A 220,634-nucleotide genomic window follows, 5' to 3' on the forward strand; every position below is an offset into this window, starting at 1 on the left:
ATTGATTTCAGTCGGTGGCGAAACATGTATAATACCACACCAGTTTGCGGGGCCGGCGCCTTTGAAGGAGCCGGCCGAACGGACAATGTGTAATCCGAGTGGTGTCACGATGAGAAAACTGCTGACCGGTCTTGTACTGACAGTGGGCCTGGCCGGACTGGCTCAGGCGGCCGACCCGAGCGCCGGGGGAGAAATCGCCCAGAACCAGTGCGTTTCCTGCCATGGGCAGAATGGCGTTGAGCCGCTGCAGCCGAATTACGCACGGCTGGCCGGACTGGGTGAGGACTACCTGTTCAAACAGCTGAGCGCGATCAAGAGCGGCGATCGCAATGTGCCGGAGATGATGGGCATTGTGAGGGGGCTGGATGAGCAGGACATGCGCAATCTGGCGGCCTACTACAACCAGCAGGAGATGCCCCGTGGCGAGGCGAACCCGGAGAAGGTGGACGCCGGCGAATCCCTCTACCGCGGTGGTGACCTGTCGCGCGATGTGGCGGCCTGCATTGCCTGTCATGGCCCGAAAGGGCTGGGCAATGAGCCTGCCGGTTATCCGCGGCTGAGCGGCCAGTCCGCGGAGTATGTGGTCAAGTCCCTGAAGGACTACCGCTCCGGTGAGCGCGTCTATAATGCGCAGAGCCAGATCATGGGCGACATCGCCAGTAAGCTCAACGATGATGAGATCTCGGCGGTGGCCGAGTACATCGAAGGGCTCTACTGAGAGCTTTCCGCGGAACCGCTACTTGCCGACTCCTGCAAAGTTCGCTTCAATAGGAGGCGCTTTTCACTTTCAGTGACCGCAGGAGAACGGCATGCTTTACCGCAGCCTGATCGCACTTACCGCCTTCCTCGCCATGGTCCCGGCCGCAATGGCTGCGGAATGGGAGGAAGGCACCCATTACAGGACCCTTTCCGAACCTGTTGAGACCCGATCCGGGGACCAGCTCGAACTGGCTGAGGTCTTCTGGTACGGCTGTCCTTCCTGCTACAGCATGCAGCCCGTCATCGAGGAGTGGAAGGAGACCAAGCCCGATGATGTGAACCTGCGTCATGTACCGGCATCGCTGAGGCGTGACTGGGCACCCCACGCGAAAGCGTTCTACGCCGCGCGTCAGCTGGGTGTTGTGGACGGGATCCATTCCGAGCTGTTTGATGCGCTGGCTGGCGAACGGCGTGACCTGAATGATGTCGATGCCATTGCTGCTTTCTTCGAGGAGCAGGGAGTGGCGGAAGCCTCGGAGGTCCGGGATGCCTGGGGCAGTTTTGCGGTTGACACCGCCATGCGCCGTGGCCGCCAGTTCCAGCAGGGGGCCAAGGTGACCGGCACCCCGACCCTGGTCGTTGAGGGTAAGTATGTCATCTCCGTCAGGGCGGCCGGCAGCTACGAGAATATGCTGGCCATTGCCGATCACCTGCTGGAAAAGGAACGCTCCGGCGACTGACTGTGTATCCGAAGCTGCGTGACCAGGTCCGGCGTCTGGCCGCCCCCGGCCGCCCCCGGGGAGCGGCTTCAACCTCCAACAGCGCCCCCTCCCTGGCCGAGACGGGCCGGATACGGCTGCTCACCTTCAATATTCAGGTGGGCATTGCCACTGAAGCCTATCACCACTATTTCACCCGGAGCTGGCAGCATCTGCTGCCCCATTCCCAGCGCCGGGACAACCTGGACCGCATTGCGGAACTGTTGCGGGACTACGATGTGGTGGCTCTTCAGGAATGCGATGGTGGCTCGCTGCGCAGTGGTTTCGTCAACCAGGTCCAGTACCTGGCAAGCCAGGGCGGCTTCCCCTACTGGCGCCAGCAGCTCAACCGCAATCTCGGGCGTATCGCCCAGCACAGCAACGGTATCCTCAGCCGTTACCAGCCCCTGAGGGTGGAGGAGCACCGCCTGCCGGCGCTGATTCCGGGGCGTGGTGCCATGATGGCGTTCTACGGCAACCCGGAGGATCCGCTCGTTCTGGTGCTGATGCACCTGTCCCTGAGCAAGGGGGCGCAGAATCGCCAGCTGGGTTACATCCGGGAACTGATCGCCCCTTACCGGCATGTGGTGCTCATGGGCGATATGAATGCCCATGCTGAGCAGCTTCTGACCCATTCCCCGCTGCGCTCGGCAGAGCTGATTCCGCTTCCGGATTCGGCGATGAGCTTTCCCAGCTGGCGCCCGGAAAAGGCGCTGGATCACATCCTGGTGAGCCCGACACTGGATGTGCACGACACCCGGGTTGTGGACTATCCGGTGTCGGATCACCTGCCGGTCAGTATGGAGATCGAGATTCCTGGGGTTACCGGGTAGACGGGGCCACTCCCGGTGTCGGCCCTGCTGGGCAGGATCACCTTATGGGCTATACTCGGAGAGAACGGCGATTCTTTCCGGCCCCGGGGCTGACCATGGCGGAATTCGATGAGGAGCGTAATCAGCTCCAGATCAAACTGGTCTACTATGGGCCAGCCCTCAGTGGCAAGACCACGAACCTTGCCGCTCTCCATGATCTGCTTCAGCCGGATCTCAAGGGCGATATGATGGTGCTTGAGACCCAGAACGACCGCACCCTTTTCTTTGATCTGTTCCCTCTCGGCTTTCAGCTGCCTTCCGGACTGACCGTGACCCTCAAACTGTATACCGTGCCCGGCCAGGTCCAGCATGACAGCACACGCAAGGCGGTCCTTTCTCGTGCGGACGGTGTGGCTTTCGTAGCCGATTCCCAGCGTAACCAGGAACAGAACAACCTGGAATCCTTCCGGAACCTGAGCGAGAACGCCAGCCGTGTTGGGCTGGATTTCGGGGCGCTGCCGCTGGCCGTCCAGTTCAACAAGCGGGATCTCGGGGACGTGGTATCGAAGCCGGATCTGGTTGCCCGGTGGCAGAGCAGCCCCTGGTGGCCGATCAAGCTGGCGACTGCCCTGGAGAACAAGGGGGTTCTGGAGACGTTCCAACTGCTTCTGGAGCGGACCTGGGGTGCGCTTGACCGTGACTACGCACTGGGGGAACAGCATGGCCTGGATCGCGTGACATTTGTACAGAACGTGTTGGGGCAGAGTGATGCCGTCTGTTGAGCCCGGGATTGGGGACTTCGGTGAGCTGGAAGCGAGGCTGGAGCAGCTCGGCTGGAATGATCTGATGAGCGAGCGCGAAACGGCGCTGCTGGAGAAGTCGCTGACGCAGGTTGCCGGGGCGCCGGTTGCCATCGTCATGGCCGCCGGAGAACAGCCGGCTGCTCCCATTCGCCATCAGCTTCAGGCCGTGGCCTGGGTCAGTGCGGATCTTGAAACCGGCCTGCTCCAGGGGCTTGCCCGTACGGCGGAACGGGTGCTGTACCAGGCCTCCCGCTATTACCTGGCGGCCAATCTGCATCTGGATGTGGTCCAGCGCAATTACCAGGAGCTCCAGCAGCAGCACGCCCAGCTACAGGCATCGGAGGCCCGGTACCGGGAGCTTTCAGAGCAGCTGGAGGAGCGCGTTCAGGCTCAGGTGGCACAGATCGAGGATCGTCAACGGCGTCTGTACGCGTCGGAAAAACTCAATGCGGTGGGGCGCCTGGGGGCCGGGGTTGCCCATGAGATCAATAACCCCATTGGCTTCATACGCTCCAACCTGAACTCGGCGCGGGATTACCTGGGGACTTTCTCCGAACTGTCGAAGCGGCTGCGCACCCTGCCGGGGGGCGAAGAGCTGGCCCGCGAGCTGGACCTGGATTTCGTGGTCCCTGATTTCCAGGACCTGATTGATGAATCCATTGATGGTTCCGCCCGTGTTGCGGCGATTGTGAGTGCACTGCGTCGCTTTGCCGGCACGGATGAAAGTGGTGTCTCCTCCGTCTGTATCAATGAGTTATTGCAGGGCGTCTGGGCGGTGGCGGAAGGAAGCCTTGGGGATATGACGGTCAACTGGGCGCTGGATGAATCCATTCCAACGGTTGAAGTGGATCGGGCAGGGATCAGTCAGGCCTTCTACAATCTTATGGAGAATGCCTCACTGGCGGCGGAACGCCCGGTAGGGCTGGCTGTTGCAACCGAGGGCCATGAGCAGGGTGTGCGCGTGCGGATCCGGGATGATGGTGACGGGATGGCTCCAGAGGTGTTGGCCAGGGCCTTTGATCCCTTCTATACGACAAGGTCTGTAGGGGCTGGCACTGGTCTTGGGCTGAGTGTGTGCCGTGACACCATCCGGGCCCACGGCGGAGGCATTGAGATCAGCAGTGAGCCTGGTTCCGGAACCGACGTGTCAGTATGGCTTCCCGGGAACCCATCTGCTGGTGACAGCTGAACCAGGCGTGTTGCATGTCCGAATTTGACCAGTACTTTCTGTCCAGCAGCAAACAGTCCGGAGAGTCTGAGCCAGACTCTCCGCAAACAGGCCAGTATCGTCTGTTGTTTGTGGACGATGAACCCAATGTGCTGAGTTCCCTGCGTCGGACCTTTCACCGTGAGAACTATGGGATCCAGTGTGCGGCCAGTGCTGAGGAGGCTCTGGCCCTGGTGCGTTCCGAACGTTTCCATCTGATGATTACCGATTTCAAGATGCCCGGTATGAATGGTGCGGACCTGCTGCGGGAAGTCAGGGAGATCTCGCCGGACACCATGCGCATCATGCTGACCGGGCATGCGGATACCCAGGCGGTGATGACCGCCATCAATGAAGGGGCGGTCTATCGCTTCATCCTCAAGCCCTGGAACGATGACGACCTGCGCGTGACGGTGGCCCTGGCGCTGGAGCAATACGAGCTGCGGGAGAAGAACCGCAGCCTGGAAAAGACAACCAGTCGCCAGGAAAAGGACCTGGATGTCTTCCGCAAGATGAATCAGCAGCAGCGCAGCCAGCTGGCGCTGATGCTGCACAAGCATGGACTCATCAACCGCCAGCAGGTCCAGGAGGTCTACAAGATCCAGCAGGCGCGCAAGGTGGCGACCATCCGGCTGCTGCTTGAGAAGGAATGGGTCTCCCGGGAAAAGCTCTACAGCCTCCTGCGCGACGAGCTGCTCTTTGATGAGGTCGCGCTGGCGGAATTCGCCGTTGATCCGGAAGCCCTGGACCTGATCCCCGCGGATGTCTGCCAGGGCCAGCTTCTGCTGCCCCTGCGGGTCAGGGGGCGCCGTCTGGTGCTTGCCATGGCGGATCCGCTCAACCAGCCGCTCATCGAGGAACTTTCCTTCGCCATTGGGCTGAAGATTGAGCCGGTGCTGGTGCGGGTGGATGAGCTGGAGGAGCGGCTGGGTCAGTTGTTCGGCGATCCCAGGGAAGGCATGGAGGAGCTCGAGTCCGTCTTCGATGCCAATGATCCTGGTGACACCATCGAGCTGGTCATCGAGGACGATGACTCCGATGTGGACCTGGAAGGGTTGCTGTCGGATACCCAGCAGCCCTCGGCGGTGCGTGTGGTCAATGCCGTCATCATGGAGGGACTGCGGCTGGGGGCAAGCGATATCCACATCCAGCCACGTACCAATGTGGTGGTGGTCCGCTACCGGATTGACGGGGTTCTGCAGGACAAGATCCGTATTCCGAGCACCATGCAGATGAGCATTGTCTCGCGGATCAAGGTGATGTCGGAGCTGGACATCACCGAAAGGCGCAGGCCCCAGGATGGCCGCCTGACCGTGAAGACACCCATGAAGATTGTGGACCTGCGGCTGTCGACCCTGCCGACGCTCAATGGTGAGAAGGTGGTCATGCGGGTGCTGGATCGCAATTCCAGCATCAAGAACATCGATCAGCTGGCGCTTTCGGATCTCAACCGGCAACGGCTGCTCAACGTCATAACCCGGCCCCAGGGCATCATCCTGGCCACCGGACCCACCGGCAGCGGTAAGACCACAACCCTCTATGCCATGCTCCAGCATCAGGCCACGCCGGAGAAGAACTACGTCACCATTGAGGATCCGGTGGAGTTCTACATGGACATGGCGGGCCAGGTGCCGGTCCGGGAAAAGGTAGGGCTGGATTTCGCCTCGGTGCTCAGGGCCATCCTGCGCCAGGACCCGGATGTCATACTGCTGGGTGAGATCCGCGACCGGGAAACTGCGGAGGTGGCGTTCCATGCCGCGATGACCGGTCATATGGTCTACTCAACGCTGCACACGAATTCGGCCATTGCCTCCGTCGCCCGTCTCCTGGACCTGGGCCTGAAACCCTATGTGGTGGCCTATGGGCTGGAATGCGTGATCTCCCAGCGGCTGGTGCGCCGGCTGTGCCCGCACTGCCGTGAACCCAGCACGCCGGATCCAGAGGTCCAGAAACTGCTGGGGCCAGCCTTCGCGAGCCCCGGTCTCTACGATCATGTTTCCAGGGGCTGTGACCGGTGCCACCATCAGGGATTCAAGGGCCGGGTCGCGCTGCACGAAGTTCTGAGCGTGACCGAGTCCATGCGCCACGTGATCGCCTCAGGCGGAGCGGTGCGCGAGATGGTGGAGCAGGCGGAGAGCGACGGGCTGGTCACGCTGGCCGCGGATGCCCGCTACCGCGTTGAGGCGGGCGAGACGAATCTGGCGGAGATCCTGCGGGTGCTGGGCAGTCAGATCGACATCTGAGGTCGTTTAATCCTCGTCTGACAGCGTGATGAACCCGTCCTGGTCCCGCTCGACCCGCGTTATCCCCGGTGCTTCCGACTCCAGGCGTTCCAGTTCCTTCTTCTGGGTTTCCAGTTCGCGCTGCTGGCGCCGAACCTTTTCCGCCAGCCGCTGGTTCTCCAGCGCCATCTCCTTGTAGCGCAGGGCATTGTCGAGCGTGACCAGCAAGTCCTCGTTGGACCACGGCTTCAGGATGAAGCGATACACTTCCGAGTCGTTCACGGCGTTCACCACACCTTCAAGGTCCGCCTGACCGCTGAGCACGATCCGCAGTGCGTCAGGATGGGACTGCTTGAACTGGTTGAGCAGGGTGACGCCGTCCGTGCCGGGCATGCGGTAGTCGGAGATGATCAGATCCAGCCGATGGTGTCTGAGTTCAGCGTGGGCGCTGCGGGCGTCCTTGCAGGTAAGGGTGATCCAGTTCCGGTGACGGAAAAGGCGCACCAGAGCGCTCAGAATCTCCGGCTCGTCGTCGATCAGTGCAATGACGGGCTTCTGTTCCTCCGACATGGGCTCACTCCTCGTTGGTGTGGACGTCCCTGGCCGGTACCGTCACGGACACCTTGAGGTGTCGGCGGTCCTCCCAGCTCATCCGGGTAAGGCGTTTGATGGCGCTGTCGTTGAGCACCGTTCCCTTGACCATCAGCAGGATCCCGTTGGCGCTGACGATGTCGCGTGTCAGCTCCATACCCGGGCGCAGCTCCGAGATGGGCAGCATCCTTCCGGTTTCATCGTCCTGGGGCTCCAGCGTGAACTGATTGACGATGGGCTCAAGCGCAGCCAACACTTCCGGGTCATAGAACCGGCCGGAGCGCTCCTTCATGCTCTCAAAGGCCTCCGCTGGAGAGACAGGTGGGTCCCGGAGCAGAGGCGTCTGCTGGCCCACGAAGTCCCTTGCCACCCGGATGATGCGCGCTCCCTGGGGAATGGCCTCTCCGGCCAGCTCGTCGGGGTAGCCCGTGCCGTCCATATTCTCCATATGGGCGCGGATCAGCTCGGCGCAGGGGCGCAGGGCCTTGATCGGCATCAGTGCCATTTCACCCAGTGTGGGGTATTGGCGGTACTCGGCCAGGTCCCGGTAGGTCAGCTGGGTTTCCGAGCGTCCCAGGACATCATCGTTCAGGCTCAGCTTGCCCACCTCGTGCAGCAGGGCTGCGTAGTAGACGTAGCGGAGCCGGGCCGTGTCCAGTTCCAGCCGCTGGGCAATGCGCCGGGCAAGGTCCGCAACCTCCCGGGAGCGGCCTTTCACGAGATGGGGGCGGCTGGCAATGACGGATGAGAACACGCGCACAAAGGAGTCGTAACTGTTCTCGAGCTGGCGGAAAGCTTTCTGCAGGTCGGCCGTACGGGATTCCAGTGCGCGTGTGCGGTCATGTACCCGCTGTTCAAGATCCCTGTTCAGGTCCTGGAGTTCCCGGTTCTGTTCCCGGGTCTGGTCGATCAACCGCTTTTTCTGGCGCTCCAGCTTGCGGATGCGCAGGCCCTCTTCGATGGCCTCGATCAGAGCCTCGTCATCCCAGGGCTTGGAGACGTAGCGGTTGATGCCGCCCTGATTGAGCGCATCAATGGTGGCACTCATGTCCGCATACCCGGTCATCAGAAAGCGCACGCTGAATGGCCAGCGCTTTCTGACCTCGCTCAGGAACTGCGCACCGTCCATTTCCGGCATACGCATGTCGGAGATGACCAGGTCGATCGGGTTCTGTTCCAGGATCGCCAGTCCTTCCCTGCCGCTGGTCGCGAACCAGCAGTCGTAGTCGTGGCGGCGCATGAGACGCCGGAGGGCGCTCAGTATGGGTTCCTCATCATCAACGAACAGGATGCGGAAACGGTAATCGCTCATTCCACAGCCTCACTCGATGTCTGCCTGATGGGCAGGACAACGCGGAAGGTCGTGCCTTCACCGGGAGTGCTGGCAACGCTCAGCTCGCCCTGGTGACTCTGTACGATGCCATAGGAAAGCGACAGGCCGAGGCCGGTGCCCTTACCAACGGGCTTGGTTGTGAAGAATGGCTCGAAGAGCCGGTCCAGGTTGTGAGGGTCTATGCCTTTGCCGGTGTCGGCGATCCGTACTTCAACGTGATCCGCATCATGATGCTCCGTGGAAATGGTGATGAGGCCCTGTTCCTCAATCGCCTGGGCCGCATTCACCAGCAGGTTCAGGAAGACCTGGCCCAGCTGGGAGTCCACGCCCGTGATCGTTGGCAGCTCCGCAAAGTCGGTTTCAACCGTGGCCCTGTACTTGATTTCATTCCGGGCCACTGCCAGCGCCTTGTTCAGGCACTGATGGATGTCCAGTGATTCCATTTCGCCGGTATCCGTGCGGGAGAAGTCCCGGAGGGAACGGATGATCTTTTCCACCCGCTCGATGCCGTCCCGGGACTCGTCCAGGAGGGAGGGCAGATCCTCCCGGATGAATTCGAGATCATGGCTGCGACACAGGGACTGGAGTTCCGGAGACTGGAATTTTTCCCCCAGCGCCTCGGCAAACGCATCATTCAGGGCCAGGAGGGATTCGGTGTATTCGCGCAGTGAGGACAGGTTGGAGCGCACATAGCCGATGGGGTTGTTGATCTCATGCGCGACACCGGCCGCCAGCTGCCCGATGCTTGCCATCTTTTCGGACTGCATCAGCTGGTCGCGGGCCTGTTTGAGCTCGCGAATCAACTCATCCTGTTCGTTCTGGCGCTGGCGCAGCGCAGCGTTGCTCGATGCGAGCTCATCGAGGAGGGTGTTTTTGTCCATAGCACTCATGGCCTCCTGTATCAGCCGGTTCGCGTTGAGTTCATCCTCGCGCGTGAAGGGCTCGCTGCCGGCATTGCGGATCAGTACGAGTGTCAGAGTAAGCTGTTCGCCCTGGCGGTAGGGGGCAGCCATAAGGGGGAGGGATTCTTCTCCCGCAGGGCAGTGACAACTCCAGGGGGCATCCGGAGTCAGGAGGCCGTAGCCCTGTTCCTCCCATTCGAGTATCTTCTCCAGCGTCAGGTCCCGGCTGATCCAGGAAACGCAGTGGCTGGGGTCCAGCGCGATACCTCCGGCGTGACCTTCACACAGCAGGCTCGCCCGGGTCAGAAGCTCACGGTGGAATTCGGGCTGTTCCCGGTGGACATGCCTGAGCCATTCATGGATCTCGGACCAGAGATAGTGCTGGTACTTACTCATGGGGCTGTATCCGGCCGCTGATCATGTGTTCTTACAGGCAGTCTATATGCTTTTGTGCATTCTGCCCGGCGTGGGTGTAAATGGTCTGTTTCTGCGCGTGATGTTTTGCAGTCACAGGCATGAACGGCTGTGCGTGGCTACACTGGTGGTAATGGAAATGGAGACAGCGCCCGCACGCCATGAAACACGCCGCTTCGTTCCCCCGTCTGCTGCTCTGGGGCCTTGAAGGCCCTGAAGCCGATCGCCTTGCCAGAGCCTGTGCGCGAGCCGGTTTTCCCGGTGCAGAGATGACGTCAGCGCTGAGCGGGGAGTCGCTGATAGGGCTTCTCGATGATGGGGGGGTTGATCTTGTGGTCCTGGGGGGGAATGGGGATGACCCGGCAGAATCTCCCCGTATCCTGACGGACGAGCTGGTTGCGGAAAACCAGGCAACCGCCTTCCTGATTCTGGGCGCCAGTGCGCTGCCGGAAAGTCTGGAGGAGCGCTTTAATCTGAGGTGCCTTCCGGAGCCCGGCGGGGATGATGGGCTCCTGCGCCGGGTGCTGGGGCAGCTGCTCAATGAGATCCGGCTGTGGCAGCATTCAACCCTGTTTCAGGCCTGCGTTGAAGCCAGCGCCAACGGCATCGTTATTGTGGATGCTCGCGCCGATGACATGCCCATCGTTCATGTCAACCAGGCCTTTTCCCGGATTACCGGGTATGAGCCGGAGGAAGTCCACGGCTGTAACTGCCGTTTTCTTCAGGGCAGTGATCGCAAGCAGCCCGGGGTGGACCAGGTGAGGATGGCCATTCGGGCCGGCAAACCGGCGCTTGTGCAGATGCGCAACTACCGCAGGGATGGCTCACGCTTCTCAAACGAGCTCCAGGTTTCACCGGTGCGTGAGAATGGCGGTCACATCACCCATTATATCGGGGTCATCAATGATGTGTCCGCGCGCATGGATGCGGAATCGGCACTGGCCTATCGCACCAGTTATGACGGCCTGACCGGGCTTCCCAATTTTGAGCAGTTCAGGAACCGTGTCGGCCAGGCATGCGAGGAGTCGGGGCATCACCGGCACGCCGTGGCACTGACGCTGTTCAATATTGATAACTTCAAGGCGATTAACGCCACTTTCGGAGCCGGGGCTGCTGATCAGCTGCTCAAGGCTGTGGTGGACCGGGTAACGCCACTGCTTGGGCGCAGTGATCTGCTGGCGCGTCTGAGTGCGGATGAATTCGCCATTCTCCAGACCGAGGTTCTGGGTAGCCATGATGTGAGTTCGCTGGTGGATTCCGTGGTGTCGGTGCTGTCCATTCCCTTCCGGCTGGAAGGGCAGGAGCTTTTTGTGACCGCCAGTGCCGGTATCGCGTGGACTGGCGAGAATGTCGCGGGCGCCGATGAACTGATGAGCCATGCGAGTCTGGCATTGAGGAATGCCAAGCAGTGTGGCGGTGGTAGCTACCGGTGGTACAGTATTCTGCTCGCTGAAGAGGTGGAATGGACCCTCAAGCTTCACAATCAGCTGCAGCACGCTTTGAGCGAGCAGCAGTTTGAGCTCTATTATCAGCCGGTTGTGGAGGCGCGAAGCCAGGAGGTCGTCGGCATCGAGGCTTTGCTGCGCTGGCACCACCCGGAGCAGGGCATGCTGTCTCCGGCTGACTTTCTTCAGGCGATCGAAACCAGCGGCCTCATGGTTGAGGTCACGGACTGGGTGCTCAGGCGGGCCTGCACGGATCTCAATCGGCTCATGGAAGAAACCGGCCGGATGCTGTGGGTTTCCGTGAACATCTCACCCAACCATTTTGTGCGTGGCGATGTGGTCTCATCGGTGAAAAGCGTATTGGAAAGCACCGGCCTTGAACCCGCCTGCCTGAACCTGGAGCTGGTTGAATCCACCTTCCTGTCGTTTGACGAACCGGTGCGCAGGGCCCTTGATGAGATCCGTACCCTGGGAATTGGCCTGATGATCGACGACTTCGGTGCCGGCTTCTCGAGCCTGAACTACCTCAAGCAGGTTCCCGCCTCGAGGATCAAAATCGACCGCTCCTTCGTCCGCGATATTGTCTCGGACAGTGCCGATGCCGCGATCACGCGGGGCGTCATCGCGCTAGCCCACAAGCTGAACCTGCAGGTTGTGGGGGAGGGGGTTGAGGATCGCTATCAGCTGGCATTCCTGCTTCGCAATCACTGCGATCTGGTGCAGGGCTTTCTGCCGGGGCCGCCCATGCCATTTGAACAGTTACGAACCCATGAGCTGAGCGCGGAGACCCGGGAGGCGCTAGCCGAGGTGAACGGGCGTGAGCCAGGCGATCAGGCCAGCCGGCGATTGTTGATCCTTGATGATGAGCCCAATATCCTCAGATCGCTCAAGCGGCTCCTCAGGCGGGATGGGTATGAGATCCACACGGTTACGTCGGCGCAGGAGGCGTTGAACCTGCTTGCCCTGTATGAATTCCAGGTGGTTCTGTCGGATCAGCGCATGCCGGAGATGACGGGGACTGATTTCCTGAGTCGCGTCAAGGAGCTCTATCCGGACACCATCCGCATTGTCCTTTCAGGCTATACCGACCTGGATTCCGTGACCGACGCGGTCAATCGAGGGGCGATCTACAAGTTCCTGACCAAACCCTGGGATGATGAACAGTTGCGGAGCCAGATACGACAGGCATTCCTGCATCATGCCGCGGCTCTGGAGGATATGGAGAACTAGAAAGGAGTGCCCCACCGGTAGTGGGGCAGTCGGAAACCCGCTTACTTCAGCTTGGTTTCCTTGTACGGAACGTGCTTACGGACAACCGGATCGTACTTTTTGATCTCGATCTTGTCCGGGGTGTTCCGCTTGTTCTTGGTCGTGGTGTAGAAATGACCTGTGCCGGCACTGGAAGCCAGTTTGATCTTCTCGCGCATGATGTTCTCCTCAGACCTTCTCGCCGCGGGCACGCAGGTCTTGCAGGACCGTTTCGATACCCTTCTTGTCGATGGTGCGCAGACCCTTGGTGGAGACGCGCAGCTTCACGAAGCGCTTCTCGCTTTCCACCCAGAAACGGTGGGTCTGCAGATTGGGCAGGAACCGCCGCTTGCGATGGTTCATGGCGTGTGAAACGTTGTTACCGGTGGCCGTGCGCTTACCGGTCACCTGACAGACTCTGGACATATTCGGCCTCCAACTGAGCGTTGGTCATAATGATTGAAATCGAATCCCGCGCCCGGTGGTGCCCCGCAGCCTTCGTTGCACCCGCTGACGGCTCGCGCCTGACGCTCCCGGAAAAGGCCGGTTTTATACCAGAAAAGGCCGGTTGACGCAAAGATTTTCGTTCTCAGAGGTGGCCCGTTTCCGCCATCGAGGTGACCTCATTATGCCCCACAATCATGTGATCCAGAACCCGCACATCGATCAGGCCCAGCGCGGAACGCAGGCGTTCCGTGAGGTTCACGTCCGCACTGCTGGGCTCGGCCACGCCGGAGGGGTGATTGTGCGCCAGTATCACCGCGGCGGCGTTGGTCTCCAGTGCCCGCCGCACCACCTCCCGGGGGTAGACAGCCGCGCCGTCGATGGTGCCGTTGAACAGCTCCTCGTAGCGGATCACCCGGTGGCGGGTATCCAGGAACAGGCAGGCGAACACCTCATGGTGGCGGGTCACCAGTTTCGACTTCAGGTAGCTCCGGGTGGCGGCCGGTGAGGTGAGGGGCTCGCCGTTTGTGACGGGGGATTCCATGACCCGCTGGGCCATAGCCAGCGCGGCCTGCAGCTGGGCGAACTTGGCGGTGCCCAGGCCCGGCGTCTGGCAGAAGCGCTCCGCCGAGGCGCCGGTGAGCGCGCGCAGGCTGCCGAAATCGCTGATCAGCTCGCGGGCGAGGGTCATGACCGGGCGGCCGGCGCTGCCCGTGCGCAGGAAAATGGCCAGCAGTTCCGCATCCGTGAGGCTGTCCGGGCCCAGGTGCAGCAGCTTTTCCCGCGGGCGTTCGGTAACAGGGAGGTCTTTCAGTGACATGGCGGCTCCTTCGCTGATGGTTCCTGATCCTTCAGGGCACCGCCCTCCAGGCGGTCAGCCTTGAGTCTAGCGTCACCACTTCCCGCTGCCAATACCGCCTCGGGATCTGGTATCTTTGACGACAAAACAGCACCCAGAGGCGACAGTGGGCAAACGGATTCTTCTAGGCGTAACCGGTGGCATCGCCGCCTACAAGAGCGCAGAGCTGGTACGTGAGCTGCGCCGCCAGGGGCATGAGGTGCAGGTGGTGATGACCGGCGGCGCGCGAGCCTTCGTGCAGCCGCTCACCTTCCAGGCCCTGAGCGGCAACCCGGTGCGCGAGAACCTGCTGGATCCGGATGCGGAAGCCGGCATGGGCCACATCGAGCTGGCGAAGTGGGCGGAGCTGGTGCTGGTGGCGCCCGCCTCGGCGGACATCATGGCGAAACTGGCCTGCGGGTTGGCGGATGATCTGCTCACGACCGTCTGCCTCGCTACTGAGGCCCAGATCGCGCTGGCTCCGGCCATGAACCAGGCGATGTGGCGCAATGCCCGTACCCAGCGCAACCGGAGCCTGCTTGCGGCGGATCCCCAGTTCCGGCTCTGGGGCCCGGAAGCCGGGGATCAGGCCTGTGGCGACACCGGACCGGGGCGGATGCTGGAGCCGGCGGTGCTGGTGCAGGAGGTGGCTGCCCTGCAGGAGCAGCCGCTGGCGGGGCTGAGGGTTGTGATTACCGCCGGCCCCACGCGCGAGGCGCTGGATCCGGTCCGCTATATCTCCAACCACAGTTCCGGCCGCATGGGCTTTGCCCTGGCGGAGGCAGCTGCTCAACAGGGGGCGGACGTGACCCTGGTTGCCGGCCCGGTTGAGCAGTCCACGCCGATGGGCGTCACGCGTCTCGATGTGACCTCCGCACAGGAAATGAAGACGGCGGTGGATCAGACGGTTGCGGCCGGCACGGACTGGTTCATCGCCACGGCCGCTGTGGCGGATTACCGGCCTGTGGCGGTGGCCGACCAGAAGATGAAGAAAGAGGCTGGTACCGATTCTCCTGTGATCGAACTGGCAGAGAATCCGGATATCCTGGCCGGCGTGGCGGCGCTCACCGAACAGCGGCCGCTGACCATCGGCTTTGCCGCCGAGACCCGCAACGTGGCCGAGTACGCCCGCGACAAGCTCACCCGCAAGGGGCTGGACCTGATCGTGGCCAATGACGTCGCCACGCCCGGGCTCGGCTTCAACAGTGACAGCAATGCGGTTGAGGTGTTCTGGGCGGATGGCAGCGAGCGGTTCGAGGCACGCCCGAAACGCGAACTGGCCCGGGACCTGATCCGCCTTTTCCAGTCACACCAGAGCAACCGCTTACCCCAATCCTAACGAGGAGCACCTGCCTGCCATGGCGAACCAATCCATAGAAGTCCGGATCCTTGATGAGCGCCTGGGCGACAGCATCCCCATGCCCGACTATGCCACGGAGGGATCCGCCGGCCTGGATCTGCGGGCCTGCCTTCAGACACCGCTGACGCTGGAGCCGGGTCAGACCGAGCTGCTGCCCACTGGCATGGCCGTGCATATTGCCGACCCGGGCCTGGCGGGCATGATCCTGCCGCGCTCGGGCCTGGGGCACAAGCACGGCATTGTGCTGGGGAATCTGGTCGGTCTGATCGACTCGGACTATCAGGGTGAGCTCATGGTCTCCTGCTGGAACCGCGGCCATACCACCTTCACCATCGATCCCGGTGACCGTATCGCACAGTTTGTGGTGGTGCCCGTGGTCCAGGCCGATTTCCAGGTGGTTGAGACATTCAGTGCTTCCGAACGTGGCGAGGGTGGTTTCGGTTCCACCGGTGGCCAGTAGTAGGATGCAATCATCGGGCAGGCATCTATACTGGCCTCCAGAGCCCTCCCAGACCCAAGGATGACACCATGAAATTCCGACTCAGAAAGGCCGCTTCAGGGCCGGAATCCGAATCAGCCGATGCCCGTTCATTTTCCCTCTCCCGGGTACCAGTGTTGCAGTCGCTGGTGGCCATGGCCGGGCTGGCCCTTGCAGGGGTTCTGATCAGCTTCTTCCTGGTCGCGCCGGCTGAGCAGAAAGTCCAGCAGAGCAATACCCGGGAGCAGGCGGATGTGCTCAAGGCGCGCTTTGATCAGCATCTGACTTACCTTCACGACGTGGTTGCCTCCTTTGCGGCCCAGGAATCCATCCGGACTGCCACCAGTGGCAGTGATGACCGGGAGGACGCCGCACGGATCCTCCAGGACACCCTGCCCGCTGCGGAAGCCGTTTTCCTGTTTGAACCCGGCGATGTCAGCCAGCCCGAGGACCGCAGCTGGGAGCTGGGCTTCGCCAGTATCGATCTGGCACGCCAGGCCGAGCGTGAAGGCGATACGCGGATGGATGCCTTCCAGCGGGACGACCGCTGGTTTGTGCAGATCGCGGCGCCGGTTGGCGGCACCGGTGGTGGCAGCCTGCTGGTGATCTTTGATGATTCGGTGATGGATCCGGTGCTCTCGGCGGCCGGGGTTCTGGAGGGCCGTGTGGTACTGAGTCAGCGGGTGGACGGGCGTGATGTGTCGGTCTTTGCCCGCGGCAGCGGCCAGGGCGAAGGCGTGGCCCGGGATCTCTCTGTCAGTGGCTGGTCGGTGCGCTATGTGCCCACTTCCGGGGCACCACAACTGGTCGCGCCTGTGGCGCTCTGGGGCGTTTTGGCTGTCGTGGCGGTGGTCATCCTGGCGGGCATATGGCTGGTGTTCGGTCAGCTCCAGAAGCAGCTCCGGCAGGATGTGTCCGGCCTTAGTCAGTGGGCCCAGAAAGCGTTTGCGGGTGAGCGGGCGAAGCCGCCGGAGCTGCGTATCCCTGCCGCGCGGGCTCTGGCCGAGACCCTGCAGCGGCTGGCACGGGAGCGCCCCTCCGCATCCGCCAGCACGGGCGGTGCCGGCGCCAGGAAGGCCGCACCGGGCGACGCGGCAACGGCGCCCTCAACAGCCCCGGCGGCCGAGACCGCAGGGGAATCCGATAGTGACAGTGAGCCTCTGTTCGGGGATGATGCGCTCGACATTGACATGCTCGACGGTGACGAGGACGTGCTCGGACTCGGAGGCAGTGACAGCAGCGGAGGCAGCATGGGTCTTGAAGAAAGTGCGGCGGTGACAGTGGATGTTCCGGAGTCCATCTTCCGGGCCTATGACATCCGGGGTGTGGTGGGCGACAGCCTGACCCCGGAGATTGTTGAGACCATCGGTCGCGCCATCGGCAGCGAGGCCCTGAGCCGCCAGCAGCAGAGCATCTGCGTGGGCTACGATGGGCGCCACTCCAGCCCGGATCTGGCTGAAGCGCTGACGCGAGGCATTCTGGCAACGGGCGTGGATGTGATCAGTATCGGCCGGGTGCCGACACCGGTTCTGTATTTCGCCACCCACTACCTGGAGACCGGCTCCGGTGTGATGATCACCGGCAGTCATAACCCGCCGGAGTATAATGGCCTCAAGATGATGCTCGGGGGGGATACCCTGGCGGGGGATGCCATCCAGGCCCTGCTGAGCCGGATCCGCAACCATCAGCTGGAGGAGGGTCAGGGGCAGCTCAGTGAGCGCGATGTACGCAAGGCCTACCTTGATACCATCGTTGGCGACATTGCCGTGGCCGCGCCGCTGCGGGTGGTTGTTGATGCCGGCAACGGTGTGGCCGGCGAACTCGGCCCTGAGCTGATCCGCGAGCTCGGCTGCGAGGTGACGCCGCTGTACTGTGACGTGGATGGTGATTTCCCCAACCATCATCCGGATCCGGGAAAACCGGAGAATCTCGAGTCCCTGATCCAGACCGTGAAGAAGGAAGGCGCGGACCTGGGTATTGCCTTCGATGGGGATGGTGACCGTTTGGGTGTGGTCACCAACAGCGGCAAGATCATCTGGCCGGACCGCCTCCTGATGCTGTTCGCGCGGGATGTGGTTTCGCGCAACCCGGGTGCTGACATCATCTATGACGTCAAATGCTCTCGCCGTCTGGCCAGTGTGGTGAACGAGTACGGTGGTCGTCCGGTCATGTGGAAGACTGGCCACTCCTGGATCAAGGGCAAGATGAGGGAGATGGGTGCGCTGCTGGCGGGTGAGATGAGCGGGCATATCTTCTTCCGCGAGCGCTGGTACGGGTTTGATGATGGCCTCTACGCTGCCGCCCGCCTTCTGGAGATCCTTGGGATCGAGGACCGTGAGGCGGACGCCATTTTCGAGGAATTCCCCGAGGATGAAAGCACCCCCGAGATCAACCTGGCGGTTGCCGATGACGACAAGTTCGCACTGATCGAGCGCCTTGCCAGCGGCGGTGATTTCGGCGAGGCGAGTATTACCGACATTGACGGCCTGCGTGTGGACTACCCGGATGGCTGGGGGCTGTGCCGTGCCTCCAACACCACGCCCAACCTGGTGCTGCGTTTCGAAGCGCAGAACGTTGAGGCACTGGAGCGCATCAAGGGTGTGTTCCGGGAGCAGCTTGGCAGGGCGGAGCCGTCACTGAAGATTCCGTTCTGAGCATTCAGGAGACAGAGCATTCCATGACCATGGATCGTGACACAGCCATGCAGGTGGCCTCGGTACTCAGCAAGGGCCTGCCCTACATCCAGCGCTTCACCGGCAGGACCATCGTCATCAAGTACGGTGGCAATGCCATGGAGAACGAAGAGCTCAAGAACAGCTTCGCGCGGGACATCGTCCTGATGAAGCTGGTGGGCATGAATCCCATCATCGTCCACGGCGGTGGTCCCCAGATCGGGGAGCTGCTGGAGCGTCTGGAGATCCATTCCGAGTTCATCAACGGCATGCGCGTGACCGACAGCGAGACCATGGATGTGGTCGAAATGGTGCTGGGGGGCCGGGTGAACAAGGAGATCGTGTCACTGATGAACCAGCACGGTGGGCGTGCGATCGGCCTGACCGGCAAGGACGCCAGCCTGATCCGGGCACGGCAGCTGGAAGTCCGGGACCCCTCCCCGGAGGTCACCCGCTCGGAGATCGTCGACATCGGGCATGTGGGCGAGGTGGTGTCCGTGAACACCGAGGTCATCAACATGCTCACCGCCAGTGACGTGATTCCGGTGATCGCGCCCATTGGCGTGGGTGATGACGGCAAGGCCTACAACATCAACGCCGACTCCGTGGCCGGTCACGTGGCCGAGGCGCTGCAGGCGGAGAAGCTCATTCTCCTGACTAATGTGGCAGGGCTTCAGGACAGAGAGGGCAATGTGCTGACCGGGCTCACCGCCGAACGGGTGGACGAGCTGATCGCGGACGGCACCATCCAGGGCGGTATGCTTCCCAAGATCCAGTGTGCGCTGGATGCCGTCAAAGGCGGGGTGACCTCCGCCCACATCATCGATGGGCGTGTGGCGCACGCCACGCTGCTGGAGATCTTCACGGACGAGGGCGTCGGCACCCTGATCACGCGGACCTGAAGGTTCCCTTCTCCAGTGGGGCGAAGTAGGGGGCGTACTGCTGGATCCATTCCGCGGCGGCTTCGTCCAGGGTCAGGTAACGCGCGTTATGGACCACCTGATCCAGCCGGTACTGCTGGATATGGCAGGCCTGCTCCACCAGCCGCATCCGGTAGGCGTCCGCGCTGTCCTCGAATGCGACACCCACCTCATAGTGATCACCACAGGCTTCGCACCAGGCGACATGGCCATCCATGCTGGCGGCGGGTGTGCAGCAGCTGATGGTAATGCGTATCGGCGTGCCCCCGCGCCATGGCTGCTTTGAGGAGAACGCAACCCCACCGAGGCTGAGGTTGCGCAGCTCCTCAAGGTAGTGCTCGCCTTCACGTGGCTTCACGTCAATCGGCATGTCGATGGGATGCCGGATGAACGTCCGGCCCGGGTGTTGGTGCGCGTTCATGGCGCCTCCTGATCATCGGTGACAGTTATCATCTGTCTCCTGCCCCTACTATAGTGAATTCCATAATTTTTGCCTCAGCAGAGGGCCGGTTTGTGCGACGGTTGCCGCATTATCGCCAATTGATCAGGTACGATACGATGATCAGCACGTTCTGCCACGCCATGACCCCGGATGGTCGACCATGAAACGAATCTTCGGCGCCCTTGTGATTCTGCTGTTCCTGGCCGCAGGCGCCTGGTACACGACGCTCTGGTACGGTGCACGGACAGCCGCTTCGGAACTGGAGGATGCTGTCAGCCCCTGGGGCAATCTCCACTGGGACGCGGTCCGCCCAACCTGGGATGGCCGCGTGACGCTCCAGGGGGTGCGGTGGCACTGGTTCGACATCACCCGGCCGGTACGCGTCAAACAGGTGACTCTGGAAACACCCGGGATGCTGGCACTGCCGGCCTGGCTTCTGGGGGGCGAGCAGCCTTCCCGGTGGCAGTTGCGTGTGGATGACATGGAGCTGGTGGTCGAGCCGGACCTTTTCCGGCCCTGGGCCCGCAGTCGTCGGGCGCTTTCGCTGAAGCACCACCCCCTGCACTTCCACGGCTGCGGTGAGCAGCCGGCGCTGACGCCCGCGGATCTGCTGCGCATGGGTGTGGACCGGATCAGCGGTGACATCGAGCTCCAGCACACGGGGAATGGTTCCGGCGAATACCGCTACCGGGCGGAAATGGATGCCGGTCGTCTTGGAAGTCTTTCCCTGCTCTGGCAGGCGGACGACCTCAAGGTGCCGGTGGTCTCGGGCGGGAGTGGTGTCCCGGCCTTCCCGCGGAAGGCGGAACTGGTCGTCCGGGATGCCGGGCTGATGCGGCGCCTGTCCTCTTTCTGTGCGGCAGCGGAGGATGAACCGGTCGGGGAATGGGTCAGCCGCGCCTCCAGTCACTGGAACCAGGCCATGACCGGTCAGGGCCTGGCGCCAACCGAGGCCACTACCGAACTCTACCGGCAATGGCTCCTTGAGGGAGGCGAGCTGGCTTTCACATGGGCGCTGGCTGGCGAGGGCTGGCCCGGGAACGGAGTCTCGGCGGCGCAGTGGCGTGAGACAACGGGGCTGCAGGTTGTCCATAACGGCCGCGAGCTGGACGACATCGGGTTCAGCCTGAGTGAACCCAGCGACCCGCCGGAGGAGACGGAGCGCGCCCCATTGGTGCAGATGGATGAGCCCGCCCCGGAGCCGGCCTTCCGCGAGTCCGATACGGAGCGAGCCGGTGCCTGGATCGACCGCCGTGTACGCCTCAGGCTGAGCTCGGGCCGGAAGGTGGAAGGGCAGCTCGTGGCCCTGGAGGAGGAGCAGCTGCATATACGGCGGACCCTGGAGGGCGGCTCCGTGGTGGCGCCCTTCCCGGTAACAGACGTCGAGCGGTTTGAGGTGTGGCGGCGTGCCGATGACATGGGCCGGCCGATATCCGATGGCGACAGCGGACCGGGGCTGGAGGACTTCCTGAACCCGGATCTCGGGAAGATGCAGCCGATTCCGTCGGCATCCGACTCACGGGAGAACTGATATGCAGCGGCCGATTCCGGATATCCGGGGAATGCTTGGCGAGTTGGTTGCCATGCCCTCGATCAGCAGTGTGAGCCCGGAGTGGGACCGCAGCAATGAAGCGGTGATCACCCGTCTGGCCCAGTGGCTGGGGGAGCTGGATTTCCGGGTGGAGACCATGCCCGTGCCGGGAGCGCCGGGCAAGTTCAACCTGATCGCCACACGAGGTGAAGGGCCGGGCGGACTGGTGCTCTCCGGCCATACGGACACTGTGCCCTTCGATGACCAGCGGTGGCAGAGTGATCCCTTCGCGCTTACCGAGCGTGATGACCGCTGGTACGGCCTCGGTACCTGCGACATGAAGGGCTTCTTCGCCCTGGCGCTGGAGGCGGCCTGGCGCACGCGCGGGCAGGACCTGGCGGAACCGCTGGTGATTCTGGCCACGGCGGACGAGGAGAGTGCCATGGGCGGGGCCCGGGCACTGATTGAAGCCGGTCGCCCGAAGGCACGGCATGCGGTGATCGGCGAGCCCACGGAACTGCGGCCGGTGCGCATGCACAAGGGCATCATGATGGAACGGCTCGTGTTCCGGGGGCAGTCCGGCCACTCCTCCAACCCCGCGCTGGGGCGCAATGCCCTGGAAGGGATGAATGAGGCACTCACGCGCATTCTGGCGTACCGGGATGAGCTGCAGAGGAATCATCGCCATCCCGGATTCCGGGTGGACTACCCGACCCTGAATCCCGGCCATATCCATGGTGGCGACAACCCCAACCGTATCTGTGCGGAATGCGAGCTTCACTTTGACCTGCGCCCGCTGCCGGGGATGGATCCCCAGGCGCTCCGTCGGGGCATCCTGGAGCGGGTGGGGCCGGTGGCAGAGCAGCGGGGCCTCAGCTGCACGTTTGAACCCCTGTTTGACGGGGTCCCTCCGTTTGAGGAACCGGAAACCGCCCGGCTGGTGGGGATCTGTGAGCGGCTCACAGGGCATGCGGCGGAAGGCGTCGCCTTCGCCACCGAAGCGCCCTTTCTGCAGCAGCTGGGCATGGAGACCTTGGTGCTGGGGCCGGGCTCCATTGACCAGGCCCACCAGCCGGATGAATTCCTGGCCCTCTCCCAGATCGAGCCCATGGTGACTATACTGACCGGCTTGATCGAACAATGCTGCGCCAAGGGAGGAGATCCGGGGTGAGTGACCAAGACTGGCTGTACTGGTTCCGCCATTCCGCGCCGTACATCAATGCCCATCGCGGCCGGGTGGTTGTCATCACCCTGGGCGGTGACGCGCTGGCGCATCCGAACCTGACCACCATCATCCATGACATCGCCCTGCTGGCGAGTCTGGGGGTGCGGCTGGTGGTAGCTTTCGGGGCGCGGCCGCAGATCCGCGAGCGCCTGGATGAGGCGGGTGAGACCTCCGGTTACCAGGGGCGGCTGCGGGTGACCACGGAAACCCAGCTGCCGCTGGTACTTGAGGCGGTTGGTCGGGTTCGGGCGCTGCTGGAAAGCCACCTTTCCATGGGAGTGGCCAATTCGCCCATGCATGGGGCCCAGATCCGGGTGGCCAGCGGCAACTGGCTGACTGCCCGTCCCATCGGCGTGATCGGGGGCGTGGATCACGGCTACACCGGGCGGGTACGCCGGGTGGACGCCACCAGTATCCGTGAGCAGCTGTCGCTGGGGCAGGTGGTCCTGCTGCCGCCGCTGGGCTACTCCGCCACCGGTGATGCCTTCAATCTCTCCCACGAGGAGGTGGCCGGGGAAGCCGCGGCGGCACTGGAGGCGGATAAGCTCATCCTGTTCAGTGGTCGCAGTGGCATCCCGGATGCCAGCGGTGAGCTCATGCGGGAAATCAGCGTTGCCCGTGCCCGGGAGCTGCTCAGCGAAGGCCATCTGGGCGAGGACGACGCGGCCGGGCTCGATGCCGCGGCTAATGCCTGCGACCGCAATGTCCGCCGTGCGCACATCATCAGCTATGGGCGTGAAGGCGCACTGCTGGAGGAACTGTTCACCCTTGATGGTCTCGGTACCCTGGTGACCGACGACGACTACGAGCACATCCGCTTCGCAACGCCGGAGGACATCAGTGGCATCCAGGAACTGATTCAGCCGCTGGAGGCCAGGGGCATTCTCGTCAGCCGCCCCCGGGATCTGATCGAGACCGAGGTTGACCGTTTCCTGGTGGACGAGCGCGACGGCCGGGTGGTTGGCTGCGCTGCCCTCTACCCCTATCCATCCAGTGCCATGATGGAGCTGGCGTGCTTTGCCGTGAGCCCGGACTACCAGGGGGGAGGACGCGGCGACCGTCTGCTTGCCATGGCCGAACGCCACGCTCGGGCGGAAGGGCTGGGCGAGCTGTTCGTCCTGACCACGCAGACCTCACACTGGTTTGCGGAGCGCGGCTTTGAACTGGTTGGCGCGGATGCCCTGCCACCGGAAAAACGCCGAGGCTATGACACAGGTCGCAATTCCCGGATTTTCGTGAAGCAACTCTGACCTGCGGATTACCGCGATACGGAAACCCGTAATGGTCTCTCCATGTGGTATCACCGTAGGCTGCTGCCGTTATCGGAAATGCAGGGAACAACCTCATGGAAAGGGGAAACGCAGGACTGCTCAGCCGTAACGCTGATCGACGCGATACGCGCCGGCACAATATCCGCCTCGCTGTAAGGGCCGTGACGCCCCAGGGGCTCTCCTGGCTCTGTCAGGTGACCGATTTCTCCTCGGAAGCGGTTTCGATACGCTACCCCGCCTCGCGCGAACCTGCGGTCCGGAGCTGGCTGGAGTCAGGGGGGGACTGTATCCGACTCCAGTTCCATCACGGGACTCTGGACCGCTGGCAGACGATTCGTGGGTACGTGGTCCGTTCGGGGCCCGGGTTCCTGGTAATCCACTTCGCCGACGATGCCCTTCAGGGTTTCGAGATGTTGCTGGCCCAGTCCGGGCTTGCTCCCTCCAGGCCCCATCAGGCTCCGGGTGTGGTCCCAAGCCGGGCCCCGTCCGCCAGCGCCCGTGGGCGCCAGGCGGAGGCGGCAGTCCGGCAGGCTGCGATCCCACCGGTACCCTCGTTGATTGAGCCTGAAGCCATGCGCCAGGAGCCTCTGGGCGGGGTTGCGATGCATGAGGCCATTGCCCGTCTTTACGGGGACAGTGAGTCAGGCTCCGGCGTCTTTCCGGGAGAGCTGGTCCCGGACCTCATCCGGACAATGGGCGAGAGCCCCCGTATGACCGGGCGCGGCCGGACGCTGCTCGACTGGCTGACGCCGGTGGTCGAACGGAATCTGGCGAGGAACCCCGAGGCATTGGCTCTCAAGGACCACCCCCTGCGGAAGCTGCTCAACCGGATCGGCGACCTCGAAACCGCGGATTATGAGAGTCCGGGCCCCTGGCCTGATGCGTTGCTCCGAACGCTGCGTTCTCCGGAGGGGGCCGATGAGGAGGCCCTGGCCGAGGCGGCCGGGATTCTCAGCGCGGAGCTCCAGCAGCGCGATGAGGCGCACCAGCGCAATCTGCGCCGGGTGACCAAGGCGGTGGCGGGCAGCGAGCGCCTGCGGGAAGCAGAGGCAGCCACCGACAGTGCGCTGGATGCCCGTCTTCTGGGAGGACCGATTCCTCTGTCGGTATTGCGGTTTGTCGAGAATGACTGGCGCAACCGTCTGGTGCTTCTGCATCTCCATGAAGGGGAGTCCAGTACCCTATGGCGGAAGGCGCTGGCGCTACTGGATGCTTTGCTGGCGTATCATCGGCATCCGGGTGAGTGCAGCGGCCACGATGTCAGTGCGCAGCTTGAGGCCATCTGTGGTGTTCAGGGCGACTGTGATTCAGCTCGTGCCATGCTCAACGCCTGTCTACGGGAAGCGGGCGTTCAGCAGTTGGTACGTCTGAGCGAGGGGTTCGCGCAGGATGCGGACGAGTCAGCGGATGATGAGTGGCTGAAGCTGTGGCGTCCCGGGCTCGAAGGAATGCCTCTCGGCAGCTGGTTCATGGACGGACACCATGGGCAGCCGCCGGTGCGCCTGGCCTGGACCAATGCCCGGCGCCGCCGGTTTGTGCTGGTAACGCCCTCGGGGCGCAAACAGTATGACCTCAGTCTGGTTGAGCTTGCCCATCAGGTGGCTGAGGGCGCGCTTATCCCGGTCAAACGCCAGGAGCAGTCTCTCGTGGAAGAGGCGTTGGGGCGGCTTCTGGAACAGCTCTATGAACGCCGGATCCGTGAGCATACGCTGGATCCCGAGACCGGACTCGCGGATCGTGAGACCTTCCTAGGATGGCTGGAGCGTGTCCTGCACGCCGCGCCATTGGACCGTGAGCAGGCACTGGTGGTGCTGTCATGGGATCGCAGTGCTGATGCGGCAGCCCTGGCGGGGGAAGTGCGTCGGGAGCTCGGGAAGGGCGGTATGGTCGGGCAGGTTGGCGCGCGCCGGATGGCGTTCCGGTGCCAGCGGGCGAACCTTGAGTCCTGGTTGGTCCTGCTGATGCAGCGGTGCAATGCACTGGTCGCGGATGGCGGCAATCACGTCTGCGCTGGCGTGGCCGTGGGTGATCCAGCCATCGTGACGGCATCCCGCTGGTACCACCTGGCGGAGGAAGCCGCCAGGACGGCGCCGTTCGAGTACCCGCCCGCCTTCCGTTTTGCCAGTGTCCCCGCCGAACGCAGCCGCTATATACGCCGCCTGGTGGATCGGCTGGCGGGCAATGGTCGGCTGCGGCAGGAGGAACTCATGCTTCAGGCCCAACGGATCATCCCACTTCACGGGGCAACCCGTATGGCAGCGCAGTACGAGCTGCTGATGACCCTTCCGGATGAGCATGGCAACCTGATGATGGCGCGGGAGCTGATTCCCCTGGCGGAGCGCTTCGCCGGTGCCCGGAATCTGGATGAGTGGCTGATGCAGGCGGTACTGGACTGCCTGTCACGCCCGATGCAGACGCTGCCGGAAGCCGATCCGGGCATCTGTATCCCGGTGCTGGGCTACACGCTCACGGAGCCCGGGCTGGTGCGATTCATCCACGAGGTTTTCCGGATCCAGCCCTGCCCCGTGCACCGCCTCTGGTTCTGCATCTCGGACGCGGACGCTCTCGCCGACCCGGATACCGTGGCGCTGTTCATGCGCGAGGTGCGGGAGCTGGGCTGTCGCATCTGTCTGGATGCGGATGAAACCGATGCTGGGCTGGCATACCTGGTCAGGCGGCTGCCTGTGGATCTGATTCGTGTGCGTGCCAGATCCCAGGAGGAGAATGAAGTTGGCCGGGAGCCCAGGCTTAGGGCGGTGGTGACGGCGGCCCACCAGCTGGGAGCGGAAGTGGTTGTTTCCGGGGTCAGCCGTTCGCAACGGATTGAGCGGCTGCGCGAGCTCGGTGTGGACTATGCTCAGGGCAGTGCCATCGCCCGGCCACGGCTGCTGCATCATTGAGGCTTGCCAGTCGACGGTCCCCCATGCACCATAGCGGATTCCCGAAACAGGGACCCCCAGTGCAGAGCGGGCCATTCGATCATGTCCAGCCAGTACCCGATCATCGCGGTCACCGGATCCTCCGGTGCCGGCACCACCACTACCGGGCGTGCCTTCAGAAAGCTGTTTGTCAGTGAGGGCCTGCATGCGGCCACAGTCAGCGGGGACAGCTTTCACCGCTATACCCGGGAGGAGATGGCGCTGGTTGCCGAGCGCGGCGACTATGGTGACTTCAACCACTTCAGTCTTGAAGCCAACCACATCGATAAGCTGGAAGCCCTGTTCCAGGATTTTGCCAGTACCGGCACCGGGCAGTACCGGGAATACGTGCACGATGACGACCGCGAGCTGATCGCCGAGGGTCATGAACCGGGCAGTTTCACGCCCTGGCAGAACCTGCCGGCGGATTGCGACCTGCTGTTCTATGAGGGGCTGCACGGCGGTGTGCAGACGGAGCAGCACGACGTGGCCGGCCATGTGGATCTCCTGATCGGGGTGGTGCCCATCGTCAATCTTGAATGGATCCAGAAGATTCACCGGGATACCCACCACAGGGGCTACAGCCAGGATGAGGTGGTGGAGACGATCATCAACCGCATGGACGACTACGTCCAGGACATCGTGCCGCAGTTCTCCAATACCCACATCAATTTCCAGCGTGTTCCCACGGTGGACACCTCGAACCCCTTCGTGGTGCGGGAGGTGCCGTCCGCGGATGAGAGCATGATCGTGGTCCACTTCCGCCACTACGCGGATGTGGATTTCCAGCGTCTGCTGCAGATGATTCCGGGGAGCTTCATGTCACGCCAGGACACGATCGTGATTCCGGGGCCCAAGCTGCCCCTCGCCATCGATCTGATCCTCAGGCCACGGATACTGGAGTTGATGGAACACAAGCGCTACGCCTGGTAGCGCCCGTGTTCAGCCGTTGTCGCGCAGAAAGCGGCGGACCAGCCGGCCTGTCTGTACTGGCGCTTCCAGCATCGGAAGGTGGCCGATACCCCGAAGCACCGTCACTTCCGCATTGGGCAGCAGTGCGCCGTAGTGGTGGGCGCAGGAAACGTCCAGGACCTGGTCCCGTTCGCCCCAGATCACCTGTGCCGGCGCCTGGACCCGCTCCAGAAGCTCCGGGATGCGCTCGCGGGGCTGCATCATGTCCATGAACAGGTGCTGGTTGACCGGGCGCCGGTGGCGCATTTCCGGCCCCATCGCCAGGGGCATGACACGGCTGAAGACCCCGCGCCCCCGCCAGGTGGCGTAGCGGAAGAGAGTGCGGGTTTCGTCCGCGTTACCGGGGATCAGCGGGTTCCGTCCCTCGATGAGCTGGCTTTCCATGGGGCTGTGGCGGGCACTGCCCATTCCAGCGGCATTCATCAGGACCAGGCCGGCGACGTGTTCGGGGTGGTTCGCGGCCAGGGTGGCACTGACAGCACCGCCCATGGAGGAGCCGATCCAGAACGCCGGGGGCAGGGTCAGGTGCCTGGCCCATTCCGCCATGCGCCGGGCCTGGACCTCGTAGGTGTAGCGGGCGTCCGCGCGGTAGTCGCTCTGGCCGAACCCGGGCAGATCCGGCAGGTAGAGCGTCATACTGCGGCGTCGGATGGCCGGAATCAGGCTGGCCCAGTTCTCCTTGCTGGCGCCGAAACCATGGAGCAGAACCACCGGCGTTCCGTGCCCCGAGCCGATGCGCCAATGCTGGATGCGGTGTCCGTCGATCTCGATGCTTTCCGCCTGGATGCCGGGAATCCAGCCACTGATGGCCTGAAGCTTCTGCCAGGCGCTGGTCGCTGGTTGCCAGCGATCCAGCGTTGCACGGTCCGGCTGGGCCGAGGGTGCCTTCAGGTAGGAGTCGCTTACCTCCTGGAGGGAGTCCAGTATCGCATTGAAGGTGGTCGCTTCCATCAGCTTCTCCGTGCTGCGCTCTGGCGTTGGCGGTTGAGCTTCAGCGCACCGGTCACGAGGCCCTGGTAGCCGGCGGGCAGCAGTCGCTGCATCCAGTCCGCGGCATGCGCCTCTGTGCCGATCAGTAGCCTGCGGCGGTCACGCTTTACAGCCTTCAGTATAGCCTGTGCAGCGTCATCCGCAGTGGTACGGAACAGCTTCTCGAAGTTGGCTGTCAGGGCGCCCGTCTCCTCACCCATAAGCTCGGACATGCTCTCGTCCATGCGTGCGGTGCGGGCGATGTTGGTCTTGATGCCGCCAGGATGCACGCAGGTGGCGGAAACGCTGCCGCCTTCCATGTCGAGTTCCTGGCGGAGGGATTCAGTGAATCCGCGCACCGCGAATTTGGTGGCGTTGTAGCTGCTCATTCCGGGCTGGGCGAAGAGACCGAAGATGCTGGAGATGTTGACCACATGGCCGCCGCCGGGGGCTTCCTTCAGGTAGGGCAGGAAGGTTTTGGTGCCATAGAGCACGCCCTTGAAGTTGATGTCCAGGATCCAGTTGTAGTCCGTGTAGCTGGACTCGGCCACGGAGCCCGCGTGGGCCACGCCGGCGTTGTTGAAGATCAGGTTGACCTGGCCGTGGTCGCGGACCACGTTTTTGGCCCAGTCTTCCACCTCGCGGCGTCTGGCCACATTGACCGTGGCGCTGGTCACGTTGACGCCCCGGTTTTCACACAGGCGGGCGGTTTCAGCCAGGCCCTCCGCGTCCACATCACTCAGTGCGAGGTGACAGCCCTCGGCTGCCAGTGCGCAGGCCAGGGCCCGGCCAATGCCGGACCCTGCGCCGGTAACGGCGGCTACCTTGCCGGAAAAGGACTTCATGCGGGCTGTTCCTCCAGGTTGGCTTTGGTTGATGATACCTGGTCGTGGAATCCGGTGCCGGCCTGCTCCCCGGCAGTACCGGCGTGGTAGGCGGCGGCGTCGAACTGGCGTGTCTGGCGGCTGAAGCGGAAGGTGAAGTCCGGCCACAGGGCCACGTTCTTGCCCGTCTCCGGATGGATATACCAGCTGGTGCAGCCCCCATCATTCCAGATGGAGCCATCCAGGCGGCCCTGTAGCCTCTGGTTGTACTGCCTCTGCGTCCTGTGCTTAACATCGACCCAGTCGATGTCCTTCTCTTCCATGGTGCGGATGGCATCCATCACGTACTGGATCTGGGATTCGATCATGTAGACCATGGAGTTGTGCCCCAGGCCGGTGTTCGGGCCCATGACCATGAACAGGTTGGGGAAGCCGGAGATGGCGGCGCCCTTGTAGGCCTCCGGGCCGTCCTGCCACAGCTCGTTCAGGTCCTGCCCATTACGGCCCTTGATCAGTCCCTTCGGGACCGGGTCCGTGGACTTGAAGCCAGTGCCGTAGATGAGCACGTCGATTTCACGGTGCTGGCCATCCGTCGTCACGATGCCCGTCTCCGTGATCTCCTGGATACCGTCGGTCACCACGTCGACGTTGGGCTGGTCCAGCGCCGGGTAATAGTTGTTGGACATCAGGACCCGCTTGCAGCCGAACTCGTAATCCGGGGTGACCTTGCGCTGCAGCTCCGGGTCGCTGATCTGGCGGCGGATATGGGATTTCGCCATATGCCGGGCTGCCTTGAGCAGCTTCGGGTTGATGAGCATGGGCACGACCCGGCTCTCCAGCATCCAGTACAGCGCTTTGCGCTCCAGTTGCTGGACCATTGGCAGGCGCCGGAAGATACCGCGTTCCTTCTCGCTGATCTCACGGTCCGGCTTGGGCATGATCCAGGGGGCGGAGCGCTGGAACAGGTAGAGCTGCCCGGCTTCCTTCTGCACTTCGGGCACGAACTGGATGGCCGAGGCGCCGGTACCGATCACGGCTACGCGCTTGCCGGTCAGGTCGTAGTCGTGGTCCCAGTCCTGGGAATGGAAAGCCTTGCCCTGGAAGCGGTCCGTACCCGGGATGTCGGGATAGGCCGGAATCGAAAGGGCGCCCATGCCGGAGACGAGGACGCTGGCGGTGAAATCACGCCCGTGGTTGTCCTTCAGCTGCCAGAGGGCCCTGGACTCATCCCATTTTGCCTCGGTCAACGGCGTGTTCAGGTGGATATGAGGGCGGATCCGGTACTTGTCGGCGCAGTGCTCCAGGTACTGGCGGATCTCCTCCTGGGGCGCGAACATCCGCGTCCACTCCGGATTGGGCTCGAAGGAATAGGAGTAGACATGGGACTGCACGTCGCAGGCGCATCCGGGGTAGTGGTTCTGCCGCCAGGTGCCGCCGATGCCGTCATCCTTCTCGAAGATCCGGAAGCTGTGGCGGCCCTCCCCCTTGAGCCGGATGGCCATACCCAGCCCGGAGAAGCCGGAGCCGATGATGGCCACCTGGGTGTGTCGGGTCGCGATGGTGCCATGTTGTTGGGCCATGGGCCTTCTCCCTGCTTGCCTGTATACATCTGTCTACCAACGTAGACGAATGCATACTTCGGTGTAAAGACTTTCAGTGAAGAAAGTGACATTCAGCAATGTAACGGTATGCAGGGGCGTGCCCATTGGCACCCGGGACCGGGTGTGGAGTCAGCAGGGATAACGGGTGTGGGGAGGAGGGTCCCCGGTGCTCAGGGCAGGTTGCGGGAGTAGAAGATCTCCAGCATTTCTTTCTGAAGACGCTGGTGGATATCGTCGGCTTCTTCCTTGTCCAGGTCGGCTGCGTTTACCCCGAAGACGTAGTTGTCGAGGTTGAACTCGCGCAGGATCATCTTGGTGTGGAAAAGGTTATCCTGGTACACGTTCACGTCCATCATCTGGTACGCGGCGCGGGTGTCCTCTGTGAGGTAATCCTGGATGGAGCTCATCTCGTGGTCGCTGTAGTGCTTCTTGCCGTTGACGTCCCGGGTGAAGCCGCGCACGCGGTAGTCCACGGTGACGATGTCGGAGTCGAAGCTGTGGATCAGGTAGTTCAGCGCCTTCAGCGGTGAGATGAGGCCGCAGGTGGAGACGTCGATGTCCGCCCGGAAGGTGCTGATGCCCTCGTAGGGGTGGCTTTCCGGGTAGGTGTGGACGGTGACGTGGCTCTTGTCGAGGTGACCCACCAGGGTTTCCGGCAGCGGGCCGGGGGAGGCTTCGCTGATGTTGCCTTCCGGGGCTTCCTCGTGCTCGGCGATAAGCATGGTGACGCTGGCACCGTGGGGGTCGTAGTCCTGGTGCGCGATGTTGAGGATGTTGGCGCCGATGATCTTCACCACGTCGGTGAGGATCTGGGTCAGGCGTTCGGCGTTGTACATCTCGTCGATGTACTCGATGTAGGCCTTGCGCTGCTCTTCGGTGCGCGCGTAGCAGATATCGTAGATATTGAAGCTGAGGGACTTGGTCAGGTTGTTGAAGCCGTGAAGTTCCAGTTTGGGTTCCATCGGCATGCCCCTCCACTCTCTTGCACACGGTGCCGGTAAAGCCGCGTATTATGCCTGCGTCGCTCTGGGCTGAACACCATTGGTTTGCTCAGGGATTTCCCCGACTGAATCGGAAGTTGTCACAAGGCATTTAATTGGCTGCCGGCATCAAAGTCGGTGGCAGGGCTCTCCGGGAACCGCCACGAGTACCTTTCAGCTACACTGTCCTGCTTCGCTGAAAGGTCCTGGGTTTACATCCGTGTAAACCCGTTTGCGCTCAATCGCGCAAACCCATATAGGCTACGCGGTGGCCATCCATGGCCACCGAGTTTCCCTCCGAGCCCTGCCACCGCCTTTGCTGCTCAGACCGCCTTGATGACCGGGACCTTGTTTCTCGCTCCTTGCTCGTTGCCCCCTTACCCCTCATACATGGTGTAATCATGCGTGATCTCAACCCCGGCTTTTTCCAGCATGATCGAGGCGGAGCAGTACTGCTCGGCCGAAAGCTGAATGGCGCGGGCGACGCGTTTCTCGTTCAGATCCTGTCCGGTCACGTGGAAGTGGATATGGATCTTCGTGAAAACGGAGGGAACCGTATCCGCGCGCTCGGCGGTGACTTCAGCGCGGCAGTCGGTGACGTTCTGGCGGGATTTCTGGAGGATGCTCATGACGTCGAAGGAGGTGCAGCCGCCGAGGCCGACGAGCATCATTTCCATGGGGCGTGCGCCCTGGTTCTCGCCGCCGTGGTCGGGCGGGCCGTCCAGCTGGATGTCGTGGCCGGAGCCGGTGGTGGCGCGGAAGCTGGCGGCGCCGGTCCAGTTAATCGTGGTGTTCATGGCCATAACAGCGGCGATCTCCCAAAACGTTGGATGGAGGTGTGGTCTGGCGGTGTTATACGGGAAGCTCGGTCGCCAGGGATGGCGACCGCGCAGCGTCCATGGATGGATTCATAGCGATTCCCGGATAACACCGCCAGACTGCGCCTCCCTGCAGGAAAGGAGCAGGCTACCACAGCCTTAAATCTTGAGGGTATCGCACCGGACGACGAACCCCTTGTGCTGTTCTATACTGGGTGCTATCAAAAGGAGATGCCCCGCCGGGGCCAGAACGGAAACGTCCATAACAGAATCAGGATGCCATCATGACCAGTATTGCCAGACCCGTCGACAACAAGACCAAGCACCTGGACTACTTCCTGTCCCAGTGCCACCGGCGGCGTTACCCGGCAAAGAGCACCATCATCTACGCCGGCGATAAGAGCGACTCACTGTTCTACATCGTCAAGGGCTCTGTCACCGTCATCATCGAGGACGACGACGGCCGCGAGATGATCATGGCCTACCTCAACGCCGGCGACTTCTTCGGCGAAATGGGCCTGTTCGACAACATGGACTCGCGCAGCGCCTGGGTGAAGGCCAAGACCGAGTGTGAGGTTGCCGAGATCAGCTACACCAAGTTCCGCGAGATCTCCCAGGAAGACCCGAAGGTCCTGTACTTCATCGGCGAGCAGATGGCGTCGCGCCTGCGCCAGACCACCCGCAAGGTTGGCGATCTGGCCTTCCTCGACGTGACCGGCCGGGTCGCGCGCACGCTGCTCGACCTGTGCGAGGAGCCGGATGCCATGACGCACCCGGACGGCATGCAGATCAAGATCACCCGCCAGGAAATCGGCCGCATCGTGGGCTGCTCCCGCGAGATGGTGGGCCGCGTCCTGAAAACACTCGAAGACCAGGGCCTGGTACAGGTCTCCGGTAAAACCATGGTTGTTTACGGAACCCGATGATGAAAATCTACGAAATGAAAAAGGCGCCCAATCCGAGGCGTGTGCGTATGTTCATGGCCGAGAAGGGCATTCTCGACCAGGCGGAATTTGTTGAGATGGATCTTCAGCAGGGCGAGAACCTCACGCCCGAATTCGCACAGAAGAATCCCATGAAGAAGGTGCCGGTGCTGGAGCTCGATGACGGCACCTGTATCTCAGAGACCATGGCCATCTGCCGCTACTTCGAGGAGCTGCACCCGCAGCCGCCGCTGCTGGGCAAGGATGCGCTGGACAGGGCAAAAGTGGAGCAGTGGCTGCGCTGGCTTGAGCTCTATTTCTTCATGCCCACCGGCATGTGCTTCCAGCATACGAGTGGCGTATTCAAGGACCGGATGACACCGTTCCCGGAATGGGGCGAGGAATGCCGCAAGGGAGTGGAGAAATTCATGCACTTCCTGAACAAGCACCTGGAAGGGCGTGAGTTCATCGTGGGCGATCACTTCACGGCGGCGGACATCAGTGCCCTGTGCACCGTCGACTTCAACAAGGTCAACAAGATCGGTATCCAGCCGGATCAGACGAACCTGCAGGCCTGGTACGACCGCATTTCCCAGCGGGCGTCCGCCGGGGCCTGACCGGGGCCGCGGGGTCAGCTGTTGGACTCACTGCGAAGGGTTGCTTCGAGCTGCTTCATGTCGGAGATATCGAAAAGGGTGATCACGACACCGTCGATGACGTTGTCCAGCCGGCGATAGGGCATGATGCGTACTGAAAACCAGCGCCCATCGTCCGTGGGTATCTGTTTTTCCGATACGGCAAGGGTTCGCAGCGTTTCCGCGGCGTCGTCGTGCAGGGTCGGGTAGTCCAGGCTGGATGTCAGGTCGCTCAGGGGGCGCCCGACGTCGCTCTCACGCAGGTTGATGATGCTCGAGACCCTTTCGGTGTAGCGACGGACGTTCAGGTCCTGGTCCAGGAACAGTATGGCGATCTCCACGCTGTTGAGCAGGTTCTGCAGATCACTCTGGGCGAGGGCCAGGTCGTCGAGCTTGGCCTGGAGTTCACTGTTGATGGTCTGCAGTTCCTCGTTCATGGACTGCATCTCTTCTTTTGATGTAGTCAGCTCCTCATTCGTGGACTGCAGCTCCTCGTTGGTGGACTGCAGTTCCTCGTTGGAGGACTGAAGTTCTTCCCGGCTGGCCCGCGCATCCTCCCGCAGTGTCTCGATCTCATCACGATACTGCTGTATCTCCGCGGCGTGGTGTGCTTCGCGGGAGGTCGGTGCGGGGGCTTCCGGTTGCCCCTCCCGTGTCAGCGCAATGTCCCGGAAGATGACCATGGTCATATCCTTCAATGCCTCTGGCCTGCGGAAGGTCTGGACCGTGACGTCCACGAGCTGGGTGCCGCCCGCCTCCGATACTTCCAGGTTGTGCAGCTGCACTGGCTCAACCTGTTGGGTCGCCTGCTTCAGCGCCTGGGACAGCGGCGTGCGCAGCCCATCGCGCACCATGGCGTGAAAGTTGAGGTTGGCCTTGCCCGCCGCCGGCTCAAGGTATTTGCCGGTGCGCCCGCTGATATAGACGATGTCGGCGTCACTGTTGAGAACCACGGCTGAAGGCGCGTAGACCTGCAGCAGGACCTGGTCTGCCGCGGTCTGCAGGTTGTCGCTTACCGGGCTGGAAAGGCTGGAAGAGGCCACGGACGGCTCCTTGTTCAGTACGGATAGTGGCGGAAATGATTTTAACAGCAGGTCTGGGCTGTCGGTGGTGGCGTTATCGAGGCGCCGGTAGGCCCGCATCCGGGGCTCAAGGAGCGTGAACAGGTGGCTGCACCGCCCTACCGTCTCCGAGCTCCCCAGTAACAGAATACCCCCCGGATTCAGGCTGTAATGGAAAAGGGGAAGGAGCCGGCGCTGGAGGACGGCGTCGAAATAGATCAGAAGGTTGCGGCAGACGATCAGGTCGAGTCGCGTAAACGGCGGATCCAGGACGACGTCATGCTGGGCGAACATCACCATGTCACGGATGGAGGGTTTGATCTGGTAATGCGTATCGTGCGCCGTGAAGTAGCGGGCCAGTCGCTGGGAGGAAACCTCCTCGCTGATGGATAACGGGTACTCACCCCGGCGTGCTGTGGCTATGGCCTCAGGGCTGAGGTCCGAGGCGAAGATCTGGATCCCGATCCGGTGTCCGTTACCCTGGCGCGCCAGGGCTTCATGGAACAGCATCGCAAGGGAGTATGCTTCCTCCCCGGTTGAGCAGCCCACCACCCAGGCGCGGAGCTTGCCGTTGGCCCGGTCGTTCTCGAGAAGCTGGGGGAGGACGGTGTTCCCCATGTACTCCCAGACGGAGGGATCCCTGAAAAACCCAGTAACGCCGATCAGCAGCTCCTGGAACAGGAGGTCAACTTCATGACTGTTGTCGCGCAGGAAGGCCGCGTAGTCGCCGATCGAGCCCAGCTCATGGATGGCTATGCGTCGCTCGATACGGCGGTGGAGTGTGCTGACTTTGTAGAGGGAAAAGTCGTGCCCGGTGTGTTCGTAGAGCAGGGCGATAATGGATTCCAGGGGTGGCTGCGCCCCATCGTCGTCGGCGAATGGCTCCGGGATGGGGGCCACATAGGCGCCTATTCGCTCCGGCATGGCATCCGGGGGCGCGATGATGTCGGCATAGCCCGCATCGATGGCGCTCCGGGGCATGGAGTCAAACTCCGCGGTATTCGGCTCCTGGGCAATCGTCAGGCCCCCAACCGCCTGGATGGCCTGCAGGCCAAGCGTCCCGTCTGAGCCCATGCCGGAGAGGATCACGCCAATGGCGTCCGCTCCCCGGCTACTGGCAAGGGACGAGAACAGGACATTGATCGGCAGGCGGAGTCCCCACTTCTCGGTGGGGCGCTCCAGGTGCAGAACGTCCTGGATGATGGTGAGTTCGGTATTGGGTGGGATGACATAAACGCTGTTCCGCTCGATCGCCATGCCCTGTCTGGCCTCGTGTACGGACAGGCTGCAGGCGCGCTGGAGCAGCTCGGACAACAGCGCCTTTCGGGTGGGGTCAAGGTGCTGAACCACGATGTACGCCATACCACTGTCCGCGGGGGTGTGGCTCAGGAATCGTTCCAGCGCGGTCAGGCCGCCGGCTGAGGCACCGATGGCGACAATGCGTGTCTGAGCAGGGGTGGTCATAATAAACGCGGCCTGAGCCGATGGGGTCACACCGGTCGTCAGGTGTGTTCCGAAAGGGTGATCAGGAGGGCATTGCCGTCCGGAGCGATGCCGGCATTGAGCAGCAGTGAGTGCGACGCGGTTTCATTGTCGCCGGATTTCACCGTGTAACAGGCCCCTCTTGCACCTTTGGTCAGTGCCTCCATCAAGCCGGCGAAGGCTGGCTGCGTTGTGCAGGGCGTCACCACCGTATCGAGTGTGCAGCTCTCAAGCGCGGCTGAATCCATGCCGAGAAGTCGCGAGGCGGCGGGGTTGGCTTCCACAATGTGTCCATTGAATGCCACGACCAGATAACCAACCGGCGAAGCCTCAAAAAGGATTCGGTAGTGATTCAGGCGCTCATTGGATTCACGCTCGTTGGCTTCCAGCTGGGACCGCTGAAGGTCCAGCTCCACCTGGTGGGTCTGCAGTTCATGCAACAGTTTAAGGCCATCGGGAGCTGTATCCGGGTTGCTTGCCAGCCGGTAGAGAAGCGACAGCGTATCGGGGCTCAGCGTCGAACTGCTCATCGGAGGGGCCATGCCGCCGCTCAGGCGGCTTTCCGCGTCACTGCGCAGCTGATGGCCATGCTCGGAATCACTCAGGGAATTGACCATGCAGCCTCCTGATACATGGAGTGTCTCGTCCCCTGATAGTAACCCAGCTGGTGGACGCCGGATAGTGGATTGCGGTCTCATTATAGAGCCTCGACCAGCTCCCCCGGCTGGCTCAAAGAAAGGTTCCCCGGAACTCCGCGTCCGGTACGGGACGCCCATACCAGAACCCTTGTCCAAAATTGACGCCATGCTCGAGCAGATGCTGATACTGGACTTCGTTTTCAATCCCCTCGGCCACCGTAAGCAACCCGAAGCTCTCAGCCATCTGACGTATGATCGCGACCATGGCTGCCCCCTTCCCGGCCGGATCAATCTGATCGACGAAACTGCGATCAATCTTCAGTGTCTGGATGGGCATGTGCTGAAGCCGGCTCAGTGAGGAGTACCCTGTGCCGAAGTCGTCGATGGCAATTTCGAAGCCGTACTCATTGAGTTTCTCCATCAGCGCCTCGATTGCGGTCGGATCGGCAATCAGCATGCTCTCCGTGAGTTCCAGTGTGATCCAGCTGGGGTCTATGAAGGGATGGACTATCGCATGGAAACGCGCCACGTCCTCCTCAGACTTCAGCTGCTTGAGGCTGAGGTTGACCGACATCTTCAATGCATGACCGGCCTCATGCCAACTCTGTAATTGCCGGGCCGCGGTTTTCAGGATCCAGTCGCCCATGGTCCGGATCAGACCCGTTTCTTCAGCCAGGGGGATAAAGGTCCCCGGGGAGAGCATGCTTCCGTCCTCCTGGGGCCAGCGAACCAGTGCTTCCGCGCCAATGATGCCGAGCCCCTGCATATCGAAAAGCGGCTGGAAGTGCAGTTCGAATTCCTCATGGTCAACCGCATGGCGCAGGCGGCTTTCCAGTGACAGGCGTTGCTGGCGCTGTTGTGAGATTGCCGGCGAATAGAGGTGACTGGTGCCGCCGGTTTTCTTGGCCTCGTACATGGCGGTGTCCGCTGCCTGGATGATGGCGGCCGCGCTTTCCCCATGCTCCGGGCACAGGCTGATGCCGATGCTCGCGTTCAGGTGATGTTCCTTATCCTCGATTACAAAGGGCGTGGTAAGGCTGTCAATAATCCGGGAAGCCAGCTTGCTGGCAAGCTCCTGGAAGGTTTCCGGATCCTGGGGCTTCATGGGCGGGTTGGAGCGAGGGTCATCGAACATCACCGCCAGGAACTCATCGCCGCCCTGGCGAATGACCAGGTCGGAGTCACGAACGGCACCCTGGAGCCGCTGGCTTACCTGCATCAGTACTTCGTCCCCGGCTTCGTGGCCCAGCGCATCGTTGATGATCTTGAAGCCGTCCAGGTCTATGAAAAGAATGGCGGCAGAGGGCGATTCCGTACTGGCCTGCTCGTTCAGAAGACCGTCCAGAAAGCTTGTCAGGTAATGCCGGTTAGGTAGCCCCGTCAGCGCATCGGAAAAGGCCAGATCACGGATTTCCGCGGACTGGAGGTTACGCTCATGCTGGAAGCGGTGCGTGTTCAGGGCGTAGGCCAGGTTGATGCCAAGGCGCTGCAGAAGCTGGCACTCTTCCTGGTCGAAGTGGTTGGTATTATTGGAGCAGATGGCGAGGTACCCGGAGCGCCCAATGTCTACCTGAAGGGGCACAACAATGGCGGACGCCAGTGTCTGGCCGCCTGCCTTGCTGGCCTCCTCCGGGATCAGGTCCTCTGCCTGCAGGTTGTGAATCGGTTTCGGCTTCCCGGTTTCCAGTATCTCTTTTACGGTGGCCCTGTGGTCGTCGCCGGCGTTCCACGCAGTGGCGAGGGGTATAGCACAGTGGGCCCAATCGCCCGCATTGGCATGAACACTGGGAATGCTCTCGCTTTCGGGGTCATCGGGAGACGGGGGAAAGCTGATCCAGGCCAGGTCATAGCCTTCCGCTTCAACGATGCGGTAACAGATCGACTCAAGCAGCGCGGGCTCGCTCTCCGAGCGGACCAGAATCTGGTCGCAGGCGTTGAGAATCTGCAGAGCGCCCACCACGTCGGACAGTTCGCGCCGTGCCTTCTCCTGGGTACGCGATAGCTGGCGCAGGTGCAGCAGGTTGTCGATGCGGGCCAGCAGCTCCATCCGGCTGGTGGGGATGCGAAGAATGTCGTTGATTGTGGCACCAAGTTCCGAATAGGAGCGGACATTGGGATCCCGCTCGGCGTCGGATATCAGCAAGACCGGGAGAATCATCGGTGCACTCTGGTTGCAGAGACGGGCGATCAATGCCTTGTGGCGCTGCAGTGAGGTCCTGTCCACGATGACCAGGTCCGGCTCCTCCCAGGCCGTGCCTTCCTGGCTGTGCTGCAGTGAGTAGTCGTTTCCCATCACCGAGTTGATCAGCCGAACATTGGCGTTATTCTCAATACCTACGGCAATGGTGGGAGCCGCGCTAGCGGGGCTCTGTGCCGGCATCAGTGGCCCCTTTCACGGTCTTCCAGCATCTCCGGCATGCCGGTCAGGATACCGCGCAGGGACGTGAGGGGTTCTCCGACCTTGAGGCCAAAGCGGCTGATTTCAAATTCACGCAGGGTCTTCTCGAAATCACCGGTGCGCTTCTTGAGGACGCCAATGGTTTTTCGTATTTCACCCGAAAGCTCCAGGTAACGGAGCAGTATGATGGTATCCGCGAGGTAGCTGACTTCATGTTCCGTTACCCGCGCTTCCTCACCGGTGATCGAGAAGGTTTCACTGATCAGAAGGACCGTCACGCCCATGTTCACCAGGTAGCGGCAAAGGGCGTGCACACGTTCCTGCAGGTCCTCGCCACGGACCGATTGCCGGTACCCGGACAGACTGTCCAGAAGAACCAGGCGCGCATTGTTTTTCTCCACGTCATGTCGCACGACATTGGCGAACTGGTCGGGGTTGTAATGGAGGGGCTCTATGGACTCGAATCGAAGGTTGCCGGTTTCCGTCATTTGCCGGGCCGGCAGGCCGATGCTGTCGCAGCGCAGGAAGAAAGTGGCCGCCCCCTCGTCAAAGTTATAGATGACGGAGTGCTCACCGCGACTGGCCGCCTCTTTCATGAACTGGGCTGCCATCGTGGTCTTGCCGACGCCGGTCGGCCCCGTTACAAGCGTGACGGTGCCCCGCTCAATGCCGCCGCGGGTGAGCTCATCCAGTTCCGGTACGCCCGAGCCGATGGCATTCAACTCAAAGTGGCGGCCGTGCTCGCCGGGTAACAGGCGTGGGTACAGTGTCAGTCCACGTTCGTGAATACTGTAGTAGTGAGTGCCCTCGACAAAGCCGGAGCCACGCAGTTTCTTGATCTGGCAGAGACGACCATGGGCTTCGTGTTGCAGGTCGATGATGCCGTCACTCAGGAAACTCAGTGCTTCGTCTTCCGTGTTCCGGGTCTGTTCCGAGGTGAAAAGGACCGTTGCCCCGGTACTCGTCAGTTTCCGCAGCATCGACATCACCTGCTTACGGTACTGGAAGGTGTCCGAGGAGAGGTAGCGCATGTGGCTGACGGAGTCGATGAAGATACGGGCCGGCTGCAGTTCCCGGGCGCGCTTGACAATCTGGTCGTGGATGGCGGTTCCCTCGACATCCCAGCTTTCAAGCAGGCTGTAGGTGTCGCCGTCCTCCTCTGCGCCTCCCGGCGAGAGGTCCAGAACCTCCACCCCGTCCAGCGCCAGGTGAAGTCTGGCGGCGTTTTTCCGCAACTGGTCCGCGGTTTCCCCGAGCGTTACGAAGAGGCTTTCCCCCTCCGTTTCCTCAACCAGAAAGTGCATGCCCAGCGTTGTCTTGCCCGAGCCAGGGCCGCCGCTGATCAGGATACTGTGTGTTGGCAGGACGCCACCCTGAAGGACTTCATCAAGTCCCTGAATACCGGTGGCAACTTTGGATACAGCTGATTCCATAGGTTCACCAACGACGAATGGTTTTTTGCGTGCCTTTCAGGCGGGCGCTGACCAGGGGTGGGTGCCGAAACAGCGCGAAACGCATCCATCATTGGTGTCTTTGCGTCCATAGGAAAAGCGTAGGACGACAATATGATCATGTAAACAGTTTGTTATGCGAGGTAATTGTTTCAATAGCAGCAGTGAGTAAGGTCTGATCCGACTGTCAGATAGAGAAGAACAGTTCCCCCAGCCTGTAACCCGGGCTGCCGGCCCGCATGAAGGATTCGCCCACCAGGAAGGCGTGGATGCCGCGTTCGCGCATGGCGTCCACGTCTTTACGGGTGTGGATGCCGCTTTCCGTAATGGTAAGGCGCCCGTCGGGTACGCGCTGGTGGAGGGTCCGGGTGGTGTCCAGGGAGACTTCGAAGGTGTGGAGGTCCCGGTTGTTGATGCCGAGCAGCGGGCTGTCCACTTGCAGTGCCTGGTCGAGCTCCGCCTCATTATGGACCTCCACGAGAACATCCATACCCAGTTCCCGGGCGGTCCCGGCCAGCGCCTGCATCTGGTTCACGGACAGGCAGGCGGCGATCAGCAGGATGCAATCGGCGCCCGCAATGCGGCTCTCGTGGATCTGGTATTCATCCACCATGAAGTCCTTGCGCAGGACGGGCAGGGTGCAGGCTTCACGGGCGGCCAACAGGTCGGCTTCACCGCCCTGGAAGAAGTCCCTGTCGGTCAGGACGGAGAGGCAGGCTGCGCCGTGGGCCTCGTAGTCGCGGGCGATGGCGGCGGGGTCATAGGGGTCGCGAAGCACACCGGCACTGGGCGAGGCCCGCTTGATCTCGGCGATCACCGCTGGATCACCGGCATCGATCCGCCGTTGCAGTGCGGCGGCAAAACCACGCGTGGCGGGCTGTTCCCGCGCTTCGCTCCGGCAGTCCTCGAAAGACAACCGCCGCTGGCGCTCGGCCACTTCCTCATGCTTGCGGGCGACGATGCGTTTGAGAACCGTGGGCGTACCGTCGTTCATTCCGCCTGCTCCATTCGTTGGCTGAGTTCGGCCAGCTGCTCCATGCGTTCCAGGGCACTGCCGTTTTCCATGGCGGCCAGGGCCCTGCGAGCGCCTTCGGTCAGTGATTCCGCCAGGTCGCCGGCATAGAGTGCGGCTCCGGCATTGAGCGCGATCATGTCCCGGGCGACGGCGGCGCGCTCACCCGGACTCGGACTCAGGGCCTCCCGGATCAGGGCCAGGGACTCGGCGGCGTCGGCCACCTGGAGGTCAAAGATCGGCTGGGCCCTGATGCCCATGTCTTCCGGGCGGATATGGTATTCGCTGATCTCACCGTCTTTCAGTTCCGCGACCCGGGTCCGGCTGGCCAGGCTGATCTCGTCCAGCCCGTCCTCGGAGTGGACAATCAGGATATGCTCGCTGCCGAGCCGGCGCAGGACTTCCGCCATGGGCACACAGAGATCGCCGTTGAACACACCGATCACCTGGTGCTTCACGCCCGCCGGGTTGGTCATGGGCCCGAGGATGTTGAACAGGGTGCGGATGCCCAGCTCCCTGCGGGGCCCCACGGCGTGCTTCATGGCCGTGTGGTGGTTGGGGGCGAACATGAAGCCCACGCCCAGCTCGTGCACGCAGCGGGTGATCTGCTCCGGCGTCATGTTCAGTCGCAGCCCGGCCTGGTCGAGCAGGTCTGAGCTGCCGCTGCGCGAGGAAACCGAGCGGTTGCCGTGCTTGGCCACGTTGCCACCGGCCGCGGCGATAACGAAGGTAGCCGCAGTAGAGACGTTGAACAGGTTGGCCCCGTCACCGCCGGTACCGACGATGTCCACCACATTGGGCACATCCAGCGTGACGCCGGTGGCCAGCTCCCGCATGACTTCCACGGCGCCGGTGATCTCGTCGATGGCCTCGCCCTTCATGCGCAGGCCGATCAGGAAGCCACCGATCTGAGCGTCCGTGGCCTCGCCCTGCATGATGGTGCGCATCACAGCCTTCATGTTCTCGGTGCTCAGGTCCTGTCGCTCGGCGACTTTGGCGATGGCGGTCTGGATGTCCATGGTGGTCTAACCCCGGTTCGTCATGTTCAGAAAGTTCTGCAACAGCTCATGGCCGTGGCGCGTCATGATCGACTCCGGGTGGAACTGCACACCCTCGATGGTCAGGGTACGGTGCCTCAGGCCCATCACCTCCTCCATGGAGCCGTCCTCATTCTCGGTCCAGGCCGTGATCTCGAGTTCGCTGTCGGGCCAGTGATCCTTGTCCACCACCAGCGAGTGGTAGCGTGTGGCCTCGAACGGATTCTCCAGCCCGGCGAAAACGCCCTCGCCCCGGTGATGGATCATCGAGGTCTTGCCGTGCATGACCTGGCCGGCACGGATCACCTTGCCGCCGAAGACCTGGCCGATGCACTGGTGACCCAGGCACACGCCCAGAAGCGGGATGCGACCGGCAAAGCGGCGCACCACCTCCAGCGAGATGCCGGCCTCGTCCGGTGAACAGGGGCCGGGGGAGATCACGATTCGCTCGGGGGCCATGGCCTCGATCTCGTCGAGGCTGATGGTGTCGTTGCGGTGGACCTCCACGTCGGCGCCCAGTTCGCCCAGGTACTGGACCACGTTGTAGGTGAAGGAGTCGTAGTTATCGATCATCAGCAGCATGGTGTCTCCCTCGCCTCAGTGGTCGAAGTCGGTCAGGGCCATGTCGGCGGCCCGGAAGATGGCGCGACCCTTGTTCTGGGTCTCCTTCCATTCAAGGCGCGGCACGGAATCCGCCACCACACCGGCACCCGCCTGGATATGCAGGGTCTCATCCCTGATGACCGCGGTACGGATGGCGATGGCCGTGTCCATGTTGCCGCTCCAGGAGAGGTAGCCCACGGCGCCGCCGTATACGCCGCGCTTGACCGGTTCGAGCTCGTCCAGGATCTCCATGGCGCGGATCTTGGGGGCGCCGCTGAGCGTGCCCGCCGGCAGTGTGGCGCGCAGCACGTCCATGCAGGAGAGGCCCTCGCGCAGCTTGCCGGTGACGTTGGAGACGATGTGCATGACGTGGGAGTAGCGCTCGACCGTCATGGTGTCCGTGAGCGTCACCGAGCCGGTTTCGGTCACACGGCCGATATCGTTGCGACCCAGGTCGATCAGCATCAGGTGTTCGGCGCGTTCCTTGGGGTCGGCCAGCAACTCCCGTTCCAGCGCCTCGTCTTCTTCGCGGCTGGCGCCGCGCTTGCGGGTGCCGGCGATGGGGCGCACCGTCACTTCCTCATCCTCGACCCGCGCCAGGATCTCCGGCGAGGAGCCCACGATGTGGAAGTCCTTCAGGTTGAGGAAGTACATGTAGGGCGAGGGATTGAGGCAGCGCAGAGCACGGTACAGATTCAGCGGTGGGGCTTCGAAGGCCACGGACATGCGTCGTGAGAGTACGGTCTGCATGACGTCGCCGGCCAACACGTATTCCCGGATCTTCTCCACCGCCGCTTCGAAGTCGGTCTGGGTGAAGTCCGAGTGGAAGTCACGCTCCTCGATGCGATTGCCGGTGGCCTCGGAAACCGGGCTGGTGACACGGGTTTCGCGCAACCGTTTTTCCAGTTCATCCAGCCGCTGAACGGCCGCTTCATAGCTTCCGGCGCTTGCCGGGCTGGCCTGGACGATCAGGTGGAGCTTGCCGCGCAGGTTATCGAACACCACCACTTCGTCGGAAACCATCAGCAGGACATCCGGTGTGCCCAGCTCGTCCGGCGGTACGCTGTCCCGCAGCCGGGGCTCGATGAAGCGCACCGTGTCATAGCCGAAGTAACCCACCAGGCCGCCGTTGAAGCGCGGCATGTCCGGCAGGTCCGGGGAGTGGTAACGGGCCTGGAAGGCCTCGATGTAGGCCAGCGGATCCTCGGCGGTGAGCGAGTCGATTACGCCATCGTCGGATTCGTGCACGATCTCATGGCCGTTCACCCGTACCCGTTCGCGGGCTGGCAGGCCGATGATGGAATAACGGCCCCACTTCTCGCCGCCCTGGACGGACTCCAGCAGGTAGGAATAGGGGCCATCGGCCAGTTTGAGATAGGTGCTCAGTGGGGTGTCGAGATCCGCATACACTTCCCGGTGGACGGGGATGCGGTTATAGCCTTCGCCGGCATAGGCGTCGAACTGTTCGGGCGTCATGGATCTGTCCTGAAAAAAGCATGGGCGTTGTGGAATCGTGGCGTCGGCCACGGGCGCTCAGTGGTGGCGGTTCACCATCGCCAGCGCGGGTTCGCCCAGCGTGCGGGGTGCACGATCAGAGTTGCTTCTTTCAGTCCGGCGGTCACGGCCGCTCTCCCGATGGTTGGAATAACGGTCTCAGGTTAGCGAAGAGGCTCCTGGGAAGCAACCGTCGTCATCCGCTCTCCACAAATGATACGGATTCGTATTTGCGCTATTTCTCCCGGGACTGCACAATGGCACGGAGTTTTGTCCACCCGGTCTCCGGACCCGCGAGTGCGGTTTATGCAGGCATCGGATCATTGTGAACAATCGGCTTTCCTTGCGCTTGCGGCTCGGGTTCACCCGGGGCTCAACGGCGCAGCGGCGCCGTCTGCGGAACCGGGCCTTGAGCACGGTGCTGACAATGCCCGGGTGATCGACGCGATTCACAGTGTCTGGGCGGAGGCCTATCCAGAAGCCGGGGAGCCGTATTCCTCGGTGCGAACCTGGACGCTTCTGATGTGGCAGCCCGTGTTCCTCTCGGTCCTGGGCGTGCATGGCCATGGCGTCGTGGTCCCGGTTGATCGGCTATGGCAGAGAGTCGAAGAGGGCATCGTTGCGGGTTTCAGGCTGCAGGAACACTGGCCTGTCGCGCCGGCTGTGGAGGAGGATCTCATCAGGGACGCCACGGCAGGGCTGCTCAGGGTTCGGGATGCGCTTCTCGAGGATCTGAGGCGTGTTGCCCGGATCAAGCCACTGACAGCCAACCGCCTGATGGCGGATATTCTGTTGCTTGCCCTGCAGCGCCTGGCGATGGTCGAAACCGGATTCAGCAACGAGCGCCTGCAGTTACTGGGTGAGGCATGGCTTGCGGCAACCGGATTGCGCCACCAGAGCCGGTATCTGCCCCTGCAGCTCCAGAACGAACGGGAAGTGCTGGGGCTGGAGCGCCGCGCCTGCTGTATGCATTACCGGCGGGATGACGGCTGTTACTGCTCGTCCTGCCCCAAGCTGGCGCGTTCGGAGCGGGAGAGGCGCCAACTGGAGGAGTTGAGTCATGAAGCTGTCGCTGTCTGATATCCGGGTTCACCGTGACGGGCGAACGATACTCGGCCTGGAGGAACTGACCCTGCGTGACGGCGAGTTCACCGCCATCCTCGGTCACAATGGTTCCGGCAAGTCCACCCTGATGCAGCTTATGGCGCGGCAGATGAGACCGGACGAAGGCGAGATCCGGCTGGACGGGGAACCATTGGCGCGCTATGGCCAGCGGGATCTTGCCCGGCGCCTGGCCTTCCTGCCCCAGCAGCTCCCGGAAGTGGCGGGTCTGGATGTGCGCGAGCTGGTGCGCCTGGGGCGATTCCCGTGGCGGGGGCTGGTGCGGCGCTGGCAGAGCGGGGATGCAGCGGCCGTGGACTGGGCCCTGGAACAGACTGGCATGGCGGACTACGCCACGCACCTGGTTGACGAGCTTTCCGGTGGTGAACGCCAGCGTGCCTGGATCGCCATGCTGCTGGCGCAGGAAGCCCCCATGCTGTTGCTGGATGAGCCCACCTCCGCGCTGGACCTTTCCCACCAGTACGAGTCCATGACGCTCCTGCGCAACCTTAACCGTTCGGCGGGGCGCGGGGTCGTTGTGATTCTCCACGATGTGAACCTGGCAGCCCGCTACGCCGATCGCGTGATCGCGCTCAAGCACGGGGAGGTGGCGTTCGACGGCACGCCCGAGGCCATGCTGTCGCCGCATCTGCTCACCACCCTCTACGGTATTGATATCAACCTGATCCCCCAGCCCGGCACACAGCGGCCGGTTGCGGTGGTCGCCTGACAGGAGTCATCGTCACCCATGGTTCTGCAACTGAAACAGCAGCTGGTTCTGGTCGTCGCTCTTTGCCTGACCCTCACCGCCCAGGCGGAGATCACCGTTACGGACAGCCGGGGCCAACAGAGCTTTGAGTCGGTGCCCGAGCGGGTGGTGGCCCTGAACTGGTCCATGGCGGAGAATCTGGTGGAGCTCGGCGTTACCCCGGTGGGCGTGGCGGACGTGGCCGGTTACCGCAAGTGGGTCGTACAGCCGGAACTGCCGGAGTCGGTGGTCAACGTTGGTAAGCGCTCGGAACCGAACATGGAGCGGATCGCGTCGCTGGATCCGGACGTGATCATCCTCTCCACGGACCAGTCCGGATTGGCCGAAAAGATGAGCCGGGTTGCGCCGGTCCTGTTCTTTGACGCCTTCCGCAAGGATCACAGTAATGCGGAAAAGGCCCGGGAAATCTTCCTGGAGCTGGGACGCCTGTTGGAACGCGAGGAGCAGGCGCAGCATCAGCTCGACATGCTGGAGGCCCGGTTTATCTGGCTGCGTGGCCGGATCCGTGACCATTTCGGGGATACGCTGCCGGAGGTGACCAGTGTGGGCTTTGCCAGCCCGACCGTGGTCCGGGTGTTTGGCCGGAACGGCATGCCGTGGTATGCGCTCCGCCAGCTGGGCCTTGAGTCCGCCATGCCGCAGCCGCGCAGCCAATGGGGGCAGACCCAGAGGGAAGTGGCTGACCTGAAACGGCTCAACAGGGAGGATGTGCTGCTGTACTTCAAGCCCACGGTCCTGGCGGGGGATCTCCTTGAGAAACCGCTCTGGAATGCGCTGCCGGTGGTGGAGGCCGGACGTGTGGCGCCAGTGGCACCCAGCTGGGTCTACGGCGGCGCCATGTCGCTGCGCTACCTGGCCGAGAATATGACGGACGCATTGCTGACCATTGAACCCTGATGCTGCCCCGGTATGCGGTCGGGGCGGGCCTGGTTCTCGCCCTTGGGGTGGTCCACCTCCAGCTGGATAACGAACTTCCCCTCGCCGCCCAGTGGCAGTTGGTCACGGGGGGCGAACCCGGCGGGTTCGAGGAGGTCCGTTACTATTATGCGGCCCTTCCCAGGGTCATCCTTGCCGTGCTGGTAGGGGCGGTTCTGGGCACTGTTGGCAGTCTTCTCCAGCAGGTCACCCGCAACCCCCTGGTCTCGCCCCTGACGATTGGGGCTTCTTCCGGTGCCTGGCTGGCGCTGGTGTGTGCCAGTGTCTGGCTGCCCGCGCTGGCGGTGGATGAGCGTGCGCTTGTCGCCATGGTCGGGGCTGCGATTTCCGTGGGGCTGGTGTTGATCATCGCGGGGCGCAATGGCATCAGCGGCCTCCCCGTGATCCTTGCGGGCATGGCGACCCACCTGCTGATGGGGGCCGCGGCTTCCGCGATCATCCTCCTGAACCAGGAGGCCGCGCAGGGCGTCTTCATCTGGGGCACCGGCAACCTGACGCAGAATGACTGGAACTGGGTGCAGTGGCTCTGGCCCCGGCTCCTGGTCCTGCCGCTGATCCTGATGCTGGCGCCCAGGCCGCTCACACTGATGCGCCTGGGCGAGGCCGGAGCGCGGGGGCGTGGCTTCAGTTACGGCCCTGTTCTGGTTGTTCTGCTCATTGGGGCGCTCTGGATCCTGGCCACCAGTATCACAGCGGTCGGGATCATTGGCTTCCTGGGGCTGATCGCGCCCAATATCGCCCGCTCGATGGGCGCGCGCCGTGCCGGCGATGAATTGTGCACCAGCGCGCTCCTGGGCGCCATGCTCCTGCTGGCCACGGATTCCCTGGCCCAGGCCGCCGGGGACTGGTTCGGTGAACTGATCCCCAGCGGCACCGCTGCCGCCCTGGTTGGTGCGCCTGCCCTGGTGATCTTTGCCCACAACAAGCTCAGCCATGGCGACCAGACGGCACTGAGTCTTCCGCACGGGGCACGCCGCACCACCTGGATGACATGGGGGCTGGCCGTCGGCGTGCTGCTCGCGCTGGTCCTGCTAACCCTCACCTATACGCCGGAAGCCTCCGGCCCGGCTTTCAGTCTGCCCTTTGCCTGGCCCTCGGACCTGGTGTGGTCCCTGCGTGCCCCGCGCCTTCTGACCGCCTCGGCGGCGGGAATCGGCATGGCCGTTGCTGGCCTCATCCTGCAGCGGCTGATCCGCAACCCATTGGCCAGCCCCGACATCCTGGGCATGTCCGCGGGCGCTACCCTGGCGCTGGTGATCTTTACCCTCTGGACGGGCACCTCCATCTACCAGGCCGGCCCCGGTGTGGCCTTCCTGGGCAGCCTGGTGGTGCTGGCGGTGCTGCTCGTGATCGGGCGGCGCTCCCACTACGCACCGGGGATCGTGATCCTGGTGGGCATTTCCCTCGCGGCGCTGATGGAGGCGCTGGTGCATTTTGTCCTGGCTCAGGGCACCCAGAGCGCGCACATCATCCTGGGCTGGCTCTCCGGTTCCACCTACCGGGCGTCCGCCGACAGGTCCCTCATGCTGGCGGCTGGCGTGGCGGCGCTGGTTCTTCTGGTGCTGGTATTCAACCGCTGGCTGACCCTGATCTCCATCGGCGATCCAATGGCCCGTGCCCGCGGGGTCAATGTGGCCCGCGCCCGGCTGGTCCTGCTTCTGGTCGTCTGCGCGCTCTGTGCGCTGGTGACCGCGCTCATGGGGCCGGTGGCCTTCGTGGGCCTGTTGGCACCGCATGTGGCAGCCCTTCTGGGAGCAAGGCGGGTTCTTCCCCAACTGGTGTTGGCGGCCATGGTGGGAATGGGGCTGATGACGCTCTCCGACTGGCTGGGGCGGACGCTGCTGTACCCGGACCAGTTACCGGCCGGCCTGATGGCGGCGTTGCTCGGCGGAAGCTACTTCATCTTTCTGCTGACGCGGCGGCGTCTGGGGTAGAAACCAGGACGTAGAGCTGAGATGGGACGGGTAGCTGTCCGGCCCGAAGCTGGTACAGCTATGGAGCCGGACTTGATGTCGTAGGAAAGGGTCAGTAGGTCAGGCTGTATTCCATCGAATAGGCGCGCCCACGGCCCGCGACGGTCCGGGTGTTGAGGTTGAAAGCCTGGGAGACGGGAACGATGTACTGCTCGTCGAACAGGTTGCTGATTCCCACGTTAAGCTGGCCCGGGCCAAGATCCACGCCGCCAGTCACGTCAACCAGGGTGAATCCCTCAACGTCGCCATTGGCGTAGCCTTGGTCGCCGAACTCGTCGCGGTCGAACAGGTGCTTCGCCTGCGCACGGACAGACCAGGTACCGGTTGGTGCATATTCCGTATAGGCGGTTATCTCGGGGTTGCTGATCCGCGTCCCGGGCAGGTCACTGTCCAGGTCCCCGTCGTTGTCCGTGTCCACGCGACCTTCCTGGTAACTGCCGGTGCCACCGAGCTTCACTGCATCGGTGAGCTGGTAGTCGGCTGTCAGTTCCACTCCGTGTACGCGCTCCTCCTGTTGTAGGAGTTCAAAATTCGGGGGGCCGGTGAAGGTAACGCCCTGGTCAGAGGTGTTCATGAACACGGTCGCGCTTGCCTCGAGACGGTCAAAGCGGCCACGCCAGCCCAGCTCATAGTTCCTCACCACCTGAGGTTCCGGGTCCAGCTGTTCGGCGGAAATATCCTGTGGCTGGTTGCGCAGGGCGCGTCCCACATCGGCAACCGTAAAGCCTTCGCTGAAGTTCAGGAAGGTTTCCTGGTTGTCGGTCAGGAAGTAGACAGCCCCGGCATTGAACAGGGTCTCGTTATAGTCGAGTTCGCCACCCTGAACCGTACCCGGGTTGGCGAGCGCTTCGTCCTGAAAGGTTGGAACGTCCAGCGACACCTGTTCATGGCGCACGCCCCCCTGCAGGAGCCACTGGTCGCCTACCGGCATCTCCAGCTGCACGAAGGGCGCATAGCTGGTTTCCTCGATCATGGGAATGCGGGTACGCCCATCAATAAGGCTCTGGTCGCCCTCCTCCTGTTCAAAGTCCAGCCCATAGACCGCGTTGGCCACACCCATTACGGAGCGGTCATGGCTTACGCGGGCACCGACCCGGTTGACGGTAGCCTGCGACTGGCCCCCGCCTGTCTGGTATCCGTTAAAGAAGCTGAACAGGGTCTCGTAATCCTGGTAGTAGAGCTGGGAGGACAGCGTGCCGCCCAGGGTATTCTCGGCGGTGTGGTCAAGACTGATGTTGAGGTTCTCAGTCAGTGGATCCTTGCCCCGCGGCGACTGGTTGACCGCGTCGAGCTTGGCTCCCTTGCCGGCCGGCGCGCTCGCGTTCGACGTCCTGTCGGCACTGTACTCGGCGTCCTGCTCCCGCTTGTAGTAGTTAACTGCCAGGGTGAGGCGCTGGTCCGGTGTCAGCTGATAGCCGAGCTTGGACTGCGCGTTGTGCTCGGTGGATTCCGAGAGGCTGCCGCCCTGGATCAGTCCATCCGCCGGGATGATGTCGCCGTCACCGTCGTAGAATACGCCGGTCTCGGTCGCGCTCAGGTTGACGCTGTAATCCAGATCGCCGTTGCTGCCGCGAACACCCTGATAGACACGACCGCCGAGACTGTTGCCGTCCTCTTCCTGGCCGCTGACGCCGACCGTGCTCTGGAAGGTCGTGTCCTCTGCGCCTTCGCCGCTCTTGGTGATGAAGTTGATGATGCCGCCGGTGGCGCCAAAGCCATAGTTGGCCACGGCGCCCCGGATGACCTCGACGCGCTCGATGGCTTCAGGCGCGATGGTGCGGACGAACTTGGAGGTCTGTCGGATCGAGGAGTTCTGCGGTACGCCATCGATCATCACGAGAAAGTCACGGCCACGCATCTGCTGGCCAAAGTTGGTCAGGTTCTCGGAGGATGTCCCGAGCCCGGGAACAAGATTGGACAGGATATCGCCCATGTCGTTGTCACTGCTCATCCGAGCCTGTTGCTCGAGCTCCTGGGAGCTGATGACCTGAATAGAGCCCGGCGTTTCGGCCAGTGTGCCCTGGCGGTTACGCGTGGTCGAGATCGTGATGGGGGCCATGTCCATCTGGACCTCCGACCCGGAGCCGCTGTCCTGGGCAAAGGAGAGCGTCGGGCATGCGGTCAGCGCCGTGACCAGGGCAAGCTTGGAGGCACCCAATTGGAATGCCGTTCGTTGAGGGGTTGTTCTGCGCATAGCAAACACTCCTGATTGTCGGGTTACGCGGGTTGGCGAGGTTAACAGATGGCAACACTAATGCAAATGATTATCATATATTATTTTTGAGCATTGCCAGCAGGGAATCCCGGTCAGGCTCCACGGGTTCATTCAGGGTTTCTTCACCGTTCCAGTCGACCAGGTCCACCCTGCCGGTTACCGGGAACAGCGTCTCGCCGGCGAGATGGTTGACGATCCGCGCCGAGCGCCAGCACATCAGGCTCATCTGTGGGTCGGCAATGCCATGGGAATGGCGGCCGGCGTTGACCGCGTAGACATGGCGGTCCGGTGGTCCGTCCCACCGGGCCTGGAAGTCCGAGTCGAGCTTCAGCTGGCCATGCCTGTCCGTTTCCAGTCTCTGCCTGAGGTCGCCGGAGAGGTAGTCCGGAAGTCGTGACTCGAAGCCGGTGCACAGGATCACCCGGTCCGCCTGGATGTGTTCCCGGCCACCATTGAGACCGTTATGGAACGCCAGCCGGTAGGGGGCCGGCCCCGTCATGGCTTCCAGGGTCCGGTGCGGCTGCAGCACCACCCGGGGGGAGTGACCACCGGCTATACGGTGCTCATAGAGGCGTTGATAGAGCGCCTCCAGAGTGTCGGAGGATATGCCGTCCGAGGCTAGCTTCTGGTTCCGCACCAGGGCAAGCCGCTGCTCCTCCGGCAGGCCGTGGAAGGTGTCCACATAGGCCGGCGTGAAATAGTCGTTGGTGAACGGGGTTTCATCCAGGGGGTCGAAGTTCGGCCTGCGGGAGAGCCAGTGGATGCGCTCCGGGCGGCCCCAGTCACCCTGCAGCAGGCTCAGTACCACTTCCGCCCCTGACTGGCCGCCGCCAACGACGGTCACGCACTGACCCGCCACATCGGGCTGTCTCAGTGTCAGCTCCATGTTGTGGAAGCAGTCATCGCCTCGCCATGGTCGGCAGGATTCCGGGATGGCCGGGATTTTTCCGGTCCCCAGGCACAGGTTACGGGCCCGGATCGGTTCCGCGTCTTCCTGGAGGTGAACATGGAAAAGATCCCCGTCGAAATCGACGTGCCGGATGTTGTGGCCGAAATGCAGGTTGTCGAGCCCTTCCGCCACCCAGGCCATGTAGTCCGCGAATTCGGCGCGGCTGACCGCGGGCAGGTCGGCATTCATGAAGGTATAGAACCGACCGTTCTGGACGAGGTAGTTCAGGAAGCTGTTCGGGCTCCAGGGCGCCACCCCGGTGACCAGGTCCTTGAGGTAGGAAGTCTGCAAGCGGACGCCCGGCAGCATCATCCCCGGATGCCAGTTGAACTGGGGCTTGCGGTCGAAAAAGGCCGTGCGCAGCTGCGGGACTTCCCGCAGCAGGGCGGCGATACTCAGGTTGAACGGGCCGATGCCCAGTCCGGCGAGATCCAGTGGCTTGTTCATGGCGTCTCTCCTGTCAGCAGGGGATTGCTCAGCGGCACACCCAGGTCGGCACTGGGGCGTTCGGCATGGTCCTCGTAGCCGAGCCGGAACCGCACCCGGTTGACGCAGACCCGCTCCAGGGTCGGGCGCAGCAGAGGGAACAGCTGGAAGCGCTCGTCCAGTTCCGGGTGGCGTTGCTGGTAGGCACGGAGGCGCTCGGCCAGAAGGCTGTAGAAGCGGGTCTCCGGAAAACCCATCTCGTCTTCCAGCAAGGGTGAGATGAACCGCAGGGTGGTGACGAAATGGCCGGTGATGAGGTCATGCACCAGGTATTCCGGGGGCAGGCGCGTCAGCCCTTCCAGAAGATGCGCCGGCATGCCCGCTTGTTCCGGCATCGGCTGGTCCACGCAACGCAGGTCGCCGTGGAAATCCTTGAGGGCCAGGCGTTGGGGAATGGCGTCCTTCAGGATCAGGCCGAGGTTCTGGCCGTGAGCGACGAGTCCGATGCCGTACGCGCACAGCAGGTGGTAGAGCGGTACGGTCACCCGGTCGAACAGGTGTGTGAGCCAGACTTCGGGGCTGAGCCCGGAACGCCGGATCAGGGCCGCGATCAGGGAACGGTCCCGGCCATCGCACTGCATCAGGGTGGCGATCAGCATGGATTGTTCGCCCAGGCCGGTCCTGCCCGTGAGGTTCTCGCGCCAGACCGCTCCCAGCATTTCGTGGTAGCGGTAGGGCGCACCCTCGATCTGCGCCTGCCGGGGGTGGGGGATATGGCTGCCGGCCAGTTCCCTCTGCACCTCCAGGCCGGCACGCGCGAACTCGGGATCCTCCCGACTCCGTTCCCACAGCCACTGGGAGAGTTCCGGCCCCAGGGCGATGGGGCCCGCGGGTATGCCCCGATAGGCGGAGGTGTTCAGCACGGTGAGCGCGAGCTTGAGGTCGCAGTTACCGGGGACGCTGGTGTTGGTCAGGGTCCGTAACGACTGCTGCGGCTGGAACCAGTGGCCATGCACACCCAGATCCCGGATGAGCCCGCGGGCCAGCGCCTCGCCGTATTGGGCCTGCAGGCGGTGGTCCCACTGCCAGGGATGAACAGGGAGCAGGGGCCAGTGCCCGGCCGCGCCGGAGCCCCTGACCAGTGCCGCGTGTTCCCCGTGTTCAAGGCACTGCTCCAGCGGCGGGGTGCCCACATGGGTGCCGCCCAGCGAGGGCGCTACGGCCAGCCAGCGCAACTGGAAACGGTTGCCCGCCTCCGGGCTGTAGGCCTCGAGGTCCGCCTGGCTCCACCCCATGCGGCCCCGGTTGGCCAGCAGTTTTGGATGGCTGTCCAGCAGCCCTTCCAGCTCTGTGGCGGGAAGGTCCAGCATCTGCTCGGCAGTGAAGCGGGCAAGCCGTTCCTGCTGAAGTCGGTCCCCGGCCAGGGTGTTCTGCAGCTCTTCCAGGAAATTAGCGAGCACAATGTCGGTCATGCCCAGGGCGTGCTGGGCATCGATCACCAGCTGGGTCGCATCCGTTGCGGGGCGGTCGTTCCGGGTGAGGCTTTCCGGCACCACCCGCAACCACCCCCAACAGCTGTAGCGGGCGCGGAAGCCGTAGTCATGCCCCCGCAGGGCCAGTCGATAGCGCCCATTGCCGGCGGGTTCCGGCGAGAGGCACCCCTCGTAACTGGTTTCACCGATGATCTTGGCCATCAGCCTCTGGTTGATCTGGTTCCAGAGCGTTTCTGCTTCCATTGCGGGTCCCCTGCTAGAGTCGTGTGTTGCGGAAGAACTCATCCCGTTCCGTGGCCACCAGGGCCGCGCGCTTGTGGGGAAAGTCGAATTCGTAGCGCTTGTTCCAGGTGACGTGCCGGAGTTGCCGGAACAGCGCTTCGTTGGCGACATCCGGTTCGCCATAGAGCGCCGTGGTTCGGGGCTCGCTCAGGAAGAGGTAATGGCTGAGGGTGTTGAGCCAGATCGGGGCCTGGCCCTTGCCGCAGTAGCGGTCCTCGCCAACCAGCATGTGCAGCCCCTGGTCAAAGGCGCCGGCCTCGCAGTAGGGGCCGAGACGGTCTTCCGGCACAAAATAGGTTTCGAAATACCCCACCGGGTCACCGTCGGCTTCCAGTATCAGCGGAAAGCTGTTGGCGGCGGCCCGGCGCTCCTCGAGCATGGCGTCCAGTCGCTCCCGGCTGAACGGGTATTCCCAGAAACGGGCCACCCGGGGCAGGTTCTGCCAGCGGTGGAAGCGTTCGCCGTCGTCCTCAACCGTTGCCGGGCGCAGCTCAAGGACCCGGTCCAGGCCGGGGTGATAGCGCCGGTAGAGGGTGGTGTTGGGCAGCATGGGGCGCCGGGGGTGGACCACGTTGCCGGTCTGCTCGGGGACCTCCGGCATGATCGGCCACAGGGCCGGCGCCAGCCAGGCTTCCCGGATCTGGTAGAACGCGTTCCGCTCGATGCGGTGGGTACCGTCCTCGAGGACCTGCCAGGCCGGGTGCGCCAGTGAGCAGAGTTCCGCAATGCCGACGGTCACCGAGAGAGCGTCGAGCTCAAGACCGGCAAACAGCCGGTCGAGCAGGGGGTAGACGAGATTGGGCTCCGGTATGGGGCCTTCCCAGCCGGTGAGGGTCCGGTCCCGGCCCTCACCGCTCAGGGAGAGCTGCCAGCTCTGGTCCATGGTTTCCAGTTGCACCTGGTCACCGCTGGAGCTCAGGGTCAGGTGGATCCGCTGGATACGGTCAAACATGGCACTCGGCCTCCGTGTAGAGTGGGTTCGTCATTGGGTGGTAGATGGAGAAGACGTCGCTCAGCGTGGTCTCGTTCAGCGCCCGGAGGGTGCACAGGAAGTTCCCCTTGGCGTGGAGTTCCCGGCTTTCGAGCAGGTAGCGGATGGCCCGGTCGTCGCGCGGTTGCTCGTCCAGTCGCGCCTGAAGCCACTCGCGCAGTGTCCGGATGAGAGCGGCCTCACTGGCGAGCCGCCCTGCCGCCAGTGAGGTGATGACATTGAAGGTGGCGTTGATGAACAGGTAATAGCAGAACAGCTGGATGCCGAGCTCGTCCGGCAGCAGGTTCTCGCTGTCATCAGCCAGGCTGCCCAGTTCATCGCCCAGGCGCTGTACCGCGAGGCTGGTGAAGGCGGTTCCCTGGCAGTCCCGGAAGAAGAGTTTTTCCGGCCAGACCCCGTCCAGCTTCAGGACCAGGTTCTGCTGGTGGGCGCCGAACAGGATCCCGAAATGGGACTGGGCTTCCAGCAGTGGGGCCACGGCCACGTCCAGGTAGCGGCGGAACCATTCCCGGGCCTGGCTGTCATCCAGGCCCACCTGGCCGAGCCGCTGCGCCAGGCGGGAGTCACCGCTGCGGGGGTCGTCCTGAAGCAGTGTGGCGAGCACCTCGGTGTTGTTGGCCGCGTCGCCGTGGAAGGGGTTGTCCCGCCAGACCAACAGGGTTTCCGTCAGGGGCTGGCCTTCCGGTCCTCGGATGCCAGCGGTAATGGGTTCCCGCAGGATCTCGAAACGGGGCCTGCTCTGGAGCCATTCCCGCACCGGCCCGCTGTCCAGCACCCGGCAGAGTTCAGCGCCCCGCACCACTTCCTCGGGGTACAGATGGCGCAGGGAATTGGTGAGCCAGACGCTCAGTGAGAACTTCAGCATCCAGGGCGCCGAGTCACAGTAGATCGCCCGCAAGGAGGACGTGGCGTACCAGTGTGGCGCGCCCTCGCCCAGGTACCGGACGGCGCCGGATTCGAGCATGGGCGCCAGCCCGGGCGATGCCTGCCACTGCCGGTGCTGGAACGGATGGCAGGGGAGCAAACAGTGTCCCTCCGGGAGCTGGGCCCGCAGGTGATCGGCGTCCGGTTCGGTTTCCAGCAGGGCGTCAACCCCATCCACCGACTGGAAGCCCCCGGCCTCACGTCGGAACAGCTGGGCACGGTCCACGCTGTACCAAGCCAGGGGGAAGGGGGTGCCGTATTCCGGGGCGTAGCGCCGGGCGTCCCCGCTGTCCATGTTGCCCCTGTCCTTGGGGCATGGGTGGATGGAGTGGCCACTGAACAGGGCCTGTTCGGCCTCGATGAACGTCAGCGGCTCCCGGAACAGGTGATCGAGCTGGGGCTCCCGTTCCTGTTGGGCGGCGGCGAGATTCCCGCGGCTCGCATGAACCCGTTGCTGGAGCGCTTCAAGGGCGCGGCCGGACGCCTCGTGCAGGAGCGGTTCGAGGCCCAGGCACCATGCCACGGCCTGTTCAAACGTGACCGGCTGTCGCGCCCCTTGGTCATCAATCTGCAGGGGCTCCGCAAGCAGGTGACGGCCGGTATGGGCCCTGAAGCGACAGGGAATGATCAGGGATGTATTGTTGGAGCCCTGTATCTCGAAATGGCCCTGGTCCGTGGTAGAGACGGACTCGTGGTAGCGCGCGATGGGCCATTCGCGGATCAGGGCGTTGAAGAACGCGTTCAGCGAGGGATTATGGCGCATCGGTAACCTCGGGTGTGGTTGTGGCGATGGCGCTCAAGCTATTCGCGAATAGTAATCATTGTCAAATAACATTTCTGATTTTTAAGGTGAGAATGCAGATTGATCTGACAACACTCTCAATCCTTTTTGCCATTGGGTTTGGGGGCTGGTACTGGTGGCGGGCTCTGGGTACCAAGGAGCTGGCCCTGCAGTCGGCCCGGCGGGCCTGTGAGCGCGCGGACGTGGATCTGCTGGATCAGAGCGTGTGCCTGAGTGGGCTGGGGGTGCAGCGGGACCGGGAAGGGCGGTTGCGTCTGCGGCGGACGTTCAGCTTCGACTTCACGGCCACCGGCGACGGGCGCTATCGCGGGCGGATCGTGTTGCTGGGGCAGCGAACCGAGTCGGTTGACTTCGAACCACACCGGTTCTGAACGGGCGTTCTAGCGGGCCTGTTTCAGGGCCATCAGGAGTGCCTCGGCAGGCCATTCCCGTCGCTTCTGCTCGCAGTCATGTACCAGCTCGGTCAGCCTGGCGTTGACCGGGGCTGTCGTGCCCAGCTGCTCCGCCAGCCGCACCACTTCGCCATTGATCCAGTCCACCTCGGTCCGGCGCCCGGCCTCCAGGTCTTCCCACATGGAGGAGCGGGCGATGGGGTCGATCGCCAGCATGGTTCCGGAAAGACGCGTAAAGAGCCAGTCCGGGGCCTTCATCAGTGGTGGGATCAGAGCCATGGGCAGGGGTGTGAGCCGAACCGTGGGGATGCCCGCGCGCCGGAGCAGCTGCAGGGTCTCCGCCTGGGCCATCGCCAGGCAGCGCCGGTAGTCCCGGGTGGAGAGCTCTTCCAGCAGCGGTTTGCCGGATAGGGCGTTGATGGGGTTGTTCAGGTTCAGCAGCAGCTTGGACCAGAGCACCGAGTGCATGTCGTCCCGCTGCTCCAGTGCCAGCCCCGCCTGCTCAAACCAGGGCAATGCCGGCGCGAGAGAGGGATCGCCTTCGGCCATCAGGTGGCCCTCGGTGCCGTGGTGGAAGTGTCCCGGTGCCTTCTGGAGCACATTGAACGGGATCATGCCCGCAAGGACCGTGGCTTCCGGAAGGTGCTCGCGCAGCCGCTGGGCGTTGGAGATGCCGTTCTGGAGGCTGATCACCGGGGTGCCGGGTTTCAGGTGCGGGGCCAGCTGCCGGGCGGCGTCGATGGTGGCCTGGGATTTGACCGTGACCAGGACCAGGTCCGCCTCTGCCGCTGCCTGTGGTTCCGTCTGATAACGCTCTGGAGCAAGCCGGGTCTCATGCCGGAAGCCCTCGTAGTCCGTTACGACCAGGGGGTGGTCACGGAGAGTGGCGGCCATGCGTTCGCGCCCGACCATGACCACATCCGCGCCGGCCGAAAGCAGTCGGCCACCCACGTAGCAGCCGACACTGCCTGCGCCGAGGATCAGGATCCGGGGGGAGGTATTGTTGTTGTCGCTCATCGGTTCACCGGTTGCAGGCGTCAGGGAAACCCTAGCACCAACCTGGTGCGCCCGTAAGAGGCGGTTGGGGTCAGGCACCGTGCGCCGGCAGGTCCAGCAGGTAACGCTCACCTCTGATGGCCTCTTCCAGCCGGTCCGCCAGGATGGCCAGGATGCCGTCGTGTTCACCGGCAAGCCGCGTGATACGGGTTTCCAGTCCAGGGTTGCGGCTTTCGGCTTCGGTACAGATGGTGACCACATCACCGCCCTCACCAGCGTGCTTGCCGGGAGACAGGAACAGCATGGACACGATGACCGGCCCCTGGTTGAAGCCCGGCTCGTCCAGTAGATTTTCAAGCAGCGGTTCGTTGAAGCGGTACTCGTCGCCTTCCCGCCTTTCCATGGAGGCTGGCGTTACGCTGCGGACCTGATCCTCCAGCAGTGTTGCCAGCTGGCCGGCAAGCACGTTGCGCACCGCCGTCACCTCCGGGATGGGGCTGCCGTGGTCCGCCAGCACCACTGCGGGTTTTGAGCCCGCCGGCAGCTGCCGGAGCTGCTCTGCCACGCCGTCGCGCAGGATGCGCGCCAGCCTCAGGTCGGTAGGAGCCTGGAGATCGATGAGGGGAGACGCGACCCGGACCCGGACCCCGGGGTGAGCCGCCTGTACTTCCCCCAGTCGTTCCGGCAGGTAGCCGCTGAGCGCCCGGCTGGGCCCGAAGAAGAACGGCAGCACCACCATGTCGGTGATGCCCTCCTCAGCGCGCCAGGTAGCGGCCGGGCCGAGCGTTGAGGCAGGCACGCCATCCAGCTCTTCCGCCGGCACTTTGTTGGAGTGCAGCAGGGAGCGGGCCTCCACCGGCATGCCGGTGCGTTCCCCCAGCGCCGCGGCAACACGCCTCAGGTTGAGGGTGGCGCCGGGGCGCAGCGAGCCGTTGTCGACGAGAAAAACCGAGGTTCTGTCTGGATTCCGAGCTGTTTCCATGGAGGTTGGTACGTTACCGGGCCGGTGGGTGATCATCGCTCTGTCAGACTCTACCACGCGGCCTTGCGTTGACGGCGAATACAGCAGCTGCATGGCGTCTGGAGCGGGATAGGCCGTGTTGTGGGAGGTATTGGATGTAAATTGTTATCGTTCGCGTTATCTGGATTTTCTGGTACGATACCCGTCTTACGCGACAAGGGTCTCGTCCATGCAACCTGAGTCCAGTGTCCAGCCTTCACGCTCTTTCGGGGTCAGGGATTTCCTGGCGTTCGGTAAGCACTACGGCATTGATTACCGGTTTCCCGATATCCCGTCCTCCGGACGGTCCGACCCGGACGTGACCGTGGCAAGGGGAAGCATCACGGAAACAGCACTGCCCTCCGGCTTCCGCTTCACCCGCTCCGAGCTGGAACTCTTCCAGTCCTATGAGTCGGCGTCCCTGGGCCATGCGCCCCTGCTGATCGTCATCGTGCTTGAAGGCCGGGTCAGTATCTCGGTGGGGGCCGTGTCGCGGGAGCTTGAAGGCGGTATGGCAGTCAGTCTCCAGTTGTGCCCTGAATACGCGCTCCAGGCATTCCAGCCGGCGGGACAGCGCCTGAAGACCCTGACACTGGCTTTCGATCCCGTCGCCGCAGGCAGCACGGGCACTGTCAGCCCGGCCCTGAGCGCTCTCCTTCGCAACATCCAGCACCCTTTCCGCCTCTGGCGGATGCCGGCCGCGCTGATCCAGTCCATTGAGCAGAGCCTGGTATCCCCCCTGGCCGAGCTCCAGAAGAAGCTCCTTCTCGAGGGGCTGGCGCTGCAGCTGGCCGCGTATGGTCTTGATGGTGACGAAGCTGGCGGCCCGCTGCGGCAGGTGCCCCTGTCCCATGAGCAGAAGCGGCTTGAGTCGGTCAGGCAGCTGCTGGCGTTCGCCCCGACGGAGCACTATACGCTGGAGGCGCTGGCCCAGCGGGCCGCGATGAGCTCCAGCGGTCTGCGTGCCAAGTTCCGTGCCACTTACGGGACCTCGGTGTTCGATTATCTTCGCCAGTGTCGCCTGGAGCTGGGGCGGTGTCATCTTGAGCAGGGCTACAGTGTCCAGCAGGCTGCCCATGGCAGTGGCTACCGGTATGCGTCCAATTTCGCGACGGCTTTCCGCCGCTATTTCGGGGTATCGCCCAGGGACCTGACCTGAGTGGTTTTGGCAGTCCGCATAGATAATCTGGCACTTTGAATACCTCTCTATGGATCTAAAGAAGAATAATTCGCATTATTCATTCAGAGATTAAGAGAGGCTTGCTGTATGGTTCATCCTTCCAGACTGTCGGTTGCCGTGGCGGTGGCTGTCGCCGGGGCCGGGTCCGCTCTGCCCATCGCTGCACAGGAAAACCAGGCTGACATCGGCGTTCTGCAGACGCTGGAGATTACAGCGCCCCGGGGGGCGACGAAGACGGAGACCCCCTTTGTCGAGACGCCGCAATCGATTTCCACCATTACCCGCGAGCAGATCGAGGAGCAGGGCGCCCGGAGTGTCCAGGAAGCGACACGCTACAGCGCCGGTGTGTTCACCAACCAGTATGGGGCGACGGCGAGCCGCTATGATGCGATCAAGCTCCGGGGTTTTGGCAGTGACAGCACGGACAACCAGTACCTGGATGGCCTCAAGGTTCTGAACGATAAGGGGACCTACAGCATCATGCAGATTGACCCTTACTTCCTCGAGAGCATTGAGGTGGTGAAAGGGCCTTCTTCCGTGCTGTACGGACGCTCCGCGCCAGGCGGCCTGATCGCCATGACGAGCAAGAGGCCCACCTTCACGCCGCAGTATCAGGTCCAGGCGTCCGTTGGGACCCAGGGCCACAGGAGCCTGGGCTTTGATTTCAGCAATGAGGTCGGTGATTCCGGGAACGCAGCCTATCGCCTGGTGGGCCGGGTCAAGCAATCGGATACCCAGTGGGACTACGTGGAGGAGGAACGCTACGCCCTGGCGCCGTCGCTGACCGTGGATCTGACGGACTCGACGACCCTCACCCTGCTGGCCCAGCTCCAGAAGGATCCGGAAGGCGGCTACTACGGCTCCCTGCCGGCAGAGGGGACGCTGGAACCCCGGAATGGCCGGACCATCCCGAATGATTTCTACGAGGGTGAGCCGTCACTTGAGGAATTCGACCGGGAACAGATGATGCTGGGCTACCAGCTCGAGCACCGGTTCAATGACACCTGGTCCGCCCGTCAGAACCTGCGCTATATGAACACGGACGTGGAATACGGCCAGGTCTATGTTTCGGGCGGCTGGGTCGGTAACAGTAATGAGCTTGCACGGACCTTTTTCGGGGCGGACGAGACGCTCGACTCCTTTGCCGTGGACAATCAGCTGATCGCGGAATTCGGCATTGGAGGGAGCCGGCACAGGGTCCTGACCGGCCTGGACTACCAGCGGGTTGATACGGATGCCTACTGGACCGCCGGCTACAATCCCGATTTCAGCTCTACCATTCCCCCGATCAATGCGTTTGATCCCCAGTACGGCAATACCGGGACGATCAATCCCTATCAGGACAACAAGCGGCAGCTCGAGCAGACGGGGGTGTATATCCAGGACCAGGTGGCCCTGGACCAATGGCGGCTGACACTAAGCGGTCGCCACGACTGGGTGGATGTGACGAACGAATACGACACGCTTCTGACTGGTGCGAGCGGGGACGAGGAGCTGGATGCGTCCAAGTTCAGTGGTCGTGCGGGGCTGCTTTACCTGTTTGATAACGGGGCCGCGCCCTATGTCAGTTACTCGGAGTCGTTCAGTCCCAGCAGCAATGTGGGCGAGGATGGCAACCTCATTGAACCCACGGAAGGCCGGCAGTACGAGGCGGGGCTCAAGTATGAGCCCGCGGGCACACGGGATCGTTACAGCGCTGCCATATTCCGGATTGACCAGGACAACGTGGCCAACTACATCCGCGATATCCGGGCCTATCGCGCGGTGGGCTCGACCCGGTCCGAGGGGCTTGAGCTGGAGGCCACCACCTGGCTGACACCCGGCTGGTCCGTTATGGCGAGCTACACCTATACCGATGTCACGGTCGAGGAGTCCAGCGCCGGCAACGAGGGCAATACGCCGGTTGCCACACCGCGTCACATGGCGTCTCTCTGGGGATCCTATGAATTCCGCAGTGCGCCGTTGCAGGGTCTGGATGCCGCCCTCGGTCTCCGGTACGTCGGTGAAAGCTGGGCGAATGAGGCCAACACGCTGGAAGTGCCGGATTACACCCTGGTGGATGCCAACCTGAGCTATGACCTCACGACCATGGGCATGAAGGGCGTGACCGCCAGCCTGAACGCCAGGAACCTGTTCGACAAGGAATACGTGGGGGCATGCTACAGCGAATCCGTGTGCTATTACGGTGCGGAGCGCAGTGTCGAGGCCACGCTGACCTACGACTTCTGAGCGGGTCGCGTCCAGCACCTGTTGCCCGGCGCGCGTCGCAGGTATCCTGACCGCTTTCCACCAAACGGGGAAAGAGGGCCATGGATGAAGCGATCCGCGCCGAAGGCCTGGTCAAGCAATTCGGTGCCACCCGGGCGCTCGATGGGATCGACCTGAGCGTGCCGCGTGGCACCGTTCTTGGTTTGCTGGGCCCCAACGGCGCCGGTAAGACCACGGCGGTCCGGATTCTGGCGACCCTGCTTGCGCCGGATGCCGGGCAGGCCTGGGTGGATGGATGCGATGTGGCTTCGGAGGCCGCTGCGGTCCGAAGCCGCATAGGCCTGACCGGTCAGTACGCCTCCGTGGATGAAAAGCTCACCGGCCGCGAGAACCTGATCCTGATTGCCCGCCTGCTGGGCTTCTCCCGGCGGGATGCCCGGGCAAGGGCAGGCGAGCTTCTGGTGGAGTTCGGCCTGGAAGACGCGGCCCATCGGCCCGTCCAGACCTATTCCGGTGGTATGCGCCGGCGCTTGGACCTGGCTGCCAGCCTGGTGGGCCGGCCTCGTATCCTGTTCCTGGACGAGCCCACGACCGGGCTCGACCCGCGCGCCCGCCTGGATCTCTGGAACCTGATCCGCGAGCTTGTGGCCCAGGGCACTACGGTGCTGCTCACGACCCAGTACCTGGAGGAAGCGGACAGCCTGGCGGATGAGATTGTGGTGATCGACCAGGGGCGCGTCATTGCCAGTGGCACCTCGGACCAGCTCAAGGCACGCATCGGTGGACAGACCCTGGTGCTGGCACCGGAGCACGAGTCGGACGTGGCGACTGCGCTGTCGATCGTGACGGAGATCGTGGGGCGCGAGCCCGAGGTGGATGGGGCCCGGCTGCGGGTTCCGGTCAGTGACCCGGCACTGGTACCGGCCGTGGTCCGGCGCCTGGACGAGTCCGGCATCGTGGCCCGGGAGCTGACGCTGCGTGGTGCGAGCCTGGATGATGTCTTCCTGACACTGACCGGTCGCCACGCCAGCGTCGAGACGCCGGCCGGAGATGCGGAGGCAGCCCCATGAGCAGCCTCCAGCAGACCCTGACCCTCGCCTGGCGCTCCCTGCTTCAGCTGCGGCGCAATCCCTGGGAACTGATGGACTTCAGCATCCAGCCGATCCTGTTCCTGCTGCTGTTTCTGTATGTCTTCGGCGGTGCGGTCGCGGGCTCCACGGCAGCCTACCTGGACTTCATCCTGCCCGGCGTGATCGTGATGAACCTGGTGTTCGTGACCGTTTACGTTGGCCATGGGCTCAACACGGACCTGACCCGGGGCGTGTTCGACCGTTTCCGGGCCCTGCCCATTGCGCGCTGGTCGCCGCTGGCCGGGCGCATCCTGGCGGACATGGTCAAGCAGGCCTGGTGTGTCCTGCTGTTGCTGGTGGTGGGCTTCCTGCTCGGATTCCGGCTGGGGGCTCCGGTGAGTGGCGTGCTGGTAATGCTGGCCCTGCTGCTGGTGTTCGCTTTCGCCATGTCCTGGATCATGGTGTTGGTGGGCGTGGTGGCGCGGGATCCGGAACACGTGCAGCTGTTCGGGTTTACGGCGCTGTTCCCGGTGACCTTTCTCAGTAACGTCTTCGTGCCATTGGACACGCTGCCGCCGTTTATCCGAGCGGTGGTGGCAGCCAATCCGGTCTCCCTGTTGGCGGAGGCGTCCCGTGGGCTGCTCAGTGGCGGGCCGGTACTGGAACCGGCGCTGTGGTCCCTGGTGTGGGCCGGCGTGATTACACTGGTTTTCGCGCCCCTGTCGCTCTGGGCGCTGAACCGGCGGCTGGCGCGCAGCTAGAAGTGTCTAAAGCAGTTCCGTCAGGTCGTTCACGATCCAGTCCGGGCCGTAATCCGCGACCGGCGTCCCCTGGCTGTAGCCGTAGGTAACCGCCACGCTCGGGATACCGAGATTGCGTGCCCCGAGGATGTCCGAACCGGAATCCCCGATCATCCAGGCGCTGTCCGTTGGAGCGCCGAGCCGGTCGAGCGCCAGCTGCAGGTGGGCCGGGTCGGGTTTGCGGATGACGGTGCCGTTGTCACCGAGCAGGCTGTCGCCGCTGACAGTGGCCCCGAAGTAACGGGCGATGCCGAGCCGTTCCAGCAGCGGCTCCGTGAACTCGGCCGGCTTGTTGGTGACAATGGCCAGACGGGACTCCCGCGCCCGGCCTGCCTCCAGAAAAGGCATGGCGCCGGTATAGAGCTGGCTGTGATGCCCGTTGCAGGCGTGGTAAGCCCTGTAGAAAAGGGACTCCGCATGGTCGGCAAATCCCTTGTCTCCGGGCGTGGCGGGGTCGAAGGCATCAGCCAGGGCCCGTTCCACCAGCTTGCGGGCGCCGTTGCCGACCCAGAGCCGGGTTTTCTCAACACCCGCGGGGGCACGCCCCAGCTCCGCCAGCATGGCATCCACGGCGGCGGCCAGATCGGGGGCGCTGTCCACCAGGGTGCCGTCCAGGTCCAGCAGGAGTGTTTCGGGGAGCGCCGTGCGGGTCACGCTGATCGCGCCTCGGCGATCCGTTCCCGCATATCGGTGATGATGCGGCTGTAGTCGTCCTTCTTGAAGATGGCGGAACCGGCAACAAAGGTATCCGCGCCCGCTGCAGCGATCTCCCCGATGTTGTCTTCCTTCACACCGCCGTCCACCTCGAGGCGGATGTTACGACCGCTGGCATCGATCTTCCGGCGCGCCTCGCGCAGCTTGTCGAGGGTGCCCGGAATGAAGGACTGGCCCCCGAAGCCGGGGTTCACGGACATCAGCAGGATCATGTCGATCTTGTCCATCACGTAGTCCATGTAATGCAGCGGCGTGGCGGGGTTGAAGACCAGACCGGTTTTGAGCCCGGCTTCGCGCACCATCTGCAGGGAGCGGTCGATGTGTTCCGAAGCTTCCGGGTGGAAGGTGATGTAGCTGGCGCCGGCATCGATGAACATCTGGATCAGGTCGTCCACCGGCTTGACCATCAGGTGCACGTCGATGGGAGCGGTCACGCCATGCTTGCGCAGGGCTTCGCAGACCATGGGGCCGATGGTGAGGTTCGGGACGTAATGGTTATCCATGACGTCGAAATGGACCATGTCCGCGCCCGCGGCCAGGACGTTGTCCACTTCCTCGCCCAGCCGGGCGAAGTCCGCTGAGAGGATGGAGGGCGCGATAAGGGGCTCGTTCATGGGAAGATCCGCCATTGTTGATAGACTGTTGCCGAAAGGCAGCAGTTTAACGCTTCCGGCTTATTCCGTACCACAGGAGGTTCCGTGTTCCGTCGCTCCGTACCCATTGCCCTGATCGGTATTTGCCTTGGTGCGGCTGCATTGCCAGCCATAGGCCAGCAGGAGGACGCTGGCCAGGCCCCGGAGGGAGAGGGCAACGCGGCGGGTGAGGATACCCAGCAGGGCGTCGAGCCGCCCAGCATCACCATGGTCCACTACGGGCCCGGTGATGCGGGTGGGTCGCTGGCATCGCTGTACCCGGATCAGGCGCTTGAGCTGGGCCAGGGTGAGAACGTCTTCACTGGCCTTCTGAAGCGGGAGACAGTCTCTGAGCGCCATGGTGGGGTCCTGGTTGTGGCGCCTTCCGGCCAGTCGCCTGACCAGGGAGTTGCGGGTGCGGTGAGAACGCAGCTCACCGATGCCGGCTGGCTGACTCTTTCGATTGCTCAACCGGCGGAGCCGGTAGCGGACCTGCCCGAGCGGGTTCTGGAGCCCGTCCAGCCTGGCGCAGGTGATGAGGGCAATGATGGAGAGGAGACAGCCCAGAACGGAAATGACGCGGAAGGGGATAGTGGCAGTGGTGAGGATCAGGGCGGGGATGAGGCTTCCAAGCCGCCGGATATGACCATCCGGGTCGCCCAGGACTCTGCGGCGCCCACACGAGATGATGAGTGGCAGCAACGGGCTACGGATCGTCTTGCGGCGGCGGTGAATGTCCTGCGGAACGAGAACGTTGGTCCCATCGCGCTTGTGGGTGTTGGTGACGGTGCGGATCTTGTCCTGCGCTACGTCAGTGCCAACGGAGCCACCTTCCCGCCGGGCCAGTTTGGCATGGTGTGGGTCGATGCTCGGTTGAGACCACCGTTCAGCGATGGATTGGTCGCAGAGCTGGGGGAGGGTTACAGCGTCCCCGTTCTTGATCTGTATGACCGGGATCTCCAGTCCGAGCGCGCTGAGAAGCGCTCGGCCGCCGCGCGACGGGGCGGTTTTTCGGCCTATACTCAGTCTGCTATCCCGATACCCAGGGGCGGGCAGGCCCGTGAGCAGAGACGGGTTTCCGCGCGTATCCGGGGCTGGCTTTCCGATGACCTGGAGTCAACAGGCGGGCAGTAGTCGGCATTGCTGGTTCTGCCACTGGGTTAATGGTTCCAGTCTGCTTCAGGCTGTCCTATTCTTGGCATCGTGAGCGACAACCACAACAACTGGCATCTGAGGATACCCATGAAACCGGACACTCTCGCCATCCACGGCGGCTTCCATCCCGACCCCACCACCAAGGCGGTCGCAACCCCGATCTATCAGACCACCTCCTATGCTTTCGACAACACACAGCATGGTGCTGACCTGTTTGACCTGAAGGTTGAGGGCAACATCTACAGCCGGATCATGAATCCGACCAATGCTTTCCTGGAGGAGCGTGTCAGGCTGCTGGAAGGCGGCGTGGGCGCGTTGGCGATGGCATCCGGCATGGCGGCGATCACTGCCGCAATCCAGGCTATTGCCGAAGCCGGCGATAACATCGTGACCACCACCCAACTCTATGGGGGTACATTCAATCTCTTTGCCCATACCTTCCCGAAACAGGGTATTGAGGTCCGGTTTGTCAGCGCTGATGATCCGGATGCGTTCGAGGCCCAGATCGATGACCGGACCAAGCTGATCTTCTGCGAGACTGTGGGTAACCCGGCCGGCAATATCGTTGACATTGAAAAGCTGGCTGCCATCGGTCATCGCCATGGAGTGCCCCTGTTCGTGGATAACACGGTAGCAACGCCCTGTCTGTGGCGCCCCTTCGAGCATGGCGCTGACGTGGTGATCCATTCGCTGACCAAGTTCATGGGCGGGCATGGCACCACGCTTGGCGGTGCCATCGTGGACTCCGGCCGTTTCCCCTGGGCCGACTATCCTGAACGCTTCGCGGTGCTGAACGAGCCGGATCCCTCCTATCATGGCGTGGTCTACACCGAAGCCATGGGCGAGGCGGCGTTCATCGGGCGGTGTCGGGTGGTGCCGCTGCGCAACATGGGCGCGGCCCTGTCACCCATGAACGCTTTCCAGCTGATGCAGGGCATCGAGACCCTGCACCTTCGCATGGAGCGCCACTGTGAGAACGCCCTGAAAGTGGCCCAGTATCTGGAGAAGCATCCGGCGGTGAACTGGGTCAACTACGCGGGCCTTGAATCGAGCCGGTATCATGAGCTTGCGAAGAAATACATGGACGGCCGGGCGTCGGGTATCCTGTCCTTCGGCATCAGGGGTGGCGATGAGGCAGGCGCGAAATTCATTGATGCCCTGCAGATGATCGTGCGCCTGGTGAATATCGGTGATGCCAAGACACTGGCCTGCCACCCCGCCAGCACCACCCACCGCCAGCTCAATGACGAGGAGCTGGCCAGTGCCGGTGTCTCCCGGGACCTGGTCCGTCTCGCCATCGGCATTGAGCACGTCGACGACATACTGGCGGATGTCGAGCAGGCGCTGGATGCGTCCCAGGCTTGAAGCAGCCGGCCCGGCTGCGGGAGCAGTCGGGCTTACTGGTTCAGACCACTGAAACGCTCATTCACGAAGCGGCTGTGACAGCTCACACAGGAGTTGGTCATCCGGTCGAAGACCTTTTTCTGTTTCCTTGTGTTCTCTGCGTTGCCTGCTTCCGAGAGCTGTGCAGCCTGCTTGTGGAACTTCTGATCCAGCTTCAGGAATGCCTTGGGGACAGACGCCTTGAGTGTTTTCCGGTCTTCCTGGGTCAACTCCTGATCAAGGATGAAGCTGTCGTGAATGGCCTGCCCTTTTTCCTGCACGACCTCGTGGTTGCCGCGGATAATGGCGCTGTAGACTTCCTTCATGGCAGCCTCGATTCCGACCATCTCCTTCTGGAGAAGTCCCCGTAACTTGGGGGTCAGTTCCGAGGTCACGTCCTCTGCCTGTGCCGGCAGAACGGCAAGAGTTATTGTTACCAATAGTGCGCCGATAAGGCTGTTACGGATGAGTGTCATGATCGGTTTGTCTCCCTGGATTTGATGGTTATTGTCTGTGTTGATGGGATCGTGTGAATAAAATTCTAATAAAGTGAATCTTTTTGGATAAAAAAGCAGTGGTTGCCCTGGAAATCAATCCCTCCCTGTTTTGAGAGTGGCTTTCACCTGCAATCCGCCAAGCGGCGAGTCATGGAAGGATAGGAGCCCGTCGTACTGCTCCAGGATGTCGGCGGCGATGGCAAGCCCCAGGCCGGAGCCCGGCTGTTCCTCATCCACCCGCCAGCCCCGTTTCGCCAGGGAATCGCGCTGCTCCGCGGGGCAGCCCGGACCGTCATCGTCGACGATGAGCAGCGTCGTTTCCCCGGTCCGTTCCACGGCCACCTGGACGCGGTGATCGCACCATTTGCAGGCGTTGTCGAGAAGCACCCCCGCCAGCTCCAGGAAATCCTCCCGGTCCAGGGGCAGCTTCAGCTCCGGCGGTGCCTGGATATCAAAGGTAATGGCCTTGTTGGCGTAGACCTTGGAGAACACATCGACGAGTTCACCCAGGGCGGTCTCCGGTGCCAGTGTTCTGCCGGGCATGCCACCGCCAGCAAGGCGTGCGCGGCGCAGTTCCCGTTCAACGATGTTGCGCATGGCCGCGACCTGGCGGTGGAGTTCGTCGCCGGTTGTGCGTTCCCCGTCTTCAGCCAGCCCATCGAGGATGGTCAGTGGCGTTTTCAGGGCGTGGGCAAGGTTGCCAAGGGCGTTCCTGGAGCGTGTTAAGCGGCTGGAGATCAGCCGGATCAGCTGGTTGATCTCCTTGATCAGGGGCTGGATTTCCGCTGGAACACGATTGGCGTTGAGCTCCGTGATATCGCCCTGTTCCAGGCGATGCAGTTCCTGGCGCAGCGCGCTCAACGGTGCCAGGCCGCGACGGATGAGTGCTGTCTGTGCCAGGACAATGAGAGCGAGAAGCAGGACGCCGAGACCGCCGATGGCGATCTGGAGAAATTGCACTGTGCTCGTCAGGGGGCCGAGGTCTTCGGCGACACCGACCACGGCGGAGCGCCCCGACTGGCTGAAGCCCTCAGCCAGCATCATGAGGGGTTGTCCCTCGGGCCCCCGGGTGCGGAAGGTGCGCCGTTCGCCTGGCTCGAGATCGGGCAGGTCCAGCCTCTGGTCCCAGAGGGAGCGGGACCGCTGGGGCGCGCTGCCCGGCGCTTCAATCTGGAAATAGTGGCCGGAATAGGGCTGTTGATAGACCTGGGTCAGCTGTTTGCCCTGGTGCGGGGGCGCGTCCGGACTCAATTCCACGCCCGCGACTAGGGTCTCGAGATCGTGCTCGAGACGGGTCAGTACAAAGTCATCCACCAGCTGGCGCACGCCATAGCTGACGAGGACCACGGTCAGCAGCGTCGCTACTGCCACCGGGGCGGCAATGCCAATGGCAAGCCGGGATTGCAGGCTGGTGCGTGCCATAGCCTCAGTCAGCCGTCCTGCTGGTGGAAGAAACGGGGATGAAAGACGTAGCCCTGACCACGCCGGGTCTCGATGGCCTCGTGTCCGATCTTCCGGCGCAGCCGGTTGATGTAGACCTCGATGACATTGCTGTCCCTGTCCTGGTCGTATTCATAGACATGCTCGGTGAGGCGGCTTTTCGACAGCAGGGTATCAGGGTGAAGCATCAGGTAGCGTATCAGCCGGAACTCGGTTCCGGTCAGCCCTACCCGGGTGCCGGAAGGCAGAAGGGCTTCCTGGCGCTCTTCATCGAGGGTCAGGCCGCCGGCGGTAAGGGCACCGCCGGGCCGGTTGCTGGCCCTGTGGATGAGGGCATTGAGCCGGGCAATCAACTCCTCGGTATGGAAGGGCTTCCCCAGGTAGTCATCGGCACCGGCCTTGAAGCCGTCGACTTTCTCATGCCAGGCGTCCCGGGCCGTGAGGATCAGGACCGGAAGGTCGTTGCCCGCCGTCCGCCAGTTCCGCAGCACGTCGAGCCCCGAACGCCCGGGCAGGCCGAGGTCCAGTACCGCCACATCGTAGGCCTCTTCCTCGCCCAGGTACTGCGCCTCAATGCCGTCGCCGGTGACATCCGTGGCAAAGCCCGCATCACTCAGCGCCTTTCTCAGCTGTTCGGCCAGGGCGGCCTCGTCCTCAACCAGTAACAGTCGCATCAGTCATCCGAATCCTCTTCACCCAGAAAGTCACCGGTAACGGCGTCAAAGCGCAGTTCACGGACCTCTCCCGATGGGCCAAGGATTTCCAGTTCGTAGATGTGCTCGTCGTCCTCGCACTCCAGCTCCACTTCCAGTACCCGGCCATCGGGGTAACGCTGGTGAAAGGTGCTGAGGATCTGTTCAAGACCAACGATGTCCTCATTCTCATGCAGTTCCCGGACCTCGTCATGATCGGCGCCGGCAATGGGTATAAGCGCCGCAAGCAGCAGTGGGGCGGCCATGGGCCGCCGCCATTTCCGCAGGATTGTCATCAGTGCCCCCTCTTGTATCCGGTGAACATGGATCGGACCAGGTTCTGGCGTTCGCGGATGCTTTCCACGATCACGGCGATCACGTGAAGAATCACCAGCGCCAGCGTCAGGTTAGCAAACAACTCATGGACTTCTTCGGCCGTTTCCACCAGGGCGCTTTCCTCGTGTTCTTCCTCTTCGTGGGCTTCTTCGCCCTCTTCAGACTTGTTATGCGTTTCGCCGGGGGCAACCCCTGACTGCATCTCCGGTGTGGCAATCAGCCAGCCGGCGAGAGGCCCTTCGCCTTCCTCCCCCGCGAGGACGACCATTCCGGCGCCGGAGGTGATGAGCAGGGACAGGATGATCGCGAGGATCATGGCACCGCCTGCCGGGTTGTGCCCCCGGTAGTACGCGGCGCGTCCCCGGATAGTGTCGCGCAGGTACGCCAGTATGGTGCCGGGAGAGAACACGAAGCTGCTGAAACGGGCGTGTTCGCTTCCGATAAAGCCCCAGATAATGCGCAATACCAGCAGCCCCACAATGAGGTAGCCCGCCCAGGCATGCAGCCACTCGGGCTCTCCCTCGGTCAGATAGGCCGTAAAGAAGGCAATGACCAGAAGCCAGTGGAAGATGCGTATGAACGGGTCCCAGACCCGCACCTGATTGTCCTGATTCATGGTTGGTTCTCCGCTGCCCATGTATTCAGGCTCCAGCCTATGGGCGCAACCTTAATTCAGTCTTAAAAGGCATCCGCGTCCGTACTGGTTAGGCCAAGATCGCTGAGGATGGCGTAGAACGCCGGCAGTGCGATCAGGATCAGCACGGTTGAGATCAACAGCCCGAACACAACGGAGATCACCAGGGGAATGACCGCCATGGCCTGGGTACTGGTCTCGGTCAGCAGCGGCAGCAGACCCGCGATGGTGGTGCTGGAGGTGATGAAGATGGCCCGGAACCGGTCCCGGCTGGCCTGGCTGGCGGCACTCAGGGCATCGAGGCCATGCTCCCGGTGGATCCGTATGAACTGGAGCAGCAGGATGGCGTTGTTTACCACGATTCCGGCCAGGGATGCGGCTCCGATCAGTGATGGCATGGACAGGTTGTAGCCCATCAGGATATGGCCCCAGATGGCGCCCATGAAGGCCACCGGGATCGCCAGCATCACGATCACAGGCTCGATGGTGCTGCGGAACTGGAACGACAGGATCAGGAATATGCCCACAAGCCCGATCAACAGGCCCCGGGCGATGGACTGGCCTGTTTCCTGTGAGCGGGCGGTCTGACCTTCCACGGTGATTCCGAGGTCGGCGTAACGATCCTTCAGTTGCGGGAATTCTGTTTCCCTCAGATCGCCCACAATAGCGGCTGCGTTTGCGGTCTGTGAATCAACGTCAGCGGTGACCGTCACGGTGCGCAGTCCATCGACCCGTGTAATCTGCCCCCAGCCCCTCGCGTTCTCAACCCGGACCACTTCGGTCAGTGGTACGGCGCCATCGCTGGCGCTGAACACGACGCTGTCGGCGAGGAAGTCGAGAGTATTGCGTTCCTTCGCTGTCTGGCGCAGCAGGAGCTCGATGTACTGATCTCCGACCTGAACCGAGTCCACAATCTCACCGAGCAGACTGGTCCGGATCTGGGTGGCTACATCGCGGGCATCAATGCCCAGCGCCAGGGCCCCCTCCCTGAGTGAGAGCAGTCGTTGGGGCTTGCCGGGGCGGAGGTCGTCCATGATGTTGAGGGTGCCGGCGTAACCACCAATGGCTGAGGACAGGTCTGTGGCCGCCTGTTTCAGGGTGTGCAGATCCTCGTGCTGCAGGCGGACCTCAATGGGAACGCCCGCCGGGCCGAAACCGGGTTCCTGGATGTTGAGGCTGACAAGGCCATGGATGCTGCCAATCTCCTCGTACCAGCGCTGCCTGAGCGTATCCAGGTTCGTCGTGCGCGCTTCGGCCGTCAGAAGGTCCACCATGACGGTGGCGATATGGGGCCCGGTTTCTCCGGCACTGGCGTGATGGTTGAACCGCGTCTGGATGTTCTCAACCAGGGGCTGTTCTCCGGGTTGCTCAGGCCTCAGCTTCTGATCGATGGCCTCCATGGCAGCGCTGACCTGCTCTGCAACCGCCTCGGTGCGTTCCAGTGGGGTACCCTGGGGCATGAGGATCCGTGCTTCCAGTACGTCACCTTCGATGTCCGGCATTCCTTCCATCTTGATCGCCCCAAAGGCGATGACACCGACAGAGCCGAACAGGAACAGCAGTATGGCGGCAAGCACCGGGTAGCGGGCTCGGATGGCGTGGTCCGTGACACGTCCGGCGTGCTCGCGCAGCACCTCGAAACGCTGCGTGAAGCCCGCCCTGAAGCGGGAATCGGCACCATCTTCCAGCGTCTTCAGGCTCCGTTTCAGGTGATGGGGGAGGATCCAGAAGGCTTCAATGAGGCTGGCGGCCAGGGCGGCGAGCAGGGCGACCGGCAGGACTTCGAGCACCGCCCCCATTTCTCCGGCCAGAAAGCCCAGGGGTACAAATACGGAAGCCGTGGTCAGAAACGAGGACATGACGCCGGGAAAGACCTCGCGGGCGCCGTGGGCGGCGGCTTCCAGCGGGGAGCGGTTCTGTTTGGCGTGGGTGGCGATGTTATCGGTAATCACCACGGCATCGTCCATGACGATGCCAATGGCCATGAGCAGAGCGACCAGAGTGATCATGTTCAGGGTAAGCCCGGTCGCCAGCATGACCGCAAAGGCTCCGGCAAACGCGGCGGGCAGTCCGAACAGGGCCCAGAGAGCAAGGCGTGGGCGGAAGAACAGGCTCAGAACCAACCCCACAAGCACCAGCCCGAAAATACCGTTCTCAACCAGCATCTGGAGGCGATCCCGGACGATGGAGGTCATATCCTGGGTCAGTTCCAGGCTGACGGTACCATCCGTGGCCTTGAGCTCACTGTTGCGGAATGCCTTGAGCGCGTCCATGACGCGCAGCGAATCGGCCCCCAGGCTTTTGTGGACCTCCAGAATGATGGCCCGCTCACCGTTGAAGGTAACCCGTTCTTCATCCCGTTCATGAGAAATGCTGACATCGGCAATGTCGTCCAGCCGGATCTCGGCACCGCTGTCGCCGCTGATGATGCGGATGTCCCTGAGGTCTCCGGCACGTTGGCGCTGGTCCACAAAGCGCAACTGAACATCCTGCCGCTCCGTCTCCAGGGTTCCCAGAGGCAGGTCCAGGTTCTGGCGCTGCAGGGCCGCGGCGATATCCGTGGTGGCCAGCCCATATTGGCGCAGTTGGTCGCGCGAGACCGCTACCTGCCACTGGCGCTGTGACAGGCCCCGGGTTACCACATCCGCGACACCCTCCAGGTGCAGCAGTCGGTCCTCGAGGTCGTCGGCGTATTCCTCCAGGTCGTTGAAGGACATGGGGCCGGAAATAGCGAGGGCGGCCACCAGATCGGTGCGGTAACGTTCTTCAATGACCGGGTCCTCGGCGCGCTCGGGCAGGTTCTGAAGCGCCTCAATCTCTGTCCGGATGTCGTCCAGGAAACGCCCCATATCACCACCACGGTTCATGCTGGCGATGGCGTTCGCCCTGTTGTCCCGGGCCGTGCAGGTGAGTTCATCCAGGTTCTCGACCCGTTGGAGGGCTTCATTGAACCGTTGGCAGATGGCTTCTTCGACGTCTGCGGCGGTTGCACCGCGGTATTCCATGGTGATGCTGACTTCCGGTGGTCGGTAGTCGGGGAAGGTCTCGCGCTTGAGGTTGGGTGCGGCGAACAGCCCGATGGCCAGAATCAGGATCAGAAGGAGATTGCCAGCCGTGGGGTGGGCTGCAAACCAGCGGATCATCGGGCGGAACTCCGGGCCTGGCTCCGGATGGTATTCAGGGCTTTATCATCGCGGCTCGGGTTGAGTCGGGTTCCATCGATGGCGGGAACCAGATCATCCAGCACCAGCCGTTCTCCGGGGGTCACCCCCTTCTGGATGACAGCAAGATCATCCTGGGTCCATCCCACCGAGACCCTGCGCCGTTCAAGGCGGTCCTGGTCATCGGCCAGATAGAGGGTATCTTGGTGGACGCTCGCTGCGGGAACCGCAATCACGTCATTCGGCGTTGGGAGCGAGAGGGTGCCCTGCACGTACATGCCCCGAACCAGTGGTGGCTTCTCGGGTGGATTGGCATTGCGGTAGGGCTCTTCCACGCTCAGTACTACCTGGACGGTGCGTGTGCCCGGATCAAGGCCACTGGCAATCCGCGTGACGCTGGCGTCCCAGTTGACATCCGGGGCTCCCGCCAGTGAAAGGGTTGCAGTGATCCTGCTGAGATCAAGGCGTTGGTGCAGATCCGCCACTGATCTGTCGGCTGTGCCAGCGGGCGTGTCCGGGAGCTGACGCAGCAGGCGGCGGAGCTGGGCAACGGGAAGCTGAATGACGGCTTCCGCCCGGGCGATGCCGCCGGCCCGGAGCAGGGTTTGCCCTGTGCGCACTTCCTCCTGCTTTTCCACCGTGGCGTCATGGATGCGCAGGTCGAAGGGAGCGGTGAACCGGGTGTCCGCCAGATCCTGCCGGGCCTGCTCCAGAGCGGATTGGGCACGGGCAGTGTGCGCCTTAAGCCTCTCACGTTGGCTGGGCATCAGTGCCAGTTCATTCTCCAGTGACTGCACGGCCTGACGTTGCTGAAGTGTCGCCCGTTCCTGTTCGTCCACACGTGTTCGGGAGACTGCGTCCCTCTCTGCAAGGCGGCGGATGCGCTCAAGCTCTTTCTCCGCCAGGGCCAGGCGTTCTTTCTCCAGTTCGAGCAGCATCCGGGTGTTGGCGGCTTTCTGTTCAAGCTCGCGGCGGTCACTGCGGGTGGCCGCCAGATCCGCTTCGGCGCTGGCGACGGCCAGCTCGTAACGGGTTGGATCGATCCGGAGCAGTTCGGTGCCTTCATCGATGATGTTGCCGCTTTCCAGCTCCGGGTGACGCTGGGTGATGCGCCCGCCCACTCGGGCGACCGCCTGCCAGCGTCGGGCCGCGCGCACGTTGCCGTAACCACTGACCTCAACACGAAACGGCATGGGGGTAATGGGGATGACCCGTACACTGCGGGCAGGCGAAGGGGAGCTGGATTCCGCGGGGCCTGGCCTCAGGCTGGCCATAACCACGACGAAGACAACGCCTGCGAGCAGGGACAGCATGACCAGGAGCGCGTTTTTCCGGTGCGGGACAGTAACCACGGCTGACTCCGGAATGGATTACCCAGCATTAAGAATAATCTAATGTAATACAGTACCTGGGGCATCAGTTGCTCACAATGATGTCCGTCAATGGCTGGTGCCTTCCTCATACTGGATCTTATTCCAGACGTTGTATTTGCCGGGTGCTGGCTGGAGTGTCTTTTCGATTTCCAGTGTCTGTCTGTCGATCACGTGGACCTTGTCTCTGTTGGGGCCGAAGAAGACATCCACCCAAGCGTAGCGTGAGTTCTCATGGCTGCGCATGAAAAACATCTTCTTCACCAGCCGGCTCACCGGATTGGGTTGTAGTTCAACGGTGCAGGATCAATGCGCCCGCAGTGAACGCATAGGCCAGTGACCAGGCAGCGGCCGCTGTCCACAGAAGCTCAGGCGCGTTCCAGGGAACCGGCCCTGCTGCCAGCCGCGCCAGTGCCGCTACTGCCACGGGGACCAGGGTGGCCATGAGAACGCCTGAAGGCGGCGGCTGGCGGCGGATAGCGTGATAGTGGATCCGCAGCATCACACCGATGGTCAGGGTTCCCAGCGCGCCCACTGTAATCAGGTGAAGTAGCGCCGATGGATCCCGGCCGAGCAGTTGCGCCAGGCCTATGCCCAGGGCGCCGGCTGCCAGCCACACTGTTCCCAGCGCCAGACCCAACAGATCCGGCCGGTCCAGGCACAGCCAGAGCCGCCAGCGGACCGTGCGGATCAGGATCAGAATACCGGCAGCTGCCAGAAAAGTGCCTGCGGGCAATACAGGCAGCGGCAGCAGGGTCAGGGCGGCCGCCAGCCCCAGTATCAGGATCAGGGCGGCCTCGATCCGCGGCTGGACCCGTGCTTCCTGCGTAATGCCACGTTTTTCCAGAGTGCCCGCCACAGCTGGAGCGATCAGTCGCCCGCTCATGAAGGTCATCAGAAGCAGCAGCAGGGCTACCCCGGTGTGAAGCAGCGTCGTGGCCCCCGGAACCGGGATGATCGGCAGTATCAGCCAGAGCAGGGGAAGACCGCACAGGCTCACCATCAGCGGCACCAGCATGCGGTTGCGCCATTTCTTGGCGGCATTGAAGCGGGGGACCACCCGCCAGGCCAGCAACAGGGCGAATGCGGGGCTGAGCAGCTGGCTCAGCCAGAATCCGGGTGCCAGGGCGTAGCCCAGACGAGCAGCCAGCCAGAGCCCGAACAGTGCAGCCAGCCAGCGCCTGGGCTGAGGGCCAAGGGTGTAGCCAGCAATCACCGCCAGGGCAAAGCCGAACACCATCTCGTGACCATGGTGGCTGCCTGCCAGACCGGGAGCCCAGCGCCAGCCGGCCAGCATGGCGGCCATGGACAACGGCATTGCGATGGCCGCATGGAGGCAGGCGGCCGGAAAGAAAAAGCGGTGGCTTTTCAGGCGTTTTTCGCGGCTGCGGGCCATGCCGGTTCCATTTCCTTAAAAGATTCAATAAATATAAATGTTAATGGTGGGGCCCGCAATCCGGTTCCCCGCGGGTCGGCTGCCCGGTAAGATGGGGCTGACGGCCACAGGTGGATTAGGGGGGATATTGGCAACAGCACTCAAGCATCTGTTCGATAACAACGCGCAGTGGGTTCAGGACACGCTGGCGCAGGATCCGGATTTCTTTGAGCGGCTCTCCCAGCAGCAGGCGCCGGAATACCTGTGGATCGGCTGTGCCGACAGCCGGGTTCCCGCCAACCAGGTGGTGGGGCTGATGCCTGGCGAGCTGTTCGTGCACCGGAATGTGGCCAATGTGGTGGTGCAGACCGACCTGAACCTGCTGTCGGTGCTGCAGTTCGCCGTGGAAGTCCTGAAGGTGAAGCATGTGATCGTCTGCGGTCATTACGGCTGCGGTGGCGTCAAGGCGGCTTATCAGGATGCCCACCTGGGGCTGATCGACAACTGGCTGCGCCACATCCAGAACGTCGCTGCGGACTATCGGGAACTGTTGGCGGCCCAGCCGGATGAGATGGCCGCCGTTAACAAGCTCTGCGAGCTGAACGTGGTGGCGCAGGTTGCCAATGTCTGTCGGACCACGGTGGTGGCGGATGCCTGGCGGGGCGGCCAGGAGCTCTCGGTCCACGGCTGCATCTATGGTCTGGAGGATGGCCGTCTGCGGGATATGGGTCTGGGCGTCCGCAGCACTGGCGAGCTTGATGAACAGTGTCGGCAGGCCGTGGAGCGCCTGAGCCAGGGGGCGCCCATGCCGCAGGAATGATCCTGTTGCGTGGCCCTCATCAGCGGCGGGAGCCCACATGAAGCTGTTTCTGGCGGTCGCCACCGTCACTGTCATGGGGCTGTTCCAGTCATCGCTGCTGGCAACCCTGCCCTGGATCATTGAACGCACTGGGCTGCCGCCCGTTTTCTGGTCGGTGCTGGTTGCCGCCAGCCTGATTCTGGTGGCCGTGAGCAGTCCGGTCTGGGGCCGGCGTACGGACAGCCATGGGGCCCTGCCGGTGATGCGCCTCACCATGGGGCTGGTGGTGGTCTGCTATGGCCTGTTGATCCTGGCGATCCTTGCCCTGTCGTCTCCCTTCTGGATTGCGGTCATCGCCATCGCGACGCGCCTGGTCTACGGCATTGCCACTGGCGGCGTATTCCCCTCTGCCCAGCGTTTCGCGCTGGCGGACAAACCGGTTGCCCAGTGGCCGGAGACACTGGCCTACATCCAGGCCTCAACCCATGCCGGGCGCGTCATGGGTCCAGGCATCGTGGCGCTGGCGGCGATATGGAGCCTGCCGCTGGGGCTGGTCCTGATCGTCCTGCTGGGCGCGGCTCTGTGGCTCATGCAGTGGTACTTCGCAGCGGGCGTGGCCCCGGAGCCGTCCGGAAACCGTGAAAGCGCCGTGGCGCCGCCCTGGAACGAGGACTGGCCCCTGTATGCCCTTGGGTTCGTGATCACCCTCTGGGTGGGGCAACTCCAGTTTGCTCTGGGGCCCTACATCCAGAACCTGGCAGACCTCGATTCGGTAACGGCCTCCCAGTGGACGGGGACGGTGCTGATGGTGGCATCGGTTTCCGCGGTCCTCGCCGGGCCCCTGGGGAACCGCTGGCTGTCGCCCATGCCCCGAATCCTGAGTGGCCTCTGGCTCGGCGTATTTACCCTGGGGGGCGTATTGCTGGCGGCTTCGTCCAGCGTGATCGGTGTGGGCGTAGCCGTGTGCCTGATCACCGCCGGGCTTACCCTAGCCGCCCCCTGGTACGGCAGCATCCTGCGGGCACGGCGCCCGGATGCCCAGGGCCAGGTCTCCGGGCGCCTGATCAGTGTCCATACCATCGGTTTCGGCAGCGGCACGCTTTTCGGTGGCCTGATGCTGGAACTGGTGCCGGATCAGGCCATGGCTGCCTTCTATCTGCTGGGGCCGGTGGCGGGAACACTGGCGCTCATCCATCACCTGAGGGTTCGGGCAGGGACTGTTCCACCAACTGCCTGAGTTCTGGTACGCAGGAACCACAGTTGGTGCCACAGCCCAGGGCACCGCCGAGGGCGGATACCGAGTCACAGCCTTGCGCCAGAGCTTCCTCGATCCGGCGCTCGCCCACCTGGTAGCAGGAACAGATGATGGGGCCGGGGTCTGGCTGGTCGCTGTCCCGGCCTGCCAGGACACGGCGCCGTGTACCGTCATCCAGTGGTTGCGTCTGGAAGAGGCTGTCCAGCCAGTCGAGGCCGGGGAAGTCATTCCCGGGTTCCACCAGCAGCACCGCCCGCAACCGATCGCCGTGATACCAGGCTGCCCGGTAGCGCCCGGTCCTGGAGTCCCGCATCTCCGAGTCAGGTTCCCCTCCGAGCCACTGGCGTGCGGTGCCGTGCCAGTCCGGGATGGGGCTGTTGCCGGCCAGGTGCCAGCAGGTCGTCTTCTCCATCGGTACCCGGGCCCAGTAGAGGCCTTCAGGCCACTGCTCCGGCTGTTCGCCCAGTAACCGGGCATGCCAGCGGGCGTTGAAGGGCAGCAGTGCGGCGCTGGCGTGCTTGGTTTCCGGCTGTCCGGAAAGCGGATCGATGACTCTGGGGAAAAGCGCGGAAGCCAGTCCGTTCGTGGTGAACTGGTGGTTCCAGTGGATGGGCACGAATACCTCCCCCGGCCGCATACCGTCACTGGCCCTGGTTCGACCCAGGTACCGGCCCTGGCCGTTGCTGAGCCAGGCCAGGTCGCCATCCGCGAGATCGTGAGCTGCGAGGTCGTCCGGATGGACCTCGATAAACGGTTCACACAGGTGCTGGAGCAGACGCGCCGCGCGGCCCGTGCGGGTCATGGTATGCCACTGGTCGCGGATGCGGCCGCTGGTGACCCGCAGGGGGGTGGTTACCGTGGGCCCCCTTGCCGGTGCCGTGGGATGAATGGGGGTGAAACGGGCCCGACCGTCCGGTGTGGGGAAGGCGCCATCCCCGAACAACCGCTCACGGCCACGGGGGTGTTCCGGTGTGACCGGCCACTGGACCGGCGTCATGGCGTTATAGTCGCGGTCGGAAAAGGCGGCAAGTGCACCCAGGTTGAACTGCTGTCGGGGGGCACCGGAAAGGGTCGAAGCCAGGGCGTGTTCCCGGAAGATCGCTGCGGGGCCGGCATAGTCAAACGCTGCATTGAATCCCATGGCCTGGGCCACGGCGCTGATGATCCACCAGTCCGGGCGTGCCTCGCCGACGGCCGGTATCAGGCCCCGCTGGCGCGAGATGCAGCGTTCGGAATTGGTAACGGTGCCGTCCTTCTCGGCCCAGCCCATGGCCGGCAGGGCGACATCCGCCAGGGCCAGGGTGTCAGTGTCGGCCACACAGTCCGAGACAATGACCAGCGGGCACTGGGTCAGTGCATGGCGTGCCCGCTCCGGGTCCGGGAGCGACACCAGCGGGTTGGTGGCCATGATCCAGACGCACTGGATCTCACCGCGCTCCATGGCCTCAAAGAGGGCAACAGCCTTGTGCCCGGGCTCCGTGGGCAGGGATGGAGCCTGCCAGAAATGGGCGAGGGCCTCCCGTGCCCCAGGGGTGTCGTAGTCCATGTGTGCGGCCAGCTGATTGGCGAGCCCGCCGACCTCGCGTCCGCCCATGGCGTTGGGCTGGCCGGTCACGGAGAAGGGTGTGGCGCCGGGCTGGCCGATGCGGCCGGTGGCCAGGTGGCAGTTGATGATGGCGTTGGCCTTGTCCGTGCCGGAGCGGCTCTGGTTCAGCCCCTGGGACCAGAAGCTGGTGGTGCGCGGGGTCGCGGCGAACCATTCATAGAAGGTGCGGACGTCCGCCACAGTCAGGTCGCACTGGTCGGCGACGGCTTCCGGGGTGGGTGAACTATCACGAGCTGCCTGAAGGGCGGCGTCAGGGCTGTTGCAGTGGGCGCCGATCCAGGCCTGATCCAGCGTGCCGGAATCCGCGAGCCATACCAGAAGACCATTCCAGAGGATGGCGTCCGTTCCCGGCCGCAGGGGCAGATGCAGGTCAGCCTGCTCACAGGACGCGGTGCGCCGGGGATCAATCACCACCATCCGCCGTTCGGGCCTGTTGTCGCCTGCCCTCTGCATACGCTGGTACAGGATGGGATGGTTCCAGGCTGGATTGGCGCCGGCAAGCACCAGCAGGTCGGCCAGTTCCAGGTCCTCGTAGCAGCCCGGCACCGCGTCCTCGCCGAATGCACGCTTGTGGGCGGCAACCGCCGAGGACATGCACAGCCGTGAGTTGGTATCCACGTGTGGCGTGCCGATGAAGCCCTTGGCGAACTTGTTGGCCACGTAGTAATCCTCGGTGAGGAGCTGGCCGGAGAGGTAGAAGGCAATCGACTGGCCGCCCTGTTCCTGCTGCAGGCGGGTCAGTTCCGCGCCCAGGTACTGGATCGCCTCGTCCCAGTCCGCATCACGCCCCTGAATGCGCGGTCGGGTCAGCCGGCCCTGGGAACCGAGCGTTTCGTGCAAGGCGGACCCCTTCACGCACAGCCGCCCCGCGTTGGCAGGATGGTCCGGATCACCCTGGACCGGCTCGAGGGTGTCTTCCTTGATAGTGGCGTCGACACCGCAGCCGACGCCGCAGTAGGGGCATGTGGTTTTGCAGCCCATGATGGATGCTCCCTGAACAGAAGAAGCCCGGCCCCGGCACGGATTCGGTGCCGGTGACCGGGCTTCGGTACCCGTGGTCTGTGATGGTGTTGCTTCTCCGTTCGCAAGCATTTCCCATGCCTGCCTGAAATGGCCCCAATCAGGGGGAGGGGGAGCCCAGTCATGTCCTGTTTCGGGGCAGATTGCACTGCATTGGGGCGCTCGCTCCGTTGAAGCCGGCGATTGAGACCGGTTTCATGGGCAAGGAGGCTGGCGTGGCTTTTGCTTCAGAATGGCGCGAATCGACGCTGGGGATGGAGCATGTCGGCGGATCAGAGCGGTGTACGTGTCATGCTGGTGGACAACGAGCCGGAACGGGCAACGATGGTGTGCGACGCACTGACCTCCGAGGGCTACGAGGTGGTGGGGCAGCGCAGCAGCACGCGTGGGCTCGTGGCAGCTGTTGCCCAGGAGGAGCCGGACGTGGTGATCATCGATATGGATTCACCGGACCGGGATACCCTCGAGTCCATGTCCGCCCTCAATGAGCACGCGCCCCGGCCGGTGGTGTTCTTCGCCAGTGATGACAGCGACAGCCATACGATCCAGCAGGCCGTTAACGCCGGCGTCAGTGCCTACATTGTGGACGGGCTTGAACAGCATCGGGTCAAGCCGATCGTGGAGGTGGCGGTGGCGCGTTTCGAGGCTTTCCAGTCACTGCGTCATCAGCTGGAGGAGACGCGGACGGCGCTGGAAGAGCGTAAGGACATCGAACGGGCCAAGGGGCTGGTGATGAAGCAGAACAACTGTTCGGAAGATGAGGCATTCCACAGCATGCGTAAACTGGCGATGGATCGGAATCAGAAACTCAGCGAGGTGGCCCGCCAGCTGATTGAGGTACTGGGTGGGGCCGAAGGGGCGGGATCCCCGGAGGCAATGGATGACTGACTGGATGCATGGTACGGAATCAAGTGAGACCATCCGGTTGGGATTCATCCCCCTGCTGGACGCCGCGCCCCTGATCATGGCTCAGGAGGCAGGCTTCTTCGCGGAGGAAGGGTTGGATGTCAGCCTGTATCGACAGCCCTCCTGGTCCAGTCTGCGGGATCGTGTCGGCGTTGGAATGCTGGATGGCGCCCAGATGCTCGGGCCCATGGCCCTGGCCATCAATATGGGGCTCGGGGCGCCGCCGTGCCCGGTCATAAGCCCTATGGTGCTCAGCCGTAACGGCAATGCCATCACGGCCAGGCGAGCGCTCTATGAGCAATTGACTTCTACCGGCTTCGATCTCTCCGAACCCTCGGAGGCGGCATGCGCCCTGGCGCGGGTCGTGGCGTCCAGCGATGAGCCGATCAGGCTGGGCATTGTCTACGCCTGGTCCACCCATTACCTGCAGCTGCTCGACTGGCTTGCCAGTGCTGGACTGTCGCCCGGCTCGGGTCTGGAGCTGGTAACGGTGCCGCCGCCGGAGATGATGACTGCACTGGCCTACGGCAGTGTTGATCTGGCCTGTGTCGGTGAGCCCTGGAATTCGCTGATGGAGTATCACGGGCTGGGCCAGATCCTGGCGACGGGGTGCCAGGTCTGGCAGAACGCGCCGGAGAAAGTCCTGGGCGTGCGCCGCGACTGGGCGCAGGCCAACCCGGAAAAACTGCGTGCGTTGATGCGTGCCCTGGTCCGCTGCTGCCGCTGGCTGGATGACCCGGATAATCGCGAACTCGTCCACCGCATACTGGTGCACCCCCATTACCTCGGCAGTGCCATTGAGCCTCTCGGAGATCAGGGCGAAAGTCTCTTCCACCCCAGGGTCCAGCAGCACTTCTTTCGTCAGAGTGCGAACTTCCCGTGGCTCTCCCAGGCGCAATGGCTGCTGTCGCGTATGCGTCTGCGCAACCAGGGCGAGCAGCTGCTGGAGACACCGGATCTGGACAGCATTTTCCGTCCCGACCTCTACCGCAAGGTCGCGGAAAGCCTGAGTCTGGACGCGCCGATTATGGACTATAAGGACGAGGGGGAGCACCGTCAGCCCTTTGTGGTGGAAGGAGTCCGGGGGCAGGTTGAGGTAGCCCCGGATGCCCTGATCGCAACCGCCGGTCAGGACTGATCCGCGCCGGTGCATGGGGGCTGCCTGATGCACCTGATTCGGTCGTGGATGATCATCTTCTGCGGGTCGGGTTCCATAAAAAGCCTTTAAAATCAGAATCAATGATCAGTGGCATGCTTCCTGCTTAGGCTTGGGTGTGCCACGGACAGGTTGACGGTTTGCCATGGCACGGACCGGCGTGGCGGCCGGGGTGCAGATGGAGCTGCACACCAGAACATGAATTGAAACGGCAAAGGCGCCTGCTCCCGGACTGGGGGCAGGCGCTTTTTTTTGTTTGTTGCAGGGAGAAGTCCAATGAACGGGAACAGGCGGACAGTGTCCGGAATCGGCGCGCTTCTTCTGGCGGGTCTTGTGAGTGCATTGCCGGCGGGGGCCGAGGAGATCGGCCCGGCCGAAAAGCCGGACCTCAAGCTGGGGTTCATCAAGCTGACCGACATGGCGCCGCTGGCCATTGCCAAGGAGAAGCACTTTTTCTTCGACGAGGGTCTTTTTGTGGACCTGGAAGCCCAGTCCAACTGGCGCGTCCTCCAGAATCGCGTGGCCCGGGGCGCGTTGGATGGCGCCCACATGCTCGCGGGCCAGCCCATCGGGGCCAGCATCGGGGTTGGCGGTAACAGCTCCGACATTGTGACGGCATTCAGCATGGACCTGAACGGTAATGCCATTACCGTTTCGAACGATGTCTGGGAGGCCATGCGCCCCCATGTGCCGAAGCGAGAGGACGGCAAACCTGCCCACCCGATCAGTGCCGAGGCGCTTGCACCCGTTGTGGAATCGAGCCTGGACGAGGGCGAATCGTTCGACATGGGGATGGTTTATCCCCTCTCCACCCACAATTACGAGATCCGTTACTGGCTGGCGGCTGGCGGGCTTCACCCCGGGTTCTACGAGCCGCTTGAGGGTGACAACAGCGGTCGCAGCGGAGCGGATGTCCGGCTTTCCGTGACGCCACCACCGCAGATGCCCTCCACCATGGAGGCCGGCACCATCCAGGGCTACTGCGTGGGCGAACCCTGGAACCAGCAGGCCGTTGCCAAGGGCATTGGCGTTCCCGTGGTCACCAACCATGACATCTGGCCCCACAACCCGGAGAAAGTCTTCGGCGTGACCCGGGAGTGGGCCGAAGAGAACCCGAACACCCACCTGCGCGTGCTCCGGGCGCTGATCCGGGCAGCCCACTGGCTGGACGAGAACGGCAACGCCAATCGCGAGGAGGCGGTCGAGATCCTCTCGGGTTCCCGTTACGTGGGGGCGGACGAAGAGGTCATCGCCAACTCCATGACCGGGACCTTCGAGTATGAGCCGGGCGATGTGCGCGAGGAGCCGGACTTCAATGTCTTCTTCCGCCACAACGCCAACTACCCCTACTACAGCGATGCCATCTGGTTCATGACCCAGATGCGGCGCTGGGGCCAGATTTCCGAACGGAAGCCGGATGACTGGTACATGAAGAAGGCGCGCGAAGTCTACAAACCCGCCATCTACGAGAAAGCGGCGCGCTCCCTGGTGGCGGACGGCACCCTGGAGGCCTCTGACTTCCCGGATTTCGAAGAGATCGACGGCTTCAAGCCGGTGCAGGACGACTTCATCGACGGCCGGGCCTACAACGGTCGCGAGCCCAATGCCTACATCAACAGTTTCGACATCGGCCTCAGCGGCGATGAAACGCCCTGATCAACAGGAGGCGGCGTTATGCAACAGACAGCCCCGGTGACACGGATCACCGACTTCATGAAGCAACGGATGGCGGGGTTCAATCTCCAGGGGGCCATCAGGGCCCTGAGCATGCCGGTACTGGGCGTGCTCGTGTTCCTCCTGCTGTGGCAGATGGCGGCCCAGAACGTTACCACCTCCCTGGGCAGCCTGCCCGGGCCGGCGGGCGTCTGGGAGCAGGCGGGCAACCTCTGGGCGGACCATCTCGAGGAGCAGCGACGCGCCGCCGAGTTCATCGAGATGCAGAAGGAACGCAATGCTCAGATTCTGGAGCGCAACCCGGACGCCGAGGTGCGGATCCGCCCCTACAGCGGCAAGGAAACCTTCATTGATCAGATCCTGACGAGCCTGGGGACGGTGTTCTCGGGCTTTGTCCTGGCCTCACTGGTAGCGATCCCCCTGGGTATTGTCGTGGGGCTGAACCGGTACCTGTACGAGGCGGTGAATCCCGTGATCCAGGTGTTCAAGCCGGTTTCACCGCTGGCCTGGCTGCCCATTGTCACGCTGGTGGTGTCCGCCACCTACACGGTTGAGGACCCGATGGTCTCGCGCGCCTTCATCACGTCCATGGTCACGGTCTCGCTGTGCAGCCTCTGGCCCACGCTCGTGAACACCATCATGGGTGTGAATGCGGTGAGCCAGGACCTGCGCAACGTCAGCCAGGTCCTGCGGCTGGGCTTTTTCACCCACGTCTGGCGGGTGGTGCTGCCCTCCGCCATACCCATGATCTTCACCGGCCTGAGGCTGTCGCTGGGCATTGCCTGGATGGTGCTGATCGCCGCCGAGATGCTCGCCCAGAGCCCCGGGCTCGGCAAGTTCGTCTGGGATGAGTTCCAGAACGGCAGCAGCGAATCACTGGGTCGCATCATGGTGGCCGTGATCGTTATTGGCCTGATCGGGCTGGTGCTGGACCGCAGCATGCTGATGCTGCAGCGCCTGCTCTCCTGGGATCGCGCCAGCGCCACACACTGAACAAGGGAGGTTTCACCATGAGTCATTCACGTCCCCATCTCGAACTGTCCTCAGTGGGCATGGGTTTCCCCGTCAAGGGCGGGACCTTTACGGCCCTGGAGGACGTCAACCTGCGCGTCGCCGAGGGCGAGTTCATTTCCCTGATCGGCCACTCCGGCTGCGGCAAGTCCACCGTTCTCAACATCATCGCGGGACTGATGCGGGCCACGCGCGGCGGGTGCCTGCTGGACGGCCGGGAGGTCACCGAGCCGGGCCCGGAGCGGGCAGTGGTCTTCCAGAATCACTCGCTGATGCCCTGGCTGACTGCCTATGGCAACGTCGAACTGGCCGTGCGACAGGTGTTCCGCCGTTCCATGACGCGTCAGCAGCGCCGGGACTGGGTCATCCACAACCTGGAGCTGGTGCACATGGGGCATGCCATCGACAAACGTCCGGATGAGCTCTCCGGTGGCATGCGCCAGCGCGTGGGCATTGCGAGAGCCCTGGCCATGCAGCCAAAGGTGCTGCTGATGGACGAACCCTTCGGTGCCCTGGATGCGCTGACCCGGGCGCACCTGCAGGACTCGCTCATGGAGATCCAGCGTGAGCTCAACAGCACCGTCATCATGATCACGCACGACGTGGACGAGGCGGTGCTGCTGTCCGACCGGATCGTGATGATGACCAACGGGCCGGCCGCAACCATTGGCGAGGTCCTGGACGTGCCGTTGGCCCGGCCTCGCGACCGTGTCGGGCTGGCGGACTGCGCCGAGTACAACCGTTGCCGTCAGTCGGTGCTGAGCTTCCTCTACGAAAAGCAGCAGAAAGTGATGTCGATGCCCAGGAAGAGTGGTGAGGCCCGGGGTGATCCGGAAGGGGCACCATCGGCATCGGGGGCCGTGAACGCCTGATTCTGGTGCATCAGCGCCCACGTGTGCACCAGCAGGGTTCCAGTGACTCCCTTCCATCGACATGCCTTTGTTTCCAGGTAGTTGATTCTGTTGGGGAGTAAGTGTTGGCACGCAACCTGCTTCCTGAAGGGTGTGTCTGAGGACACGGACATTGCGAATCAACAGGGCATTGGCGCCTGATCGGTCTTCCTTAAGGGAAGGTTGGCAGGCGCCTTTTTTGTTGGGGCAGGGCCCCGGAGGCAGGAATGGGCGGTGAGCTCGTCATCATCGGACACGGCATGGCCACGCAGCGGCTCCTGGAGTCGCTGGCGGGGGAACAGCACGGCTGGCGTGTGACCGTCATCAGTGACGAACCGGAGCTGGCCTATAACCGGATCCTGCTCTCCCCCTGGCTGGCCGGCGAAACCACCACGGATGCGCTGGCGCTGGCATCGCCCGGCTGGTACGCGAATCAGGGCGTGCAGCTGCACCAGGGTGACGGCGTGGCCTGGATTGATCGCGCCGCACGGGCAGTGATCACCCGGGCCGGCCACAGGATTCCCTTTGACCGGCTGGTGATCGCCACCGGCTCCCGTCCGGCCATACCAGGGATCGAGGGGGCCGACCTGGAGGGCGTAACCGGATTCCGGAGCCTTGAGGATGCCCGGTGGATGGCGGAGGGCTCCCGGCAGGGAGGCAATGCCGTCGTTATTGGTGGTGGCTTCCTCGGGCTGGAAGCGGCCGAAGGCCTGAGGGCGCAGGGGATGACAGTGTCCGTGGTGCATCGGGGGCACTGCCCCCTGAACCGGCAGTTGGACGCGACCGCCGGCGGGATGCTCGCTGAGGCGCTCCGCCGGCGGGGTATGGTCCTGCACCTGGCCAATGGTGTGGATCGGATCCAGGGCAAAGGCCGGGTCGAGGCGGTTCGCCTTCAGGACGGCCGTGAACTGGCAGCGGATCTGGTGGTGATGGCGGCAGGGATCCAGCCGAACCGGGAACTGGCGGAGGAGGCCGGGCTTGAATGCGAGCGTGGCATTCATGTGGACGCCACGCTCACCACCAGCGACGAACGCATCCATGCCCTGGGTGAATGCTGTCAGTTCCGGGATCAGACCTACGGTCTGGTCGAGCCGGTCTACCGGCAGGCAGAAGTTCTCGCTGACCGGCTCTGCGGTGGCCGGCGGGTCTACCGTGAAACGCCCGTGGCAACGCGGCTCAAGATCAGTGGTGTGGACGTGTTCTCCTGCGGGGATATTGAAACCCGTGACCGGGACACCGAATCCATCCTCTACCACGATCGTCGCGGTGGCGAGTACCGCCGCCTGCTCCTGAAGAACAACCGCCTCGTCGGTGCCGTCCTGTATGGCGATGCATCGATGGGCCCCTGGCTCTTCGAGCACCTGAGCCGGGGAACGGATCTCAGTGCCTGGCGCGCGAGCCTGGCATTTGGCGAAGCATACTGCGAGGCGGCCTGAGACGCCGCCCGCTGGCAACCGGAGGAAAACGTCATGAGACAACAGAACCTGATCGTGATCGGTAACGGCATGGTCGGTCACCACTTCCTGGAGCAACTGGCTGAAAGCGGCCAGGCGGACGGCTTCCATGTGACCGTCCTGGGGGAAGAGCGGCACATCGCCTACGACCGCGTGCACCTGTCCGAGTACTTCCAGGGCAAATCCGCCGATGACCTGGCGTTTTCCACGGCGGACCAGTATGCCCAGTGGGGGGTCGAGTTGCGGCTGAACACGGCGGCGACCGCCATTGACCGGGAGGCCCGCACGCTCACCCTCGACAACGGCGAAACCCTGCCGTACGACAAGCTCGTGCTGGCCACCGGCTCCTATCCCTTCGTGCCCCCGATCGAGGGCAATGACCGGGAGGACTGCCTGGTCTATCGGACCCTGGACGACCTGGACGCCATCCGCGAGGCCGCTTCCCGGTCGAACACCGGTGTGGTGGTTGGCGGCGGCCTCCTGGGGTTGGAGGCCGCCAACGCCCTGCGCGAACTGGACCTGGACACGGCCGTGGTGGAATTCGCACCCCGGCTGATGCCGGTCCAGGTGGACGAAGAGGGCGGTGGCATCCTGCGCGAGAAGATCGAGGAACTGGGCGTGCAGGTGCTGACCGGCCGCGCGACCCAGCGCATCGAGGCGGGCACCAATGCCCGGCACCAGATGGTCTTCCAGGATGATCGGCTGCTGGAGACGGACCTGGTCGTATTCTCCGCCGGCATCCGTCCGCGCGATGAACTGGCGCGCGACGCGGGCCTGACCATGGGCGAACGCGGGGGCGTCGTGATTGACGATCACTGCCGCACCAGTGATCCCGACGTCCTCGCTATCGGGGAAGTGGCGCTGTGGAACGACAGCATCTTTGGCCTGGTCGGCCCCGGCTACCAGATGGCCAAGGCGGCACTGGACACCCTGACCGGGGGCGACCGGGCCTTCACCGGGGCGGACATGAGCACCAAGCTCAAGCTCATGGGCGTGGACGTGGGCGCCATCGGCGATGCCCACGGCAACCAGAACCCGGGGGCGCGCTTCTACCGCTACACCAACGGCATCGCCCAGGAATACCGCAAGCTGGTGGTCTCCGCCGATGGCAAGCAGCTCCTCGGCGCCATGCTGGTGGGCGACAACAGCTATTACGACACCCTGCTCCAGTACGCTCTGAACGGCCTGGAACTGCCGGACAACCCGGAATCCCTGATCCTGCCGGCCAGTGAGGGTGGGGCGCCGGCACTGGGCGTGGATGCCCTGCCGGAAACCGCCGGCATCTGCTCCTGCCACAACGTCACCAAGGGCGACATCGTCCAGTACGTACACGACGGGTACACCTCGGTCGGGGACGTTAAGGCCGCGACCAAGGCGGGTACCGGCTGCGGTGGCTGCGCTGGCCAGCTCAAGGAGATCGTCGACCACGAGATGGCGGCGTTGGGTATGGAGGTGGACAACAGCGTCTGCGAGCACTTCCAGTACACGCGCCAGGAGCTCGAGCACATCATACGCGTCGAGGGCATCCATGATTTCCATACCCTGCTAAAGAATCACGGCCATGGCCTCGGCTGCGACATCTGCAAGCCGGCGGTGGCCTCGATCCTGGCATCCACCTGGAACGACTACGTGCTCAACCCGGAACACGTGGGTCTGCAGGACACCAACGACACTTTCCTCGCCAACATGCAGAAGGACGGGACCTTCTCCGTGGTGCCCCGTGTCGCCGGCGGTGAGATCACCCCGGATAAGCTGATCACTCTGGGCGAGGTGGCCAAGGAATTCGGCCTCTACACCAAGATCACCGGTGGCCAGCGCGTGGATCTGTTCGGTGCGAAGCTCAACGACCTCCCTTCAATCTGGCAACGCCTGGTGGATGCCGGCTTTGAGACGGGCCACGCCTACGGCAAGGCCCTGCGGACCGTGAAGAGCTGCGTCGGCAGCACCTGGTGCCGTTACGGGGTGCAGGACAGCGTGCAGCTCGCCATCGACCTGGAGCACCGCTACAAGGGCATCCGCGCCCCGCACAAGATCAAGTTCGGCGTCAGCGGCTGCACCCGTGAATGCGCCGAAGCCCAGAGCAAGGACTTCGGCGTGATCGCCACCGAGAATGGCTGGAACCTCTATGTGGCGGGCAACGGCGGCATGCGGCCGCGCCACGCCGATCTCTTTGCCCAGGACCTGGACACCGACTCCCTCATCCGGTTCGTTGACCGGCTCATGATGCTCTACATCCGTACCGCGGACCGGCTGCAGCGCACCGCGCGCTGGCTGGAGAACCTGGAAGGCGGCCTGGATTACGTCTACGACGTGGTCGTCAACGACTCACTGGGCATCGCCGAGGACTTGGATAACCAGATGGCGCGGCTGATCGAGAACTACCAGTGCGAGTGGAAGACCACGCTGGAGGATCCGGACAAGCTCAAGCGCTTCCGCCAGATGATCAACGACGACGGCGACGACCCCTACGTGGTCTCGGTGGAGGAGCGCGAACAGCCGCGCCCCGCCACGGCCGAAGAGAAGCTGGAACGCATTCCGGCGGTATCCGTCTGAGGAGGATTCACATGACACAGCAGAATGAATGGACCCCTGTGGGCAGCAGGGCCGACCTGGTACCGGGCGCGGGCATCGGCGCGCGCTTCGGTGACCGCCAGGTGGCCATCTTCTACGTCCCTGAGCTGGAGCAGCCACTTTTCGCGGTGGATAACTACTGCCCCATCTCCGGCGTGAACATCATTGCCCGGGGCATCGTGGGTGATGTGGAAGAAGAACCCGTGGTGGCGACGCCGCTGTATAAGAAACATTTCTCGCTGCTCGATGGGCGCTGTCTGGAGGACGACAGCCACCGGCTTCGGACCTACGCCGTGCGTCTGGAAGGAGACCAGCTGCAGCTCGCGCCGCGGGAGCAGGGGCAGGGCGCTGCGGCCTGAATCCTGAACACCGGCCGGGGGCACGGATAGGATCCTGGCTTGCCGCGTGGCGGGGCGGGTGGAGAATTGACGGAAATCAAATTCAAAATCAATGAGATAGATCAATCTTGTTTTGGGTTAACGGGCTTATGCTGGTTCCATAATCCAACGGCAGGAGCCCGACCATGAAATTGAACCCGATTCGCCAATCCCTAATCGCTGCCCTTTCCATCAGTGTCATTGGCGCAGCTGCCCCTGCTTTGGCCTACGACAAGGGTGACACCATTGTCCGTGGCGGTATTGCCAGCGTGGTGCCCGGTGGCAGTTATTCCTCCGTCGCGGGAGGTAAATTTGATCTTCGCGCGGATTCAGACATCCAAGCGGGCGCCAGCATCAGCTATATGATGACGGACAACATGAGTGTGAACCTGCTGGCTGCCACGCCTTTTGAGCATGATATTGAAGCGAGTGGCGGCACCAACATCGGGTCCACCAAGCATCTGCCTCCGACGGTGACGGTTTCCTGGTTCCCGCTGGCCGGCCAGGATCTTGGGTTTAAGCCCTATGTTGGGGCAGGCGTGAACTATACAACGTTCTGGGATGAAAAACTGAACAGTACTGGTAAAGGTGCAACTAAAGCGCAGAATCTGAGCCTGGACGATTCTGTTGGTCTCGCTGCCCAGGTAGGTGTAGATGTACCCCTCGATGAAAACTGGAGTGTTGGTGCAGCAGCCTATTATGCGAATATTGAGACGGATGCGGAACTTGATGGTAACGGCATCGGTACGGTGGAGATTGATCCCATGATCTACCGCCTGCACGTCGGCTACAGCTTCTGAACCCAGTGACTCTGCGAGCGGGCGTCAATTGGCGTCCGTTCGAGTCCTTTCCTGATTGTTCCTGTCTATTCTTCTCCCCAAGCTGTTATCCACTGATTCCGAAACCGCCCCTGATTACTGGCGTTATCGTGACTTTTCCTCTTTAATCCTGCTCAGTATCCGGACCTGAAGAGGATTGAGCGTATGGACACAACCACCCTGATCGGCCTGGCGGTGATCGTCCTGATCGTCGGCTATGCCATCGTCATTTACAACCATCTGGTCACGCTGAAGAACCGCTTCAAGAATGCCTTTGCGCAGATTGATGTCCAGCTCAAGCGTCGGCATGACCTGATCCCCAATCTGGTGGAAACCGCCCAGGGCTATCTGACTCATGAGCGCGAGACGCTGGCCCGGGTGACCGAAGCCCGCACCGGGGCGATGCAGGCCCAGGAAAATGCCCGGAAAGATCCCGGGGACGGACAGAAGATGAACAACCTGGCCAATGCCGAGAACATGCTCACCAAGGCCCTTGGCGGTTTCAATGCGGTGATGGAGAACTACCCGGACCTCAAGGCCAACGAGACCATGCTGCAGCTTATGGAGGAGCTGTCCTCCACCGAGAACCGCGTGGCCTTTGCTCGTCAGTCGTTCAATGACTCCGTGATGGACTACAACACCTACCGTGAGAAGTTCCCCAACAACTTCATGTCGGGTTTTTTCGCCTTCAAGCCCGCCGGGCTGCTGGAGTTTGATACCGAGGCGCTGAGCGAGCCGCCCTCCGCCTCATTCAGCTGAGGGGGCGGCTGCCATGCGTTTCTTCGAACGCCAGGACCGGGCCCGGCGCCAGTCGCTGGTCCTGATTCTGCTGTTCCTGCTGGCCGTGAGCCTGATCATCCTCGCGGTCTCGGCGGTGCTCTACGGCTTCTACGTTTTCTGGGTCCACTACCCGGTGCCGTTCCTGGACTGGCTCCTCTCGGAGCCCGGCTGGGCCGTGACCGGTACAGTGGCGGCCATTGTCGCCATGGGGTCACTCTACCGTTACGCGGATCTGCGTCGCGGCGGGGAACGGGTGGCGCGCATGGCGGGTGCCCGTCCGGTTCCCGCTGATACGGCAGAGAAGGGAGAGCGTCAGCTGCGCAATGTTACCGAGGAGATGGCCCTTGCCAGCGGGGTCACCGTCCCGCAGCTGTTCGTGATGGACCAGGAGGCGGCCATCAACGCCTTCGTGGCCGGTTATCAGCCCAATGAGGCGGTGCTGGTGGTGACCCGGGGCACTCTGGATGAGCTCAGCCGCGATGAGCTGCAAGGCGTCGTGGCCCATGAATTCAGCCATATTCTCAACGGCGACATGCGCATCAACGTGCGGCTCATCTCGATGCTGGCGGGTATTCTGCTGATCGGCCAGCTGGGCCAGTACCTGGTGCGGTTCGGCATCTGGGGCTGGAGCGGTTACCATCACCGGCGCCGCTACGATGGCGCTCTCGTACTCGCGGGCGCCGTGCTGGTGATTGTGGGCTACGTCGGGCTTTTCATGGGGCGGGTTATCAAGTCGGCGGTCTCGCGCCAGCGCGAATACCTGGCGGATGCCGCCGCCGTGCAGTTCACCCGCAATCCTGAGGGCATCGGAGGGGCGCTGTACCGGATCGGCGTGGCTGCTTCCGGATCGCGGCTCAGAGCCACCAGTCATGCGGAAGACCTGAACCACCTGTGCTTCGGGGAAAGCGTCTCTCTGGCGCGCCTTCTGGCTTCCCATCCTCCGATTGAGGACCGGCTTAACGCCATCGATGAGACCCTGCTGGTGCGCATGAAATCCCGGGATCGCAAGGCTGCCCGGGAACAGGGTGAGGCGCCGCCCACGGCAGCCAACGAGGCAGCAGCGGCCATGGGGTTCTCGGGTGCGGGCGGTCTCGAGATCGGCAGTGGTGCCGCCTCGGTGGGGGCGCTCAGTGAGTCCGGGACCTGCCATGTCCGCTCACTGCTTGCCGCGCTGCCCGGCGGCCTGAACCAGCAGCTGCATGGGGCCGAGGGGGCAGTCCACCTGTGTCTGGCGCTGGCGCTGGAAGAGGCGGACCACGGCGCCTTGGATCAGTGGCTCCCGGAGCTGGAGCCGGTGGGTGCCGTAGCGATTGACCCACTCCTGGTGCGCCAGATGATCCAGACGCTGCGTGATCTGGGCCCGGCCTACCGGGTGCCGCTGGTCGAGCTGTCACTGCCGGCATTGCGGGAGCTGGAGACACCGGCGAAAGGCCAGTTACTGCGGGACATGGAACAGCTGATCCGCGAGGACCGTGGCGCCCGCCTGCACGACATCGCCATCCTGGGCTTCCTCAAACATCATCTCGGCAAAAGAGCGGGTCGCAACCGGAAGGTGGTCCACCGTCGCTACGGGGCGGTAATGCCGGACATCCGCCGGCTGTTGTGGCTGATGGCATCGGCGGGTACACGCGCCGATCCGGAGCCCCTGTACCGGGAGGCCATGGCGGGATTCGAAACGGAGGCCAGGCGGCCTTCCGGCGAGGGCACCAGCGCCCGCAAGCTGCTTCAGTCACTGGGGCGGCTGGACGGGCTGCCGGCGATGCTCAAGCCCGCCATCATTGATGCCTGTGTTCACTGCATCCAGGAAGACGGGCGTGTCAGCCCGCGTGAGTATGAGCTGCTGCGCATCATCGCCGATCAGCTGGACTGCCCCATGCCGCCGCTGCCCAAGTCCGGGGATAACACCCCGGAGGAAGACTGATCAGCCGGTTTTCAGGGGCTTGTGGGCAATGTCGGGCTCCTTGCCCTTAAGCATCTGGTTCCAGTAGAACGGCGGAAGCAGGTGCTTCTTGACCACCCAGTAGAACCGGGATTCCTTGAAGGGGCTCAGGGGCAGCGTAGGGGTCACGACACCGTCGTACATGAACTCGGCCAGCATCACCTTGCCGTAGGCGGTGACCAGTGGGCACGAGGTGTAGCCGTCGTACTGGGCGTCCAGTGCCTGCCCGTCCAGGCGCGCCAGCAGATTGCGCACTGTGACCGGAGCCTGCTTGCGCACGGCTGCGGCGGTCTTGGAGGTGGGCAGGGAGCTGGCATCGCCCAGTGAGAAGACGTTGGGGTAGCGGGTGTGCTGTGTGGTGCCCTTGTCCACGTCCACCCAGCCGTCGGCATTGGCCAGCGGGCTCTGTTTCACGAAGTCGGGTGAGGTCTGATGCGGTGTCACGTGTAGCAGGTCGTAGGGCTGTTCCACCTCGGTGGTTTCCCCGTTGGCGTCCTTGGTGGCGAAGCGGGCCACCTTGCGCTCGGCATCAATGGCAACCAGGTCATGGCCCAGGTTGACGCCGATGCCGTAGCGGTCCATCACCTTCTGCAGGTGGGGCACGAAGTCCGGCACGCTGAACAGGGCGCCGGCGCCACTGTAGAACTGCAGGTTGCTTTCGGGGGCCAGGTCGTTCCGGCGCAGGTGATCCGCGGCCAGGTAGGCGATCTTCTGTGGCGCGCCGGCGCATTTCAGCGGGGGCGGCGGCTGGGTGAAGATAGCGTTGCCGCCCCGGAACTGGCGCAGGCATTCCCAGGTGTAGGGTGCCGTCTCCGGACTGTAGTTGCTGCACACGCCGTTGCTCCCCAGAGCTTCACGCAACCCTTCCACGCGATCCCAGTCCAGCTTGATGCCGGGGGCGACGACCAGGTGCTCATACTGCACCTGGCGGCCGTCCTCAAGTGTGAGCTGGTTGCTGTCCGGCTCGAACGTGGCCACGCCGGCGTGGATCCAGGTGGCCGTTTCCGGCAGTGTTTCCTTCTGGGCCCGCCGGGTGCTGTCCATGTCATAGGTGCCGCCGCCGACCAGCGTGAATGCCGGCTGGTAGTAGTGGACTTCCGAGGGTTCCACCACGGCCACATCCAGTTCCGGACGCTGGCGTAGCAGGGAAGCGGCCACCGTGGTGCCGGCAGTGCCACCGCCGACGATGACCACCTGATGGCTGGGGGACTGGGAGGAAGCGTTCATGGGGCCTCTCACTCTGGTTCTGGCTAATAATGCGTTGGAATTGCTGCTTATGGTAACGCGTTTTATGAGATCATAATTTGATAAAAACAAAATTGTAAGTCTTTTTTGGAATATAAAAATCAGACAAGTGCATGGCGGGGACAGTTGACGGATTCGGTGGCGGGAGCGCGCGGGTAGCGGGATCATACCCGTCGCCGTCAGCCACCGGAGGCTCCCATGGAACTCGTCTGCCCGGCGGGCAGCCTGCCCGCTCTCAAGGCGGCTGTTGATGCGGGAGCGGATGCCGTCTACATCGGCTTCCGCGACCACACCAACGCCCGCCAGTTCGCCGGCCTCAACTTCACCGAAAAGCGCATGCGCGAGGGAATGGAGTACGCCCGCCAACGTGGCACACGCGTTTTCTGTGCCCTCAACACTTACCCGCAGCCCGCGGGCTGGAAGCACTGGACGTCAACGCTGGACCGGGCGGCGGACCTGGGGTTTGATGCCCTGATCCTGGCGGATATGGGGCTGCTGGACCATGCGGCCCGTCACCATCCCGGGATTCCGCGCCATCTTTCCGTACAGGGCTCGGCCACCAGCCATGAAGCACTGCGGTTCTATCACCGGGAGTTCGGTATCAGCCGCGCCGTGCTCCCCAGGGTCCTGTCCATGGATCAGGTGCGGCAGGTGGCCGGGCATTCCCCGGTGGAACTGGAAGTGTTCGCTTTCGGCAGTCTCTGCATCATGGCCGAGGGGCGCTGTTATCTGTCTTCCTATCTGACCGACGAGTCCCCGAATACCTGTGGTGCCTGTTCACCCGCAAAGGCCGTGCGCTGGGAGGAGAAGGGCGATGATCTGGAGGCCCGGCTCAACGGGGTACTGATCGACCGTTTCGCCGGTGATGAGCAGGCGGGCTACCCGACCCTGTGCAAGGGGCGCTTTGAAGTGGAGGGGGCCGTCTACCACGCCATTGAGGAACCCACCAGTCTCAACACCATGGATCTGCTTCCGGAGCTGCACCGCCTTGGTGTTTCCGCCGTCAAGATCGAAGGGCGGCAGCGCAGCCCCGCCTACAGCGGTCAGGTGGCCGGAACCTGGCGGGCGGCGATCGACCGCGTGAAAGCGGATCCCGAGACCTTTGAACCCGCCCCGGAATGGCAGCGCACGCTGGGCGACCTGTCCGAGGGTGGGCAGACCACACTGGGCGCATGGACCCGGAGCTGGAAATGACGATGAAACTCTCACTGGGGCCGATTCTCTGGTACTGGCCCCGCCAGGATGTGCTCAACTTCTACGCCGAAGCGGCCGAATGGCCGGTGGAGACCATCTATCTCGGCGAGGTGGTGTGTTCCCGCCGCCGGGACATGAAGGTGGCGGACTGGATGGATCTGGCCCGCGATCTGCGCGACTGCGGCAAGGAGGTGGTGCTTTCGAGCCAGACGTTGATCGAATCCGAAGCGGACCTGCGCACCCTGCGCCGCATCCGGGACAACGGCGAATTCCTGGTCGAGGCCAACGATCAGAGTGCGCTGAACATGGTGATCGAGGCCGGCCTGCCGTTCGTCACTGGCCCCTCCATGAACGTCTACAATCCCGCAACACTGCGGGTTCTGCTGCGCCGGGGCCTGCAGCGCTGGTGCCTGCCAGTGGAACTGAGCCGCGATACGCTCGCCGACATGCAGACCACGCTGTATGAGCAGTCCCTGCATGCGCCGGTGGAAGTCTTCGCCTGGGGCTTTCTGCCACTGGCCTGGTCCTCACGCTGCTTCACCGCACGCTACTACGGCAAGCCCAAGGACCGCTGCGAGTTCGTCTGTCAGCAGCATCCGGACGGGTTGGCTCTCAGGTCCCGGGAGCATCAGGATGTTTTCCGGCTCAATGGCACCAGCACCCTGTCCGGCGCCCGCTATGACCTGATGCGGGAGCTGCCGGACATGCAGCGGCTGGGCGTGGACGCCGTGCGCTTGAGCCCGGAGCACGAAGGTATGGCGGAGGTCGTGGCACGTTTCGACCGGGCGCGTCAGGGAGACATGCCAGAGCGTCATCCGCTTCACCTGGCGGAGGCGCCCCCCTGTGACGGCTACTGGTATGGCCGGCCGGGCATGGACTGGAGTCAGACCCCATGAAGCAGACACTGGACCGAATGGCGCGCAGCCTGATTCCGCTGGTGGATGCCCGGCTGCCCTGGGGGCTCAAGCAGGGGCTGGTGGAAGTGCCCCTGAATCACCTTTTTGCCGAAGCCCTGGTAGAGGGTGATTTCGAGGAGCTGGAAGGGCGTGTGCTGCGGCTCGAACTGGAAGACGCCACCACCGGGGTGACCCTGGGGTTCTGGGGTGGACGCCTGCGAATGGCGGACGCAGCGCCCGAGGCGACCATACGGGGCACCACGGAAGCCTTCCGGCGGCTGGCGGAGCGTCGGGAGGACCCGGACCGCCTGTTTTTCCAGCGTCAGCTGGTGATCGAGGGGGATACGGAGTTGGGGCTGGCGGTGAAGAACCTGCTGGATGCGCTGGAATGGCGCATTCCCCTTCTCAGCGGCCCTGCCGCGCTCAGCGCGCCTCCGGATGACGCCGGTTGATCAGATCCCAGGCCTTGTGGATCTCCTCCAACCGGGCCCGGGCCAGCTCCGGGTCCATGTCCGTGTGCTGGACGCGGTCCGGATGATAGAGGCTGCGCTGTTTGCGATAAGCCTGGCGCAGGGTCTCCAGTGAATCCGAGGGTTTGCCACCAACCACCTGGCAGGCGCGGGCGAGACCGGTCAGGGGCGTTTCGCTGGTGCCTTCGCCCGGGGAAGTGATCCAGACCTTGCCCCGGTAGCTCTGAAGGATGCGGTTGCTGGCGGTGGCCGGCAGGCCGGTGGCGATGATGGCGGTGTGGCAGCGGGCAATGCGGGCGGCCGAATCCGGGCCGTCCTGGTAGCACAGGTGCGCCAGCGCCATGCTCAGGCGCAGCGCTGAATCCGGCCAGCGGCGTGTGAGCAGCCGGAACCACAGGGGCACAACCGGCTGGGCATCCTGCTTGCCGTTAGTGAAGCGCCGGATCAGCCGGCGGCGCTGACGGGGCCCTGCATTGAAATTGCGCATCAGGGACTCGCCGTAGCGGATGTCCAGCTCGGTCACCCGGCCGTCCGCCTTGGCCACATAGCCCATCAGCCGGAACAGTGTGCCGCGTGCCCATCGGGGCAGACCGGTGCGTTCCAGGAGCCGGGCGCCGTGATGGCCGCAGGACGCCAGCTCACGGAGCAGGTCGGAAAGGTTCTCCGGCAGTGCGTCCGTACTGTTGTGGCTGTGTTTCGCGCTCATGGGGCAGCACCACTCCCTGCCAGTGTGCGCGCCGTTTCGAGGCGCTCTGGGGTGCCAACATCCACCCAGTGACCGTCATGGCGGAGGCCGCTCACCCGCCCCTGCTGGCAGGCGGTGCGCAGAATGGGGCCAAGCCGGTCCTCTTCATCCGGTGCACTGTCGATCAGGCGTCGGTTCAGCCGGCTGATTCCGGCAAAGGTGAGCGATTCACCCTGGTCCCTGGTTATCCGGCCATTGGCCAGTGCGAAATCCCCGCCACTGTGGTGGGCCGGGTTCGGCACCAGGACCAGGTGGGCATCCAGATCTTCCCCCAGTGGCGTGGTGGCAAGCGCGGCCATGTCGAAATCCGTCCAGACATCCCCGTTGATGACCAGGAATTCATTGCCTGTTTCCGTGAGCATCGGCAGCGCCCGGCGTAATCCGCCCAGAGTCTCCAGCGGCTCCCCCTCCCGGGAGTATTCAATGCGGGCCCCCAGATGGGCGCCATCGCCGAGCTCGGCTTCAATCCGCTCGCCCAGCCAGGCGGTGTTGATGACGATATCGGGAACACCGGCCCGCACCAGGGCCTCGATGTGCCACTGGATCATCGGCCGGCCGACCACCGGCAACAGCGGCTTGGGGGTCTCCAGGGTCAGTGGCCGCAGGCGTTCGCCGCGCCCGGCTGCCAGGATCATGGCCTTCATGTGGCCCCCGCCATGGGTTCCACGGCCGGTGCCACGCGTTCCGCGAGCCAGTCCCCGAAGTGTTCGAGTGCCGGCTGACGCCGTGCGGCCGAGATGATGTAAGCCAGGGTGCGCGGGATGTCCGCCAGGTAGCGCGGCTTGCCATCGCGCTGGTCGAGCCGCGCGAAGATGCCGCTGGCCTTGAGGTGGCGCTGGATGCCCATGAGCTCGAACCACTGGCGGAAGGTGGCCTCGTCCGCCTGATGCAGGCCGGCCTCCCGCGCCTCCAGGCGGTAGGCCTCCAGCCACTGGTAGACCTTTTCGAGCGGCCAGGCGACGTAGCAGTCCCGCAGCAGTGAGGCAGCGTCATAGGTGATGGGGCCGGTGACCGCGTCCTGGAAGTCGATGATGCCGGGGCTGTTATTGTCCGTCACCAGCAGGTTCCGGGAGTGGTAGTCACGGTGGACCGTAACCCGGGGCTGGGCGAGGGCGGACTCGGTCAGGGTGGCGAAGGTGGTCGCCAGCATGGCTTGTTCCTGGCTGGAGAGCTTTAGGCCGAGCTTCTGTTCCAGAAGCCAGTCCGGGAAAAGCTGCATCTCCTGCTGCAGGCGCTCGCGGTCATAGGATGGCAGGGGATGGTCCGGCGGCGAGGACAGGCCCTGAAGGCGGACCAGCGCACTGAGGGCTTCGCCGTAAAGCCGGTCCGCGCTTGCCTCGCTGGTGAGTTCATCCAGGTAGAGCCGGTCGCCCAGATCCTCCAGCAGCAGGAACCCCTGCGCCTGATCCTCGGCCAGCAGTGCCGGCACATGCAGGCCGTGTTCGTGCCAGTGGTGTGTCAGCGCCACAAAGGCCCCGCAGGATTCCTTCTCAGGCGGGGCATCCATCACGATCCGGGAGCCCTCCGGGGTCTGCACACGGAAATAGCGCCGGAAACTGGCATCGCCGGCCACCGGCTCCGGTGTCCGCGGCGCCGTTCCGAGGCACTGGTCCAGCCAGACCAGCATGGCGTCGTAGCGTTGATCCATGGTTGCTCCCGTTAATGGGCGCCGCGCCAGGCAGCACCTTTCAGATGTGTTGTATTCTGCATTAACCCTCTGCCAGCTGGCCAGAGAGCGTTAACATGCTGCAGTGGCCCATGTAGACTGTGCCCCTGTTTCAGCCGCATGCCGGTGGACGCTCCGGAGAGGGTGAGTGGCAATACAGAAGTGGACAAACAACCGCGCCGGGCGACTCCGGATGCTGGCTGCCAGCATCACGCTGGCCTGTGTGTCCGCGCAGGCCCAGGAACCCCGCTCGGCCGCCGCCATCGATTGGGTGGAGTGGGAGCAGCTGCCCCCGGAACTGCAGGAAAAGGTGCCGGCCTACTGTGGCGGCGCCTATCGCCCTCCGGCACTTGAATCCAGCAGTGCCGATGACGCCCCTGTGGGAGAAGGTGACGGCAGGCCTGTCCATATCACCAGTCGAGAGGCCCGCTACCGTATGGACGAGACCCTGGACCTGAGCGGTGACGTGCGGGTACGCCAGGGCGAGCTCCGGGCACGCAGTGACCGTGCCCAGTACAACCAGAGCAGCGGCATGCTCAACCTCAGTGGCGGCGTGGTCAGCCGCGCCAACGGGGTGCTGCTGACCGGCAATGAAGCCGAGGCCAGCGATGAGGGCGGCAGCCTGACCCTCAATACTGCCCGCTTCCTGCTCCATGATGCCCATATGCGCGGCAGTGCCGGTCGTATCAAGCGCACCGGGGAAGAGGCCATGCGCATTGATCAGGCCGTCATGACCACCTGCCAGCCCGGCCGCAATGACTGGTCGCTGGCGGCGAGCGGGGTTGACCTGGATCAGGCGAGTGGCTTCGGCACCGCCCGCAATGTCCGGCTGCGGGTGAAGGATGTGCCGGTGATGTACGTGCCCTGGATCCGGTTCCCGATCGATGATCGCCGCCATACCGGTTTCCTGTACCCAACGTTCGGCAGTTCCAATGCCGGCAGCGGCCTGTTCCTTGCCACGCCTTTCTACATGAATCTGGCGCCCCACTACGATGCGACCTATACCCCGCAGTATATCCATGGTCGGGGGTACTTCTCGGAGCTTGAGACCCGCTATCTGAGTCGCTTCGGGCAGACGGATGTACAGCTGGGCTTTATCGACAGTGACTCTGAATTCGAGTCGGAGAATCCTGGTATGGACGGCAAGCGCTGGGGCCTGGATGTCACCAGTGATGCCGACTTCGGTGGCGGCTGGCGGGGGGATCTGGATTACGCGGCGGTCTCAGACGACGACTATTCCAGTGACCTCAACCGGACCCTGGACATCCAGCAGAACACCCATCTGCGCCGGGATGGGCGGATCCGCTACAGTCAGCCCGGAGTGAACTTCTCGGCGGCATTGCGAGGGTTCCAGACCATTGATCCCGCCATTCCCGAAGGCCGCCGACCCTACAACCAGCTGCCGCGTGTGCAGCTTGATCTCAGTACCAGCAGTGGCAACTGGTACGCTGCCCAGGATACCGAGTACAACCATTTCTGGCGCGAGAACCGGAATCTCCAGGGCATGGATGCGGCCGTTGGCCATCGGCTGCGTACGCGCCCGGAGGTGGGCTGGCAACTGCGGGGCCTGCCGGGCTTTGTGAGCACCTCCGTGATGCTTGACCACACCCAGTACGAGCTGGACGACATTGAACGGGATGAGCGCTTCAGTCGCAGCGTACCCTTTGCGGACGTGGATGCCGGGCTCTACTTCGACCGCTTCTTTGATGTGGGCGACAGCTTCTACAACCAGACGCTGGAGCCGCGGCTGTATTACGTGTACTCACCGGAGCGCGAGCAGGACGGTATCCCTGTCTTTGATACCCGGCTCAACTCCTTCAACTTCAACCAGCTCTTCGCCCGTGACCGTTTTGTGGGAGGGGACCGTGTGGGGGATAACAACCGCCTCACGACGGCGCTGACCTCGCGCGTGTATGATATGGACGCCGGAATCGAGCGGGCCCGCGTGAGCCTTGGCCAGATCCACCGTTTTGACGATGAAGAGGTGGCGCTCAATGGAGCTGGCACCACGGAGGAAAGGCGTTCCCCGTACGCCGGTGAGCTCGTGCTGCGGCCGCTGGAGACCATGGACCTTCGGGTCACGGGACAGTGGGACGCGGATGAACGTGAGACCGTTCGTGGGCGGAGCCAGTTCCGCTTCCATACCAGCGACTACCGCTATCTGTTCAACGCCGGCCACACCTATGATGCGGACACCGACCTGGAGCAGTCGGATGTGAGCACGGTGCTGGCGCTGGGCGAACAGACGAGCCTGATTGGCCGCTGGCTCTACGATATGGAGAATAGGGAGACAGCGGGCACACTGCTGGGACTTGAGTACAGCAGCTGCTGCTGGAACCTGCAGCTCGTGGCCCAGCGTTACCGTACCCGGGATGAGGGACTGGATACCCGGTTCCTGTTCCAGATCCAGCTGCTCGGGCTGGGTGGCAGTGGCGATGCCCAGGATACCGCCCGTGATGCCATTCCCGGCTTTGATCAGCGCACTGCCATCAGAGAGCGCCCAACGCCCGAACAGCTGCGGCGCCCGGCGCAGGAACGATGGCCCTGAACCCATTCAGACTGAGGTAAGCATGATTCCGAAACGACAGCGCCCTTCAAGCCTGCTGGCCCTGGTATTCCTGGCCTGCCTGCCCATGCTGGCGGCCGGAGCCGAACGCCAGCCGCTGGATCGCGTTGTGGCCGTGGTGGACGAGGGCGTGGTTCTGCAGTCCGAGCTCCAGGCACGGATCCAGCAGATCCGCTCACGGCTGAGCGCCCAGGGCACACGGCTGCCACCGGAATCCGTGCTGCGCCAGCGGGTTCTGGACCAGCTCATTCTGGAGGAGATCCAGATCCAGCGGGCTCGCCAGATGGGCATTCGCATTGGTGACTCCGAGCTCAACAGCGCCATGCGCAATGTGGCCCGGAACAACGGCTTCAGCAGTCTCAACGCCTTCGAGCAGGCGCTGTCCAGCGAGGGGCTGAGTTTCCAGCAGGCGCGCGAGCAGATCCGCCGGGAGATGCTGGTCAGCCGCGTTCAGCAACAGCGCGTGGGCCGGCGCGTGCGTGTTACCGAAAGGGAGGTGGACAACTTCCTGAGTTCCGCGGAAGCGCGTAAACGTTCCGGGATTGAACACCTGCTCGGTCACATCCTGATTGAGGTGAACAACTTCAATAACGACGAAGCGGTCCAGGCGGCCCGGAGCAAGGCGGAGTCGATCCAGGAGCAGCTTGAGGACGGTGCCGACTTCCGCGAGCTGGCGGTTGCCGAATCCGACGGTCGTAACGCGCTGGAGGGCGGTGAGCTGGGGTGGCGTTCCGGTCAGGAGCTGCCGTCGCTGGTGGCCGGCGAGATCCCGCGCCTGGATGTGGGCGAGCCTTCGCCGGTGCTGCAGAGCAGCAGTGGCTTCCACGTGGTCACACCATTGGACCGCCGGGGGCAGGATACCAATGAAGTGGAACAGCGCCGGGTGAGCCATATTCTGGTCAATACCCAGGAGCGCTCTGACGCCGAGGCGGAGTCACTGATCCGCGAGATCGAGTCGCAACTGGAGAATGGAGCTGATTTCGCTGCGCTCGCCAAGGAGTATTCGGATGACCCCGGTACCGTCTCTGAGGGTGGTGAACTGGGTTGGGTCGGGCCCGGCGAAATGGTGCCGGCGTTCGAGGACACCATGATGGAGACCGGTGTTGGTGAGACCAGTAACCCGTTCCGCTCACGGTTCGGATGGCATATCCTCAAGGTTGAGGATAAGCGCGTGGCGGAGCAGAGCGATGAAATCCGGCGCAATGAAGCCCGCCAGGCGCTGCAGCAACGCCAGTACGAGCTGGAACTCCAGAACTGGCTGAGCCAGATCCGCGAGGAAGCCTACGTGGACGTCAAGACTGTGGTCAGTGGCATGGAGGGCACGCTTTGACCCGTCCGGCACGGCTGGCGGTAACAGCCGGTGAGCCTGCCGGCATCGGGCCGGATCTGTGTCTTACTCTGGCTGACCGTGAGCGGGAAACGGAACTGGTGGTGATCGCGGACGCTGACCTGATGCGTGAGCGGGCCTGGGTGCTTGAACTGGACGTGCGGATTGAGCCCTGGGAACCGGACCAGCCCATTCCGACCGGAGCCGGTGTGCTTCCGGTCTGGTCGGTGGCCTCTGTCGCGACGACCCGGGCCGGGAAGCTCGACCCGGAGAACGCGGGCTATGTGTTGCGGACCCTGGAAGCGGCTGTTGAGGCCTGCCAGCTCAGCATCGTGGATGGCATGGTCACCGCGCCGGTGCACAAGGGGGTGATCAATGAGGCCGGCATCCGCTTCAGTGGTCACACCGAGTTCCTTCAGGAGAAAACCGGCGCCAGTGGTGTCGTGATGATGCTGGCCACCGAAGGGCTGCGCGTGGCGCTGGCCACTACCCACCTGCCATTGCGTGACGTGCCGGATGCTATTACCAGCAGCCGCCTCAGCCGGGTGCTCCACATCCTTAATGACGACCTGCGAAAGCACTTCGGCATTGCCCAGCCGCGCATACTGGTCGCGGGTCTCAACCCGCACGCCGGGGAAGGCGGGCATCTCGGCCGCGAAGAGATGGATGTGATCGAACCGCTTCTGGAACGGCTGAACAGCGAGGGTATGAACCTGATTGGTCCGCTGCCGGCGGATACCCTGTTCACGCCCTACAACCTGGAAGAGGCGGATGCCGTCCTGGCCATGTACCACGACCAGGGGCTGCCGGTGCTCAAGCACAAGGGGTTTGGCCGGGCGGTGAACATCAGCCTGGGCCTGCCGATCATCCGCACCTCCGTGGATCACGGTACGGCCCTGGACCTTGCGGCTACTGGCCAGGCCGACGCGGGCAGCCTGCATGAGGCCATCCAGACGGCGGCCCACATGGTACGCCAACGCGAGCGGACACGGCAGGAGCGCGCATGAGCCGGCCGTTGGGGCACCAGGCGCGCAAGCGCTTTGGCCAGAACTTTCTGCACGACGCGGGGGTGATCGACCGCATCGTGGGCGCCATCAACCCGACGCCCGAGGATAACCTCGTCGAGATTGGTCCGGGCATGGGCGCACTCAGCGAGCCGCTGCTGGAGGCCTGCCCGTCCCTTCAGATGATCGAACTGGACCGGGACCTGATCCCCGGCCTGCGGGCCCAGTTCTTCCGCTATCCGGAGCTGGTCATCCACGAAGGCGACGCCCTGCGGTTTGACTACCGTGCCATCGCCGGCAAGGGGCCGATCCGGGCAGTGGGCAACCTCCCCTACAACATCGCCACGCCGCTGATCTTCCATCTGTTCGAATTCAGCGACGTGATCCGCGACATGCACTTCATGCTCCAGAAGGAGGTCGTCGAGCGCATGGCCGCGGCGCCGGGGGAAAGCCAGTGGGGCAGGCTGGCGATCATGACCCAGTACCGCTGCCGGGTGCAGCCGTTGTTCACGGTCGGTTCGGGTGCCTTCAGCCCAGCGCCCAAAGTGGAGTCCGCCATTGTGCGGCTGGTGCCCCACGGGACTATCGACAACCCGGCCCATGACCCGGAGCTGCTGGCGAAAGTCGTACGGACGGCCTTCAATGCCCGCCGCAAGACGCTGCGCAAGGCGCTGGCACCGTTGTTCGGGGATGGAGACTGGCCGCGGCTGGGCATCGACCCTACGCTCCGGCCCCAGAACCTGACGCTGGCGGATTACGTGATGCTGGCCAATGATCTGTACGCACAGGCATCCAACGGGAGTACGGAATGAGCGAGTACGCCATCGGCGACATTCACGGCTGCCATGACAGCCTGAGGGCCCTGATGGACCGCATCGGCTTCAGCCCGGACCGGGACCGGCTCTGGTTTGTGGGAGACATCATCAACCGGGGGCCGAAGTCCCTGGAATCCCTGCGGCTGGTGAGGGATCTTGGTGACAATGCCCTGGTGACCCTGGGCAACCATGACATGCACTTCCTGGCGGTGGCGCTGGGCGGGCATGAGCCCCGGCCCAAGGATACGCTTCAGGCGATCCTGGAGGCTCCGGACCGCAATGAGCTGATCGATTGGATGCTGCAGCAGAACTTTGCCATCCCGGATGAGGCGCGCGGCCTGCTGATGGTGCACGCCGGTATTCCGCACCTGTGGACGGCGGAGCAGGCGGTGGGGTACAGCCGTGAACTGGAAGCAGTGCTCCAGAGTGACCAGGCGCCGCGCTACTTCCGTGAAATGTACGGCAACCGGCCCGAACGCTGGGATGCCGCCCTTGAAGGGATGGACCGCTGGCGGGTGATCACCAACTACTTCACACGCATGCGGTTTCTCGCTGAGGACGGCACCCTGGATCTGGCGACGAAAGAGGGGGTTGGCGCGGCGCCCGATGGTTTTGCGCCCTGGTTCCAGTACCCGCGGCCGGATTCGGTGGAACTGATTTTCGGGCACTGGGCCGCCCTGGAGGGTCGAACCAATACGCAGGGTATCCATGGGCTGGATACAGGCTGCGTCTATAACGGCCAGCTCACCGCAATGAATCTGGATACAAAGGAGATGACGCGTGTTGAACCCTGCGACTGAAGCCGGCTTCCCGGCAGGGACCTGGCTGAGCGTGGCCGGGATCCTGGGCGGACTGGCCGTGGCGGCGGGCGCCTTCGGGGCGCATGCGCTGGAAGGCAGGCTGTCGGAGCATTACATGAACGTCTTCCAGACGGCGGTGCAGTACCAGATGTTCCACGCCCTGGCCCTGCTGGGCGTGGCGCTTATCGGTCTCGTCCGGCCGGATGCCTCCTGGCTGGTACCGGCGGCCTGGGCCTTTCTGGTGGGCATCCTGCTGTTCAGTGGCAGCCTGTACACACTGGTGCTCAGTGGTGTGAAAGTGCTGGGGGCCATTACGCCGATCGGCGGTGTCGCGTTCCTGGTGGGATGGGTCTGTCTGGTGGTGACTGGATTGCGGCTGGGGGCTTGAAGCTGATGGGCTCAACCATCAGTTTAAGAGTATGAACATTATCCTGAACGGCGAAAACACCGAAGTCGGCGAAACCGCCAGTATCCAGGCCCTGATCGAGCGCCTGGAGCTGACCGGCCGTCGTATTGCCGTGGAGGTCAACGAGGAGATCGTGCCCCGCAGTGAGCATGAGTCACACCAGCTTGCGCCCGGAGACCAGGTCGAGATCGTGCACGCCATAGGCGGCGGCTGACCCCGTAGGAGCGGCCATGGCCGCGATCCTGCCCCCTGATCCCATGATCCAGACGAGAGACACCATGACCAACGAATCCCCGCAGGACACCCCCCTCACCATAGACGGCACCACCTACAGCTCCCGCCTGCTGGTGGGTACCGGTAAATACGGCAGCTGGGAGCAGGCGCGGGATGCCATTGAGGCCAGTGGGTCGCAGATGGTGACCATGGCGGTCCGCCGCACCAACCTGGGCCAGAACCCGGATGAGCCGAGTCTTCTCGATATTGTCTCGCCGGAGAAGTATACGCTGCTGCCGAACACGGCGGGTTGTTACTCGGCGAGGGACGCGGTGCGCACCTGTAAGCTGGCGCGCGAGCTTCTGGATGGGCACAACCTGGTGAAGCTGGAGGTTCTGGGTGATGAGAAGACCCTGTACCCGGACGTCACCGAGACCCTGAAAGCGGCGGAACAGCTGATTGATGATGGCTTCCGGGTCATGGTCTATACCAACGACGATCCCCTGATTGCCCTCAAGCTCGAGCGCATGGGGTGCATAGCTGTGATGCCATTGGGTGCCCCCATCGGATCCGGGCTGGGCATCCAGAACCGCTACAACATCCGCACCATCGTGGAGAACGCCAGTGTGCCCATCCTGGTGGATGCCGGCGTGGGCACGGCCTCGGATGCCAGTCTGGCGATGGAGCTGGGCTGCGACGGCGTGCTGATGAACACCGCCATCGCGGAAGCAAAAGACCCGGTGCGGATGGCGGGCGCCATGCGCAAGGCGATTGAGGCAGGGCGCGATGCCTACATGGCCGGGCGCATGCCGAAGCGGGCCTACGCCAGCGCCTCATCGCCGCTGGACGGGACCTTTTTCTGATGACGGCTTCCCCGGGGCTGGATACACCGCTGCCGCTGCCCTGCGGCTCTGTACTGCCCAATCGTCTTGCCAAAGCCGCCATGACCGAAGGCGTGGCGGATCAACACCTGCATGCCACGGAACGCCATCAACGACTCTACGGGCGCTGGTCGGACGGTGGTGCAGGCCTGCTGATCACCGGTAACGTAATGATCGACCGGCGGGTTCTGGAGCGCCCGGGCAATGTGGCGATTGACCCGGTGCCGGCCGAGGGCGAGCCGGCCGGGATGGAGGCGCTGCGCGCCTGGGCGCGGGAGGGCACACGCAACGGCAACCACCTCTGGATGCAGATCTCGCACGCAGGGCGCCAGTCACCGCGTTACGTGACCAGTGAGCCGGTTGGCCCTTCTGAGGTGCAGCTGGAGTTGATGGGCAACTACGCGCGGCCGCGGGCACTGACCGATCCGAAGATCCTCGATTTCATCGAACGCTTCGGGAGCGTGGCGCGGACCGCAAAGGCGGCGGGCTTTACCGGCGTCCAGATCCATGGGGCGCACGGGTATCTGCTCTCCTCGTTCCTTTCCCCGGTGACCAACCAGCGCGCGGACCGTTGGGGCGGCTCGCTTGAAAACCGGGCACGGTTCCTTCTGGAAGCAGTTCGCTCGGCCCGCGAGGCGGTGGGGCCGGACTTTCCGGTGGCCGTGAAGCTGAACTCGGACGACTTCCGCAAAGGCGGGTTCAACCACGAGGAGTGCCTGCGGGTGGTGCAGTGGCTCAATGATGAAGGCATCGACCTGCTGGAGATCTCCGGCGGCACTTACGAGCAGCCGCGCCTTCTGGGCCACAGTGGCGATGCCGACACGGCGAGCGAGCCGGGCGCGGTCCGGGCCAGTACCCGTGCGCGGGAGGCCTACTTCCTGGAGTATGCTGAGGCGATCCGTAAGGTCTGTCGGTGTCCGCTGATGGTCACTGGCGGCTTCCGTACCCGCAGCCTGATGGAAGAAGCCCTGGCCAGTGGCGAGCTGGACGTGATCGGGCTCGGGCGGCCCCTTTGCACGGACCCGGATACCCCGAAAGAGCTGATCGGGAAGCGGATTGACCAGGCCGTGAACCACGAGGCCCGCCTGCGCCTGGCCAACACCGGCTGGTTCTCCCCGGCAAGCCCGCTGATGCCCCTGAAGATGATCAACGTCCTCGGCGCCCAGGCCTGGTACTACCAGCAGATCTTTCATCTGGCGGACGGCGAACCGGTGGACCTGAACCTGAGCGTGCTCGGGGCCTTTGCGCGTTACTTCGGGGACGAGCTGAGTACGGCGTTTTGGCTCAGGCGTAGCGGATGACCTATACGACCTGGTCCCGGCCGTTATCCTTGGCCTCGTAAAGATGCCTGTCGGCTTCCTGGATCATCGCCTCAACGCTCGGGGATGCCTTGCTATAGGTGCTGACACCAATACTCAGAGTCAGGTGAATAGGGCCGGCCTGGGTGTGGATTGGCTCGTGGGCGATCAGGCTGCGCAGCCGCTCCGCCATCTGGCGTCCGGAGTCATTGCCTGTCTCGGGTAACAGCACCGAAAATTCCTCGCCGCCGATCCGGGCGGCCGTGTCCGATTTACGCAGCATGCCCTGGCAGCGTTCGGCAAACGCCTGGATGACTTCATCCCCGGTGCTGTGGCCGTACTGGTCATTGATCCGCTTGAAATGGTCCATGTCGATCATCAGCAGGCTCAGCGGCCGCCCGTGGCGTATGGCCCGTTCCACTTCCTTCTCCGCCTGCTCGAGGAAGTGCCGGCGGTTGGGGAGGGTGCTCAGTTCATCATGGGTGGCGAGGTACCGCAGCTGTTCCTCAAGCCGGCGCCGCTCGTTGATTTCGGCCTCCAGGTCGAGGCGGATCTGCTTATTCTGGGTGATATCCGTCTGGATCGAGTTAAAGCCATACAGCTCGCCGTCTGAATCGAATTCAGGCTGGCAGGAGATGCGCAGCCAGTAGTAGGCGCCGCCTTTTGTGTAATTCAGAACCTCGCAGGAAAAGCCCTGCTGGCGGGCCAGGCAGTCGCGCATGTAGGCAATGGTTTGTGGATCCGTTTCCGGGCCCTGTAGGAGGTCACCGGGCTCGTGGCCCCGCGCCTCCTCCAGGCTGTAACCGCTGAGGGTTTCAAAGGCGCTGTTGGCCCAGTTGATGCGGCCGTTACTGTCCGTCATCAGTATGAGTTCCTGGGTGTTTTCCAGTACCCAGGCCAGCCGCTGGTTGTGCATCCGCTGTTGCTGGTTCTCCGTGATGTCACGGAATATCCCGAACAGATACCTTGTATTGGAAGCCGGGCTGCTCTTGAGTTCACCCAGCGTCTCCACCCAGCGGACGTCTCCATCCACGCGGACGATGCGCGCATCGAAAGACAGCGGCTTGCCCGTCTCGATGGTTTCGTTGATCAATGCCTCAACACGATCACGATCGTTCGGGTGGTAGAAACTGAGAGCATTGTCCACGGTAGGGGGAATCGCGTTGGGCGACATCCCGTGCAGGAGGAACACTTCTTCAGACCAGAAGAGCGTGTTGTCATTGAGCCTTATATACCAGTGCCCGGATTGGGCGACCTTATGGCTCAGTCTCAGAATATCTTCGTTCTGCAGCAACGTATCTCTGATCGTTTCAGGTTGGTGTCTGCGCGAGATCCCTTCACATTCATTGTTCAGTCTAGCAGTTTCATCTTCAGAGGCAGCCCGTTGAGCTATTCGCGGTTGTCGTGGGCCACCCGAGCAATAGTGTGGATGGGGTTTGTCATGCTTGCTTTTGCTGGGTGAGTCTTGTCTGAGCTTATCACATGCCCGGGTGGCAGGCCGCGATGCCTTTACTGTTGAGGTGAGAATCGTTATTGTTTGCGAAATTGGTTGGGATAGAGGGAAACGTGATGCGTAAGCGTTTTACGGCAGTTACCGGAGCACTGGCACTGGCCGTGTCTGTTGGCTTCGCCTCCACCAGTGCTTTGGCCAGTGGTGAGATTGGTGAGCATGTCCAGAACCTCAAGAGCAATCTAGGCACCTATGAACAGGATGTTGGTCGGTTCACTGACCGCCTTGACACCATGGCGGCAGCCTATGCCGAGAACGGCCCGGACGCCGTGGAAACGGATCAGCTCATTGAGCTCTGGGAAGAGGTAAAGCTGCACGCGGCGGTGGAGGTGACCTATGTGCCGGTCTATGCCTCCATCTGGCAGGGCATCTATGGCTTCAAGGAAGCTGTGGACAATGACAGCGGCATTGAGCGTGTCCGCGCGGAGCAGGCAGCTCTGGAAGCCGCGCTGTGGCAGGGTCTGGGCGCCGTGAAGATGGCTTCAAAGCATCAGGCATCCGGTGGTTCCAATAAGGGTCAGGAGGCTGATTCCGCGGGAGGTGACCCGGTTGACCGGATCATCACCAACCTGGAGAAGGTCACCGTGGAGCACGCTGAAGGTGAGACCGAAGAGGCCACTGAGCTGGTGCATGACACCTACATGGAGATCTTCGAGGGTATTGAGGGGGCACTGATCGAGCAGGACGCGGAACTGGTTGAGTCGCTGGAGAAGGACTTCAACGTGACGCTGCCCCAGCAGTTGGAGAAAGGCGCGCCTGTCTCTGAGGTGACCGCTCAGGTTGATGCCATGAAAGAGAAGCTCAGCCGGGCACAGGAGCTGCTTCAGAAAGCCGAAGAGAGTCAGGGCGATGTGTTCTGATGTGACCCGAAGGGATGTGGTGCGCGCTCTGGGCGCGCTCGGTATTATGGGCGCTCTTCCTCTGCCCGGCCTGGCAGCCGGCAGGGGCGGGGCGCCCTTTTCCGTTGAGTCGCTGCCAGCGCTTGAGGGGGAGCTGACGCTCTATCTGGGGCGTGGCGAAGGCGGCCTCTATGAGGATGTCATCAATGCCATCCGGGATCGCAACCCGGGGCTCTCTCTGCAGGTGCGCCGCGGCCCCACGGTGGCGCTGGCAAACACCATTGTGGCAGAGGCCGAAGCCGGGGTGCGGCAGGCGGATCTGTTCTGGGCTGTGGATTCCGGATCCCTGGGGCTGGTCAGTGATGCCGGCCTTGCCCAGCCCGTTCCCGAGGCACTTGGTGCCGGGCTGAGAGAGGGGTTTCGCTACGATAACTGGGTGCCTGTCTCCGGTCGGATCAGAACACTGCCCTTCAACAGTGATCGTCTGAGCCTGGAGCAGATTCCCGAAGACATCATGGCACTGCCGGAAACGGACCTCAGCGTTGGCTGGGCACCCGCCTATGGCTCGTTCCAGTCCTTCATCACCGCCATGCGGCTGCTCGAGGGCGAAAAAGCCACGCGCGAGTGGCTCCTGGGCATGAAAGCCCGGGCCCGCCAGTACGCGGGTGAGTTCGGTGTCGTTATGGGTGTTTCCCGGGGGGAAGTGGATCTGGGGCTGGCCAACCACTACTACACTCTTCGACTGCTGTCCGGCCAGCCGGACGCCCCGGTCGCCCTGGCCATGACCCGTGATGACGCCGGTTCACTGCTGAATGCCTCCGGCGCCATGGCACTGTCGGAACGCCCCGTGGCCATGGACTTCATCCGCTATCTGCTGACCACCGAGGTCCAGTCCTATCTGGCGCGTGAGGCGTATGAGATTCCGATGGTCAGTGGTGTGGAACTGCCTGAGGGGCTGCCGTCGGAGGATCGCATCCAGCCGCCCGAGCTTGAGCTGACCCGCCTTGCGGACATGCGTCCGACGCTGGACCTGATGCGTGATGCCGGAGTGTTATGAGGCCTTGGCCGGTCTCCTATGTGCTGGCCGCACCCGTTGCCATACTGGCGGTGCTGCCGTTGCTGGTCCTGCTGGACCTGGGTGTCGGGGCGGACACCCTGTGGGACCCCCACTGGCTGGACGTTCTGGGGCAGTCACTGGCGCTGGCCGGGCTGACGGTTGTCGGGTCGCTCCTTCTTGGTGTGCCTCTGGCGGTCATGAGCGCCTATGTCAGGCTTCCCCTGCGTGGTCTATGGTTGCCTCTTCTGGCGGCACCACTGGCGATGCCGAGCTACATCGGTGCCTTCACGTTCTATGCGGCCTTCGGGCCCGGGGGCGAGATTGAGCAGCTGACAGGCATTCCGACACCGGAACTCCGCGGTCTTACCGGAGCGGCCGTCGTGATGTCGCTCTACACCTTCCCCTTTGTACTGCTGACCACCCGGGCGTCCCTGCGGGGGCTGGATGCCAGCGTCCTGGATGCGGCGCGTACGCTGGGGCTGTCGCTGCCGCAGGCCCTGTGGCGGGCGGTTCTGCCCCGGGTGCGCCGGGGCATTGCGGCGGGCGCGCTGCTGGCGGCGCTCTACACGCTCTCGGATTTCGGTACGCCGGCCATCATGGGCGTGGACACGTTCACCCGTGTGATCTTTGTTGAATACAATGCCTTTGGTCTCAGCCAGGCCGCGATGCTCTCATTGCACCTGCTGGTGATTGTGGGTCTGATCCTGTTTCTGGAAAGCCGCTTCGGAACAGAGCAGGAACGACCCGGCCGCACGCTGGTTGTGACCCCCGGTACCCTCTCCGGAGCTGGTATGATGGGACTGGCGGTGCTGGTCTTTGCTCTGGCTGTGGGGCTGCCTCTGGCACTTTTCGGTATCTGGATCGCGCGTGATGGTCTGGCCGGCTTTGACCCCATGACGGCGGTCAACTCGGCCTGGGCAGCCGCCCTGGCGGCACTCGGCGCGGTTCTGCTGGCGCTGCCGGTCGCGTATGCGGCGCTTGCAGGGCCTGCGGGCCGCGTCATGGACAGGCTGACCTACTTCGGTTTCGGGGTGCCTGGCATCGTCATGGGTACGGCTCTGGTCCATCTCGGGCTCAGGGTGCCGGTGCTTTACCAGACCCTGTTCCTCCTGGTGCTGGCCTACATGCTGCGGTTCCTGCCGTTGGCGGTGGGCGCGGTGCGCTCCACGGCGGAGCGGGTGGACGACAACATGACCCACGCCGCCCGCCTTCTGGGGGCCTCCCGCTGGGAAGCGTTCCGCCGCGTGAGCCTGCCGCTGACGCTGCGGGGTGTGGTTGCCGGAGGGGCGCTGGTATTTCTGGAGGCGATGCGCGAGTTGCCCGCAACACTGATGCTGCGCCCGACTGGGTTCGACACCCTGGCCACGGAGCTCTGGCGCGTCTATGAGGCTGGGTACTTCGGCCGTGCCGGCGTTCCGGGCCTGCTTCTGGTGGTGATCTCAGGGGTGGCGCTGGTGTTGATGGTCAGTGGTGAGCGGGGCCTGAAAGCGGGCCTTGCAGAGAATAAGGGGTAATCATGCTGGATGTTCGCAACCTGAGCCTTGCCTACGGCCAGACACCGGTACTGGCGGATCTGTCTTTCAGTCTGGGCGCGGACGAGATCCTGATGCTCGTGGGGCCGACCGGCTGTGGCAAGACCACGGTGCTGCGTACACTCGCTGGGCTGGTGCGCCCGGATGCCGGGGAGATCGTGCTCGGGGATCAGCGGATTACACCGAAGCGGGACGTGCCGCCGGAGAAACGGCGGGTCGGGATGGTATTCCAGGACTTCGCGCTGTTTCCCCACCTCAGCGTCATCGACAATGTCGCCTTCCGTCTCAGCGATCGCGGGCCCGCCCATGAGTGGCTGGAGCGGCTTGGGCTCACAGCGCTGGCCGATGCCATGCCGGAGCGCCTTTCCGGCGGGCAGAAACAGCGTGTCGCCCTGGCCCGGGCACTGGCCCACAAGCCCCAGCTGATGCTTCTGGATGAGCCGCTGTCCAATCTGGACGCCGCCCTCAAGGACACTCTTCGGTGGGATATCCGTACGGCCCTCAAGGAGGCCGGAGTGCCGGCGCTCTGGGTGACCCATGATCAGGAGGAGGCACTTTCGGTTGGGGACCGCCTGGGGGTTCTCAATAACGGCCGCCTGGAACAGCTCGATACCCCGGAGCAGTGCTTCAGCCAGCCAACAAGCCGGTTCGCCGCCCAGTTCCTGGGAGAGGCGGCTTTCGTGCGTGGGCACCGGGACGGGCCTGTAGTGGCGACGCCGCTTGGCAGCGCCACCGCCATCACCCAGGGCGCCAGTGGTGAGAAAGTAGACCTGATGGTACGCCCTGATGATCTGACGGTGGTGCCCTCACGGGACGGTAACGGCGTGGTTGAGTGGCGCCGGTATGAGGGCGAGACACGGCTTTACGCTATCCGAGTCTGCGATGGCGAGGCCCTGCGGGTGCGGACCAACCATGAGCTGGATCTGGCTGTGGGCGCGCCGGTGCATCTGCGGATCAGTTCTGAGCACCCTCTCGCCGCGTTCACGCCAGAACCAGCGGCCTGATGCCGTTCAGTCTGGCTCCGGAAGCAGGGGCTTGAGGCTGGCGTGGATGCCGGGTGCGGTGATGATGATATCCCGCCCCCACAGATCCTCTGGATAGCCCTCCGGTACTTCCGAGAAGTGACCACAGGTGGCGCCGGCTTCCAGCGCGATCAGCCGGGCTGCGGCGAAGTCCCAGGGGCTGACGCTCTCGTAGTAACCATCCAGCCGGCCACAGGCCACCCAGCAGATGTCCACGGCTGCGGAGCCGATGCGCCGGATGTCACGGCACTCGGTGAGCACCCTTTCCAGGCGCCGGATCAGGGTCGGAATCTCATCCTTACCGTAGGGGAAGCCGGTGGCGATCAGGCTCTGGCGCAGGTTGGTGGCGCCGGAGACCTCAATCGGCATGCGGTTGAGCAGCGCCCCCTGACCATGGGTTGCCATGAAGGTTTCCTGCTGGAAGGGGCAGTGGACCACGCCGGTCCGGACCCGCCCCTTTTCGGCGTAGGCGATGGACACCGCCACCTGGCCATGGCCGTAGGCGTAGTTCACCGTTCCGTCGATGGGGTCAACGATCCACAGCGGTGTATCAAGGTTCTCCGCCTGTGTCAGGTCGGGCATGGCTTCCTCGGAGAGGATGCGGTGACCGGGGTAGGCGTTACGAATGCGCTGAGCGATGAACTCGTCCGCCTTGATGTCCGCCTGGGTCACCAGTTCGGTGGCATCCTTATAATTGTGCTCCATGCTGCCCTGACGGCGCTCCTGGATGATGAGCTCACCGGCCTGGATGGCTGTTTCCTCGGCGAATTCGGTAATGGCGTTCAGGTCGTCATGCATTGAGGTGCGGCCCCTCTGGTAGGATATGGCGGATTGGGTCGGTCTGCCGCGTAGTGTACTCCGGCCCCCGGTATGGCCACAAAACGGAAACCCTATGCATCTGATTCTAGGCCTTGTTCTTACCGTCCTGCTCTTCCTGCTGCTGCGCCAGTGGGCGCGCCTGGATCCGGCGGAAAAGCGCAAGGGGCTGTTCTGGGGCGTAGCCGTGGCGGTGGGCGCCCTCTGTACGCTGCTGGTGGTCACCGGGCGGCTGCATGTGATCGGAGGGCTGCTGGCGGCACTCGTGCCCTTTGCGCATCGTGGCTGGCGCGCCTTCCAGCTCTGGCTTCTGTGGCGCCGTATCCGTAATGCCGGGGGCGGCGCGGATAGCGGGCAGGAGTATGACAGTGGCCAGCAGGCGCCGCCCAGCTCGGGCCGTATGGATCCGGAGCAGGCACGGGATGTTCTCAATCTGCCCGTGGATGCCGGCCGGGATGAGATCGTGAAGGCGCACCGGCGGCTGATCCAGAAGGTGCATCCGGACCACGGTGGCAGTGATGAGCTGGCTGCAAGGGTGAATGAGGCCAAGGAGGTGCTGCTGAAGACCCTGCGGTAAAGCGGGTTTCCGGCGGTACTCAGCGGGCCGGAAGTACGTTCACCTTTACTTCCCAGAGTCGGCTGCCTTTTGACTGTGTACTGTAGACCCGGCTGCCCTTCTGATCCCGGATACTCCGGCGCTCCTCACCCAGCTCCACCCATTCGCCGGGGTTTACCCGGCGGATGGTCACCACACCGGCCGTTTTGTAATCCGGCTGGCCCGGTACGGGCTCGTTGCGGATGGCGGTGATGTGCAGCTCCACCTGGTTCTCGCTGAGCACCGTGGGGCGCACAAGGAAGCCGCTGGTCATGTCCACTTCCTCAAGAATCACCATCGGGTTCCTGCCACCACGCGCCGCCACGGGCAGCCGCGCGATACGACCGGACGAGATCTGTGCGATCTGCTGGTCCTGGACCACCAGTGAGCGCGTCGAGTCCTTCCGGGTACTGTAGACACGGCTGCTGCCACGGTTGTCGTCCTCACCCGATGCCATCTTCCGGTGGCGCAGGGAGAGGCGTACCTGGCGTACGGGCTGGTCGATCTGCTTGAGCAGGGTCTTGATCTCGGCGAGCTGTTCGGGCTCAGCGCGCACCATCAGGGTCTGTCCGTCCGGCGAGAGTTTTATGTCATCCCCGTAGAGGTTGCGGAGCTGGGGGACTACCGTCTGAGCCCGCCGGTTCTCCAGTTCAAACACATGGCTTTCCGGAGCGGCGAATGCGGCCGGTATGGCCAGCAGCAGTGACAGACAGGCCAGAATAAGGTTGCGGTTGACTGGTTTCATGATATTCCATGGAATGCCATCTATGCTCAGGGTATCGCACCGGCAACAGGTGCGCGACCGTTTCACGCTCAGGATAGCATCCTGCTAACGAGGGAGTGCCGTTATGACGGTGACCATCACTGCGCCCCGGGAGACACGGGCCAACGAGAAGCGGGTGGCCGTGGTACCCGCGGTGGCGCCCAAGCTGGAAAAGCTGGGGACTGAGATCCGTATCCAGAAGGGGGCTGGTGAAGCGGCCCGGATTCCGGACGAGGCCTATGAGAATGCCGGCATCCATGTAGGGAAGCTGGAGCTGGGCAAGGCGGATATCGTGCTCAGCGTTCAGGCCCCCAGCCCGTCCGAGATCCGGAAGATGAAAAAGGGCAGTATCCTTCTGTCCTTTGTCTACGCGCACCGGGATCCCAAGGTCGTGGAAGCACTGGTGGAGCAGGAGGTTACCTGTTTTGCCATGGATCGGGTGCCGCGCATCACGCGCGCTCAGGCCATGGACGCGCTCTCCACCCAGGCCGCCTTGGCGGGCTATTACGGCGGGCTTCTGGCGGCAACCAACCTGCATCGTATCCTGCCCATGATGACCACGGCGGTGGGGTCCATCCGTCCGGCCAAGGTGTTGGTCATCGGTGCCGGTGTCGCAGGGTTGCAGGCCATTGCTACCGCGCGGCGCCTGGGAGCCATGGTGGAAGGCTATGACGTGCGCAGCGAGGCCGCGGAGCAGGTGGAATCGCTGGGCGCGAAGTTCGTGGACACCGGCGTCTCCGCGACTGGCGAGGGCGGTTATGCCCGGGAACTAACCGATGAGGAGAAAGCCCGGGCGGCGGAAGTGGTGACACGCCATGTCCAGAACGCGGATGCGGTGATCACCACCGCGAATATACCGGGGCAGGAAAGCCCGAAGGTGCTCAGTGAGGAACAGATCCGGGGTATGAAACCAGGCGCCGTGATCGTGGATCTGGCGGCCGACGGTGGCGGTAACACGCCGCTGACGCAGCCGGGCGAGACGGTGGAGGAGGGCAGCGTGACCATTGTGGCCCCACTGAACGTGCCCAGTCTGCTGGCCGAGCACGCGTCTGAACTCTACGCCAAGAACCTGCTCAACTTCCTGGGGCTGATCGTCGCTGATGGCGAGATCCAGCTCAACTGGGAAGACGAGGTCATTGCCCGCTCGTGCCTGACGCACGCGGGCGAAATCCGGGACGAAGTGGCGGCTGAAGCCGTCAGGGGGGACTGATCATGGATGCCACCACGGCCATTACCGGCTTTGTTGCGCTCTATATCTTCATGCTGGCGGCCTTCACCGGCTACGAGATCATCGGACGGGTGCCGGCGATCCTGCATACGCCGCTGATGTCCGGCTCCAACTTTGTGCACGGCATTGTGGTGGTGGGCGCCATCTGGGCCCTGCTCAATGCCGCTACACCGCTGGAGCAGACGATCGGTTTCATCGGCGTCCTGCTGGGCGCGGGTAACGCGGCCGGCGGTTACGTGGTAACCGACCGCATGCTCGACATGTTCAAATCCAGTGACCGGCAGGACTGAGGGGCACAATCATGGTGAGTTTCCTGATCGCAGCGGCTTTCTTTGTCGCAACCCTGCTGTTCATCTACGGGCTCAAGCGCATGGCGAGCCCCGTGACCGCACCCTCCGGTATCCGTGTTGCGGGCTGGGGCATGGTGATCGCGGTCGCGGCCGCCTTCCTGTATGCCTTCGACGTACGCCCGGCGGCTTCGGAGCACCTTGGTACCAATTTCCTGCTGGCCCTGGTCGCATTGGGGATCGGTGTGGCCTGGGCCTGGCGCAGTGGCAAGCGCGTCGAGATGACGGGGATGCCGCAGATGGTGGCGCTCTACAACGGCATGGGCGGTGGTGCGGCCGCGGCCATTGCGGCCGTGGAGCTGTATTCCGGTAATGCCCAGCACTACGGTTTCGTGGTGACGGTTCTGGCGCTGGTTGGCGGTCTGATCGGCGCGGTGGCCCTCTCGGGCTCGATCGTCGCCTGGGCCAAGCTGGACGGACGGCTCAAAAGGACCCTGCGTTTCAGCACCCAGCAATTGGTTAATGGTGGGCTGCTGGCGCTGGCCGCGCTGTTTGCGCTCTATGTCCTGATCGTCGGTGCCGGTGGCGTGCCCACCACCGGCATCACGCTCTTTTTCATTGCCGCCCTGGTGCTGGGGGTGCTGCTGACCACGCCCATCGGCGGCGCGGACATGCCGGTGGTCATTTCGCTCTACAATGCCTTCACCGGCCTGGCCGTGGCGTTTGAGGGCTTCGTGCTCCAGAACCCGGCGATGATCATTGCCGGTACCGTGGTGGGGTCCGCCGGCACGCTGCTGACGTTCCTGATGGCGAAGGCCATGAACCGCTCGGTGAGCAACGTCATCTTCTCGAACTTCGGTGAGGAAGACGATGGCTCCGGCGGTATCGAGGGCTCCATGAAATCGGTGGATGCATCGGATGCCGCCATCTCCATGTACTACGGCTCGAAGGTGATCATCGTGCCTGGCTATGGCCTGGCGGTGGCGCAGGCCCAGCACAAGCTTTACGAGTTCGTGAAACTGCTGCAGAAGCAGGGTGTCGAGGTGGCCTTCGCCATCCACCCGGTGGCCGGACGCATGCCGGGGCACATGAACGTACTGCTGGCAGAGGCCGGCATTCCCTATGACATCATCCATGACCTGGAGGACATCAACGAGGAGTTCGCGTTGTCGGATGCGGCCCTGGTGATCGGCGCCAATGACGTGGTGAACCCCGCGGCGCGCACCAACGAGTCCAGCCCCATCTATGGCATGCCCATCCTGAACGTGGACTATGCCCAGCAAGCCTTCGTGGTCAAGCGCGGTCAGGGCAGGGGGTACAGCGGCGTCGAGAACGAGCTCTTCTTCGCGGACAACACCCACATGGTCTATGGCGATGCCCAGAAGGTCATGGTGGAGATGATTGAGGCGGTGAAGTCTCTGGGGTAGCGCCGGAAGCGATGCCCGCCACGGGCATCGCACCCTGTCACGCGGCAGTGCCGGCCTGGATGTCCCGGAAAGCCTGCACCAGGTAGTCCGGCTCCTGGGCACCGGAGATCAGGTACTGCTGGTTGATGACGTAGGCCGGGACGGCGGAGATGCCGGCTTTCTGGTAATAGGCCTCTTCCTTCCGGACTGCTTCCGCGAAGTCGCCCTCATCCAGGACCCGGCGCGCCTCGCCCGTATCCAGGCCGATGGCGGCCACGCATTCCAGCAGTACCCCATCGTCTGAAATATCGGCCGCGCGCCCGAAATAGGCCTCAAAGAAGGCCTTTTTCATCTCGGTCTGGCGGTTCTGTTCGCCGGCCCACATGACCAGCCGGTGTGCGTTGAAGGTATTCCGGGTGTAGCGCTCCTGCATGTGCTCGAAATTCAGGCCGAGTTCATGGGCAATGGCCGCCATGTCGTTCTGGGCCTTCTCCATTTCTTCGGGGCTGCGGCCGTACTTGCGGCTCAGGGCCTGCAGGATGGGTTCGCCGTCGGCGTCCTTGTCCGGGTTGAGTTCAAACGGATGCCAGCTCACCGTGAAATTGCATTCGCCGGCAACCTGGTCCATCGCCTGCTCCAGACGGGCATAGCCAATGGCGCACCAGGGGCAGGCAATGTCGGAGACGATGTCGATATGCAGGGTTGTCATGGGGAAACGGCCTGGTTCTGGGATGACTGCTGCCCTGATTCTGGGGATCGCTCGGGATGGGTACAATCCCCGCCACGCATGGCTTCCTGGATCAGCCACAGCCGGTCCTGGCCCCAGGCCGTGACGTCGCCGAAGCGGAACCCGGGTACGCCCCAGAGGCCGATCCGGTAGAGTTCCTGGCAGTTGGCTTCCACTTCGTCACGCCAGTCTTCGCTGTCCAGCCACTGGCGGGCTTCGGTCCAGTCCAGGCCGGCATCCTCAACAATGCGCCGGAGGCCCCTGTCGGTCTCGGAACGGATACCCCGGGCGTTCACCGCGCGCGCAAAAGTCATCATCAAGGTAACCTCCAGCCCCTGTTCCCGGGCATAGGGGAAAAGCGCATAGCAGCGTTCAACCCCGGCACCCAGCGGATCGGCGACGAAGCCATACGGGATACCGAGTTTTTCGGCTTCCCGTTTGGTGTCCCTGAAGATGTACCACTTCTTGGCCGGTGGCACCGCCTGGCCGCGCATGAGCATGGGCAGAACGGGCCGGACCTGCAGGGGGCAACCGAAATAGTCCGCCAGCTGTTTGGCCCGTTCAAGCCCCAGGTAGGAATAGGGGCTGCGCATGGAGAAGAAGATCTCAAGGGGTGTGGTCACTGGCGTGGCCGGTTTCGGCTTTCGGCAGAGGTCCGCCCAGGTGCGCACGAAACGGGCGCTCTCATTGGCATGGCGGGCATACCCCTTGGCAATCAGGCGCCGTTCCAGGTGGTCGAGCCGGTCCAGCCCCCAGAACCACTCACCCTCGTAGTGCAGCATGGCGCCCAGGTAATGGCCTGCTTGCTGAAGGTGCTGCTCATTGCGGGCGATGGCAGCACGGGCCTGTTCGGATTCCTCCGGCGTGGGCGTCGGCAGTGGTGGGTCGCCGTGCCATAGCCCGCGCAGGGCCGCGAGCGCTTCATCCAGGAAGTCCGGGTCCTTTTCGGCTCGGGTCATACGGCAGGCTGCTGCGTGAACGGCCTCTTCCGTCAACGCGGGAGCGGTCTCCGGGAAGTCCAGCCGGTACAGGCGGGCGAGGTCGCGGGCATCGGCCACGGCCCAGGACTGCCAGAGGTCGCGCTCGGGGAACATGTCATCCTGCAGCGCCTCGACTGTGAAAACGCGGTAGTTCAGACCGAAACGCTCCGCCAGAGAGGGCAGGACCTGCAGCAGCACGTAGCCGTGTGGATCCCTCGGGTTGAGATACACATCGACCTGTCGTTCCTGTCCCTTACGTCGAGCCTGCCTTGCCTGCAGGCCGCGCCGGAGGTTGTGTACGAGCGGACTGCTGACAAAACGGGCCGCATAGGGCATCAATGCGGATTTCATTCAGGAGGCGGTCTCCAGCGCCGGGACATGTTCGTGCAGGAACCAGCGTTCGGTTACCACCCGGCGCGTGAACCAGTGCGTTTTCATGAGCGCCGGGGCGATGCGCAGTTTGGCCCAGTCCGGAAGGTCCAGGCCGCCGCCCTCGTGCTCCACCTCGCGGGTGCCGAAACGCTCGCGCAGGCGGTCGGCGTAGGGCTGGAGGCTGGCAGCCCGGTAATCCGGTGCTTGCTGAATGACGTCCGCCGCCAGGAAGGCGGACTCCACGGCCGGCCGGATGCCTTCGCCGCTCTGGGTGTAAGCGAGGCCGGCGGAATCGCCGATCAGGAGAATACCGTCATCGATCAGTGGTCTCTCCGCGTGGTCGTAGAGCAGGTAGGCATGGCCCTTGAACTTCCCGGGCAGGTCCTCCGGGATACGTTCCTCGGCCTGCATCCTGGCAACGAAGTCATTGAGGTGCTGCTTGAGGTCATCCGGGTCCTCACGCCCCAGGCCTATGTTGAGGAAGTTGTCCTTGCGGAAGACCCAGGCGTAGCCCATCAGGTCCCGACAGAACCAGAGTTCCGGGGTATCCTCGCGGACCCGGCAGTGCCGGGCCTGCTCCGGCGTCATCTCGAACTCTACTTCCTTGGCGGTCACCGAGGTTTCGTGGCTGCCGGGGCCTTCCCCGATTGTGGCCGCCACCGGGCAGAAGTGACCACCGGCGCCAATGACCAGCGGCGCCTGGTACTCGCCGTTCAGGCACCATTCGCCGTCGTCGGTGCGTTCCAGGGACTTGAATTTGACGCCCTCGGCCCGATCGCTGCCGCTGCGCTCGAGCAGGTAGTGGTCGAACTCACAGCGGCGGATGCCGTAGCTGACGGGCTCGCTGCCATGGTCATTCTCCACCGCCTTCTGCCCCATCATGCCGATGCGGAAGCGATGGATGGGCTGCATGATGTTCTCCCGCCGGTAGTCATCCGGGTTGATGGCCAGGAGCTCCAGCACGGCGGGCGTGACCCAGCCCGCGCAGGTCTTATCCCGGGGGAAGGTCTGCTTGTCGACCACCAGGGTATGGTAGCCCCGCTGTGTCAGGGTCTGTGCCATGGTGGAGCCGGCCGGCCCACCACCAACGATCAGTGCATCATAGCGCTGTACCATCAGTAACTGTCCTCCGGCGGCACGTTGGAGCTGGTGTAGAGGTGTTTACGGTTACGTGGCACATTGTTGTTCTCGGGGTGCGCCAGCACCATCTGGAACAGCTGGAGTGCGTTCGCCCGGAACGAGGCGATCGAGCCGGCCAGGTAGAGGCGCCAGGCCCGGACGAAGTTCTCACCGTACATCTCGCGCACGGTGTCGATGTTGGCCTCAAAGCGGGCGAGCCAGTCCTCCAGGGTTTCGGCGTAGTGCAGCCGCAGGTTCTCCACATCCAGCACCGAGAAGGGACCGGCCTCGCCGATACTGGTGAATTCGGTGATGCTGGGTGGATAGGCGCCGGGGAAGATCCGCTTCTCGATCCAGGCGTTGGTGCGCATCGGGTAGTTGCGCCCGATGGAATGAACCAGCGCCAGGCCCTCGGTCTTCATGTGCCGGCGGATGACCGCGGCCAGGTCCGGATAGTAGTCGGTTCCCACATGCTCGAGCATGCCCACGGAAACGAATCGGTCGTACAGGCCGGAGATGTTGCGGTAATCGTCCAGCACGTACTCCACCTGGTTTTCCAGGCCTTCCTCCTTCGCTTTTTCGCGCGCGAAGGTCACCTGTTCCTCGGAAATGTTGAACGCGCGCACCTTCACGCCGTAGTGCTTCGCCATGTAGCGGGCGAGTCCGCCCCAGCCACAGCCGGCTTCCACCACGGTCTCGCCGGGCTTGAGCTGCAGCTTGCGGCAGACCAGCTCAAGCTTGGCGAGCTGGGCTTGTTCCAGGGTGATGTCCGGTTCCTCGTAGTAGGCGCAGGTGTACTGCATCTGGGCCCGGTCCAGCCATAGCTGGTAGAAATCGTTGCCCATGTCGTAATGGTGGTGGATGTTGTCCCGGGCCGCCTTGAGGCTGGTCGAGCGCGGCGCCTGGTCGCGCCAGAGCATGCGCAGGAACAGCGGCAGCTTCTCGTAGGCCTGGTCCAGTGAGCGGTAGAGATCCGTGAGAAGATCCGGCATGTGGCCGTCCATCTCCAGCCGCCCTTCGCTGTAGAGGTCGCCGAAGGCCAGGTTCGGGTTGGTCATCAGTTCATACAGGGCGGAACGGTCCGCCACCCGCAGGCGGTAACATGGGCTCTGCCCGGAAGGCGTGATCTCCTGGGTTCCCCATAGATCCAGGGTCAGGGGCGGATTGCCGGCCACCGACAGGAATTTCTCCGCCATCCAGCGCTCGGCGCCGGTGGCTGTGCTGTTCGGCTCAATGAGTGACTGGGTCAGGCCCAGCGGTGAAAAGCGGTCACTTCGGAATGACCGTGCCGTTTCCCTTTGAGGGGTTTTCTGTTCCATAGGTGCCCTCCAGCATCCGGTTGTTATCTCCCCATACGGTATCGAGTATAGGAAGTGATCAGTTCATGCGGCAACTGCAGGATGTGATGGGGGCCACGTTGGCGTTCTCCAAGGGCCTTCGCAGTGGCCGCGGAACGCGCTAGCCTTGGCGCTGGTTTTCCGGGAGCAACCGATGGAAGCACTGTTTGCAATGCTGGTCCGCTGGTTTGAGCGCCATGAAACCTTCCTGTGGGCCCTTGGGGGCGTTTCCCTCCTGATGTTTGTGGCCACGCTGGTGGCGGTGCCGTTCGTCATCGCCCGGATTCCGTCGGACTATTTCACCCGGCCGCGGCGCCGGCGCTATCTCCTCCAGGGCCGCTATCCGCTGCTGGGGCTGCTGGCACTCATCCTCAAGAACCTTCTGGGCCTGATCCTTCTGTTTGCGGGGATCGCGATGCTGGTGCTGCCGGGGCAGGGCCTTCTGACCATCCTCATCTCGCTGACGCTTCTCAATTTCCCGGGCAAATACCGCCTGGAGCGCTGGGTGGTTGAGCGCCCGGCGGTGTTCCGGTCCATCAACTGGATCCGGCGGCGCTGGGGAGTGCCCGAGCTCGAGTTTCCGTCGCTGTAGATCCCGGGCGTGCGGATCTTTTCATTGCGCCTTATTCCGTGTAGAGTTGCGATTGTACATATATGGATATGCGGATATGGTTACGCCGGAGCAGTTTTTTCGAGCGCTTTCAGACACCACCCGGTTGAACAGCCTGTTGCTCCTTGAGCAGGAAGGGCGGCTCTGTGTCTGCGAGCTGGTTGCGGCCCTTGAGCTTTCACAGCCGCGTATCTCGCGCCACCTCTCCCAGCTCCGGGATCAGGGCATTGTGCAGGATGAGCGCCGTGGGCAGTGGGTGCATTACCGTCTGGCCACGGACCTTCCGGACTGGGCCCGCCAGGTCCTGCGCGCGGCGCTGGAGGCGCGGGATCTGGGTGAGCTCAGTGCCCGCCTTTCATGCATGACCCAACGTCCTTCCCTGGATGCGGCCCAATGAGGTTTGGTGATGAATGTGTTGTTCGTGTGTACCGGTAACTCCTGCCGCTCCCAGATGGCCGAGGGGGTCCTGCGGCATCTGGCCGGGGATCGCGTGAGCGTGGATTCCGCCGGTCTGGAAGCCCATGGCCAGAACCCGAGGGCCATCAAGGCGATGGATGAGGCTGGCGTGGATATCCGTGATCAGGCGTCCACCCTCCTGACGGATGCGCACCTGGAATGGGCGGATCTGGTGGTGACGGTCTGCGGTGATGCCGATGAGTCCTGCCCGATACTGCCCCCAGGGACGATCAAGCGCCATTGGGGACTGCCGGACCCGGCAAAAGCCCTGGGGTCGGAGGACAGGATCATGCAGCAGTTCCGTAACGTTCGGGATGATATAAGGGCACGGGTTGAATGCCTGATTCGCGATGACGTTGATGGAGGCCAGGCGTGAGTACCACTGAGGATACCCCGAACATCAAGGAGGGCATGGGTCTGTTCGAGCGTTACCTGTCGGTCTGGGTGGCGCTTGCGATTGTGATTGGTATTGCACTGGGGCAGTTCGCGCCAGTGGTGCCTGATGTGCTGTCGCGTTTTGAATACGCGCAGGTGTCGATTCCGGTAGCGGTCCTGATCTGGGCCATGATCTTCCCGATGATGGTGCAGGTGGATTTCGCCTCCATCGCGGGCGTGCGTCGCCAGCCCAGGGGGTTGGTGATTACCACGGCGGTGAACTGGCTGATCAAGCCCTTCACCATGTTCGCCATTGCGTGGTTCTTCCTGCTGGTGGTGTTCGCGCCCTTCATTGCCGAGGATATGGCACGCCAGTACCTGGCCGGGGCCATCCTGTTGGGGGCCGCCCCCTGCACGGCCATGGTGTTCGTCTGGAGTTACCTGACCCGTGGCGATGCGGCCTATACGCTGGTTCAGGTATCGCTTAACGACATCATTATGCTGTTCGCCTTCGCCCCCATCGTGATGGTGCTTCTGGGGCTGTCCAACATCATGGTGCCCTGGGACACCATTGCGCTTTCGGTCTTCCTCTACATCGTGATTCCGCTGACGGCCGGCTATGCCACGCGTCGTTATGTCATTGCCAGGAAGGGGAGTGATTACTTCGAGAACGTCTTCATGAAGCGTCTGGGCCCCGTGACACCCGTTGGCCTGATCCTGACGCTGGTGCTGTTGTTTGCCTTCCAGGGCGAGGTGATCCTCCAGAACCCGGTGCACATTGCGCTGATCGCAGTGCCGCTCATTCTTCAGACCTTCCTGATCTTCGTGATTGCCTACGGCTGGGCCAGGGCCTGGAAAGTCCCGCATAGCGTGGCGGCGCCGGGGGCCATGATCGGGGCCAGCAACTTCTTTGAGCTGGCCGTGGCTGCGGCCATTTCGCTCTTCGGGCTGCAGTCCGGTGCGGCACTGGCCACGGTGGTCGGCGTGCTGGTCGAGGTGCCACTGATGCTGGGGCTGGTCTGGATTGCGAACCATACCCGTCAGTATTTTCCGGGAACCAGCCAGGGCTGAGGTGTATCGAATGGTGGATCTACCCAACGTGAACCGGACCTTTCTGGATCATCCGGATCTTGAGAAACTCAACAGCCCCGGAAGCGCTCATCCGCCACGGGTCCTGCTGCTCTACGGCTCGCTCCGGGAGCGTTCCTACAGCCGCTTCCTGGCCGAGGAGGCGCAGCGCCTTCTGCATGAGTTCGGCGCCGAGACCCGAATGTTCAATCCCTCGGGCCTGCCGCTGCCGGACGATGCGGAGGCGGATCACCCCAAGGTGCAGGAACTTCGGGAGCTTTCCCAGTGGTCCGAGGCGCACGTCTGGGTCAGCCCGGAGCGTCATGGCAACATGACCGGGATCATGAAGACCCAGATCGACTGGCTGCCGCTTTCGGTCGGCGGCGTGCGGCCCACCCAGGGACGGACCCTGGCGGTGATGCAGGTCTCCGGCGGTTCCCAGTCGTTCAACGCGGTGAACAACCTGCGTATCCTCGGGCGCTGGATGCGCATGATCACCATCCCCAACCAGTCCTCCGTGCCCAAGGCCTACCAGGAATTCGATGAGGCGGGCCGGATGCTGCCGTCACCGCTCTACGACCGGGTAGTGGACGTGATGGAGGAGCTGGTGAAGTTTACCCTGCTGCTGCGTGATCGCTCGGAGTATCTGGTCAGCCGTTATTCGGAGCGTAAGGCGGAAGACTGATCAGTTGAGGAAGAACACCGCTGTCATGATCGCGCCCGTGACGATGACCACGGCGCGTATGGTCGCCTCCGGCAGCTTCCGGGCTACCCTTGCGACCACATAGCCGCCCGCCACCGCCGAGATCATCATGACCAGGGCCTTGATCCAGATAATGGCCCCGCCGATGGCATAGAGTGCCACGGCGATGGCGGTAAGTACGGCGGAGATGAGGTTCTTGAGGCCCTGCATCCGGTTGAGACCGGTGTGGCCGAGCAGCCCGAAAGTGGCCAGAAGCACGATTCCGAGGCCGCCATTGAAGTAGCCGCCGTAGATACAGACCGCCAGAAGTGCTGTGATCTGGACGCCAGGGCGGGACTCGCCTCCGCTGGTATTCAGGTTACGCAGCAGGCGTGGCCCGAGGGCGAACAGCAGGGTGGCGGCCAGCAGCAGCCAGGGGACGATATCGCTGAAGACCGCATCCGGTGTGATCAGTAGAAGGCCGGCTCCGAGGCTGCCACCGATCAGGCTGGTGGCCAGGACTGCTGCCATGGAGAGTTGCTCCGGTGCCTTCAGATCCTCGCGGAACCCCCAGGTGCTGGCCATGTAGCCGGGGAGCAGCGCCATGGTCCCGGAGGCGTTGGCGGCTACCGGCGGTACGCCGGCCCAGACCAACGCCGGGAAGGTGAAGAAGCTGCCGCCCCCGGCTACGGCATTGAGGCCGCCCCCCAGAAAGGCTGCCGCCACCAGCATTGTCCAGGTGAGCAGGGGCTCCACGCTTTACAGACCCCAGATGATTGCCAGCAGCAGACCCCAGGCCAGCACGCTTGCCGCCATAACCGTGTAGGTGATCGACATGGCCTCCACGTCCGCTCCAATCCGGCAGAGGTGGCTTATCCCCCGGAAAACGATGGCGCAGCTCCATATCAGTCCGATCAGGGCGATGCTTGTTATGACCGTCAGGCTCGGAACGAAGAGCGCAAACGCGGAAAGCCACATGGGAACGGGCGCAACGGCGGCCACCAGGTAGGCACTGTGGGCACTGATGTGGGCGCTGCGGGTATTGCCCACTTCATGGATCAGCCAGCCCATGACGGCGAACGTCAGCAGTTCCGCGAGGAAAAGGATGATGGTGATGTAGCCCCATTCGCGCCCGGCGAAGGCGTCGCCGAAGGCTTCCGGATAACCTGTGCCCGCCTGATAGAGCATGATCGGTGGAATCAGGGCCAGAGGCAGGACGGGGAACAGGATAAGCGCCAGAACAGAGGGCGGATGATCGCGCAGCCTGGCCCATGCGCCGCTGGATGGAAGGATCAGCCGGAACAGCATTAACGGCGACATGATGGGTCTCCTTTTCCTCTCATGTCTTGCATAGTTGGCCTGGAAACCAGGGGTGTCAAGGAGTCTCGCTGTCAGACAGCCGATACGCCCCTGGTCTGCGGAGTGCCGAATCAGTCCCGGTTGAGCGCGCGGAAGCCGATATCCCGCCGGCAGTAGGCGTCGTCCCACCGGATGCGATCAACGCCCGCATAGGCCGCCTTCTGGGCCTGCTCGACCGTTCCGCCCAGCGCGGTTACGCACAGGACCCGGCCGCCGGCGGTGGTCACACGACCATCAGCCTCCTGCTGGGTGCCGGCGTGGAAAACCTTGAGGCCGTCGCCGTCCAGGTCATCCAGGCCGGTGATGGCATCGCCCTTACGGTATTTGGCGGGGTAGCCGCCGGCGGCCATCACCACGCCCAGGGCGGGGCGCTCATCCCAGTCGCACTGCTGCCGGCCCAGTCCACCCTGGGTGGCGGCGAGGCAGAGTTGGACGAGGTCCGAGCGCAGCCGCATCAGCAGCGGCTGGGTTTCCGGGTCGCCCAGCCGGCAGTTGAACTCGATGACCTTGGGGGAGCCGTTGGGGGTGATCATGAGCCCAGCGTACAGGAAGCCTGTGTAGGGGTGGCCCTCGTCCGCCATGCCGGCAACCGTGGGCTCGATGACTTCCCGCATGATGCGTTCGTGGACCTCCTCCGTAACCACGGGGGCAGGGGAATAGGCGCCCATGCCACCGGTGTTGGCGCCGGTGTCGCCATCGCCCACCCGTTTGTGGTCCTGGCTGCTGGCCAGTGGCAGGATGTTGGAGCCATCCACCATGGCGATGAAGCTGGCTTCCTCGCCGGCCAGGCATTCCTCGATGACCACGCGGTGGCCGGCATCGCCGAAGGTGTTGCCGGCGAGCATGTCGCGCACGGCATCTTCCCCCTCGGCCAGGGTCTCCGCCACGATCACGCCCTTGCCGGCGGCCAGGCCGTCCGCCTTGACCACAATGGGCGCACCTTTCTCACGCAGGTACTCCAGTGCCGCCTCCATGTCCCCAAAGGTCCGGTAGTCGGCAGTGGGGATGCTGTGGCGCGCCAGGAAGTCCTTGGCGAAGCTCTTGGACCCTTCCAGCTGGGCGGCGGCTTCACTGGGACCGAAAACGGCTATGCCGGCTGCACGCAGCCGGTCACTGATACCCGCAACCAGTGGCGCCTCGGGACCGACGATGACCAGGTCAATGGTCCTGTTCGTGGCAAAATCAACGAGGCCATCAATGTCGTCGTCCGCCAGCGCCACGTTCTCAACACCCGGCTCACGGGCGGTCCCGGCATTGCCGGGCGCGGCGTACACCTGCTGGACCTGCGGTGACTGGGCCGCCTTCCAGGCCAGTGCGTGTTCACGGCCACCGCCGCCGATGATCAGGATCTGCATAAGCACCTCAATGCCGGAAGTGACGCATGCCGGTGAAGACCATGGCGATGCCGTGCTCGTTGGCGGCGTCGATCACTTCCTGATCGCGCATGGAGCCGCCGGGCTGGATCACCGCCTGGATGCCCGCTTCGGCCGCCTGGTCGATGCCGTCCCGGAACGGGAAGAAGGCATCCGAGGCCATGACCGAGCCCTTGACTTCAAGCCCTTCGTCGGCGGCCTTGATGCCGGCAATGCGCGCACTGTAGACACGGCTCATCTGGCCGGCGCCAATGCCGATGGTGCGGCCATGGCGGGCGTAGACGATGGCGTTGGACTTGACGTACTTGGCCACTTCCCAGGCGAACAGCAGATCTTCCAGTTCGTCCTGTGAGGGCGAACGGTCGGTCACCATCTGCAGGGTGTTCTCATCGACCATGCCCAGATCCCGGTCCTGAACCAACAGGCCACCGGTGACCCGCTTGTAGTCCCAGGCCGCAATCCGTTCGTCATTGAAGGGGCCACAGGCCAGAACGCGCACGTTCTTTTTGGCTGCCAGCACCTCCGCTGCCTCCGGCGTGATTTCCGGTGCGATGATCACTTCCACGAACTGGCGTTCGATGATCGCAGCCGCCGCTTCCGGATCCAGGGGGCGGTTGAAGGCGATGATGCCGCCGAAGGATGAGGTCGGGTCGGTGGCGAAGGCCAGTTCGTAGGCCTGCTTCAGGTCCGAGCCGATGGCCACCCCACAGGGGTTGGCGTGCTTGACGATCACGCAGGCCGGATCCGCGAAGGGCTTGACGCATTCCAGGGCGGCGTCGGTGTCCGCCACGTTGTTGTAGGACAGGGCCTTGCCCTGGAACTGGTGCGCGGTTGAGACGGACGCCTCGGTAGCGCCACGTTCACGGTAGAACGCGGCACTCTGGTGCGGGTTCTCGCCGTAACGCATGTCCTGCACCTTTTCGAACTGGTTGTTGAAGGTGCGCGGGAAGGGATCCGGCTCCGCCTGGCTGTCCAGCCGGCCGCCCAGGTAGTTGGCGATGGCGCCGTCGTAGGCGGCGGTGTGCTCAAAGGCCCGGGTGGCCAGGTCAAAGCGCGTGGCGCTGCGTAGACCGCCGTCGTTGGCATCCATTTCATTCAGGATGGGGTCGTAATCGTCGGCATTCACGACAACAGCAACATCCTGGTGGTTCTTGGCAGCAGCGCGGAGCATGCCTGGCCCGCCGATGTCGATGTTCTCGATGGCGGTGGGCAGGTCGCAGTCCGGGTCGGCAACGGTCTGTTCGAAGGGGTAGAGGTTCACGACCACCATGTCGATGGGGTCGATTCCCTGTTCCGCCATAACGCTGTCGTCCGTGCCACGGCGGCCAAGGATGCCGCCATGGATGAGCGGGTGCAGCGTCTTGACCCGGCCACCCATGATTTCCGGGAAGCCGGTGTGGTCGGAGACTTCCTTCGCCTCGATACCACTGCTGGTCAGAAGCCGGAAAGTGCCGCCGGTGGAGAGGATCTCCACGCCGCGCTCGCGCAGGGCCTGGGCGAATTCAACAATACCGGTCTTATCCGAGACGCTGATCAGCGCCCGGCGTATGGGGGTCGCATTTGGCTGTTCCGTCATGATGGCTCCGATTCCTTACAGCAGGCCGTACTGCTTGAGCTTCTTGCGCAGGGTGCCCCGGTTGAGACCGAGCATGGCGGAGGCGCGCGTCTGGTTGTCACCGGTGTATTCCATGACCTTCTCCAGCAGCGGCGCTTCCACCTCGGACAGCACCAGCTGGTAGACGTCGCTGACCGGCGCGCCGTCGAGCTGGGAGAAGTAGTTCTCCAGAGCCTGTTCCACGCTGTCGCGCAGTGTGACGGTCTGACCGTTGCCGGCCGCCGTTGTGAGGGGCTCGTCGGTTTGCCGGGCCCGGTTGTCCTCGGCCATGAATTCAGTGCTCATGCGACACGTACCTCTTCTGTCTGGATGCCTTGAAAGTAATGATCGAGCAGCTGAAGCTGCGCGCCGGCGTCCTCAATGCGGTTGAAGTGCCGGCGGAATGTCTTGTCCGGATCACGGGCCTGCAGGTACCAGCCCACGTGCTTGCGTGCCACCCGCAGCCCGATGTACTCGCCATAGAAGGCGTGCAGCGCCTCCACGTGCCCCATCAGGATGTTGCGGATTTCCTCCGCTCCGGGGTCCGGGAGCTCCTCGCCCGTGGCCAGATAGTGGTTGATCTGGCGGAAGAGCCAGGGCCTGCCCTGGGCGGCCCGACCGATGAACAGGCCATCGGTGCCGGTTTCCCGCAGAACCTGTGCGGCTTTGCGGGGGGTGTCCACATCGCCGTTGGCGAAGACGGGGATATCCACCGCCTGCTTGACCTGAGCGATGGTCCCGTATTCCGCCTCGCCCTTATAGGCGTCGGCCCGGGTTCGCCCGTGTACCGCCAGTGCGGCAATGCCGGCGTCTTCGGCCATGCGTGCGATGGTCACCGCGTTCTTGTTATCCCGGTCCCAGCCGGTGCGCATCTTGAGCGTGACCGGCACATCCACGGCCGCCGCGACGGATTCCAGAATCTCGCGCACCAGGGCTTCATCGCGCATCAGCGCGGATCCCGCGGCCTTGTTGCAGACCTTCTTGGCGGGGCAACCCATGTTGATGTCGATGATCCGGGCGCCATTGGCGACGTTGAAACGGGCGGCCTCGGCCAGCATCGGGGCATCGCCGCCCGCGATCTGGACCGCGATGGGCTCAGATTCCCCGTCGTGGTCCATCCGCTGGCGGGATTTGCGCGAACTCCACAGGCTGGCGTCCGCTGTAACCATTTCCGAGATGGCGAGACCAGCACCCATTCTGCGGCACAGGAGCCGGAAGGGTCTGTCCGTGACACCCGCCATGGGGGCCAGAACCAGGTTGTTGGGCAGCGTATGGGGGCCAATGGCGACCACAGCGTTCTCCCGGTGATTGGATCCGTGCGGGTTGGTCAAATCTCGACCAGCTCAGGGGGAGACAATGATACTCTGGGCTCTCATCCCATTAAAGGGGATGGCTGGCTGAAAAACCGAGTATTTTTGGGTCGGGACTATTGACGCGCGGGGAGGAAGTCGATCCGGTAATTGATGGCGTCCTTGCCCGGGTCCTGAAGTCCCAGACGGATACGCCGCCCCTCCCCGGAGGGAATGCGGCCACGTTCTGCTTCGTCGTCCGCCAGGTAGGCCTGTGGCTGGAAAACGCGCTGGGCCACCACATCGTTGTTGAGGTTGGAGAAGCTCAGGGCGATGGCGGGCCACGGCTGGTCAAAGCCGGCTTCGTTGACAATAGTGACCTCCAGCAGAAGGGCATTGGCCATGTCCGGATGGCTGCGGACCACGAGGCGGCGCGGTTCCAGCGCGTCGGTGGCGACCAGGGGGGGCAGCTCACACCCAGCCCATTCGCAGGCCTGCTCGTACCAGGGGCGGATCGGCTCGTAGAGCGCCAGCCGTTCGAAACGGTACCAGCCCAGCTGGTAGACGAGAAGGGCGGCCATACCGGCAATGCCCAGCAGCCATGCCAGTCTGCGCAGCCAGCGCCAGCGGTCGGGCCGACTGGTGACAATGGGGTCGGTGCTCAGTGATTGCCAGTCCGGCCCGCTAGGGGCTGTATTCCGGGGTTCCGGTCGGGGACCAGGTTCCAGCTCGGGCTCCGGGTCAGGCGTCTTTTCCCGGGGCGGTGGTTCCGGGGCAGGGGAGTCGGGCTTGTCGGGGGCTTCGGTCGGTTCACTCTCGACCTCCTGCAGGAGTGACTCCGCCCAGCTTTCATCATCCTCCAGCTGTTCCCGGGAATCCAGGTCGTCGAGCTCGCTGCGGAAGCCCGAACGGTCGCCGGCATCCAGCGCCAGGAAGTCCTCGCTGAAAGCTTCTTCCTCGAGCTCGTCGTGGCCGGCGTAGCGGCTATCCTGGGCGTCCTCCTCCGGGTTGTCGTCGAAGACCAGGTCGTCCGCGTCGGTTTCCGTTCCGGAAGACGGCTCCTGTGGGGCTGTGGACTGGGGTTTGGTGGTGGGGTCTTCTTCCGGCTCGGCGTGTTCAACGGCATTGAACACGTACAGGCAGTGGCCACAGCGTACCCGTCCCCTGGCCGCCTCTATCTGGCGTGGGGTTACCCGGAACCGCGTCTGGCAGTAGGGGCAGCGGGTGAGGGTTTCCGATTCTGTGGCCATGCAGTCGGCTCCACTTCAGTCCGTGTGGCGCGTGCCGGTCAGGCAGATCCAGCCTTCCTGTTCCGTCGGTGACTGCATGTGGAACCAGTGGGCATAGCGATCACTGATCGAGTCGGCCTGGCTGGACAGGATGCCGGAAAGCACAATCCGTCCGCCCGGCCGTACCTGACCGGCCAGTGTTGGTGCCAGAGACAGTAATGGCTGGGCCAGTATGTTGGCAAGCATCAGGTCACAGCGGGTATCCGGCTGGTCCTCCGGGGCATACAGCGCCAGGGCGTCATCGGGAATGCCGTTGCGCCGGGCGTTGTCACGACTGGCATCCAGAGCCTGAGGGTCGTTGTCGGTGCCGACAACGTGCCGGGCGCCCAGTTTGAGCGCCGCCAGCCCGAGGATGCCGGAGCCGCAGCCGTAATCCACGACTTCCAGATCCCTGACTGGGTTGGCGTCCAGCCATTCCAGGCAGAGCCGGGTGGTGGGGTGTGTGCCGGAGCCGAATGCCAGCCCAGGGTCCAGGGTGATGTTCACCGCATCCGGTTCCGGCGGATCCTGCCAGCTCGGGCAGATCCAGAGGCGGTTGCCGAAGCGTTCGGGCCGGAAGTCATCCATCCAGGCCCGTTCCCATTCCCGGTCCTCAAGCAGTTCCGTTTCCATGGATTCCAGGTGGGTCTGGGTGGCTGAGTGGTAGGCTTCCGCCACCTGGGCCTGGACGCCGGCGAGATCAGCGTCGCCCTGGAACAGCCCGGTAACCGTGGTGCTGTCCCACAACGGCGTACTGCCCCGCTCCGGTTCATAGAGCGGGGTATCCTCGCTGTCTTCCATGCTCACGGCCTCGGCACCGGCCTCGAGCAGCATCTGTTCCAGCAGCTCGGCATGCTCACTGTCCGACTGGATGTGGAGCTGGACCCAAGCCATGGCTCAGTCCCTTCGGATCAGCTGTTCCAGGTAGTGGATCGTGATGTCTCCGCTGCGGAAGCCTTCATCACGAACCAGCCGCTGGTGCAGTGATCCGTTGGTCTTGATGCCGATGACGACCAGCTCATCCAGCGCGTTGTGCATGCGGGTGAGGCAGATGTCGCGGCTCTCGCCGAATGTGATGAGCTTGCCCACCAGGGAGTCGTAGTACGGCGGGATGCTGTAGCCGGAATACAGGTGCGAGTCCACGCGCACGCCAAGCCCGCCCGGTGGGTGGAACCGTTCCACATGGCCCGGGCTGGGCGAGAAGGTTTTGGGATCCTCGGCGTTGATGCGGCATTCCAGCGCATGGCCGCGGATCTCGATGTCCTCCTGGCGGTAGCGCAGCTTCTCGCCGGCGGCCGCACGGATCTGTTCGGCTACGATATCGACACCGGTGACCATCTCCGAAACCGGGTGCTCCACCTGGACACGGGTGTTCATCTCGATGAAGAAGTACTCGCCGTCCTGGTACAGGAACTCGAAGGTGCCGGCGCCCACATAGCCGATCTCGCGGCAGGCGTCGAGGCAGGCCTGGAGCGTGCGCTCCCGGGCTTCAGGATCGATGTGCGGCGCGGGTGCTTCCTCGATGATCTTCTGGTGGCGGCGCTGCAGGGAACAGTCGCGGTCGCCCAGGTGGATGACGTTGCCGTGCTGGTCCGCAAGCACCTGCACTTCCACATGCCGGGGGCGTTCCAGGTACTTCTCCAGATAGACCGTTTCGTCGCCGAAGGCGCCGCGGGCCTCACGCTGGGTCACATGCACGCCCTTGAGCAGGGCGTGTTCGGTGTGCACCACCTGCATGCCGCGTCCGCCACCGCCGGAGGCGGCCTTGATCAGGACCGGATAGCCGATTTCACGGGCGACCTGGCGGGTGCGCTCCTCGTCGTCGGTCAGCGGGCCATTGGAGCCCGGAACCGTGGGGACGCCGGCCTTGACCATGGAGCGGATGGCGGAAACCTTGTTGCCCATGAGCCGGATGGTCTCGGCGGAGGGACCGATGAAGCGGAAGCCACTCTTCTCGACCTGCTCGGCAAAGTCGGCGTTTTCGGCCAGGAAGCCATAGCCGGGGTGGATGGCGTCGGCGTCCGTTACCTCAGCGGCACTGATGATGGCGGGGATGTTGAGATAGCTGTCGGCGGCGCTGTTGGGTCCGATGCACACGGACTCATCCGCCAGGCGGACGTGCATCAGGTCGCGGTCCACGCGTGAATGCACGGCTACGGTGCGGATGCCCAGTTCCTTGCAGGCCCGCAATATGCGCAGGGCGATCTCGCCCCGGTTCGCAATCAGTACTTTATTGATCATGATGCGGCGCTTCGCTGTCAGGTGATGACGAACATGGGCTGGTCGTATTCAACGGGCTCGCCGTCTTCGACCAGAATCTGGGAGACGGTTCCGCTGATGTCGGCCTCGATCTGATTCATCATCTTCATGGCCTCGACAATACAGAGGGCGTCACCGGAGTGTACCTTCTGGCCCACTTCCACGAAGGAGGCGGCTGTGGGCGAGGGCGCCCGGTAGAAGGTACCCACCATGGGTGAGCGTACCAGGTGACCCTGGGGTTCGTCCGGTTCGGTCTTCTCCTCCGCCTGTCCGCTGCCAGCGCTCTGCTGGGGCTGGGGCGCCGGTGCCGCCTGCTGGGGCGCGGGGGCCGGGGCGGGCGCGGCCATGGTCACGGTGTCGGCGCGGCGACGGCTGATCCGGACCGAATCCTCGCCTTCCTGGATCTCAAGTTCCTCGACGTCGGATTCTTCCAGAAGCTCGATCAGTTTCTTGACTTTGCGAATGTCCATATGGGGCTCTCATTCACCTCAGTTTGCGGCATGCGGCGGTCAGGGCCAGTTCATAGCCCTCTGCCCCGAATCCGCTGATCACGCCCTCGGCAATATCCGAGAAAAAGGAGTGATGGCGGAAGGGCTCGCGTGCATGCACGTTGGAAAGATGCACCTCAATGAACGGTATCGCGGCGGCCAGCAGGGCATCCCGCAGGGCCACACTGGTATGCGTGAAAGCGGCGGGATTGAAAAGGATGAAGTCGATGCCTTCATCGGCCGCGTCATGGATCCGTTCAATGAGCTCGTATTCGGCGTTGCTCTGGAGTGTGAGCAGGTGATGGCCGGCCTCGCTGGTCTGCTCGTGCAGACGCTGGTTGATATCCGCCAGTGTGGCCGCCCCATAGGTGCCCGGCTCGCGCGTGCCGAGCCGGTTCAGGTTGGGGCCGTGGAGGACGAGGATCGTGGCCATAATTGTTTCTTTTCGGCTTATTTTGCGTCGGTTTTTGTGTTTTCGCGCTAAGATCCGGGCACGTTCAGGAAAGTGTGAACGCATGTTAGCCGTAGATCAATAGCGGTGATACGAAATATCAATCTCCTGCAACGACCTGGTTGCGGCCCTCGCTTTTGGCGCCATAGAGCAGGGTGTCGGCACGCTCGCACAGCTCCTGGGGCGATTCGCCCCGCCACTGGGCCACCCCGCAGGAGAAGGTCACATGGAAATCGGTGCCCGCGGCCGGCTGGCGCAGCTGGCTGAACTTCTCGCGGATCTCGTTCATGACGCCCAGCGCATCCTCCTCGCGGGTGTCCGGCAGCACGATGGCGAACTCCTCGCCGCCATAGCGGCCGATGTGGTCGGTTTTGCGCAGGCGCTGCTTGAGGAACAGGGACAGGCTCTTGAGGATCCGGTCGCCGATGGGATGGCCGTAGGTGTCGTTGATCCGCTTGAAATGATCGAGATCCAGCATGACGAAGGTCAGAGGCTGGCCGCTCTGGTGGGCCCGGCTGATCTCGGATTCGAGCAGGCTCAGTGTGTGGGTGTGATTGTACAGGCCGGTAAGGCTGTCGCGGATCATCAGTGCCAGCAGCGAGCGTGCCCGCCGGCCGCGGTTGTGCAGGGTGGCCACCAGGTGCTTGGCATCAATGGGTTTGGTCAGGAAATCGTCGCCACCCATGCTCATGGCATGCAGCTGCTTGGAGACATCCTCTTCGGCGGAGAGGTAGATGATGGGCACGCTGTGAAGATGGTCCTGCTGGCGGATGACCTTGGCCAGTTCGGTGCCGGTACACCCCGGCATGTACATGTCCAGGATGATGATTTCCGGTGAGAATTCGTCCAGCGCGTTAATGACCTCCATGGGGTCGGTCAGCACGCGCGAGCGCATGCCGGCTTTCTGGAGCACGTTCTCGATGTACTTGGCCTGGGCTTTCGAATCGTCCACCACCAGAACCCGGTAGGGGTCGGGTGGATGGGCGTAGGAGTAGTGCTCGATCTTCTCGATCAGCTGGCCCGGATCCAGGGCCTGGTAGAAGAATTCCTCACCGCCGGAGCGTACCGCCCGCAGCCGGGTTTCAATGGAACCGTCCTCGCGGCTCATGTAGAGCACCGGGATGGGGGTTTCATGGCGTTGCTGGATACGCTCCATGGTGGCGATCCCGGCAGTGGCCTCTCCGCCACCGAAATCCACATCGATTACGATGGTTTCGGGTTTATTGCGCGCGCATTCCGCGTCCAGCTCGTCCGGGGTTGCGAAGGCCGCGGCCCGGAACCCGAAAAACTCCATCTGGCGGATGATGCGCTGTGCGTAGTCGCTGTCATTGAAAGCGAGATAGATGGGCGTGCGCAGCCAGGTCCTGGGCGTTTCGTCTTCCTGCTGGTCCGAGCGGCGCAGGGTGCAGCGCGAGAGCTGATCCATGCCCCGTTGCAGGTTTTCCCGGATCTCGGTGTTGATGGGGCGACCTTCGGGCCAGATCTCGAGCGCGGTCCGGATGCTGTCGCCAGCCGCCTCGTGATCCGTCATCTCGAATCGGCGGGCGTACTTGACCAGCTTTTCCGTGGTGACCATCAGGTCTTCACGCAGACCGGGTGGTGGTTCGCCGGCTTCCAGGAACTTCTGCCAGGTTTCGAGGACCACCCGTGCCTGGGTTGTCACGCGGCGGGCGAAGTGCTGGCGCAGCTTCTCCTGCTGGGAGCTGGTGTCTGTCATGACTGAGGACTTGTTATTGGTGTGCGTCGTCACATTCCGTGCATTCACTATAGTCGTTTATTCTGGATCTGTGTCAATCTGGCGCTTTTATGCCCTTGTCGAGGGAGCATGATGCGTCGAGCGGATGACACCGGGTACAGCCTGCGCGTGCTTCTTGTGATCTTCATCGGGGGACTGCTGACGCTGGTGCTGATGGCGGGGACGTGGTTCAGCGCCAGTCGCTTCGGTGCCTATCTGGAGAATGAACTTCACATCCAGACCCAGGACGCGGCGACGGCGCTGGGCGCGGCGGTGTCGGCCCTGGAGAGCGAGGGCCAGGTGCGGCGGCTGGTGGATGCGGTGTTCGACAGCGGCGCCTACACGCGGATCGAGCTGGTGCGGGCGGACGGCAGTCTGCGCCACAGCCGCGAAGTGGAGACAGGGCCACCGCCGGTTCCGGGGTGGTTCCAGTGGTGGGCCGACCTGCCGTCGCCCCGGGGGGAAGCGACTGTGATGGACGGCTGGGAGCCGGCGGGCAGTGTGCGTGTGCATGCCGACCCCGTGCCTGCGCTGGTGCGCCTTTGGCAGAGCTTTCTCGTGGGTCTTGCCTGGAGCGGTGCGCTCCTGGTGGTAAGTCTGTGGCTGGCCTGGCGCGGGGCCGGGCGGCTGCTGGCGCCATTGCGCCAGATGGAGATCCAGGCGCAGGCGCTTGAGGCGAATGACTTCGCGGCCCGCACCGATCCTCCCCGCGCCCGGGAGCTGAGCCGTGTTGCCCGGGCGTTGAACCGTATGGCCCAGAGCCTGGGGGAGACGTTCGAGCGCCAGATTGGTCTGATCAACGAACTGGAGCATCGTAACCGCCGGGACCCGGTAACCGGACTGCGTACCCGCGAGGCCTTCGATCAGGCGCTGGCAGCGGAGCTCCATTCCCGCGAATCCGCTGCCGGCGGCGTGGTGGCCGTTTTCCGTCCGCGCGGGTTCCAGTTGTTCAATGAGGGCCGTGGTCGGGCCCGGGGTAACGCGGTCCTTACGGAATGCGGTGCCGCGTTGCTGGACTTTGAGTCCCATCATGAGGGTGTGGTGACCGCCCGGGGTCAGGGCGCCGATCTTCTGGTCTGCATCACCGGCGTCGAGCCGGTGGAGGCGGATGCCTGGCTGCAGGAGCTGGTGGAACAGCTTTCAACGCGCTACAGCACCTTCAGTGTCCCCGAGCAGGGCATCTTCCAGGCCGGCGTTACCCGGGTCGAACCAGGGCTGGGTGTGGGCGCACTGCTGGCCCGTGCCGACCAGGGCCTGGCGACGGCGGCGGCCAGCAGTGACCCCCTGCTCTGCTGGGGGCATTCCCTGGCTGCCCCGATCAACGGAGCGGGCGGCTGGCTGGAGGCTATTGACGCAGCACTGGCCTCGGAGGAAGTAGCTCTGGCGTGGCAGGCGCTGCATGACATGGACGGCAGTGTCCTGATGACCCAGGTACTGGGTCGGCTGAAGCTGGCGGAGCGCTGGGAGGTGGCGGCGCATTTCCTGCCCCATCTGGAGCGCTCGGGCCGGACGCCGGCGTTTGATCGCCTGGTCATTGAGCGGGTGCTCTCCGGTGATGGGCCGGGGCTGGACGGCAGCGTGGCCGTATCGCTTGGGTTGGCGTCGCTGGTCGATGACACCTTCATGCACTGGCTGGCCATGCGGCTTGAAGCGGCCGGGGACCAGACCCGCAATCTCTGGCTGGTGGTGCCCGAGCGTGCCCTGCGTGTTCAACCGACCGCTGTGTCACTGCTGGCCGAGACAGCCTCCCGGGCCGCGGCGGGGCTTATGGTGGACCATTTCGGCTCCGGTGGCGTGAGTTTCGGGTATCTGGGGCGCTACGCCATACAGGCTGTACGTATCAGCCGGGAATACATCCGGGATCTGCATCAGCGCCGGGCGGCACGCTTCTTCCTGTCCAGCATCGCGCCGGTTCTGCGTGCTCAGGGGATACGTGTCTTCGTCAGTGGCGTGGAGGTTGAGGACGAGTGGGCCGTGGTGCGTGAGCTGCCGGTGGATGGCGTGATGGGCTTCTATTTTTCCCGGCCGGAGGAGCCGGAAGAGGGAGATTTACCGGGCGGAGAACCGCCCGGTAACGGCGTCAGCCGGCGGCCTTGACCGCTTCCTCAACCGCCTTGCGGGCGGCTTCGGCGTTGTCCCAGTTACGTACCTTGACCCACTTGCCGGCTTCAAGATCCTTGTAGTTCTCGAAGAAGTGCTTGATCTGTTCCTTCAGCAGCTCCGGCACGTCTTCAACGTCCTGGACATCCTTGTAGGCCGTGGTCAGCTTGTCGTGGGGAACGCAGACCAGCTTGGCGTCCTCGCCTTCCTCGTCTTCCATGTTCAGAACACCCACCGGGCGGCTGCGGATGATGGAGCCGGGCATGACCGGATAGGGCGTGATGACCAGAGCGTCCAGCGGGTCGTCATCATCGGCCAGTGTGTTGGGGATGAAGCCGTAGTTGGCCGGGTAGAACATGGGGGTGGCCATGAAGCGATCCACGAGGACAGCGTCCATGTCCTTGTCGATTTCATACTTGATCGGCTGGGCGTTGGCCGGGATCTCGATGGCAACGAAGATGTCTTCCGGCGGGTTCTTGCCGGGCGGGATCTTGTCAAAGTTCATGACGGTGTCCTTTCTCTGTGGATGAATGAAGGCTGCATGAAACAGGCAGGAATTATACGCGCGGATCGGCCTGGATAAAAATCAGCACATGACCAAGCGCTTGCTTGGTGTGAATGCTTGCGGCACACTCAGACTGTCCACTCTGGCCCTGACCGCTGAAGGAAGGCATTCATGAAAACCTCAACACACTGCTTCAATGAAACCCATGAACAGGCCCGCCAGACGGCGCAGCGCTTTGTGGAGCGTGAAGTGCTGCCGCATATTGATGAATGGGAAGAGGCGGGTGAATTCCCGCGTGAGCTTTATCGCAAGGCCGCTGATGCCGGCCTGCTGGGTGTTGGTTACCCAGAGGCGCTGGGTGGCACCGGGGAAGGGGATCTGTTTCTCAAGGTCGCGGTGAGTGAGGCGCTGATGCGCAGCACCTCCGGAGGCCTGGTTGCGGGCCTGGGTTCCCATGACATTGCCCTGCCACCCATTGTGAAGTGGGGGCCTAAGGCCATGCGCGAACGGGTGGTGCCCGAAGTGCTGCGGGGTGACGCGGTGGCAGCGTTGGCGATCACCGAGCCCGGTGGCGGGTCCGATGTGGCGAATCTCCGGACCCGCGCGGAAAAGGAAGGCGATCATTACCGGATCAACGGCAGCAAGACCTTTATTACCAGCGGGCACAGGGCCGATTACTACACCGTGGCCGTGCGTACGGGCGAAGCCGGCCATAACGGCATCAGCATGCTGCTGGTGGAGCGTGATACGCCCGGGTTCTCGCGCGGGCGCATGCTTAAGAAGACCGGCTGGTGGGCCAGCGATACCGCCGAGTTGTTCTTCGAGGACGTTAAGGTGCCCGCGGGAAACCTGATCGGTCAGGAGAACGGCGGGTTCATGGTGATCATGACCAATTTCCTCCAGGAGCGGCTGATGCTGTGCATCATGGGGGCGATGACCGCGCGCCTGGCGCTGGAGAAGGCCATGGACTACAGCCGGGAGCGTGAGGCGTTTGGGCGCACCATCAGCGGCTTCCAGGTGACCCGCCACAAGCTTGTTGATATGGCGACCCGGGTGGAGCTGGCTACCCAGTACACCTACCACTGCGCGGCGCTCATGGACGCCGGCAAGGCGCCGGTGAAGGAAGTGGCCATGGCCAAGAATTTCACCGCGGAGGTGGCAGAGGAAGTCACCCGGGAAGCGGTTCAGCTCCACGGCGGCATGGGCTACATGCGCGAAGCCGGCGTGGAGCGTCTGGCCCGGGATGCCCGTATCCTGGCCATCGGAGGCGGTACCACGGAGATCATGAAGGAGCTGATCGCCAGGCAGCTTGGGCTGTGATCAGCGCCCCTTCTCAGTGACACCGGAGCTGGTGGCCACGAACAACCGGTCCGCCGGGCGCTTCGCGAACAGGCCGTTGGTGACCACGCCGGTGATCTGGTTGATGGCTTCCTCGGCCTTGATGGGGCGGCTCAGGTCCAGGTGATGCACATCCAGGATGATGTTGCCGTTGTCAGTGGTGAAACCCGCGCGGTATTCCGGGTCGCCGCCCAGTCTGACCAGTTCGCGCCCCACGTAGCTGCGGGCCATGGGGATGACCTCCACCGGCAGGGGGAAGTCGCCCAGCATGTCCACCTGTTTGGTCTCGTCGATGATGCAGAGGAAGGTCTCGGAAGCGGCCGCCAGGATCTTTTCCCGGGTCAGCGCCCCGCCGCCGCCCTTGATGAGCTCCAGGCGATGGTTGGCTTCATCCGCCCCATCGATGTAGAAGCGGGGTGGTTCCACTGCATTCAGATCATAGACGGGAATCCCGTGCTGCCTGAGGCGCTCGGCCGTGGCTTCGGAGCTGGCGACGGCGCCGTCGAACTGGTCCTTTTCCGCGGCCAGGGCGTCGATGAAGAAGTTGACGGTACTGCCGGTGCCGATCCCCAGAATGCTGCGTGGGGTCAGTTCCGGAAGCACGTGCTTGAGCGCGGCCCGGGCCGCTTCCTGTTTGTGGCTGTCCTGGCTCATAGGGGGGCTGCCTCTCCGTTGTTCGGTTCTGGAGGCCCAGTATACGGGTTCAGGAGGCCATCAGGAACGGCCCGGGAGCGAGCCGGGCGACCGGCTCGCCAGGGGGCGTCAGAACTCGGTTGTAAGGTTGGCCCACAGGATGCGGCCAGGTTCGTTGATCGGTTCGCTGCTGGCCCCAAGGTCCGCAGTGCCCTTCTGGATGTGTTCCGCGTACTCCCGGTCAAAGACGTTGTCGATGCCGGCGCTCAGGCGGGTGCGTTCAAACAGCTGCATGCCGCCATGAAGAGAGACAGTGGCGAATCCGGGGGTTTCCCGGGTATCCAGGCTGTAGATGGTGCCACTGCCCTCGTCCACACGGTCCTGGCGGGCGACCCCGCGCCATTGAATGCCAGCGGTGTAGCCAGCCTGTTCGTAGTCGAGGCCGAGCGTGCCCTCAAGCGGCGGTGTCTGTGCCAGAGGCTCGTTGTCGGTGTCGTTGGTGCTGCGGGTCCAGGCCAGGCTGGAGCTCAGGCTCAGAGACGGTGTCAGGGTGACCGTGACGTCCGCCTCCAGGCCGCGGGTGACGGCGTCCACATTGCGTGCGCTGTCTCCCTGGTTGGTGATCAGGATGTAGTCGTCATACCAGCCGTAGAACAGGGCAACGGTGCCCTGGACACGCCGGTGGTCCATGGTGAGCCCGACATCCGCCTGGGTCAGGGTTTCGTTGCCAATGCCGAAGTCGCGCTCCCGTTCCCAGAAATCCGGCGCGCGCTCGGAGCGGCCCAGGCCGGTGTACAGGGTCACGGGCAGCTCCTGAAGGGCGACCTCGTAGCGGCCGAAGCCACTCCACTGGGTGCGGTGATCGGATTGTCCCCGGTTTGCGTCCCCGAAGTCGGCTTCCAGAGCTTCCGCCTCGTGGTAGTCACCGCGCAGGCCCAGGGTCAGCCAGGAGGTGTCGCTGATCGGCTGCTCCATGTCCGCAAAGACACCCAAGTCCGAGAACTCGGCCGTGTCCGGTGTCGGGGCATTCCGGAAGCGGGCGCCTGCCAGCGGGTTTCCCATTCCCATGAGCGGACCGCTGTCCGCGTGTTCATTGGTGGCGAAATCCATTCCGGCATGGACATCCATCCCAGAGAACAGTGCCATGTCGGCGGCAAGGCGCCCGCCCAGGGTAGTGCGCTCCACGATGCGCGCCATGGCCATCTGGCCAGGGTCCCTGAGACGGAAATTGTCCATCACATGGTCGACATTGTTGTAGTACGCGCTGGCCTCCACCCGCTTCAGCCAGGAGGTCAGGTTCTCCTGCGTGCCTGATAGCCGGTAGCTGGTGCGGTCGAAGTCAGTACCATCCATGCCCCGGTCATCGTAGGCGGCCTCGGCGTTGCTGCGGTCATAGCTGAACTCGACCTCGGTATCGTCGCCGGGCGTCCAGCCGGCGATGGCACTGGTGCTCCAGCGTTCGTGCGCTGAATGCACGGTGTCACCGCCGCCGTCCTCGTAGTCGTCCTGGGAGGAGAGGGTACCGATGAAGCGGGCATAGCCACTGTCGTCGCCGGTGGTGATGTCCGTGGCCATGTCGTTGCGGGCATGGCTGCCGGCGGTGAAGCTGGCAAAGCCGCGGGTGGTGGCAGCGGTGAAGTCCGGGGCGTCACGCTCAAAGCGCACGCTGCCGGCGGTGGCCGGGCCGTAACGGACGCTCTGGGGCCCTTTGGTGATCTCGATGCGGTCATAGGACTGGGGAAAGATGTAGGCGGTGGGCGGGTCCATGCGGCTGGGGCAGCCTCCGGGGATGGCACCGCCGCTGGCGGAGATGTTGAGCCGGGAGCCGCCAAGGCCTCTCAGGACCGGTTCACCACTGGTTCCGCCCTTACGGCTGACGTTGAAACCGGTCACCGATTCCAGGTAGGCACCGCCGTCCTGCGCCGGCAGGGAGGCGTGGGGTTTTCTCGGGTCCGAGGTCACCTCGTAGGGGGTGTCCATTGAGGAGGTGGTTACCACAAGGGGCTCCAGAGCCATGGTCTGGGCCAGTGCCGGTGTGGTTCCGGCCAGGAGGGTGGCGGTCAGGACGGGTGTGGTGCGCCGCCAGTAAGGCTTGTGTATCATCCGGTACTCCCTGATGGTCATGGATCCGGGCTCCCTTAGCAGGATGCGGGCCAGGTTCATGGTGTGCGGTGGTGTGGCTCCAGCCCGCGTCATTCGGGCGTTTTCGAGGGGGTGGGTGGAGAGCCGCTCAGTGCCCGGGGTGGTCGCTGTGTGAAATCCCCTGCTGGCTGTGTGATTTCACACAGTGATTGATATTCCTTAAGTCCACGATCGCGGGAGCTGTGTAGGATGGGGTGGACGGATTGGCTGACAGCATTCCTTCTGGGACTGGTCAGCAGTACGCACTGTATTGGCATGTGCGGCGGCATCGTGGGCGCGCTCACCTACAGCCTGGCGCCCGGCATCCGGGCCCGGCGGTGGCTGTTTCTTGTGTTCAGCCTGCATTACCACCTGGGGCGGATCAGCAGCTACATGCTGGCCGGCGCCCTGGTGGCGGGAGGTGCCGGTGTGTTCCAGAGCCTGGCCGGTGGTGGCAGCGCGCTGGTCATGCGCACCGTGGGGGCCGTGTTCCTGGTGGCGCTGGGGCTCCATATTGGTGGCTGGTTCTCGCGCTTCGCCTGGATCGAGTCCATGGGGCGACCGCTGTGGCGCTGGCTGGAGCCCCTGGGGCGCAGGCTTCTGCCGGTGCGCTCGCTGCCCCAGGCGTTCGGTTTCGGGGTGGTCTGGGGCTGGCTGCCCTGTGGGCTGGTCTATTCGGCGCTGGTCTACAGTCTGAGTACCGGTTCCGCCTGGCAGGGCGCAGGGGTCATGCTGTTCTTCGGCCTGGGAACGGTGCCCACGCTGCTGCTGGTGGGTATCATGGCCGACCGGACGCGGCGGGTCATGGCCAGTCCGCTGTTCCGTCAGGTGGCGGGTATTGCGATCATTGCGCTGGCCCTGGTGCCGCTTGCTCTGGCACCCGGGCAGTAACCGCGGTATGGGAGTGGATTTGGATGGGTGAACGCAGGAGCCGTGATCATGTTCAGCAGTGATGCTTTTACCCTGCTTGGTGGTGAGTCGCCGGCTCTGCAGGCCGTGCTGCGCTCGGCGGCGCTGGTTGCGGCCACGGATGCAACGGCGCTGGTGACCGGTGAGAGTGGCACTGGCAAGGAGCTGCTCGCGCGCGGTATGCACCAGGCCAGCAGGCGGCATGCGGGGCCCTGGATTCCTGTCAACTGTGCCGCTCTGCCTTCCGAGCTGGTTGAGGCGGAGCTTTTCGGTTACTGGAAGGGCGCTTTCACCGGTGCGGACCGCAATGCGCCGGGTTATGTCCATCAGGCCCAGAACGGCACGCTGTTTCTCGATGAGATCGCCGAACTCACGTTGGCGGGGCAGGCCAAGCTGCTGCGCTTCCTGGAGCAGGGCGAGTGCCAGCGCCTAGGCTCCGGCAGAGCTGAGACGCTCGATGTACGGATTATTGCGGCGACCCATCAGGACCTTTCCGCCCTGGCGGCCCAGGGACGGTTCCGTTCGGACCTTTTCTATCGGCTCAATGTGATTCCGCTGACGCTGCCCCCTCTCAGGGAACGCGACGGGGATGTCCGGATACTGCTTGAGCGTTTCCGCCTGGAGCTCGCGAAGACGCATGGCGTCAGCCCGCCGACGTTTGCTCAGAGTGCCCTCACCCGACTTGCCCGGCACGCCTGGCCGGGCAATGTACGGGAGCTGAGGAATCTGGTTGAGCGCTGTGTGGTTCTGATGCCGGGGCGTGTGCTGGGGGCTGAGGATCTTCCGGATGAGTGGCTGGCTGATAGCTGTGTGCCGGAGCAGCACCTGGGCGTGTATCTGCCGCCCGAGGGCGTTAGACTTGAGGACGTGGAAGCGGATCTCATCCGGCAGGCGCTCAGCCGCTCCGGTGGTAACCGGACCAGAGCTGCGGCGCTGGTTGGCGTAACCCGTGACACCTTTCTCTACCGGCTGAGGAAGCATGGTCTGATCCGCAGCCCGGATTGAGAGAGGTCAATGTGTTTGCCGGCTGAGCCCTGTACGGTGTAAAAGAGTGACAGCTGTATTTGCACGATGACAACGAAGGAGTTCCCATGAAGACAATGATCAAACCGCTCGCGGCCCTCGGTGCTGTTCTGGCTCTGGGGGCGGCCAGTACCGGCATGGCCCAGGAGCGTTCCGGCGAACAGATCTACAACAACTATTGCAGTACCTGCCACCAGATCGGTGCGGCGGGCGCGCCCAAGCTGGACGCCACCGACGAATGGCAGAGCCGTGTTGATGCCCGTGGCCGGGAAGGTCTCTATGAGAATTCCATCAACGGTTTCAAGGGTATGCCGCCCAAGGGGACCTGCGGTGACTGCTCCGAGGCCGAGATGAAGGTCGCGGTTGACTATATGCTCGACGAAGCCCTCAAATGAGGGCATTGCGGGTATCACGCGTGGACGTGGTGCCCGTATCCTTCTTACACTGTGAGGCTGTCTGACGAGAGAGAGCCTCACAATGCCCGACCGTTATATCCGCCAGATCCTGGACGCGCGCGTCTACGACGTTGCGATCGAATCGCCCGTAACCCATGCGCGCAACCTGACCCGCCGCTTTGGCAACAATATCTTCTTCAAGCGGGAGGATCTGCAGCCGGTCTTCTCCTTCAAGCTGCGTGGGGCCTACAACAAGATCAGCCAGCTCTCGGATGCCCAGAAGGCATGCGGTGTGATCGCTGCTTCCGCGGGCAACCATGCTCAGGGTGTGGCGCTGGCGGCCACCCAGCTGGGGATCCATGCAACCATCGTCATGCCGCGGACCACGCCGGAGATCAAGGTGAACTCCGTGCGCAATCATGGGGCTGAAGTGGTGCTGATCGGCGACGCCTTCGATGAGGCCGCTGCCTACGCCCAGGAACAGATCGAGAAGCATGGTTATACCTACATTCACCCCTATGACGACCCGGCTACCATCGCCGGCCAGGGCACGGTGGCCATGGAGCTGCTCTGGCAGTTCACCAAGCCGATCCACGCGGTCTTCATTCCGGTCGGTGGCGGGGGGCTGATCGCTGGCATGGCAGCCTACATCAAGTACCTGCGCCCGGAGACACGGGTGATCGGAGTGGAGCCCGAGGATTCCGCCTGCCTTTCCGAGGCCCTGAAGGCGGGTCGGCGCGTGACGCTGCCCCAGGTCGGGATCTTTGCCGATGGTGTGGCGGTGAAACAGATCGGCCGCCACACCTGGGATGTGTGCAAGGATCACGTGGACGAGGTGGTTACTGTCACGACCGACGAAATCTGTGCCGCGATCAAGGACGTGTTTGAGGACACCCGCTCCATACAGGAGCCGGCAGGGGCGCTCTCGGTGGCGGGACTCAAGAAATACGTCCAGCGCCAGGGGCTGGAGGATGAGAACCTGATCGGTGTTCTCAGTGGCGCCAATATGAACTTTGACCGGCTGCGCTATGTTTCGGAGCGTACTGAGGTGGGCGAGCAGCGGGAGGCCATCCTGGCGGTGACCATTCCGGAGGAGCCGGGCAGCTTCAGCAGGTTCATCCAGGCCCTGCGCAAGCGCAATATCACCGAGTTCAACTACCGCTACTCCTCGGCGGACGAAGCCCATATCTTCGTGGGGGTACAGATCCAGTCGGGCGGTCTGGGTCGCAACGAGGTGGTGACCGAGCTCGGGGATCTGGGCTATCCGGTGCTGGACCTGACGGACAACGACCTGGCGAAGCAGCACATCCGGCACATGGTCGGCGGGCACGCGCCCTCGGTCACCAATGAAAAAGTCTTCCAGTTCACTTTCCCCGAGCGTCCGGGGGCACTGATCACCTTCCTGATGTCACTGGGCAGCCGCTGGAACATCTCGATGTTCCATTACCGCAATCACGGGGCCGCCTACAGCCGGATCCTGATGGGGGCGCAGGTTGAGGATGAGGAACTGGGTGACTTCCGGGCCATGCTGGATGAAATCGGGTTTGAATATGAGGAGATCGGCGATGATCCAGCCTATCGTCTGTTTCTCGGGCAGTAGATTGCACAATCTTACAAAGTCATAATAATGTGGAAACCTTTATGAATTGTAAAAAAGGGTTTTACTGCTAGACTCTGTGCCACTGTCCGAAGAAACAGGCCTAGATTCCTGTTTCGCGGGTATTGTTGATAATCCAATAAGAAAAAAGAACAGCTGGCAGGAGACAACCGACGATGAACCGCCGACCCGACGTTATCCGCGTTCTGGTAGTGGTGTTTGCTACTGGGCTCTTGGTCAGTGGCCTGACCTCGCTCGCCGTATCCGATGAACCCAGACTGACCTCCGGCGCCATCCAGGAGGCAACGCTGACCGATCAGGGTTCCACAGGGCGCGCCATCAACTGAATTAAGCGCCCCGGTCGCCCACCGGGTAGTATCCCTGATCCGTCACAATGGCATCCATGGGGATATCCCAGCTGGCGGTCGGCATTGCATCGACCCGCTGGCCCTCGTGAGCCAGCCCGACCAGCTTCGGCCTGTGGCGGTTGGGCTGGCTCAGGAACGCAAAGGTCCGGTCATAGAAGCCGCCTCCCATCCCCAGCCTGTCCCCTTGCGCCGTAAAACCCACCAGTGGCATCAGAACCACATCCAGTGCCCATGCCGGTCTGGACGCAGCCCGGCTCAGACTGGGCTCGGGTATGCCGAAGCGATTGCGGCGCATGGGGGTATTACGGTCCAGGTGCAGGAACCAGAGGCGGTTGCCCAATATCGGGTGGAGAACCGGCAGGTAGCAGTGTTTGTTCATGCGTTCCACCGCTGCCTGCAGTGGGCGCGGGTCAATCTCACCGTCATTGGGCCAGTAAAGGGCAATGCTGCGGGCATCCCGGAGTTCACGGCTGGCCAGCAGGTTGCGGCAGAGTTTGCGCGATGCGCGCTTCTGCTGCTGCGGGCTAAGCGCACGCCGTCGTGCGCGCAGTTCCCTGCGGAGCTGTTTTCGGGTTGCTTGATGGCGCGTCATGACATTCTTGGCAAGGCAGGTAATGAAACCCTCCGGGCTGCCGGACCGGATCGTGCCCTTGAACCCAGTAGTTCAAGGCGGGAGCCCCTTGATAGTGAATCAGGCTTTCCTCTGCTGTGGAGGACTTGCTCACATCACCAGGGAGCGGCTCCCTTTGGTCGTGCGCATCGGCTCGAGGACAACATCCAGTGAAGTCGTACAGCCCAGAGAGTTCGTGTGATTATAGGCTGACAGGCGGGGGGGAATGCAATGGCATTGTGCCGGTATTCAGGCGCCGGTGTCCGCCTGGGGCTGCTCCAGTGCCTCGCGCACCCGTTCGTCGAGTTCACGCAGTGTGCGCTCGGCGGATTCGGGCATGCTGCCACTGTTCTGCAGCAGTTCGTGGGTGATGTTGAGTGCGGCCATGACCGCGATCCGCTCGGTGCCGAAGACACGGCCACTGGCGCGGATCTCGCGCATCTTCTCATCCAGGTAGCGGGCGGAGCGTTCCAGCTCGCCACGGGCATCGCCGGGGCTGGCAACAAGGTATTCCTTGTCGAGGATGTTGACCGCGACTGTTTCCTTATCCGTGTGTTCCGCCATCAGTGATGCTCCAGTGAGCGCAGCCGTGAGATCATCGCCTCGATCCGGTGGCGTGCCATGTCATTCTTCTGCATGAGCTGGACGCGTTCCTGCTGCCAGTCCTCCTGGGCCTGGCGCAGCCGCGCGTTTTCGGCTTCCAGCTGGCGATTGCGCTCGATCAGCCGCTCGATGCGGGCGGCCAGTGCCTCGAGTTCCGCTTGGTCCATGGTACGCCTCTCCGGGGAATCGCCTCTGGAAAATCACTATAGTGGGCTCCCCGGGAGCGGTCAATTTGCGGTACGACAGGCAGCCGGGAAATGCTAGTGTAGGGCCCTGCAGACACCGAACCGGGAACCAGGAGCATCAGGCCCCCTATGAGCGGGATTGACGAGAACGATACACAGCGACTCCAGCAGATTGTCTACGATTTTGACCTGTGGTCCGACCTCCACGGACGCCATGGCGCCATCAATCATCCCAGTGAACTGCACGGCCTGCTGGCCGGTGAGCTGGCTGCCGGTGAGCGCCTTTCCAGCGAGCGCTGGGAGAACCTGGTGCTGGAGCATCTGGGATGCGACCGGCTGAAGGAAGAGGAGGAGGATGAGCAGGTATCCCCGCGCGCCCTCCTGCACGCGTTCTACGCGGCGACCCTGGCTTCCCTGCAGTCCGAGGACATGGACTTCCGGTTGCTGCTGCCGCCTGAGCAGGCCCCGCTCAATCAGCGTCTGGAGGCGCTTTCCAACTGGGTCCGGGGGTTCCTCGAAGGCATGGCCCGGGCTGCTGGCGACGGGCTCAGCCGGGCGCCGGACGATATCCGTGAGCTGATCCGGGATTTCGTGGCCATCAGCCAGGTGGAAAACGAAGCGGACGACTCGGAAGAAGACGGTGACCGCGACATTGAGGAGGTCTCCGAGTACATCCGGGTGGGTGTTCTCAATGTCTTCGCCGAGTTCAACCATCCCCAGCCGGACCAACAGACACTGCACTGACCGGGAGTGCCAATGACCGCCGCAAGCAAGCAGACCCAGACCGCAATTGACCGTGACGAGCATGCCAGCCGCCGGCGCCGCCTGATGGAGCAGATGGCGCCGGAAAGTATCGCCATTGTCTCCGCGGCCCCGGAACGGACCCGCAGCCGGGATACCGAATACCCTTATCGTCAGGACAGCGACTTCCTCTACCTCACCGGCTTCCAGGAACCGCACGCGGTGCTGGTGCTGGTTCCCGGCCGGGAACACGGTGAGACGGTCCTGTTCTGCCGGGAGCGCGACCCCGACCGGGAGCTCTGGGATGGATTCATGGTGGGTCCGGATGGCGCGGTGGCTGATTATGGCGTGGATGACGCCTTTCCCGTCAGCGACATCGACGACATCCTGCCGGGGCTGATCGAGGGGCGCTCACGGGTCTATTACTCCATCGGCCGGGATTCGGCCTTCGACAGCCGGGTCATGGAATGGGTCAACAGCATCCGTGCGCGGGTACGCAGCGGGGCCAAGCCACCGGGTGAGTTCGTGGCCCTGGAGCACACTCTGCACGACATGCGCCTCTATAAGAGTGCGGCGGAACTTCGGGTCATGGAGCAGGCCGGGCGGATCAGCGCCGATGCGCACTGCCAGGCCATGCGCCGCGCCCGTCCTGGACTGCGCGAATACCAGCTGGAGGCGGAGCTGCTCTACCGCTTCCTGGATCAGGGTGCCAGTGCGCCCGCCTATCCGACCATTGTCGCGAGCGGCTCCCATGGCTGCGTTCTCCACTATACCGAGAACCAGGGCATGCTGGCGGACGGCGATCTGGTGCTGATCGACGCCGGCTGCGAGTACAACGGCTACGCCGCGGACATCACCCGTACCTTCCCGGCCAATGGTCGTTTCACGGCGGAGCAGAAAGCGGTTTACGAGATCGTGCTGGCGGCGCAGAAGGCGGCGATTGAGAAGGTTACGCCCGAGAATCACTGGAACCAGCCCCATGAGGCAGCTGTCGAGGTCCTGAGCCAGGGGCTTCTGGATCTGGGCATACTCACCGGCAGTCTTGAGGAGGTTGTGGAGCAGGGCCATTACCGCGACTTCTTCATGCACCGGACCGGTCACTGGTTGGGTATGGATGTGCACGACGTTGGGGATTACCGCATTGGTGGCGCCTGGCGGGTGCTGGAGCCGGGAATGGTGATGACGATTGAGCCCGGGCTTTACATCCCGCCGGGTAAGACGGGCGTGGAGGCGCGCTGGCAGGGCATTGCCGTGCGCATCGAGGACGACGTGGTCGTAACCCGCTCCGGTTACCGCAATCTGACACCGGATGTGCCCAAGGAGATAGCGGACATTGAGGCGCTGATGGCCGATGAGTGATCCGGGTTCCTCGATTCGCCACTGTGATGTGCTCATTGTTGGCGGCGGCATGGCGGGTGCCTCCCTGGCGCTTGGCCTGGCCCGGCAGGCGCCGTCGCTGGACGTTGCCGTGGTGGAATCCTCCCCGCTGGATCCATCAGTGGACCCGCAGACGCAGTTCCAGCCCAGCTATGATGCCCGCGCCACGGCGCTGGCCTACGGCTCCCGTCTGATCTACGAGGATCTCGGTGTCTGGCCCGAGCTTGCCCGCGCCGCCACGCCTATTGAGCACATCCATGTCTCCAGTCGGGGCCGCCCCGGAACCACCCGCATGCATGCGTCGGAGCACGGCACGGAGGCGCTGGGGTATGTGGTGGATAACGCCTGGCTGGGTCTCAATCTGGTCTCTGCCCTTCAGGAAACCGCCACCCACTGGCTCTGCCCGGCGCGGGTGGTCACGGCGGAGACCGGCAGTGAGGGTGCGCAGGTTCTGGTGGAACAGAACGGTGAGCAGCTGTGGTGGCAGACGCGTCTCCTGGTGGTGGCTGATGGGGGCCGCTCCGGCCTGCGCGAACAGCTGGGGTTCAGTGCCCGCCGGCAGGACTATGGCCAGCACGCCCTGGTCGCCACCGTCACCATGGGTGAGCCGCACCGGAACCAGGCCTATGAGCGCTTTGCCGACGGCGCAGCCGTGGCGTTGCTGCCCCACAGGGGCAGCCATGACTACGCGCTGGTCTGGACCATGGACAGTACCGAGATTGAGCGCCGCATGGCCCTGGGCACCGATGCCTTCCTGGCAGAGCTCCAGCAGCGTTTCGGCTGGCGGCAGGGCCGGTTTGAGCACGTGGGGCAGCGCCACAGTTACCCGCTGGCGCTGGAGCAGGTCGCCAGCCCGGTACGCCCCGGGGTGGTACTGGTGGGCAATGCGGCCCATTCCCTGCATCCGGTGGCTGGACAGGGTTTCAACCTGGCCCTGCGCGGGCTGATGCGGCTCAGCAGCCGCCTGGCTGGGGCTGCCGATGAACCGGCCTCCCTGGGCCAGCCGGAAACGCTGGCCTCCTATGTAGCGACCCATCAGCAGGATGTGGACGCCATTGTCGGTTTCTCCGACAGCCTGGTGCGGGTGTTCTCGGAAAAGGGCGGTTTCCCCGGCCGGCTCCGGGACCTGGGGCTGGCGGCTCTGGACGCAGCGCCTGGTCCGCGGCACTGGCTGGCGCAGCGCAACATGGGACTGAACACAAGACGGAGCTCCCTCGGCCATGACTGATACCCCGCTTACGGAACGCACCACCGTTGCCATTGTGGGTGGCGGCCTTGTTGGCGGCGCACTGGCGCTGCTGCTGGCCCGCCAGGGGCTGGAGGTCACCGTAGTGGAGCCCCAGTCCCGGGAGACCCAGCTGCATGAGCTGGAGCCGGCTACCACTGTCCACGGGTTCGAGCCAAGGGTCAGTGCCCTGACCGAGGGCACGCGGCAGCTGCTCGAGGACCTTGGTATCTGGTCGGAGATTGAAGCCCGGCGCTGTTGCCCGTATCGCGAAATGCGTGTCTGGGATGCAGAGGGTACCGGCAGCATCCACTTCGACGCTGCTGAACTCCAGCTTTCCCGGCTGGGGAGCATTGTGGAGAACCGGGTAGTGCTGGGCGCGCTGGCCCGGGCCATGGTGGCGGAACCCAACCTGACCTGGCTGGACGGGGAATACGTCCGTCACTGGCGCCCGACAGGCGCGGGCTCGGCGGTGATGCTCAGCGATGGCCGCTGGCTCGAGGCGCGGCTGGTGGTCGGTGCGGATGGTGCCAATTCCCGCATACGCCATTGGGCCGGTCTGGCTACCCGCGAGTGGGATTACGACCAGCAGGCGATCGTGTGTACCGCGCGTACGGAATACGGCCACCAGCGCACCGCCTGGCAGCGGTTCATGACCACGGGCCCGGTGGCCTACCTGCCTCTGGCCAACGAGGAGAGCAGTGACCGGTTCGTTTCCATCGTCTGGTCCCAGGATGTGGGAGAATCGGCGCGGTTGATGAACCTGGACGAAGGCGCCTTCGCCGGTGAGCTGGGCGCGGCACTGGAGTGGACCCTCGGGGCGGTGGAGGCGGTGTCCACACGCCATGCCCTGCCGTTGCGCCAGCGTCATGCCCGGGAGTACACGCGTCCGGGGGTGGTTCTGGTCGGGGATGCCGCACACACCATCCATCCGCTGGCTGGGCAGGGAGTCAACCTCGGATTTGCGGACGCGGCTGTCCTGGCGGACGAGATCCGGCTGGCCATGGAGCGTGGTCTGGAGCCTTCGCACTCCAGCGCCCTGCAGCGTTACCAGCGCCGGCGCAAGGTGGAGAATCTGTCGCTCATGGCTGCCATGGAGGGCTTCAAGCAGCTCTTCGCCCGGGATGAGCTGCCCCTGCGCTGGCTGCGAAACACTGGCATGCGCTGGCTGGACAGCCAGACTGGCATCAAGAACCGGATTGCGGCCGAGGCCATGGGCAGCCGTCATCCACTGCCGCGGTTCTCGCCGCCCCTGCCGGCTGAAGCGGAGTGATCAGGGGGTGGTGCTGAAGCTCCGGAACTGCTCCATCACACTGTCCGCCAGGTGATCCTTGTCGAGTACACCCACCACTTCCTCGGCCAGGCCGGTTTCCGCCGCGCCGGCGTAGACCAGTGCATAGTCCACTCCCTGCTGGGTCAGCTGCTGCACCACCTGGCTGAGCAGATCCCTGGCCCCTACCTGAACGAACCGCCGGTGGCCCAGCCTCGCCAGCGGCCAGTCTTCATGGTGTTCATGTTCGGCTGCGAGCAGGCCTTCAAATGAGAGAATTCCGCTGACCTCATCATACTCGTCGGTCAGCAACAGGTACTGGACTTCGGCCTCACGCCCCAGAAGTTCGAAGGCATTGCTGACGGTGGTGGCCTCGGGAAGAGTGGCAATCCCCTCTTCGGTGAACTCCTCCGCGCGACGCATGAGGAAAAGGTTGCGGTGGCGTTCACTTGAAAAATGTTTGCCGCGGCGTGTCAGCTTGATGCTGTAGATCGTTTCATCAATCAGCGCACGGCGGATGCCGATCGCGACGGCAACAGCAATGATGAGCGGGATGATGATCGTGTAGGCGCGTGTCATCTCGAACACCATCACAATGGCTGTCAGTGCCGCCCCCGTAACACCACCGACAACACTGGCCATGCCAACCACGGCATAGTTCATGGGATTGATGTTCGCGGTTGGCCAGATCAGGGAGAGTGCGATGCCAAACGCAGCCCCCAGTGTCGCACCCAGGAAAAGTGCTGGTGAAAAGATACCACCGGATGATCCCGAGCCCAGGCTGAGGGTCGTCGCCAGCAGTTTGGCCCCGAACAGCAGCACAAGCAGCTGAAACGCCAGCAGGTTCCCGTGGAGTATTTCGCTGATGGTGGCGTAATTGGCACCGGCGATATGGTAATGGCCATAGGTGTACTGGAAGCCGAAAAGCATGAGGCCGACAAAAAGCATGCCAGTGGCGTGGCGAAGGTACTGGTTGCTGGTCAATCGTTCAAAGGTGACTTCCGTGAACGACAGGAGGCGAATGAAGAGCCAGGCCGTAACACCGCAGGCGACACCCAGAACACTCATGGCTGCAATGTTGTAGAAGTCCAGAGCGCCCGCGCTGACGGCTTCTGGTGCGGGGATTACGAATGCCGGCGTCATCCCCAGTGTGGTGCGCCCGATGTAGCTGGCGGTGGCGGTCGACAGCACCACGGGCATGAAGGTCCGGACGCTGAGCTCGGGCAGCATCAGCTCAACCGCGAACATGACACCGCCCAGTGGCGTATTGAAGGTGGCCGCAATCCCCCCTCCCGCGCCGGCAGCAATCAGGGTGATGCGTTGCCAGGTGCTGAGATGGACCAGGCGGGCAATGCTTGAGGCGAGTGACGCCCCGATCTGGATAATGGGCCCTTCCTTGCCCACTGACGCACCGCTTCCGATGGACAATGCGGAGGCCAGCGACTTGGCGGCGGCAACAACAGGGCGGATCAGCCCCTCCCGGAAGTAAACCGCATCAATGACTTCGGGAACGCCGCTGCCACGCGCTTCGGGTGCGAACGTACGGGTCAGCCAGACCACGCCCAGGCCGCCAATCACGGGAACCAGGATTACAAAAGGGCCCCAGATGCTGGGTTCCAGAAGGCTCTCCCCACCCAGAGTCAGGCTCAGGCGCCCATAGAAGAACAGATTGTGGAAAAAGCTGATGAGGTAATAGAAGAGAACCGCGCCCAGGCCCGTGACAATGCCCACGATAACGGCGATCAGGGAAAAAACGAGCGCGGGTGCCTCGCGCTCGTCATTCGGTTCCCGGTTCAGGGACGTATCAGTACTCATGGGCAGGTCGTGACCCCTGGATGTTAATGCATGAGGTAGGCGTCTTCCTTGGACGCCAGGGAGATCTCGCGCGGGGTAATAACGCCCAGGACATCCGTGGCCCGTTGACTGTTTTCATCATGCATGACGAGAACCACCTCGCAGTTGCTGGCATGCATGGAGCGCATCAGCTTTGACCAGCTGGTTTCGGACGTGACCCTGAGGAAGTTGCGATCAATGGTCCAGTCAGTGTTTTCCGGAGCGCTCAGAAGATGCAGGTTCTCATGGACCACACCATCAATGGTGTCGTCATCCACCGCTATGGCGTAACGGGGGGCCCTTTCCGGGGTGTGGGTCGCCTCCCACTGTCTCAGAAGCTGGACATCAATCAGGTCGAATTCGGTATTCATCAGTGTCCCCGCGCTGTGGAGATGGGACGTTGCCGCCTGAAGGCCGTGGGGAACACTGTAGCCCCGTCGTACCAGCTTGAGGGTATAGATGCTCTCCTCAGTGATCGCCGACCGAACCGCGTAGGCAAAAGACACCGTTGCGATAATCGGCAGCATGGCGGCGTAGTCACCGGTCAGCTCGAAGACCATGATGACGGCGGTCAGCACCGCACCGGTGGTTCCCGCGATCATGCCGCCCATGCCCGCAATCGCGAGTACCACTGGATCGACGCCGCTGGCCGGAAAGACCATCAGGACCAGGTTGCCAAACAGGGCTCCGAAGATGGCGCCGAGAAACAGCGAAGGAGCAAAAACGCCGCCGGAGGCGCCGGAGCCCAGCGTCAGCGCTGTTGCCAGCCATTTACCCAGGAAAAGCAGGGCCAGGAACAGTGGATCGGAGAGGATACTGCGCAGAACATCCAGAATAGTGGGGTAGCCAACCCCCCCAATGTGGTATTGGCCGGTATAGACGATGAATCCGTACAGCATGACGCCGACGACAGCCATCCCACTGACATGGCGCACATAGGAGTTGGTGAAGCGGCGTTCGAACCAGTCTTCGAACGAATAGATGGAGCGGATGAAACCGGATGAAATGACGCCGATCAGCGCCCCCAGCGGAATACAGGCCAACAGTGAGTAGAAGCCCACCAGATGGTTCTCAAAGACCACCAGCTCGGGGACATCGAACGAGGGGTGGAGGCCGCTGTAGAAACGCCCGATATAGGTCGCCGTTACCGTGGCAATTGCCACCACGGTGACTGTGCGGGCACTGATCGAGACCAGCATCAGCTCCATGGCAAAGGCGAGCCCGCCAATCGGGGCATTGAAGGTTGCGGCCACCGCGGCTGCGGCACCTGCGCCCACGAGCACCACCCTCTGGCGTGCCGGCATGGTGATGAGCTGTCCCAGACTGGAACCGAAGGCTGAGCCGATCTGGACAATAGGGCCTTCACGCCCGACAGACCCGCCACTGCCAATGGAAACTGCGGAAGTCAGCGCCTTGGCGATCACCACGGAGGGCCGGATCCGGCCCTGGCTGAAGTAGATGGCGTTCATCACTTCCGGGACCCCGTGGCCGCGGGTTTCCGGAGCAAACCGTTCGGTTATCCAGTTAACGATGATGGCACCGACAACAGGCACCAGGATGACCCCTGCACCCCAGACGCTCGGGGCGATATGGATATCCGGCTGGAAGGCCAGACTCAGCTCGCCATAGAAAAAGAGGTTGCGGAAAAAACCAATGATGGCTTTGAAGGCAATCGCACTGAAACCACCAAAGATACCCACCCCCACTGCCAGGATCAGCATGATGCTGGCGTTGAGAGGCTGGTTCGGGCTTGCTCCCTCGACCGGAGCTGTGGCTGACCCTTCAGTCTGGTTGTTGGTGGTTTGGCTCATAGAGACCATGCGGAGGTAAAGCGATCACTATTCTTATACAAAGCGTGAAGCCGCTGCAAGGAATCCTGCTTTTCTGTTCTGAGCAGCTTACCCATTGGGGATATCGAATAAACGCCCGAGAGCTGCAGGAACAAAGGTTTCCGTGCGCAGTATTCGTGGTCCCAGATGCACCGGTTCAAAACCCTGATCGCGGATCAGTTCCACTTCATAGGGAATGAAGCCGCCCTCCGGGCCGATGCAAAGGCTTACAGGTTCGTCCAGGCCCTGCGGGCAGGCACCGGCGCTGCCGGGATGGGCGATCAGACGGTGGCTCCCGGTTGTGATGGCAGCGAGCTCATCTTCTACAAAGGGCTTGAAGCGGTTGCGCTGCAGGATTGTCGGCCACCCGGTATCCCGCCCCTGTTCCAGCCCCAGGGTGATCTGTTCAGCAAGGGATTCCGGTTGCAGCCAGGGGGTCTGCCAGTAGCTTTTCTCCACCCGGTAGCTGTTGACCAGCACGAGGTGCTTGACGCCCATGGAAACGACGGACTGGATGATCCGGCGCAGCATCTTGGGGCGTGGCAGCGCGAGTACCAGGGTCAGTGGCAGGGGCGCAGGTGGCGCCTCATCCAGTTCTATGGCCAGCGTGGCCTCGTGCGCATCCAGGTGTTCGATCCGCCCCGTCCCCATGGTGCTGTCACGCAGTCCCACTCTCAGTGAGTCGCCCGTATTGGCCCCATGTATTTGATGGAGGTGCTGCAGCTGGCGACCGGTTACACGGGCCCGCTCCGGCGTCACCAACTGTTCCGGGTGAAGCAGGAGCAGGTTCATGCCGCGTCCGCATCATCCGGTGGGCGGCGGCGCTCGACCATGCGACCGAAGATGAGTCCGATCTCGAACAGCAGCCACATGGGTCCGGCCAGAAGCGTCTGGGAGATCATGTCCGGTGGCGTCATCAGCATACCCACCACAAAGCAGCCCACCACCACGTAGGGGCGCTTCTCGCGCAGGGACTGGGTATCCGTGGCACCACTGAGAATCATCAGCATGATGGCGATCGGGATCTCGAAGGCGATGCCGAAGGCGAACAGCAGCTTGAGCACAAAGCTCAGGTAGCTGCTCATGTCCGTCATGACCGTAACCTCAGCCGGCCCCACGGAGGTGAAGAAAGCGAATACCAGTGGAAAGACCACGTAGTACGCGAACACTGCCCCCAGGTAGAACAGCAGGATGGAGGAGGCCAGCAGCGGAAAGGCGATGCGTTTTTCGTGGCGGTACAGCCCCGGGGCCATGAAGCGCCAGATCTGATAGAGCACCACCGGCATGGCCAGGAAGGTGCCCAGCACCAGGGTCAGTTTCAGGGGCGCGAAGAAGGGGGCTGCCACGTCCGTGGCGATCATGCTGCTGCCCTCGGGCAGATAGGCCCGAAGTGGGCCGGAGAGCCAGGCATAGAGCTGGTTGGCGAAGGGGTAGAGCGCCAGGAAGATCACCAGGATGGCGAGAATGGCCTTGAGCAGCCGGTTGCGCAGCTCCACCAGGTGGGCCACCAGCGGCATGGTGTTCTCGTCGAGGGAGTCGTCCTGCTGGCTCATGAGGGGTTCCGGGGGCCTCCCTGGTGGTCCTTGTCGGTGCCGTCACTGCTGTTGCTGCTGCGGGAGTCGGATTTCAGGTAGTCCTCATCCAGCTTCGCCTCGTCCAGAGCTTCACGCATGTTCTTCTGGATGTCCTCGTAGCCGATGTCACTCTTCTCCCGGCGCAGCTGTTCCCGGATCTCCTCGGCCTTGACCTGGCGGTCGAGTTCCTCGGAGAACTGGCGGGTCATGCGGCGGGCCTTGCCGATCCAGTGCCCGGCCGTGCGTGCCGCTGTGGGCAGCCGTTCCGGCCCCAGTACCAGGAGGGCAATGACGCCGCAGAGGAAGAGCTCCAGGAACCCGAGATCAAACATTCAGGGCGCCTCAGGAATGCTCGTGATCGCGGCGCTTCTCCGCTTCGGGCGTCTCCTCGCTGTTCTTCTGCTCCAGAGTGCGACCGCCCGGGGTGTCGTCCTCCTGCTCCTCATCCTTTGACTTCCCGCTGTCGCCATCGTTCATGGCCTGCTTGAAGTTGCGGATGGCGCTGCCGACGTCGCCGCCCATGTTGCGCAGTTTCTTGGTCCCGAACACCAGAATGACGATGCCGAAGACGATCAGAAGCTGCCAGATACTGATTCCACCCATGTTGAATTCCTCCCGTTCAGGATTCCGGCGTGCGCCGGGCTTTTTCTTCAAGGCCGGAGAGGCCGAAACGCCGTGCCAGTTCATCGAGCACTGCGTCCGGGCCTTCGCCCCGGTTGGAGAGCATGACTAGACTGTGGAACCACAGATCCGCCGTTTCGGCGATCAACTCCCGGTTGTCTCCGGAGTGTTCCGCGTCCTTGGCCGCGATCAGGGTTTCCGTGCATTCCTCCCCGACCTTCTCAAGAATCTTGTTGAGCCCCTTGTGATGGAGCTTCGCAACGTAGGAGTCGTCCGGGTCCGCATTCCGGCGCCGTTCTTCCAGTACCTCGGCCAGTTGGCTCAGTACCGTGTCCATCAGCTCTGCTCCGCTCCGTAAATGGCTTCAGGGTCCTTAAGGACCGCTCCGGATTCCTGCCAGGCACCGTTCTCCAGTCGGCGGTAGAAGCAGTGTCGCCGCCCGGTGTGGCAGGCAATGCCGCCGATCTGTTCCACCCGCAGCAGGATCACATCCGCATCACAGTCCAGCCGCATCTCGTGGACCTTCTGCACATGGCCGGAACTTTCGCCCTTGTGCCAGAGCCGGTCCCGTGACCGGGAATAATAGACGGCTTCGCCGGTTTCCGCTGTCTTTTCCAGCGCTTCGGCGTTCATCCAGGCCATCATCAGCACGTCGCCGCTGGCGGTATCCTGGGCGATGGCGGGAACGAGGCCGTCTTCGTTGAAGGCTACCTCGCCGATCCATCCGGGCTGGGAGTCTGCTGTCATCTCAGTGTCCACTGCTGTTACTGCCATACCAGAATAACACGCCGCCGGTGCCCAGCAGAATCCAGCTGGCGGCCGGCAGGTTCTTCAGCCATTCCTGGAGGCCGGGTTCCGCCACTGCCAGTGCCCCCATTGCACAGGCGGCCGCCCCGAGCAGGGGCCAGAGGCGGAAACGGTGTGTATCGGCGGGCGCGGGCTGCGGCTGCACGGGCGGTGGGTCGCCGGCGAGGCGCTCCAGCGCGTCGTGGAACAGCTGGGGCATTTCTGGTGCCTGTTCCGCCCAGTCCGGCAGGTGTTCGCGCAGTGAGCGCATCACACCGGGCGGGCCCATCTGCTGCTGCATCCAGTTCTCCAGGAAGGGCTGGGCGGTGGCCCAGAGGTCCAGGTCCGGGTAGAGCTGGCGGCCCAGACCTTCCACGTTGAGCAGGGTTTTCTGCAACAGGACCAGCTGGGGCTGGACCTCCATGTGAAAGCGGCGGGCCACCTCGAAAAGGCGCAACAGGAAGTGGCCGAAGGAAATGTCGCGCAGCGGCCTGGCGAAAATGGGTTCGCAGACGGTGCGGATGGCGGCCTCGAATTCATCCACGCGGGTGTCGGCGGGGATCCAGCCGGACTGGATATGGAGCGCCGCGACCTGGTGGTAGTCCCGCCGGAAGAAGGCGAGCAGATTGCGCGCCAGGTAGCTCTTGTCCGAGGGCCCGAGGGTACCGACAATGCCGAAATCCAGCGCGATGTACTGGGGGTCCGCCGGGTTGGAGGCATCCACGAAGATGTTGCCGGGGTGCATGTCGGCGTGGAAGAAACTGTCCCGGAAAACCTGGGTGAAGAAGATCTCCACGCCCTTCTCCGCCAGCACCTTCATGTCCACGCCGGCGGCGTGGAGAGCCGCCGTGTCGCCGATGGGGATGCCGCTGACCCGCTCCATGGTGACCACCCGGCGCCCGGTGTGGGACCAGTAGACCTCGGGCACGTAGATCAGCGGCGAGTCCGGGAAGTTGCGCCGCAGCTGGCTGGCGTTGGCCGCCTCGCGCTGCATATCCAGTTCGTCGAAGATGGTCTTCTCATAGTCCGTCACGACCTCCACCGGGCGCAGGCGCGGCCCTTCCGCCCAGAAGCGCTGCAGCAGCCGCGCCATCAGGTGGAGCAGGCGGATGTCCTGGCGGATGACCCGCTCGATGCCGGGGCGGATGACCTTGACCACCACGGGGGTGCCGTCCAGCAGCTTCGCCCCATGCACCTGCGCCACGGAGGCCGAGGCCAGCGGATCCTGTTCGAATTCGCTGAAGCAGTCGGCGATGTCCGCTCCCAGTTCCGCTTCCACAATAACGCGGGCGTCATCGCTGTCGAAGGGAGCGACCCGGTCCTGGAGGTGGGCCAGTGATTCGGCCATATCCTCGGGCAGCAGGTCGCGCCTTGTGGAGAGGATCTGGCCGAACTTGATGAACACCGGGCCCAGGTCCTCCATGGCCTGGCGCAGGCGTTCGCCGCGATTGGCTTCCGGCTGCGGGAAGAGACGCCAGGGGGCGATGGCCAGCAGGAAGCGGATGCCTGCCGGCAGGGTCAGGAGGCGCAGGAAGGTGTCGAGCCGGTAGCGGCTGAAAACCCACAGGATCCGGAGCAGGCGGCCGAGGTTGATCAATGGTCCTCCCCGGGCGCCAGGTTGTTGAGGCGGTTCTCAAGCGTCTTCACGCGGGATTCCAGCGCATCGATGTCACTGAATCGGGCCTCGGCCTCGTGGCGACCGGGCACCAGGCCGGATTCCTCGTGCAGGTAATCCTCAATGTTCGCGTGTACCGAGGCGCGCGCCTGCTGGCTCCAGCGCAGGGCATCCCGCAGACGCCGGGCGATGACGTGAGCGGGCACATCCCCGAGGGTACGGGCCAGGAAAGCCTCCCAGTCCGGCGCCAGCGCATGCAGTCGGTGTGCGAGGTGGCGGACGCGCTCACTGTCTCCTTCGACCGTGATCAGGCCCTGGTCCAGGCCGCTGGTGTCGCCGCCAGCCAGTGCCAGAAGCGCCAGTGGCGTGGCGGTGATGTGCGTGTCCGTTCCCGGGCCGGACGGGCCCTGTTTCAGGGCAAGGCGGTCGCCCGAACGCGCCAGTGTCAGGGTGGCCCCGAAGGGCACCAGTGTGATCGCCACCGGCGCAGCCAGCTCTTCAAGCAGGATGTCCCTGGCCGCCGGGTCCGCTTCGAGAGCACGGTTCAGGGCGGAGGCGGCCATGGTGGTGGCCTGGTCGAGCAGTGTGCCGCCCAGTCCCATCAGGGCTTGATCCCCGCATGCAGCGCCACGATGCCGCCGGTCATGTTGTGGTACTTGCACCGCACCAGCCCGGCGTCTTCCATCATGCCCTTGAGGGTTTCCTGGTCCGGGTGCATGCGGATGGATTCGGCGAGATACTGGTAACTCTCGCTGTCACCAGCCACCAGCCGGCCCATCAGAGGCAGGGCGGTGAAGGAATAGGTGTCGTAGGCCTTGCTGAGCAGCGGGTTGACCGGCTTGGAGAACTCCAGGATCAGCAGCTTGCCGCCGGGCTTGAGGACGCGGGTCATCTCGCGCAGCGCCAGGTTCTGGTCGGTGACGTTACGCAGGCCGAAGGCAATGGAGACGGCATTGAAGTAATTGTCCGGAAAGGGCAGGCACTCGGCGTTGGCCTGCACGTAGTCCACGCGCCCGGCGTAGCCGCGGTCGATCAGGCGATCCCGGCCCACCTCCAGCATTTCCTGGTTGATATCGGCCAGCACAACTTCGCCTTCGGTGCCCACACGGTCCGCGAACTGCATGGTCAGATCGCCCGTGCCGCCAGCGATGTCCAGGATCCGGTGGCCGGGGCGCACACTGCTCAGCTCGATGGTGAAGCGCTTCCACAGCCGGTGGATGCCCATGGACATCAGGTCGTTCATCAGGTCATACCGGCTGGCAACCGAGGAGAAAACCTGGCCGACGTGCTTCGCTTTTTCCTGCTTCGGCACCTCGCGGTAACCGAAATGGGTGGTGTCCTGATCCGCCATGGGGACCTCCGCTAATGCTTTGGCGTATTCTAACCCCGGAGTGCCCGCTTGTCTGCGCCGGGTGAGCTCCACTCGCCTCATGGGTCGTAGTTGCGTAAAATTGCGCGCAACGCCCGTAATCATTGTTCGCCGAGGAGTCCCGATGTCCCGTATCCAGATCCACCGCGCGCACGCCATGGACCATGAACACGCGCTGCGGGTGGCCGATGAGCTGGCCCGGGAGATGACGGCGCACTACGACTTCGAATGGCACTGGGACGGCGAGCGCCTGAAGCTGCGCCGGACCGGCCTCAAGGGGGAAGTGGCGGTCAACCCGCAGGACATCGGTGTGGACCTGGAGCTGGGCATGATGCTGCGGCCCTTCAAGGGGCGGATCGAGCAGGAGGTGGTGCGCCAGCTTGAGGCTATCCTCAAACGCCACAGCTGATCGCCGGGCGCGAGCGTCACTCGCGGGGGAGCGGCTCCCCTGCCAGTACCTTTTCCATGATGCGGCTTTCGCGTTGGCGGATGGTTTCCAGCAGTTCCGACACGCCGCCCATGGCGCGGAATGCGTGGACGCCTTCTGTAATGAAGCGATAGAGCTCGCCCAGACCGGCCATGCGCGCGGGCTGATGCATCATCTTCAGCCCCATGCGCAGGGAGCGGTGATTCACGTAGCGCTCCAGATCCCGCCCCACGGCATCCACCAGTTCGATCTGTCGCCGCCGGTCCGTCACCTGCCCGCAGGCCCGGTAGGCTTCGGCATAGGTGGTGTCGGACATGCCCTCGATACCATTGGCATCCAGCGCCCGCTCCCGGGTTAGCCACTCGGTCATGGCCAGGTCCAGGCGCTGGCTGATCAGGTTGAGCTCCACCAGTTGTGACAGGGTGAAGAGCGCACTGTCGGGGCTCAGGCGGATCAGGTAGGGGAAGATGCGGTCAAAGTCGTCATCGCGGCGGCTGAAATCCTGGGGCGCGTAGAGGTCCTCCAGCAGGAAATCCAGGGCTTCGCGGTAACGCGGGGATTCGTAAAGGTCCCGGTGCGTCTCGCGCAGACGCGCCGCCTGCCAGAGGCCCAGCGCCTCAATGGCCGGTTCCAGTGGATGCCCAACCCGTTCCTGCCGGAAGTCGTGGTAGCTGAGCATCAGCTCCTGGAGCCGGCGCGCGTTAGGGGTCCGTGTCTGGGTCTGGGTCAGCTTGTACCGGTACACACCCGTCCTCCGTTCATGCGGACGGGCATTCTAGTGGGGGCGGGAATGTCCGACAATGGCGCTCAGGCCACCCTGGGGATGTCATCCATGGAAGGCACCCACCTTTCACTGTCCAGTGTGATGAAGTGACTGGTGCCCCGGGTCTCCACAATGCGCACCGAGGTTGACGAATGACGGGCGGCATTCATCATCGCCTCACGGTCCAGGATGCGGTCGGTTTCCGGGACCAGGATGGTGCCCTGACGGATGTTGGCAAGGATGCTGGTGTCCCACTGCTCCATCCAGGCCATGATGTTCTCGATATTGCGCACGATGGTCAGATGGTCCTGGGTGGCCGAGAACATCCGGTTGAGCAGCGTCTTCTTGCGCGGGTTCATGCGCCCGAAGAAAGTCTGGGCATAGGCGGACGAGGGCGTGCTGTTGATGGCGCGCACGATCCAGGGCCACATGCCGTGGCTGACCGGCTCCAGAATGGCCCGGACCAGAGCGTGGAGTTCGCCCTGGGGCAGCACCGGTGCCTCGAGGACCACGTCGATGTCCTCAAACAGTTCCGGGCGCTGGCGGGCGGCTTCCAGAATCACACCGCCGCCACGGGAATGGCCGTGTACCCGGATCTGGTTCGAGGAGGGCAGGTTCTCGAGGGTCTGGATGAGGATGCGGGCATCGTACTCAATGGTGGCCTCGGTGTGCGGGTTGCGCAGCACCCAGTTCGGCCGCTCCAGGTTCGGGCCACTCACCGGAATGTGATAGTTGGAGCAGGTCAGCAGGATCAGCTCGGTGGTGGGCTCCTGATAGAGCTGGGTGAAATAGCACTGGTTCTCGAGAAAACCATGCACCCCGATCACGGTATGGTGGGCCTCGCCGCTGTGATTGCGCACGGCCACAGCGCCGGAGCCGACTTCATAGACCCGCCCGGAGAACATCTCGCTGTATGCGGGTTCGATGCGTTTCTTCAGCTTGCGGATGTCACTGGCTTTCATGACGCTGATCTCCTGAGCGCGGCCGCATACACCTTTTCGATGACCGGCTTATGACGGAATCTTTACCTTACAGTATAGAAATGAATTTGGGCTGGGGAGTGGAATTTTGTAAACAGTCCGCCGGTTGAGACAACAGTCACGCTGGGGCTGATCCGCCTCTTCGACCAATGCATAAGGGCCAATGACTGGAAAACCGGGCCATCGGAAGGCACTATAGCCGCTGTTCCGAACAGCCTGGTCAAACCTGAGGGAGGTCCGCATGAGTGACAAGCGCATAGAGAAAGACAGCCTCGGCGAGGTGGAAGTCCCGGCCAACGCCCTCTGGGCGGCCCAGACCCAGCGCGCCATCGATAACTTCCCGGTGAGCGGCCGGCCCATGCCCGGCGCCTTCATCCACGCCGTGGTACGGATCAAGCGCAGCGCCGCGCGCGCCAATGCCGTGCTGGGGCTGCTGGATGCGGATCGGGCCCAGGCCATCGAAACGGCCTGTGATGAGGTGCTGGGCGGCGCCCATGCCGACCAGTTCCCGGTGGACGTATTCCAGACCGGGTCCGGTACCAGCACCAACATGAACGTGAACGAGGTGATCGCACGCCTGGCCTCCAACCACAGCAGTGAGCCGGTCAATCCGAACGATCATGTGAACATGAGCCAGAGCAGCAACGACGTGATCCCGACCGCGATCCATCTGAGCGCGGTGACCGAGGTGCATGAGTCGCTGCTGCCGGCGCTGGATCACCTGATGCAGACCATCGCGGGCCGTGAGAAAGAGACCGAGTCCGTGGTCAAGACCGGCCGCACCCACCTGATGGATGCCATGCCCGTGACCGTCGCCCAGGAACTGCGCACGTGGCGGGACCAGATCAGTAACGCCCGCGACCGCCTGGAGCAGGCAGCCAAGGACCTGCTGCGCATTCCCCAGGGGGGTACCGCCGTGGGTACGGGCGTGAACGCCCATGCTGATTTCGCGCGCCTGTTTGCTGAAGAGCTCAGTGCGCTGACCGATCATCACTTCACCGCGATGGAGCATCCGTTCGTCGGCCAGAGCGCCATTGATGCGCCGGTGGCCCTGTCCTCCGCCTACCGTGGGCTGGGCACGGTGGTCATGAAGATCGCCAATGACCTGCGCTGGATGAACAGCGGCCCCATTCATGGCCTGGGCGAGATCACACTGCCGGCGCTGCAGCCGGGCTCCAGCATCATGCCCGGCAAAGTGAACCCGGTGATTCCGGAATCCGCCGCCATGGTGGCCGCCCAGGTGACCGGCCTGGACGCCACCGTGAACACCGCCGGCCAGTCCGGCAACTTCCAGCTCAACGTCATGCTGCCGCTGGTGGGCTGGAACCTGCTGGAAATGAACGGCCTGCTTTCGAACACGGCACGGGTGATGGCGGACAAGGCCATTGCCGGCTTTACTGTAAACAGTGACGTGATGGCCGAAGCAGTCGGTAAGAACCCGGTGCTGGTGACAACCCTCAACCCTGTCATCGGTTACGCCAAGGCGGCCGAGGTTGCCAAGAAGGCGTATGCGACCGGCCGCTCCATACTGGACGTGGCGAAGGAAGAGACGGATGTGCCGGAAGACGAGCTGCGCGACCTGCTCGACCCGATCAAGCAGACCAAGGGCGGCCTTCCGGACGCCTGACCGGCGTCCGCTGCGGGGCAGCGTGTCATGCTGCTGATCCCGGAGCTGGTGGCGCTGCTGATCGTGGCCAACGGGGCGCCCCTGGTTCTGAGCCGGATCCTGGGGACCCGTGGCTACCCGGTAGACTGCCGGTTGCAGTTGCCGGATGGCCGCCGGCTCTTCGGGGCCAGCAAGACCTGGCGTGGCCTGGCGGTGGCGATCGTTGCCGCTGCCGTCGTCGCCTGGCTGTTCCGGCTCGGCTTCATCTTCGGGGCGGTGTTCGGCGCGGTGGCGATGCTCGGGGATCTGCTTTCAAGCTTCGTTAAGCGCCGTTTCGGTCTTGGCGCCGGTGATCGGGCCCGTGGTCTGGATCAATTGCCGGAAGGGCTGCTGCCCAATTTCGTCGCCTGGTGGTGGCTGGGTGTTTCGGGCTGGGTGGCGCTGCTGGCGGCCCTGATCTTCTGCGTGCTCAATATCTGGGGCTCGCCCCTCCTTTACCGCCTCGGCATTCGCCGGCGGCCTCACTGACCCACGGAATCCGGGCCGGCACTCAGCCGGTGCAGGGTCACTTCCGGCGGGCAGTTCAGCCTGACGTTGAGAATGGATGTGCCAGCGCCCGTGGTGGTGTAGCCCTGCATGGCATCCTCCATCCAGTTGCCGCGCCCGAGCCGGCGTGGAATCCGTGCATCCAGCGTGAGCGGAATCCCGCCTGGCAGGCACAGCTGGCCGCCATGGGTATGGCCACAGAGGTAGAGATCGAATCCCGCGCGGGCCGCTTCCGTGTGGATCTCCGGTGTATGGCTGAGAAGCAGTGACAGGGCGCCTGGAGGGATATCCCGTGTGGCGGCGGCAAGGTCATGGGTCTGGTAGAGGTGCGGGTCATCCACCCCGGCGATCCAGAGCGCGGCGTCCTCCCGTTCCAGGCACAGGCTTTCGTTCATCAGCATGCGGTAGCCCATGCTCTCCATCTCCGGAACCATCAGCACGCTGTCATGGTTCCCCAGAATCGCAAGGGGGGTTCCCTTAAGGTGGGTTCTGAGCCGCCGCATGCCTTCCATGGCCGGCGCGATGTCGCCCCAGGTGTCGCGCCGGTAGTCGCCGGTGATCACGCAGAGGTCATAGTCCAGATCCCGGACCGTCTCGATCACCGCGTGCAGGTTGGCCTCATCCATGTCCACATGCAGGTCGCTGAGCTGCAGCAGGGTGTAGCCCTCGAGAGCCGGCGGAAGCCCAGGTACCACAAACCGGTTTCGGGTCACCCTGAGAGCACGGCTGTTACTGACGGCGCGTTGGTAGAGGCCGCCGAGGCTGAGGGCAAGCCGCACCAAGCCGGGCATGGAATAGAGGTTCTCGGGGTGCACGTGCTTACCGGTGCGGCTGAGGAACAGCGCTTCGCGTTCATGCTCGGTGGCCAGCCGCCGACGCGCATGGTCCGCCCCGAGCCGCAGCTCCAGCTGGTAGGTGCGCTCAGTGTCGCTGTGGTCCCCGATCAGGGGGCTGGTAAATCCATCCATGAGACGACCGCTCCGGAAGCCCGCGATTTGCCTTCATCATAGCAGGGAATGGACTCTGCGGGCCCGCCTTGACAGTTGCTGCGCCTGCGTGGATTCTCTGCCATTCCTGAAGGAAATCCAGCTGATTCAAGGAGGAACACCATGCCTGCCAGCGTATTACGCATTCCTGTAGCGCCCCTTCTGGCCATGTTCATGGTGGCCACCGTGCATGCCGAAATCTTTACCTGGACCGATGAGGAGGGTGTCACCCACTACACAGACCAGCCGGGGAAAGAGGGCGCTGAAGAAGCGACGTCGCCTGAACTCGCGAATTCCCCCATGGAGCTGCCGGAGCCCGGGACCTGGAAGCCGGAGAGGGAAAATCGGGAAGACGATGACAATGACCATAAAACGGCCAGGGAGACAGTATCGGCCCGGGAGCGCCGCTGCCAGCGGTACGAGGAACGACTGAGCCGGGTTAACGAAGAGCTTGGGCGTGGCTACCGGGAACCACGGGGCAACCGGCTTAGAGCGGAGCGGCGGGAGCTCCGCTCTAAGATCTTCAGTGAGTGCTGAGGTTGCGCAAGGCGCTGGCCGCGCTTGCGCTCTCCCACGCCTGGTGGTTACCCATTGGAGACCAGAGGGTAGCCCTCCCCGGTGAGGCGTTCCGCCAGTGCCTTGATGTGGGCTGGGCCCACCTCACAGCAGCCACCAACGATGGTCGCGCCTTTTTCAACCCAGTTCAGGACCTGTTCCGCGTAGGCATCGGGGCCAAGGTCCTTGCGGGCCTCCAGAACGTCCACGGTTCCACCGGGTTCCAGTGCCGCTACCGAGGTGAAGGCATTGGCGTAGCCGCCAAAAGGCACGCCCAGCTCCCTGAGCACGTCCATGGCCGTAGTCAGCGCCTCGGGTACGGCGCAGTTGACGAGTACCGCACTGGCACCGGCATCCACAACGGCCCTGGCCGACTCGGCGAGAGGTTCGCCGGAGCGCAGTTTCGTGCCGTCGGCATCGTCCACCGTGAACGCCGTCCAGACCGGAAGGCCACTTTCCACTGCTGCAACGGTCGCTGCATGCGCCTCATGGGCAATGGACATGGTTTCGCAGAGGAAAAGATCCACTCCGCCCGCTTTCTGTGCCTCCACCATCTGCCGGTACTCTTTCAGGCAGGTCGCTTCGTCGTGGGCAACCTCGGGGCGATAGCTCGCCACCAGGGGCGGCAGGCAGCCCGCGACCCGCACATCCTGACCACTCTCGCTGCAGGCCTTGCGCGCGGCGTCCAGCGCTGCTTTGTGCAGCGGTTCGAACCAATCGGGTTGGCCGTCGCGAGCCAGGCGTGTTGGTGTTGCGCTGTAGGTGTTGAGCGTGATGACGCGGGCACCGGCATCAATAAAGTCACGGTGGGCGTCGACCACCAGGTTTGGCTCATCGAGCATGACCTGGGCGGACCACAGCGGCGATGCGGGCTGCTCGCTGCGTTTCTGGAGTTCCTGGCCCATGCCGCCATCCAGCATGGTGATCGGGGCTTTGTTGGTGGTCATGATGCGGTATCCTTATTATTGGTGCGCAGGCGTCAGCGCTGCTGACGAATCTTCTGGACCCTAGCCGTTTCTGCGGTCTGGCTCAAGATATAAGGCGGGCTCATGACAGCACTCACCCTGGATCTGGACGAGACTCTGTGGCAACTGGATGGCGTGATTGAGCGGGCCGAGCGGGCGACGCACGAGTTCCTTCTGGCCGAACATCCAGCTCTCGCCAGCGCCTATCCCCCGGAGCGCATGCGCGCTCTGCGTATAGAAGTCGCTGAAGCCGACCCGAGCCTGCAACACGACGTCACCGCATTGCGTCTTCGCACCCTGGAGCGGGCCGCGCGCCACGTGGAGGCACCGTTGCGCATCGCGGAGGCCGCCTTCGAGGTCTTCATGGAGGCGCGACACCGGGTTACCCTTTATCCCGATGCCCTGCCGATGCTTGACCGGCTTCTCGGGCGGCTGCCCCTGGTCGCCCTGACCAATGGCAACGCGGATGTGCACCGGATCGGGATGGGGCATTACTTCGTGGCGGCGCACTCGGCCGTGGAAGTGGGGGCCGCGAAACCGGAGCGCCCGATGTTCGAAGCGGCTGCTTCCAGCACGGGCGTGCCGCTGGAGACCCTGATCCATGTCGGTGACGACCCGGTGACCGATGTCGCCGGCGCCGCCCGGCATGGCCTGCGTCCTGTCTGGCTCAATCGCTCCGGCTTGCCCTGGCCAGAGGATGTGCCCCGGGTGGCTTATGATGAGATCCGGGGCCTGGATGAACTGCCGGGCCTGCTCAGGCGGCTGAGGCCGGATCTGCAGTTATCATGACCGACCTAAGCGATTCCGCCGGTGTTCAGCGTTGACACTCGGTGGACACATGCGGGAAATCAGTGAGAGAGGCAATAAAAAAAGCCCTGACGAATCAGGGCTTTGGGTCTTTCTGTTTGGTGGAGACGGCGGGAGTTGAACCCGCGTCCGCCGGTACTCCGCCCTTGGCTCTACATGCTTAGGTTCCTTCTATTCTTTTAACCCCAAGCGACCCGAAGGTCAGGGTGCAAGGGGCGAGCTTACCAGAGTTTAACCGTTACGCTGCAAGCGTCACGCAACGGCGATCCTATCTGATATGACTGCCTGTGATACGCGGGGGACAGGCACCCCGGTCAGGCAGGCACTAGCGGTTTTTACGCCGCGAGTGCGTAGTTGTCGTCGTTTGCGACTATTTTAAAGCAGCTTTGATTTTTCGAGACTCGCTGCCGTCTCGGCATGCACCTCGGGTTTTGTCACCGGCGTCGAATCCGGATCGTCCCCGTACCTTTCAGTATAGGGGCGGCCCAGCGTGGACTCAAGGGGAATCCTGTTTTCCAGCGCCAGATCGCGGAGCTGGTGGAAGGAATCCGCGAAGGCCGTAGCCAGGCGTTCCGGCGAGTCCATCAGCTGGCGATCGCTGATCACGCCAAACTGCACCTGCCCGGCGTAGCTGAAGATGCTCAGGCCGATGCCCACATCGCCGGTCTGGGGAACCCAGAACATGGGGGTACGCAGGCGGCAGCCGCACAGGTGCAGTGGCTGGTCCGGGCCGGGCACGTTGGTCAGCACGGCGGAGGCGCGGCGGCTGAGAAGCTCCAGGGCCCGGCGCTCCATCAGGTCCGGGCCACGCCCGAGTATGTCCAGAAGCCCGTAGGAGACCTGGGCCTGGTAGGAGCGTTTGATGTCATCCATGTGGCGCTGGACCGTCTCGAAGCGTTCCCTGGGGCAAAGGGTCTGTACCGGCAACGGCACGAGCACCAGACCGAACTGGTTGCCAAGGCGGGTAATGGGCTGGTCCAGTGGTCGCAGGTTGAAGGGCACAGCCACGTGGATGCCGGCCTCGGGCAGAGGTGTGGCGCTCTGCTGGATGTGCGCCTGGACCGCGCCGGTGGCGGCGGCAAGCAGCACATCGTTGACCGTGCCGTTAAGGGCCCTGGCGGAGGCCTTCACCTCTCCCAGATCCAGCGGCTCGGACCAGGCGACCTGCTTGCGTCCGCACTGGGGGCCCTTGAGTCCTGTGGGAGGGTCCGGTGGGCTGAAGGCCACCTTGAACAGGTCCCGCCCCAAGAACAGGCATTCCCGCCCCAGGCGCACCAGGTAGGCGGGGTCCTCGCGCATGGTGCGCCAGGTCTGTCGGGCCTGCCAGCGGGCAAGGCGCAGATTGCGGCGTGCCCGGAACAGTGTCTGGCGCCATTCCGGTGAATCGTTCCGTGCCCGTTTGCGGTGCTTGGCGCTCTTCCGGCTGCTGCCGGTATCGTCCTGCTCATCGGTCAGCGAGAGCAGGACCCGCACCAGCGAAATGCCGTCCGCGATGCAGTGGTGGATGCGTACGATCAGCGCGCAGCCCCTCTGGTAGTTATCGACGTAATGGATCTGCCAGAGCGGGTGGTTGAAGTCCAGTGGCGTGCTGTTGAGGTCGCTGGCCAGCTGCTGCAGCGCAGCCTGGTCAGCGTTGCCGGGAAGGGCGGTGATGTGGAAGTGGTTGTCGAGATCGAACCACGGATCCTCTTCCCAGTAACAGCGGTCATTCTGGCAGACCACCCGCTGGCGGAAGCGCTCAAAGCGCAGGAATCGTTCTTCAAGCAGGTTGCGGAACGCCCTGATATCGATGGGCTCGTCGAATACGAGCACGGCACCGATCATCATCGGACTTTCAGGCGACTCCATCCGCAACCAGGCGGTATCGACCGAGGACATGGCTGTGCGTTGGGCAGACATGATCCCTCCCTGGTTGCAGTCATGTTGGGGTGATGGTCGGCCAGTATACTGCGGTGCGGAAGCAGTTCAAATGATCATTTACTGATCAGCGCAGCGTATCCCGGAGAATGCGCTGTTTCTGGCGGTTCCAGTCACGCTCCTTCTCGGTGTGGCGCTTATCATACTGTCTCTTGCCCTTGACCAGTGCGATCTCGCACTTGACTAGGTTCTTCTTCCAGTACAGTGCCAGTGGCACGCAGGTGTGGCCCGTCTGCTGGGTTTTGCCGAGCAGTGTGGCCAGCTCGCGCCGGTGGAGGAGCAGTTTGCGCGTGCGCGTCGGATCCGGGTTGATGTGGGTGGATACAGACGGCAGAGGCGGAAAGTGAGCGCCCAGCAGCCATGCCTCCTCGTCCTTGAGCAGGACATAGGCATCGGTGATCTGGGCCTTGCCCGCACGTAGGGCCTTGACCTCCCAGCCGTGGAGCTGGAGGCCCGCCTCGAACTTCTGTTCGATGTGGAATTCGTGCCGCGCCTTCTTGTTGAGCGCGATGGTGCTGCCGCCCTTGGCGGGCTTTTTTTTCTGAGCCATGGGAATCATCCGGCCTGGCGGAGTGGGTGTTTCTGCAAACGGCGTATTGTAGCCCATAGGGCCTGCCTCTGGGCAAAGTCTGCGGAGTCGCGGCTGAATAAGGCGGCTACACTGGGCTATAATCCGCCTTCATCCGATCGGGAGCCTGTTCATGCATTCCAACCCGGGAGCGCCGGTCACTGCCTGGGGCAGCCGCTGGACCTTCGCGCTGGCGCTGGCCGCGGTCGTGCTCGGTGCCGGCAATCTCTGGCTGGTGCCGCCGGCTGTGGTGGCGCACGGCGGCGGCGCCTTCCTGCTGGTCTACGGTCTGGCGCTGATGTTTGCCGGGGTCCCCGTGGTGATGACAGAGCTGGCAATGGCTCGGCGTTACCGGCAGGGTCCGGATCACTCCCTGCAGGCGGCAGCCGAAGGGGCCGGGCTGCACTCGCGGAGTCTGCCATGGGCCGGTCGCGGTATGCTGTTGGCCGCGTTACTGCTGTTTGGTCTCTACTCGGTGCTTGGGGGTGTGTCCCTGGCCTGGCTTTTCCGGGCTGCGCTGGGAGAGCTGAGGGGCGCCAGTGAGGCCTCCGCCACAGCCCTGTTCACGGATTTTGCCGGCGATATGCAGCAGGTTGCTCTGTGGCAGGTGGTTTTTGTCGGGCTGGTACTGGCGGTGGCCCTGCGTAATCTGGGCCGGGGGGTTCAGCGCTCGCTGCGCACGGTCATTCCGTTGCTGGGTGTGTTGCTTGTGATCATGATGGTGGTGGCCCTGTCCTCGGGCAAGGGCCAGGAGGCGGCCTGGTCCCTGTTCTGGCCTCGCTGGGAGGATCTCGGGTGGTATGGCGCGGCGCTTGCCATCCAGCTCGCAGTCTATTCGCTGGCCGTCGGGGTCGGTGTGCTTATGACCCTGGGCAGCTACATGCCGGGGAATGCCTCCATGCCGCTCTCTGCGCTCGGGGTGGCGGTGGTGGACCTGGTGGTGACTCTGGTGCTTGGGCTGGCGGTTACGGCTCTGGTGCTGGCGGAGCAGGTGCCGCTGACATCTGGTTTTGAGCTGGTGTTCGTGTCGCTGCCGCAGGTGTTTGAGGCCATGGCCGGGGGGCAGCTTGCAGGCAGTTTGTTCTATCTGGTCATGGTGCTGCTGGTCTGGACCTCAGCTCTGTTCACGCTGGAGGTGGTGGTGGCCCGTGTCACGGAAACCCTGGGTGGTAACCGGGTGGTGGCCGGAATCATCGCCATGCTGCCGGCGGGTGCCGCGGCGGCCCTGGCTCTGTTCGGGTTCACCTGGGCAGGGGGGGTGGATGTCTGGGCGTTGATGGAGCTTGTCGTCATACTTGTGCTGGTACCCGTGTCGGTGCTGGCATTGGTCAGGCTCGCAGGCTGGCAGTTGCCGCCGCGCCAGCTTCTGGCCTTTCTGGGTGTAAGGGGCCGGGGATACCGACTGTGGCGCTGGCTGATGGCATGGCTGGTGCCGCTGGCCGTGGTGGTCGCTGTGGTTGTTACGGTGGTTGAGTACAGAGCGGGTTTCTGCAGGCTGGCCGGCACTGCCGTATGTGGCGGTGGTGGTCTGGAGCGGCCGGTGATGCCCATAGAAGAGGAACCTCACGGGGTAAACATTCAATGACCCGACAGATCGAGCGCAGTGCACTGGTGCATCATTCCGCGGAAGAGATGTTCCACCTGGTCAGTGACGTGGAGCGTTACCCGGAGTTTCTTCCATGGTGTGGCGGCGCGGTACTGCATGAACAGGGTGGGGATCAGCTGGTGGCATCGCTGGATGTGGAGCGTGGCGGCCTGAAACAGCGCTTCACCACACGCAATCACCTGATGCCTGCGGAATCGATCCGTATGGAGCTGGTGGATGGCCCCTTCGAACATCTGCAGGGGCTCTGGCAGTTCCGTGCGCTGCGGGCGGATGCCTGCAGGGTAACGCTCAGCTTGGAGTTTGCGGTTCAGAATGGGTTGGCACAGATGGCTTTCAGCGGCGTGTTTGCCCAGGCTGCCAATACCATGGTCGATGCGTTCTGCAGAAGAGCGCGGGCACTCCATGAGGTCGAGGGGCAATGATCCGTGTGGAAGTGGCCTATGCGCGCCCGGACATCCAGCGTCTGATTGCGCTCAGCCTTCCTGAGGGGAGTACGGCGCTTGATGCCATTCGTGAGTCCGGAATCGAGGGTCTTTTCCCCGGGATCGATCTGGAGCACCAGAGCGTGGGCGTGTTCAGCCAGGTGATTGCGGAGCCCGGGCTGTATCGTCTGCGTGAGGGGGACCGGGTGGAGATCTACCGCCCCCTTGAGATTGATCCCAAGGAGGCACGGGCAAAGAGGGCCGGTACGCGGCGCTGACCGTCGGCTCAGTTGGCCGGGGTCTCCTCCAGTAGTTTCGCTTCATGCCGGAGGTACTGGCCTTCCTCGTAGATGATGGTGACACGCTGCTTGCGGATGTCTCCACCGTCCTCCTGGAAGGTGTACAGGTAGTGTTCGCGGTCCGGGTTGAAGCTGCTCACGGTTATGGGGGTGCCCAAAAGCTCGTGCACGTCGGCCCGTGTCATGGTCGGATTGAGCTCGCCGAGATCTTCCTGATCGATAATGTTACCCTGTTGAACGTCGATCCGGTAAACACCCGGAAAACTGCATGCCGCAAGGCTGAGCGTCAGGGTGACCGCAGCCAGGCAGGCGGGAATGGAAGCCTTTTGCATCGTGGAAGGAAATCCTCTATCTTGAGTGCCGCTCCGAGGCGCGCTGCCCGCCTGAAGATGAGCGCACATGGTAACGAAAGCCCACTCCATCACCAACGGTTAGGTTCAGCATGGCACCAGAAAACGTCGAGCTGCGCAAGGCAGGCCTCAAGGTTACGCTGCCGCGTGTGAAGATTCTCAGCATCCTGGAAAGCGCGGAAGCCGCGGAGGATGCGGAAGGCGATCACCACCTCAGTGCCGAGGATGTGTACAAGAAACTCCTGGAATCGGGTGATGACGTGGGGCTGGCCACTGTTTACCGGGTGCTGACCCAGTTCGAAGCGGCGGGCCTGGTGCTTCGCCACAATTTCGAAGGCGGTCATGCGGTATTCGAGCTGGCCGGGGAAGAGCATCATGACCACATGGTGTGCACCCAGACGGGGCGGGTGATCGAGTTCTATGACGAGGTTATCGAGGACCGTCAGCGCCGCATCGCCGAGGAGCATGGCTTCGATCTGGTGGATCACAGCATGATCCTTTACGTGAAGCCGAAATAATCATCACGCGGCTGCCGTAGGAGCGAGCCTTGCTCGCGATGAACTGGATCGCCTGCAAGGCAGGCTCCTACAGTCGTCATTCAGTGATGGGTCGCCTGCCCCTTCTGGACCATCTCGCTGGCGTGGGCCATGGTCTGCTCCGTGAGATCCACGCCACCGAGCATCCTGGCCACCTCCCGGATCCGTTCCTCGGAATCCAGGTTTTCCACTGTTGAATAGGTCTGTTCGTCCTCGGTGAATTTGCTCACGGTCATGTGCTGGTGAGCCTGGCTGGCAACCTGGGGCAGGTGGGTCACGCACAGGATCTGGCCGCTTTCACCAAGCTGGCGCAGCAGCCGCCCGACCACTTCCGCGACGCCACCGCCAATGCCCACGTCCACTTCGTCGAAGACAAGCGTTGGGATCGTTGAGGTCTGGGCCACGACCACCTGGATGGCGAGGCTGATGCGGGAGAGTTCGCCGCCGGATGCTACTTTCCCGAGCGGGCGGGCACTCTGGCCCGCATTGGTGCTGACCAGGAACTCCATTTCCTCGTGCCCGGAGGCAGCGGGCTGGCCGTCTCCGGATGGGGCAGAGAAATGGGTCTGGAACTGGATGTCCGGCATGCTCAGCCGGCGCAGTTCCTCGCCGACGCCCGCGTCGAGGCGTTCGGCGGCCTGCCTTCGGGCACTGCTGAGTTCGTCCGCAAGCCGGTTCCATTCCGTGCGGGCCGCTTCCATCCGTTCCTGCAGCTGCTCCAGGCTTTCGGAGCCATTCTCGAGCTCATCCAGCTCGGCGCGCAGTGAGGCCTGGTGTTCGCGGATTTCCTGGGGCTGGATCTGGTGCTTGCGCGCGATCTGGTAGATCCAGCTCAGGCGTTCTTCCACCTCCTTCAGGCGCTGAGGGTCGCAGTCATAGTCGTCGATGAAGCGCCGCAGGTTGTCCCCGGCCTCCTCGGCCTGGATGCGGGCCTCTTCGAGCATCTGGCAGGTTTCCGCGAGCTGGGGAACCTCGATCGGCAGCCGCTCCAGTCTCTGGCGTGCGTGCTCCAGCATGCTGACCGCCGCCGGTTCACCCTCACTGCAGCACTGGGCAGCCTCGTGGCACTGCTCAAGAATGCTTTCACCATTGGCCAGCTGCTTCTGTTCCGCCTCGAGCTGTTCCAGCTCCTCCGCGCCCAGGGCCAGCCGGTCGAGTTCCTCCACCTGGTAGCGCAGCAGTTCCGTGCGGGCGTTGCGCTCATCCCGCTGGTTGCTGGCCTGCTCCAGCTTGCGGTTGAGTTCGCGCCATTCCCGGAATGCGGCGCGTACCTGTTCGGCAAGTTCGCCGTTGCCACCGAATTCGTCCACCAGCCGATGATGCGTCTCGCGCTTGAGCAGGGATTGATGCTGGTGCTGGCTGTGGATGTCCATGAGCATGCTGCCCAGGGTCTTCAGGTCCGTGAGTGTGCAGGGCTGGCCGTTGATGTAGCCGCGGGAGCGCCCATCACGCCGGATCACGCGCCTGAGCACACAGTCATTCTCCTGGTCCAGTTCCCGTTCCTCCAGCCACTGCTGGGCCTCCGGGGTGCGGGAGAGGTCGAACACCGCGCTCAGGTCGGCCCGGTCCGCGCCCTCACGCACGGCGCCCGCATCCGCCCGGGCCCCGGTGACCAGGCTCAGGGCATCCATGACGATGGACTTGCCGGCACCGGTCTCGCCGGTGAGCGTGGTCATCCCTTCCCGGATGGTCAGTTCCACTTTCTCCGCAACGGCGTAGTTGGCAACGGTCAGGTGCGTGAGCATGAGCGACTCCTGATGTGTATCCATATACAGTATGTGGATATTTGTACAGTGAGTTGGTCAGGGTTTCAAGGGGCTGGGAGGGCGCGTGGGTGGAATAAAATGCGCGGGGGTGGTTGAAACCCGCTGCAGCAGCCCCATATCGCCCGGCAGACGTCCCCAAGCGGGCCAGAGAATTCGATACCGAGCAATGAGGTCGATCATGAGTGATGACGAAACCCGTAAGGATGAATCCGTGAACGAGGCCGAGCAGGGCGCCGGCGCGGAAGAAGCGGAGCCGGCAACCGGAGCGGGCGAAGACGCTGCGTCCGCCGGCAGCGGGGATGGCGAGGTGGCTCAGCTGCGTGAACAGCTCGAGGAGCAGAAGGAAGAAGTGCTGCGCGCGAAGGCGGAGATGCAGAACATCCGCCGGCGTGCCGAGATTGATGTGGAAAAGGCGCACAAGTTCGGCACCGAGAAGTTTGTGAAGGAGCTTCTGCCGGTGGTCGACAGCCTGGAGAAGGCGGTCGAGAGCGCCCAGAACCAGGAGGTTCAGAACGAGGAGGTCGTCAGCCGCATCAAGGAAGGCGTGGACATGACGCTCGATATGTTCATCGGTGCGCTGTCCAAGTTCAACGTCGAGCAGATCAACCCGGTGGGTGAGCCCTTCGACCCGCAGAGGCACGAAGCCATGTCCATGGTCCCGAGCAATGAGGCGGAGCCGAACACCGTGATTGCGGTGATGCAGAAGGGGTACCTCCTGCACGAGCGTGTTGTGCGCCCGGCAATGGTCATGGTGGCCAAGGCTGACGATTCCGGAGGTGGAAACGTCGACGAGCAGGCTTGAAATTGAGCCGTTAAGCCCAATAAAGGCAGTAACGGCAACCGGATACCGGATTTGAATTCAACGATCAGAAAACTGGAGTGATATCCATGGGTAAGATTATCGGCATTGACCTGGGCACCACGAACTCCTGCGTGGCCATCCCGGATGGTGACGGGGTCAAGGTGATTGAAAACGCAGAGGGTGATCGCACTACGCCCTCCATCGTGGCTTACACCGACGAAGGTGAAACCCTTGTAGGTGCTGCAGCCAAGCGCCAGGCGGTGACCAATCCGAAAAACACGCTGTATGCCATCAAGCGTCTCATCGGCCGTGCCTATGACGACGATGTCGTTCAGAAGGACATCAAGATGGTGCCCTACGACATCGTCAAGAACGACAACGGCGATGCCTGGGTGGAAGTGAACGGCGAGAAGATGGCGCCCCCGCAGGTGTCCGCCGAGGTGCTCAAGAAGATGAAGCGCACCGCTGAGGACTATCTCGGTGAAACGGTCACTGAAGCGGTGGTTACCGTTCCGGCCTACTTCAACGACAACCAGCGTCAGGCTACCAAGGACGCAGGTCGTATCGCCGGGCTGGACGTGAAGCGGATCATCAACGAGCCGACCGCGGCCGCTCTGGCCTATGGCCTGGACAAGAAGGGCAAGGACCGCACCGTGGCGGTGTATGACCTGGGCGGCGGTACCTTCGACATTTCCATCATCGAGATTGCGGATGTCGACGGCGAGAAGCAGTTCGAAGTGCTGGCCACCAGCGGTGACACCTTCCTGGGTGGTGAAGACTTCGACCTCGCGCTCATCGAATACCTGGCTGACCAGTTCAAGAAAGAGCAGGGCATTGACCTGCGCGGTGATTCCCTGGCCATGCAGCGCCTGAAGGAAGCTGCCGAGAAGGCCAAGGTCGAGCTCTCCAGCGCGCAGCAGACTGACGTGAACCTGCCGTACATTACGGCGGACCAGAACGGGCCCAAGCACCTGAACGTGAAGGTGACCCGTGCCAAGCTGGAGTCGCTGGTCGAGGATCTGGTCAAGCGCAGCATCGATCCGTGCAAGACCTGCATCAACGATGCCGGCGTCAAGGTTGGCGACATCGACGAGGTCATTCTGGTCGGCGGGCAGACACGGATGCCCAAGGTGCAGGAAGCGGTCAAAGAGTTCTTTGGCGCCGATCCGCGCAAAGACGTCAACCCGGACGAAGCTGTCGCCATGGGTGCGGCCCTGCAGGGCTCTGTGCTCTCCGGCGATGTGAAGGATGTGCTGCTGCTGGACGTGACACCGCTGACCCTGGGTATCGAGACCATGGGCGGCGTTGCCACACCGGTGATCGAGAAGAACACCACGATCCCGACCAAGAAGTCGCAGACCTTCTCGACCGCCGAGGACAACCAGACCGCGGTAACCATTCACGTGGTCCAGGGCGAGCGCAAGCAGGCGGCCCAGAACAAGTCCCTCGGTCGCTTCGACCTGGCGGACATCCCGCCGGCACCGCGCGGTACACCGCAGATCGAAGTAACGTTCGACATCGATGCCAACGGTATCCTGAACGTCTCTGCGAAGGACAAGGCGACCGGCAAGGAGCAGTCCATTGAGATCAAGGCGTCTTCCGGCCTGACCGAAGATGAAGTCGATCAGATGGTCAAGGATGCTGAGCAGAACGCTCAGGAAGACGAGAAGTTCGAGGAGCTGGTCCAGGCACGCAACCAGGGCGACAGCATGATCCATGCGGTTCGCAAGAGCCTGGAAGAAGCCGGCGATCAGGCGACCGAGGAGGAGAAGACCGCCATCGAAAACGCCATCTCCGAACTGGAAGAGGCGATGAAGGGCGACGACAAGGAGCAGATCGAGGCCAAGACCCAGGCCCTGACCGAAGCTTCCTCCAGCCTGGCGCAGAAGATGTACTCCCAGCAGGGTGAAGAAGGCGGTGCCGAGGCTGAAGGCAGCCAGGACCAGGGCGGTGGTGATGATGCAGTTGACGCCGAGTTCGAGGAAGTCGACGACAATGACAAGCGGTAAAACCGCTGGCATCATCCACACCCTTTGATCGGCGAACGCGGGAGCTTTCTCCCGCGTTCGTCGTTGTTGTGAACATTCGAATTACGGTTGACAGACTGTCATGGCCAAACGCGACTATTACGAGATCCTTGGCGTCTCCCAGGGCGCTGATGACAAGGAGATCAAGAAGGCATACCGGAAGCTGGCAATGAAGTATCATCCGGACCGCAATCCGGATGACGAAGACGCCGAAGCGCGCTTCAAAGAGGCCAGTGAGGCCTATGAAGTCCTGAGTGACCCCGAGAAGAAGGCCGCCTATGACCAGTTCGGTCATGCCGGCGTTGACGGCTCCGCCGGTGGCGGCGGTGGCTTCGGCGGTGGTGGCGCCAGCTTCTCCGACATCTTCGGGGATGTCTTTGGTGACATCTTCGGCGGCGGCCGGGGCCGCAGTGGCCGGGGTGCCGACCTGCGTTACACGCTGGAGCTGGACCTCGAGGACGCCGTGCGCGGCAAGAACGTCAAGATCGAGATCCCCAGTGCCACCGAATGCAGCAGCTGTAACGGCAGCGGCGCCGAGCCGGGCACGCGGCCGGAGACCTGCGGGACCTGTCGCGGTATGGGGCAGGTGCGCATGCAGCAGGGCTTCTTCTCGGTGCAGCAGACGTGCCCCAACTGTCGGGGCGCCGGCCAGATCGTGAAGAACCCCTGCAAGGCCTGCCGTGGCGAAGGGTTCGTCGAGGAAGAGAAGACCCTTTCGGTCAAGGTGCCGCCGGGCGTGGACACCGGTGATCGGATTCGCCTTTCCGGCGAAGGCGAGCCGGGCATGCACGGCGCCGCGCCGGGGGACCTCTATGTGCAGATCGCGGTCAAGGAGCATCCCATCTTTGACCGGGACGGTCGTAACCTGCATTGCGACGTGCCCATCAGCATCACGGATGCGGCGCTCGGGGGCGAGCTCGAGGTGCCGACGCTGGATGGGCGGGTCAAGCTCAAGATCCCGGCGGAGACCCAGAGCGGCAAGCTCTTCCGTCTTCGCGGCAAGGGTGTGACGCCCGTGCGTGGCGGGTCGCCGGGTGACCTGCTGTGCCGGGTAATGGTGGAAACACCGGTCAATCTCACCAAGAAGCAGAAAGAGCTGTTGCGTGAGTTCGATCAGACCCTCCAGGAGGACAGCGACGGCAGGCAGCATGGCCCGCGCAAGAGCTCCTGGTTTGAGGGCGTGAAGAATTTCTTTGAGGATATGAAGTTCTAGCTGACCGGGTACAGTGGATATGGATGGGGACACAGTATGACGCGTATTGCGGTGGCCGGCGCTGCCGGCCGTATGGGCAAAACGCTGGTTGAGGCGGTGACGCTGACCGACGGGGTTTCCCTGGGGGCGGCAACCGTTCATCCGGAGAGTTCGCTGATCGGTTCGGATGCCGGCGAAGTGGCCGGCGTTGGCCGCAATGGTGTGATGCTGGCCGGCAGCCTCTCGGAGGTGACGGACGATTTCGATCTGGTGATCGATTTCACTTTCCCGGATCTGACCCTGCAGCATCTGGATGTTTGCCGTGCGACCGGAAAAGCGGCCGTGATCGGGACCACGGGGTTGAGCGAAGCCGAGAAGCAACAGCTTGAGGCGAAAAGCGAAGGCCTGAATGTGGTGTTCGCTCCCAACATGAGTGTGGGCGTGAATCTGCTGCTCCAGATCCTGCAGACGGCGGCCCGGGTGATGGGTGATGATGCCGATGTGGAGATCATTGAAGCCCACCACCGCCACAAGAAGGACGCCCCTTCGGGGACCGCATTGCGGCTGGGTGAGGTGGTTGCCGACACGCTTGGCCGTGACCTCCAGCAGTGCGCTGTCTATGGCCGGGAGGGTTTCACCGGGGAGCGCCCGCGTGAGGCCATCGGTTTTGAAACCATCCGTGCCGGAGATATCGTCGGTGAGCATACCGTCATGTTTGCCGGCCTTGGGGAGCGCATCGAGATCAGCCACAAAGCCAGCAGCCGCATGACCTTCGCCCAGGGCGCTGTCAGGGCTGCCCAGTGGCTGATGCAGCAGCCCGCGGGGCTGTATGACATGCAGGATGTGCTCGGGCTGAAGTGATCCGTGTCCCCGGGACTCCCGTCCGCCCCATAAGGGCTGTTCCGGATGACAGTGCAGTGGGTTTCTCTATATAATACGCCGGATTTGTTAAGCGCTTACTCCACCGGCTGTTGAGGAATCTCTGTGAGTCCGGAAGAGGTTCCCAGAATCCCTGCAAAAAGCGGGACGGCGTCCAAGACACCGTCCCGCTTTTTGCAAATGGGCGCCGGGGTTTCGTGACGCGCGTCCTACCCGCCAGAGACGCTAGAGGGGCATGGCTTTGACGAAACCAGCGATCCTTGCACTTGAGGACGGCAGCATCTTCAGAGGGGAATCCATCGGTGCCGACGGCGCCACCAGCGGTGAGGTCGTCTTCAATACGGCCATGACCGGCTACCAGGAGATTCTCACTGACCCGTCCTATACCCGCCAGATGGTCACACTGACCTATCCGCACATTGGAAATACCGGCACCAACCCGGAGGACGTGGAGTCCGACCGGATCTGTGCTGCCGGACTGATCATCCGCGACCTGCCGCTGCTGGCCAGCAACTGGCGCCGGACCGACTCCCTTTCGGATTATCTGCAGAGGGAGAACGTGGTGGCCATTGCCGGCGTGGATACCCGCCGCCTGACGCGTCTGCTGCGCAACAAGGGGGCCCAGGGAGGCGCCATTGTCGCCGGTGACAACGCCAGCGAGGAAGAGGCCCTGCGCCTGGCCCGGGACTTCCCTGGGATCAAGGGCATGGACCTGGCTTCCGAGGCCGGCTGCAAGGAGCCGCGTACCTGGACCCAGTCCGTCTGGACCCTGGATGAGGGCTACGGCGAGGCGCCGGAGAAGCGCTACCGCGTGGTCGCCTACGATTACGGCATCAAGTACAACATCCTGCGCCTGCTGGTCTCGCGCGGCTGCGAGGTAACACTGGTGCCGGCGCGTACGCCGCTGGGCGAGGTGATGGCGTACAACCCGGACGGCGTCTTTTTCTCCAATGGCCCCGGGGATCCAGAGCCCTGCGATTACGCTGTAGAGGCCCTGAAGGGTTGTATTGAGCGCCACATCCCGACCTTTGGCATCTGCCTCGGGCATCAGCTTCTGGGGCTGGCCGTGGGCGGGCGCAGCGAGAAGATGAAGTTCGGGCACCATGGCGCTAACCATCCGGTGGAGCGGGTCGCCGACGGTACCGTGGTCATTACCAGCCAGAACCATGGCTTTGCAGTGGATGAGAAGTCACTGCCGGACAACGTTGAGGTCACGTACCGCTCGCTGTTTGATGGCACCCTGCAGGGGATGCGCCTGAAGGACGCGCCAGTGTTCAGCTTTCAGGGGCACCCGGAAGCCAGCCCCGGGCCGCGGGACGTGATCCCGCTGTTCGATGAGTTCACCCGCCTGATGGATGAACATCAGGCCACGCAGGCCGCACAGTGAGGCCAACGGCTTCGAATCACGGCTCGAGACGAACAGGATAAGGGTTCAATGCCGAAAAGAGACGACATCCAAAGCATTCTGATTCTTGGCGCCGGCCCCATCGTGATTGGCCAGGCGTGTGAGTTCGACTATTCCGGGGCCCAGGCCTGCAAGGCTCTGCACGAGGAAGGCTTCCGTGTCATTCTGGTCAACTCCAACCCGGCGACCATCATGACCGATCCGGTGATGGCCGATGCCACCTACATTGAGCCCATCACCTGGCGCACCGTCGAGAAGATCATCGAGCAGGAGCAGCCGGACGCGGTGCTGCCCACCATGGGTGGCCAGACCGCGCTCAACTGCGCCCTGGACCTGGAGCGCCATGGCATTCTCCAGAAACACGGCGTGGAGATGATCGGTGCCAACGCGGACACCATCGACAAGGCCGAGGACCGCGACCGCTTCGACAAGGCGGTTCACAATATTGGTCTTGAGACACCACGTGCGTCCATGGCGCACAGCATGGAAGAGGCCTACCAGGTGCTGGACCACATCGGTCTGCCCTGCATCATCCGGCCGTCCTTCACCATGGGTGGTTCCGGTGGCGGCATCGCCTACAACCGGGAGGAATTCCACGAGATCTGTGAGCGCGGGCTGGCGCTGTCGCCGACCAATGAGCTTCTGATCGACGAGTCCCTCATCGGTTGGAAGGAATACGAGACCGAGGTTGTCCGGGACAAGAATGACAACTGCATCATCGTGTGCGGCATCGAGAACATGGATCCGATGGGCGTTCACACCGGCGATTCCATTACCGTGGCGCCGTCCCAGACGCTCACGGACAAGGAATGGCAGATCATGCGTGACGCCTCGCTGGCGGTGCTACGTGAGGTGGGTGTTGAGACCGGCGGCTCCAACGTCCAGTTCGGCATCAACCCGGCCAACGGGCGCATGGTGGTGATCGAGATGAACCCGCGCGTGTCGCGTTCCTCGGCCCTGGCGTCCAAGGCCACCGGCTTCCCGATCGCCAAGGTGGCCGCCAAGCTGGCCGTCGGGTTCACTTTGGATGAGCTGAGTAACGACATCACCGGCGGTGTAACGCCGGCCTCCTTTGAGCCGTCCATTGACTACGTGGTCACCAAGATCCCGCGGTTCACTTTCGAGAAGTTCCCGCAGGCGGATCCACGCCTGACGACCCAGATGAAGTCCGTAGGCGAGGTCATGGCCATCGGGCGCACCTTCCAGGAGTCCTATCAGAAGGCCCTGCGCGGCCTTGAGACCGGTGCCTCCGGCCTGGACCCGATCCTGGAGGACCGGGAAGACGCCCGGGATACCCTGATCCACGAGCTGAAAGTGCCCGGCGCCAGCCGCAGCTGGTACCTGGGTGAGGCTTTCCGCTGGGGGATGAGTGTGGATGAGGTGTTCGAATACACCTTCATCGACCGCTGGTACCTGATCCAGATCCAGGACCTGATCGAGGAGGAGAAGCAGCTCCAGTCCACCGGCATGGCGGACCTGGACTACGACACTGTCTTCCGGCTCAAGCGCAAGGGCTTCTCCGATACGCGCCTGGCCAATCTGCTGGGGGTTTCGGAGCAGAGCTTCCGCAAGCTGCGGCATGATCTGGGAGTTCGCCCGGTCTATAAGCGCGTGGATACGTGCGCCGCTGAATTCGAGTCCTCCACCGCCTACATGTACTCCAGCTACGAGGAGGAGTGTGAGGCGAATGTGAGTGACCGTAAGAAGATTGTCGTGATCGGCGGCGGTCCCAACCGCATCGGGCAGGGCATCGAGTTCGACTACTGCTGCGTGCACGCGGTGCTGGCCATGCGTGATGACGGCTACGAGACGGTCATGATCAACTGTAACCCGGAGACCGTCTCCACGGACTACGACACCTCGGACCGTCTGTACTTTGAGCCGATCACCCTTGAGGATGTGCTTGAGATCGTCCAGTCGGAGAATCCGGACGGTGTCATCATCCAGTTCGGTGGCCAGACGCCGCTCAAGCTGGCGCGCGGCCTGGAAGCGGCGGGCGTGCCCATCATTGGTACCAGCCCGGATGCCATCGACCGGGCCGAGGACCGCGAGCGCTTCCAGCAGATGATCAACCGCCTGGGGCTCAAGCAGCCGGCCAACGCCACGGTGCGCAGCCTCGAGGAAGGCATCCTGGTGGCCCGGGATATCGGCTACCCGCTGGTGGTCCGCCCCTCCTACGTGCTGGGCGGCCGGGCCATGGAGATCGTCTACACCGAGGAGGAGCTCAAGGAGTACATGCGCAGCGCCGTGCTGGTCTCCAATGACAGCCCGGTCCTGCTGGATCACTTCCTGAACTCCGCCATCGAGATCGACATCGACGCCGTGTGTGACGGCAAGACCGCCGTGATCGGCGGTATCATGCAACACATCGAGCAGGCCGGCGTGCATTCCGGTGATTCAGCCTGCTCACTGCCGCCCTATACGCTGCCCGTGGATGTCCAGGACCAGATGCGCGACATGGTCAAGCGCATGGCGCTGGAGCTGAACGTGGTCGGTCTGATGAACGTGCAGCTGGCCTGGCAGGACGGCGAGATCTACGTCATCGAGGTGAACCCAAGGGCGTCGCGGACGGTGCCCTTCGTGTCCAAGGCCGTGGGCCGTTCGCTGGCGCGCATCGCCGCGCGCTGCATGGCCGGTATCAGCCTCGAGGAACAGGGGATCACCACCGAATCCGTGCCCCAGTACTACTCGGTGAAGGAATCGGTCTTTCCGTTCCCGAAGTTCCCCTCCGTGGATCCGATCCTGGGGCCGGAAATGAAGTCCACCGGCGAGGTCATGGGCATCGGTGACAGCTTCGACGAAGCCTTTGCCAAGGCCGCTCTGGGTGCGGGCGAGACGCTGCCCACCTCGGGCACCGCCTTCATCAGTGTGCGTGATGCCGACAAGCCGGACGTCGTGCGCCTGGCCCGGGATCTGGCCGATGTGGGCTTCCGCTTGATCGCCACCGGCGGCACCGCCAAGGTGCTCTCTGAAGCGGGGCTTGAGGTCGAGAAAGTGAACAAAGTACGCGAGGGCCGCCCGCACATTGTGGACGCCATCAAGAACGGCCAGGTTGATCTGATCGTGAACACCACCGAAGGGCGCAAGGCGATTGCGGATTCCGCCCAGATCCGCCAGTCCGCCCTTCAGCGCAAGGTCACCTACGCCACCACACTGACTGGCGGCGAGGCATTCTGCCGCGCCATCCGATTCGGCTCTGAGCGCCAGGTGCGTCGCCTCCAGGATCTGCACGCGGGGTATCAGTAATGAGCAACAACCGTGTTCCCATGACAAAACAGGGCGAGCAGGCCCTGCGTGACGAACTTTACCGGCTCAAATCCGAGGACCGGCCCAAGGTCATCCAGGCGATCTCGGAGGCGCGCGAACATGGCGATCTGAAAGAGAACGCTGAATACCATGCGGCGCGGGAGCAGCAGAGCTTCGTTGAAGGCCGGATCCAGGAGCTCGAGGGCAAACTGGGTGCGGCCCAGGTGATCGATGTCACCACCATCGAGAAAACGGGCAAGGTGATATTCGGTACCACGGTGCGCCTGATCAACATGGATACCGAGGAAGAAGTGACCTACCAGATCGTGGGTGACGACGAGGCGGACATCAAGGAAGGCCGGATCTCGATCTCCTCTCCGATCGCAAGAGCGCTGATCGGCAAGGAGGAAGGCGAGGAGGTCTCGGTCCAGGTGCCGTCCGGCACCGTGGAATATGAGATTGACGAGGTGATGCACATCTAGTGCTGGCGCAGGTTGGAGAGCTTCGGATTGGGTTCGGCCGCGCGGCGCAGCAGCACGGCCACCTTGCCGATCACCTGCACCAGTTCCGCGCCTGTGCTTTCGCAGGCCTCGTCGATCAGTTCACGCCGTTCCTCGCGGTCCGTGGAGGCGATCTTCACCTTGATCAGTTCGTGGTCGTCCAGGGCCCGCTCCAGTTCCTGCTGCAGCCCTTCGGAAATGCCGTTGTCGCCGACCTGTACGACCGGTTTTAGGTCATGGGCAAGAGCCCGGTACTGGCGGCGTTGTGCGGCGGATAGTGGCATGATGGCGTCTCTGTGATCGTATGGAATTAAGTGGAGACATGATACCAGCCGGCAGAGGCCGGTTGAATCGGTTCGGAGGCAGGATTGGGACGTTCCAAGAGCAGTGACCGCTGGCTGCGCGAGCACCACCAGGATCCCTACGTGAATCGGTCACGGGAGGAGGGGTATCGTTCGCGCGCCAGTTACAAGCTGATCGAGATCGACCGGAAGGACGGATTGTTCCGGCGCGGGCAGACCGTGGTCGATCTGGGTGCTGCCCCCGGAGGCTGGTCCCAGGTGGCTGCTGAGCGGGTCGGGGAGAGTGGTACCGTGCTTGCCAGCGACATCCTGGCGATGGATCCGATTCCGGAAGTCACCTTTGTTCAGGGTGATTTCACCGAGCAGGCGGTTCTGGAGGAGCTGTTGGCGACGCTCGATGGTCGTCCGGTGGACCTTGTCATTTCCGATATGGCGCCCAATATGAGTGGTGTGGCAGCCATTGATATCCCCAGTGCCATGCACCTGGTGGAGCTGGGGCTGGAAATGGCGCATGAGGTTCTGCGTCCTGGTGGTGCGTTTGTGACCAAGGTGTTCCAGGGGGAGGGATTTGATGACCTGCTTCGTACCATGAAAAGGGACTTCCAGCGGGTGGCCAGCCGCAAGCCGGATGCCTCCAGGGGCCGGTCGCGTGAGCAGTATCAGGTGTGTACGGGGTTCCGGGGACGTTAAGGGCTGTAGGCGGTGAGGGCCGGCTATGGCCGCTGACGGGCGCATTGGTGTAAAGTTCGAAACAGGACCGTTCGAGTTCAGAACGGGCAGACAGTATGGGTGAGTGATCTTGAACGACATGGCGAAAAATCTGGTTCTGTGGCTGGTTATTGCAGCCGTCCTGCTGATGGTATTCCAGAACTTCAGCCCGGAACCACAGCAGCAACAGCTCAACTATTCCCAGTTCATCGAGATGGTGCGCAGTGGCCAGGTCGAGGAAGTGACCATTGAAGGCCAGACCATTACGGGCGCACGGCAGAACGGGGAGAACTTCACTACCATCCGGCCGGCTGTTGAAGATCCGAACCTGATGGATGATCTCTACAATAACAATGTGGAGGTCACCGGCAAGGAGTCCTCGGGGCAGAGCATCTGGACCCAGTTGCTGGTTGCGTCCTTCCCGATCCTGATCATCATTGCGATCTTCATCTTTTTCATGCGCCAGATGCAGGGTGGTGCCGGTGGCAGCAAGGGCCCCATGTCCTTCGGCAAGAGCAAGGCCCGGCTGATGAGTGAGGAGCAGATCAAGACCACCTTCGATGACGTTGCTGGCGTTGATGAGGCCAAGGAGGACGTGAAGGAGCTGGTGGACTTCCTCAAGGATCCCAGCAAGTTCCAGCGTCTCGGCGGGCATATTCCCAAGGGCGTGCTCATGGTTGGCCCACCCGGTACCGGTAAGACCCTGCTGGCCAAGGCCATAGCAGGCGAGGCCAAAGTACCGTTCTTTACCATCTCGGGGTCAGATTTCGTTGAGATGTTCGTGGGCGTGGGCGCCTCGCGTGTTCGCGACATGTTCGAGCAGGCGAAGAAGCAGAGCCCCTGCATTATCTTCATCGATGAGCTCGATGCCGTCGGCCGCCATCGTGGTGCCGGTATGGGCGGCGGCCACGATGAGCGCGAGCAGACGCTCAACCAGATGCTGGTCGAAATGGACGGCTTCGAGGGCAACGAGGGCGTGATTGTGATCGCCGCCACCAACCGCCCGGACGTGCTGGACCCGGCGCTGCTGCGCCCGGGGCGTTTTGACCGCCAGGTGGTGGTTCCGCTGCCGGATATCCGGGGTCGGGAACACGTGCTCAAGGTCCATCTGTCCAAGGTGCCGCTGGCGGATGGTGTCCAGCCCAGGGACATCGCGCGCGGTACGCCCGGGTTCTCCGGTGCCGATCTGGAGAACCTGGTCAATGAGGCGGCCCTGTTCGCCGCGCGCCGCAATAAGCGCCTGGTTTCCATGGACGAACTGGAGCTTGCCAAGGACAAGATCATGATGGGCTCAGAGCGCAAGTCCATGGTCATGTCCGAGAAGGAAAAGCTCAACACCGCGAACCACGAGTCCGGCCACGCGATCGTTGGCCGCCTGATGCCCGAGCACGACCCGGTCTACAAGGTCAGTATCATTCCGCGTGGTCGCGCACTGGGCGTGACCATGTTCCTGCCGGAAGAGGACAAGTACAGTCACAGCCGGCGTTACATCATCAGCCAGATCTGCAGTCTCTTCGGTGGCCGTATTGCTGAGGAACTGACACTGGGCAAGGATGGCGTAACCACCGGGGCCCAGAACGACATCAAGCGTGCCACGGAGCTTTCCCGGAACATGGTCACCAAGTGGGGGCTGTCCGATAAGCTCGGTCCGCTGATGTACGACGAAGACCGTGATGAGCCCTTTGCAGGGTACGATTCCGGCTCCGGCGGCAAGGGTGTTTCCGGGCCCACGGCCCAGGCCATTGATGAAGAGGTGCGCCGGATCATCGATGAGTGCTATGAAACCGCCAAGCGGATCCTTGTGGACAACATGGAGAAGCTGCATCTGATGGCGGATGCGCTGATGAAGTATGAAACCATCGATGCCGGTCAGATTGATGACATCATGGCGGGCAAGGTGCCGCGGCCGCCGAGCAGTTGGGATGATGATGACGATCACGGCGGTGACACCGTTGTGGCGGATATCAATTCCGACTCCGGCTCCAGGGCGTCGGACGGTGAGGGGGCCGGTCATCCGGCTGGTGAACACTGAACGCCCGACCCTCCGTGGTCTGAGCGCTCCCGGGTCAGTCCCGGGAGCGTTTTTCGTTGAGGGGAGTATTCATGACCATACTGTCTGAGAAGACACCGTCACCTGCCGTCATGGGGGTAATCAACGCCACTCCGGATTCGTTCTCGGATGGCGGCCGTTTCATCGATCCAGGCAATGCGCTGTCCCAGGCACGGGCCATGGTTGAGGCAGGTGTGGACTGGGTGGATATTGGCGGCGAGTCCACTCGCCCCGGAGCAACACCGGTTCCCCTTCAGGAGGAGCTGGATCGCGTCTGCCCGGTCATCGAGGCGATCCATCGTGAGCTGGATGTCCCCATCTCCCTGGATACCAGCGCTCCCGAAGTGATGCGTGAAGGGGCGCGCCTGGGTATCAGCATGATCAACGATGTACGTTCTCTGGAGCGGGAAGGCGCTGTGGCGGCGGCGCGTGACACCGGCCTGGCCGTCTGCATCATGCATCGCCAGGGGGAGCCTGAGACCATGCAGGATCGGCCCGAGTACAGTAATGTTCTGGAGGAAGTCCTGGGGTATCTGGACCGCCGTGCCGCCCAGCTCCAGGACGCGGGCATTCCCGGTGACCGGCTGCTCTACGATCCGGGCTTTGGCTTTGGTAAGACCCTGGAGCACAACCTGGTTCTGCTGGAGAACCTGGAGGCCATTGTCGCCCGTGGTTGGCCGGTGCTGGTGGGGATGTCACGCAAGAGCATGATCGGTGGCGTTACCGGCCGTCCCGTTGAGGAGCGCATGGCGGGCAGCGTCGCGGCCGCGGCCATGGCGATGATGAAAGGTGCCGCGATCGTGCGTGTGCACGATGTGAAAGAAACGGTGGATGCCGCGCGCATGGTGCGTGCTGCGCGCGAACAGGGCAGCCTCCGGGCATAGAGCGGGAAAGGGATAATGACAATGGGCGAGCGCAGGTATTTCGGAACGGACGGTATTCGCGGGGAAGTGGGAACTCACCCAATTTCCCCGGACTTTATCCTCAAACTGGGCTGGGCGGCTGGTCGCGCCTTTCGCAGGGAGGGGCAGGCCAACACGATGTTGATCGGCAAGGATACCCGCCTGTCCGGCTATATGTTCGAATCAGCGCTGGAGGCGGGCCTTTCCGCCGCCGGTATGGACGTACGTCTGCTGGGTCCGATGCCTACTCCCGCCATTGCCTATCTGACGCGCACCTTCCGGGCAGCGGCGGGTATCGTCATCAGCGCGTCCCATAACCCCCACCACGATAATGGCATCAAGTTCTTCTCGGCGGACGGCACCAAGCTCGATGACGCGCTTGAAACGCGTATTGAGCAGTGGATTGACTCGGAGCTGGCAGTGGTTCCCGCTGGGGACCTGGGCAAGGCGGCCCGCATCGATGACGCGCCCGGCCGCTATATCGAGTTCTGCAAGAGCACCGTCCCGGGCCAGTTCAGCCTTGAAGGGCTGCATCTGGTGGTCGACTGCGCCCATGGCGCCACCTATCACGTGGCACCGGCGGTGTTCCGGGAGCTGGGTGCCCGGGTGACCGCCATGGGAGCGGAGCCGGATGGTCTCAACATCAATGACGGCTGCGGTTCCACGGCGCCGGAAGCCATGCGTCAGCGCGTGCTGGAGACTGGTGCGGATCTCGGTATCGCCTTCGATGGTGATGGTGACCGGGTGATCATGGTCGACCAAACCGGCCGTGAGGTGGACGGTGACGAACTGCTCTACATCATTGCCCGTGAACGCCATGATGCCGGCGGTCTTGATGGTGGTGTCGTGGGAACCCTGATGACCAACCTGGGCGTTGAGCTGGCTCTGGGTCGGCGTGGTATCCCGTTCGCACGGGCGAAGGTTGGTGACCGCTATGTGATGGAAGAGCTGGTGAATCGCCGGTGGCAGATCGGTGGTGAGGGGTCCGGGCACATCGTCTGTCGCGACCGCACCACTACCGGCGACGGCATTGTGTCAGCCCTTCAGGTGCTGGTTGCCATGCATCAGCGCGAATGCGGGCTGGCGGAGCTGCTGGCCGATGTCACCCGCCTGCCCCAGGAGACGGTCAATGTGCGGGTTGGTCAGCGCTTCAACCCTGACAACTATGAGGGCATCCAGTCGGCGGTGCGCGCCGCCGAGTCCGAGCTGGGCGAACGCGGCCGGATCCTGCTGCGGGCCTCAGGCACGGAGCCAGTGATAAGGGTCATGGCCGAAGGTGAGGATGCGGATCATATCGGACGGGTGGCCCGCGAGCTGGCGGATGTCGTGCAGCGGGAGGCGCCCTGAGCTGCCTTGCGCCGTGGTGGCATCTTGGGTATAGTGCCGCGTCCCTGAAAAACGGCTTCTTGTATGCGACGTCGGCTGATAGCAGCAAACTGGAAACTCAACGGGACGGGCGCTTTTGCGGCGGAATACGCGGCAGAGCTGGTGCCTGCCCTGGAAGGATTGGATCCGGCCGTTGAAGTGGCGGTGATGCCCCCGGCTATCCTGCTCCCGGCGTTGCGTGAGTCGTTGAATGACAACAGCGGTCGCAGGGTCATGGTGGGCGTACAGGATGTTTCCGCCTGGGAAGCCGGTGCCTACACGGGTGAAATTGCTGCTTCGATGGCAGCGGACCAGCATGGCAGCTTTGCCATCATAGGGCACTCGGAGCGCCGCCAGTACTGGTCTGAGTCCGACAGTCGCATCAATGCCAAGGTGCTTCAGGCGCTGAGCGCGGGTCTCGATCCCATTCTCTGTGTGGGCGAGACGGAAGCCGAGCGTGAAGCCGGAGACACCGAGGCCGTGGTGTCCCGCCAGGTTCGTGAGGCACTGGCGGACGTTCCGGAAGCGGACTGGCGCCATGTCTGTGTCGCCTATGAGCCGGTCTGGGCCATCGGGACCGGGAAAAGCGCGACCGCGGAGCAGGCGCAGGCGGTACACGCGCATATCCGCGGGGCGCTGGGAGAACTGGACCCTGCGGCCACCGAAGCGCCGGTCATCTATGGTGGCAGCGTCAAGCCTGAGACGGCTGGCGAACTGTTTGCACAGCCCGACATTGATGGCGGTCTTATCGGAGGCGCATCCCTGAATGCGACCGATTTTGCCGCCATCTGTCGGGCCGGTTGAGAGACGGAATTATGGATTGGGTTGAAACAGGCATTCTGCTGGTGCATGTGGCCGTTGCCGTGGCCCTGGTAGTGCTGGTTCTGGTGCAGCAGGGCAAGGGTGCTGACGCCGGTGCGGCTTTCGGGGGTGGATCCTCTCAGACGGTGTTTGGCAGCTCCGGGGGCGTGGGTTTCATGGTCAAGCTCACGGCGGTGCTGGCCGCGCTGTTCTTCGTGACCAGCTTCGCGCTGGCGATGTACGCGAAGCAGCGGGCCGAGGTTGGCGTCCAGGAAGGCGTTCCGACGGTCGAAGAGTCCTCTTCAGCCTCCGGGCAGCAGGCCGGCCAGGAAGGCGGCAGTCAGGCTCCGGATATTGCCTCTGACAGCGGTGCCAGCGGCACTGGGTCAGGAAGCGGGGGCTCGGAAAGTGGTGAGAGTGAGGACGAAGGGGTCCCCTCCATCGAATAAACCCCTTGTGGGTATTGGAAATGCCGGGGCTGTCCGTTAGTATACGCTCCGGAAATGACATGCCGAAGTGGTGGAAATGGTAGACACGCTAGCTTGAGGGGTTAGTGGCGCAAGCCGTGCCGGTTCAAGTCCGGCCTTCGGCACCATACAGGGAACGGCTTGGAAGGGGTGGCACTGCTTTCCTCAACCAAGCCGTTTTTTTGGTCAGTCCTTGACCAGTCAGGGGGTGGTGCTTATACTCCAGCTCCTGTGCAGCGTGCGTTTTGCGCTGGTAAGGCATTGTTTCGGCAGGCGTCGAAGCAGTGCGCGGGGTGGCATCACCAGCCCGCGGCATCCTTCAGGGATGCCAGGCCGCCGCAGAGGCGGCTGGCTTTTCGTTCGGTGGCTCCGCAGACCGGAGGCCACGTTTTGAAAAGGGGCTGGTTAGAGCCCTTTTTTTGTTTCTGGACTCCGCCAAACGGGCGGGCCAGTGGTTGCATGACAGCGGAGGCGCATTGTCCGCGAAGGTTCGCAAGCTTGAGGAAATGCTGGCCCCGGTGGTCGAGGGGCTGGGCTTCGTGTTCTGGGGCATTGAATACCTGGCTCAGGGCAAGCACAGCACGGTAAGGGTCTACATCGATCATTCCGATGGGGTCACCGTGGATGACTGCGAGCAGGTCAGTCGCCAGGTCAGCGGCGTTCTGGATGTCGAGGATCCGATCGGAACCCACTATACCCTCGAGGTTTCCTCTCCGGGCATGGACCGGCCGCTGTTCCGGCTGGACCAGTACCATGACTTCATTGGTTCCAGATTGAGCGTGCGTCTGAGCGCGCCCTTTGAGGGGCGGCGCAAGTACGAAGGCATCCTGCGCGCGGTCGAGGGCGAGGATATCTGTCTGGTGGTGGGTGAGTACGAGCTCCAGCTCCCGTTCGAGTCCATCGAGAGCGCGCGCATCGTTCCGGTATTCGAGTGATTTGCAGTATCAGGCTTACAGGAAAGGCAGGGCTGTTTAATGAATAAAGAAATCCTGATGGTGGTCGAAGCCGTCTCGAACGAGAAGGACGTCGACAAGGACGTGATCTTCGAAGCGATCGAGATGGCGCTGGCAACAGCGGCCAAGAAGCGGTATGAGGACGAGGAAGCGGATCTGCGCGTCAGTGTTGACCGCAAGACCGGTGAGTATGAGACCTACCGCCGCTGGACCATCGTGGACAACGACGCGGTTCCGGCCCTGGGCACGGAACTGACGCTCCAGGAAGCGAACGAAATCGATACGGCCCTGCAGCCCGGCGATGTCTACGAGGAGCAGGTGGAGTCGGTCTCCTTCGGGCGCATCGGAGCCCAGGCCGCCAAGCAGATCATCTTCCAGAAGGTGCGTGAGGCCGAGCGGGCGCGGGTCGTCGACAGCTACCGTGATCGGGTGGGCGAGCTGATTTCCGGCTCGGTCAAGAAGGTGACGCGGGACAATGTCATTGTGGACCTGGGCAGCAACGCTGAAGCCCTGCTGCCGCGTGACCAGCTGATTCCGCGCGAGACCTTCCGCATGGGCGACCGGGTGCGCGCGCTGCTCAAGGAGATCCGTACTGATCATCGCGGCCCTCAGCTGATCCTGAGCCGGACAAGCCCGCAGATGCTCATTGAGCTGTTCCGCATCGAGGTGCCCGAGATCGCCGAGGAGTTGATCAACATCAAGGGCGCGGCACGTGATCCGGGCTCCCGCGCCAAGATCGCCGTCAAGACGAACGATGGGCGGATCGATCCGGTTGGCGCCTGTGTTGGCATGCGTGGCGCCCGCGTCCAGGCGGTCTCCAATGAGCTTGGCGGTGAACGCGTGGATATCGTCACCTTTGATGACAACCCCGCCCAGCTGGTCATCAATGCCATGGCGCCCGCCGAGGTGGTCTCGATCGTGATCGATGAGGACACCCACTCCATGGAAGTGGCGGTCGCCGAGGATAATCTGGCCCAGGCTATCGGGCGTGGCGGCCAGAACGTACGTCTCGCGAGTGAGCTCACCGGCTGGGAGCTCAATGTCATGACCGAGAGCGAGGCCGAAGAGAAACAGGAACAGGAAGCGCAGAAGCTGGTTGAACACTTTCAGCGCTTCCTGGATGCGGACGAGGAACTCGCTCAGGTGCTGGTGGAGGAAGGCTTCACCACGCTTGAAGAGATTGCCTATGTGCCGCGTGACGAGATGCTGGCCATTGAGGGCTTTGATGAGGATCTGGTCGAGCAGCTGCGTGAACGTGCCCGTGACGGCATGCTGAACGAGGCGCTCGCATCGGGAACCGAGAGCCAGGAAGGCGGCGAACCCCAGGAGGACCTGATCGGGATGGATGGTATGGATCCCGAACTGGCCCGGACGCTCGCCGGCAAGGGCATCTGCAGTATGGAGGACCTGGCGGAGCAGTCCGTGGATGAGCTACTCGACATCGAGGGTATGGATGAAGATCGCGCGGGTCAGCTCATCATGACCGCGCGCGCACCCTGGTTCGAGGGCCAGGAATAATCGGGAGAGGAGGACCAGTATGGCCGAAGTAACAGTCAAGCAATTGGCCGAAGACGTAGGCGCTCCCGTTGATCGCTTGCTCCGTCAGTTCGAGGAAGCCGGCCTGAGCAAGCGGGCGGAAGACGATGTGGTTACGGACGAGGAAAAGCAGACCCTGCTTGCCTATCTGCGCCAGGGGACTGGCGGAGACAGCGGGCCGAGCAAGGTGACGCTCAAGCGCCGGACCACGACCCAGCTCAGGACCGGTGGCGGCAGCCGCGGCGGTAGCGGCAAAACCGTGAACGTGGAAGTGCGCAAGAAACGCACCTACGTGAAGCGCTCGGAAGCCCAGGGGCAGCCAGAGAACGAGGCGGAACAGCCGGCGGAAGAAGCGGCGGCTGAAGCGCAGGCCCAGGAGGCCCCGCAGGCTGAGGAAGCGCCTGCCGAGCAGGCCGCCGCCGAAGCGGCTGAAGCCACACAGCCTGCCGAGCCCGAAGCAGAGACTTCCGAAGCCGCCGAGAGCGAACCGGCGGCGGAAGAGCCTGCTGCCGAGGAAGCGGCGCCCGCTCCTGAGCCGGTGAAAGAGGATACGCGTAAGCACGCCAGGAAGAAGAAAGGCAAGCCGGAACGCGAAGACGACGAAGACAAGCACAAGAACAAGGGCGGTAAGGCGGCTCAGAAAGGGCCCAAGAAACCGCGTGTTGAGGAAGAACTGGCTGAGCTGGACGCACCGGAGGCTGAAGCGGAGCCCGAAGAGGCCACTGCTGCCGCGGAAGAGCCGCGTAAGCCGCTGCGCTCCTCCCGCCGCAAGAAACAGCAGCGTGAAAAGCGCCATGTTTTTGAAAAGCCGACCAAGCCCAAGGTGCATGAAGTGGAAATTCCGGAAACCATCACGGTCGCTGAGCTCGCCCAGCGCATGGCCGTCAAGGCAGGCGAGGTCATCAAGACCCTGATGGGCATGGGCGTCATGGCCACCATCAACCAGGCCCTGGATCAGGAAACAGCGATTCTTGTGGTCGAAGAGATGGGTCACAAGGCCAAGTCGGTCCGCGAAGACGAGATCGAAGAGGAAGTCCTCAGCGATATCGAATACGAGGGTGAAGCCGAGGCGCGTGCGCCGGTCATCAGTGTCATGGGGCACGTTGACCACGGCAAGACCTCACTGCTCGACTACATCCGCAAGACCAAGGTGGCCAGTGGCGAGTCCGGGGGTATCACACAGCACATCGGTGCCTACCACGTGGAAACCGGTCACGGCATGATCACTTTCCTGGATACGCCCGGCCACGCCGCGTTCTCGGAAATGCGTGCCCGCGGTGCCCAGTCCACGGACATCGTCATCCTGGTGGTGGCGGCTGACGACGGCGTCATGCCGCAGACCAAGGAAGCGGTCCAGCACGCCCGCGCTGCCGGTGTGCCCCTGGTGATTGCCGTGAATAAGATGGACAAGCCCCAGGCTGATCCGGACCGCGTCAAGAACGAACTGGTCGGTATGGAAGTCGTCCCCGAGGAATGGGGCGGCGAGACCCAGTTCGTGCACGTCTCCGCCGAGACCGGTGACGGTATCGACAACCTGCTGGAAGCGATCCTGCTGCAGGCTGAACTGCAGGAGCTCACGGCCGTTCCCAATGGGCCGGCCAAGGGCACGGTGGTTGAGTCCAGCATGGAGAAAGGTCGCGGTTCCGTGGCAACCCTGCTGGTCCAGAACGGAACCATGCACAAGGGCGATGTCATTGTTGCCGGCATGTACTATGGCCGCATTCGCGCCATGGTTGATGAGACCGGCAAGCAGGTCGAAACGGCTGGCCCCTCGATCCCGGTTGAGGTGCTGGGGCTCAACGGTACGCCCAACGCCGGTGACGAATTCGTGCGCGTGGCGGACGAGAAGAAGGCCAAGGAACTGGCCGAGTTCCGGCAGGAGAAGGAGCGCGAGCAGCGCCTCCACCGCCAGCAGGCCGCCAAGCTCGAGAACCTGTTCGAGAATATGGGCAAGGAAGAGGTCAAGACCCTCAATGTCATCGTCAAGGCCGACGTTCAGGGCTCCCTGGAAGCCCTCACCGGTGCCCTGCAGGATCTGGGCAACGAGGAGGTGGAAGTCCAGGTGGTCTCCAGCGGCGTTGGCGGTATCACCGAGTCCGACATCAACCTGGCCATCACCAGCAGCTCTGTGGTCTTCGGCTTCAACGTCCGTGCCACTCCGGCCGCCAAGAAGCAGGCGGAGCAGGAAGACGTGGACATGCGCTACTACAGCGTCATCTACAACCTGATTGATGACGTCAAGGCAGCGCTGACGGGCATGCTCAAGCCCGAGTTCCGCGAGGAGATCCTGGGTATCGCGGAAGTGCGCGACACCTTCCGGTCCCCGCGCTTCGGCCAGGTGGCCGGCTGCATGGTCACCGAGGGCCACGTCTACCGGAACAAGCCCATCCGGGTGCTGCGTGACAACGTGGTGATCTTCGAGGGTGAGCTCCAGTCCCTGCGCCGCTTCAAGGACGACGTCAACGAAGTGCGCAATGGCATGGAGTGTGGTATCGGCGTGAAGGGTTACGACGTGAAGGTCGGTGACCAGATCGAGGTCTTCGAACGGATCCAGGTTGAGCGCAAGCTCAACTGATCGGGAGTACTCATGCCGCGTGAATTCAGTCGTGCCGATCGGGTTGCCGACCAGATCCAGCGGGAGCTGGCGCAGCTGATCCAGCGGGAGGTCAAGGACCCCCGCCTGGGGATGATCAACATCAGTGAAGTGCGGGTGACCCGGGACTTCGGTTACGCGGACATCTACATCACGCTGCTGAGCACCGAGGAACTGGACGAGAACAGCGAAGAGGTCCAAACCAGCCTGGAGGTGCTTCAGCGGGCCTCCGGCTTCCTGCGTGGGCATCTGGGTAAATCCATGCGTCTGCGTGTGGTGCCCCAGCTGCGTTTCCGGTTTGACCGGTTGGCCGGCCAGAGCCGCCATATGGAATCATTGATCCGCAAGGCGGTGGCCAGTGACGAGCGCCGGAGCGACGGGGATGACCCGGAGGACGGAGGCGAGGCTTGAGCCGCAGGCGCCGCGGGGAAGACATCAACGGCGTACTGGTGCTCGACAAGCCCGCGGGGATGACTTCCAATGCCGCGCTCCAGCAGGTCCGCCGTCTTCTCAATGCCGCCCGGGCCGGGCACACCGGTGCCCTGGACCCGCTTGCAACGGGCGTTCTGCCGCTCTGCTTCGGGGAGGCGACCAAGTTCGCCCAGCGCCTGCTGGAAGCGGACAAGACCTACCGTACCGTGGCCCGACTCGGCCAGCGCACAAATACCAGTGATGCGGATGGCGAGACCGTCCAGGAGAGGGCGCTGCCGTCAGCCCTGGATACAGACGCCGTGGAGTCCGTTCTGGCGCCTTTCCGGGGGGCGATCGAGCAGGTGCCCTCCATGTACTCCGCCCTCAAGTACCAGGGCAGGCCACTCTACGAGTACGCGCGGGAGGGGCGGACCGTGCCACGCGAGGCACGTCCCATCCGTATTGATGAGCTGACGGTGCTGCGGCTTGAAGGTGATGAACTGGAGCTGCGCGTGCGTTGCAGCAAAGGGACCTACATCCGGACCCTGGTGGATGATATCGGCGAGGCGCTGGGCTGTGGCGCCCATGTGGCCGAGCTGCGCCGGGAGCAGGCCGGGCCCTTTGAGCTGGCACAGGCCCTGACGCTGGATGATCTGGAGAACATGGGGCGCGCTGCGGCCCGTGAGTGGCTTCAGCCATCGGATGTGCTGCTTTCGGACCTGCCGGCGACGGTACTGGATGGGCCCCGGGCCATATCGATTTCCAATGGTCAGGCTGTTACCATATCGCCCTCTGAATCGGCGGTTGATGGCCTCTGTCGACTGTACGATCAGGATGGACGCTTCCTCGGCCTTGCAGAAGGGGCAGGGGAGGCCATAAGGCCCCGGAGGCTGATGCGTACCGGGGCGTCGTAAGCATACGGTCGGGCTGTAGATATGCGCGGTCCGCTCCGTTCCCATTCAAAGCATATTCAGGAGAAATCAGAGCATGGCACTGACCAACGAAGAAAAGCAGAAGATCGTCAACGATTACCAGCGCGCCGAGGGAGACACCGGTTCTCCCGAAGTCCAGATCGCGCTTCTGACGCACAACATCGTGAAGCTGCAGGATCACTTCAAGGACAACAAGCAGGATCACCACTCGCGCCGCGGGCTGATCCGGATGGTCAACCAGCGCCGCAAGCTGCTGGACTACCTCAAGCGCAAGAATGCGGATCGCTACGTTGAGATAATCCGCAGCCTTGAGCTCAGGCGCTAACGGTCAAAACATCCTCGGCCAGACCTTCGGGTCTGGCCGTTTTGGTTCTGAACAACGCACGTCTGGAAAGGAGCAACTGTGAATCCAGTCAAGAAAACCTTCGAATTCGCAGGGTCCACCGTTACCCTCGAGACCGGCCGTATCGCACGGCAGGCCACCAGCGCCGTCCTGGTCACCATGGACGACACCTCCGTTCTGGTTACCGTCATGGCGGACAAGGAACCGAGCCCGATGCCGTTCTTCCCGCTGGCGGTCCACTACGTGGAAAAGACCTACGCCGTGGGCAAGATTCCGGGGGGCTTCCTCAAGCGGGAAGGGCCTCTCTCGGAAAAGGAAACCCTGACCTCGCGCCTGATCGACCGGCCCATCCGGCCACTGTTCAAGGATGGCTTCAAGCACGAGACCCAGGTCATCTGCACCGTCATGTCCTCGAACAAGAACGTGGACCCGGACATTCCGGCCATGATCGGGGCGTCGGCGGCGCTGTCCATTTCCGGGCTGCCCTTTGAGGGGCCGATCGGCGGCGCGCGCGTTGGCTTCACGGATGAGGATGGCTACTTCCTGAATCCGACCTATGAGAAGCTGGAGGAAAGCCGGCTCAACATGGTCGTGGCCGGCACCAAGGACGCCGTGCTGATGGTCGAATCCGAAGCGGATCGCCTGACCGAGGACCAGATGCTGGGCGCGGTGCTCTTCGCCCACAACGAGATGCAGACTGCGATCCAGGGCATCAATGAGTTCGTTGAGGAGGTGAAGCCGACTTCCTGGAACTGGGAAGCCGAGCCCGAGAAGACCGAGCTGAAGAACCGCATCAAGGAGCAGTTCGGCAGCGAGATTGAGGCCGCCTACCAGGTCAAGGACAAGCTTGAGCGCCAGGAGACACTGGGCGAGCTGAAAAACCGTGTGCTCGAAGCACTGGCGTCTGACGAAGAAGGTGGCGAACCCACCGAGAATGACGTGAAGGAATACTTTGGCAAGGTCGAGAAGGAAATCGTGCGTGGGCGCATCCTGCGTAACGAGCCGCGTATCGACGGACGTGACAACAACACGGTGCGTCCCATCGATGTGGAGGTCGGGCTGCTGCCCAATGCCCACGGTTCGGCGTTGTTCACCCGTGGCGAAACCCAGGCGATCGTGACTACGACTCTGGGCACCGCCCGGGATGCCAAGATTGTGGATTCCCTCAAGGGCGAGAGCCGCGATCCCTTCCTGTTCCATTACAACTTCCCGTCCTACTCCGTGGGCGAGACCGGTCGCATGGGTCCCCCGGGGCGCCGCGAGATCGGCCATGGCCGGCTGGCGCGTCGTGGTGTTCAGGCGATCATGCCCAAGCATGATGATTTCCCCTACACCATCCGCTGTGTCTCCGAGATCACCGAGTCCAATGGCTCCAGCTCCATGGCCTCCGTCTGCGGCAGCAGTCTGGCGCTGATGGATGCCGGCGTGCCGGTTAAATCGCCGGTGGGCGGTATTGCCATGGGTCTGGTGAAAGAGGGTGAGGATTTCGCCGTCCTGACCGACATTCTGGGCGACGAGGACCATCTCGGCGACATGGACTTCAAGGTGGCGGGTACACCGGAAGCGGTTACCGCCCTGCAGATGGACATCAAGATCGCCGGGATCACCGAGGAGATCATGGAGATCGCCCTGCAGCGTGCCTATGAGGCCCGTCAGCATATCCTTGGCGAGATGGCCAAGGTCATTTCCGAGTCGCGGTCGGACGTTGCCCAGAACGCGCCCAAGATGCACACCATGCACATCGACTCCGAGAAGATCCGCGATGTGATCGGCAAGGGTGGCGCCACCATTCGCTCGCTGTGCGAGGAAACCGGTGCCTCCATCGATATCGAGGACGATGGCACGGTCAAGATCTACGCGGAGAACTCCGAGCAGGTTGAGAAAGCCACGTTCCGTATCATGGAGCTTACCGCCGACGTTGAGGTGGATCGAGTCTACCGTGGTCGGGTGGAGCGCATCGTGGACTTCGGAGCCTTCGTCAATCTGCTGCCCGGTAAGGATGGCCTGGTGCACATAAGCCAGATCGCCGACCGGCGCATTGAGAGTGTCCGCGAGGAGCTCACCGAGGGCCAGGAAGTGCTGGTCAAGGTGCTGGACGTGGACCAGCGTGGCCGCGTCAAGCTGAGCATGAAGGAGGTCACGGGCGATGAAGAGCCGGTGGACTTCCGTCTGCCCGGCGAGTAGTCATCAGCGACCAGGGCGCCTTCGGGCGCCGGCTCTGATATCCGAAAAAAAGGGTGGCTCCGGCCACCCTTTTTTCTGTGTGCGTATCAGTCGCGCATAAAAAAGGCCACCGCGTGGGTGGCCAATGGGCTCTACTCAGATGACAGGAATTCTGAGGATCGGATGCGCCGCAACCGATAATTCATAGTTTAGTTCCTACAGCTCAGTGCGCTATAGCGGTTTGTCCTTACTCGCGGGGAGGGTATCGCGAGCGGGGCTCACTCCTACGCCAGAGACGCCCCCTCTGTAGGAGCGAGCCCTGCTCGCGATCCGGTTTGATATCAGTGCGCCCTCCTGCGTGGCGAATCCTCAAAGCACACCCGGTAAACATCGGTGTACTCCTTGGCGAAATGCACCTCCATGCCTTCCTTCAGATAATCCGGAAGCTCCTCGTAATCGCCCCGGTTGGCTTCCGGCAGGATCAGGGTGTTGATCTTCTGGCGCCGGGCGGCGATCACTTTCTCGCGGATGCCACCCACGGCCAGCACCTGGCCGGTCAGTGTCAGCTCCCCCGTCATCGCCAGTGTCCTGTGGGGCGCCTCGTTGCGTGCCAGCGACAGGAGTGCTGTGGCCATGGTCACGCCGGCGCTGGGCCCGTCCTTGGGTGTGGCCCCTTCCGGTACGTGCAGGTGTATGTAGGAGCGATCAAAGAACTCCGGATCGCCCTTGTACTGTTTCAGGTGGGAAGAGACGAAACTGTGGGCGATGGAGGCGGACTCCTTCATCACATCCCCAAGCTGCCCCGTGAGCGTGAAACCGCGATCCTGGCTGTGAATGCGTGAGGCCTCAACGCCCATGGTGGCACCGCCCATGGCGGTCCAGGCCAGGCCGGTCACCACACCCACGCCGCGAAGTGCCTTCTCCTTGCGGAACCAGGGTTGGCCCAGGTAATCGGGCAGGTCCTTCACACCCACCCGGATCGGGCTCCGCTCCGCTTCTTCGGACTCAACCATGCGGACAATGCCCTTGCGCACGATCTTGTGCAGCTGCTTCTCCAGGTTCCGCACGCCGGCCTCGCGCGCATAGCCCTCGACCACCTGGCGTATGGCGCCGTCGGTGATGTCCAGCTGCTTCTTCTTCAGGCCGGCCCGCTTGAGCAGCTTGGGCAGCAGGTGGTGCTTGGCGATGTCCACCTTCTCATCGGTGATGTAGCCGGAGAGCCGGATGGTGTCCATGCGGTCCAGCAACGCCTGGGGAATGGTGTCCAGCTGGTTGGCGGTACAGATGAACAGTACCTTGGAGAGATCAATCCTCAGGTCGAGGTAATGGTCCAGGAATTCGCCGTTCTGTTCCGGGTCCAGGCTTTCCAGCAGCGCGGAGGCCGGGTCGCCCATGAAGGAGTTGCCGATCTTGTCGATCTCGTCGAGCATGATCACAGGGTTGTTGGTGCCCACTTCCTTGAGCGCCTGGACGAACTTGCCGGGCATCGCCCCGATGTAGGTGCGCCGGTGGCCCTTTATCTCGGCCTCGTCGCGCATGCCCCCCAGCGAAAAACGGTAGAACTCGCGGCCCAGGGCACTGGCCACGGACTTGCCGATGGACGTTTTGCCAACCCCCGGGGGACCCACCAGCAGCAGGATGGAGCCGGAGATCTCGCCCTTGAAGGTGCCCTCGGCCAGGAACTCCAGGATGCGGTCCTTGATGTCGTCCAGCCCGTCGTGGTCGCGGTTGAGGACCCGTCGCGCCTCCTTCAGGTCCAGCTTGTCCTGGGAATGCTGGCCCCAGGGCATCTGGGTCAGCCAGTCCAGGTAGTTGCGGGTGGTACCGTATTCCGGGGACCCCTGCTCCAGCACCTGGAACTTTTCGATCTCGTCCTCGAAGCGTTCCTGTACGTTTTCCGGAAGCGACTTCTCCGCCATGCGCTCGCGGAACATGTCCACGTCGGCGGTCTTGTCGTCCTTGGCAATGCCGAGTTCGCGCTGGATGATCTTGAGCTGCTCGCGCAGAAAGAACTCGCGCTGGTGTTTCTGCACGCGCTCGTTCACCTCCTCGGTGATCTCCGCCTGCATCTGGGCCACTTCGTGTTCCTTGCGCAGCAGAAGGAGCACCTTTTCCAGGCGGTTGAGCAGCGGCACGGTATTCAGTATGTCCTGCAACTCCGAGCCCCGGGCGCTGGTGATGGCAGCGCCGAAGTCCGCAAGCGGGGAGCTGTCGTCAGGTCCGAAGCGCGACAGGTAGTGCTTCACCTCCTCGCCGTAGAGGGGGTTGGTGCGAAGCAGTTCCTTGATGGAGCTGATGATGGCCAGGGTATAGGCCTTGACCTGCTCGTGGTCCTCGGCCGGCTCCTCGGGGTAGCTGACTTCGGCCAGGTACGGGGGCTCCCGGCGCAGCCAGTGGTCAATGCGGAAGCGGCGGATGCCCTGGGCGATGAACTGGATCTTGCCGTCCTCGCGGTGGACGTGATGAACGCGTACCGCGCAGCCCATGGTGGCCAGCTGCTCCGGTGCGGGCAGGTCTTCATCACTCCCGCTCTCGTCGGCTTCGTTCTCGACAAAGCACAGCCCCACCGTCATGTGGCTGGTGTTGTCCAGCCTCTGAAGGGTTTCGTCCCAGGGGTCCTGGTTCAGCACCACGGGCTGCACCTGGGCCGGCAGAAACGGGCGCCCGGAGAGTGGCATGATGTAGAGCCGCTTCGGGAGCACCTGATAGGGCAGGGCAAGGCCGCTGCCACTGCCACCCTGGCCGTTGTCATCCCTGCCGATGTATTCGATTGCGTCGCTGTCCGTCATGGTCCCCCTTCCAGTCACCAAACACCATTGTTCCCGCAGACATGATGTCTGAATTCCGCAAATCAAGGGGCGGGATCGGGTTGAACAACCCGCTGCGGATCCCCATCTAGGGCGACAGTACGGACCACCGCCAATACAGGATCCACCATTATGAGTAATTCCGAGTTCATTTTTGATGCCACACTCGAGAACTTCCAGCAGAAGGTGCTGGAAGCGTCCATGAACACGACGGTGGTGATTGATGTCTGGGCCGAGTGGTGCCAGCCCTGCAAACAGCTCACACCCATCCTGGAAAAACTGGCCGAGGAGTACCGGGGTGCCTTTGTCCTGGCGAAAGTCAATGCCGAGGAGCAGCAGGAGCTGGCGGGGCATCTGGGGGTACAGAGCCTTCCCAACGTCAAGATCGTGAAACAGGGTCAGTTGCTGGATGAATTCAATGGGGCGCTGCCGGAAGGCGAAATCCGCGAGAAGCTGGATCAGCATGTGGATGCGCCGCCGGAAAGCGACCAGGAAAAGGTAAAGCGCCTCTGGTCCGAGGGGCAGCTTGAGGAAGCGGAAGCTGTGCTGATCCGGATGAATCAGCAGAACCCCGAGGATTATGACGTGCTGATCGATCTGGCTCGCTTGAGGCTGGAGCAGGAGCAGGTGGAAGAGGCGCGTGCCATCTATGAAAGCCTGCCCGGGGAAGAGCGCCTCAAGCCTGGCGCCAAGCAGCTGGAAGCCCGGTTTGAGTTTGAGGAGCAGGCGCGGGATATTCCACCCGTGGCGGAGCTCCAGGCCCGCCTGAAAGAGGACCCGTCAGACGTGGCCGCGATGAATCAGCTGGCCACCCACGGCATCATGGCCGGTGACCACGAAGCCGCCATGGAGCTTCTGCTGAAATCGGTCCAGACCGAGAAGGATTTCGAGGACGGTGCGGCCAAGAACACCCTCATCAAACTTTTTGATCTGCTGGGCAATGAGAATCAGCTGGTGCGGCAGTATCGGCGGCGCCTGTTTGCGATGATGTACTGACTGGCGAAGCAGAGTCGCGTCTGCGGATTAACAGAAGGTTTCGCGCACGGTTACTTGGTTGTCATGGCTCCGGATAGGGCTTATCTTTCCTGAAGCCCCAGATGACCAAATCGGGGCAAGAGGATCGGACCACGCCGTGGTCGGTCTGCTATCAAGGAAGTGAACAACCAAGTGGAGATTCAAAATGAGGAAAACACTGTTAGCAGCAGCGCTCGTTGCAACTTCTTTCGGTGCCCAGGCAAGTGCACCTGGCGGTTCCGGCTGTGGCTGGGGCAACATGCTGTTTGAAGGCAGCAACGGCATGCCCATGCATCTTCTCGCAACCCTGGTGAATGGTACCTCCGGCAACCGCACCTTCGGCATTACCTCCGGCACTAACGGCTGTGACACCAGTGGTGCACTGTCCTACAACGGCGAAAACATGCTGGCCCAGGCTGGGGTCATGGAAGAAGTGGCTCAGGATATGGCAATGGGCGATGGCGAAGCACTGACAGCGCTTTCCGTCTCCATGGGTATCCCGGCTGAAGAGCGCGCCCACTTCAAGAAGACCATGCACGAAAACTTCAACACCATCTTCCCGAGCGAAGACGTGACCGCTGAAGAAGTCATGGGCAACATCCAGACCGTCATGAACAAGGACAAGCAGCTGGCAAGCCTCAGCTGATTGCCACGCCATACCACCGCCCGGCCCTGTGCCGGGCGGTTGTTCCTTCCCCCGGGCAAACCACCGATGAAATCAATAAACCTGGCACTGATACTGGTGCTGGCCAGTGCGCCGTTGTGGGCGCGGGCCACAAATGAGGAACTGGCGGAGCACCCCCGCTGGAAGGCGCTGCTCCACATCAACGAGGGAACCACCTGGCGGTACCAGGGGCGCAGCTACATCGACGATCCGGAGTTCTTCCTGCATGAATCCGGTGCAACCGATGCGCGCGCCGAACTGGAGGCGAGTATTGAACAGCTCCGCCCGGCGGAAAGCGAGGCGCGCTGTGATTTTCCGGCCCGCTACCGTTTCCTGAGCCAACAGCTGGATTGGCCCGATGACGGGGCCCTGAGCCACTGCAGTGATTACCAGGAGTGGCGCGAGGCCATGCCCGAGGAGCGGGTCGCCCTGATTTTCCCCGCGTCCTACCTGAACAGCCCGTCCTCCATGTTCGGCCATACGCTGCTGCGCATTGACCGTGGCAACGATGAGGACGGGGTCTGGCTTTCCCGTGCCATCAACTTCGGCGCCACGGTGCAGGGGCAGGAGAACTCCATTCTCTACATCTACCGGGGGCTGTTCGGCGGTTATCCCGGCTACTTCAGCAATGTCCCCTACATGAACAAGATCCGGGATTACGCCCATCTTGAGAACCGGGATATGTGGGAGTACCAGCTCAACCTCACGCAGGGCGAGCGGGAGTGGCTGCTCGCCCATCTCTGGGAGCTGGAGGATATTGAGTTTGATTACCTGTTTCTGGACGAGAACTGCTCCTTCCGTTTGCTGGAACTGATCCATCTGGCGCGGCCTGACAGTACCCTGATGGATGACTTCCGTTTTGCGGAGGTACCGGCCAATACCGTGCGCTCACTGGACCGTGCCGGCTTCATTGAGTCGGTGGACTACCGGCCGTCCAAGGCCAATGAGCTGGATGCACTGGTTGATCGCCTGAGTGCCAGCGAACAGGATCTGGCACTGGCGCTTGCGCGGGACGCCTCCGTGGCCGAAGAAGAAGCTTTCCAGGCACTGGCGCCCAGGAGCCGCAACCTGGTTGCCCGAGCGGCCTATGCCCATCTTCGGCTGCAGAACCGTGAGGGCGAGCGCAGCCAGGAGGTAGCCCAGCGTGGCCTTGCCCTGCTGCGGGTGGTGAATCGCACGCCTACCGTTCCCGATATCGACCCGCAGCGTCCCGTGTCGCCGGAGAAAGGCCATGGCACCAAGATGCTGGCCGCCGGTGGCGGCATGCTGGGTGATCGTGGGTTCGGGGAGCTCCAGGCGCGCTTCAGTTATCACGACTGGCTGGACAACCCGGAGGGCTATCTCAACGGGGCGGCGATTGAAGCCTTCAACGCCCGCATCCGCCGGACTGAGGGCGATGACCTGACCCTGGAGCAGCTGGATGTGGTCAATATCAAGTCCCTTGCGCCGCGCAACCGGTTCCGCAAACCGGTCTCCTGGTTCGTGAACGGTGGGCTGGATCGCCGCTTCATCGGCAGCAAGCGGCATCTGACCCGCCATGTCCAGGGCGGCCCTGGTCTGGCATGGGAGATGGGGCCCGTCATCCCCTACGCCTATGCCATGGCGAGGGCCGAGAACAACAGTGCGCATGATGTGCTGGTCTCCACGGCCGCCGGCGCCCGGGCCGGGGTACTCTGGTACGCTGAAAGCTTCCAGCTGGGGCTGGAGGCGGAAGGTCTGTACTATCACAACGACGATCGCCGCTATCGGCCTTCGGCCACGCTCAACGTGCCCGTGGGCCGCAACCATGCCCTGCGTGCCCGTATTGAGCGGGACGGCGGACCGGACCGGGCTGAAACGGAGTTCCATCTCTCATGGCGCTATTACTTCGACTGATCCTGCTGCTGACGCTGCTCGGGCTGGGGGGTTGCAGCGGCCTCTTCTTCTATCCGATGAACGACTGGGTGCAGAACCCGGCGCGCCAGGGGCTGGACTATGAGGACATCGTGCTCATCCACCCGGATGGTCAGCGCATCCACGGCTGGTGGCTGCCCTCGGCCACGGATGAGGTGCGCGGTACGGTGTACCACCTGCACGGCAATGCCCAGAACATCAGCACGCACCTGATGAATGTGGCCTGGCTGCCAGAGAAGGGTTACCAGGTACTGTTGATTGACTATCGTGGCTACGGCCTTTCCGAGGGGGAGCCGGATCTGGCCGGTGCCCGGAAGGATATCCAGCTGGGGCTGGACTGGCTGTACGCGGCGGATCGCGTGGATCCTCCACTGGTGGTGTTCGGGCAGAGTCTGGGCGCTTCGCTGGCCACCGGCGTGCTGGGCCGCAAGGAGAACGCTGGCAAGGGTGACTGCGTAATACTGGAGGCCGCGTTCACCAGCTACCAGAGCATTACCCGGGATGTGATGCACAAAAGCTGGGTGCTTTGGCCATTCAGTTTTGTGGTGGCGCCGCTGATGCCGGATGAGGCCAACCCCATTGACCGGGTTGCCGGTATTGCACCGAGGCCCCTGCTGATCATGCACAGCATCGACGATGGCATCATTCCGTTCGAACACGGCCGCGCCCTTTATGAGGCTGCTGCCGAACCCAAGACCTTCCAGCGCCTGAAGGGCGGGCATATCCAGAGTACCCGGGCGGAGGACGTGCGCCAGCGCCTGCTGGACTTCATGGATGAGGACTGCCCCTAGCGGCGCCGGTGGCGTTTCTTCGGAACGAACCCTGGCGGCTTGCTGCTGAGCCAGCGCGTGAACTCCGCCAGCTCGGGGATGGCCAGCAGTGTTTCAAGTGTGTTGTGGTGCAGGCCCAGCTGCTGCTCGCTGCGTACGTGGTGGATCATGTTGTGGCAGGGCCGACAGACCCAGCAGATGCGCTCCTCCAGTTCCTCCCGCGAGAAGCCTTTACGGAAGCGCTTCCTGCGGTGCAGCCGCCGTGGGATCAGGTGATGCTGGGTCAGGTCCGCGACGGCACGCCCGCAGAGTTCACACTGAGACGGCCTGGGTGGTTTGCCATTCATAGCACGTGCAGACCCCGTGCGGTTTGGTTATTATCAGCGCTCATTCTATCGAGGTAGTTGTTCATGTCCGAGATCCGTCCTGCGACGGGCCAGGATGTGCCCGCCATCCACAGTCTTGCGGAGCAATGGGTTCTCCAGGGGCTGAGCAGCGCGGAGGCGCGTGACTATGGGTTTCTGGTCTCCAATTTTACCCCCGCGGAGTACCGCCGGTTCACGCAGGTCGCCAACGCTTTCTATGTGCTGGAACATGAGGGGCAGGTGGAGGCGTTCATACTGGCGCTCACCGATGATCGCATCAGCCCGGATGATCCCGTGAGCCTGTCGATCCATGACTACGATCCTGGCCCTTTCCTGCTGGTCAAGCAGATCTGCAGCCGGCGTGGCAGCAGCGTCCGGGGTGCCGCCACCGCACTCTACCGTTTTGTGAGCGAAGAATTCAGTGGTCTGCCGCAGTATGCGGCTATTGTGCTTGAGCCTGAAAACACCCGTTCCATCGGGTTCCACGAAAAGAGTGGTTTTACCCGCTGCTGCGAGCGGGATGCTCCTGATGGTCGCCGGCGTGGCATCTGGCGCAGGAGCGCCTCGTGATGGATGTGACACCGCCGGTGCAGCGCCGGAATGTGGAAGACAACCGGGTCGACATACTGATCCACGAATTCTATGTCGCCTCGAGCCTCTACCTCCATGAGGACCAGCTCAACTGGCAGAAGCTGCACCACCTCCTCTACGTCAACGTGGGCCTGGGAGCGGTGGCCGGGTTTGCGCTGGAAAATGGGGCCGGGCCCGTGACCGCACTTGGTTCGGAAACAATCTTTGTGCTGCTGGGTGTGATCGGCATCCTGGTGGCGCTTGCCTTCGGCACAGCGCTGTGGTTCGGCACGCTCTATCTCCAGAACCGCAAGGCGGCGCTTGCTGCGCTGGAGGCCCATCTCGCGGAGTACGGGGGCGAAGCAGTGGTCAACCTGCCCGCGCACCTGCAGATGATTTCCAGCCGTTTTGCGCGGGTCTCGCCGACCGTCTGGGTGCTGCGCCTGTTCCCGGTCATGCTGGCCCTGGTCTGGGCAGGGCTTGTGGGCACGGTGCTGCTGTGATGCCGGCGGCCCCTGCTCAGTCGGTGCTACGCATCATGCGCCCCGAGCCAGTGAACTCCAACCCGTACAGGGTCTGATTGAACCCATCCCGGGAAATGGCCTGCTTCGGGAACCGGACCCCCTGCCACTGGATCTCCTGAACCCGCACATCAAAGTCTGTATTGACCACGGGCCGCCCCTGAACGGTCTCGATGAAACTCTGGACCCGGTATTCCGGCGGGTTGATCACGATCAGGGTTTGGCCGTCGCTGGCCGGGCTCGGGATTGACCGCCGGCGTGGGATTGAGAACTCCGGTTCCGGGAATACCAGCGACAGAATGTTCCGCTCATCCTCCACCCGGCGGGAGGGGCGATTGGATTCAGTGGTCATCAGCCCCAGCGCCATGCTGACGCTGGCCTGTTCCCCTGCGGTCTGCTGGATGGGGGGCATCTCGCCACCGGCAGCCGTTGGCCCGACAACGTTGAGGACATTACCGGCGTTGATATGGACGCCACCCAGTGCTGACTCATCCATCAGTTCCACCGCCTGGATGGAGCTGGCCATGAAGGTGCTGAGCAGGGCGGCCGCGAGGGTTTGGGGTCCCGTTTTCATGGCGGAGCTCCGGATCCGTGGAAGAAGGTGTCTATACAAAGTGTAATGTTTCGTTAAGAAAGGTCAAATTTTGTTCGCCGTCGTGAGGGATATCCGTTACTGAGCTGTGACCAATTACGCGCAATCCCTTTTTCATGAACTATGTTAGTGTCATGTGAAGCACGTCACGATAGACACGATGCAGGAGGGCCCTGATGCGCGAAGACGAGGACCCGGTCGAAACCCGGGAATGGCTGGAGGCACTGGAATCCGTACTTGAATACGAGGGGGTCGAACGGGCGGAATACCTGCTCTCGAAACTTTCCGACAGGGCGACACGGGCGGGCACGCCCATGCCCTACGCCATCACCACGCCCTTCCGCAACAGCATCCAGCCCACGGATGAGGCCCGCATGCCGGGTGATATGTTCATGGAGCGCCGCATCCGCTCGCTGATCCGCTGGAACG

Annotated in this window: 204 protein-coding genes, 1 tRNA gene, 2 other RNA genes and 1 pseudogene; 115 read left to right on the forward strand and 93 right to left on the reverse strand. The window is 63.2% G+C overall.

The genetic code is table 11. The features are described 5' to 3' along the window. The first annotated feature begins 109 nt into the window (after positions 1 to 109). The 6 genes from GLW01_RS10210 to GLW01_RS10235 all read left to right on the forward strand — a co-directional run bounded on the left by GLW01_RS10210 (position 110) and on the right by GLW01_RS10235 (position 6,522). Entirely contained in the window at positions 110 to 718 is a 609-nt protein-coding gene (locus GLW01_RS10210) for a c-type cytochrome (RefSeq protein ID WP_151439838.1), read from the forward strand. A 91-nt stretch (positions 719 to 809) separates the two neighbouring features. After that, positions 810 to 1,439 carry a thiol:disulfide interchange protein DsbA/DsbL gene (locus GLW01_RS10215; protein ID WP_160898982.1) on the forward strand — a complete coding sequence of 210 codons (630 nt, stop codon included), beginning with the start codon at positions 810 to 812 and terminating at the stop codon, positions 1,437 to 1,439. 2 nt (positions 1,440 to 1,441) lie between these two features. After that, positions 1,442 to 2,290, forward strand: coding sequence for an endonuclease/exonuclease/phosphatase family protein (locus tag GLW01_RS10220; protein ID WP_151439840.1), 849 nt, complete (start codon positions 1,442 to 1,444; stop codon positions 2,288 to 2,290). A gap of 95 nt (positions 2,291 to 2,385) precedes the next feature. Then, positions 2,386 to 3,051 (forward strand): GTP-binding protein, encoded by a 666-nt coding sequence (locus tag GLW01_RS10225; RefSeq protein ID WP_160898983.1) that lies wholly within the window; start codon positions 2,386 to 2,388, stop codon positions 3,049 to 3,051. Beyond that, positions 3,038 to 4,261 carry a sensor histidine kinase gene (locus tag GLW01_RS10230; RefSeq protein ID WP_160898984.1) on the forward strand — a complete coding sequence of 408 codons (1,224 nt, stop codon included), beginning with the start codon at positions 3,038 to 3,040 and terminating at the stop codon, positions 4,259 to 4,261. Before GLW01_RS10225 ends, GLW01_RS10230 begins: the two co-directional genes overlap by 14 nt. Before the next feature lie 14 nt (positions 4,262 to 4,275). Beyond that, on the forward strand, positions 4,276 to 6,522 hold the full coding sequence (locus GLW01_RS10235; RefSeq protein WP_151439843.1) for an ATPase, T2SS/T4P/T4SS family: 2,247 nt from the start codon (positions 4,276 to 4,278) through the stop codon (positions 6,520 to 6,522). Positions 6,523 to 6,528: 6 nt separating this feature from the next. Here GLW01_RS10235 and GLW01_RS10240 read toward each other — a convergent pair whose 3' ends face one another. Genes GLW01_RS10240 through GLW01_RS10250 form a run of 3 tightly spaced genes read right to left on the reverse strand, consistent with a single transcriptional unit; the run spans position 6,529 to position 9,723 of the window. After that, a complete protein-coding gene (locus GLW01_RS10240) occupies positions 6,529 to 7,071 on the reverse strand; it encodes a response regulator (protein ID WP_160898985.1) in 543 nt (180 codons plus the stop codon). Positions 7,072 to 7,075: 4 nt separating this feature from the next. After that, complete coding sequence (locus GLW01_RS10245; protein WP_151439845.1) at positions 7,076 to 8,404, reverse strand: HD domain-containing phosphohydrolase; 1,329 nt, start codon at positions 8,402 to 8,404, stop codon at positions 7,076 to 7,078. After that, a complete protein-coding gene (locus tag GLW01_RS10250) occupies positions 8,401 to 9,723 on the reverse strand; it encodes a sensor histidine kinase (RefSeq protein ID WP_151439846.1) in 1,323 nt (440 codons plus the stop codon). Before GLW01_RS10250 ends, GLW01_RS10245 begins: the two co-directional genes overlap by 4 nt. Positions 9,724 to 10,010: 287 nt before the next feature. On the opposite strand from GLW01_RS10250, the gene GLW01_RS10255 reads away from it, so the two are divergent. Next, positions 10,011 to 12,416 carry an EAL domain-containing protein gene (locus tag GLW01_RS10255; protein WP_160898986.1) on the forward strand — a complete coding sequence of 802 codons (2,406 nt, stop codon included), beginning with the start codon at positions 10,011 to 10,013 and terminating at the stop codon, positions 12,414 to 12,416. A gap of 41 nt (positions 12,417 to 12,457) precedes the next feature. Here the strand turns inward: GLW01_RS10255 and rpmG are convergent, their stop codons facing one another. The 3 genes from rpmG to radC all read right to left on the reverse strand — a co-directional run bounded on the left by rpmG (position 12,458) and on the right by radC (position 13,698). Next, on the reverse strand, positions 12,458 to 12,613 hold the full coding sequence (rpmG, locus tag GLW01_RS10260; protein ID WP_077529635.1) for a 50S ribosomal protein L33: 156 nt from the start codon (positions 12,611 to 12,613) through the stop codon (positions 12,458 to 12,460). Between the two features lie 10 nt (positions 12,614 to 12,623). Continuing rightward, on the reverse strand, positions 12,624 to 12,860 hold the full coding sequence (gene rpmB, locus GLW01_RS10265; protein ID WP_077529634.1) for a 50S ribosomal protein L28: 237 nt from the start codon (positions 12,858 to 12,860) through the stop codon (positions 12,624 to 12,626). 163 nt (positions 12,861 to 13,023) lie between these two features. Beyond that, positions 13,024 to 13,698 (reverse strand): RadC family protein, encoded by a 675-nt coding sequence (radC, locus tag GLW01_RS10270; protein WP_151439848.1) that lies wholly within the window; start codon positions 13,696 to 13,698, stop codon positions 13,024 to 13,026. A gap of 115 nt (positions 13,699 to 13,813) precedes the next feature. Here radC and coaBC point away from each other — a divergent pair, with 115 nt between their 5' ends. The 4 genes from coaBC (at position 13,814) to argB (ending at position 19,128) form a co-directional block, all read left to right on the forward strand. Continuing rightward, positions 13,814 to 15,055 carry a bifunctional phosphopantothenoylcysteine decarboxylase/phosphopantothenate--cysteine ligase CoaBC gene (coaBC, locus tag GLW01_RS10275; RefSeq protein WP_202405669.1) on the forward strand — a complete coding sequence of 414 codons (1,242 nt, stop codon included), beginning with the start codon at positions 13,814 to 13,816 and terminating at the stop codon, positions 15,053 to 15,055. A gap of 19 nt (positions 15,056 to 15,074) precedes the next feature. Beyond that, entirely contained in the window at positions 15,075 to 15,536 is a 462-nt protein-coding gene (gene dut / locus GLW01_RS10280) for a dUTP diphosphatase (protein WP_151439849.1), read from the forward strand. A 68-nt stretch (positions 15,537 to 15,604) separates the two neighbouring features. Beyond that, complete coding sequence (locus GLW01_RS15810; RefSeq protein WP_160898987.1) at positions 15,605 to 18,208, forward strand: phosphomannomutase/phosphoglucomutase; 2,604 nt, start codon at positions 15,605 to 15,607, stop codon at positions 18,206 to 18,208. Positions 18,209 to 18,231: 23 nt separating this feature from the next. Next, entirely contained in the window at positions 18,232 to 19,128 is an 897-nt protein-coding gene (gene argB, locus GLW01_RS10290; protein ID WP_151439851.1) for an acetylglutamate kinase, read from the forward strand. Here the strand turns inward: argB and GLW01_RS10295 are convergent. Beyond that, positions 19,115 to 19,567: a PilZ domain-containing protein gene (locus GLW01_RS10295; RefSeq protein WP_151439852.1), complete on the reverse strand. Its 453-nt coding sequence runs from the start codon at positions 19,565 to 19,567 to the stop codon at positions 19,115 to 19,117. The two genes, argB and GLW01_RS10295, sit on opposite strands and share 14 nt — an antisense overlap. Positions 19,568 to 19,748: 181 nt before the next feature. On the opposite strand from GLW01_RS10295, the gene GLW01_RS10300 reads away from it, so the two are divergent. The 5 genes from GLW01_RS10300 (at position 19,749) to GLW01_RS10320 (ending at position 27,466) form a co-directional block, all read left to right on the forward strand. Next, on the forward strand, positions 19,749 to 21,119 hold the full coding sequence (locus GLW01_RS10300; RefSeq protein ID WP_160898988.1) for a hypothetical protein: 1,371 nt from the start codon (positions 19,749 to 19,751) through the stop codon (positions 21,117 to 21,119). Between the two features lies 1 nt (position 21,120). Then, positions 21,121 to 22,290: an acetylornithine deacetylase gene (gene argE / locus GLW01_RS10305; protein WP_151439854.1), complete on the forward strand. Its 1,170-nt coding sequence runs from the start codon at positions 21,121 to 21,123 to the stop codon at positions 22,288 to 22,290. Continuing rightward, positions 22,287 to 23,594 carry an amino-acid N-acetyltransferase gene (gene argA, locus GLW01_RS10310; protein ID WP_151439855.1) on the forward strand — a complete coding sequence of 436 codons (1,308 nt, stop codon included), beginning with the start codon at positions 22,287 to 22,289 and terminating at the stop codon, positions 23,592 to 23,594. The genes argE and argA overlap by 4 nt, the downstream gene beginning before the upstream one ends. 95 nt (positions 23,595 to 23,689) lie before the next feature. Then, positions 23,690 to 26,515: a DUF1631 family protein gene (locus GLW01_RS10315; RefSeq protein ID WP_160898989.1), complete on the forward strand. Its 2,826-nt coding sequence runs from the start codon at positions 23,690 to 23,692 to the stop codon at positions 26,513 to 26,515. 81 nt (positions 26,516 to 26,596) lie between these two features. Then, positions 26,597 to 27,466 (forward strand): phosphoribulokinase, encoded by an 870-nt coding sequence (locus GLW01_RS10320; protein WP_151439857.1) that lies wholly within the window; start codon positions 26,597 to 26,599, stop codon positions 27,464 to 27,466. Between the two features lie 9 nt (positions 27,467 to 27,475). Here the strand turns inward: GLW01_RS10320 and GLW01_RS10325 are convergent, their stop codons facing one another. The 5 genes from GLW01_RS10325 to GLW01_RS10345 all read right to left on the reverse strand — a co-directional run bounded on the left by GLW01_RS10325 (position 27,476) and on the right by GLW01_RS10345 (position 32,676). Further along, the gene (locus tag GLW01_RS10325; RefSeq protein WP_160898990.1) at positions 27,476 to 28,456 is read right to left on the reverse strand and encodes an alpha/beta fold hydrolase; all 981 of its coding nucleotides are present in this window, start codon (positions 28,454 to 28,456) and stop codon (positions 27,476 to 27,478) included. Then, on the reverse strand, positions 28,456 to 29,319 hold the full coding sequence (locus tag GLW01_RS10330; RefSeq protein WP_160898991.1) for an SDR family NAD(P)-dependent oxidoreductase: 864 nt from the start codon (positions 29,317 to 29,319) through the stop codon (positions 28,456 to 28,458). The genes GLW01_RS10325 and GLW01_RS10330 overlap by 1 nt, the downstream gene beginning before the upstream one ends. After that, positions 29,316 to 30,878: a flavin-containing monooxygenase gene (locus GLW01_RS10335; protein WP_160898992.1), complete on the reverse strand. Its 1,563-nt coding sequence runs from the start codon at positions 30,876 to 30,878 to the stop codon at positions 29,316 to 29,318. Before GLW01_RS10335 ends, GLW01_RS10330 begins: the two co-directional genes overlap by 4 nt. Positions 30,879 to 31,069: 191 nt before the next feature. After that, a complete protein-coding gene (speD, locus tag GLW01_RS10340; RefSeq protein ID WP_160898993.1) occupies positions 31,070 to 31,861 on the reverse strand; it encodes an adenosylmethionine decarboxylase in 792 nt (263 codons plus the stop codon). A gap of 395 nt (positions 31,862 to 32,256) precedes the next feature. Then, complete coding sequence (locus GLW01_RS10345) at positions 32,257 to 32,676, reverse strand: OsmC family protein (RefSeq protein ID WP_160899091.1); 420 nt, start codon at positions 32,674 to 32,676, stop codon at positions 32,257 to 32,259. 305 nt (positions 32,677 to 32,981) lie between these two features. Here GLW01_RS10345 and crp point away from each other — a divergent pair, with 305 nt between their 5' ends. Both crp and GLW01_RS10355 read left to right on the forward strand, forming a co-directional pair. After that, the gene (crp, locus tag GLW01_RS10350; protein WP_095615851.1) at positions 32,982 to 33,623 is read left to right on the forward strand and encodes a cAMP-activated global transcriptional regulator CRP; all 642 of its coding nucleotides are present in this window, start codon (positions 32,982 to 32,984) and stop codon (positions 33,621 to 33,623) included. Further along, positions 33,623 to 34,237 carry a glutathione S-transferase family protein gene (locus GLW01_RS10355; protein ID WP_160898994.1) on the forward strand — a complete coding sequence of 205 codons (615 nt, stop codon included), beginning with the start codon at positions 33,623 to 33,625 and terminating at the stop codon, positions 34,235 to 34,237. The genes crp and GLW01_RS10355 overlap by 1 nt, the downstream gene beginning before the upstream one ends. Before the next feature lie 14 nt (positions 34,238 to 34,251). On the opposite strand, the gene GLW01_RS10360 is transcribed toward GLW01_RS10355, so the two are convergent. From GLW01_RS10360 to trpE, 8 genes are all read right to left on the reverse strand, one after another. Then, positions 34,252 to 36,780 (reverse strand): chemotaxis protein CheB, encoded by a 2,529-nt coding sequence (locus tag GLW01_RS10360; RefSeq protein ID WP_160898995.1) that lies wholly within the window; start codon positions 36,778 to 36,780, stop codon positions 34,252 to 34,254. A 38-nt stretch (positions 36,781 to 36,818) separates the two neighbouring features. Continuing rightward, positions 36,819 to 37,415 carry a PAS domain S-box protein gene (locus tag GLW01_RS10365; protein WP_160898996.1) on the reverse strand — a complete coding sequence of 199 codons (597 nt, stop codon included), beginning with the start codon at positions 37,413 to 37,415 and terminating at the stop codon, positions 36,819 to 36,821. A 112-nt stretch (positions 37,416 to 37,527) separates the two neighbouring features. Then, positions 37,528 to 39,816: an EAL domain-containing protein gene (locus GLW01_RS10370; protein WP_160898997.1), complete on the reverse strand. Its 2,289-nt coding sequence runs from the start codon at positions 39,814 to 39,816 to the stop codon at positions 37,528 to 37,530. Beyond that, positions 39,816 to 41,267, reverse strand: coding sequence for an ATPase domain-containing protein (locus tag GLW01_RS10375; RefSeq protein WP_160898998.1), 1,452 nt, complete (start codon positions 41,265 to 41,267; stop codon positions 39,816 to 39,818). Before GLW01_RS10375 ends, GLW01_RS10370 begins: the two co-directional genes overlap by 1 nt. Before the next feature lie 205 nt (positions 41,268 to 41,472). Further along, positions 41,473 to 42,279: an indole-3-glycerol phosphate synthase TrpC gene (gene trpC / locus GLW01_RS10380; RefSeq protein WP_160898999.1), complete on the reverse strand. Its 807-nt coding sequence runs from the start codon at positions 42,277 to 42,279 to the stop codon at positions 41,473 to 41,475. Further along, complete coding sequence (gene trpD / locus GLW01_RS10385; RefSeq protein ID WP_151439867.1) at positions 42,276 to 43,316, reverse strand: anthranilate phosphoribosyltransferase; 1,041 nt, start codon at positions 43,314 to 43,316, stop codon at positions 42,276 to 42,278. Before trpD ends, trpC begins: the two co-directional genes overlap by 4 nt. Before the next feature lie 6 nt (positions 43,317 to 43,322). Next, positions 43,323 to 43,916 (reverse strand): anthranilate synthase component II, encoded by a 594-nt coding sequence (locus tag GLW01_RS10390; protein ID WP_160899000.1) that lies wholly within the window; start codon positions 43,914 to 43,916, stop codon positions 43,323 to 43,325. A gap of 15 nt (positions 43,917 to 43,931) precedes the next feature. Beyond that, the gene (gene trpE / locus GLW01_RS10395) at positions 43,932 to 45,413 is read right to left on the reverse strand and encodes an anthranilate synthase component I (RefSeq protein ID WP_151439869.1); all 1,482 of its coding nucleotides are present in this window, start codon (positions 45,411 to 45,413) and stop codon (positions 43,932 to 43,934) included. 324 nt (positions 45,414 to 45,737) lie between these two features. Here trpE and GLW01_RS10400 point away from each other — a divergent pair, with 324 nt between their 5' ends. Genes GLW01_RS10400 through fhuB form a run of 4 tightly spaced genes read left to right on the forward strand, consistent with a single transcriptional unit; the run spans position 45,738 to position 50,171 of the window. Next, on the forward strand, positions 45,738 to 46,511 hold the full coding sequence (locus tag GLW01_RS10400; protein WP_160899001.1) for a siderophore ferric iron reductase: 774 nt from the start codon (positions 45,738 to 45,740) through the stop codon (positions 46,509 to 46,511). Beyond that, the gene (locus GLW01_RS10405; protein WP_160899002.1) at positions 46,492 to 47,262 is read left to right on the forward strand and encodes an ABC transporter ATP-binding protein; all 771 of its coding nucleotides are present in this window, start codon (positions 46,492 to 46,494) and stop codon (positions 47,260 to 47,262) included. Before GLW01_RS10400 ends, GLW01_RS10405 begins: the two co-directional genes overlap by 20 nt. An 18-nt stretch (positions 47,263 to 47,280) precedes the next feature. Continuing rightward, positions 47,281 to 48,198, forward strand: a complete 918-nt coding sequence (locus GLW01_RS10410) for an iron-siderophore ABC transporter substrate-binding protein (RefSeq protein ID WP_151439872.1) — start codon at positions 47,281 to 47,283, stop codon at positions 48,196 to 48,198. Further along, on the forward strand, positions 48,198 to 50,171 hold the full coding sequence (gene fhuB / locus GLW01_RS10415) for a Fe(3+)-hydroxamate ABC transporter permease FhuB (protein WP_160899003.1): 1,974 nt from the start codon (positions 48,198 to 48,200) through the stop codon (positions 50,169 to 50,171). Before GLW01_RS10410 ends, fhuB begins: the two co-directional genes overlap by 1 nt. Positions 50,172 to 50,262: 91 nt before the next feature. Here fhuB and GLW01_RS10420 read toward each other — a convergent pair whose 3' ends face one another. The 5 genes from GLW01_RS10420 to GLW01_RS10440 form a co-directional block, all read right to left on the reverse strand. Beyond that, the gene (locus GLW01_RS10420) at positions 50,263 to 52,404 is read right to left on the reverse strand and encodes a TonB-dependent receptor (RefSeq protein WP_160899004.1); all 2,142 of its coding nucleotides are present in this window, start codon (positions 52,402 to 52,404) and stop codon (positions 50,263 to 50,265) included. Positions 52,405 to 52,477: 73 nt separating this feature from the next. Next, a complete protein-coding gene (locus GLW01_RS10425; protein ID WP_160899005.1) occupies positions 52,478 to 53,821 on the reverse strand; it encodes a lysine N(6)-hydroxylase/L-ornithine N(5)-oxygenase family protein in 1,344 nt (447 codons plus the stop codon). Beyond that, positions 53,818 to 55,536, reverse strand: coding sequence for an IucA/IucC family protein (locus tag GLW01_RS10430; RefSeq protein WP_160899006.1), 1,719 nt, complete (start codon positions 55,534 to 55,536; stop codon positions 53,818 to 53,820). Before GLW01_RS10430 ends, GLW01_RS10425 begins: the two co-directional genes overlap by 4 nt. A gap of 13 nt (positions 55,537 to 55,549) precedes the next feature. After that, positions 55,550 to 56,527 (reverse strand): GNAT family N-acetyltransferase, encoded by a 978-nt coding sequence (locus tag GLW01_RS10435; RefSeq protein WP_202405671.1) that lies wholly within the window; start codon positions 56,525 to 56,527, stop codon positions 55,550 to 55,552. Then, complete coding sequence (locus GLW01_RS10440) at positions 56,520 to 58,253, reverse strand: IucA/IucC family protein (RefSeq protein ID WP_160899007.1); 1,734 nt, start codon at positions 58,251 to 58,253, stop codon at positions 56,520 to 56,522. The genes GLW01_RS10435 and GLW01_RS10440 overlap by 8 nt, the downstream gene beginning before the upstream one ends. A gap of 92 nt (positions 58,254 to 58,345) precedes the next feature. Between GLW01_RS10440 and GLW01_RS10445 the strand changes: the two genes are divergently transcribed. Then, the gene (locus tag GLW01_RS10445; RefSeq protein ID WP_202405672.1) at positions 58,346 to 58,663 is read left to right on the forward strand and encodes a DUF3301 domain-containing protein; all 318 of its coding nucleotides are present in this window, start codon (positions 58,346 to 58,348) and stop codon (positions 58,661 to 58,663) included. A 9-nt stretch (positions 58,664 to 58,672) separates the two neighbouring features. Here the strand turns inward: GLW01_RS10445 and GLW01_RS10450 are convergent, their stop codons facing one another. Further along, entirely contained in the window at positions 58,673 to 59,701 is a 1,029-nt protein-coding gene (locus tag GLW01_RS10450; RefSeq protein ID WP_160899008.1) for a 2-dehydropantoate 2-reductase, read from the reverse strand. Between the two features lie 70 nt (positions 59,702 to 59,771). After that, on the reverse strand, positions 59,772 to 60,662 hold the full coding sequence (locus tag GLW01_RS10455; protein WP_160899009.1) for a sirohydrochlorin chelatase: 891 nt from the start codon (positions 60,660 to 60,662) through the stop codon (positions 59,772 to 59,774). Positions 60,663 to 60,870: 208 nt separating this feature from the next. Between GLW01_RS10455 and GLW01_RS10460 the strand changes: the two genes are divergently transcribed. From GLW01_RS10460 to GLW01_RS10475, 4 genes are all read left to right on the forward strand, one after another. Further along, positions 60,871 to 61,839 carry a helix-turn-helix transcriptional regulator gene (locus GLW01_RS10460; RefSeq protein ID WP_151439878.1) on the forward strand — a complete coding sequence of 323 codons (969 nt, stop codon included), beginning with the start codon at positions 60,871 to 60,873 and terminating at the stop codon, positions 61,837 to 61,839. 108 nt (positions 61,840 to 61,947) lie between these two features. Further along, a complete protein-coding gene (locus GLW01_RS10465) occupies positions 61,948 to 64,089 on the forward strand; it encodes a TonB-dependent siderophore receptor (RefSeq protein ID WP_151439879.1) in 2,142 nt (713 codons plus the stop codon). Between the two features lie 80 nt (positions 64,090 to 64,169). After that, on the forward strand, positions 64,170 to 65,138 hold the full coding sequence (locus tag GLW01_RS10470) for an ATP-binding cassette domain-containing protein (RefSeq protein WP_160899010.1): 969 nt from the start codon (positions 64,170 to 64,172) through the stop codon (positions 65,136 to 65,138). Then, entirely contained in the window at positions 65,135 to 65,899 is a 765-nt protein-coding gene (locus GLW01_RS10475) for an ABC transporter permease (protein ID WP_151439881.1), read from the forward strand. Before GLW01_RS10470 ends, GLW01_RS10475 begins: the two co-directional genes overlap by 4 nt. Positions 65,900 to 65,905: 6 nt before the next feature. On the opposite strand, the gene gph is transcribed toward GLW01_RS10475, so the two are convergent. Together gph and rpe are read right to left on the reverse strand one after the other, a co-directional pair. Further along, a complete protein-coding gene (gene gph / locus GLW01_RS10480) occupies positions 65,906 to 66,592 on the reverse strand; it encodes a phosphoglycolate phosphatase (protein ID WP_340162450.1) in 687 nt (228 codons plus the stop codon). After that, a complete protein-coding gene (rpe, locus tag GLW01_RS10485; RefSeq protein ID WP_151439883.1) occupies positions 66,589 to 67,266 on the reverse strand; it encodes a ribulose-phosphate 3-epimerase in 678 nt (225 codons plus the stop codon). Before rpe ends, gph begins: the two co-directional genes overlap by 4 nt. A gap of 84 nt (positions 67,267 to 67,350) precedes the next feature. On the opposite strand from rpe, the gene GLW01_RS10490 reads away from it, so the two are divergent. Both GLW01_RS10490 and GLW01_RS10495 read left to right on the forward strand, forming a co-directional pair. Beyond that, a complete protein-coding gene (locus GLW01_RS10490) occupies positions 67,351 to 68,418 on the forward strand; it encodes a DUF3530 family protein (protein WP_160899011.1) in 1,068 nt (355 codons plus the stop codon). A gap of 108 nt (positions 68,419 to 68,526) precedes the next feature. Continuing rightward, a complete protein-coding gene (locus GLW01_RS10495) occupies positions 68,527 to 69,804 on the forward strand; it encodes an O-acetylhomoserine aminocarboxypropyltransferase/cysteine synthase family protein (RefSeq protein WP_160899012.1) in 1,278 nt (425 codons plus the stop codon). Between the two features lie 32 nt (positions 69,805 to 69,836). On the opposite strand, the gene GLW01_RS10500 is transcribed toward GLW01_RS10495, so the two are convergent. The 9 genes from GLW01_RS10500 to GLW01_RS10540 all read right to left on the reverse strand — a co-directional run bounded on the left by GLW01_RS10500 (position 69,837) and on the right by GLW01_RS10540 (position 79,348). Then, positions 69,837 to 70,298, reverse strand: a complete 462-nt coding sequence (locus tag GLW01_RS10500) for a cytochrome c (protein ID WP_160899013.1) — start codon at positions 70,296 to 70,298, stop codon at positions 69,837 to 69,839. A 114-nt stretch (positions 70,299 to 70,412) separates the two neighbouring features. Further along, the gene (locus tag GLW01_RS10505; RefSeq protein WP_160899014.1) at positions 70,413 to 71,741 is read right to left on the reverse strand and encodes an ATP-binding protein; all 1,329 of its coding nucleotides are present in this window, start codon (positions 71,739 to 71,741) and stop codon (positions 70,413 to 70,415) included. 8 nt (positions 71,742 to 71,749) lie between these two features. Further along, positions 71,750 to 72,433 (reverse strand): response regulator transcription factor, encoded by a 684-nt coding sequence (locus tag GLW01_RS10510; protein WP_151439887.1) that lies wholly within the window; start codon positions 72,431 to 72,433, stop codon positions 71,750 to 71,752. Continuing rightward, complete coding sequence (locus tag GLW01_RS10515; RefSeq protein ID WP_202405673.1) at positions 72,433 to 72,747, reverse strand: PepSY domain-containing protein; 315 nt, start codon at positions 72,745 to 72,747, stop codon at positions 72,433 to 72,435. The genes GLW01_RS10510 and GLW01_RS10515 overlap by 1 nt, the downstream gene beginning before the upstream one ends. Next, on the reverse strand, positions 72,747 to 73,403 hold the full coding sequence (locus tag GLW01_RS10520) for a cytochrome b/b6 domain-containing protein (RefSeq protein ID WP_225741687.1): 657 nt from the start codon (positions 73,401 to 73,403) through the stop codon (positions 72,747 to 72,749). The genes GLW01_RS10515 and GLW01_RS10520 overlap by 1 nt, the downstream gene beginning before the upstream one ends. 62 nt (positions 73,404 to 73,465) lie before the next feature. Then, positions 73,466 to 76,564 carry an efflux RND transporter permease subunit gene (locus GLW01_RS10525; RefSeq protein ID WP_160899015.1) on the reverse strand — a complete coding sequence of 1,033 codons (3,099 nt, stop codon included), beginning with the start codon at positions 76,562 to 76,564 and terminating at the stop codon, positions 73,466 to 73,468. Then, complete coding sequence (locus tag GLW01_RS10530) at positions 76,561 to 77,934, reverse strand: efflux RND transporter periplasmic adaptor subunit (RefSeq protein WP_160899016.1); 1,374 nt, start codon at positions 77,932 to 77,934, stop codon at positions 76,561 to 76,563. Before GLW01_RS10530 ends, GLW01_RS10525 begins: the two co-directional genes overlap by 4 nt. 87 nt (positions 77,935 to 78,021) lie before the next feature. Beyond that, the gene (locus GLW01_RS10535; protein WP_286173279.1) at positions 78,022 to 78,207 is read right to left on the reverse strand and encodes a cytochrome D1 domain-containing protein; all 186 of its coding nucleotides are present in this window, start codon (positions 78,205 to 78,207) and stop codon (positions 78,022 to 78,024) included. 37 nt (positions 78,208 to 78,244) lie between these two features. Next, the gene (locus tag GLW01_RS10540; protein WP_151439891.1) at positions 78,245 to 79,348 is read right to left on the reverse strand and encodes an NnrS family protein; all 1,104 of its coding nucleotides are present in this window, start codon (positions 79,346 to 79,348) and stop codon (positions 78,245 to 78,247) included. A gap of 127 nt (positions 79,349 to 79,475) precedes the next feature. Between GLW01_RS10540 and can the strand changes: the two genes are divergently transcribed. Together can and GLW01_RS10550 are read left to right on the forward strand one after the other, a co-directional pair. Then, a complete protein-coding gene (gene can / locus GLW01_RS10545; protein ID WP_237416563.1) occupies positions 79,476 to 80,147 on the forward strand; it encodes a carbonate dehydratase in 672 nt (223 codons plus the stop codon). Between the two features lie 37 nt (positions 80,148 to 80,184). Then, positions 80,185 to 81,363, forward strand: a complete 1,179-nt coding sequence (locus GLW01_RS10550; RefSeq protein WP_151439892.1) for an MFS transporter — start codon at positions 80,185 to 80,187, stop codon at positions 81,361 to 81,363. Here the strand turns inward: GLW01_RS10550 and GLW01_RS10555 are convergent. Then, on the reverse strand, positions 81,314 to 83,968 hold the full coding sequence (locus GLW01_RS10555) for a nitrate reductase (protein WP_160899018.1): 2,655 nt from the start codon (positions 83,966 to 83,968) through the stop codon (positions 81,314 to 81,316). The two genes, GLW01_RS10550 and GLW01_RS10555, sit on opposite strands and share 50 nt — an antisense overlap. 300 nt (positions 83,969 to 84,268) lie before the next feature. Between GLW01_RS10555 and GLW01_RS10560 the strand changes: the two genes are divergently transcribed. The 11 genes from GLW01_RS10560 to GLW01_RS10610 all read left to right on the forward strand — a co-directional run bounded on the left by GLW01_RS10560 (position 84,269) and on the right by GLW01_RS10610 (position 97,565). Continuing rightward, on the forward strand, positions 84,269 to 84,895 hold the full coding sequence (locus GLW01_RS10560; RefSeq protein ID WP_160899019.1) for an ANTAR domain-containing response regulator: 627 nt from the start codon (positions 84,269 to 84,271) through the stop codon (positions 84,893 to 84,895). Further along, positions 84,888 to 86,051, forward strand: coding sequence for a CmpA/NrtA family ABC transporter substrate-binding protein (locus GLW01_RS10565; protein ID WP_160899020.1), 1,164 nt, complete (start codon positions 84,888 to 84,890; stop codon positions 86,049 to 86,051). The genes GLW01_RS10560 and GLW01_RS10565 overlap by 8 nt, the downstream gene beginning before the upstream one ends. 294 nt (positions 86,052 to 86,345) lie before the next feature. Continuing rightward, entirely contained in the window at positions 86,346 to 87,725 is a 1,380-nt protein-coding gene (locus GLW01_RS10570; protein WP_160899021.1) for a CmpA/NrtA family ABC transporter substrate-binding protein, read from the forward strand. 57 nt (positions 87,726 to 87,782) lie between these two features. Continuing rightward, complete coding sequence (locus GLW01_RS10575) at positions 87,783 to 88,736, forward strand: ABC transporter permease (protein WP_237416572.1); 954 nt, start codon at positions 87,783 to 87,785, stop codon at positions 88,734 to 88,736. A 17-nt stretch (positions 88,737 to 88,753) separates the two neighbouring features. Further along, positions 88,754 to 89,626, forward strand: coding sequence for an ABC transporter ATP-binding protein (locus tag GLW01_RS10580; RefSeq protein ID WP_151439898.1), 873 nt, complete (start codon positions 88,754 to 88,756; stop codon positions 89,624 to 89,626). Positions 89,627 to 89,871: 245 nt separating this feature from the next. Continuing rightward, positions 89,872 to 91,080: an NAD(P)/FAD-dependent oxidoreductase gene (locus GLW01_RS10585; RefSeq protein WP_160899023.1), complete on the forward strand. Its 1,209-nt coding sequence runs from the start codon at positions 89,872 to 89,874 to the stop codon at positions 91,078 to 91,080. Between the two features lie 33 nt (positions 91,081 to 91,113). Beyond that, on the forward strand, positions 91,114 to 93,651 hold the full coding sequence (gene nirB, locus GLW01_RS10590) for a nitrite reductase large subunit NirB (RefSeq protein ID WP_160899024.1): 2,538 nt from the start codon (positions 91,114 to 91,116) through the stop codon (positions 93,649 to 93,651). A gap of 11 nt (positions 93,652 to 93,662) precedes the next feature. Next, entirely contained in the window at positions 93,663 to 94,028 is a 366-nt protein-coding gene (nirD, locus tag GLW01_RS10595) for a nitrite reductase small subunit NirD (RefSeq protein ID WP_160899025.1), read from the forward strand. A gap of 164 nt (positions 94,029 to 94,192) precedes the next feature. Further along, the gene (locus tag GLW01_RS10600; RefSeq protein ID WP_160899026.1) at positions 94,193 to 94,846 is read left to right on the forward strand and encodes an OmpW/AlkL family protein; all 654 of its coding nucleotides are present in this window, start codon (positions 94,193 to 94,195) and stop codon (positions 94,844 to 94,846) included. A gap of 183 nt (positions 94,847 to 95,029) precedes the next feature. Next, positions 95,030 to 95,623 carry a LemA family protein gene (locus tag GLW01_RS10605; RefSeq protein ID WP_160899027.1) on the forward strand — a complete coding sequence of 198 codons (594 nt, stop codon included), beginning with the start codon at positions 95,030 to 95,032 and terminating at the stop codon, positions 95,621 to 95,623. A 13-nt stretch (positions 95,624 to 95,636) separates the two neighbouring features. Beyond that, positions 95,637 to 97,565, forward strand: coding sequence for a M48 family metallopeptidase (locus GLW01_RS10610; RefSeq protein ID WP_160899028.1), 1,929 nt, complete (start codon positions 95,637 to 95,639; stop codon positions 97,563 to 97,565). Here GLW01_RS10610 and GLW01_RS10615 read toward each other — a convergent pair whose 3' ends face one another. Further along, entirely contained in the window at positions 97,566 to 98,810 is a 1,245-nt protein-coding gene (locus GLW01_RS10615; RefSeq protein ID WP_160899029.1) for an NAD(P)/FAD-dependent oxidoreductase, read from the reverse strand. A 216-nt stretch (positions 98,811 to 99,026) separates the two neighbouring features. Here GLW01_RS10615 and ubiU point away from each other — a divergent pair, with 216 nt between their 5' ends. The 3 genes from ubiU to ubiT are packed head-to-tail and all read left to right on the forward strand — an operon-like array spanning position 99,027 to position 101,370. Continuing rightward, on the forward strand, positions 99,027 to 100,022 hold the full coding sequence (ubiU, locus tag GLW01_RS10620; protein ID WP_160899030.1) for a ubiquinone anaerobic biosynthesis protein UbiU: 996 nt from the start codon (positions 99,027 to 99,029) through the stop codon (positions 100,020 to 100,022). After that, complete coding sequence (locus tag GLW01_RS10625) at positions 100,019 to 100,918, forward strand: U32 family peptidase (RefSeq protein WP_340162451.1); 900 nt, start codon at positions 100,019 to 100,021, stop codon at positions 100,916 to 100,918. The genes ubiU and GLW01_RS10625 overlap by 4 nt, the downstream gene beginning before the upstream one ends. After that, positions 100,915 to 101,370 (forward strand): ubiquinone anaerobic biosynthesis accessory factor UbiT, encoded by a 456-nt coding sequence (gene ubiT / locus GLW01_RS10630; protein ID WP_202405674.1) that lies wholly within the window; start codon positions 100,915 to 100,917, stop codon positions 101,368 to 101,370. The genes GLW01_RS10625 and ubiT overlap by 4 nt, the downstream gene beginning before the upstream one ends. Here ubiT and GLW01_RS10635 read toward each other — a convergent pair. Genes GLW01_RS10635 through GLW01_RS10645 form a run of 3 tightly spaced genes read right to left on the reverse strand, consistent with a single transcriptional unit; the run spans position 101,342 to position 103,781 of the window. Further along, the gene (locus GLW01_RS10635) at positions 101,342 to 102,094 is read right to left on the reverse strand and encodes a molecular chaperone DjlA (RefSeq protein WP_160899031.1); all 753 of its coding nucleotides are present in this window, start codon (positions 102,092 to 102,094) and stop codon (positions 101,342 to 101,344) included. The genes ubiT and GLW01_RS10635 overlap by 29 nt on opposite strands. Then, on the reverse strand, positions 102,091 to 102,777 hold the full coding sequence (gene murU / locus GLW01_RS10640; RefSeq protein ID WP_160899032.1) for an N-acetylmuramate alpha-1-phosphate uridylyltransferase MurU: 687 nt from the start codon (positions 102,775 to 102,777) through the stop codon (positions 102,091 to 102,093). Before murU ends, GLW01_RS10635 begins: the two co-directional genes overlap by 4 nt. Then, positions 102,774 to 103,781 carry an aminoglycoside phosphotransferase family protein gene (locus GLW01_RS10645; RefSeq protein ID WP_160899033.1) on the reverse strand — a complete coding sequence of 336 codons (1,008 nt, stop codon included), beginning with the start codon at positions 103,779 to 103,781 and terminating at the stop codon, positions 102,774 to 102,776. Before GLW01_RS10645 ends, murU begins: the two co-directional genes overlap by 4 nt. Before the next feature lie 166 nt (positions 103,782 to 103,947). Between GLW01_RS10645 and GLW01_RS10650 the strand changes: the two genes are divergently transcribed. From GLW01_RS10650 to GLW01_RS10690, 9 genes are all read left to right on the forward strand, one after another. After that, complete coding sequence (locus tag GLW01_RS10650; protein WP_340162452.1) at positions 103,948 to 106,347, forward strand: LPS-assembly protein LptD; 2,400 nt, start codon at positions 103,948 to 103,950, stop codon at positions 106,345 to 106,347. Positions 106,348 to 106,369: 22 nt separating this feature from the next. Continuing rightward, complete coding sequence (locus tag GLW01_RS10655; RefSeq protein ID WP_160899034.1) at positions 106,370 to 107,695, forward strand: peptidylprolyl isomerase; 1,326 nt, start codon at positions 106,370 to 106,372, stop codon at positions 107,693 to 107,695. Then, the gene (gene pdxA / locus GLW01_RS10660; protein WP_160899035.1) at positions 107,692 to 108,699 is read left to right on the forward strand and encodes a 4-hydroxythreonine-4-phosphate dehydrogenase PdxA; all 1,008 of its coding nucleotides are present in this window, start codon (positions 107,692 to 107,694) and stop codon (positions 108,697 to 108,699) included. Before GLW01_RS10655 ends, pdxA begins: the two co-directional genes overlap by 4 nt. Beyond that, positions 108,696 to 109,508, forward strand: a complete 813-nt coding sequence (gene rsmA / locus GLW01_RS10665; RefSeq protein WP_151439912.1) for a 16S rRNA (adenine(1518)-N(6)/adenine(1519)-N(6))-dimethyltransferase RsmA — start codon at positions 108,696 to 108,698, stop codon at positions 109,506 to 109,508. Before pdxA ends, rsmA begins: the two co-directional genes overlap by 4 nt. Further along, positions 109,505 to 110,311, forward strand: a complete 807-nt coding sequence (locus GLW01_RS10670) for a symmetrical bis(5'-nucleosyl)-tetraphosphatase (protein WP_160899036.1) — start codon at positions 109,505 to 109,507, stop codon at positions 110,309 to 110,311. Before rsmA ends, GLW01_RS10670 begins: the two co-directional genes overlap by 4 nt. Then, positions 110,295 to 110,699, forward strand: coding sequence for a DUF423 domain-containing protein (locus GLW01_RS10675; protein WP_425356594.1), 405 nt, complete (start codon positions 110,295 to 110,297; stop codon positions 110,697 to 110,699). The genes GLW01_RS10670 and GLW01_RS10675 overlap by 17 nt, the downstream gene beginning before the upstream one ends. Before the next feature lie 31 nt (positions 110,700 to 110,730). Next, entirely contained in the window at positions 110,731 to 110,931 is a 201-nt protein-coding gene (gene thiS, locus GLW01_RS10680) for a sulfur carrier protein ThiS (RefSeq protein WP_151439914.1), read from the forward strand. Between the two features lie 64 nt (positions 110,932 to 110,995). Further along, on the forward strand, positions 110,996 to 111,793 hold the full coding sequence (locus GLW01_RS10685) for a thiazole synthase (protein ID WP_160899099.1): 798 nt from the start codon (positions 110,996 to 110,998) through the stop codon (positions 111,791 to 111,793). Continuing rightward, positions 111,793 to 113,112 (forward strand): NADH:flavin oxidoreductase/NADH oxidase family protein, encoded by a 1,320-nt coding sequence (locus GLW01_RS10690; protein WP_160899037.1) that lies wholly within the window; start codon positions 111,793 to 111,795, stop codon positions 113,110 to 113,112. The genes GLW01_RS10685 and GLW01_RS10690 overlap by 1 nt, the downstream gene beginning before the upstream one ends. 1 nt (position 113,113) lies before the next feature. On the opposite strand, the gene GLW01_RS10695 is transcribed toward GLW01_RS10690, so the two are convergent. Continuing rightward, complete coding sequence (locus GLW01_RS10695) at positions 113,114 to 114,403, reverse strand: sensor domain-containing diguanylate cyclase (RefSeq protein ID WP_160899038.1); 1,290 nt, start codon at positions 114,401 to 114,403, stop codon at positions 113,114 to 113,116. Positions 114,404 to 114,678: 275 nt separating this feature from the next. Here GLW01_RS10695 and GLW01_RS10700 point away from each other — a divergent pair, with 275 nt between their 5' ends. Genes GLW01_RS10700 through GLW01_RS10715 form a run of 4 tightly spaced genes read left to right on the forward strand, consistent with a single transcriptional unit; the run spans position 114,679 to position 119,051 of the window. Continuing rightward, the gene (locus GLW01_RS10700; protein ID WP_160899039.1) at positions 114,679 to 115,479 is read left to right on the forward strand and encodes a hypothetical protein; all 801 of its coding nucleotides are present in this window, start codon (positions 114,679 to 114,681) and stop codon (positions 115,477 to 115,479) included. Position 115,480: 1 nt separating this feature from the next. Beyond that, positions 115,481 to 116,515: a substrate-binding domain-containing protein gene (locus GLW01_RS10705; RefSeq protein ID WP_151439918.1), complete on the forward strand. Its 1,035-nt coding sequence runs from the start codon at positions 115,481 to 115,483 to the stop codon at positions 116,513 to 116,515. Continuing rightward, positions 116,512 to 118,029 carry an ABC transporter permease gene (locus GLW01_RS10710; protein WP_160899040.1) on the forward strand — a complete coding sequence of 506 codons (1,518 nt, stop codon included), beginning with the start codon at positions 116,512 to 116,514 and terminating at the stop codon, positions 118,027 to 118,029. The genes GLW01_RS10705 and GLW01_RS10710 overlap by 4 nt, the downstream gene beginning before the upstream one ends. Before the next feature lie 2 nt (positions 118,030 to 118,031). Next, a complete protein-coding gene (locus tag GLW01_RS10715; RefSeq protein ID WP_151439920.1) occupies positions 118,032 to 119,051 on the forward strand; it encodes an ABC transporter ATP-binding protein in 1,020 nt (339 codons plus the stop codon). A gap of 6 nt (positions 119,052 to 119,057) precedes the next feature. Here the strand turns inward: GLW01_RS10715 and GLW01_RS10720 are convergent, their stop codons facing one another. Then, complete coding sequence (locus tag GLW01_RS10720) at positions 119,058 to 119,867, reverse strand: inositol monophosphatase family protein (protein ID WP_160899041.1); 810 nt, start codon at positions 119,865 to 119,867, stop codon at positions 119,058 to 119,060. 94 nt (positions 119,868 to 119,961) lie between these two features. Between GLW01_RS10720 and GLW01_RS10725 the strand changes: the two genes are divergently transcribed. Further along, complete coding sequence (locus GLW01_RS10725) at positions 119,962 to 120,462, forward strand: DnaJ domain-containing protein (protein WP_160899042.1); 501 nt, start codon at positions 119,962 to 119,964, stop codon at positions 120,460 to 120,462. A gap of 19 nt (positions 120,463 to 120,481) precedes the next feature. On the opposite strand, the gene GLW01_RS10730 is transcribed toward GLW01_RS10725, so the two are convergent. Beyond that, positions 120,482 to 121,225, reverse strand: coding sequence for a secretin N-terminal domain-containing protein (locus tag GLW01_RS10730; RefSeq protein ID WP_160899043.1), 744 nt, complete (start codon positions 121,223 to 121,225; stop codon positions 120,482 to 120,484). 103 nt (positions 121,226 to 121,328) lie between these two features. Between GLW01_RS10730 and GLW01_RS10735 the strand changes: the two genes are divergently transcribed. The 3 genes from GLW01_RS10735 to GLW01_RS10745 are packed head-to-tail and all read left to right on the forward strand — an operon-like array spanning position 121,329 to position 124,185. After that, the gene (locus GLW01_RS10735; protein ID WP_160899044.1) at positions 121,329 to 122,453 is read left to right on the forward strand and encodes an NAD(P) transhydrogenase subunit alpha; all 1,125 of its coding nucleotides are present in this window, start codon (positions 121,329 to 121,331) and stop codon (positions 122,451 to 122,453) included. Between the two features lie 2 nt (positions 122,454 to 122,455). Next, positions 122,456 to 122,761 (forward strand): NAD(P) transhydrogenase subunit alpha, encoded by a 306-nt coding sequence (locus GLW01_RS10740; RefSeq protein ID WP_077531660.1) that lies wholly within the window; start codon positions 122,456 to 122,458, stop codon positions 122,759 to 122,761. A gap of 11 nt (positions 122,762 to 122,772) precedes the next feature. After that, the gene (locus tag GLW01_RS10745) at positions 122,773 to 124,185 is read left to right on the forward strand and encodes an NAD(P)(+) transhydrogenase (Re/Si-specific) subunit beta (protein ID WP_160899045.1); all 1,413 of its coding nucleotides are present in this window, start codon (positions 122,773 to 122,775) and stop codon (positions 124,183 to 124,185) included. A 37-nt stretch (positions 124,186 to 124,222) separates the two neighbouring features. Here GLW01_RS10745 and GLW01_RS10750 read toward each other — a convergent pair whose 3' ends face one another. Genes GLW01_RS10750 through GLW01_RS10765 form a run of 4 tightly spaced genes read right to left on the reverse strand, consistent with a single transcriptional unit; the run spans position 124,223 to position 128,681 of the window. After that, on the reverse strand, positions 124,223 to 124,873 hold the full coding sequence (locus GLW01_RS10750) for a DsbA family oxidoreductase (protein WP_160899046.1): 651 nt from the start codon (positions 124,871 to 124,873) through the stop codon (positions 124,223 to 124,225). Further along, positions 124,870 to 126,222, reverse strand: coding sequence for a DsbA family protein (locus GLW01_RS10755; RefSeq protein WP_160899047.1), 1,353 nt, complete (start codon positions 126,220 to 126,222; stop codon positions 124,870 to 124,872). The genes GLW01_RS10750 and GLW01_RS10755 overlap by 4 nt, the downstream gene beginning before the upstream one ends. Next, positions 126,223 to 127,359, reverse strand: a complete 1,137-nt coding sequence (locus GLW01_RS10760) for an NAD(P)/FAD-dependent oxidoreductase (RefSeq protein ID WP_151439928.1) — start codon at positions 127,357 to 127,359, stop codon at positions 126,223 to 126,225. It lies immediately after the preceding gene. Continuing rightward, positions 127,359 to 128,681 (reverse strand): SAM-dependent methyltransferase, encoded by a 1,323-nt coding sequence (locus GLW01_RS10765; RefSeq protein WP_151439929.1) that lies wholly within the window; start codon positions 128,679 to 128,681, stop codon positions 127,359 to 127,361. Before GLW01_RS10765 ends, GLW01_RS10760 begins: the two co-directional genes overlap by 1 nt. Positions 128,682 to 128,853: 172 nt before the next feature. Here GLW01_RS10765 and GLW01_RS10770 point away from each other — a divergent pair, with 172 nt between their 5' ends. The 5 genes from GLW01_RS10770 to arsH all read left to right on the forward strand — a co-directional run bounded on the left by GLW01_RS10770 (position 128,854) and on the right by arsH (position 131,893). Continuing rightward, positions 128,854 to 129,291 (forward strand): PGPGW domain-containing protein, encoded by a 438-nt coding sequence (locus GLW01_RS10770; protein ID WP_202405676.1) that lies wholly within the window; start codon positions 128,854 to 128,856, stop codon positions 129,289 to 129,291. A gap of 76 nt (positions 129,292 to 129,367) precedes the next feature. After that, on the forward strand, positions 129,368 to 129,706 hold the full coding sequence (locus GLW01_RS10775; protein WP_151439930.1) for a metalloregulator ArsR/SmtB family transcription factor: 339 nt from the start codon (positions 129,368 to 129,370) through the stop codon (positions 129,704 to 129,706). A 9-nt stretch (positions 129,707 to 129,715) separates the two neighbouring features. Then, on the forward strand, positions 129,716 to 130,141 hold the full coding sequence (locus GLW01_RS10780; RefSeq protein ID WP_160899048.1) for an arsenate reductase ArsC: 426 nt from the start codon (positions 129,716 to 129,718) through the stop codon (positions 130,139 to 130,141). A gap of 35 nt (positions 130,142 to 130,176) precedes the next feature. After that, the gene (arsB, locus tag GLW01_RS10785; protein WP_160899101.1) at positions 130,177 to 131,211 is read left to right on the forward strand and encodes an ACR3 family arsenite efflux transporter; all 1,035 of its coding nucleotides are present in this window, start codon (positions 130,177 to 130,179) and stop codon (positions 131,209 to 131,211) included. Positions 131,212 to 131,221: 10 nt separating this feature from the next. Then, complete coding sequence (gene arsH / locus GLW01_RS10790) at positions 131,222 to 131,893, forward strand: arsenical resistance protein ArsH (protein ID WP_151439932.1); 672 nt, start codon at positions 131,222 to 131,224, stop codon at positions 131,891 to 131,893. Here arsH and GLW01_RS10795 read toward each other — a convergent pair whose 3' ends face one another. The 12 genes from GLW01_RS10795 to GLW01_RS10850 all read right to left on the reverse strand — a co-directional run bounded on the left by GLW01_RS10795 (position 131,894) and on the right by GLW01_RS10850 (position 143,688). Further along, positions 131,894 to 132,646 (reverse strand): sulfite exporter TauE/SafE family protein, encoded by a 753-nt coding sequence (locus GLW01_RS10795; RefSeq protein ID WP_340162453.1) that lies wholly within the window; start codon positions 132,644 to 132,646, stop codon positions 131,894 to 131,896. 3 nt (positions 132,647 to 132,649) lie between these two features. Further along, positions 132,650 to 133,210: a Yip1 family protein gene (locus GLW01_RS10800; protein ID WP_095615740.1), complete on the reverse strand. Its 561-nt coding sequence runs from the start codon at positions 133,208 to 133,210 to the stop codon at positions 132,650 to 132,652. Positions 133,211 to 133,320: 110 nt separating this feature from the next. Then, a complete protein-coding gene (purD, locus tag GLW01_RS10805) occupies positions 133,321 to 134,604 on the reverse strand; it encodes a phosphoribosylamine--glycine ligase (protein ID WP_151439933.1) in 1,284 nt (427 codons plus the stop codon). Positions 134,605 to 134,611: 7 nt separating this feature from the next. Next, positions 134,612 to 136,198 (reverse strand): bifunctional phosphoribosylaminoimidazolecarboxamide formyltransferase/IMP cyclohydrolase, encoded by a 1,587-nt coding sequence (gene purH / locus GLW01_RS10810; protein ID WP_160899049.1) that lies wholly within the window; start codon positions 136,196 to 136,198, stop codon positions 134,612 to 134,614. A gap of 15 nt (positions 136,199 to 136,213) precedes the next feature. Then, positions 136,214 to 136,522 (reverse strand): DNA-binding transcriptional regulator Fis, encoded by a 309-nt coding sequence (gene fis, locus GLW01_RS10815; protein WP_077529524.1) that lies wholly within the window; start codon positions 136,520 to 136,522, stop codon positions 136,214 to 136,216. Beyond that, positions 136,519 to 137,508 carry a tRNA dihydrouridine synthase DusB gene (gene dusB, locus GLW01_RS10820; RefSeq protein ID WP_095616560.1) on the reverse strand — a complete coding sequence of 330 codons (990 nt, stop codon included), beginning with the start codon at positions 137,506 to 137,508 and terminating at the stop codon, positions 136,519 to 136,521. The genes fis and dusB overlap by 4 nt, the downstream gene beginning before the upstream one ends. Before the next feature lie 134 nt (positions 137,509 to 137,642). Then, the gene (locus GLW01_RS10825; RefSeq protein WP_160899050.1) at positions 137,643 to 138,755 is read right to left on the reverse strand and encodes a DUF3426 domain-containing protein; all 1,113 of its coding nucleotides are present in this window, start codon (positions 138,753 to 138,755) and stop codon (positions 137,643 to 137,645) included. Between the two features lie 15 nt (positions 138,756 to 138,770). Further along, positions 138,771 to 139,667 (reverse strand): 50S ribosomal protein L11 methyltransferase, encoded by an 897-nt coding sequence (gene prmA, locus GLW01_RS10830; protein ID WP_151439936.1) that lies wholly within the window; start codon positions 139,665 to 139,667, stop codon positions 138,771 to 138,773. Positions 139,668 to 139,670: 3 nt separating this feature from the next. Further along, positions 139,671 to 141,014 (reverse strand): acetyl-CoA carboxylase biotin carboxylase subunit, encoded by a 1,344-nt coding sequence (accC, locus tag GLW01_RS10835; protein ID WP_151439937.1) that lies wholly within the window; start codon positions 141,012 to 141,014, stop codon positions 139,671 to 139,673. A 17-nt stretch (positions 141,015 to 141,031) separates the two neighbouring features. Further along, positions 141,032 to 141,502 (reverse strand): acetyl-CoA carboxylase biotin carboxyl carrier protein, encoded by a 471-nt coding sequence (accB, locus tag GLW01_RS10840; protein ID WP_151439938.1) that lies wholly within the window; start codon positions 141,500 to 141,502, stop codon positions 141,032 to 141,034. Positions 141,503 to 141,515: 13 nt separating this feature from the next. Then, positions 141,516 to 141,953, reverse strand: coding sequence for a type II 3-dehydroquinate dehydratase (gene aroQ, locus GLW01_RS10845; RefSeq protein ID WP_151439939.1), 438 nt, complete (start codon positions 141,951 to 141,953; stop codon positions 141,516 to 141,518). A gap of 118 nt (positions 141,954 to 142,071) precedes the next feature. Next, positions 142,072 to 143,688 carry a GGDEF domain-containing response regulator gene (locus tag GLW01_RS10850; protein ID WP_160899051.1) on the reverse strand — a complete coding sequence of 539 codons (1,617 nt, stop codon included), beginning with the start codon at positions 143,686 to 143,688 and terminating at the stop codon, positions 142,072 to 142,074. Between the two features lie 108 nt (positions 143,689 to 143,796). Between GLW01_RS10850 and GLW01_RS10855 the strand changes: the two genes are divergently transcribed. Next, positions 143,797 to 145,803, forward strand: coding sequence for a bifunctional diguanylate cyclase/phosphodiesterase (locus GLW01_RS10855; protein ID WP_160899052.1), 2,007 nt, complete (start codon positions 143,797 to 143,799; stop codon positions 145,801 to 145,803). On the opposite strand, the gene ppa is transcribed toward GLW01_RS10855, so the two are convergent. Next, positions 145,787 to 146,311 (reverse strand): inorganic diphosphatase, encoded by a 525-nt coding sequence (ppa, locus tag GLW01_RS10860; RefSeq protein WP_095615730.1) that lies wholly within the window; start codon positions 146,309 to 146,311, stop codon positions 145,787 to 145,789. The genes GLW01_RS10855 and ppa overlap by 17 nt on opposite strands. Before the next feature lie 171 nt (positions 146,312 to 146,482). On the opposite strand from ppa, the gene GLW01_RS10865 reads away from it, so the two are divergent. After that, positions 146,483 to 147,631 (forward strand): acyl-CoA dehydrogenase family protein, encoded by a 1,149-nt coding sequence (locus GLW01_RS10865; protein ID WP_160899053.1) that lies wholly within the window; start codon positions 146,483 to 146,485, stop codon positions 147,629 to 147,631. Here the strand turns inward: GLW01_RS10865 and rpiA are convergent, their stop codons facing one another. Both rpiA and GLW01_RS10875 read right to left on the reverse strand, forming a co-directional pair. Then, positions 147,632 to 148,303 carry a ribose-5-phosphate isomerase RpiA gene (gene rpiA / locus GLW01_RS10870; RefSeq protein WP_151439943.1) on the reverse strand — a complete coding sequence of 224 codons (672 nt, stop codon included), beginning with the start codon at positions 148,301 to 148,303 and terminating at the stop codon, positions 147,632 to 147,634. A 108-nt stretch (positions 148,304 to 148,411) separates the two neighbouring features. Beyond that, positions 148,412 to 150,385 carry a TonB-dependent copper receptor gene (locus tag GLW01_RS10875; protein WP_202405677.1) on the reverse strand — a complete coding sequence of 658 codons (1,974 nt, stop codon included), beginning with the start codon at positions 150,383 to 150,385 and terminating at the stop codon, positions 148,412 to 148,414. A 228-nt stretch (positions 150,386 to 150,613) separates the two neighbouring features. On the opposite strand from GLW01_RS10875, the gene GLW01_RS10880 reads away from it, so the two are divergent. The 5 genes from GLW01_RS10880 (at position 150,614) to GLW01_RS15530 (ending at position 154,674) form a co-directional block, all read left to right on the forward strand. Then, complete coding sequence (locus GLW01_RS10880; RefSeq protein WP_160899054.1) at positions 150,614 to 151,294, forward strand: sulfite exporter TauE/SafE family protein; 681 nt, start codon at positions 150,614 to 150,616, stop codon at positions 151,292 to 151,294. Between the two features lie 48 nt (positions 151,295 to 151,342). Further along, the gene (locus GLW01_RS10885) at positions 151,343 to 152,317 is read left to right on the forward strand and encodes a sigma-54 interaction domain-containing protein (RefSeq protein WP_160899055.1); all 975 of its coding nucleotides are present in this window, start codon (positions 151,343 to 151,345) and stop codon (positions 152,315 to 152,317) included. Positions 152,318 to 152,403: 86 nt separating this feature from the next. Beyond that, positions 152,404 to 152,730 (forward strand): c-type cytochrome, encoded by a 327-nt coding sequence (locus GLW01_RS10890; RefSeq protein WP_160899056.1) that lies wholly within the window; start codon positions 152,404 to 152,406, stop codon positions 152,728 to 152,730. Between the two features lie 82 nt (positions 152,731 to 152,812). After that, positions 152,813 to 154,330: a threonine ammonia-lyase, biosynthetic gene (gene ilvA / locus GLW01_RS10895; protein ID WP_151439954.1), complete on the forward strand. Its 1,518-nt coding sequence runs from the start codon at positions 152,813 to 152,815 to the stop codon at positions 154,328 to 154,330. A gap of 173 nt (positions 154,331 to 154,503) precedes the next feature. Further along, a complete protein-coding gene (locus GLW01_RS15530; protein ID WP_192497284.1) occupies positions 154,504 to 154,674 on the forward strand; it encodes a hypothetical protein in 171 nt (56 codons plus the stop codon). Position 154,675: 1 nt separating this feature from the next. Here GLW01_RS15530 and GLW01_RS10900 read toward each other — a convergent pair whose 3' ends face one another. The 4 genes from GLW01_RS10900 to GLW01_RS10915 form a co-directional block, all read right to left on the reverse strand. Further along, positions 154,676 to 155,287 carry a 5-formyltetrahydrofolate cyclo-ligase gene (locus GLW01_RS10900; protein ID WP_160899057.1) on the reverse strand — a complete coding sequence of 204 codons (612 nt, stop codon included), beginning with the start codon at positions 155,285 to 155,287 and terminating at the stop codon, positions 154,676 to 154,678. 25 nt (positions 155,288 to 155,312) lie between these two features. After that, a non-coding RNA gene (gene ssrS, locus GLW01_RS10905) (6S RNA) lies at positions 155,313 to 155,500 on the reverse strand. Between the two features lie 54 nt (positions 155,501 to 155,554). Then, a complete protein-coding gene (locus GLW01_RS10910) occupies positions 155,555 to 155,869 on the reverse strand; it encodes a cell division protein ZapA (RefSeq protein WP_095615715.1) in 315 nt (104 codons plus the stop codon). Beyond that, positions 155,869 to 156,075: a TIGR02449 family protein gene (locus tag GLW01_RS10915; RefSeq protein WP_077529508.1), complete on the reverse strand. Its 207-nt coding sequence runs from the start codon at positions 156,073 to 156,075 to the stop codon at positions 155,869 to 155,871. Before GLW01_RS10915 ends, GLW01_RS10910 begins: the two co-directional genes overlap by 1 nt. A 147-nt stretch (positions 156,076 to 156,222) precedes the next feature. On the opposite strand from GLW01_RS10915, the gene GLW01_RS10920 reads away from it, so the two are divergent. The 4 genes from GLW01_RS10920 to GLW01_RS10935 are packed head-to-tail and all read left to right on the forward strand — an operon-like array spanning position 156,223 to position 160,709. Then, positions 156,223 to 156,837 (forward strand): UPF0149 family protein, encoded by a 615-nt coding sequence (locus GLW01_RS10920; protein WP_160899058.1) that lies wholly within the window; start codon positions 156,223 to 156,225, stop codon positions 156,835 to 156,837. Between the two features lie 12 nt (positions 156,838 to 156,849). Next, complete coding sequence (gene pepP / locus GLW01_RS10925; protein WP_151439957.1) at positions 156,850 to 158,193, forward strand: Xaa-Pro aminopeptidase; 1,344 nt, start codon at positions 156,850 to 156,852, stop codon at positions 158,191 to 158,193. After that, on the forward strand, positions 158,186 to 159,439 hold the full coding sequence (ubiH, locus tag GLW01_RS10930) for a 2-octaprenyl-6-methoxyphenyl hydroxylase (protein ID WP_160899059.1): 1,254 nt from the start codon (positions 158,186 to 158,188) through the stop codon (positions 159,437 to 159,439). Before pepP ends, ubiH begins: the two co-directional genes overlap by 8 nt. Then, positions 159,432 to 160,709, forward strand: a complete 1,278-nt coding sequence (locus GLW01_RS10935) for a UbiH/UbiF/VisC/COQ6 family ubiquinone biosynthesis hydroxylase (RefSeq protein WP_160899060.1) — start codon at positions 159,432 to 159,434, stop codon at positions 160,707 to 160,709. The genes ubiH and GLW01_RS10935 overlap by 8 nt, the downstream gene beginning before the upstream one ends. On the opposite strand, the gene GLW01_RS10940 is transcribed toward GLW01_RS10935, so the two are convergent. The 11 genes from GLW01_RS10940 to ubiE form a co-directional block, all read right to left on the reverse strand. Next, positions 160,710 to 162,521 (reverse strand): chloride channel protein, encoded by a 1,812-nt coding sequence (locus GLW01_RS10940; protein WP_160899061.1) that lies wholly within the window; start codon positions 162,519 to 162,521, stop codon positions 160,710 to 160,712. It abuts the gene before it with no gap. Between the two features lie 23 nt (positions 162,522 to 162,544). Beyond that, positions 162,545 to 164,350, reverse strand: a complete 1,806-nt coding sequence (locus tag GLW01_RS10945) for a chloride channel protein (protein ID WP_202405678.1) — start codon at positions 164,348 to 164,350, stop codon at positions 162,545 to 162,547. An 87-nt stretch (positions 164,351 to 164,437) separates the two neighbouring features. Further along, complete coding sequence (locus GLW01_RS10950) at positions 164,438 to 165,160, reverse strand: 16S rRNA (uracil(1498)-N(3))-methyltransferase (RefSeq protein ID WP_160899062.1); 723 nt, start codon at positions 165,158 to 165,160, stop codon at positions 164,438 to 164,440. Continuing rightward, positions 165,157 to 165,921 carry a twin-arginine translocase subunit TatC gene (gene tatC, locus GLW01_RS10955; RefSeq protein ID WP_151439963.1) on the reverse strand — a complete coding sequence of 255 codons (765 nt, stop codon included), beginning with the start codon at positions 165,919 to 165,921 and terminating at the stop codon, positions 165,157 to 165,159. Before tatC ends, GLW01_RS10950 begins: the two co-directional genes overlap by 4 nt. Continuing rightward, positions 165,918 to 166,274 (reverse strand): Sec-independent protein translocase protein TatB, encoded by a 357-nt coding sequence (tatB, locus tag GLW01_RS10960; protein WP_151439964.1) that lies wholly within the window; start codon positions 166,272 to 166,274, stop codon positions 165,918 to 165,920. Before tatB ends, tatC begins: the two co-directional genes overlap by 4 nt. Before the next feature lie 10 nt (positions 166,275 to 166,284). After that, complete coding sequence (gene tatA, locus GLW01_RS10965; protein WP_160899063.1) at positions 166,285 to 166,545, reverse strand: Sec-independent protein translocase subunit TatA; 261 nt, start codon at positions 166,543 to 166,545, stop codon at positions 166,285 to 166,287. A 16-nt stretch (positions 166,546 to 166,561) separates the two neighbouring features. Further along, positions 166,562 to 166,900 carry a phosphoribosyl-ATP diphosphatase gene (locus GLW01_RS10970; protein WP_160899064.1) on the reverse strand — a complete coding sequence of 113 codons (339 nt, stop codon included), beginning with the start codon at positions 166,898 to 166,900 and terminating at the stop codon, positions 166,562 to 166,564. Continuing rightward, a complete protein-coding gene (gene hisI / locus GLW01_RS10975; RefSeq protein ID WP_151439967.1) occupies positions 166,900 to 167,310 on the reverse strand; it encodes a phosphoribosyl-AMP cyclohydrolase in 411 nt (136 codons plus the stop codon). Before hisI ends, GLW01_RS10970 begins: the two co-directional genes overlap by 1 nt. Position 167,311: 1 nt before the next feature. Further along, positions 167,312 to 168,946: a ubiquinone biosynthesis regulatory protein kinase UbiB gene (ubiB, locus tag GLW01_RS10980; RefSeq protein WP_160899065.1), complete on the reverse strand. Its 1,635-nt coding sequence runs from the start codon at positions 168,944 to 168,946 to the stop codon at positions 167,312 to 167,314. Then, entirely contained in the window at positions 168,943 to 169,566 is a 624-nt protein-coding gene (locus GLW01_RS10985) for a ubiquinone biosynthesis accessory factor UbiJ (protein WP_160899066.1), read from the reverse strand. Before GLW01_RS10985 ends, ubiB begins: the two co-directional genes overlap by 4 nt. Then, positions 169,566 to 170,315, reverse strand: coding sequence for a bifunctional demethylmenaquinone methyltransferase/2-methoxy-6-polyprenyl-1,4-benzoquinol methylase UbiE (gene ubiE / locus GLW01_RS10990; protein WP_160899067.1), 750 nt, complete (start codon positions 170,313 to 170,315; stop codon positions 169,566 to 169,568). The genes GLW01_RS10985 and ubiE overlap by 1 nt, the downstream gene beginning before the upstream one ends. Positions 170,316 to 170,457: 142 nt before the next feature. Between ubiE and GLW01_RS10995 the strand changes: the two genes are divergently transcribed. After that, positions 170,458 to 170,742, forward strand: a complete 285-nt coding sequence (locus GLW01_RS10995; protein WP_160899068.1) for a polyhydroxyalkanoic acid system family protein — start codon at positions 170,458 to 170,460, stop codon at positions 170,740 to 170,742. A gap of 16 nt (positions 170,743 to 170,758) precedes the next feature. On the opposite strand, the gene GLW01_RS11000 is transcribed toward GLW01_RS10995, so the two are convergent. Beyond that, positions 170,759 to 171,505, reverse strand: coding sequence for an FFLEELY motif protein (locus GLW01_RS11000; RefSeq protein WP_160899069.1), 747 nt, complete (start codon positions 171,503 to 171,505; stop codon positions 170,759 to 170,761). Positions 171,506 to 171,567: 62 nt separating this feature from the next. Further along, positions 171,568 to 172,485 (reverse strand): alpha/beta hydrolase, encoded by a 918-nt coding sequence (locus GLW01_RS11005; RefSeq protein ID WP_151439973.1) that lies wholly within the window; start codon positions 172,483 to 172,485, stop codon positions 171,568 to 171,570. A 259-nt stretch (positions 172,486 to 172,744) separates the two neighbouring features. On the opposite strand from GLW01_RS11005, the gene GLW01_RS11010 reads away from it, so the two are divergent. Beyond that, the gene (locus tag GLW01_RS11010) at positions 172,745 to 174,130 is read left to right on the forward strand and encodes a class II fumarate hydratase (protein WP_095615696.1); all 1,386 of its coding nucleotides are present in this window, start codon (positions 172,745 to 172,747) and stop codon (positions 174,128 to 174,130) included. 27 nt (positions 174,131 to 174,157) lie between these two features. After that, complete coding sequence (locus tag GLW01_RS11015; protein ID WP_151439975.1) at positions 174,158 to 174,637, forward strand: CDP-archaeol synthase; 480 nt, start codon at positions 174,158 to 174,160, stop codon at positions 174,635 to 174,637. Here the strand turns inward: GLW01_RS11015 and GLW01_RS11020 are convergent. After that, positions 174,631 to 175,623, reverse strand: a complete 993-nt coding sequence (locus tag GLW01_RS11020; RefSeq protein ID WP_151439976.1) for a metallophosphoesterase — start codon at positions 175,621 to 175,623, stop codon at positions 174,631 to 174,633. The genes GLW01_RS11015 and GLW01_RS11020 overlap by 7 nt on opposite strands. 141 nt (positions 175,624 to 175,764) lie before the next feature. On the opposite strand from GLW01_RS11020, the gene GLW01_RS11025 reads away from it, so the two are divergent. Next, on the forward strand, positions 175,765 to 176,178 hold the full coding sequence (locus GLW01_RS11025) for a DUF4124 domain-containing protein (protein ID WP_151439977.1): 414 nt from the start codon (positions 175,765 to 175,767) through the stop codon (positions 176,176 to 176,178). Positions 176,179 to 176,225: 47 nt separating this feature from the next. On the opposite strand, the gene GLW01_RS11030 is transcribed toward GLW01_RS11025, so the two are convergent. Continuing rightward, the gene (locus tag GLW01_RS11030; RefSeq protein ID WP_160899070.1) at positions 176,226 to 177,143 is read right to left on the reverse strand and encodes a homocysteine S-methyltransferase family protein; all 918 of its coding nucleotides are present in this window, start codon (positions 177,141 to 177,143) and stop codon (positions 176,226 to 176,228) included. 102 nt (positions 177,144 to 177,245) lie between these two features. Here GLW01_RS11030 and GLW01_RS11035 point away from each other — a divergent pair, with 102 nt between their 5' ends. Beyond that, complete coding sequence (locus tag GLW01_RS11035; RefSeq protein WP_151439979.1) at positions 177,246 to 177,950, forward strand: HAD-IA family hydrolase; 705 nt, start codon at positions 177,246 to 177,248, stop codon at positions 177,948 to 177,950. A gap of 117 nt (positions 177,951 to 178,067) precedes the next feature. On the opposite strand, the gene ssrA is transcribed toward GLW01_RS11035, so the two are convergent. The 3 genes and pseudogenes from ssrA to smpB form a co-directional block, all read right to left on the reverse strand. Further along, positions 178,068 to 178,430: a transfer-messenger RNA gene (gene ssrA / locus GLW01_RS11040) on the reverse strand. 117 nt (positions 178,431 to 178,547) lie between these two features. After that, positions 178,548 to 179,867: pseudogene (locus tag GLW01_RS11045) on the reverse strand (wax ester/triacylglycerol synthase family O-acyltransferase); the annotation flags it as partial. A gap of 85 nt (positions 179,868 to 179,952) precedes the next feature. Next, positions 179,953 to 180,435 (reverse strand): SsrA-binding protein SmpB, encoded by a 483-nt coding sequence (gene smpB, locus GLW01_RS11050; RefSeq protein WP_151439980.1) that lies wholly within the window; start codon positions 180,433 to 180,435, stop codon positions 179,953 to 179,955. Between the two features lie 151 nt (positions 180,436 to 180,586). On the opposite strand from smpB, the gene GLW01_RS11055 reads away from it, so the two are divergent. The 3 genes from GLW01_RS11055 to GLW01_RS11065 are packed head-to-tail and all read left to right on the forward strand — an operon-like array spanning position 180,587 to position 182,759. Beyond that, positions 180,587 to 182,038, forward strand: coding sequence for a sodium-dependent transporter (locus tag GLW01_RS11055; RefSeq protein WP_160899071.1), 1,452 nt, complete (start codon positions 180,587 to 180,589; stop codon positions 182,036 to 182,038). After that, on the forward strand, positions 182,035 to 182,481 hold the full coding sequence (locus tag GLW01_RS11060; RefSeq protein WP_151439982.1) for a type II toxin-antitoxin system RatA family toxin: 447 nt from the start codon (positions 182,035 to 182,037) through the stop codon (positions 182,479 to 182,481). Before GLW01_RS11055 ends, GLW01_RS11060 begins: the two co-directional genes overlap by 4 nt. Further along, positions 182,478 to 182,759, forward strand: a complete 282-nt coding sequence (locus GLW01_RS11065) for an RnfH family protein (RefSeq protein WP_151439983.1) — start codon at positions 182,478 to 182,480, stop codon at positions 182,757 to 182,759. The genes GLW01_RS11060 and GLW01_RS11065 overlap by 4 nt, the downstream gene beginning before the upstream one ends. Before the next feature lie 8 nt (positions 182,760 to 182,767). Here the strand turns inward: GLW01_RS11065 and GLW01_RS11070 are convergent, their stop codons facing one another. Then, entirely contained in the window at positions 182,768 to 183,112 is a 345-nt protein-coding gene (locus GLW01_RS11070) for an outer membrane protein assembly factor BamE (protein WP_151439984.1), read from the reverse strand. Positions 183,113 to 183,222: 110 nt separating this feature from the next. On the opposite strand from GLW01_RS11070, the gene fur reads away from it, so the two are divergent. Next, the gene (fur, locus tag GLW01_RS11075; protein ID WP_077529464.1) at positions 183,223 to 183,648 is read left to right on the forward strand and encodes a ferric iron uptake transcriptional regulator; all 426 of its coding nucleotides are present in this window, start codon (positions 183,223 to 183,225) and stop codon (positions 183,646 to 183,648) included. Between the two features lie 80 nt (positions 183,649 to 183,728). Here the strand turns inward: fur and recN are convergent, their stop codons facing one another. Further along, a complete protein-coding gene (gene recN, locus GLW01_RS11080) occupies positions 183,729 to 185,411 on the reverse strand; it encodes a DNA repair protein RecN (protein WP_151439985.1) in 1,683 nt (560 codons plus the stop codon). Positions 185,412 to 185,610: 199 nt separating this feature from the next. Between recN and grpE the strand changes: the two genes are divergently transcribed. The 7 genes from grpE (at position 185,611) to greA (ending at position 195,465) form a co-directional block, all read left to right on the forward strand. After that, entirely contained in the window at positions 185,611 to 186,234 is a 624-nt protein-coding gene (gene grpE, locus GLW01_RS11085; RefSeq protein ID WP_160899072.1) for a nucleotide exchange factor GrpE, read from the forward strand. An 86-nt stretch (positions 186,235 to 186,320) separates the two neighbouring features. Continuing rightward, the gene (gene dnaK, locus GLW01_RS11090; protein WP_151439987.1) at positions 186,321 to 188,243 is read left to right on the forward strand and encodes a molecular chaperone DnaK; all 1,923 of its coding nucleotides are present in this window, start codon (positions 186,321 to 186,323) and stop codon (positions 188,241 to 188,243) included. A gap of 100 nt (positions 188,244 to 188,343) precedes the next feature. Further along, positions 188,344 to 189,474, forward strand: coding sequence for a molecular chaperone DnaJ (gene dnaJ, locus GLW01_RS11095; protein WP_151439988.1), 1,131 nt, complete (start codon positions 188,344 to 188,346; stop codon positions 189,472 to 189,474). 36 nt (positions 189,475 to 189,510) lie between these two features. Next, positions 189,511 to 190,314, forward strand: coding sequence for a 4-hydroxy-tetrahydrodipicolinate reductase (dapB, locus tag GLW01_RS11100; RefSeq protein ID WP_160899073.1), 804 nt, complete (start codon positions 189,511 to 189,513; stop codon positions 190,312 to 190,314). 259 nt (positions 190,315 to 190,573) lie between these two features. Beyond that, on the forward strand, positions 190,574 to 191,719 hold the full coding sequence (gene carA, locus GLW01_RS11105; RefSeq protein ID WP_160899104.1) for a glutamine-hydrolyzing carbamoyl-phosphate synthase small subunit: 1,146 nt from the start codon (positions 190,574 to 190,576) through the stop codon (positions 191,717 to 191,719). A gap of 48 nt (positions 191,720 to 191,767) precedes the next feature. Then, the gene (gene carB / locus GLW01_RS11110) at positions 191,768 to 194,983 is read left to right on the forward strand and encodes a carbamoyl-phosphate synthase large subunit (protein WP_160899074.1); all 3,216 of its coding nucleotides are present in this window, start codon (positions 191,768 to 191,770) and stop codon (positions 194,981 to 194,983) included. Next, complete coding sequence (gene greA / locus GLW01_RS11115) at positions 194,983 to 195,465, forward strand: transcription elongation factor GreA (RefSeq protein WP_151439992.1); 483 nt, start codon at positions 194,983 to 194,985, stop codon at positions 195,463 to 195,465. Before carB ends, greA begins: the two co-directional genes overlap by 1 nt. Here the strand turns inward: greA and yhbY are convergent. Further along, positions 195,462 to 195,767: a ribosome assembly RNA-binding protein YhbY gene (gene yhbY, locus GLW01_RS11120; RefSeq protein WP_151439993.1), complete on the reverse strand. Its 306-nt coding sequence runs from the start codon at positions 195,765 to 195,767 to the stop codon at positions 195,462 to 195,464. The two genes, greA and yhbY, sit on opposite strands and share 4 nt — an antisense overlap. An 84-nt stretch (positions 195,768 to 195,851) precedes the next feature. Between yhbY and rlmE the strand changes: the two genes are divergently transcribed. The 14 genes from rlmE (at position 195,852) to pnp (ending at position 211,030) form a co-directional block, all read left to right on the forward strand. Then, positions 195,852 to 196,475, forward strand: coding sequence for a 23S rRNA (uridine(2552)-2'-O)-methyltransferase RlmE (gene rlmE, locus GLW01_RS11125; protein ID WP_151439994.1), 624 nt, complete (start codon positions 195,852 to 195,854; stop codon positions 196,473 to 196,475). A gap of 109 nt (positions 196,476 to 196,584) precedes the next feature. Continuing rightward, entirely contained in the window at positions 196,585 to 198,525 is a 1,941-nt protein-coding gene (ftsH, locus tag GLW01_RS11130) for an ATP-dependent zinc metalloprotease FtsH (protein WP_202405679.1), read from the forward strand. A 71-nt stretch (positions 198,526 to 198,596) separates the two neighbouring features. Beyond that, entirely contained in the window at positions 198,597 to 199,427 is an 831-nt protein-coding gene (gene folP / locus GLW01_RS11135; protein ID WP_160899075.1) for a dihydropteroate synthase, read from the forward strand. Between the two features lie 21 nt (positions 199,428 to 199,448). Beyond that, entirely contained in the window at positions 199,449 to 200,792 is a 1,344-nt protein-coding gene (glmM, locus tag GLW01_RS11140; RefSeq protein WP_160899076.1) for a phosphoglucosamine mutase, read from the forward strand. 63 nt (positions 200,793 to 200,855) lie between these two features. Further along, positions 200,856 to 201,614 (forward strand): triose-phosphate isomerase, encoded by a 759-nt coding sequence (tpiA, locus tag GLW01_RS11145; protein WP_160899077.1) that lies wholly within the window; start codon positions 200,856 to 200,858, stop codon positions 201,612 to 201,614. An 11-nt stretch (positions 201,615 to 201,625) separates the two neighbouring features. Then, positions 201,626 to 202,060, forward strand: a complete 435-nt coding sequence (secG, locus tag GLW01_RS11150) for a preprotein translocase subunit SecG (protein WP_160899078.1) — start codon at positions 201,626 to 201,628, stop codon at positions 202,058 to 202,060. Between the two features lie 61 nt (positions 202,061 to 202,121). Then, positions 202,122 to 202,206 (forward strand) — tRNA-Leu (locus GLW01_RS11155). 348 nt (positions 202,207 to 202,554) lie between these two features. Then, complete coding sequence (gene rimP / locus GLW01_RS11160) at positions 202,555 to 203,013, forward strand: ribosome maturation factor RimP (protein ID WP_151440000.1); 459 nt, start codon at positions 202,555 to 202,557, stop codon at positions 203,011 to 203,013. Between the two features lie 39 nt (positions 203,014 to 203,052). Then, entirely contained in the window at positions 203,053 to 204,549 is a 1,497-nt protein-coding gene (nusA, locus tag GLW01_RS11165) for a transcription termination factor NusA (protein WP_151440001.1), read from the forward strand. Between the two features lie 19 nt (positions 204,550 to 204,568). Then, complete coding sequence (gene infB / locus GLW01_RS11170) at positions 204,569 to 207,142, forward strand: translation initiation factor IF-2 (RefSeq protein ID WP_160899079.1); 2,574 nt, start codon at positions 204,569 to 204,571, stop codon at positions 207,140 to 207,142. Positions 207,143 to 207,154: 12 nt separating this feature from the next. Next, the gene (gene rbfA, locus GLW01_RS11175; protein WP_151440003.1) at positions 207,155 to 207,571 is read left to right on the forward strand and encodes a 30S ribosome-binding factor RbfA; all 417 of its coding nucleotides are present in this window, start codon (positions 207,155 to 207,157) and stop codon (positions 207,569 to 207,571) included. Beyond that, positions 207,568 to 208,485: a tRNA pseudouridine(55) synthase TruB gene (gene truB / locus GLW01_RS11180; protein ID WP_160899080.1), complete on the forward strand. Its 918-nt coding sequence runs from the start codon at positions 207,568 to 207,570 to the stop codon at positions 208,483 to 208,485. Before rbfA ends, truB begins: the two co-directional genes overlap by 4 nt. Positions 208,486 to 208,558: 73 nt before the next feature. After that, positions 208,559 to 208,828: a 30S ribosomal protein S15 gene (rpsO, locus tag GLW01_RS11185; RefSeq protein ID WP_151440005.1), complete on the forward strand. Its 270-nt coding sequence runs from the start codon at positions 208,559 to 208,561 to the stop codon at positions 208,826 to 208,828. Between the two features lie 78 nt (positions 208,829 to 208,906). Then, complete coding sequence (gene pnp, locus GLW01_RS11190) at positions 208,907 to 211,030, forward strand: polyribonucleotide nucleotidyltransferase (RefSeq protein WP_151440006.1); 2,124 nt, start codon at positions 208,907 to 208,909, stop codon at positions 211,028 to 211,030. Between the two features lie 320 nt (positions 211,031 to 211,350). Here the strand turns inward: pnp and lon are convergent, their stop codons facing one another. After that, on the reverse strand, positions 211,351 to 213,798 hold the full coding sequence (lon, locus tag GLW01_RS11195) for an endopeptidase La (protein ID WP_160899081.1): 2,448 nt from the start codon (positions 213,796 to 213,798) through the stop codon (positions 211,351 to 211,353). Positions 213,799 to 213,948: 150 nt separating this feature from the next. On the opposite strand from lon, the gene GLW01_RS11200 reads away from it, so the two are divergent. The 4 genes from GLW01_RS11200 to GLW01_RS11215 all read left to right on the forward strand — a co-directional run bounded on the left by GLW01_RS11200 (position 213,949) and on the right by GLW01_RS11215 (position 218,178). Beyond that, a complete protein-coding gene (locus tag GLW01_RS11200) occupies positions 213,949 to 214,812 on the forward strand; it encodes a thioredoxin family protein (RefSeq protein WP_151440008.1) in 864 nt (287 codons plus the stop codon). Positions 214,813 to 214,996: 184 nt separating this feature from the next. Beyond that, the gene (locus GLW01_RS11205; RefSeq protein WP_151440009.1) at positions 214,997 to 215,476 is read left to right on the forward strand and encodes a DUF3015 domain-containing protein; all 480 of its coding nucleotides are present in this window, start codon (positions 214,997 to 214,999) and stop codon (positions 215,474 to 215,476) included. Positions 215,477 to 215,542: 66 nt separating this feature from the next. Further along, a complete protein-coding gene (locus tag GLW01_RS11210; protein WP_160899082.1) occupies positions 215,543 to 217,369 on the forward strand; it encodes a DUF4105 domain-containing protein in 1,827 nt (608 codons plus the stop codon). Further along, on the forward strand, positions 217,348 to 218,178 hold the full coding sequence (locus GLW01_RS11215) for an alpha/beta hydrolase (RefSeq protein ID WP_151440011.1): 831 nt from the start codon (positions 217,348 to 217,350) through the stop codon (positions 218,176 to 218,178). The genes GLW01_RS11210 and GLW01_RS11215 overlap by 22 nt, the downstream gene beginning before the upstream one ends. On the opposite strand, the gene GLW01_RS11220 is transcribed toward GLW01_RS11215, so the two are convergent. Beyond that, a complete protein-coding gene (locus GLW01_RS11220; protein ID WP_151440012.1) occupies positions 218,175 to 218,504 on the reverse strand; it encodes a hypothetical protein in 330 nt (109 codons plus the stop codon). The genes GLW01_RS11215 and GLW01_RS11220 overlap by 4 nt on opposite strands. 63 nt (positions 218,505 to 218,567) lie before the next feature. Here GLW01_RS11220 and GLW01_RS11225 point away from each other — a divergent pair, with 63 nt between their 5' ends. Both GLW01_RS11225 and GLW01_RS11230 read left to right on the forward strand, forming a co-directional pair. Continuing rightward, entirely contained in the window at positions 218,568 to 219,092 is a 525-nt protein-coding gene (locus GLW01_RS11225; protein WP_151440013.1) for a GNAT family N-acetyltransferase, read from the forward strand. Beyond that, complete coding sequence (locus GLW01_RS11230) at positions 219,092 to 219,595, forward strand: hypothetical protein (protein WP_160899083.1); 504 nt, start codon at positions 219,092 to 219,094, stop codon at positions 219,593 to 219,595. Before GLW01_RS11225 ends, GLW01_RS11230 begins: the two co-directional genes overlap by 1 nt. 16 nt (positions 219,596 to 219,611) lie before the next feature. Here the strand turns inward: GLW01_RS11230 and GLW01_RS11235 are convergent, their stop codons facing one another. Continuing rightward, positions 219,612 to 220,187 carry a hypothetical protein gene (locus tag GLW01_RS11235; RefSeq protein WP_151440015.1) on the reverse strand — a complete coding sequence of 192 codons (576 nt, stop codon included), beginning with the start codon at positions 220,185 to 220,187 and terminating at the stop codon, positions 219,612 to 219,614. A 194-nt stretch (positions 220,188 to 220,381) separates the two neighbouring features. Between GLW01_RS11235 and GLW01_RS11240 the strand changes: the two genes are divergently transcribed. After that, positions 220,382 to 220,634 (forward strand): hypothetical protein (locus tag GLW01_RS11240; protein WP_160899084.1); only part of this gene is annotated, 253 nt, incomplete at its 3' end.

The organism is Vreelandella halophila (genome assembly GCF_009856365.1).
Classification (GTDB): Bacteria; Pseudomonadota; Gammaproteobacteria; order Pseudomonadales; family Oleiphilaceae; genus Halospina; species Halospina utahensis_B.

Excerpts from the sequence above, each read along its gene's own strand:
- GLW01_RS10210 (WP_151439838.1), top strand. The coding sequence starts at position 110 with ATGAGAAAACTGCTGACCGGTCTTGTACTGACAGTGGGCCTGGCCGGA.
- GLW01_RS10215 (WP_160898982.1), top strand. The coding sequence starts at position 810 with ATGCTTTACCGCAGCCTGATCGCACTTACCGCCTTCCTCGCCATGGTC.
- GLW01_RS10225 (WP_160898983.1), top strand. The coding sequence starts at position 2,386 with ATGGCGGAATTCGATGAGGAGCGTAATCAGCTCCAGATCAAACTGGTC.
- GLW01_RS10230 (WP_160898984.1), top strand. The coding sequence starts at position 3,038 with ATGCCGTCTGTTGAGCCCGGGATTGGGGACTTCGGTGAGCTGGAAGCG.
- GLW01_RS10235 (WP_151439843.1), top strand. The coding sequence starts at position 4,276 with ATGTCCGAATTTGACCAGTACTTTCTGTCCAGCAGCAAACAGTCCGGA.
- GLW01_RS10240 (WP_160898985.1), bottom strand. The coding sequence starts at position 7,071 with ATGTCGGAGGAACAGAAGCCCGTCATTGCACTGATCGACGACGAGCCG.
- GLW01_RS10245 (WP_151439845.1), bottom strand. The coding sequence starts at position 8,404 with ATGAGCGATTACCGTTTCCGCATCCTGTTCGTTGATGATGAGGAACCC.
- GLW01_RS10250 (WP_151439846.1), bottom strand. The coding sequence starts at position 9,723 with ATGAGTAAGTACCAGCACTATCTCTGGTCCGAGATCCATGAATGGCTC.
- GLW01_RS10255 (WP_160898986.1), top strand. The coding sequence starts at position 10,011 with ATGACGTCAGCGCTGAGCGGGGAGTCGCTGATAGGGCTTCTCGATGAT.
- rpmG (WP_077529635.1), bottom strand. The coding sequence starts at position 12,613 with ATGCGCGAGAAGATCAAACTGGCTTCCAGTGCCGGCACAGGTCATTTC.
- rpmB (WP_077529634.1), bottom strand. The coding sequence starts at position 12,860 with ATGTCCAGAGTCTGTCAGGTGACCGGTAAGCGCACGGCCACCGGTAAC.
- radC (WP_151439848.1), bottom strand. The coding sequence starts at position 13,698 with ATGTCACTGAAAGACCTCCCTGTTACCGAACGCCCGCGGGAAAAGCTG.
- dut (WP_151439849.1), top strand. The coding sequence starts at position 15,075 with ATGGCGAACCAATCCATAGAAGTCCGGATCCTTGATGAGCGCCTGGGC.
- GLW01_RS15810 (WP_160898987.1), top strand. The coding sequence starts at position 15,605 with ATGAAATTCCGACTCAGAAAGGCCGCTTCAGGGCCGGAATCCGAATCA.
- argB (WP_151439851.1), top strand. The coding sequence starts at position 18,232 with ATGACCATGGATCGTGACACAGCCATGCAGGTGGCCTCGGTACTCAGC.
- GLW01_RS10295 (WP_151439852.1), bottom strand. The coding sequence starts at position 19,567 with ATGAACGCGCACCAACACCCGGGCCGGACGTTCATCCGGCATCCCATC.
- GLW01_RS10300 (WP_160898988.1), top strand. The coding sequence starts at position 19,749 with ATGAAACGAATCTTCGGCGCCCTTGTGATTCTGCTGTTCCTGGCCGCA.
- argE (WP_151439854.1), top strand. The coding sequence starts at position 21,121 with ATGCAGCGGCCGATTCCGGATATCCGGGGAATGCTTGGCGAGTTGGTT.
- GLW01_RS10315 (WP_160898989.1), top strand. The coding sequence starts at position 23,690 with ATGGAAAGGGGAAACGCAGGACTGCTCAGCCGTAACGCTGATCGACGC.
- GLW01_RS10320 (WP_151439857.1), top strand. The coding sequence starts at position 26,597 with ATGTCCAGCCAGTACCCGATCATCGCGGTCACCGGATCCTCCGGTGCC.
- GLW01_RS10325 (WP_160898990.1), bottom strand. The coding sequence starts at position 28,456 with ATGGAAGCGACCACCTTCAATGCGATACTGGACTCCCTCCAGGAGGTA.
- GLW01_RS10330 (WP_160898991.1), bottom strand. The coding sequence starts at position 29,319 with ATGAAGTCCTTTTCCGGCAAGGTAGCCGCCGTTACCGGCGCAGGGTCC.
- GLW01_RS10335 (WP_160898992.1), bottom strand. The coding sequence starts at position 30,878 with ATGGCCCAACAACATGGCACCATCGCGACCCGACACACCCAGGTGGCC.
- speD (WP_160898993.1), bottom strand. The coding sequence starts at position 31,861 with ATGGAACCCAAACTGGAACTTCACGGCTTCAACAACCTGACCAAGTCC.
- GLW01_RS10345 (WP_160899091.1), bottom strand. The coding sequence starts at position 32,676 with ATGAACACCACGATTAACTGGACCGGCGCCGCCAGCTTCCGCGCCACC.
- crp (WP_095615851.1), top strand. The coding sequence starts at position 32,982 with ATGACCAGTATTGCCAGACCCGTCGACAACAAGACCAAGCACCTGGAC.
- GLW01_RS10355 (WP_160898994.1), top strand. The coding sequence starts at position 33,623 with ATGAAAATCTACGAAATGAAAAAGGCGCCCAATCCGAGGCGTGTGCGT.
- GLW01_RS10360 (WP_160898995.1), bottom strand. The coding sequence starts at position 36,780 with ATGACCACCCCTGCTCAGACACGCATTGTCGCCATCGGTGCCTCAGCC.
- GLW01_RS10365 (WP_160898996.1), bottom strand. The coding sequence starts at position 37,415 with ATGGTCAATTCCCTGAGTGATTCCGAGCATGGCCATCAGCTGCGCAGT.
- GLW01_RS10370 (WP_160898997.1), bottom strand. The coding sequence starts at position 39,816 with ATGCCGGCACAGAGCCCCGCTAGCGCGGCTCCCACCATTGCCGTAGGT.
- GLW01_RS10375 (WP_160898998.1), bottom strand. The coding sequence starts at position 41,267 with ATGGAATCAGCTGTATCCAAAGTTGCCACCGGTATTCAGGGACTTGAT.
- trpC (WP_160898999.1), bottom strand. The coding sequence starts at position 42,279 with ATGAACGACGGTACGCCCACGGTTCTCAAACGCATCGTCGCCCGCAAG.
- trpD (WP_151439867.1), bottom strand. The coding sequence starts at position 43,316 with ATGGACATCCAGACCGCCATCGCCAAAGTCGCCGAGCGACAGGACCTG.
- GLW01_RS10390 (WP_160899000.1), bottom strand. The coding sequence starts at position 43,916 with ATGCTGCTGATGATCGATAACTACGACTCCTTCACCTACAACGTGGTC.
- trpE (WP_151439869.1), bottom strand. The coding sequence starts at position 45,413 with ATGACGCCCGAACAGTTCGACGCCTATGCCGGCGAAGGCTATAACCGC.
- GLW01_RS10400 (WP_160899001.1), top strand. The coding sequence starts at position 45,738 with ATGCAGGCATCGGATCATTGTGAACAATCGGCTTTCCTTGCGCTTGCG.
- GLW01_RS10405 (WP_160899002.1), top strand. The coding sequence starts at position 46,492 with ATGAAGCTGTCGCTGTCTGATATCCGGGTTCACCGTGACGGGCGAACG.
- GLW01_RS10410 (WP_151439872.1), top strand. The coding sequence starts at position 47,281 with ATGGTTCTGCAACTGAAACAGCAGCTGGTTCTGGTCGTCGCTCTTTGC.
- fhuB (WP_160899003.1), top strand. The coding sequence starts at position 48,198 with ATGCTGCCCCGGTATGCGGTCGGGGCGGGCCTGGTTCTCGCCCTTGGG.
- GLW01_RS10420 (WP_160899004.1), bottom strand. The coding sequence starts at position 52,404 with ATGCGCAGAACAACCCCTCAACGAACGGCATTCCAATTGGGTGCCTCC.
- GLW01_RS10425 (WP_160899005.1), bottom strand. The coding sequence starts at position 53,821 with ATGAACAAGCCACTGGATCTCGCCGGACTGGGCATCGGCCCGTTCAAC.
- GLW01_RS10430 (WP_160899006.1), bottom strand. The coding sequence starts at position 55,536 with ATGGAAGCAGAAACGCTCTGGAACCAGATCAACCAGAGGCTGATGGCC.
- GLW01_RS10435 (WP_202405671.1), bottom strand. The coding sequence starts at position 56,527 with ATGTTTGACCGTATCCAGCGGATCCACCTGACCCTGAGCTCCAGCGGT.
- GLW01_RS10440 (WP_160899007.1), bottom strand. The coding sequence starts at position 58,253 with ATGCGCCATAATCCCTCGCTGAACGCGTTCTTCAACGCCCTGATCCGC.
- GLW01_RS10445 (WP_202405672.1), top strand. The coding sequence starts at position 58,346 with ATGCAGATTGATCTGACAACACTCTCAATCCTTTTTGCCATTGGGTTT.
- GLW01_RS10450 (WP_160899008.1), bottom strand. The coding sequence starts at position 59,701 with ATGAGCGACAACAACAATACCTCCCCCCGGATCCTGATCCTCGGCGCA.
- GLW01_RS10455 (WP_160899009.1), bottom strand. The coding sequence starts at position 60,662 with ATGGAAACAGCTCGGAATCCAGACAGAACCTCGGTTTTTCTCGTCGAC.
- GLW01_RS10460 (WP_151439878.1), top strand. The coding sequence starts at position 60,871 with ATGCAACCTGAGTCCAGTGTCCAGCCTTCACGCTCTTTCGGGGTCAGG.
- GLW01_RS10465 (WP_151439879.1), top strand. The coding sequence starts at position 61,948 with ATGGTTCATCCTTCCAGACTGTCGGTTGCCGTGGCGGTGGCTGTCGCC.
- GLW01_RS10470 (WP_160899010.1), top strand. The coding sequence starts at position 64,170 with ATGGATGAAGCGATCCGCGCCGAAGGCCTGGTCAAGCAATTCGGTGCC.
- GLW01_RS10475 (WP_151439881.1), top strand. The coding sequence starts at position 65,135 with ATGAGCAGCCTCCAGCAGACCCTGACCCTCGCCTGGCGCTCCCTGCTT.
- rpe (WP_151439883.1), bottom strand. The coding sequence starts at position 67,266 with ATGAACGAGCCCCTTATCGCGCCCTCCATCCTCTCAGCGGACTTCGCC.
- GLW01_RS10495 (WP_160899012.1), top strand. The coding sequence starts at position 68,527 with ATGAAACCGGACACTCTCGCCATCCACGGCGGCTTCCATCCCGACCCC.
- GLW01_RS10500 (WP_160899013.1), bottom strand. The coding sequence starts at position 70,298 with ATGACACTCATCCGTAACAGCCTTATCGGCGCACTATTGGTAACAATA.
- GLW01_RS10505 (WP_160899014.1), bottom strand. The coding sequence starts at position 71,741 with ATGGCACGCACCAGCCTGCAATCCCGGCTTGCCATTGGCATTGCCGCC.
- GLW01_RS10510 (WP_151439887.1), bottom strand. The coding sequence starts at position 72,433 with ATGCGACTGTTACTGGTTGAGGACGAGGCCGCCCTGGCCGAACAGCTG.
- GLW01_RS10515 (WP_202405673.1), bottom strand. The coding sequence starts at position 72,747 with ATGACAATCCTGCGGAAATGGCGGCGGCCCATGGCCGCCCCACTGCTG.
- GLW01_RS10520 (WP_225741687.1), bottom strand. The coding sequence starts at position 73,403 with ATGAATCAGGACAATCAGGTGCGGGTCTGGGACCCGTTCATACGCATC.
- GLW01_RS10525 (WP_160899015.1), bottom strand. The coding sequence starts at position 76,564 with ATGATCCGCTGGTTTGCAGCCCACCCCACGGCTGGCAATCTCCTTCTG.
- GLW01_RS10535 (WP_286173279.1), bottom strand. The coding sequence starts at position 78,207 with ATGTTTTTCATGCGCAGCCATGAGAACTCACGCTACGCTTGGGTGGAT.
- GLW01_RS10540 (WP_151439891.1), bottom strand. The coding sequence starts at position 79,348 with ATGGCCCGCAGCCGCGAAAAACGCCTGAAAAGCCACCGCTTTTTCTTT.
- GLW01_RS10550 (WP_151439892.1), top strand. The coding sequence starts at position 80,185 with ATGAAGCTGTTTCTGGCGGTCGCCACCGTCACTGTCATGGGGCTGTTC.
- GLW01_RS10555 (WP_160899018.1), bottom strand. The coding sequence starts at position 83,968 with ATGGGCTGCAAAACCACATGCCCCTACTGCGGCGTCGGCTGCGGTGTC.
- GLW01_RS10560 (WP_160899019.1), top strand. The coding sequence starts at position 84,269 with ATGTCGGCGGATCAGAGCGGTGTACGTGTCATGCTGGTGGACAACGAG.
- GLW01_RS10565 (WP_160899020.1), top strand. The coding sequence starts at position 84,888 with ATGACTGACTGGATGCATGGTACGGAATCAAGTGAGACCATCCGGTTG.
- GLW01_RS10570 (WP_160899021.1), top strand. The coding sequence starts at position 86,346 with ATGAACGGGAACAGGCGGACAGTGTCCGGAATCGGCGCGCTTCTTCTG.
- GLW01_RS10575 (WP_237416572.1), top strand. The coding sequence starts at position 87,783 with ATGAAGCAACGGATGGCGGGGTTCAATCTCCAGGGGGCCATCAGGGCC.
- GLW01_RS10580 (WP_151439898.1), top strand. The coding sequence starts at position 88,754 with ATGAGTCATTCACGTCCCCATCTCGAACTGTCCTCAGTGGGCATGGGT.
- GLW01_RS10585 (WP_160899023.1), top strand. The coding sequence starts at position 89,872 with ATGGGCGGTGAGCTCGTCATCATCGGACACGGCATGGCCACGCAGCGG.
- nirB (WP_160899024.1), top strand. The coding sequence starts at position 91,114 with ATGAGACAACAGAACCTGATCGTGATCGGTAACGGCATGGTCGGTCAC.
- nirD (WP_160899025.1), top strand. The coding sequence starts at position 93,663 with ATGACACAGCAGAATGAATGGACCCCTGTGGGCAGCAGGGCCGACCTG.
- GLW01_RS10600 (WP_160899026.1), top strand. The coding sequence starts at position 94,193 with ATGAAATTGAACCCGATTCGCCAATCCCTAATCGCTGCCCTTTCCATC.
- GLW01_RS10605 (WP_160899027.1), top strand. The coding sequence starts at position 95,030 with ATGGACACAACCACCCTGATCGGCCTGGCGGTGATCGTCCTGATCGTC.
- GLW01_RS10610 (WP_160899028.1), top strand. The coding sequence starts at position 95,637 with ATGCGTTTCTTCGAACGCCAGGACCGGGCCCGGCGCCAGTCGCTGGTC.
- GLW01_RS10615 (WP_160899029.1), bottom strand. The coding sequence starts at position 98,810 with ATGAACGCTTCCTCCCAGTCCCCCAGCCATCAGGTGGTCATCGTCGGC.
- ubiU (WP_160899030.1), top strand. The coding sequence starts at position 99,027 with ATGGAACTCGTCTGCCCGGCGGGCAGCCTGCCCGCTCTCAAGGCGGCT.
- GLW01_RS10625 (WP_340162451.1), top strand. The coding sequence starts at position 100,019 with ATGACGATGAAACTCTCACTGGGGCCGATTCTCTGGTACTGGCCCCGC.
- ubiT (WP_202405674.1), top strand. The coding sequence starts at position 100,915 with ATGAAGCAGACACTGGACCGAATGGCGCGCAGCCTGATTCCGCTGGTG.
- GLW01_RS10635 (WP_160899031.1), bottom strand. The coding sequence starts at position 102,094 with ATGAGCGCGAAACACAGCCACAACAGTACGGACGCACTGCCGGAGAAC.
- murU (WP_160899032.1), bottom strand. The coding sequence starts at position 102,777 with ATGAAGGCCATGATCCTGGCAGCCGGGCGCGGCGAACGCCTGCGGCCA.
- GLW01_RS10645 (WP_160899033.1), bottom strand. The coding sequence starts at position 103,781 with ATGGATCAACGCTACGACGCCATGCTGGTCTGGCTGGACCAGTGCCTC.
- GLW01_RS10655 (WP_160899034.1), top strand. The coding sequence starts at position 106,370 with ATGATTCCGAAACGACAGCGCCCTTCAAGCCTGCTGGCCCTGGTATTC.
- rsmA (WP_151439912.1), top strand. The coding sequence starts at position 108,696 with ATGAGCCGGCCGTTGGGGCACCAGGCGCGCAAGCGCTTTGGCCAGAAC.
- GLW01_RS10670 (WP_160899036.1), top strand. The coding sequence starts at position 109,505 with ATGAGCGAGTACGCCATCGGCGACATTCACGGCTGCCATGACAGCCTG.
- thiS (WP_151439914.1), top strand. The coding sequence starts at position 110,731 with ATGAACATTATCCTGAACGGCGAAAACACCGAAGTCGGCGAAACCGCC.
- GLW01_RS10685 (WP_160899099.1), top strand. The coding sequence starts at position 110,996 with ATGACCAACGAATCCCCGCAGGACACCCCCCTCACCATAGACGGCACC.
- GLW01_RS10690 (WP_160899037.1), top strand. The coding sequence starts at position 111,793 with ATGACGGCTTCCCCGGGGCTGGATACACCGCTGCCGCTGCCCTGCGGC.
- GLW01_RS10700 (WP_160899039.1), top strand. The coding sequence starts at position 114,679 with ATGCGTAAGCGTTTTACGGCAGTTACCGGAGCACTGGCACTGGCCGTG.
- GLW01_RS10710 (WP_160899040.1), top strand. The coding sequence starts at position 116,512 with ATGAGGCCTTGGCCGGTCTCCTATGTGCTGGCCGCACCCGTTGCCATA.
- GLW01_RS10715 (WP_151439920.1), top strand. The coding sequence starts at position 118,032 with ATGCTGGATGTTCGCAACCTGAGCCTTGCCTACGGCCAGACACCGGTA.
- GLW01_RS10720 (WP_160899041.1), bottom strand. The coding sequence starts at position 119,867 with ATGCATGACGACCTGAACGCCATTACCGAATTCGCCGAGGAAACAGCC.
- GLW01_RS10725 (WP_160899042.1), top strand. The coding sequence starts at position 119,962 with ATGCATCTGATTCTAGGCCTTGTTCTTACCGTCCTGCTCTTCCTGCTG.
- GLW01_RS10730 (WP_160899043.1), bottom strand. The coding sequence starts at position 121,225 with ATGAAACCAGTCAACCGCAACCTTATTCTGGCCTGTCTGTCACTGCTG.
- GLW01_RS10735 (WP_160899044.1), top strand. The coding sequence starts at position 121,329 with ATGACGGTGACCATCACTGCGCCCCGGGAGACACGGGCCAACGAGAAG.
- GLW01_RS10740 (WP_077531660.1), top strand. The coding sequence starts at position 122,456 with ATGGATGCCACCACGGCCATTACCGGCTTTGTTGCGCTCTATATCTTC.
- GLW01_RS10745 (WP_160899045.1), top strand. The coding sequence starts at position 122,773 with ATGGTGAGTTTCCTGATCGCAGCGGCTTTCTTTGTCGCAACCCTGCTG.
- GLW01_RS10750 (WP_160899046.1), bottom strand. The coding sequence starts at position 124,873 with ATGACAACCCTGCATATCGACATCGTCTCCGACATTGCCTGCCCCTGG.
- GLW01_RS10755 (WP_160899047.1), bottom strand. The coding sequence starts at position 126,222 with ATGAAATCCGCATTGATGCCCTATGCGGCCCGTTTTGTCAGCAGTCCG.
- GLW01_RS10760 (WP_151439928.1), bottom strand. The coding sequence starts at position 127,359 with ATGGTACAGCGCTATGATGCACTGATCGTTGGTGGTGGGCCGGCCGGC.
- GLW01_RS10765 (WP_151439929.1), bottom strand. The coding sequence starts at position 128,681 with ATGGAACAGAAAACCCCTCAAAGGGAAACGGCACGGTCATTCCGAAGT.
- GLW01_RS10770 (WP_202405676.1), top strand. The coding sequence starts at position 128,854 with ATGGAAGCACTGTTTGCAATGCTGGTCCGCTGGTTTGAGCGCCATGAA.
- GLW01_RS10775 (WP_151439930.1), top strand. The coding sequence starts at position 129,368 with ATGGTTACGCCGGAGCAGTTTTTTCGAGCGCTTTCAGACACCACCCGG.
- GLW01_RS10780 (WP_160899048.1), top strand. The coding sequence starts at position 129,716 with ATGAATGTGTTGTTCGTGTGTACCGGTAACTCCTGCCGCTCCCAGATG.
- arsB (WP_160899101.1), top strand. The coding sequence starts at position 130,177 with ATGGGTCTGTTCGAGCGTTACCTGTCGGTCTGGGTGGCGCTTGCGATT.
- arsH (WP_151439932.1), top strand. The coding sequence starts at position 131,222 with ATGGTGGATCTACCCAACGTGAACCGGACCTTTCTGGATCATCCGGAT.
- GLW01_RS10800 (WP_095615740.1), bottom strand. The coding sequence starts at position 133,210 with ATGTCGCCGTTAATGCTGTTCCGGCTGATCCTTCCATCCAGCGGCGCA.
- purD (WP_151439933.1), bottom strand. The coding sequence starts at position 134,604 with ATGCAGATCCTGATCATCGGCGGCGGTGGCCGTGAACACGCACTGGCC.
- purH (WP_160899049.1), bottom strand. The coding sequence starts at position 136,198 with ATGACGGAACAGCCAAATGCGACCCCCATACGCCGGGCGCTGATCAGC.
- fis (WP_077529524.1), bottom strand. The coding sequence starts at position 136,522 with ATGAGCACTGAATTCATGGCCGAGGACAACCGGGCCCGGCAAACCGAC.
- GLW01_RS10825 (WP_160899050.1), bottom strand. The coding sequence starts at position 138,755 with ATGGCCACAGAATCGGAAACCCTCACCCGCTGCCCCTACTGCCAGACG.
- prmA (WP_151439936.1), bottom strand. The coding sequence starts at position 139,667 with ATGGCTTGGGTCCAGCTCCACATCCAGTCGGACAGTGAGCATGCCGAG.
- accC (WP_151439937.1), bottom strand. The coding sequence starts at position 141,014 with ATGATCAATAAAGTACTGATTGCGAACCGGGGCGAGATCGCCCTGCGC.
- accB (WP_151439938.1), bottom strand. The coding sequence starts at position 141,502 with ATGGACATTCGCAAAGTCAAGAAACTGATCGAGCTTCTGGAAGAATCC.
- aroQ (WP_151439939.1), bottom strand. The coding sequence starts at position 141,953 with ATGGCCACGATCCTCGTCCTCCACGGCCCCAACCTGAACCGGCTCGGC.
- GLW01_RS10850 (WP_160899051.1), bottom strand. The coding sequence starts at position 143,688 with ATGACAGACACCAGCTCCCAGCAGGAGAAGCTGCGCCAGCACTTCGCC.
- GLW01_RS10855 (WP_160899052.1), top strand. The coding sequence starts at position 143,797 with ATGATGCGTCGAGCGGATGACACCGGGTACAGCCTGCGCGTGCTTCTT.
- ppa (WP_095615730.1), bottom strand. The coding sequence starts at position 146,311 with ATGAACTTTGACAAGATCCCGCCCGGCAAGAACCCGCCGGAAGACATC.
- GLW01_RS10865 (WP_160899053.1), top strand. The coding sequence starts at position 146,483 with ATGAAAACCTCAACACACTGCTTCAATGAAACCCATGAACAGGCCCGC.
- rpiA (WP_151439943.1), bottom strand. The coding sequence starts at position 148,303 with ATGAGCCAGGACAGCCACAAACAGGAAGCGGCCCGGGCCGCGCTCAAG.
- GLW01_RS10875 (WP_202405677.1), bottom strand. The coding sequence starts at position 150,385 with ATGATACACAAGCCTTACTGGCGGCGCACCACACCCGTCCTGACCGCC.
- GLW01_RS10880 (WP_160899054.1), top strand. The coding sequence starts at position 150,614 with ATGGGGTGGACGGATTGGCTGACAGCATTCCTTCTGGGACTGGTCAGC.
- GLW01_RS10885 (WP_160899055.1), top strand. The coding sequence starts at position 151,343 with ATGTTCAGCAGTGATGCTTTTACCCTGCTTGGTGGTGAGTCGCCGGCT.
- GLW01_RS10890 (WP_160899056.1), top strand. The coding sequence starts at position 152,404 with ATGAAGACAATGATCAAACCGCTCGCGGCCCTCGGTGCTGTTCTGGCT.
- ilvA (WP_151439954.1), top strand. The coding sequence starts at position 152,813 with ATGCCCGACCGTTATATCCGCCAGATCCTGGACGCGCGCGTCTACGAC.
- GLW01_RS15530 (WP_192497284.1), top strand. The coding sequence starts at position 154,504 with ATGAACCGCCGACCCGACGTTATCCGCGTTCTGGTAGTGGTGTTTGCT.
- GLW01_RS10900 (WP_160899057.1), bottom strand. The coding sequence starts at position 155,287 with ATGACGCGCCATCAAGCAACCCGAAAACAGCTCCGCAGGGAACTGCGC.
- GLW01_RS10910 (WP_095615715.1), bottom strand. The coding sequence starts at position 155,869 with ATGGCGGAACACACGGATAAGGAAACAGTCGCGGTCAACATCCTCGAC.
- GLW01_RS10915 (WP_077529508.1), bottom strand. The coding sequence starts at position 156,075 with ATGGACCAAGCGGAACTCGAGGCACTGGCCGCCCGCATCGAGCGGCTG.
- GLW01_RS10920 (WP_160899058.1), top strand. The coding sequence starts at position 156,223 with ATGAGCGGGATTGACGAGAACGATACACAGCGACTCCAGCAGATTGTC.
- pepP (WP_151439957.1), top strand. The coding sequence starts at position 156,850 with ATGACCGCCGCAAGCAAGCAGACCCAGACCGCAATTGACCGTGACGAG.
- ubiH (WP_160899059.1), top strand. The coding sequence starts at position 158,186 with ATGAGTGATCCGGGTTCCTCGATTCGCCACTGTGATGTGCTCATTGTT.
- GLW01_RS10935 (WP_160899060.1), top strand. The coding sequence starts at position 159,432 with ATGACTGATACCCCGCTTACGGAACGCACCACCGTTGCCATTGTGGGT.
- GLW01_RS10940 (WP_160899061.1), bottom strand. The coding sequence starts at position 162,521 with ATGAGTACTGATACGTCCCTGAACCGGGAACCGAATGACGAGCGCGAG.
- GLW01_RS10945 (WP_202405678.1), bottom strand. The coding sequence starts at position 164,350 with ATGAGCCAAACCACCAACAACCAGACTGAAGGGTCAGCCACAGCTCCG.
- GLW01_RS10950 (WP_160899062.1), bottom strand. The coding sequence starts at position 165,160 with ATGAACCTGCTCCTGCTTCACCCGGAACAGTTGGTGACGCCGGAGCGG.
- tatC (WP_151439963.1), bottom strand. The coding sequence starts at position 165,921 with ATGAGCCAGCAGGACGACTCCCTCGACGAGAACACCATGCCGCTGGTG.
- tatB (WP_151439964.1), bottom strand. The coding sequence starts at position 166,274 with ATGTTTGATCTCGGGTTCCTGGAGCTCTTCCTCTGCGGCGTCATTGCC.
- tatA (WP_160899063.1), bottom strand. The coding sequence starts at position 166,545 with ATGGGTGGAATCAGTATCTGGCAGCTTCTGATCGTCTTCGGCATCGTC.
- GLW01_RS10970 (WP_160899064.1), bottom strand. The coding sequence starts at position 166,900 with ATGGACACGGTACTGAGCCAACTGGCCGAGGTACTGGAAGAACGGCGC.
- hisI (WP_151439967.1), bottom strand. The coding sequence starts at position 167,310 with ATGACAGCAGACTCCCAGCCCGGATGGATCGGCGAGGTAGCCTTCAAC.
- GLW01_RS10985 (WP_160899066.1), bottom strand. The coding sequence starts at position 169,566 with ATGGGACTGGGCGGCACACTGCTCGACCAGGCCACCACCATGGCCGCC.
- ubiE (WP_160899067.1), bottom strand. The coding sequence starts at position 170,315 with ATGGCGGATCAGGACACCACCCATTTCGGTTACCGCGAGGTGCCGAAG.
- GLW01_RS10995 (WP_160899068.1), top strand. The coding sequence starts at position 170,458 with ATGTCCCGTATCCAGATCCACCGCGCGCACGCCATGGACCATGAACAC.
- GLW01_RS11005 (WP_151439973.1), bottom strand. The coding sequence starts at position 172,485 with ATGAAAGCCAGTGACATCCGCAAGCTGAAGAAACGCATCGAACCCGCA.
- GLW01_RS11010 (WP_095615696.1), top strand. The coding sequence starts at position 172,745 with ATGAGTGACAAGCGCATAGAGAAAGACAGCCTCGGCGAGGTGGAAGTC.
- GLW01_RS11015 (WP_151439975.1), top strand. The coding sequence starts at position 174,158 with ATGCTGCTGATCCCGGAGCTGGTGGCGCTGCTGATCGTGGCCAACGGG.
- GLW01_RS11020 (WP_151439976.1), bottom strand. The coding sequence starts at position 175,623 with ATGGATGGATTTACCAGCCCCCTGATCGGGGACCACAGCGACACTGAG.
- GLW01_RS11025 (WP_151439977.1), top strand. The coding sequence starts at position 175,765 with ATGCCTGCCAGCGTATTACGCATTCCTGTAGCGCCCCTTCTGGCCATG.
- GLW01_RS11030 (WP_160899070.1), bottom strand. The coding sequence starts at position 177,143 with ATGACCACCAACAAAGCCCCGATCACCATGCTGGATGGCGGCATGGGC.
- GLW01_RS11035 (WP_151439979.1), top strand. The coding sequence starts at position 177,246 with ATGACAGCACTCACCCTGGATCTGGACGAGACTCTGTGGCAACTGGAT.
- smpB (WP_151439980.1), bottom strand. The coding sequence starts at position 180,435 with ATGGCTCAGAAAAAAAAGCCCGCCAAGGGCGGCAGCACCATCGCGCTC.
- GLW01_RS11055 (WP_160899071.1), top strand. The coding sequence starts at position 180,587 with ATGCATTCCAACCCGGGAGCGCCGGTCACTGCCTGGGGCAGCCGCTGG.
- GLW01_RS11060 (WP_151439982.1), top strand. The coding sequence starts at position 182,035 with ATGACCCGACAGATCGAGCGCAGTGCACTGGTGCATCATTCCGCGGAA.
- GLW01_RS11065 (WP_151439983.1), top strand. The coding sequence starts at position 182,478 with ATGATCCGTGTGGAAGTGGCCTATGCGCGCCCGGACATCCAGCGTCTG.
- GLW01_RS11070 (WP_151439984.1), bottom strand. The coding sequence starts at position 183,112 with ATGCAAAAGGCTTCCATTCCCGCCTGCCTGGCTGCGGTCACCCTGACG.
- fur (WP_077529464.1), top strand. The coding sequence starts at position 183,223 with ATGGCACCAGAAAACGTCGAGCTGCGCAAGGCAGGCCTCAAGGTTACG.
- recN (WP_151439985.1), bottom strand. The coding sequence starts at position 185,411 with ATGCTCACGCACCTGACCGTTGCCAACTACGCCGTTGCGGAGAAAGTG.
- grpE (WP_160899072.1), top strand. The coding sequence starts at position 185,611 with ATGAGTGATGACGAAACCCGTAAGGATGAATCCGTGAACGAGGCCGAG.
- dnaK (WP_151439987.1), top strand. The coding sequence starts at position 186,321 with ATGGGTAAGATTATCGGCATTGACCTGGGCACCACGAACTCCTGCGTG.
- dnaJ (WP_151439988.1), top strand. The coding sequence starts at position 188,344 with ATGGCCAAACGCGACTATTACGAGATCCTTGGCGTCTCCCAGGGCGCT.
- dapB (WP_160899073.1), top strand. The coding sequence starts at position 189,511 with ATGACGCGTATTGCGGTGGCCGGCGCTGCCGGCCGTATGGGCAAAACG.
- carB (WP_160899074.1), top strand. The coding sequence starts at position 191,768 with ATGCCGAAAAGAGACGACATCCAAAGCATTCTGATTCTTGGCGCCGGC.
- greA (WP_151439992.1), top strand. The coding sequence starts at position 194,983 with ATGAGCAACAACCGTGTTCCCATGACAAAACAGGGCGAGCAGGCCCTG.
- yhbY (WP_151439993.1), bottom strand. The coding sequence starts at position 195,767 with ATGCCACTATCCGCCGCACAACGCCGCCAGTACCGGGCTCTTGCCCAT.
- folP (WP_160899075.1), top strand. The coding sequence starts at position 198,597 with ATGACCATACTGTCTGAGAAGACACCGTCACCTGCCGTCATGGGGGTA.
- glmM (WP_160899076.1), top strand. The coding sequence starts at position 199,449 with ATGGGCGAGCGCAGGTATTTCGGAACGGACGGTATTCGCGGGGAAGTG.
- tpiA (WP_160899077.1), top strand. The coding sequence starts at position 200,856 with ATGCGACGTCGGCTGATAGCAGCAAACTGGAAACTCAACGGGACGGGC.
- secG (WP_160899078.1), top strand. The coding sequence starts at position 201,626 with ATGGATTGGGTTGAAACAGGCATTCTGCTGGTGCATGTGGCCGTTGCC.
- nusA (WP_151440001.1), top strand. The coding sequence starts at position 203,053 with ATGAATAAAGAAATCCTGATGGTGGTCGAAGCCGTCTCGAACGAGAAG.
- infB (WP_160899079.1), top strand. The coding sequence starts at position 204,569 with ATGGCCGAAGTAACAGTCAAGCAATTGGCCGAAGACGTAGGCGCTCCC.
- rbfA (WP_151440003.1), top strand. The coding sequence starts at position 207,155 with ATGCCGCGTGAATTCAGTCGTGCCGATCGGGTTGCCGACCAGATCCAG.
- rpsO (WP_151440005.1), top strand. The coding sequence starts at position 208,559 with ATGGCACTGACCAACGAAGAAAAGCAGAAGATCGTCAACGATTACCAG.
- lon (WP_160899081.1), bottom strand. The coding sequence starts at position 213,798 with ATGACGGACAGCGACGCAATCGAATACATCGGCAGGGATGACAACGGC.
- GLW01_RS11200 (WP_151440008.1), top strand. The coding sequence starts at position 213,949 with ATGAGTAATTCCGAGTTCATTTTTGATGCCACACTCGAGAACTTCCAG.
- GLW01_RS11205 (WP_151440009.1), top strand. The coding sequence starts at position 214,997 with ATGAGGAAAACACTGTTAGCAGCAGCGCTCGTTGCAACTTCTTTCGGT.
- GLW01_RS11210 (WP_160899082.1), top strand. The coding sequence starts at position 215,543 with ATGAAATCAATAAACCTGGCACTGATACTGGTGCTGGCCAGTGCGCCG.
- GLW01_RS11215 (WP_151440011.1), top strand. The coding sequence starts at position 217,348 with ATGGCGCTATTACTTCGACTGATCCTGCTGCTGACGCTGCTCGGGCTG.
- GLW01_RS11220 (WP_151440012.1), bottom strand. The coding sequence starts at position 218,504 with ATGAATGGCAAACCACCCAGGCCGTCTCAGTGTGAACTCTGCGGGCGT.
- GLW01_RS11225 (WP_151440013.1), top strand. The coding sequence starts at position 218,568 with ATGTCCGAGATCCGTCCTGCGACGGGCCAGGATGTGCCCGCCATCCAC.
- GLW01_RS11230 (WP_160899083.1), top strand. The coding sequence starts at position 219,092 with ATGGATGTGACACCGCCGGTGCAGCGCCGGAATGTGGAAGACAACCGG.
- GLW01_RS11235 (WP_151440015.1), bottom strand. The coding sequence starts at position 220,187 with ATGAAAACGGGACCCCAAACCCTCGCGGCCGCCCTGCTCAGCACCTTC.